Raw genomic sequence first — 177,933 nt, forward strand, 5'->3', positions numbered from 1 at the left:
GGTGATAGGTAAAGGATGAAGAATTTCTTGTATGCAGTTTTGAAGGTATATAAAAGTAAGGAGATCAACGATTGTTGGTCTTTTTTTTGTTATGGAGAGGAGAAAATTATTTGCTCGATTACAAATCTCCTATTCAAATCTCAAACTATGATAGGGATAAGTTATAGAAAGAAATTATAGAAATCAACAACTTATCCGTATTTGTGAGCATGCTTGATCATATTAAAATGTAAGAAAGATTTAGACAGAATGAAAGGAGATTACGAGAGTATTGATGAAGATATGAAAAAGATATTAGCTGAATCACTGATTTACGAGATCCTATCTGTAGTGGAAGAAATACCGGAAGGAAAGGTAGCATCCTATGGACAGATCGCCGCCCTGATCGGACGGGAAAAGAATGCAAGACTGGTTGGAAAAGTGCTAAGCGAGGCGGGGGATTACGGAGATTATCCGTGTCACAGAGTGGTAAAACATGCAGGAAGGACAGCTCCGGGCTGGCATATGCAGAGAGCTTCTGGAAGAAGTAGGTGTTATTTCCAAGAAAAATGGATACATAGACATGCGGAAATGTAAGTGGAATCTGGAAGAGTAAAAAGCTTCAGTGTAAACGCATCCGAATTCTGTAAAACTTGCAGTTTTCGGGAAAATAGGTTATAATACATAAATTGGTTCGATAACAAGAGATTTTAAAAGGATGAATTTTATGAAAAGAAGTAGAAAACAACATATTCGATGCGGAGTTGCATTAGCATGTGCATTAATGACTGCCGTACCGAGTATACCGGTACAGGCTTCAGAAGTTAACAATCTTGCAAATAAGACAAGTAATCTTAAAAATCAGTTGGATGGACTGAACCAGGATTTGGTAGCGATCAGTGATAAGATATCAGCTACACAGAAGAAGATCGATCAGTCGGATAATGAAGTGTACAGACTGGAAGCATCATTGAAGATTTCTTATAACAATGAAGAGAAGCAGTATGAGAACATGAAGACTCGTATTAAGTATATGTATGAGAATGGTTCTTCTACTATGCTTACGTTACTTCTGAAAGCTGACAGTATGGCTGATTTCCTTAATAAAGCCGATTTCATAGAGAATGTTACAGAGTATGACCGTAACATGCTCGAGAACATAGTTAAGGTGCGTAAGGGAATCGAAAAGCAGGAAAAAGATTTGAAGAAACAACAACAGGAACTGTCAGATCTCAAGAGTCAGATGGACAGCGAAGAACAGCAGTTAAAAAACAAAGCAGATGCGACATCGACGGATCTGAATGATTTTAATAAGAAGCTTAAGGCCGCACGTGCGGAGCAGGCAAGACAGGAAGAACTTAAGAAGAAGCAGGCACAGCAGACAAAGACTGCGAAGAAGTCTACTTCAAAGAAATCCAGCACGAAAAAACACAATAAAAAACCTTCGTCTAATAACAGCGGTAATACCGGAGGAAATACGACAGGCGGTTCCGGAGTTCATCATGGCAATTATATTATCCCATCTGGCGGTCTGACGCCGCAGAAGGGGCGTATAACGTACAATGGACATACAGAGACATATTATTCCCAGCGTGTTCTTCCAGGCGGTGGATTAGGCATTCCTGGACGTCATATTGCAAGTGACGGAACGATTCGTGACTCAGGCAATTATATTGTTTTAGCAAGTGATGATTATCCGAAAGGAACGGTTGTACAAACGTCTCTGGGACCTGGTAAAGTATACGATACTGGAAGTGGAAGAGGAAACATCGATCTTTATACAGACTGGTAAATGAAATAACGACGGAGAAAAGGACTGTCGTACACTAAGCTGCTCCCCGTCAAGTAGACAATTGAAAAAATATAAATTTTTCCTGCCAGTAGAAATTTATCTGCTGGCAGTTTTTATGCAGCTTGCAAGTAAATTTCGTGTTTTTTCATTGGTGTTAAAATTCCGAGATTCCTTTGTAAGCGTTTATTGTTATAGTAATCTATATAATCTTCAATCATTTTTACGAGAGTACCTCTATCAGTGAATCGCTTTCCATAGATTCATAGTTTCGAATCCATTGTTGGACAGATGCGAGACTTACATCAAACATATAGGCAATTCGCCGTTGGCTTTCTTTTCCATCCAGATATAGATTTACAGCATATTATCTTATCCTCAACAGATACTTTTCTTTTAGACATAAAATATGCTCCCTCCTAAGTGACAAGTTTTTATTATTTCACTTGTCTACCTAGAAGGGAGCATATCACTTTCCTGTTTTTTTTCCCCTGACAGTCTTTTCATTTATTTCTACATATTCCGCAACACCTTTATCATATCGTTTTCACTTCATTTTTTGAATAACAGAGTGGAAAATGTTTCAATTTTCTTTTTTGTTTCTACGGAAATTCAATATTTCTTTTTATTTTTTGCAAGAACGCATTGACGAAACGTCAAAATATGGTAAAATAATAAAAGTCTACAAAAATTATAACGGAGGGCATGACAATGATACCATATAAAGAATTATCAAAAGAAGAGTTATTAGAAATAAAATCCGATCTCGACGCACAATTTGAAGCAATCAAAGCAAAAGGATTAAATCTTGACATGTCCAGAGGAAAACCTTCCACCGAACAGTTAAATCTTTCCATGGAAATGATGGATGTTCTGACAAGTGAATCTGATCTTGTCTGTGAAGAAGGAGTTGATTGCCGTAACTACGGTGTTTTGGATGGAATTAAAGAAGCCAAACAGCTTCTTGCTGATATGATGGAAGTACCAAAAGACAATATTGTTATCTTTGGTAATTCCAGCCTGAATATTATGTATGATACCATTGCACGTTCCATGACACATGGCGTGATGGGCAGTACACCATGGTGCAAACTTGATAAAGTAAAATTCCTCTGTCCGGTTCCTGGATACGACAGACATTTTGCTATCACGGAATATTTTGGAATCGAAATGATCAATATCCCAATGACTCCAACCGGTCCTGATATGGATCTTGTTGAAAAATATGTAAATAATGATCCTGCCGTAAAGGGTATCTGGTGTGTACCAAAATACTCCAACCCGCAGGGTATCACATATTCAGATGTAACAGTACACCGTTTTGCAGCATTAAAACCGGCTGCTGAAGATTTCCGTATTTTCTGGGACAATGCATACGGAATCCATCATTTATATGAAGATAAGCAGGATTACCTGCTTGAGATTCTGATGGAGTGTAAGAAAGAGGGCAACCCGGATATGGTTTACAAGTTCTCTTCTACTTCCAAGATCAGCTTTCCAGGTTCCGGTATCGGTGCTATTGCCGCATCGGATGCAAACCTCGAAGACATCCGTAAGCAGATGCGTATCCAGACAATCGGTCATGACAAGCTTAACCAATTAAGACATGCAAGATATTTTAAAGATATCCATGGTATGGTTCAGCATATGAAACGCCATGCAGATATCCTTAGGCCAAAATTTGACATGGTTTTGTCTTCTCTTGACCGCGAATTATCCGGTCTTGGAATCGGAAGCTGGATGGCTCCACGTGGCGGTTACTTCATTTCCTTTGATTCTATGGAAGGATGTGCCAAAGCTATCGTTGCCAAGGCAAAAGAAGCAGGTCTGGTCATGACAAATGCCGGTGCAACTTTCCCTTATGGAAAAGATCCGAAAGACAGCAATATCCGTATTGCTCCGTCTTATCCGACAGTAGAAGAATTGAAAACGGCATGCGAGATCTTTACTCTTAGTGTAAAACTCGTCAGTATCGATAAACTTCTCTCTAATATACTGGGTATCTAATTTTTGATATTGTGTCGTTCTTAAACAGGAGGCTGATCAACTAATGATTAGTCTCCTGTTCAATATATGTAAAAAAGAACCATCGCACTTTAGTGTGATATGCTGTAAATCTATATCTGGATGGAAAAGAAAGCCAACGGTGAATTACCGATATGCTTGATGTAAGTCTCGCATCTGTCCAACAATGGATTCGAAACTATGAATCTATGGGAGCAAATAAAGTCGATAAAGTGATGAAAAATAGTTTAAAGGAAAACACATGTATCTTATTTCTATTTATTTTGACGAGAAAACAAATAAAATATTGCAGCGGTATATAGACAGAATTGCAGAAAAATCAGGCAATTATTTTATGATTGAGAATAAAGTACCGCCACATATGACAATTGCTTCGATTGAGGCGAGAAATGTGAATGTTTTGAAGCCGGCATTTGAAGATTTGAATGGAAAATTGTGTGCAGGGAACATGAAGGTTGTTTCGATTGGACAGCTGTTTCCGTATGTACTGTATGCAACGCCTGTGATGAATCAGAAGCTGTTTGATCTGTCTGGGGAAATATATAAAGCATTTTGTGATATTCCCGAGACAACGTTGAGTGAATATTATAAGCCTTTTTCATGGCTGCCACATATAACTCTTGGAAAAACATTGGATAAAGTGCAGATGCAGAAGGCATTTCAGACGATGCAGGAAAAATTCATACCATTTACAGCACGATTTGGAGAGATTGGTTTGGCAAAAGTAAATCCACATGAAGATGTAACTAAGTTTACATTATTATAAAAACTATTTCACAATTGAAAAATCTTGACTTCACAGCTGTAAAGGATAATCAAAGTTCAAGAGGGTCTGGAATAATTCCAGGCCCTCTTGAATGTTAATGAAACGAATTAAAAGCTCTGTTCTTTCATGAGTGAAAGTCTGTATACACGTCTGCCGGTTTCTTCATAATGCTGATCCAGAAGAGCACAGGTTGCCTGGAGGTCGTTACTTCGGATGGCTTCCAACAGGCTTTGGTGTGTCCATACTGCAGCACCTCCGTTATGAGAGGTGCGTGAATCCGGAGTGTTTGGTTCTAAGCATTTAGCATTCTGAAGCGTTTCAGCATCTCCGTTTAACTGTCCAAAGTGATTAGCATTTTGAACCGAGAGAAACATGGCACCATTCAGGGGGCTTAGAAGCTCCCACATTTTGGTCAATCGATCAAGCTGAGCAGAGCGAATGATCTGTTGGTGAAATATCTCATCTGCGTGAACGGCCTTCATGGTATTACCTTCGAGAACAGCCTTTCGAAATTCTTCAATGCTGGCTTCCATTATCAGGAGACTATAATCACTAAGTCGACAGTTACTTTTTTGAATTGCCAGTTTTTCGAGGCTGCCACGTAAAAAGAAGACTTCATACGCATCTTGTGGAGAAAGCAATGCGACTGTACATCCTTTGTTAGGACAGTAATCGACTAAACCTTCGACGGCAAGCTGTCGAAGTGCTTCGCGCACAGGACCTCGGCTGAGTCCGAATTTCTGGGCAATTTCAGCCTCTACCAGTTTTTCCTGAGGCTGAAGGGTTCCGTTAATAATCTGCTCCCGCAGAGATTCAAGAACAATTTCTGATGTAGTTGTGTTTGATGCTTTTCGTTGTTCCTGCATATTTACCTCATCTAATTTTCAGAATAATCCATTAAAACTTGCGCAACATACTGCATATCAGAAGGTGTGAAGCGTTGATCGCAAGGAACGGATACAATATGGTCATAAATGTATTGTTCTGATGAATCTGGCAGTGGATGAACCAGCGGTCCCACTGGCCAGTAGACAGTCGAGCGAATCTGGTGATCTGTCAGGTATTGCTGAAATCTCTCACGATTTTCGGCATATAGGCAGAAATGGCTTGGAACAGTAGCCTCTGGAAGTTCAGGAAAGACTACTTGCACACCATGAAGAGGTGCGGTAAGAGCGTCTAAAAGTGCAGCGTAGTTTTCACGTCTTGTCTTGCAAATGGAATCAAAGTCAGCATGGCGAAGGAGATATTCTGAATTATCATCTCCGGCAAAGCTGTCAAATATCTGACGAAGTCGCAGCTCGCCTTCCCAGAAAACATCGCCGTCTCCTGTCTCGTAGTATTCTTTTCGCTGTTTAAGATGTGTTGCTTCTACTGGCAGAAGAGGAGTTTCAAAGGTTCCGTTTCGTTTAACGGCGAATCCACCGCAATCAACCCCCATCCATTTTCGGAAGCTTCCGGCAAAATAATCACAGAGAGGATCGATACCGTCAGCTGAGAGCATGGAATGAGTTACATCTTCAAAAATTACAACTCCTTTTTCTTTGCAGGCTTTAACAAAGTCGTGATCATAGTTGCAGAAGCCATAGTAGCCGCAAAGAGATAAAACACTGATTTCATCGATAACCGAAGTATCGAAAATACTGTGCAAATCCTGGTCCAGCTCATAAAATTTCAGCTGATATCCGGCTTTCTCAAAAGGAGCAAGGACTGTCTCACAGGTATACAAAGGCACATATGCTACTTTACGCGTATCGTGCAGTGCAATATCCTGTAAACAATAATAGATACCGCATCGTCCGGACATGGTAAATGCCAGATCATCATTAGGTGAGCAGATACGTGAAAAGTATCCGTTTTCGATAGGTTTGCTTGGTTCATAGTTGAATAAACCGCCAATTTTTCGCATGTTTTGTTTCCTCCTTACTAATAAAAAAGTTATACGGGTGTCTTTTGTCCGTTATCTAAAAACTAATTACAATTATAGTGGATTGTTAACAAAAGCGAAAGTATTATTTTTTTACAAAAAAATACATGAAAAGTCACACAATAACATTATTAACAATTATTGTTTTGAAAAATTGGTACAAAAGCATAAAAAAGCATGTTATGCAGTTGTAAAAAGTTTTAAAAACACTGTTTAGAGAAAAAAATATGGTGAAAATCAACAAAAATACTGACATTTTTTTGTTGTTAACATCAATTCGAAATTGTTGACAATCCTATTTGCCTAAACTATACTTATTTTATCAAGAGCGGCTCGAAAATTATAGGCGTATCTGTTCAGATATTACGAAATGAGGATAATGATGGACACTACAGCCTGGATAAAGTTAAAGTAGCACAGTAACGAACGGATGTCGGACTGTCCGGTTTCCGGATAGTCCGATTTTCAGAAGAGAATAATTATTATATGTGAAAGGAAAAAAACTATGAGACTTACAGATTTGACTTGGCCGAAAGCCCAAGAATATTTTGAAAAAAATGATATGGTACTTATTTCTATTGGAAGTATTGAGTGTCACGGTCGTCACATGCCACTTGGAACCGATACACTGATTCCGGATCATTTGTTGGAGAAAATTGAGAAGAAGAGTGATGTTTTGATTGCTCCGACTATTCCATACGGTTCCTGTCAGAGTTTAGCTCCGTATCCGGGCACAATTGATATTGACGGCGAGGTACTCTATCAGTTTTGCCGTCAGATTTTCCTGAGTCTGTATCGTCACGGCGCAAGAAAATTCGTTTTCCTGAACGGACACGGCGGAAACATTAAGATGATTGAGCGCCTTGGCATGGAATTTGAAGATAAGGGCTGTCTGGTTGCTATGCTTAACTGGTGGCTGATGGCATGGGATATGAACCCAGCGTGGAAAGGCGGCCACGGCGGTGGTGAAGAAACAGCTGCAATTCTTGGAATCGATCCGTCTTTAGTTGATAAGAGTGAGATAGGTGGGGAGCTTAAGTTTAAGCACCTGTCTGATAATCTGAAGACAACCGGTTTCCGTTCTGTTGAGTTCAAGGGAGTTAGCGTTGATATTATACGTAATACTCCACATGTAACAGACAGCGGCTGGATCGGACCGGATCATCCGAGTACCGCCACAGAAGAGTGGGGCAAGGAGATGCTTGAGACTACAGCAAACTATATTGTTGATTTCATGGAAGAATTCAAGAAAGTAGAACTTTCATAAAGGGGTATTAAAATGGATAAAAAAACGACGCTGGAAATGATTGCAGCAATTTCAAATGCAAACGGTACATCCGGTTTCGAAGATGAAGTGGTTGCAGCGATTCGTCCTTACGCAGAAGGACTTGGAGAAATTAAAGAAGATCGCATGCGCAATCTATATATCCGCCGTAAAGAAAATAATGGTAAACGTCCGGTTGTTCAGCTTGACGCACATAGTGATGAGGTTGGTTTTATGGTGCAGGCTATCTGCCCGAACGGAACACTTCGCATTATTCAGGTCGGAGGATGGGTTAACCACAATATTCCGGCTCATAAAGTCCTGGTTCGCAACCGATTCGGAGAATATATTCCGGGTCTTACTGCCAGCAAGCCTCCGCATTTCATGACAGAGCAGGAGCGTAAAGCGCCTCTTGAGATGAAAGATATCACGGTGGATGTTGGCGCTGTTTCTAAAGAAGAGGCGGTTGAAAAGTTCGGCATTCGTATCGGTGAACCGGTAGTGCCGGATGTGACATTTACATATTCAGAAACCACAGATCTGATGGTGGGCAAGAGCTTTGACTGTCGTCTGGGATGTGCGGCAATTCTTAAGACCATGCATACCCTGGCCGGTGAGGATCTGAATGTGGATATTGTTGGTGCTTGCGCAGCACAGGAAGAAGTTGGTGTACGTGGTGCCACTGTGACAGCACAGGTAATTAAGCCGGATATCGCAATTGTTTTTGAAGGTTGCCCGGCAGATGATACCTGCGTTGAGCAGTATATGGTTCAGACGGCTATTAAGCGCGGACCGATGCTGCGTCACATTGATTCCCGTATGATCACGAATCCACGTTATCAAAGATATGCGTTGGATTTGGCAGAAAAGCTTGGTATTCCGGTTCAGGATTCAGTTCGTAGTGCTGGTTCAACCAATGGTGCAGCTATACATCTGACCGAAAAAGCAGTTCCGGTTATCGTTATCGGAGTTCCGGTTCGCTATGCACATACGCATTATGGAATTTCAGCTTATGCCGACTTTGATAATGCTGTTAAGCTGGCATGCGAAATTCTTAAAAGACTTGACGAAGAACAGATTATGAGTTTTTAAAAATCTATAATGTGTACTACATATAATATGTAAAAGAAATTCTGGATTTTATGCAGGAGCTGAGATAAGCAGAAACTGCATAAAATCCTTTTTTATTTAGTGAAAGAAATGATGTCAAAATCCGAAGTCTATGTGTTTGAAATGGATAAAATGATACAAGGATAAGTTGCTGTCGATATTATCAGAAATCATAAGACAACAAGAAAAGTAATACATAAAAATAGTGGAAAAATCGTTCATAAAACGATATAATATATGGACGGAACTGGAAGTGAGAAAGATAACTATGGAAGAAGAGATTCGCAATACAAAACAAAAAAGAATTTCTATTGCGTTGACAATTGTTTCGATATTTGTTGAAATAATTGCCTGTTTAATATGGCTGGCACCGGTTGCAGGGTTTTTCATATACCCATTTGTAAGTGGATTCGCGGTAGCATTAAACATTATCAGTCTTATTATATCAAGAAAAAATAAAGCAATAGTGATAATCAATGGATTGATCAGTATTGTATTAGTTGGATTGATTGCTTATGACTTGATTTGTTGCTTGAGATTTTTCATAGGATTTTGACAGAGTGCTAAATTATTAGAAACAATGCAACATATGCAGGACTAAAAGGGGATGGCATGACTTTGGACAAAGCATATGAGCGAGAAACAGAAATGTGGAATCAGATTTTCAAAGAATGTACTGGATTTTGGCTGTGGTACCGGAGATATTTCATTTCAATATTTGCAGTATCAGCCTACACATAAAATATTGGGAATTGATGCCTCAAAAGTCGGTATTCAATTTGCAACGGAAACGGCAAGATTGAGTGATTATAAAACAGCAGCTTTTGAGTATCCCTGGCAGGAGGGAATGAATCGCCTGTTCGTTTACCAAAGCCTGTAAAAGTATGTATTTGAGAGGAAGAAAATGATGAGAAAAGTAATTGGTGTTATGCCATTGTATGATAGAGAAAAGAAATGTTATTGGATACAGCCGGATTATCTGGAAATGTTGGAAGCAGAAAATGCGATACCTATGGTACTTCCTTTGACAAGTAACCATAATGAGTTAGATTATTTCCTTGAAATATGCGGTGGATTCTTATTAACCGGAGGACCGGATGTGGCGCCTTCTATTTATAATGAGGAGCAAAAACCATGGTGTGGAACTTTGTGTGAGGCACGAGATGAAATGGAACAGTATATTTTAAAGAAAGCAGTCGAAAAAGACCGTTCTGTTTTAGGTGTCTGCCGTGGTATACAGCTAATGAATGTCTGTTACGGGGGAACTTTGTATCAAGACCTGAAGTCGGAATATGATAGCGATCTCGACCATCGTATACAACCGTCATACAATGAAATGATACATTTTAATACAATACAAAAAGATACCCCGCTTTATGATCTTTTAGGTAAAGAGCAAATGAAAGTGAACAGCTACCATCATCAGGCAGTTAAAAAATTATCGCCTCAATTTAAGCAAATGGCAATTTCAGAAGACGGCTTGATCGAGAGCATTTATATGCCGGATCGTAAATATGTAGTTGGTGTTCAGTGGCATCCTGAATTTTTATATCAGAAAGATGAAAACAACCGAAAGATTATATGCTCTTTTGTTGATTCAATATAGATGAGAAGTAGAATTTTATAGAAAAATCTTGACTTTACAGTTGTAAAGAAGTAGAAGAACAACGTGTTTGACGGCTTACCAGGAGGCAGGCCGTCATTTTATTGATAATGAAGAGTATGGTCTTTACCATGTAGTGTGCCCGGGAAGCTGCAGCAGATACGAGTTTGCAAGAACGATCCTGAGTCTTACAGGAAAGACAGGAGAACTGAAATTGTATCCGGTTGTAAAGGAAGACGCTGCACGCCCGACTTATTCCGTTTTGGATAATATGATGCTCCGTCTCACAGGTATCGAGGAACCGCAAGATTGGAAGACAGCTTTGAAAGAATATCTGGATGAGACAGGAGGAATGGAATAATGACGAAAAATACTGCAGAAAAAACAAAGAAGAAACTTGGTTTATCAAAAATCAGTTGACAAACAGAAAAGACACAGATAGAATGAAACTAACTGGAAGCGAGGAAGCTATGGCAGAGATGCTGTAGCTTTTTTATTTAAAATAAGAAAGGTTGAGAGAATATGGAACTGAAAGCATTTGAGTATGAATTACCGGTACATTTGATTTTCGGAGCAGGAAAAGCAGAGTGCATTGGAAAAGAAGTAAAAAAATACGGAAAAAAAGTGTTGATCGTAACCGGACGTGGGAGTACAAAGCGTTCCGGATTACTGGATCGCGTAGAAAAATTGCTGGAGGCAGAAGGCCTGGAGCATTTGCTGTTTGATGAGGTGGAACCAAACCCACTTGCATCTACGGCAGAAAAAGGAGCACAGATTGCACGTAAAAATGGCTGTGAAGTAGTACTTGGCCTGGGCGGTGGAAGTATTATGGACTGTTCGAAATCCATTGCATTTGCAGCAGTAAATGAAGGAAAAATATTTGATTATATTTATGGAAAAAAGACTGGTAAAGGAGCACTGCCGTTGATTCTTGTACCGACGACCTGCGGAACCGGAAGTGAAGGAAACTGTTTTGCAGTGCTGACAGATGATGAGACGAAGGACAAAAAGTCTTTGCGGGATTATTCTGTGATTGCCAAAGCATCTGTTATTGATCCGGAACTGATGATGACAATGCCGAAGAAAGTTCTGGCATCGGTTGGCTTTGATGCACTCTGCCATTGCATGGAAGCATATTTAAGCAAAGCATGTTTGCCGGTAACGGAAATATTTGCAAAAGAAGGAATCCGGCTGATTGGTGAAAATCTGGTTAAAGCGTATGAAAATTATGAAGATAAAGATGCGTGGGGAGCGATTTCACTTGCAAGTACTTATGGCGGAATGGTGATCAATCAGGCAGGAGTTGCAGCGCCTCATGGCCTGGAACATCCGGCAAGTGGGCTTAGAAATATTACACATGGAAGAGGACTTGCGGCACTGACGCCGGTTATTTATAAGAAGAGTATTTCGGCAGCACCGGAAAGATTTGCTGAAATTGCAAGACTTCTCGGCGGGAAAGATGAAAATGAACTGGTTGATATTTTAGAGCAGTTATTGGAAACGCTGGAACTTAAAACATCTCTGGGCAACGAAGGTGTAAAAATGGAAGATGTAGACTGGATGACAGAGAATGCATTCAAGGTATCTCTTGCAAGCATTAATAATCACCCGAGAGTATTTACAAAAGAAGAAGTGCGGGAGATTTATATAGAAGCGATGTAATGCTGCCAGAGACAGTTTGTGGAAGCATGAAGTGAGTAAGAACCTGAGAGTATTATATTAAGTAAAGAATTATAAGAAGGCGGTGGTATAGAATTGGACATCTATAGCACCGCCTTGTTTCATCGCTATGATTAAATTTAATGACGATTCATCGTCTGAAAAACTAAAACAGCAGATGAACCAGGGACATAGAGTAATTTATATCTAAACTTTGTTTTTTGCATCTTTACAGACAAGGATGTGATCCAGAATATGAAAAGCAACCTCTTCCTTGCTCATGATCGGAAGCTCTATAGTGGTATCTTTCGTCAGGATTGTCACGATATTCGTATCTGTTTCAAAACCGGCGCCGGCTTCTTTTAAGTTGTTAGCGATTACCATATCTAAATGTTTCTTATCCAGTTTCTTTCTGGAATTTTCAATCATGTTCTGCGTTTCCATAGAAAAGCCACATAAAAACTGCCCCGGTTTTTTGTGATCGCCGAGGTATTTTAAAATGTCATCGGTGTGTTCCAGTTCAATAGAAAGCTGTCCGTCTGCTTTTTTTGTCTTTTCAGAAGCAACAATAGCAGGACGGTAATCAGCGACAGCAGCAGCTTTGATGATGAGATCCATGTCGGCACTTCTCTCGGTGACTGCTTCGTACATATCACATGCAGTTACGACAGGAATCGTTTCAACAAAAAGCGGAGGAGTCAGGGATGTTTTTCCGGTTACGAGAGTGACATCCGCACCACGTAGCATACAGGCTCTGGCAAGATTATAGCCCATTTTCCCGGAAGAATGATTGGTAATATAACGGACTGGATCAATTGCCTCCTGGGTAGGTCCGGCTGTGATCAGTACTTTCATGCCTGTCATATCTTTTTCGCATGCACATGTTCTGTAAATATATTGAAGCAAAGTATCCGGTTCCGGCATTTTTCCGACGCCGGTGTCACCACAGGCGAGACGTCCGCTTGCCGGTGTGATGACTTCCATTCCATAAGACTGCAGGCGTTTCAGATTATCCTGTGTGATTGGATTCTCATACATGGCGGTATTCATTGCCGGAACAATCAGTTTTGGCGCTTTGCTTGCGAGAATCGTTGTTGTCAGCATATTATCAGCAAGACCGTGTGCCAGTTTTGCAATGACGTTTGCAGTTGCAGGGGCAACCATGATGACATCTGCCATCTGTGCAAGAGATATGTGTTCTACTTTAAATTCAAAATTGCGGTCGAAAGTATCAATGATACATTTGTGCCCGGTCAGAGTTTCAAATGTGACAGGTGTAATAAAATTTGTTGCATTTTCAGTCATGATCACATGGACATCTGCGCCGTTTTTTACAAGACTGCTTGCAAGAGTTGCAGTTTTGTATGCGGCAATGCCACCTGTTACGCCAAGCAAGACATGTTTATCTTTTAAGTTCATAAAAAAACCTCTTTCTATTCTGATATTTTCTAGTATTCTAATGTTCACTATATCGTTTTTTTCAGAATCTTGCAAGTGGATGACTTCCCTGTGGTATGAAATGCTTCATAATATGAAAGACAAACTTATACTAAACGCTAAATAATTTATAACATTTAGCGAAAACGATTGTTAAAATAATTGCAAAGATGACGATTCTCTTCTTTCATTCTGGCGGTGGTATGACAATCAGTGGTGGAGAAGTGCTTTTATAGGCAGATTTTGCACAGAAGATTCTGAAGTCCTGCATAGAACAGAGAATTAAAGAGAATCTGATTCGTTTAAATAAAGAATTTAAAGAAGATATCCATATCCGAATTTCGACGATTCCGACAGTAAATTTATCTGAAAAAAATATGAAAGAAATTCCTTCCGAAAATCTATCATAAAGCAAAGATTGTAGAATTATAAAGTACGTGAAATTATACAAAAAAATCCTTGTGCTATCGTGTCTGGGATGATACAATAACGAGCGTAATTGTATTGTATCCTGCAAGGCAGGAATGATAACAAGGAGGAATTGAATAATGAAAACAAAGAAACACGACACAAAGTGGATGGTAAGTGTTGCACTTATGGCAGCAATTGTAATCGTACTGGCGAACACACCGCTTGGGATGATCCAGCTTCCGATTATTAAGGCGACAACGGTACACATCCCGGTAATTCTCGGAGCGATTTTACTTGGACCGGCAGCAGGAGCAATTCTTGGCGGCGTATTTGGTATTTGCTCTCTGATCAGCAACACGATGGCTCCAACATTGTTATCCTTTGCGTTCTCACCATTTATGAGCACAACAGGACTTACTGGTGCAGTAAAGGCAATCTGGATATCTGTAGGATGCAGAATTTTGATCGGAGTAGCTGCAGGATGGCTCTGGATTTTGTTTGAGAAGATTAAGATGAATGCAGTTATTGCACTTCCAATTGTTGGATTTGCAGGATCAATGGTGAATACAATCTGTGTGATGGGAAGTATTTATCTCTTGTTTGCAAAGCAGTATGCAGAAGCAAAAGATGTTGCGGTCAGTGCAGTATGGGGCCTTGTCATGGGAACCGTAACAGCATCCGGAATCCCGGAAGCGATTGCAGCAGCAGTGCTTGTACTCGCAATTGGAAAAGTCCTGCTCAGTGTATTCAAGAAGATGGATATCGGAATAGGACGTGCAGAAGTGGCAAAATAAATATAATACAGAATATAATTATAAGGCGGCAGATTTTTCTGTCGCCTTATTTATGCGATAGGAAATCATGCCTTCTAAAATAAAGAGATATAAAAATTAAATGAAAAAATTTAGAAAAAGTATTGACATATAGTGCTGATCTGTGGTATAAATGTCTAGTGTCAATCACACAGACAAGCACATAGGGGATTGGTCAAGTGGTATGATAGGGGTCTCCAAAACCTTTGGCGGGAGTTCGATTCTCTCATCCCCTGCTCCTTAAGAATCTGAAAGTTAAGACTTTCAGATTCTTTTTGTGTTATAAGAAAGAGCAATTTTTAGTATTCTGTATTATATGTAAATGGTTTTGATACTGATGGGAACGAACAAAGTACCAGAAGAAATCTAAGAAAAATGAAAATGATTTCCAAATTATATTGACAAGATTAAATGCTGTGATAGAATGAAAACGATTTCCAAATTGAAGGGGAGAGATCGAAATGGCAAAAGCCAGATACAAGACAAAACAGATGACAGAGTTAGTTAATTATTTGAAATCTATACAAGGACAGCATGTTACTGTACAGGAAATTTTGTGTTAATAGCTGTAGTTTCTCTGTTTCCGGCATACTGTTGGATTTTGCTTACGTTCTCCTTGGTAAGCCAGAAGGTCAGGATGAATGATTGAATAAAACGTTTCTGGAAAATAGGATGGTATAAAAAGATACCGTCTTGTTTTTGTATGCTTTTTTAGAAAATATGCAAAATAACGGAGGGTTTTATTCATAAAAAAGCAAGAACATGGAACTGACCATGTTCCTTGATAATGGTGTGGATTTACACAGCTATCAACCGACAACAGCAGATCTTGCAAAAGTATCAGATTGTGATCTGTTCATCTATGTAGGAGGAGAGTCTGATGCATGGGTAGACGGTGCACTGAAAGAAGCTTTGCAGTAGGAGGTTCCGATATGCAGACAGCTATACAAAAAGATTTTCCGAACAGGAAAGAAATAGTCAGGATGAATACCCCCAAAGATGAGACAGAGATAGAGGTAACTGGTACATTCGAAACATATAAAGAATCCGAAGATGATATGTTGTATGGTCATCTTGTAAATTCAAAATTACAGATAAAATGAGAAAAGAAAAGAAAAAAATGAAACTGATTGCAAAGAAAATAAAAGAATACATAAAGAAAAGTAAAAGAGCAAAGCTATATGGAATATTCGGAATGATATATCTGATTATGGTTATATTTGTTATGAATGATGCCTGGTTGTATCAGACGCCGATTGCAAAACTGACAAAAGTTGAGACAAGCAAGGTGGGAGAGAATAAGAGCACCCGTGGAACACATGAGATCAAATATAAGCAAAAGATTCGGGGTGTCGTGCTGAATGGGAAAAATAAAGGAGAAGTTGTTGACTTTTCCAATGAATACACAGATACAGGAATGTTGAAACAGAAATATCACAAAGGCGATAAAGTACTGTTGAGTGGATCTTACAGTAATGTGGGTTCCGGTATTCAAGGAAAGAAAAGGGATGCTGAACTTGTCATATTATTGGGGCTTTTGATATTTATATTGATGACCATTGCGGGAAAGAAAGGCATACTCACTATCGTGACGGTGGGAATCAACATCATAATATTTTCGATCGGATTTCTAAGTAGTAGTGATGAGGCAGACGTGGTAGCAATCTGTAATAAAATGGTAATTTTCTTTGCAGTTTTTACATTGGTTGGTTTAAACGGAATCCATAGAAAAACATGGGCAGCACTAGTGTCAACATTGCTCGTACTGGCGATGATCATGGGAGTATTTGACGTTGTGATTCGTCATGTTGATGAGTTAGATTATTCTACGATGGAATATTTGGGAAGCATTGATACTCCAGACAAGATTTTTCATGCGGAGATTTTGTTGTCTGGACTTGGAGCGATTATGGACGTTGCAGTGGCAATTGCAGCGGCGCTGAGTGAACTTGTTACGAAGAAGCCGGAAGTTACATTCCGGGAGTTGTTTCGGTCCGGAAGAGAGATTGGATATGACATTATGGGAACAATGATTAATGTGTTGCTTTTTGTATTTGGATGTGGTTTGATTCCGATGTGTCTGATCAGAATGAATAACAGTGTTCGGCTTATGACGATTATCAGATTGCATATACCTTGCGAATTATGTAGATTCTTTGTAGAGAGTATTGGAATTGTATTGGCAATACCTGTATCCATTCTGATCACATCTGTGATGATGAAATTAACAGTGAGGAAGGTGAAGAAGAGATGTTGATAATACTTGGTTTGCTGTTACTGTTCTTGATTGTCGTTATTGGTGGAGACAGAGGGGTTGTATCCATTATTTCATTGTGTGGAAATATGCTGTTTCTAAGTTTGGCAATCTGGCTCATGGCCGCGGGTGCACCGGTGCTTCTGGTTACAGTCGGAGCAGCTGTCATTATTTCCTGCATAACGTTATTTTATCAAAATGGCACAAATGTCAAGACAAAGAGTGCATTTATAGCAACATTACTGACAATGACAGTTCTATTTGTTTTTATCTATATAATAGTATGGAGCAGCGAAACAGGAGGGCTGAATGAGATTCAGGCGGCGGAAGAGGATGTGTTGTATTATAATATGGACCTTGATATCAATATGCGTAATGTTGCAATAGCTGTGATTATACTCAGTACATTAGGAGCTGTGCTTGATATGGCGCTTACTGTGACAACTTCTGTATATGAAATCAGCATTCATAAACCGGATATGAGTATTGTGGAAATTATAGAAAGTGGAATACAGATTGGAAGAGAAGTAATCGGAACAACAGTGAATACATTACTATTTGCTTATCTTGGAGAATCTTTATTGCTATTTTCGTATTTGAAGATGCGGAATTATACGCTGGAAACATTATTGAATTCAAAAATACTGTTTCAGAATTGTGTATCTATGATATTTGGTGCGATTGCATGCGTTATTGTGATGCCGATGGCGGCATTATTGATAGGTAAACAAAGCAGAAAAGCCTGAAAATAGATAAAAGACATTCAAATTATTTGACAAGGTATTCCTACTTTTGGTATCATGGTGGCTGATTCATGTATCAATTTAGTCATGTGAAGTCCACAAAAGAAAAAGCAGGAGTGAGAAATATGAGAAACGTGGTGGAGATTCTGGATGAATTGCAGATAAGGGCAGGGAAGGATCCGGATTTGCGAAAACAGCTTCTTGGGACGCGCCTGGAATCCGATCCGGTGAGTGCTTTTTGCAGAACTTGCCGTGGGATGGGATACGAGCTATATGAGATGGAGCTGATTGCCAGTGGTGAAGAATTTCACGCGGCAATGAAACGCAGCACGAATGGCGGTGGTGAGAATTCCCCGATGCTGACAGCAGAAGATGACTTCTATGAATTATTTTTCTCCAGCCTGGAAAGCCTTGATGGAGCTAAGACTGAAGATACAGAGAAAAACTAAAGAATAGAGGAGAAATAAAAAATGTGGTTTTGGCTTGCATTGATTGCGCTTCTTTGCTGGAGTGGCTCAGATCTTTTTTCGAAGATTGGCTGCCGTAATGGTAATGAAAGGTACAATCATTTAAAAATGGTAATTGCTGTTGGTGTAGTTATGGGTATCCATGCGGCGATTGAGATATTTGTTCAGGGAGTAGAGATTAACCTTCATGTAATCTGGACATATTTACCGGTATCTTTATTATATATCGGTTCTATGACACTGGGATATCTGGGACTGCAGTACATTGAATTGTCCATCTCTTCACCAATCTGTAATGCATCCGGCGCACTTGTAGCAGTAACAACGCTGGTAACCGGACAGTTTGATACAGAGCATAAGGCAATACTGATTGCAGTTATTCTTGTATGCGTCGGAGTAATCGGCCTGGGTGTTGTTGAGTCCAAAGAGGATGATGAGCTTCGCAAGAAGCGTCAGGAAGCAGGAAATTATCAATATGCAAAGAGTTGGCTGGCTCTGGCACTGCCGCTTGCATATTGCCTTTTGGATGCAGCAGGGACATATGCAGATAACCGTGTTCTTGAGACACTGAATGAAAGCAGTGCAAATGTAGCATATGAGCTGACATTCTTCATCGCAGCTATTGTCTGCTTCATTTATGTGATTGTGATCAAGAAAGATCATTTTACATTGAAATTAGAAGTTCCAAAGTATACAGGAGCTATTTGTGAAACAGCAGGACAGTTTGCTTACATTTTTGCAATTGCAGACAGTAAGCATCTTACAATGAGCGCGCCGATGATCTCATCTTATTGCGTTGTGTCGGTTTTGTGGAGCCGTATCTTCTTAAAGGAGAAGCTTTCATGGAAGCATTATTTGATGATCCTGTTTGTCGCAATCGGTATTGTGATCATGGGAGTATATGACGTATAAGATTATTAGATTGCAGAATTCAGGCAGAATGTATACAAAAAGAGTATATAGAAAACAGAATAAATAATCAGTTATAAAAAGCAGATTCCGTATGAAGAGCATTCATACAGAATCTGCTTTTTGCATCGCTATAATATTTATAGAAATCAGCCAGTGGCAGGTTCAGTAGGGTTTATTGTTATAATTATTCGGTTACCTTTGCAAACTGGCTGTTGTATAAGTCTTTGTAGAAACCGCCGGCGTGCATCAGTGCATCGTGTGTTCCCTGTTCGATTACTTTTCCGTCTTTCATCACAAGGATGAGATCGGCGCTTCGGATCGTTGAGAGACGGTGTGCAACGATGAAACTGGTACGTCCTTGCATGAGTCTGTCAAACGCTTCCTGAATCTGCACTTCTGTACGTGTGTCGATACTTGAAGTTGCCTCATCAAGAATCAGCATAGACGGCAGACAGAGCATGACACGCGTAATGCAAAGGAGCTGCCTTTGTCCCTGGCTTAAGCTGTCTTCGTGGAGCATCGTATCCAGCCCATCCGTCAGACGACGGATGAATCCAAGACTGTGGGATCGTTTAGCAGCTTCGAGAATTTCCTCATCTGTTGCGTCAGGCTTTCCGATACAGATATTCTCGCGGACAGTCCCGGATTTAATCCATGTATCCTGAAGAACCATACCAAAACTATGTCTCAGAGAATGGCGGGAAATCTCTTGAATGTTCTGTTCATCAATGGAAATAGAACCGCTCTGAACATCATAGAACCGCATAAGCAGGTTAATAAGTGTTGTTTTTCCGCAGCCTGTAGGACCAACGATCGCTATACGCATACCCGGTGTTACGTTTAAATTAAAATCACGGATCAACTTTTTTGACGGATCATAACTGAAGGATACGTTATCAATGGTCACTTCTCCTTTTATATCTGTCAGCTCATTTGCTGAATCCGCAGATTCCGGCTCTGCTTCCAGAAGCTCAAAAATGTGGGAAGCACATGCAAGCGCATTCTGCAGCTCTGTAATGACGGAACTGATATCGTTAAATGGTTTCATATACTGGTTTGCATAGGAGAGCATAACGGACAGCCCGCCGACGGTCAACATTCCATAAGGAACAAGGAAGGCACCTAGAAGCGCTACACCTGCGTAAATGATGTTGTTGACAAAACGTGTGGACGGATTTGTCAGACTGCTGTAAAAGACAGCTTTCTGGCTGTATTCTTTCAGAGCCTGATTGATCTCATCAAAGCGTGTAGATGCTGTGGTTTCATATCCAAAAGCATGTACGATTTTCTGGTTTCCAATCATTTCTTCAATAAGAGCTGTCTGCTTTCCACGTGTAGTACTTTGCTTGTGGAACATCTCATAAGAACGAGAAGAAATAAATTTCGCAACAAAGAAACTAAACGGTGTCAATACGATGACAAGTAAAGTAATCCAGATATTTTTGGATAACATGAAAAGTAAAGTTACAATAATTGTTACAATTCCGGAAAACAACTGAGTGAAGCCAAGAAGCAGACCATCAGATAATATGTCTGTGTCTGCAATGACACGGCTTACAATGTCTCCGGTACTGTGTCCGTCCAGATAAGAAAGTGGCAGACGCTGAATCTGCCGGATCGCTTTTGAACGGATATCCTGTACGGTACGGTAAGTTAGCTGGTTATTGATCATATTCATAAACCAGGTAATGATACTGGAAAGGATAACCAGAGTTGTTATGCGACCGAGGAAATATATCATTTTATGGAAATGTACCTGATGCTCCGCGATGATCTGGTCAATCGCATCTCCGAACAGGATTGGCACATATAACTGCATGACGACAGTGATGCAGGCAAACAGGATAGACAGAATCAGAAGGAAGCGGTATCTTCCGATAAAACGTAATACTTTCCAGAGAGTTGTTAAGCTTTTCTGGTTGGAGCTGTTTTTGTTCGGGTTCATACGTTTGCCTCCTTTCTTCCTTTATTGCGTTCTTCCGGAAATTGCGAATAATAGATTTCCTGATAAATACTGCAATGTTCTAATAAGTCATCATGAGTTCCGGTACCGACAAGAGATCCATCATCCAGTACAAGGATGAGATTTGCCTGACGGATGCTGGCTGCACGCTGGGAAACAAGGAAAGTTGTTGTTCCTTTGCAGTAATTATGCAGTGCTTTTCGAAGTGCTGCGTCTGTGGCAAAATCAAGTGCGCTGGCACTGTCGTCCAGAATTAGAAGCTCCGGATGTTTGACAAGTGCACGGGCGATCGTCAGACGCTGACGTTGTCCGCCGGAGAGGTTACGTCCGTTCTGTGCAATATCAAAATTAAGACAACCTTCTTTTGCTTCTACAACATCTCTTGCCTGTGCAACATCCAGTGCATTCCAGAGCTCCGCATCTGTTGCATCCGGATTGCCCCAGTGGAGATTATCGCGGATGGTGCCTTTGAACAGAACGGATTTCTGCGGAACAACGCCGATTCTGTCGCAGAGATCATTGCGGCTGTAATCTTTTATGTTTTTTCCATTTAAAAAAACTGAACCGGCAGTTGCATCGTAGAATCTGGCGATCAGATTTACTAGTGTGGACTTACCACTTCCGGTACTGCCGATAATGCCGACGGTTTGTCCCCTCTTTACAGAAAATGAAACGTCACTCAGGCTGGCGGCACCTGCGCCCTCATAAGTAAAGCTGACATGCTCAAAAGCAACGGCTGTGTCGGTATTGTCATTGTCCGCTTTTGTTTCTTCCGGATAAGTCATGGAAGAAGAAAGGTTGAAGACAGAAGCTACACGATCTGCGCATGCCATGGATTTATTCAGAGTGATAATGAGGGAAGCCAGTTTGATGAGCTCCACAATAATCTGAGCCATGTAGTTATAAAGGGCAACGACCTGTCCCTGCTTTAAATTTCCAAGATTTACTTCAATTCCGGCTTTGTAGATCAGAAAGACCGTTGCCATATTGATCAACAGATAAGTCAGTGGATTTAACAATGCAGAAATACGTCCGACAAATTCATTTAATTTTGTCAGAGCGAGGTTGGCACTGTCAAAGTCGCGGACAGAGCTTTCTTCCTGGGAGAAAGCCCGGATAACACGTACACCGGTTAAATTCTCGCGCGTAAGCCCGGTTACATGATCTAAGTGTCCCTGTACTTTTTTGAAAAGCGGGATGCTGACAAGCATGATTGAAAATACGACGACAAATAAAATTGGGATCGCCAGAACAAAGATCAGGGCACAGCGCACATTGATCATAAATGCCATAACCATTGCACCGATTACAATAAAAGGACTTCTAAGAAGAAGACGAAGCCCAAGATTCAGACCGTTCTGTACCTGGTTTACATCATCGGTGATCCTTGTGATCAGCGTGTCTGTACCAAGTGTATCCAGCTCTGTAAAGGAAAGCGTCTGAATATGGTCGAACAGAGCCTGTCTTACTTTTGTAGCAAAGCCTACGCTGGCTCTTGCGGCGTAAAATTGTGCCGTAAAGCTGCAGGCAAGTCCGATCGCTGCCATCAGGAGCAGGATAAGAAATTGCTGTAAAATGTAAATACGGTCATTGTTCACAATGCCCACGTCGATGATCCGTGCCACAACCAGTGGTACGATCAGATCGAAAACGACTTCCAGAAGTTTGAAAAAGGGAGCCAGAAAGCTCTCTTTTTTATAACTCGAAAGATAAATTACAAGTTTTCGCATAAAGAATCCTCCATAGTTATTTGATATTACATAAATTGTGCAAATATGGATGCACCGATAACTGTGATAAGTCCCGATACCGCAATGGAAAGACTGCTCATTGCCCCTTCAATCTCGCCCATTTCCATAGCTCTTGCAGTACCGATGGCGTGCGAAGCACTTCCAATAGCAATTCCGCGTGCAATCGGTTCTGTAATTCGGAAATGGCGACAGATAAACGGCGCAATAATATTACCGAGAATACCGGTCAGGATAATTACGGCAACCGTTAATGTCACATATCCGCCAAGCTCTTCTGATACACCAATGCCAATTGCTGTTGTAATAGACTTCGGAAGGAATGTAATGTATTCTTTGTGGGATAAGCCGAAGAATACAGCCATTGCAAGAATGGAACATAAGGATGCAAAAACTCCGGAGAAGATTCCACATATGACAGCGGCCAGATTTTTCTTCAGCAGCTCGAACTGTTCATACAATGGAATTGCCAGACAGACGGTTGCAGGCGTGAGCAGATAACTCAGGTACTGTGCGCCACTGTAATAAGCTTTGTAATCAATGTGGGTGACCGCAAGCAGGGCGATAATAGATGCCACAGAGATGAGGAGCGGGTTCAGTATAGCCAGCTTAAACTTGCCCTGTAGGGCGTGACCAAAGCCATAAGCGATCAGACTTATTGTGACGCCGAAGAAGACAGAGTTTTCAAAAAAATTCATGAGTCCTTCCTTTCCTGATTGTCTTTGCTTTTTGAAAAGCGGATAAATGCCTGTGTCGTGTGACCGGCGACAATCATAACAAAGATGGTAGATAATACCGTTATAATAAGGTAAGTTCCGATTTTGGAACCGATGGTTTTCCAGGATTCGATCAGACCTACGGCCGCAGGAATGAACATGAGTGGCATGATTTCTATGAGAAATTTGCCGGAATCCTTCACGGAATCAATATGTACAATTCCAAAATGCAGACAGAGAAGCATCAGAACAAGACCGTAGATACTTGCCGGAACCGGGAGAGGAATCAGATAATTCATAATCTCTCCGATAAAAGAGATGGCAAGAATAATGCCAAATTGTTTAATAAATTTCATTTGTTACAACTCCTGTGATTGATTTTCTGTTGTTTGACCAGAGCGATTTTCCAAAAGGTCGGCTAAGGTAATGCCAAAAAAGAAATCATGCACCATAGAATCGAATTTTTGCCACATTGGTAATGTGAGACAGCACGAAGCACGGTCACAGGATTCAGCATCCGGTGCAAGACAGGCTACGGAAGATAAATTACCTTCGGTAAGCATGAGAATCTCGCCAACGGTATAGTCTTTCGGTGCACGTGTCAGCTGATATCCGCCGCCTTTTCCACGCATACCCCGTAATAGTTTCTGTTTTACAAGTGTTTTCAGGATGATCTCCAGATATTTTTCTGAGAGTTCCTGTCTTGAGGCAATTTCCTTCAGCGGAATATAACGCTCAGGATCCTGCATGGCAAGATCTAACATAACGCGAAGGGCATACCTGCCTTTTGTAGAAATCATATTTTTTTCCTCCAATCATCAATAACCTATTATAGCGGAGGGTAATAGGGGATTCAAGACAAGAATCAAAAAAAGTTGACAATGAAAGGAAAAAGAAAGTATGATAACACCAAATGCCACACAGGAAGGAGCAGGGAGGATGACACTGGCACAATTAAAATATGTAGTTACAGTTGCAAAGGCAGGTACGATGACAGAAGCTGCAAAAGAACTGTTTATTTCACAGCCGAGTCTGACAAAATCAATCAAAGAGCTGGAAAAAGAAATGCATGTGCGGATCTTTGATCGGACCAACAAAGGAATTGTTGTATCAAAAGACGGTGAAGAATTTCTTGCATATGCAAGACAGGTGTTGGAACAGGCAGAACTTCTGGAAGAAAAATACATGAATAAAAGTGCCAGAAAACAGGAATTTTGTGTATCGACGCAACATTATTCTTTCGCAGTAAACGCTTTTGTTGACTTGATTAAAGAATATGGAAATGAAAAATATGATTTTTCTCTACGCGAAACACAGACATATGAAATCATTGAAGATGTGGCAAGTCTGAAAAGTGAAATCGGAATCTTATATAAGAACTGCTTTAATGAAGCGGTGATCGACAAGCTTCTGAAGTCGAATGATCTCCGCTTTGAGAGACTGTTTGTCGCACGACCGCATATTTTTGTAAGTTCCGGAAGTCCGCTTGCAGGCAGGAAAAGCGTGACAATGGAAGAACTGAAACCATATCCGTACCTGTCGTTTGAACAGGGAGAGCATAATGCATTTTATTTTTCGGAGGAAATATTCAGCATGGTGGAGCGTCCGAAAAATATTCGTGTAAGAGACCGGGCAACATTATTTAATCTGCTGATCGGTCTGAATGGATATACGGTGTGCAGTGGTGTGATTGATGAAGATCTGAATAGTTCAGACATTGTTGCAGTTCCGCTGGATGAAGAAGGTGAGATGGAGATTGGAATTCTGTTGCATAAGAAATTTCATCCGAGTAAACTTGGAGATGCGTATCTTAAGGCACTGCGGAAATATGCTACAAATCCGCTGTCACCATAGTTTTTTAGAGTTTAATTATAAATAATGCGTATAAGAAATAGTTGCTTGATATAGCTTAAAGTTATGACAAACAACTATTTTTGTGTATTTTACGAATAACAGGAATGCCGATATAATAGCCATTGTACACAAGATACCAAAGCAAATAAAAATAGATTACAGAGGAGGAATTACAATGGCAAAACAGAACACACCATTTCGATATGATTATGTAGGAAGCTTTTTGCGTCCGGAAGCGCTGAAAGTGGCAAGAAGCAAATATGAGGCAGGAACCATTACAAAAGAAGAACTGACAAGTGTAGAAGATCAGGAAATCCGCGCACTGGTTGAAAAACAGAAGGCAGCAGGATATAAAGTGCTCACAGACGGAGAGTTCAGAAGATCAACCTGGCATCTGGATTTCATGTGGGGATTTGACGGAGTCGGACACAGCAAAACAGAGACAGGACTTCCGTTCCACGGGGAAGCAGCTATGATCGATGACACTTACCTGACAGGAAAAGTAGCTGTAACAGGAGAGCATCCGTTTGTAGAGCATTTCCGTTTTGTGAAAGCACTGGAAGATGAAAACACAGTTGCAAAACAGACAATTCCTGCTCCGGCACAGTTTTTAGAACAGATGATCATGCCATTTGCAATGCCGAATACGAGCAAATATTATGAAGATACAGAAGAATTGGTGCAGGATATTGCAGAAGGATACCGTAAAGTGATCAAAGATCTGTATGCAGCAGGATGCAGAAATTTACAGTTAGATGACTGCTCCTGGGGCATGCTGGTAGATCCGAATGCAAAAGCATTTTTCGGAACAGATGAAGAAGGATTGGAAGCGATCAAAGAGCAGCTTGTTCGTATTAATAATCTTGCAATTGAAGGAAAACCAGAGGATATGATCATCAATACACATGTATGCCGCGGTAATTTTCATTCTACTTATGCAAGCAGCGGAGCATATGACAGCGTTGCAAAAGTATTATTTGCAAGAGAAAATGTAGACACATATTATCTGGAATTTGACGATGAGCGCTCCGGTGGATTTGAGCCGTTGGCAGCCGTATCGGGCGAGAAGAAAGTTGTACTCGGACTTGTGACAACAAAATCTGCGCAACTGGAAGACAAAGACAAGATTATTGCAAGAATTCATGAAGCTGCAAAATATATACCACTTTCCCGTCTGTGTTTAAGTCCGCAGTGTGGATTCGCTTCCTGCGAGATTGGAAACAAACTTACAGAAGAAGAACAATGGGCAAAACTTGCACTCGTTAAAGAAGTAGCAGAAGAAGTGTGGGGATAAAACTCTCTCTTGACAGATTCTTGCGCAGTGCTATAATAAAGGCAGTCAATTGAATAACTATCTTCAGGGCAGGGTGTAAGTCCCTACCGGCGGTAAAGCCCGCGAGCCGTAAGGTATGATTCGGTGAGATTCCGAAGCCGACAGTATAGTCTGGATGAAAGAAGATGAGAAGAATCTTTGATAAGCAATACGAAGAATCAGATTTGAACATTTAGCTCTGGAATGAACATCCATTTCAGAGCTTTTTATATTTTATATCTGATAAAATAATCAAAAGAAACTTTTAAATGTCTTGAATGAGGTAGAATTCAAGGCATTTTCTTTTTTGTTATGGCGACGAGGAAAATGCGCCATGCTTGAATGGTTGCATTTAACGACCGCTAATCAGCAAATAAAACTCGCAAAACGTGTTTTATTGCTGTAGAAAACAGGAGGTGAAAAAGGAATGACAGATGAGAAAGAATTTTATATGCAGCGTGCGATTACGCTTGCTGAAAAAGGAAAGGGAAGAGTGAACCCGAATCCGCTGGTAGGTGCTGTGGTTGTCAAAGACGGAAAGATTATCGGGGAAGGTTATCACGAATATTATGGCGGACTGCATGCAGAGCGCAATGCATTAAAGAACTGCAAAGAATCTTCGGAAGGAGCAACTCTTTATGTGACTTTGGAACCTTGTTGTCATTATGGAAAGACGCCGCCATGTACGGAAGCAATCTTAGAACACAGGATTCGAAAAGTTGTTGTAGGAATGACAGATCCGAATCCTTTGATGGCGGGAAAAAGTATTGCGCTTTTGAAATCAAAAGGCGTGGAAGTAGAAGTTGGGGTTCTGGAAAAAGAATGCATGGAACTGACACATATTTTTCGGAAATATATAACAACAAAAATTCCTTATGTATTAATGAAATATGCAATGACGATGGACGGAAAGATTGCAACTGCAAGCGGAAAATCCAAATGGATTACCGGTGAGACGGCAAGAATGTGCGTTCAGAAAACAAGACTGGAATATCAGGCGATCATGGTAGGAAGTGAAACAGTCAGAAAAGATGATCCGCTTTTGACCTGCCGGATTGCCAATGGAAAAGATCCGGTCCGTATCATTTGTGATACGTCGCTTCGCACTTCAACGGATTCGCAGATTGTGAAGACAGCAAGGCAGGTAAGGACAATTTTTGCAACATGTGAAACAAACCGGGAGAAAATAGAACTTTATCAAAAAGCAGGCTGTGAAGTTCTGGTGGTCAGTAAGAAGAATGGGAAAATAGATCTTAAAGAGCTTGTACAGAAAATCGGAGCACTTGGAATTGACAGCATTTTGCTGGAAGGAGGCGGCACATTAAATGCAAGTGCATTAGAAGCACAGATTGTGGACCGTGTACAGACTTATATTGCACCGAAGATTTTCGGGGGCACCGGAATCGGACCGGTAGGCGGTATGGGCGTTGATGAACCGGCAGATGCATATCAACTGGTGAACAGTCGGCTCAAACAGATCGGAGAAGATTTTTTAATAGAAAGCGATGTGAAATATAAATGTTTACAGGAATCATAGAAGAGGTTGGAAAGGTAAGCAGTATCCGGACAGAAGATGCCTCAATCCGTCTTCAGATCCAGACAAAGGAAATATTAAAAGATATTCATATAGGAGACAGCATCGCCGTCAACGGTATTTGTCTGACAGTGACGAAATATGACACGGACAGTTTTTGTGCAGATGTTATGCATGAGACAATGAACCGGACTTCCCTTAAACTTCTTAGAAGAGGAAGCAAAGTGAATCTGGAACGGGCAATGGCGGCAAACGGAAGATTTGGCGGTCACATTGTCAGCGGACATATCGATGGGACAGGCACAATCCGCAAAATGCAAAGAGACAGTATTGCAATATGGTATACGATTGAAACAACAGCTGGGATACTACACTATATAGTAGAAAAAGGATCGATCACAATCGATGGAATCAGTCTGACAGTAGCGGCAGTTGACGATAAAACCTTTCAGGTATCTGTTATTCCACATACACTGAGTCATACTGCACTGCAGGAAAAGAAAGTGGGGGATCCGGTAAACCTGGAAACAGACTGTATCGGAAAATATGTGGAAAAATTCTTGCGGGAAAGGAACAGTAATTTGCAGAAACCAGAAGGAAATACAGATAGAAAAAATGGTAAATCTTCAAAATCAAGTGGAATTACGGCAGAATTTCTGGAACGTTACGGGTATTAACAGCGGAATTTCTGGAACGTTACGGGTATTAACAGACAGGAGATCAAGAGGAAACTGTCGATGACAGGTTCAGCAGAGAATTAATAATTTAGTAAAATAGAAGGAGAAAAACTATGAAATTTCAAAAGATAGAAAATGCTTTACAAGCATTGCGGGATGGGAAAAATATTCTTGTTATGGATGACGAGACCAGAGAGAATGAAGGTGATCTGATCTGTGCGGCACAGTATGCGACAACAGAAAATGTAAACTTTATGGCAGTGCATGCGAAAGGGCTAATCTGTATGCCGATGAGCAAAGAAGTAGCAGCAAGCCTTTCACTGGCACCAATGGTTGCACACAATACAGATAATCACGAAACTGCGTTTACCGTATCTATTGACCATGTGGATACAACAACCGGAATATCAGCAGAGGAACGTGGATTTACAGCAAGAAAATGCATTGAAGACGGTGCAAAACCGGAAGATTTCAGGCGACCGGGACATATGTTCCCGCTGGTTGCAAGAGACGGCGGTGTGCTGGTACGGAACGGACATACAGAAGCAACCGTAGATCTTATGCGCTTAGCCGGGCTTAAAGAATGTGGGCTGTGTTGTGAGATCATGAAGGAAGACGGTACGATGATGCGTACAAGTGAATTAAAAGCATTTGCAGAAAAACATGGAATTCCGACAATGACTATCAAAGAGCTGCAGGAGTACAGAAAAGTAAAAGAAACACTCGTTTCCTGCGAGGCAGTAACGAAGATGCCGACAAAATACGGATTATTTACTGCGTATTGTTATGTGAATAAATTGAATCAGGAACATCACATTGCGCTTGTTATGGGCGAGATCGGAGAGGGAGAAAATGTGTTATGCCGGGTACATTCGGAGTGCCTTACCGGAGATGTATTTGGATCTCTCCGTTGCGACTGTGGACAGCAGTTTGAATGTTCCATGAAAGAAATTGCAAAAGAAGGACGTGGAGTACTTTTATATATGCGGCAGGAAGGACGCGGAATCGGTCTGGTTAATAAATTAAAGGCTTATTGTCTGCAGGATAATGGGATGGATACATTGGATGCAAATCTGGCACTGGGATTTGAGGCAGACCAGAGAGAGTACTATATCGGAGCACAGATTTTAAGAGAGCTTGGAATCCGTTCGCTTCGTCTTCTGACAAACAATCCGGATAAAGTATATCAGCTCCAGGATTACGGAATGGAGATCAGCAAGCGCGTGCCGATCCAGATGGATGCAACGAATTATGATTTGAAATATTTGAAGACAAAGCAGGAACGTATGGGACATTTATTACAATTTTAAACAGACAAAACAGAGAGATAATTTTGACAGAAGCAGATTGTTCAGGAACAATACATAAATAAAACAGAGCCGGAAATGACTCTGAAAAAGAAAAGAGGATAAGACATGAATACATTAGAAGGAAAATTAGTTGCAACAGACATGAAAGTAGGAATCGTAGCAGGACGATTTAATGAATTTATCACATCAAAGCTGGTAGGCGGAGCAATGGATGGATTGCTCAGACATGATGTGAAAGACGAAGATGTAGATATCGCATGGGTACCTGGAGCATTTGAAATCCCACTGGTTGCATCGAAAATGGCAAAAAGCGGAAAGTACGATGCAGTGATTTGTCTTGGCGCGGTTATCCGCGGAGATACAACGCATTATGATTACGTTTGCAATGAAGTGTCCAAAGGAATTGCGACAGTTTCCCTGGAAAGCGGAATACCGGTTATGTTTGGAGTGCTTACAACAGAAAACATTGAACAGGCAATTGCGCGCGCCGGAAGTAAAGGCGGAAATAAAGGATATGATTGTGCACTTGGCGCGGTTGAGATGGTTAATTTGCTCAGAACAATATAAGCGAGAAGGAAGTAGCAGAAAATTTATATTTTCCTTTACCTGTTTATGCGAAATGATATAAAATATAAAGTACAAAAACCTGCATGAAAGGTCAGAGAGGAAAAGAAATAAATGAAGCAATCATTTTTTTCAAAGGATCCGGTGTTTTACCGGTCCTTTTTCAAGTTGATGGCAGTGATCGCATTGCAGAATTTGGTAGCATACAGTGTTAACATGCTGGACAATATGATGTTGGGCAGTTACAGCCAGAATGCGCTTTCCGGTGCTGCAACAGTAAATCAGATATTTTTTATAGTAAATCAGATTGCATTGTCGATAGGAAATGCATTGATTGCAATTGGTTCCCAGTACTGGGGAAGTCATCAGACAAAACCAATAAGAAAAGTAACAAAAGTTGCGTTACTGTTCAGTTTGATAATTGCAGTTCTAATCGTATGTGTATGTATTGAGTTTCCAGAAAAACTGATTGGCATTTTTACAACATCACCAGAGATTATAAAAGAGGGCAGTACTTATCTTTTTGTGATACAGTGGACATTTATATTGTTTATGATCAGCAATCTTCTGATGGCGATGCTTCGAAGTGTGGAGATTGTGAAAATTGCATTTTATATATCTGTTATATCGCTTCTTGTAAATGGTGGAATTAATTATGTTTTGATCTTTGGAAGATTTGGTGCACCGGAAATGGGAATCAAGGGAGCGGCTATCGGAACGCTGATGGCACGAATATTAGAATTGGGGATTGTTGTTATTTATGTGTGGAAAATAGATGACAGGATTTGTTTGTTTAATGAAAAATTTTTGGAAGGAATCCGGGGAGAAGAAGGAAGAAAAGTTTGGAACTCTTTTTTTAAGGTAAGTATACCAATTTTGACATCAAGTTTATTGTGGGCGGTTTCTGTACCTATGCAGACTGCGATATTAGGTCATCTTTCAGCAGATGCTATAGCAGCAAATTCTGTATCCAGCACTTTTTTTCAATATTTGAAAGTAATTGTAATTGCGATAGCAGGTGCTTCTGCAGTTATAATAGGAAAAGATATTGGAAGTAATGACGAAGAAAGAGTGCGTTGCGATGGGCGTACTCTTTCGGTATTATATCTGGCTCTGGGATGTGTGCTTGGAATCTTGTTATTTGTATTGAAAGACCCCTTATTGTCTATGTACCGGTTAAGTGCGCAGGCAACTTTATATGCAGATCATTTTATGATGATCATGAGTGTGGTTATGGTTGGAATGGCGTATCAAATGCCGGTTGGAGTGGGGCTCATTCAGGGTGGTGGAGATACAAAATTTTCCATGTATCTTAACCTGATCTCGGTTTGGGGGATTGTCATGCCATTATCCTTTTTAACTGCATTTTACTGGAAACTTCCAGTTGAAATAGTAGTGATCGCAGTTCAGTCAGATCAGATATTTAAGTGTCTGCCGATTTTTCTGCGTTTTAAAAGTTATAAATGGATTCATAAGCTAACAGGCTAACTCCCTGATCTTTGGATCCTTCTTTCAATTATATTTATAGTGACAAAGATTGCACTAAGCCACAGGCAGTTGGTGATGTGTTTAGTGGTAACGTGGTTGTCAGTGTATTTGTTGTATCACTGCTGTTGAGTTTATTATTACCAAAAGAAGGAGGAAGTATAGGATGAAAGTATTAATGATCAATGGAAGTCCACATGTAAAAGGAAACACAAAAGTTGCTTTAGAAGAGATGGTGAAGATTTTTCATGAAGAGGGAATCGAGACAGAGATTCTCGATATCGGAAACAAAGACATCCGAGGATGTGTTGCCTGTTATACATGTATGGAAAAAGGAAAATGTGTTTTTGATGATATTGTAAATGAATCCGCAGCAAAATTTGAAGCATGTGACGGTCTTGTAATTGCGAGTCCTGTTTATTATGCATCCGCAAATGCAACATTGATCGCTTATCTGGATCGTCTGTTCTACAGTACACATTTTGATAAGACGATGAAAGTCGGAGCCAGTGTAGTTGCCGCAAGAAGAGGCGGACTTTCAGCGACTTTTGATGAACTGAATAAATATTTTACAATCTCCGGAATGCCGGTCGCATCCAGCCAGTACTGGAACAGTATTCATGGAAGAGAACCACAGGAAGCTTGTCAGGATGCGGAAGGACTGCAGACAATGCGTACACTTGCAAGAAATATGACATTCTTAATGAAGAGTATCAAACTTGGAAAAGAAGCATATGGACTGCCGGAAAAAGAAGCAAGACGGGGAACAAACTTTATACGATGATTTACAGTCATCAAATGATGTCGCACGAGAAAGGGCGTATTTACTCGCTGTCATAAAAAAGGATTCGAGAAATGAAATCTCGAATCCTTTTTTACGCGATCATTATTGATTAAATAGTTTATTCCTTGTGAGGAAGTATGCAGTCAAAACCATCGTTCCGGTAAGTACCCAGGAAATCGGATAAATCCAGATCAGCAAAGTGTAATTGTGCCAGATACGGATGGCAGTTGCGATCCAGATCAGACGCAGAACACAGGAACCAAAGACTGTAAGTGCGGCAGGTGTCATTGAGTATCCCATCCCACGAAGTGCAGCGCCGCTGATTTCATAAGTACTTGTCAGAAGTTCCAGAGAAGTAATAATCACAAGGCGGATCATTGCATAGTGGATGACATCCGGATCTGTCGTATACAGACCGATAAAAAAGTTACGTCCGAGAATAAAGACCATACTTAAAATCCCGCAGAAAATCATACTTGCAAGCATGGCTTCCCGAAAGACTTTCTTGCAACGGTCATACATTTTTCCACTGTAATTCTGACTTGTGAAAGTCACTGTTGTCTGCGCAAATGCATTTACGATAAAATAAGTAATGTATTCAAAATTTAACGCAGTAGAAGAACCGGCAATCGCCTTTGAGCCAAAACTGTTGATGGAAGACTGGATACAGACATTGGCAACAGAAAAGACCATGCCCTGTAGTCCGGCAGGAACACCGATTTTTAAAATACGGATAAGTTCCGAAGTGTTGATTTCGAGCTTTTTAAAAGAAACCCGGATCGGTTCTTCTTCATGCAGTAAAAACAAGATGACAAGCAGTGCACTTACACCATTTGCAACAACTGTAGCAATACCGGCACCGGCAACATCCATGTGGAAACCGGCAACAAGCAGGAAATTTAAAATTACATTTACCACACCGGAAACAATTAATGCCAGAAGTGGTCGTTTTGTATCTCCGATACTCCGAAGAATCGATGCGCCGAAATCATAGAGCATCATGAATGGCATACCGAGAAAATAGATCCGCAGATAAACGGTTGCCAGATGAAGGACATCCTTCGGTGCGCCCATGAGCAGCAAGATTGGATGTGAAATGATCTGACCAAGCAGAAGTAATAGTATTCCGCTTATAAGTGCCAGCGTAACGGCAGTATGTACAACGCTTGGAATCTTTTGCTGATTGCCTTCGCCGATATAGCCGGCGATGATTACATTTGATCCAAGTGAAATGCCGGAAAATAATGTAACCAGCAGGTTAATAACAGCCCCATTGCTGCCAACGGCAGCGAGCGCTTCACTTCCGGCAAAACGACCGACAACGGCGACACCGACAGAATTAAATAACTGCTGCATGATACTGCAGGCGGCGAGCGGAAGTGCAACGATCAGCATATTTTTGAAAATTTTGCCATGGAGCATATCCATCTGGCGCGATTCTTTTTTCGTAGTTTCATTCATATTATTAAATCTCCTGTTAAAATCGATTAATCTGTATTTATAATTACAGTAAAGTACTATAATTCTATCTGGCAAATACATTATAGATTTCAGAAAAAAGAAATACAACCCTGATTGCAAAATTATGCGGATATGCTTATAATCTGAAATAGAGAATTCCGGCAAGGGTAATAAAAGAAAGGAAGTAGTGTAGAAATGACAGAGAACGTAAAAACTTATGTAACAGAAAAAACAAAAGAACTGATCGCGGCAACATCCTGCTCAGCAGAAGCAAAAGAAGCAGCAAATGCATGGCTTGAAGCAGTTGGGACAGAGAAAGAAGCAGAAGTAACAAAGAATTATATTGCAGAACTGGAAGAAGATATCATGCCGATCGATGGACTGATTGCATTTGCAGGATCTGATATGGGAGCAAAAGTATTCGGAGATGCTGCAAAAGGTGTACTTGCTCATGCAGAAGAGATCAAAGCAGCAGGTGCGAAGTATTGTGACTGTCCGGCATGTGCGGCATGCGAAGCAATTCTGGCAAAGAAAGATGAGATATTAGCATAATTGCGATGATGTCAGAAATCTTGATATCATAAATAAAAAACTGACATAAGAAACAGAAAGGTTTACAAGATGATAAAAGCAGTTATATTTGACATGGATGGAGTACTGATTGACACAGAGCCACTGCATTACCGATGCTGGAAAGAGATCTTAAAAGAACACTATGATGTGGAGTTTGATTATGATATTTATTTACCATGTATCGGATCAACCAGACAGTTTTTCAGAGATCTGGTAAAGGAGTATTATGGAGTGGATTTTCCGGATCTGGATGAAATGAATCGGATTATGAAGGTGAAGAAATCACAGATTGTTAAAGCAGAAGGATTTCCGGAGATGCCAGGAGTAGAAAATGCTTTAAAACAATTAAAAGAAATGGGATACAAGCTTGCAGTTGCTTCTTCCTCACCAGAGAGTGAGATTATGGATGCAATGACAAGACTTGGTCTGATGCCGTATTTTGATAGCATTACAAGCGGAGATCATGTAGAACATCCAAAGCCGGAACCGGATACGTTCCTGCTTGCGGCAGAACGGCTGAATGTTCCGACAGATAACTGCCTTGTCATTGAGGATTCTACGAATGGCGGCAGAGCAGCACTGGCAGCGAAGATGGATTGCGTATGGCTGCATAATCCACACTCCGGACATCAGGACATCCCGAATGCAATTCTGGAGATCCCGGCGTGGACGGAAGATAGCATAGAGAAGCTGGTTAAGCTGATACAGGAAATGTAGGAAAAATAGTTATTGCGTTGATTAACAGACAATAAAGGCGGTTTAGAGGAACGCGGGTGAGAAAATGATAAGACTCAGAGATATTCTTGCCATGGATATATTTCGGGATTTTAAGATTATAGCCGGGAAAAACGGCAGTGATCGGGAAGTGAAAACGGTCAGTGTTATGGATGCGCCGGATATTTATAAGTGGATGAAAGGCGGTGAGTTTTTGATTACATCTGGTTATGTAGTCAAAGATCAGCCGGAATATTTAGCTTTTCTAATTGAAAATCTGGACAAACATGGAGCATGTGCTCTGGGAATAAAGTTAGATCGGTTTATTTATGAATATCCGCAAGATGCAATAGAAAAGGCAAATAAATTGAACTTTCCCATTATTGCTATTCCATTCGAATTTGCATTTGCAGATGTGATAAATCCAGTGCTGCAGGAGGTGATTAATCATCAATCCAGAATCCTGCAGTATTCGGAACGAGTGCATCAGGCTTGTACAAAGATGGTATTGGAAGATGAAGATATTTCTACTATTTTATCTTTTCTGGAAGAACATATTCATCAGGAAGCCGCATTTGTAGATACCTGTTTTGATAAAACTTATTATACGAAAGACACCGCCCAGGGGGGAATAGAAGAAACAGGGCGGTATCGGATTCATATTAATGAAGAAGAATACGGATACCTTGTATTTGGAAGTAAATGGAACGATTATGATGAATCCTTTCGGGATTATTATCAGATTGCGATTGAGCAGGCGGGCACTATTTTAATATTAAAATTACAGAAAAAACTTACAGCGCGCCAAATTGAAGCTGATTACAGAGAGCAGTTTGTGCAGGATATGTTAACCAGAAATATTAACTCTAAAGAAGAAATCATAAATCGTGCGATGATCTATAACTGGGATTTTTATCTTGGTGGAGTCGTATTTATTGTAGATATTGATCATTTTAAAAAACAGTATTTAAAACATCTGGATGAAAATGTAAACAGACGTATGATGGAAATGATGACAAGGGTTTTGTTAATCAGCAAACAGCGTGTCGGACAGGAATATGCACACTATGTGTATAGTAAATTAAGTGATCAGATTGTATTTATTATTACAGAAAAATACGAGGATGAAGAGACGTTTAGAGGAAACTTAAAGAAACTGGCAAAGGAAATTAAAGATGAGATTGCTCGTGTAATTCCATTTACGGCGACTATCGGAATTGGAAATTACAGAAAAGATATAAGCCAGATTCATGACAGCTGGGAAGAAGCCAGAAAAGCGATAGAAATTATCCGTAGTATGGAACGTGAAGATACGGTTGTATTTTATGATGAACTTGGGATTTTTAAGTTGCTGTCACTGGTAAGTCATAGTGCAGAAGCGAAAGAGTTTGAAAAACAATATATCGAAAAAATTTGTACATATGATCGAAAGCATCATACAGATATGATGGATACTTTTATTGCTCTGGTAACGAATGGATGGAATTTAAAAGTAACTTCAGAAAAGTTATTTATTCATTACAATTCTATGAAATACCGATATCGTAAACTGGGAATGATATTAGAACTGGATCTGCAGGATCAGGAAGAACGTTTAAATCTGGAACTCGCATTGAAGTTATATCAGATGCATGAAAAATAAAAATATACAGCTAATAAATTTTGTAAATAGGAATTTTTTAGCTGTATATTTTTTCGTATATTTTTCGCTGTTGTCCACTTGGTACAATAATTTACTGAGAAAATAGTATCAAAAAGATGAAGAAAGTCAAAATAAAGTCTGGTATACTACGTCACATAAATAACAATACAGTATTCAAAGAAGGAGGCAGACAAATGTACGAAAATAAAGTAGGATTTTTGGACGGAGCACTGGCAACTGTAAAAAAGAATCAGATGCAGGATACAATCGGGCAGATACAAAAGAGCGGACGGTTAATTTTAAAGGGCGGACATGTTGTTGATCCAAAGAATAAAGTAGACAAACAGACCGATATCCTGATTGCAGATGGGATTGTCTGTCAGGTCGCAGATGATATCGCAGCAGAGACCGGTGATCGCGTAATTGATTGCGAAGGACTTACTGTTATGCCGGGATTGGTTGACATGCATTTACATCTTGGCGATTTATTTGAAGTAAGTACAAATCCAATTTTCTGTGCAGCAGAAGATGGCGTGACATTAGGATTATCACCGGGAGCCGGAAATACATTTATGGCACCATCTCTTCTCGGTGCGGAAGTAGATCATGGAGTTCCGATTAACCTTGGCGTTTATCTTGGAGCTGCAAATGTACTTGGAACACAGATGTCAGTAGATGAGTTGATTCGTATGTTTAAAGGCGAGATAGATGCAGATACATTATCTACAAAGATGACAAGAAATGGAATTACCAATACAACGGCTGCTTTAACGGTTGGAATTAAAGATCATATGGGACATTTTATTATGTCTGATGAAAATATTGATAAGATTTATGAAATTACTTCAAAAGCAAATCTAATTTATATGTCCCATACACAGGACCCAGAACATGCGGAAAGACTGGTCTCACTTGCAAAAGGACGTCCATTACATCTGGCACATGCTACAGCGGCAGGATGTGGAACACACATGGGAGCAGCAGAAGGTATGAAACGTGTTCTTGATCTGGTAAATGGAGACAATATTTCCGCAGAGTTTGTTACAACCATGCTTCGTGCAGGACGAGGAAGTCGTGAAGGGCTTCAACTTCCAAAAGAATCGCAGAAATTAGCATATGATGCATTGGAATCAGGAAAAGTAAAGATTCTGATTTCGGATGGACAGAATCAGGGAACAATGAAAGGATTCGGGGATACACGAGATAATATTCCGGCTATTATAGAACTTTCACAAAGTGGAGTTTTAAGCCTGAGTGATGCAGTTGCGACAATGACCTGTAATCCGGCAGCGTTAATCGGAAATAGAACAGCAAATAATTGGTGGACAGATAAGATTGGTCATCTTGGTGTTGGCGCACTTGCAAATGTTACAGTTGTAGATATGGACGATAAACTTGCAACGTACACAATCGTAAATGGAGAAATTGTATCCTTTGAAAACCGTGCGGTGAGAAGAAACTGTGGAGCAGGTGGATGGATTAGCAAATTTGGTATGGTAAGAAAGACCGGAGTAGGTGAGCTTGTAATGTTTTCGTACCAGAAATAAAGGGGAGAAGACAGTTGAAAAAAGAAAATGATAACAAGTATGCACAGATAACAACTGAACAATGCAAACAAATTCTTCAGAAATTGGTGCAGATCAATACTTGTCAGCCGGAAGGAAATGAAGGGAAACTTGCGGATGTCATATTAGAAATGTTACCAGAAAACATCGTATATAGAAAAATTAATCATTCAAAAACCCGAGCGTCTCTGATCATAAAAGTAAATGGAGAAACAGAGGAAGGCGGTATCGCATTTGTTGGTCATATGGATACGGTTGCATGTGGAGATTACAGTCAATGGAGTTATCCGCCACATGATGCTATTGTAAAAGGTGATATTCTCTATGGACGCGGATCTGCTGATATGAAGGGTGGAGACGCGGCCATGATATTGGCATTAAAATGGATGCTGGAAACAAAAAAAAGACCAAAGAAATCTATTTATTTCTGCTTTACTGCGGATGAAGAAAGTAAGGGAAGCGGAATTTGCGGAATTGTAAAAGATGGTACGGTGAATAAAGTTGATGAAATAATTATATGCGAACCTTCAGATGAGAAAATAGGTACTTGTGAAAAAGGTGCATTTTGGTTGAAAATTACGGTGCAAGGAAAGCAGTCGCATGCATCCAGACCAGACCTTGGGATTAATGCTGTTGAGTATGTAGAAAAATTAGTCGCAGAATTAAAAGAACAAGTGGAAACCGGGGAGGTGCATCCTATTCTGGGAACGACAACAGCATCCGTTACAAAACTGTGTGGCGGAATTATGACGAATATTATTCCACCAACTGCAGAAGCAGAATTGGATATACGCACAGTTCCGGGAGTCAGTCATGAACATATTTTAAAATGTACAGAAGAGATTGCAGACCGATTCAGAAAAGAAATACCGGGAATTCAAATTACCATTGAAGTGATGAATGACAGACCGGCATTGGAGACATCAAAAGATAGCCCGCTGGTGAAACAGATCATGAAAACAGCACAGATGGTGGGAATTTCAACAGAAGATAAAGGACATTATTTCTATACAGATGCATCACAGATTATTCCTAAAATATCTGTACCATTTGTAATCGCAGGACCAGGAGATGATGCACTTGCACATTGTATTAATGAACATATTTCTCTGGAAAGCGTAAGAAGATATGCAAAATTGTATCAGAAATATCTGGAAAAATATTATCTATGAGGAGGTAAAAATGGGTGAGACAGTAAAGACGAAAGAAAAAATGACTGGCGCATTACCGGGATTTATCATAAGTATAGTCATTGGATTTGCATTTTATTTTGGCTTAAAAGCATTAAGCGGTAATAATGCAGTATTTGATTATAATAATATGATTTCTGGAATTTTGGATTCTGTGCCAAAACAGATTGCCTGGTTCTTTATGAATTTTACAGAAGCACAGTTTTATGCAAGTGTATTTGCCGGAATAGGAATTATACTTGGAGGAATTGTAGCATGGATATTGGCGATCAAAAATTCAAAATATGCAGGATTTGATGTCTGCTATGGAAGTAGTACCTTATTCCCGTGGGTGTTGGCATCACAGCTCATCTCCCTGGGATTGGCAATTTTTGTATTTCGTTATATTAATGGATTTGCAGATTCATCCGTAACATGGATTGCAACATTTATTACTGTAGTAGGTGCTCCGCCGGCAGTTATGTTACTTTACGGTCCAAGCGTTCCGGCATTATTGACATCTTCCATTATCGGTGGTTTGATCTGTGCCCCTACTGCAATATGGATTGGAAACGCAATTGTGACTCCGTGGAAACTTCCGGGAGTCGTAGCAAATGTGTCAACGATGGCAATTACGGGAATTATTGTATGTATGGTTTGTAAGATTCTTCCGTGGGTAAAACCTGTGCCGGTGAAACCACATCGGACGGAGGCAGCACCGGCAGATGATGTATATAGTACAAGCTGGTTTGTACGCAGGGTTTTTGCAGATTTTACAGAAGCACAGTTTTATGGAAATGAAGTGGCATCTGCATTTTTGCTGGCAGGCGCAGTGATTGGCACAATCGTATGTGGAAATCATGGAGCATATGGCTCAGGAGCTGTACCGGCTATAATTTTATCACAGTTTGTCGGAGCGGCAACGGGAGTGTTCCTGTATGCAGAAAAATTTGATAATGGTGGCTGGTATGCAACGTATGTTCCGGTTGTCAGTGTCGGACCGGCATGTGTTCTAATGTATGGTGCGAATATTCCGGTGGCGGTATTTGCAGGTGTTCTCGGTGGAATTATAGGAGGACCGATTGCACAGTTTTTCTCAGAAAAACTGCCGGAGGGTGTACATGGAACAGTAGCGAATGTAACATCTATGACAATTTCAACAATTACGGTATCTGTTGTAATCAGTGCTCTTCCATGGTTTTAATTAATGGATATTATTATTTAAAAAAAGATACTATAAAAAGAAAATAAAAAGAACCATTGCGTGATAGATAGATTTCGATGTAATATCTATAACACAATGGTTCTTTTCTCTATTCTTTTTCACTTGGTGAATAATTATTATAGCATGAAAAAAAGCAAATGAATGAAACAGACATTTTCAGCAGGTTATTCGACATAATTGGCAGATAAAAACAGAGAAAATAAGTCAGAAAGTAATAATATTGTAAAGAAATAAAAGAATCAAGAAACAGGAAGGATTTTGAAATCATGAAAGAAATGTCATGGGAAGCATTTGAAAGGCAGTTTCCTGTACAATTAAATGAACAACAAAAGCAAGCGGTAAAAAGTGTAGACGGACCGATACTTCTCTTAGCAGTACCAGGATCCGGTAAAACGACCGTACTGGTTACAAGGCTTGGATATATGATTTTCTGTAAAGGAATCGCACCGGAGAAAATCTTGACAGTGACATACACAGTCGCAGCAACAAAAGATATGTCCAGGAGGTTTGCATCTTATTTTGGAGAAGAATTGGCTGAACGGTTAGAATTTCGCACAATCAATGGAATCTGTGCAAAAATTATACAATATTACAGCCGGAGTGTCGGTAAATCTGCATTTGAACTGGTGCAGGATGAAAAAATCATCCTTCATTTTCTGATAGAAATCTATCAGGAAACAGAACACAGTTACCCGACAGAAAGTGATCTGAAAAATGTGAGGACATTGATTACATACATAAAAAACATGATGCTGACAGAAGAAGAAATCCGGCATTTAGAAGAAAAAGAAGAATTAAAACTGTTGGAAATCTATCAGGCATACTGTGTAAAAATGCGGAAAGAAGGTCTGATGGATTATGACGATCAGATGGTATACGCTTACAATATGCTTCGTAAATTTCCTGATTTACTGGCATATTTTCAGAGACTTTATCCGTATATTTGTGTGGATGAGGCGCAGGATACATCCAGAATTCAGCATGCAATTATAAAACTTCTTGCATCTGGAACAGAACAGTTATTCATGGTGGGGGATGAAGACCAGAGTATCTATGGCTTTCGTGCGGCGTATCCGAAAGCATTGCTTTCGTTTGAAAAAGATCATCCGAGAGCAAAAGTACTCCTGATGGAAGAAAATTTCCGTTCTAATGCAAAAATCGTAGAAGCGGCAGACCGGTTTATCCAGGAGAATCAATTCCGACATGAGAAACATATGCGGGCATCAAAAAAAGCAGAAAGAGAGATACGGGAAATAGCTTTGAAAAGCAGAAGAGCACAATATCAGTATCTGTTAAAAGTAGCAAAACGTTGTGAAATCCAGACAGCTGTTTTGTACCGGGATCATGAATGTGCAATTCCGCTTATTGATCTTTTGGAACGGCAGGAAATTCCATATCGGATGCGGAACGCAGAAGTGACTTTCTTCACGAATCGGGTTGTTCTTGATATTGTTCATATCATTCAATTTGCTGCAAATCCGAACGATGAAGAACTGTTCCTGCAGATTTATTATAAACTGAGACTATATTTAAGCCGGAAAGAAGCGTTGGAAATTATAGAAATCAGCCGTGAAAGAGATTTGCCGATTCTCGATGCTGCGCTTTTAAGTCCAAAACTTGACGACTATAAAAAGAGCAATGCAAAAGCAATGCGAACACATTTGAAACATCTGTTACAGGAACCGGGTGACAAGGCAGTGAATCGCATTACAAATTATATGGGGTATCAAGATTATTTACAAAGAAACGAAATAAATGACAGCAAGCTGGAAGTTGTGAAGATTATTGGAAAATTAGAGCCTACGGCAGAGGATCTGATCCAGCGTTTGGATGAATTGAAAGAAATCATTCAAACTAAGAAAACATCGGAAGACTGTCCGTTTATTCTTTCTACGATTCATGCAAGTAAAGGATTAGAATATGAAATTGTATATATGTTAGATGTAGTGGATGGGATCCTGCCGGCACAGATCCCGAGGAGCCTTCATAGTTCAAAGCCTTCCAGAGAAGAAATGGAAACATACGAGGAAGAGAGACGTTTATTTTATGTAGGAGCAACAAGAGCGAAGCAGGATTTACGGCTTATGACAACGAATCGAAAGAGCAGTTTTTGCGAGGAACTTCTTGGAAAACGGGAGAAGACAACCACTCGCTCCGGGAAAAAAGAAAGCGTTTATAGTAGCTTGTCGAACAGCGCAACCGGAAATAGAAAAAACGGAAACAGATCGAATAATAGTAGGGCAGGAAGAAATGGGGAGCCCACAGGATATAAGAAAGACGGGGTATATCTGACATATGCATCTCATGCAGCCAAAAAAGATTCTGCTACTGGAACGCAGCATAAAATAGAAAAAATTCATCCTGGCATAACTGTTGTGCATCGGAAATTCGGAACTGGAACCGTGATTACTGTAGATGAAAAGAATGTGCAGATACGGTTCAAGGATAAGATACGAAAATTAAACCTGGCAGTTGTTACAAGTGGAGGGTGGTTACAGCTATAACTTCTATATCAGGGGAATAGAGGTAGATAATTCCCTGATACGGAAGTATATTTATAGAGACAAAATCCTTATACTTAGAATCAACAAAAGTAAAAAAGACAAGCATTTCAATTATATTTTCACAAAATGCAATGTCATAAGGAGGAAAAAACGATGAAAGAGTTTAAAGAGATTGAAACAACAAAGGAAAACGGAGAAACAAAAATGAACATGAAAGAAACAGCGAAAAAAGCAGCGAAAAAAGTGAAAACAATTTGTATTAGCTTGGTTGTTGGAATTGTCATTGGAGCAGTTGGCGGAATTAATATTTACCATTCAATGACAAAGACAGAAGTTACCAATGATTATATTTCTGGAAAACTGGAAGACGTTGGTGAACTCGCAACACAGCAGGTTACCTATTCGTCCACAGAGCAGATGGAAGATGGAAGTATCCCGTTTATTAATAAGAAAAGTTTTTTGATGCATTACAGCGCAACTTTGAAAGCCGGAATCCAGATGGATGAGGTGAAAGAAAAGATTACAGACAAAGAAGTAATTGTTACGATTCCACATGCAAAAGTGTTAGGAAAACCACAGGTGGATCCGGATTCCATCAAGTTCATGGATGAAAAGAGAGCCATTTTTAACTGGCAGACAAAAGAGGATGCCAAGAAGGCAATTTCTTTGGCAGAAAAAGATATAGAGAACAATGATGATATAGATACATCCTCACTTCTGGAGAAAGCAGATGACCATGCAAAAGAACTGATCCATAAGATCCTTGACGGCTCGGTAGGCGGACGTAAGATCGTAGTACAGTTTAAATAGAGGTCTGATTTTTAATGGTGAGCCCGTCTACTTCAAAACAAGTAAGCCATGGATAAGTTACATAATTTACAGAAATATCTCCCGTGGCAATAACTCCATCAGAGCGATAATACACATTACCAAGGGGACTTCGCTCGCAGACATAACCATCTGCCAGTAAGTCCTCTTTTTTCTTATCAGTAAATCCTACTGATATCTCCAGACGCGGAGGCGCACATCAACTGGTAATCTTTTCTATCGAGAGAAGAATATCTTTGTGATTATATTTCTGCATATAAGCGATAGCTTCTGGATTGAGATGAACCATATCGTGTGCCCTCCTGTCTGAGTTTATGTTTATTAATATCCATTATAAACGTTCAGAATTATCGTGCAAGTGGATATATTCAGCAACAGAACGGTCGAATGTTTTAATGTGATGGAATAACCAGTCTACAACGTTACGTTTTACCTGTTCAATAAATTGCTCATTCGGACCTTCATTTTCATTGAGAAAATCATACAGCTCCTGAATAGATTTCTTGAACTCTTCATGTTTTGCATGATGATTTGCTAGCTCAGGATATGCAACTTTTTCCTGAAGAGTCTCTTCCTCTTTAAAATGAAAATCTGTATATGCGTCAAGATAATCGAGCATTTTAATTGCTTTTATTTTCCCGTCGCCGGATTCACAGGCAGTCACAAACTGCTGGATACGATCAATCAGTTCCTGGTGCTGTGTGTCAATGGTTTCATTTCCTGTAATTAAATTATTATCAAAAGTAATTGTCATAATAAAAACCTCCGTATTTTCGTTGAAAGACTCATATATCTGCCCTATAATAGCTATTAACAAAGATCCGGGTTCATATCCTTAATTGCCGGGCATATCAGAGAGAAGGGCAAAATATATGAAATTAGAACAGTTGCAGATATTTCATAACCTGACAGAAGATGAGATGCAGAAAAGCTTGGTCTGTTCTCAGGCTGTCGTACAGAAATATCAAAAAAATGAATATATATTCAGGCAGGGTGACCGCCCTGAAAAACTATATTTTCTATTAAATGGAGATGTGGAAGTGGGGAGTATCAATTTGAACGGGAAAATTACAAGAATCAACCAGGTGTCTGAAGGAGAAGACTTCGGCGAAATTGAATTGTTTCTCCATCAATCGGCTTATTCGGGCTATGCAAAGGCTAAGAATGCTGTAAAAGTACTGGAAGTATCGAAAAATTTCTTTGGAGGCAGATGCGGAAATAATTGTGTACATCATAGCAAAGTTGTTTTCAATATGCTTCAGGTCTTTGCAGAAAAAGCCGATAAAAATAATCATCAAATTGAAGTACTGACCAGTGGAAATCTCCGTCAGCGAGTTGCTACATATCTTCTGGAAAACTGCAATGCAGATAATCAAGTGAATTTGCAAATGAATCGTGAAGATCTTGCATCTTATCTTAATACAACCAGACCATCGTTATCGCGGATGCTTCTTAACCTTCAGGAAGAAGGAACGATCCGTCTGGCAGGTAGAAAGACAATTGAGGTTTTGGATCATGCGTCTTTGCAGTTAGAAGAATAGCGCAATTTTTTTCACTAAATCGAAATCGTTTTGCCCGGAAGAAGCATTAAGCTTCTTCTGGAACAAATACCTCTTTTCCCATTCCACAAATCGGACATACCCAGTCGTCCGGCAGGTCTTCAAAAGGAGTTCCCGGTGCAACACCATTATCTGGATCTCCAACAGCTGGATCATATTCATAGCCACATGGTTCACATACATATTTTTTCATAATTAAAATCTCCTTTTCTTTTTATTCATAAGTTAATGTGTTGTTTCTTAACTTTTGATAGTAGTATAACGAAGAATGAAGAAAATAGATGTAACAAATGTTACGAAAAGGAAAATATTGTAAAAAGTTTAAAAATATCCTTTAAATATCTTAAATATCTTTAAAAATATCCGTTTGAGGACTTTTTATTGGACAGCTATGGAAATAGAGTATAACCAGTGAGAAACAGATAGGGAAAACCAATACTTATTTTGGAAGGAGAACAAGATTATGAGAAAAGAAGGACATAGCAGCAGAGGATTTTTTGGAAATATTAATCATTACGATGCCAGCGGACGTAAAATCGGAGAGAGCCGGAGAAATTTCTGGGGCGGCATGACGAACTACGATGCCAACGGACACAAAATCGGAGAAAGCAGAAGAGGCTTCTTTGGCGGTGTAAATCATTATGATAACAGCGGGCATAAGACAGGACATAGCAGTCCGGGATTTTTCAGCGGTGTGAATCATTATGATAACAGCGGGCATAAGACAGGACATAGCAGTCCGGGATTTTTCGGTGGCTGGAATCACTATGATGATTAACCGGGATTCGGGAAGAGGGCAGAAGCTATGAATGAAGACAATTTTTACCGATGATCAGATTCATGACAGACTTGTCGGAAAGTATGATGAACTGTTTGAAAATTGTGTAATAAAAGAGAGACCAAGAGCAGATTATGAGTGGCCTGATACAAATGAAGAAAGGAGTTTGCCGATGAAAAAGAAGTGTGAAGTGAAGATAGATACGCCCTATGATAGAAGAGAAAATGACTGGCTCGCATTTGCCAGACAACAGGCAGAATTTTATCAATATGCCAAGCAGTATATTGCAAATCTGCAAATAAGAACAGAAGAGATTGACCAGGAGATTGAAGAGATTGAGGATATTTTACAGGTTACGGAGGGAGAGCAGAATGATGCCGAATGTGAGACTATACTGACAGAAGAGCCGATGGTGGGGTAAAAGAAAAATGATTTATTTAAGCAGTTTTAAATTAAGCGACAGGAAGATAAAGAATCCCAATATTTATCCATATTCTGTATTCCGAGATAAATACACAGAGCCATTTGTATTTGCACCAATTACGATTTTATATGGAAATAATGGATCTGGGAAATCTACGATATTGAATCTTATAGCGGATAAGCTAGAGATAAAAGGCAGGGAGCGGGCAACAAGCAATTCTTTTGGAATAACAGATTATGTGGAACAATTTATAGAAGAATGTGGCATTGCATATGGAGAAGATGAGGATGGAGAGCCGTACTACAAGGTTCCGGATACCAGCCGTTATATAAAAAGTGAAGACGTCCTTTATGAAATTAAAAAGATTCAGCAAAGGAAGGTCTTAGGCGAGGGAATGGTTTATGACATGGTGCGGGAAGGCTGGAAGAAGCAGGAAGCGGAGAAGTTCCTGGCTTCAAAAGATGGCTATATGCAGAAACAATATATTGAATTTGCACAGGAAAAATATTCCAATGGTGAGACATCCATGCAATACTTTGATGCATATCTCCAGCCGGACGCCTTATATTTGTTGGATGAGCCGGAAGTGTCACTGTCGCCTGCCAATCAGGTGAAGCTCGCAGAAGAGATTAATAAGTTAGCCAGATTGCTTGGATGTCAGTTTATTATAGCAACACATTCACCTTTTATGCTGGGAACACTGCAGGCGAAGATCTATAATATTGATTTGAAGGAATACGAAGTTGTAAAGTGGAGCAAGTTGGAAAATATCCGATATTTTTACGATTTCTTTAAGAAGCATGAAGGGGAATTTGAGTAAACGATAAGTTCATATCTAGGGATGGGAGATCAATAAGCAGGAGGGAAAATAATTGTTGAGCATGAACAAAAAAATAATGATCGGGCTGATTATGGAAAACAGACCTTAAAGCAACTTTCTAAAGAGGTAACGAAAGAATTTGGAAAAGGTTTTTCTGTATCGAATCTTCAAATTATGCGACGCTTTTATCAAAGTTATGAAATTCAACGGACAGTGTCTGTTAAATTGTCATGGTCGCATTATTGCGAGTTACTGACGATTTCAGATTCGGACAAAAGAAGCTTTTATGAAAAAGAAGCTATTAATTCCGGGTGGTCTACACGTGAATTAAAGCGACAGATTTCTACTTCGCTCTATGAACGATTATTACTGTCAGAGGGAAAAACGAATAAGGAAACCGTTCTTGCGCTTGCAGAAAAGGGAATTGAGATGTCCACTCCGTTAGATATTATCAAAGACCCTTACGTATTTGAATTTCTGGGCGTACCAGAAAATAAGCCCATGCTAGAAAGTGATCTTGAAAAAGCGCTTGTCGCACAGATAGAGAAATTTCTTCTGGAATTAGGACGAGGTTTTATGTTTGTGGGAACGCAACAGCGTATTACATTGAACAATACTCATTATTATGCGGATATGGTTTTTTATAATAAAATTCTTCGTGCGTATGTACTGATCGAATTAAAGACAACTAAGCTTACACCGGAAGCGGCAGGACAGCTTAATATGTATCTGAATTATTATGCTGCAGAAGTGAATGATGAACATGATAACCCACCAATTGGTATTATCCTTTGTACGGACAAAGACAGTATAGCGGCTGAATATGCACTTGGTGGTTTATCTAACAATATTTTTGCTTCGCGCTATGTTTCTTATATCCCAAATAAAGAGCAGCTAATTGCACAGGTGGAAGCTGTTTTGAATGAATGGCATAAACAGAAAAAAGAATAACAGCAGAAGAAACAAGCAGGGGCTGTCGCAATTATTATCAATCAAGTGAAATATATATAAAATTCTATATAATACTTTCAATATGCAACCATTAGTTGCTAGAAATGTTCTCTCTGGTTGGTGGAATAATCAGCTCATATTTTATAAGATATTCTTATCAAAGATAAATATACGGAGGGACATGTTATGAAATTAGGTCAAAATATCGCAATATACAGAAAGGAAGCAGGGCTTACACAGGAACAGCTTGCGGAAAAGTGTGAGGTTTCGCGACAGGCAGTAACGAAATGGGAAAAAAGAAGAAGCAAAATTAAATCATGCATATTACCGCTTTATTTATATGGCAATAATGATTTTATGGGGCGCAGATAAAGATGAAAAATTGAAAGAATCGGAGCGTGTGTTGGCTTTAAAAGCTTTGTACGAAGTTGTAGAAACGGAATTCATAAATGAACAAGGAAAAATATACGAGAAATATCTTGTGAAAAACACAACGGAAGAGGAAAGGAAAAATTACATCAGAATGCCAAATAGAATTATTACTCCAAAAGAGGAGTGGAATCCTTTTGACGATTACATAGAAGGAAAATGTGAAGTTACTGTGGGACTTCAGGAAATAGAAGAACGGCTTGAAAAGGAATTGAATGCACTGCAACCAGGAGAATAAAAGAATATATACATACCACCATTGAAGAAATCCTCGTCATTGACGGGGATTTCGCCATGTTTACACAGCTCATTCTTGCAGTGAAAAAAAGAAGAGAGTATAATTGTATGGCATATCTGAAGCAAAGTCATATTTACACTATGAAATACGCATCAAGATAAAAGATTGATAACCATACAATGAAAGGAAAGGTTTTATAATGAACATTATAGACAAATTTGGAAATATGGTGAGCAGTGCTACCTTGAAAGACTCAGAAAAAGCTCGCCGCCTTCTTCTCGCGGGATACCGCCTGCAGGAGAAACGGTTATGCCTTTTTCCGGATCGTGCACTTCCATCATCAGGTCGCTATGTGGCGAAAATAGTTATGAAAAATATTATTCAGGCACTGTCCAGACCGGAAAATTCCGCGATGGTCAGTATTTTTGTGCCGGGAGAACTGCTGACGGCAGCAGGATTAACACCGTATTCGGTTGAGGCAATGTCCTGTTTTATGGCAGGAACAAATTGTGAACAGACATTTCTTAGAAGAACGGAAGAAGAAGGATTTCCGGAGACGATGTGCTCTTATCATCGTGTGTTTTTAGGGGCTGCGCTGACAGGATTCCTGCCAAAGCCGAAATGCACGATTTATACAAATCTTGCCTGTGATGGCAATATGATGACATTCCCTTATTTGAAAGAAAAATATCATGTGCCGGGATTTTATATTGATGTCCCGTATGAGAAGAATCAGGAAGCAATCGAATATGTTGCGGAACAGCTGCGTGAGCTGACGATATTTTTGGAGGATGTAACTAAGAGAAAGATTTCCGGTGAGGCAGTGGAAAAAGCAGTTGCAAACAGTAGAAAAGCATCTGAATATTATCAGCAGCAGCTCGCACTTCGCAAAGATCATGATCCGGTGACTTCTCTGACAAATGAATTATATGCAATTTTTATGTGTCATCTTCTGGCAGGTTCAGAAGAGGCAGTGAAATATACAGAATTACTGTTAAAAGATGTGAAGAAAGCTCCAAAAGGCGGTGGTTTGCATGTCCTCTGGATGCATATTATGCCATTTTTACAGCAGCCGGTGAAAGATGTCTTCAACTATAATCCGAAGATGCACATCAGTGCCTGCGACTTTGTCGCGGATGGATTTCAGAAAATGCATGCGTCGGATCCATATGAGGCTCTGGCTGAAAAAATGGTCAATTGCATTTACAACGGAAGTGTAGATCAGAGAATCCAGGTTGCAGAAAAACTTGCGAAAGAGACGAATGCAGACGGTGGAATCTTATTTGCACACTGGGGCTGCAAAGGAACGATCGGCGCCTCTAGCTTGATAAAAAGTTCATTGGAGGAAGCAGGACTTCCAACGATGATTCTTGACGGAGACGGCTGTAACCCTGCAAATACCAGTGATGGTCAGGTGTCTACGAGATTACAGGCATTTATGGAAATGCTGGAAAAAGGCAAGGAGGATAGATAGTCATGATATATTATGTCTGTAAATATACACCGATAGAATTATTTGAAGGTTTTGGTGAAACCTGTGCCGTTCTGGAAGAAATGCCGGAGAATTTTGAAGAGTCGGATCAGATTGCACACGCAAATTTATGTGGATTCGGAAAATCTGTCATTCAGGCAGTTCTGGAAGGAAAAGCAGATGAGCTGGTTCTTGTGAATTGCTGTGATTCGATGCGCCGCGTGTATGATATTGTAAAAAATACAAAGAAATGCAAATTCATTTACATGCTGGATCTGCCTCATGACGATAATGAATGTGAAAAGGAAAAATTTGCCCGCGCAATTTGTGGATTGAAGGATGCCTATGAGAAATATTCGGGGAAAACATTTGACAAAACACGATTTATAAATAGTTTTGCAACATTTCCTGCAAAAAATAATCCTTATATCGGAGTGATGGGGGTACGCGTCAGTGGCGTTTTGGAAGAAATGATCCAGGAAAATATACAGATGAATGTGAAAAACCTTACTTGTACAGGAGGAAGAAAACTATCTGTATTGCCGGATGAAATGAAAAAACTGAATGAAAATGAATTATTTCTTGCATATGCGGATGCACTTCTTGGACAGCTTCCGTGTTTCCGTATGAACCAAAGTTCCAGAAGAAATGAGCTTTATCTCGATCCGAACCTGAAAGGAATTATTTATCATACGATCAAATTCTGTGATTATTATGGGTTTGAATATGCAAGTATAAAGAAGAATATGAAAGTTCCACTTCTTAAAATAGAAACTGATTTTACAAGCCAGAGTGCCGGACAGCTGTTGACGAGGATTCAGGCTTTTTCAGAAACAATTGAAGGATCAGAAGATATGGATGCAGCAAAAGGAATCGGCGAGGAGGCAAAAGAAAAAATGAAATCAGGAGTCTATTATGTAGCGGGAATTGACAGTGGATCAACAAGTACAGATGTTGTTATTTTAGATCAGGATGGAAAAATCAAATCTACGATGATCATTCCGACCGGCGGCGGTGCGATGATGAGCGCGGAGAAGAGTTTAGAGAAAGCAGTAGAGAAAGCCGAAATTAACAAGGATGATATCGTGCGTATTGTCACAACCGGATATGGACGTGCTTATATTGACAGCGGTGATGACAGTATCACGGAGATCACCTGTCATGCGAAGGGTGCGCATTATCTGAATCCGAATGTCCGCACGGTCATTGATATCGGTGGACAGGATATTAAAGCAATCAGTATTGATGAAAACGGAGCGGTTACGAATTTCCTTATGAATGATAAATGTGCAGCCGGAACCGGACGTTTTCTGGAAATGATGGCGAGAACGCTTGGAATGCCGCTAGAAGAGATGAGTACCAAAGGTCTGGAATGGAAAGAAAATATCGTTATTTCCAGCATGTGTACTGTATTTGCCGAATCAGAAGTGGTGTCACTTGTTGCGCAGAATAAAAATGTTGCAGATATTATCCACGGATTAAATGTGTCTGTAGCATCGAAAGTCGGTGCACTTGCAGCGCGTCTCGGCAAGAAAAATCCGGGTGAATATATGATGACCGGAGGAGTTGCGAAAAATAAAGGTATTATTCAGGCACTGGAAGAAAAGCTTGGAGCAAAACTGTATATTTGCGATGAAGCACAGCTTTGCGGAGCGCTTGGAGCAGCATTATTTGCATATAAGAAATGCAAAAACGAGGAATAAAAATGACGAAAGAAGAATGGTATGAGCAGTTATTTGACCGGTTGGAACATTCCAAATTCCGTAGCGGTTTTCATTTGAAAAAGAAAGATATTGATTATATTAATGAAAAAGGACTGGATACGATCCGGGAGCATGCAAGAGACTTTATCGCAAAGCGGGAAGCACCGGCAGTTATTCCAAATGATGGGAAACAGACACCAATGCAGGGACATCCGGTATTTATCGCTCAGCATGCGACAGCTACCTGCTGTCGGGAATGTATCCGCAAGTGGCATAAGATGCGCCCTGGACGGGAATTAAGCCCGGTACAGCAGGAGTATCTGGTGGATGTGATCATGACGTGGATTCAGAAAGAGATGGAAGCATATAAAAACGTGCATAAGAAGTAAAGCTGGCATTTCTGTAAGTATAGGCTGATAGTAAGGAGAATGCAGATGGAATATACAGTCATCCGTTCCGGAAGAAAAACGGTGGCAATTCAGTTAAATCAGGACTTAACGGTAACAGTACGGGCACCATGGCGTGCTTCCAAAAGCGAGATTGAACGAATCTTACAGAAGAAAAAACCATGGATCGAAAAGCATCTTGATCAGATGAGAAGAAGAAAAGAGCATTATGATGCATCCGGAACGGATAAATTGACCGATGAAGAGATACAAGAATTAGCGAACAAAGCATTGAAGTACATACCGGAGCGGGTGGCATATTTTTCAAAAATCATAGGAGTTACTTACGGAAGAATTACGATTCGTAACCAAAAGACAAGATGGGGAAGCTGCAGCAGCAAGGGGAATTTGAATTTTAACTGTCAGTTAATGCTTGCCCCACCGGAAATCATAGATTATGTTGTCGTTCATGAACTTTGCCACAGAAAAGAAATGAATCATTCAAAAAATTTCTGGAGAGAAGTAGAGAAGATACTTCCGGATTATAAAAAATCGGTGTTGTGGTTAAAGAATGAAGGCAGTATGATAATGGCAAGGCGGTAGAAAAGTGTGTTGTATACAGCATAGAAGTAAGAACGGAGGAAATGAAAATGAGTAAAGCAGACAGGGCAGAAGAATTATTCAGAATGGGTTACAATTGCAGTCAATCTGTTTATGCAGCTTTTGCAGAAGAGCTTGGTATAAGTATCGAAGAGGCGGCGAAAAAAGCCAGTCCATTTGGAGCAGGATTCGGAAAACTTCGGGAAGTGTGCGGCGCTGTGACGGGGATGACTATGGTACTTGGCGAGTTATATGGGTATGAGGATCCAAAAGATGCCGCCGGAAAGAAAGAGCTTTATGCACTTGTGCAGAAATTATGTGGCTCTTTTGAAGAATCGGAAGGAAGTCTGATCTGCAGAGAACTTCTCGGTCTGAAAAAAGGAGAAGATCTGGAAGAGCCTGCAGTAAGAACGGAAGAATATTATCAGAGCAGACCGTGTGTGAGAGCCTGTAGAAGAGCAGCAGAGATTCTGGAAACTTATATAGATTCATGCGTTGCATGACGCGCATCTCGCATCAAGAATGCCGAAGGCATTCTTGCAAAATTTAGAAAAATAAGATGTATGGAGATAAATTTTCAGATGTTAAATATAATCGAAATAAATGACTTTTATTGTTCGAAGCTGGATATTTATGCCAGATATACCGAGGCGCAGTTGCTGAATAAGGATCATCCGGAAGACGGAATGTTTATTGCTGAGAGCCCTAAGGTGATCGGCAGAGCGTTGGATGCGGGATATGAGCCAGTGTCTGTTCTTGTTGAAAAGAAGCAGATAAAGGATAATGAAGAAACAAAAGAATTGCTTCAAAAATATGAAAATACAGAAGTTCCGGTTTTTACTGCGGAATTTGACGTACTGTCGAAGCTGACAGGATTCAAGCTGACAAGAGGCATGTTATGTGCAATGAGACGGAAGAAGCCGGTGAGATTTCAGGATGTGTGCGCGGGAAAGCGGAGGATTGCGATACTGGAAAATATAATGAACCCTACGAATGTCGGTGCTATTTTCCGCTCGGCAGCAGCCTTAAATATGGAAGCAGTACTTCTGACACCGGGATGCAGTGATCCCTTATACAGAAGATCGTCCAGAGTCAGCATGGGAACTGTATTCCAGGTTCCATGGACGTTTATTAAGGATGATAATGAAATGCGCTGTGAACGGGAGAATCTCTGGCCGGAGCAGGCAATCATGGAGCTCAGAGATTTGGGTTATAAGACTGTGGCGCTTGCGTTGACGGATGATTCTGTCAGTATCGATGATCCGGCATTAATGCAGGAAGAAAAGCTGGCAGTAATCCTGGGTACCGAAGGTGAAGGACTTATGGATAGGACCATCGAGTTGTGCGATTATACGGCGAAAATACCGATGAGCCACGGCGTAGATTCCCTGAATGTCGCAGCAGCGAGCGCGGTTGCGTTCTGGCAGCTGGGGCGAAAGTTGAAATAAAGAGCGGAAATAGAGCGTCGAATCAAAAGTGAAGATAATTAAAATGTATCCTCTGCATATTTTTTGAAATAAGCATAACGCAATGCGTTACAATACGTAAATCTTTAGGAGGTTGACTTGGAGAGAAAAGTAAATGTTATCGAAGATTTGAACGGAAAGAAAACAGTATTTATTCACGATATTCTGTTCAAGGGAAAAAGAGCAGTTAATTGGGATGAAGTTGAAAAGTATTTGCGCCAGTATGCAGGAGAATTCTATCAGATAGAAGATTGCAATAAGATGATTTATATTGGATCGGATCTTCCTGATGAGTATACGCACTCAAATTATACTCGGATTTTGAAAGGAGCAAATGCGAAAGCAAAAGCGAATGCCGCACAGGGATTACCGGAATTGCTTAAAATAGCAACGAACGAGGTTTATGAAGATAATCGTAAGGAGAAGCATAGTAAAGACGCTAAATATGGTTGGTATTCATATGATTCAAGATTTGCTCTTCCGGTATTTGGTGATGATGGAGAAATAGAGAGATACAACGTCTTTAATGTTGCGATGTTGGTCAGACACGATGAAGATGGGAAGTATTACTTATACGATATCATGAAAATAAAAAAAGAAACGAGCAACCTTTTCCAGTCAAATGACTTTACTCAGTAACAAAACCCATTTCTTAATTATATGATACATTGAACAGTATTAAATGTCAACGAAAAAAGCATAAGAAATGTCAATGAAAAGCCAGCCCAGCTATTCATCGAAAAAACCATAGAAAAGACAGGTTCAGATACACTGATTACCCTCAGCGCGTCCGGACCTGTTTTTTGTTGCTATTGTTTCTTTCGGTTACCTTTGCCACGCTTGCTTCCGGGAGATTTCAGCATATTAGATTTACGAAGAATGCCCATCAAAGTGACAAATTCATCTTAGGTGATTTTGTTATATTTGACTCCTAATTGTTTCAGGAACATGGCAACTTGGGCTTCTTCAGCAGATCCTTCAATTTCAATGACAAATCCTCCTGCATAAGGTATAATACTAATCATAATATTTTGTTTTACTCATTACGAAATGAGAGGGAGATTTTTCAATGGATGCGAATGTGATTAATGAATTACAAAATGGCTTAAGTGCCGCTTATATAAATGGTTCTGCGGCGGCAAATCTGGCGTACAAGCCAACATTTGTGTCGAATAATCCGGAAGAGGGGAAGAAGGTTATTTCATCTGTAGAGGATGAATTGCTGCGCTGTGATCAGTTTCAGATCAGCGTTGCATTTATTACGATGGGTGGCGTGACACCGCTTCTGCAGACGTTAAAAGAGCTTGAGAAAAAGGACGTTAAGGGACAGATTCTTACGACGAATTATTTGAATTTCAGCGAGCCGAGAGCACTTGAGAAACTCAATGGATTGAAAAACATTACGTTGAAAATGTATGATGTGGATGCGGCCGGAAATGGTTTCCACACGAAAGGATATATTTTTAAGAAAGAAGAGATTTATCGAATCATCATCGGTAGTTCCAATATGACAAGTGCGGCATTGACGGTAAATAAAGAGTGGAATACAAAACTGATTTCTACGGAAAATGGAGAGGTAGCGGAAGAAATTGTGGAAGAATTTCATAATCTCTGGAACAGTGAGTATGCATTGTCTTATGATGATTTTTATGAATTTTACAGAGAACGCTACAATATCGTAAAACACCAGCGGGAGATTGCGAAAAGCGAAGAGATTCCGTCACTCGAAAAATATCGATTAAAACCGAATTCGATGCAGGAGAGATTTATTGCGAACCTTAGGAAGATTCTGGAGCAGGGAGAAGAGAGAGCGCTACTGATCTCCGCAACGGGAACCGGCAAAACATATGCCTCCGCCTTTGCAATGCGGGAACTGGGATTTAAGAGAGTATTATTTTTAGTCCACAGAGGGCAATTGGCAAGACAGACAAAGAAATCTTATGAAAAAGTTTTTGATAAATCGATTTCTATGGGACTTGTAGGGGCTGGATATCATGAATATGATGCGGATTACGTTTTTGCTACGGTGCAGACATTAAATCGCGATGAGCATTTACTTCAATATGAGAAAAATACGTTTGACTGTATTGTATTGGATGAAGCCCATCATGTTTCGGCTGATACTTATCAGAAAATAATGAAACATTTTACCCCGAAGCTTTGGCTTGGTATGACAGCAACACCAGATAAGAGGGATGATAATATTGAAGGTAGAAATGTTTATGAGATTTTTAATTTTCAAATAGTATATGAGATTCGTTTGCAACAGGCAATGGAAGAAAATTTGTTATGTCCGTTTCATTATTTTGGAATTACAGATTTGTCAATTATTGGTGATAACAAAGAAAAAAGTCGAGATTTTTCTATGCTTACCAGTGATGAAAGGGTAAAGCATATTATTAAGCAGACAGATTATTATGGATATAGCGGGGATAAAGTAAAGGGACTTATTTTTTGCAGTAGTATAAAAGAAACGGAAGAATTATCTGCAAAATTTAACCGGACTATAAATCCTTCAACTGGAAAATTATTTCGGACAATAGCATTGAATGGAAGTGCATCGGAGCAGGAAAGACAACATGCATTTGAGAGATTAGCAGTGGATGAGATAGAAGCAACGGTTGATAATCAGCCATTGGATTATATCTTTTCAGTCGAAATTTTAAATGAAGGTGTTGATATTGTTGAAGTGAATCAAGTTATTATGCTTCGCCCAACGCAATCACCAATTGTATTTATACAACAACTTGGTCGTGGTTTGCGAAAAGCAAATGGGAAAGAATATGTAGTGATTTTAGATTTCATTGGAAATTATAATACGAACTTTATGATTCCGATTGCGTTATCCGGAGACAGAACCTATAACAAAGATAATATTCGCCGATATGTTATGGAAGGTGGAAGAGTAATACCTGGTGCGTCTACGGTACATTTTGATGAGATTAGCAGAAAAAGAATTTTTGCATCCATAGACAATGCCAATTTTAGTGATATTAAACTGATAAAAGAAAATTATACGAACCTTAAGAATAAACTCGGAAGAATTCCTAAGTTGTGTGATTTTGATAACTATGGGGAAATGGATGTTATACGCATTTTTGATAATAAAAGTTTAGGATCCTATTATAAGTTTTTGGCGAAATATGAAAATGAATATCAAGTTCGATTATCGGAAAAAGAAGAGAAGGTAATTGAATTTGTATCAAAGAAATTGGCAAATGGTAAGAGAATCCAAGAACTTCAATTATTAAAACGGATGCTTGCGTATGCAAAGGAAGCACCAAGAAAAGGTCTGTTTGTCGGACTTGCCGAAGATATGAAAAAATATGGGAAAAATGTGAGTCAGGATCAAAAAGAAAATCTTGTAAATGTTATGACGAATGAATTTCCGGCAGGAACAGGAAAGAAAGCTTATTCACAGTGTATTTTTATTGAAAAAGAAGGAGCAGATTATAAACCGACAGAGTCCTTTATGAATATGGCATTACATAAAGAGTTTTACGATATTCTAGATGAATTAGTAGATTTTGGTATAAGTCGTTATAAAAGAGAATACAGAGTAAGCTATGGAGAGACAGATTTAGTTTTATATCAAAAATATACTTATGAAGATGTGTGCCGTTTATTGAACTGGGAGCAGAATGAAGTTCCATTAAACATCGGTGGTTATAAATATGATAAAAAAACAAAGACGTTTCCAGTGTTTATAAATTATGACAAATCAGATGATATTAGTGATACGACAAAATATGAAGATCATTTTGTACAGGGAGTCAGAGATCGTTTGATTGCTATTTCAAAATCTGGAAGAAGTTTGCAATCAGAAGATGTTCAAAATTTTCTTAAAGCAAAAGAGCGAGGAATTCAAGTGGAACTTTTTGTGCGAAAGAATAAAGATGATAAGATTTCTAAAGAGTTTTATTATCTTGGACATATGACAGCAAGTGGAAATACAAAAGAATTTACAATGGCAAATACGAAAAAATCAGCAGTGGAGATAGAATGGATTCTTGATGTGCCTGTAAGAGAAGATATTTACGAATATATTGTAAATGCATAATACGGAGGAAACAATGAAAACGATAAGAGTAGTTGCGGCTGTAATAAAAGCTGTAAATGAAGAAAACAAGCCTATTATTTTTGCAACACAACGTGGCTATGGGGATTTAAAAGGTGGATGGGAATTTCCGGGAGGAAAAATAGAAGATGGAGAGACACCACAGCAAGCGTTAAAGCGAGAGATAATGGAAGAATTAGACACAGAAGTAACTGTTGGAGAATGGATTGAAACAATAGAATATGATTATCCAACGTTTCATCTTTCCATGGATTGCTTTTGGGGTGAGATTGTAAAAGGAAATTTGGTGTTAAAGGAACATGAGGCTGCAAGATGGTTAAATGAAGAGCAGCTAGATGAAGTAGAATGGTTACCGGCGGATGTGACACTTATTGAGAAGATTAGAAAGACAATGAATGGGTGATAAGATATGATTTTAGCAAAACCAACTAAAAATTTCACTGGGGTTACATTGGAGGGAGACTTCCAGGATTTTTGTGAAATAACGGAGAGGTAATCGGAGAAGAGGAATATTGCAAAGAGATTTGTAAAGAAACCGGATGCTTATTTAAAAATGTACACGAATTATATGATCCGCGTCCGGAATATTCAGAAGAAATTGAATGGTAAAGGCAAGAAGTAAAGAGGATGAGTTATGAGGAAAAAGAGAATTATATTAAAAAGAAGTATTTCTGCATTAGTAATTGGTGCAGTGACGATTTCAATTCTGGCAGGAGCGACATCCGCATCAAGCAGCGTGAATGCAGATGATGCGACGGCAAGTGTAGCTGTGTTTGAAAATCTGTTGAACGATCGCTCTTTTGTAGTCGATACATTTACGCAAGATACGATGCCAGAATCTAATCCATATGGAAGACTGGATGGAGTTGCAAATACAGATTATCTGTCTACGGATTTTCTGAAACAATATGAGAATGATCCGATTTTTAAAAGTGGTGTGAGTCTTTATTACAGAATGAACCATACAGGGGAGACAATCAGTGAGATTCCATCGGTACTTCTGGATGTTTTTGCAACGGATGCAGACTGGACAAAATTCTGCGCTGGTGCAAAGAGCAAAAATTATGATTCTCTGCTAACAAGCATTTATCAGAATGATTACAAATCCGTTTCAGGTAATTCTATTGGCAGTGAAGAGGAAGGTATGCAGACATTGCGGGCATATTCTGATTTATTGGACAATTCAAAAACCAAAGATGCATCAAAATGGTTGAATGACTATTTAGGAGCCATTACAGATGTTAATGATATAGATAAATATAATTACCTGTTAAAAAATACGGAGCTATACGATGAAAATCTGACAAAGTATGTATCAAATGTGAAAAAAACATTGCTTCAGGCATCAAAAAATTCAGATGGCAAAAAAGAGATGAAAGATTTTTCGGATTTGTATGAAGCACAGTTTTATGCGGATTACGGCGCGGGCGATATACCGCATAAATGGGATGATCAGTATAAGACCATGCAGATTGATAAATATGGCAGCAAAATTAAGAAAATTGCCAAAAGCGTAAAAACAGTGATCAGCACAGGTGTATTAACCGTTAATAATATCGTGATGATGGAAAATCTCTACAGAAATCAGGAGTCCATGCACGATACGCTGGTACGTGTACGCAGTAATGCAACGAAAAATAATGATAACACATTTATCCGTGCGTCATCTTCTTATCTGAGTCTGCTGGAATCCGATGAGCTTGGTGACAATGTTATTAGAAGTGCAGCGCTGAAATCTATTTACGATTATGGCAGCGACGAGCTTGGCAAATATGTATGGGACACTGCAAAGGGTGGTGTCAGAGATGAAGCTGCGATTATGGTTGCCAGAAAAACAGGGATGGACACATTGAGCTCCAAAATGGCGGTATCTGCAGCAGTCGGCAGAGCCAATGCGATACTGGCTGTAGGAAAAGACCTTATTAATTATGGAACCGGCTTTGATGATGTCTGTGAAAAAATATATTTAATGAAATATCTGCAGGAAATAAAACAGTACGCAGTTGATGCATTTAATGATGATAAGAATAATTATAATAAATATAAAAGTCAGGCTGATATGAAAAATATGGATATCTGCGCATCGGCAGCAATAGATGATCTGCAATTTATTAAAAGAATTGTGCTGCTCCAGAATGATCTGGGATACCAAACTGCAAATGCGCAGATTGGCAGCAAATATGGAGAAATCCTTTCGTGGATTGATGGATGCAATGACGCAGCAGGATTGGAAGCAAGATACACGAATCTTCAAAATGCACTTGTCGATACGACGATCAATCCGGTTTCCACAAATCCGATTTCAGTTGACGAAGGCTGCACTTTGCAGATTATCCACTCAACAGACAGTGACTTGCAGACATATGCAGTTTATACGAACAGAAGTGGACAGAAGTGTTCCATTGCAGAATTTGAAAATGTAATGCTTGCCGGTATTCGGATCAACGGTGGTACACTGAAGATCAGTGACCAGTCGAAAGAAGAAATGAAGTTTAATGGTTTATTTGTAACGGATAAGGCAGGAAATCTTGAAATTACCGGCAACGGCGGAGAGATTTATGTCGGCAGACTGGATATCAATGGATTTTTACAGATAAATGATAAATGCTCGAAAAAGATTAATGTAGCAAGTAACCTTAATATCAGAAACTATGTAAGCATTAAGAACATGGATATCCATGTGGCTGGAAACTGCAATGTGGCTGGAAGTTTGGAATTTGCTAGCAGTGAACTGGTTGTAGATGGAAATATGGAGGCTTACAATGGGTATCTGCAGATGCAGGATACCGAGGACAAACTGCTTGTGAAAGGGAATCTGACGTTAGGTGAAACATATGGAAGCAGTAAGGGGGATTGTTTAAGAAATGGAACAGTAGAAGTAAAAGGAGATTTTACCTCGAACTATAAGGAAACAGGCTCCAACTGGTATGGCTATAATGAGACAAATATGCATAAGACGATATTTTCAGGAGAGAAGACACAGAAGATTAGTTTTAAAGAGCCAAGTCAGGTAAATGGATTCAATGATAATCTGGAACTTCAAAATAACAATATCAATTTTGCAACACCACTCTACTCGCTCACAGTAAATAATGATATGACGATTTCGAAAACAGAAGATTTACAGATCGTTACGCAATTGATAATTAATAATGGATCTTTTGTAACAACTGGAAATGTTGAGGCTAACATGTTATACATCAACAATACAAAAGAAAATCAGATACAAGGGAATCTGAATATGACTGGAACTGTTGTCTTTAAAAAGGGAAGTCTGGAAGTAGGAGGAAATGCGAAATTTGACAATGGGTATCTGCAGATGAAGGATACCGAGGATAAACTGGTTGTAAAAGGAAATATGACGTTAGGTGAAACATATGGAGGCAGTGAGAGTGATTTCTTAACAAATGGAACAGTAGAAGTGAAGGGAGATTTCACCTCGAACTATAAGGAAACAGGCTCCAACTGGTATGGCTATTATGAAACGAATACGCATAAGACAATATTTTCAGGAGAGAAGACGCAGAAGATCAGCTTTAAAGAGGCGAGTCAAGTAAATGGATTTAGTGATAAGTTGGAGCTTCAGAATAACGATATCAATTTTGCAACACCAATTTATAATGTGAAGATCAATCAGGACACACAGCTTACGAATACAGAAAAACTGATGATAACAGGTACATTAAATACAGGCGGTTATAAATTTGCAACAACCGGAAATATAGATGCAGAAAGACTGGACATGGGAGGTGCAGGAGTAGAAATTGCCGGAGATGTAGCGGTCAGAACAATGAATGTGTCAGGCAGTGATAACCTTATTGAAGGAAATCTGATGGCGAACGGAGGAGGTGCTGCCTTTAAGCAGGGAAGTCTGGAAGTAGGAGGAAATGCGGAATTTAATAATGGCTTTCTGCAGATGCAGGATACAGAAGACAAACTGCTTGTGAAAGGAAATCTGACGTTAGGTGAAACATATGGAAGCAGTAAGGGGGAGTGTTTAACAAATGGAACAGTAGAAGTAAAAGGAGATTTCACCTCGAACTATAAGGAAACAGGCTCCAACTGGTATGGCTATTATGAGACAAATATGCATAAGACGATATTTTCAGGAGAGAAGACACAGAAGATTAGCTTTAAAGAGCCAAGTCGGGTAAATAGATTTAGTGAGAATCTGGAACTTCAAAATACAGACATTAATTTTGCAACTCCGCTCTATTCATTGACGCTGAATCAGGATACCGTACTGATTCACACAGATTTGTTAAAGATTAATGAGTTCCTGAATCTGAACGGACATAAACTGGCAACTACAGGAAAAACAGAGTGCAGCAATGTAGCCGAAAATGGTGGAACATTAGAAGAAAATCCGAAATTTGGACATAATTATTATAATCAATTGAAACCGGCTGATTTAAAAGATCATGATATTAAATATGCGGATGAAGCGTGGGTATGTACAAGCTGTGGAAAAATATTTACGGATGCAGAAGGAATTGTGGAATATGATCCAGATCCATGCAAAGACGGCCATACAATCGTGATTGATCAGGGAAAAGCGGCAACCTGCACTACCGACGGACTTACAGAAGGCAAGCATTGCAGCGTCTGCAAAACCGTTCTTGTACCACAGGAAGTAATTCCTGCAAGTCATAATTGGGAAGAAGATTTCACAATTGACAAAGAACCAAGCTGCACAACGGAAGGAAGAAAATCTATCCATTGCAAGAAATGTGGCGAAACAAAGGATGAGCAGGTTATTCCGGCAACAGGTCATGATTTTACCGAATGGGAGACGATTGCAGAAACCAGTTGCACAAAAGAAGGAATTACACAGCGCCGGTGTAAAATTTGTGGCTTCACAGAGACGAAAAAACTGGATAAAAAGGCGCATGAATGGGGAACAGAATATACGGTAGATCAGCCGGCAACATTTGCAGCAGATGGAAGTAAGTCTATCCACTGTAAGAATTGTGAAACGATTTCAGAAGCAATCGCAATTCCAAGGATAAACTCTGTAAAAATTTCGGCAACGGCTTGTACTTATTCAGGTGGAGTAAAAACACCGTCTGTAACAGTAAAAGATGCGAACGGAAATGCATTGCACAACAAAACAGATTATATAGTGCAATATGCATCCGGCAGAAAAAATGTAGGAACATATAAAGTAATTGTAACTTTTAAAGATAATTACAGTGGTAAAAAGACGTTATCATTTACCATTAATCCGAAAGGCACCGCTATAAGCAGTTTAAGTAAATCGAAAAAAGCATTTACTGCAAAATGGAAGAAGCAGAGTGCACAGACATCCGGTTACCAGTTACTCTATTCTACAAATAGTAAGTTCAAATCCCGAAATAAGTATGTCACAGTCAGCAGTTATAAAACAACTTCGAAAACTATTAAAAAGCTGGCGGCAAAGAAGAAATATTATGTGAAAATCCGTACTTATAGGAGTGTTTCCGGTAAAAAATATTATTCCGGATGGTCGGCAGCAAAAACAGTAGTGACGAAATAAGAGCAGAAAGGATAAAGCATAAAGCACATTATGAACAAACTGGTGATATTTGACGCTGCTGGCAACGAAATCGGAATGATACTTCAAAAAGTAATAGAAAAATCATACGTAAAGGGATATATTTGAACATAGGAATGAAAAAGAAAAAAGAATCAAGTGAACAGTTGAATATCGTTATATTTCTGCTGCTTGTGACTGCCGCATTGGTCTGTCGCTGGCTGGGGAAGATGAGCGCCGGTCGCATCTTCTTTGGCACACTTCGTACGGTGATCTACATCGGCTTATATATCGGATGGGCGATCAGCATTCATAAGAGAGTCATTCAAAAATCAGTGAGAAACACATTGCTGTTAGTCGCAGGTCTGATGGTCTTCTGGTTTGTTGTACGCACGACAAAGTATTTTTTTACCTATGACTTGCAGATTTCACGCTACCTTTGGTATAGCTACTACGTACCGATGCTGTTTATTCCGTTGACTGCATTGCAGGCGGCATTTCTTCTTGGTCAGCCGGAAGAATACAGGCTGCCGGGGTGGCTGAAAGGATTATGCATTCCGACGGGGATTCTTAGTATATTTGTGCTGACGAATGATCTTCACCAGCTTGTTTTTGCCTTCCCGGAAGGAGCGGCATGGTCGGATAGCAGTTATACATATGGATGGGGCTATTATGCAGTGATTTTGTGGGAAATTGTCTGTGCATTGATCGGCTTCCTTTTGATGATCTATAAATGCAGACATTCCCGAAAGAAGAAATATTTACCACTGATCGGAATCGGTGCAACTGTACTTTACGCAGCCATTTATGTAAGCGGTGTGGAATGGATGCAGAAAATAGGTGGAGACATTACCGCAGTTTTATGTTTATTTTTTGTGGGCATACTGGAAAGCTGTGTACGTTGCGGATTGATCCAGACAAATACAGGGTATGAGCGGCTGTTTGAAGTCTGCACATTGGGAGCCCAGATTTCAGATCAGGACTATAATGTCTGCTACACGTCCTCCAATGCAATGCCTTTATCTAAGAAAATAATGAAGGAAGCGATGGAGAAAGAAGTCGTGATCGATAAGAAGACACTGATACAGAACCGGGATATCCTGGGCGGTCATGTCCTCTGGCAGGAAGATATCGAAGACATCATCCAGCTTCTTGAGAGACTGGAAGAAAACAGAAAGACAATCGAAGAAAGTAACTGTATTGAGCAGGAAAATTATCAGACAAAGGCAGCCATCAATATGCTGCGTGAGAAGAATCGCTTATTTGACAAGCTACAGACACAGACCGCAAAACAGATCGATCTGTTAAATGACCTGCTCCACCACTATGACGAGGAAGAAAATCAGGAGAAAAGCCGTAGGCTTTTAGCGAAGATCAGTCTTGTCGGAACGTATATAAAAAGACGCGGAAATCTGGAATTTATCGAAGAGAGATCAAAAATATCCGATGCCGCCGAACTGGAAGCCTGCATAGAAGAATCTTTTTCCAGCTTGCGATTGATGGACATCGACTGTGCCTGTTCGTTCCCAACCGGTGAGGAGATTTATGTAAGTGACGCTGTGTCGATGTATCAGTTTTTTGAAACAGTGGTGGAAAAATGCGTGGACATATGCGATTCTCTGTGGATAAAGCTTCGAAGCCAGGGAGAAAAGCTTCTCTTCTGTATGGAAATAGAAAGCAAGATGGATCTTACCATTTTTTCGAAAATGGTGCAGTCCTGTACATGTGAAGATGGGATATGGCGTTTTACATTTGCCGTGGAAAAGGCAGGTGAACCGTAATGCAGACATTTTTAATGATCGTTATTTTATTAAGTCTCGTAGGGAATATGATTCTGTTGTTTGCTTTTCAAAATATGAAGCTGGATGATCGAAAATGGTATATCAACATTGCACTTTTTGTGTTTTTATTTCTGCTTTTAAATGCGTTGGCCTATTCATTCGAGGCGGACCATGGAGGAGAAATATATTTGCAAATGCCATCTGTTCCGATCGGAGTATGGTGGTGTGTTGTCGGTGTGATCGATGCGTTACTTATCTGGGAAGGACTTCGGCTGAAAAAGATGAGAACAGAAACTATCAGGCAAAATTCCATCAAAGAGGCGATGAACGTACTGCCGATCGGAATCTGTTATTTTATGGATGATGGAATGTTGAAGCTTTGCAATGAGCAGATGTATCGCCTTTTTCAGACGCTCACTCACAGAGATCTGCAAAAGCAAGAAGAATTAAAAGAAGCGCTTCAGCAATGTGAGCGCTACGGTGTGAGTCGGATCAACAACAAAGAAATCTACCTTTTCCCTGACGGGAAGGCATGGAGCTATCGGGAAAATGAAGTGACAGATCGAAAGGGAAAGGTATATACAGAAGCTATTTTTCTGGACATTACGAAACAATATGAGGAAAAAATAAATCTGACAAAGCAGACCGAAAAGTTAAAAGAAATATCAAAAGAACTCCGCTATCTGTCGGACAATGTATTGATCCTGACACGTGAGCGGGAAGTGCTTGCGGCAAAGACAAAGCTTCACGATCAGATGGGAGCCGGTCTTACTGCGATCCGCCAGAGTCTGACGCAGGAGAACGCAGATTATAAAGATGCGGTGCGCTTGCTTCGGCAGGCCGTAAATGCAATCTGGAATGACAACCAGTATCCGCTGGAAGAAGGCGATTTTGAAAGATTTCTGCAGGATGCAAAGACACTTGGCGTGGAGGTAGTGTGCGAGGGAACATTGCCGGAGTCAGAGGAACTGGCTAATATCTGCGTCCTTGCAATGCGCGAGTGTCTGACAAATGGCGTCTGCCATGCCGGTGCGACAAAGCTTTGGATCGAGATGCAGAATGAAAATCAGCAATGTCGCATCCGTATCACGAATAACGGAGAGACACCGGATAAAGAGATTGTTCCAAAAGGCGGATTGTATAATATTTCCAGACATGTATTTGACTATGGCGGAGAAATGCAGATACAGTCATTTCCGTATTTTGCATTGACGATTGCATTTCAAAAGGAGAGAGTATGAAACAGGTATTAATCGTTGAGGATCAGAGGATGCCTCGTGAAAATATGGAGAGAGTCATTTCAGAAAGTGACAATTATACGCTTTCTGCCAGCGTAAATGGGGCAGATGTTGCACTTGCCATATGCAGAAGACAGTGTATCGATCTTATATTGATGGATGTATGTACGTCCGGAAATAAAGACGGGATCGAAGCGGCAGCAGAGATAAAGGCAGAGCTTCCAAATATAAAAATCATTATCGTAACTTCTATGGTGGAAGTCGGATATTTGCAGCGGGCAAGAGAGGCGAAAGTAGACAGCTTCTGGTATAAGGATATCAGTCCGGAAAGGCTGATCGATGTTATGGATCGAACGATGGACGGAGAGCGTGTATTTCCGGATAAAACACCGAGTGTACAGTTGGGACTTGCCGACAGTTCGGAGCTTACAGCCAAGGAAATCGAAGTGTTACGCTATGTCTGCGATGGACTCGAATACAGTGAAATCGCAGAGCAGATGAACATCTCACTGCGGACAGTGAAATTTCACATCTCGAATATTTTGTCCAAAACAGGATATGCAAATAAGACGAGACTTGCAATCGCAGTGACAAATAAGAACTTCATCATACCGAGCAGTCAGGGAAAAAATCAATAATATTCCTTGTATGTTCAGATAATATTTATCTGATAGACAAAATTCTCAGTAAAAATAACGAAAACCTGTCCATGTGGACAGGTTTTATTTTTTGTCTCTCTGTTATAATCTATTATAAGAAAACTATGTCGTTTGAGGAGGTAAAGACCAGTAACTTAGTTGGAAAAGAAGAAGGAGGGATATGTTATGAGAAACTGGAAATCGGGACGAATATGTAACTATCTAATGAAAGGATTGTTGTTGTGCGCCCTGGTTGTAGGTGGCTGGTTCACTGCGGGTATTGGAGCGAAAGCGGAATCGCTTACTCACTCAGTGGAATTTAAATCTGAAGAATCACAAATAGTACAATTTAAGAGAGCAGATGGGCTTGAGCAGCATATTGAAGTAACGAATAATACACAGAGGCCGATGAAAGTAACATTTTCGCACAATGTTCCTATACGGAATTACCATACGGAATTAAGGATAGGCGGTCATGAAGTTGCTAGCCGTATGGCTACAGCAGTAAAGGATGCAAATGTACTATATTTATATCCGTGCCAGTGGGTAGAAAAGGCCTGTGAAGTGAAATTTACAACATCTGCACCAGCTTATACGGATATTACTATCAGCGCAGAATACATTGATCAAAAAATCGGATTCAAAGAAGACGAGATTGGTCTTACAAAAGATACAGCATATGAGATCCCGTTATCCGGACATCCGTACAGTCTTTATGAAGGTCTGACAGGAACGGGAACAGATGAACGCTGGTACAAGTTTAATGTTGCAGACAGGGCAGTGATTGATCCAAGCTTCCATCTTGTTAACAAAGAAAGAGCAACTTATTTTGGACAGAATCGTACTTTCATTCGTGTCTATGACTCTAATAATAATCAAATCTATAGCGAAGGATCCTCACAATACAATGGCAAAGAGGCGTGGGAGCCTGGAGCAAAGGTGTTAACGCGTGGAACATATTATGTATGTATATCAACAAGTAATGGTGCTTATTACCCGGCAATTTTTGATTTTAATCTGAATGGACATGACTATATTTCGGCTGAGAAGATTAAATGCTCTCATAAAGAAGTGAAAAAATCACAGTTAGGAAATATAAAGATTGTTGCTGAGACGGTACCTGCAAATTCCGATGACAAGATTGTAGAAGTATATGATCATATTTCCGGAAAGTCATGGAAGCACAACAGCAATAAAGTTACGCATAGTGAAGTTCCGGTATACAATATTAAAGCTGGTAGACAGAGCTGGCTTACATTCAAGACAAAGAATGGAAAAACCTATACAACGAATCTCTACGTACCGGCAGAGAAATTTAAAAAACCGAAAGTAATAGCTTACCATAATTATGCAAAAGTAACTGTAGGATCAGCAAAGATGATGGGTACAAATGCCAGAATTCAGATTTATAAAGGTGGCAAATGGACAACAGTAAAAACGGTAAACTATATGTACTGCCCAGATGCGATGAAAATAAAGAATTTGAAGCCGTTGACAACCTATAAGTTCCGCACACAGGCTTATGCGAATGGAACAACCGGTACACCGTCTGATGTAGTGACAGTAAAGACTGGATCTGCTGTGAAACCAGCTGTGAAGTCTATTAAGATCGTACAGAAGAAAAAGATAAAAGTAAATGGCTGGACATCTCCGGGACACTGGAGTGGAGGTTACTGGTATCCGCCGATTTATCACAAACCGTACACATGGACAAAATACAAAGTAAAAGTTACTTTGAAGAAGAAAGTTCCGAAAATCGGTGGTATGTGGATTGGTGATACATGGACAAAAGGCAATAAGACAAGCTACACTGTATGGCTGCCAAAGGGAGCACAGACAGGTAAGAAGCTGAACATTTATATGAATACAGGATTAAGCAAGAACAATGGTCAGGGACCGCAGATTAAAAAAGTGATCAAAGCGAAGTAACGCTTCCTAAAAACACCTGAAAAACAACAAAATCGCAAGTGGCGTAAGCTGCTTGCGGTTTTGTTGTTTTGTGACTTTTGGCTCCATTGCTACAATGAATAATTTCCTGCGAAATTGATTATATACTGTCCTTTAGGACGGGGTGAAAAAGAAATATATATGTTATACTTTATTTACAAATAATATATTGTGCTTGAATTATCAGACAAAATGGATGATTGTCTTCTGATGAGTGGAAAATCATCCTGAAAAGTATTATGCAAAGGAGGCGTAGATGATATGAAAACAAAAAGACAAGGACAGAGTAAATTATTTGTAGTGCTTGCAACACTTCTGGCGATTGTATTTTTTTCATTTGCCGGGGAGACAAATGTAAAAGCTGCTGAGACGTACACACAAAATTATACACCGACGAGAAAGTCTCCGTTGAAAAAGATTGAATATATCAATCGTGGGGATAATACATTTGATATTAATGTAACGGTAGATTTGTCGGTATATTATCCAAATGATGTTTTGGGTATTCAAGAGTATGATTTAACTGCGTGGACGAATGGTACAAGCGGGAAAGAGTATGTTGCTTCACAATGTGGCAATATAGACGTAGGAAAATATGTGCATACTCATCAGATTAGGGGCGAACATCGGAAACATGTAAAACCAGGAGAAAAATTCTGGATTAAATATGAACTTTGCAAGGATGTTCAACTTGAGGAGTATGGTCCATATCGTGATTTTGAAGCAAGGGAATTGACAGCACCGACTATTAAAGAGCCGGAACAGGCTGAGAATTTATTTAGCAAAGTAAACAGGTACACATGGAATGTCAAGTCTTCAAATGGAAAAGAATATTCAGAAATCAATGCAGAGATGGAAGCAACAAAAGCACCTGGTCAGGGTGAATCCTTATGGGCATATAATAAGGATGACGGCATGATATATGGTAGGTCTTTTACCAACAAGATTAAAGCACTTGTATATCGTGATTTGGAGTCAAAAGAAATTGATATAACTGGTGATAAGACAGGAATGGTTCTTGTAATTGCAAAAGATGCGGCATCAGCAAAAAAAGCAGGAGATGCAATTACATTAAAGGATAGTGATAAGGTTATATTTGATCAGGCTGCATATACTAAATCAGTAGCGGCGAAGGACTACAAGGTTCAAATGAGTTCTGATCGATATGATCAGCTTATCGGTTACATTGATGCGTCAAGTTATAGTTATGCTACGGCACATATCGTAGAAGTCTATAATTACTCAACAAAAAATGGAGAAGGATCACTTTTTAAAAGATATGTGATTAAAGGAAGTAATAATTATCGGAGAAGTTTTAAACTTACAGGATTAAAACCTGGCACGGCCAAGCATTATACAGTGCATCTTATACGAACAGATTCAAGTGGAACTGAATATGAATATATAGATAACCAATATTGGACATTGAAATCAGCAAGCTTTAAAACACCATCTGTTTCAGGTGTTAAATTTGCACCTAAAAAAGCAAAACTTATAATAAATGTACCGTCTACACAGGCGGGTAAAGGTCTTTCCACTATGCATGTATACAAAGGAAATAAGAAGATTAAAACAATTAAGAGTAATGGAAAAACAAGAATTACCTTTGTATATAGTGGAAGTAAAGCAAGTACTTCTTCTTATAAAGTAAAAGCGGTTTGCGCAAAGAATACAAAGATTACAAAGACCAGTAAGGCAAAGAAACCGGTTGCTAGTAAGTATAAGAGGCAAGGATGGATCAATCCGAATATAAATGCGATTACGCCATATGCAACAGCAACGTTTGTACCGTGGGAAATGAGTTATTACAATGGCAAGGTAACAGTTACAGGATATGTTGTAAACAATCGTATTTTTAAGCTTAAAACTTATAAAGTGAAGGTTGGAGTTGGAGTCGATAATAAGATTTACGCATCAACAACAAAGACTTATAAGAATGTAAAAGACAGTACAATTAAAAAGGTTAAATTTTCATTTAAGTCAAAGAAAGCACTTGATTTCGTTAATAACTCCCCAACATGGAGTGTGAGAACACTGAAATCGGTATGGTAATGCATTTAGAAACACGATCAATAATAATCGTATGATAAGGGGCTAGAGAAGGCATTAAAGTCAATTGGATTTTATCGTTTGAGGCTTTCGGCGGAGTGTTACGATAAGCACTTCGCCATTTTTATTTTGATTAAGAACAGTCACCTTTTTACATATAATCGCACAGCATCTTTATGTGAAAAACGTGATATCAGTAAATACAGATTATATTTTAGCACCAAAGTATTCACATTATTTTATTCGTTATGCTTTTTCTTGTCGGTGGTTTTATAGATATTTCAACAATCCATGCAGAAGCAGGAAGCAGAACAGGAAGCATTCAAATTATTTACAAGGAGAGAAATAGTTCGGATAAAGAAGTGACTCTTTCCGGAGTAAAGTTCTCGATATTTCCAATTCAATACATGAAAAATGATGAGCTGGTCTGGGAAAATGGTTTTAAAGATTCAGGGATATCATTACAAGATACCAGTGCAGAAGCAAGAGAAAAACAAGCAAAACAATTGTTTTGATTGTAGGATTATATAAAAAGAGAAAAATGAAGTAGCCATTATTTAAAGAGAACTGATCCATGCGGTGGAATCAGTTTTCTTTCTTATCATGCACAAAAACATACAGAACAAGGCTTGTGGACAGATTATATTTTTTCACCAGAGCATTGTAGATTTTATTCAAAACATTACGCTCGCCCAGACTGCCGACATCCTGGTCACGGGTATCTTCCAAAAGGCAATGCGACTACAAAGAAATCAATACCGCAGAATTGCAAAAACAGAGCCGACAGTTGACCTCGGAAAAGATGAAACTCTATGATGATTGAGTGTAACCGTATGGTTGGTTCAGGTAGTGCAGCTTCCTTTTTTGTGTGTGCGTAGAGGGCTGATTGGTGTTGTCTTGGGGGCCAGCGCCTCCCCCGGGCAAAATTATCATTAACTATAAAAACTATGTTGCACGAGGGCATATTCTGCTATAATAAAAGGCAGAATGACCAAAGGAAGTAAAGGGGATTAGTATGGAGCGTTATAAAGTACTTCTGGTAGATGATGAAGTGGAAGTTATTGATATTATGGAGCAAAAGATTCATTGGAATGATCTTGGATTCAAGGTTGTGGGCAGTGCAACGAACGGCGTGAAAGCATTAGAGCTTGTGGAGAAGCTCCAGCCGGACGTTGTGCTTACGGACATTAAGATGCCTTACATGAACGGGTTGCAGCTTGCGAGAAGACTGAACGAGGATTATCCGAATATTTACATTATGATTTGTACCGGTTTCGATGAATTTGAGTATGCAAAGGAAGCGGTGCATTTAGAAATCAAAGAATATATGTTGAAGCCGATCAACTCGACAGAACTGTCTGCAAGTCTTGAGGACTTGAAAGAGACACTGGATCGAGAGCGAGAAGAAAAATTGAATGTAAAGAAATTAAATAATTACTTTCAGGAGGCACTGCCGAAGCTGCAGTCGAATTTTCTTATTTCGCTTATCGAAGGAAGAGTTGGTGAAGAGGATTATGACCGGTTTTTACAGGCGTATCAGCTTGATATGAAAGGACCGCATTTTTGCTGTGTGATCTTTCATACTTCTGCAAATCATGTGCCGGATGGAATGGATCCGTTGCTTCTTTCCATGTCCGTAGAGCGCGAGATCAAAGACCGGCTCGTAGAAGAGTGGGAATGCAAGGAATTTATTTACATGGGCAATACGCTTCTTATTTTGGAACTTGATTCAAAGGAGAAGATGGCACAGGTGACAGATGCCTGCGACAGATTCTGCCGTTGGGCTTATCGAATTATGGGAGCAGTCGTTACGGCAGGAATCGGAACGGTGTGTGACAGCCTTCGTGACATCAGCATTTCTTATGAAGGGGCGAGAGATGCCATTTCTTATCGTGTGCTGTATGGTACAAAGCGCGCCATCAACATCGGAGAGATTGTCCCAAAAGAGCAGAAGCAGACAGCGCAGCCGGAAGAGATCAGCATGCAGGAGCTTCTTCGCGCGATCCGTATCGGTGATCCGGAAGAGATTAAGGAGATGGCACACAAGGAAATTGAGAAAATTTATAAAAATACAGAGACAATCAGCCAGCATAATCTGGCAACATTAGAGATTGTCAGCAGATTTGTTCGCTTCTGTACAAATAACTCGCTTGATTTCAATGAGATTTCCGGATATTCGCAAAATATTTACGAAAAAGTATCACAGATGGATGAAAGCTTGCTTACAAACTGGACGGTCAATATGTCTATGGCAATCAGCGACTGTCTTATGAATGCCAGAAATAATACATCGAAAAGACTGATCGTAGACGCCCAGAACATTGTGAAAGACCGATATATGGAGGCCGACATTTCGCTCGATGAAGTGTGTGCACAGCTTGGTGTGTCGAACTCTTACTTTTCATCTATTTTCAAAAAAGAAGTAGGAAAGTCTTTTATTTCTTATCTGACAGATTACCGAATGGATATCGCAGAGGACCTGGTTCTTAACACAGATGAGAAGAGTTACACGATCGCAGAGAAGGTAGGGTACCTGGATGCGAACTATTTCAGTTACGTATTTAAGAAGAAATTTGGTGTTTCACCTTCCAAATACCGGGCATCTGCGAAAAAATAATGCACGTGAAGGGAATAGAATAGCGTGAAAAACAGATTGAGAAAATTTTCAAAAGAAAATATAACATTCAACATCCAGTCGATCATCATGTCGGTGCTTATGGCGATCACTGTTGTGACGATCGTTGTTATGGGATTTTTGCTCTATCACCGTTTCAAGCTCGCCATTGATCGAATGGCGGTTGCGAATACAGAATCGAACGTAGAGAGTATGGTGGACCGTGTAAATGCGGACCTTTTGGATATGCGTCAGATTTTCAATGCGGCGAACTACAATATCGTTCAGGAATTTGACATTTCCAGCCGTGAATTTACCGAGCAGTTCAGTCTTCTGTACGAAACGAATTCGGACAAGGTGCAGAGCGTGGCGCTGTATGGAAGTGATGGGAAACTTATCAGTTCTGAGCCGGTATCGGTGGAGAAGAAAATAGACGTAACAAGGCAGGACTGGTACCGGAATGCGGAGGACGCAATTGAAAATATCCATTTCTCCGTTCCGCATATCCAAAATCTTTTTGCGGATGGTTCTTACCGTTTCCATCGAGTTGTTTCGCTGAGCCGCTATGTGGATGTCAACGACGGCGATAAGCCGCGAAGTGGTGTCCTCTTAGTGGATATGAAATATTCGGTTATTGAGGATGTGTTAAAACAGATCAATGACTCTTCGGAAGGCATTTACTATTATCTTATCAGCCGCGATGGAGAAATTATTTACCATCCGAGAAGAGCAGAGATGGACCGAGGGCTTTTTAACGAAAAGAGTGTCGGAACAGCCAAATACGAAGATGGAACGTATTCCATCAATGCGGATGGCCATAGGGAAAGCATTGTTGTCGGAAGTATTGCATATACCGGATGGAAACTTGTCGGTGTTGTGCCGGAGAGTGTGCAGACTGCAAGCATCAATCGATTCCGTTACTATGTATTTACGACGATCACAATTCTTCTGATGATGCTCCTTTATGGAAATAGATTAGTTTCCCGAAAGATTTCCAAACCGATCCGCCAGCTGGAAGAGTCCGTAAAAGACCATGAGGCCGGTGGAAAACCGGACATTTACATTGGAGGTTCTACGGAGATCCGACATTTGGGATATTCCGTTCAGAAGTCTTACGAGCAGATTGAGACTTTGATGGAAGAGATCATCCGCCAGCAGAATGAGCGAAGAAAGAGCGAGCTGGATGCATTGCAGAGCCAGATCAATCCACATTTTCTTTATAATACGCTGGAGTCGATCACGTGGATGATCGAGGCATACAAAAATGAAGGTGCTGTCGTTATGATTTCAGAGCTTGCGAAACTTTTGCGTGTCAGTTTGTCCCGGGGAAAGACAATTATTTCTATCAAGGATGAATTGCAGCACAGCCGAAGTTATATGAATATACAGCTTGTGCGCTATAAAGAGCGTTTTAAGATGGAATTTCAGATTGATGAAGAGATTGAAAAATATTGCATTGTAAAATTAGTCATTCAGCCGATCTTGGAAAATGCAATTTACTATGGCGTTGGAAATATGGATGAGGACGATGACGGCAAGATCATCGTGCGCGGTGAGAAGAAAGGCGATGACATTTACATTTCCATTGAGGATAATGGAATGGGCATGCGCGAAGAAGTGTTGGAAAATATTTTGACAAATAATAATAAAGTTCCAAAGCACGGTTCCGGCGTAGGTGTTATTAATGTACATTCGAGAATCAAGCTTATGTTCGGTGAGCAGTATGGACTGGAAGTGTACAGCGAACCGGATGAGGGAACGAAAGTTGTAATCCACATTCCGGCGATTTTGCATACGCCTGAGAATGCGGAAATGCTGGAAATGCAAAAATACACGCAGGGGAGGAATTTAGATGAAAAAAAATAAAATAACCTTCCTCGTGCTGGAGACGATTTTGCTTGTGCTGGCATTGTTTTTCGTGTTGAAGATTTTCGATAAAAATGTGCCGGAGAAGCGAGTGGCAGTCATTCTCTCCGAATCGGGTGACAACCGCTGGGATTCGCTTATAAAAGGCCTGAAGCAGGCGGCGGATATCAATGGTCTTCATATGATCATCTGCAATACGGATAAGATTGACAGTACGGAGACGGAAAAAGAAATCATAAATGAACAGAAAAATAATGATATCGATGCATTTATCATTTGCCCGGCGCCGGGTGCGGACACCGAAAAAATGATCAAAAAGCAGTGCTCCGGCATCCCGTATATTCTTATTATGGATGAATTTTATAACGGAACGCAGTTGATTAATGGGCAATCTTCAGACAGGGCGTCTCAGAATAAAGCGACTTCGGAATCGGCGAAAAAATCGCTTGGTGCAGTGATCGGGCCGGATTATTATAAAATCGGTACAACATTAGGAAAGCAGATTGGCAAAAAGAAGAAGACGGTAGGAATTGTAGCCGACTGGCGAGAGTCTGCGGCAAATCGTCAGATGATCAAAGGTTTGAAAGACGTGCTTAAAGATACCGAAAATGAAGTCAGCTGGTGCTATTACCGTCAAAAAGGACAGGACATCTGTGAAAGTGTAACCCAGAAAAGTGATGTGGACGCCCTAGTCGTGCTGGATTCGAAAGCGTTGGAAGAGCTTGGCGAGAAATCGGAGCAAGGCACATACAGCAAGGCAGAAATATATGGAATTGGCAGCAGTGAAAAGGCAATCGTCTTGCTTGATGACGGAGTGCTCAACGGCCTTATCGTTCCGGATACCTATTCCGTCGGCTACAAGAGCGTAGAAGAGATTGCGCAGAAACTGAACCGCAGATTTTATCGAATCAAAGGTCATGAGACAGATATAAAGATATTTAGCAAACCAATATTTTCTTTAGATGACAATATGGAAAGGTTCATGTATTCCTATGAGTAAAAGAAATGAAAGAAACAGAAAGTATAAACGTGTGATCGCAGTTACATTAATGCTCACCCTTCTCGCATCTGGATGTGGAAAGGAAAAGCCGAAGTCCAATAATATTCTTCGAGTTGGTGTCGTAACGTACACCCAGGATGATCCATTTATCAATGCTATGACAGATAAATTGAAAGAGAATTTCAAGGAAATGGAATCCGAAGATTTTAAGATTATCGTGTCTGTGAAAAATGGAGATGATAACCAGCAGGATCAAAATGAGATCGTAGAAGAAATGATCGACGCTGGATGTGACGTGCTTTGTGTAAATCTCGTTGACAGAACAGCGCCATCCCGCATTATAAGGATGGCGAAACAAGAAAGTATACCGATCATTTTCTTTAACCGTGAGCCGGTAAAAGAAGACATTATGCAGTGGGAGAAACTATATTATGTCGGATGTGACGCAGAGCAGTCTGGCGTAATGCAAGGTGAAATTGTTGCAAACTACCTTAAAAATCATCCGGAGGTGGATGTGAACAAAGATGGCAAGATACAGTATGTTCTTTTAGAAGGTGAGGCCGGTCACCAGGATGCCATTAGCCGAACGGACTATGCAGTAAAGACACTGATCGAACACGATGTGAAATTAGAAAAATTAAGCTATCAGTTTGCAGACTGGAACCGTGGGCAGGCGGAAAATCGAATGACCCGTCTCATCCAGCAATATGGCAAAGAAATCGAACTTGTTATTTCAAATAACGACGAGATGGCATTGGGCGCTGTGGAGGCTTGCAGAAAGGCCGGATACAGAGGAAATGATTGGCCGGTGATTTTCGGAATTGACGGGCTGGAGGATGCTCTGAATGCGATCAAGAACGGCCAGATGCAAGGAACTGTCTACAACGACAATGAAGACCAGGCAAGTGAGCTTGCGAAGTTGTCTGTGGAAGTATTTCGCGGGGACAACAAGTATCGAAGCCAGCTGACGGACGGCAGATATTATGTCTCTGAATACCGTCAGGTAGATGAGGAGAATGTAGATGAGTTCTTGGAAAAATAGTCCGGAGAAATTATCCGGAGAAATTGTCCGGAGAAGTTATTAGGAAAAATTGTCAGGAAAAATAAGATAGATAGCGTGAGATAGCGTGAGAAGAGAGCGAAAGGATAGAAAAATGGACAATACATGGGTAGCACAGTTTTATGAGGAAACCGATCCGGTGAAGCGAATGGAAATGCTGGAGGCGCATGGAGAAGACGCAGCCGGTGAGGAAGCGAGTGAGGAAGCAAAAAGAAATGCATGCAGGAAAGAATTGTGGGTTGTGCGCTATGGAAAACGCAGACCAAGAAAAGATGAATTTGTCGGAGGCTTTGTGGAATTAAAAGGCATGGCAGAGGCAACGACAATCGATATCGGTGGCATGCGCAGAAAGCAGGCTGCAAAAATCCTTTCCACATTGGGGGTATCCGTAGTAAGACTACAGGATGAACTGTACAAAGAAGTACTTCTGGCGGAACTTCAGAATGCATTCAAGCGTTACTTTGAAGTGAGCCGCGGAGGCAGAGGATTTACTTCTCTCGTATTTGGAATGGGACAGCTTTCAGACGAAGGCGTTGCAAAGAAGCTTGCAGAGCAGGTCAGTATTATTGCTTTTAAGGCACCGCGGATGCTTCGTATGGAGAAAGAATTCGCACTGCTTAAGGAAGCGGCACTTCTTGCTTTTAGAGAGGAATATCCGAATAGAGAGCATTTTTTGAATAAGTAGAATATATTTCGGGCAAGAAAAACCCCGGCCGGTGCGGTCGGGGTTTTTTGATGTGTGATTGTGGGTTGTTACTGGTGTCCGCAAGACAACACCAATCAGCCCTCTACGCACACAAAAAAAAGGAAGCTGCCGCCCCGCGATTTTTCAATCGCGGGGCGGCAGCTTCCTTTATGTACATCCACTTAATGGAAGGACAATTTAATTATTTCTTCTGGACATATTTCAGACAGTCAAGTGTTACGGCTGCAAGGATGATAATACCTTCGAAGATGAACTGAAGGTTTGTATCAATACCAAGGATTGTCAGAGAGTATGTAAGAGATGTGAAGATAAGTACACCAGTTACAACTCCGGAAATCTTACCGATACCACCAGTAAATGATACACCACCAACTACGCAGGCTGCAATGGCATCCATATCCCATCCTTGTCCGTAAGCTGCACTACCTGAACCAACCATACGGTTACACTCAAGCCATGAACCAAATCCATAAAGGATACCAGCAAGGATAAATGCTCCCATTGTTACTTTGAATACGGAAATACCAGAAACTGCTGCTGCTTCCGGGTTTCCACCTACAGCGTAGAGGTTTTTACCAAATGTTGTTTTGTTCCAGATGAACCATACGATTGCAACTGCAGCTACAGCCCAAAGTACGATTGTCGGGAATCTTCCAGCCTGTGGAATGAACATTTTCGGAATCTCTGAATCAATCGCACCGAAGGAAACACCTTTTGTTGCGTATGTTACAAGACCGAAGATGATAAGCATGTTCGCCATTGTAGAAATGAACGGATGCATCTTAAATCTTGCCATGAAGAATCCAGCGATCATAGAGAATACAGTTGTCAGGATTACACAAACGCCTAATGCTAATAAAGCTTTCGGTACCGGAGCCATCTTTGAGAAGTCAAATACATGTCCGAATACTGTACCTGTGTTGATTCCGTTATGCATGATGATTGTAGATGTTACCATACCCATACCAACCATACGTCCTACGGAAAGGTCTGTACCTGTTAAGAGGATCAGTCCTGCAACACCAAGTGCTAAGAACATACGAGGTGAAGCCTGCTGTAAAATATTCAAAATGTTAGTTGCTGTAAATAACTGTGTATTCTTTACGATTGGTGTAATGATACACAGAGCGATGAAGATTAAAATGATTACAATGTAAAGACCATTCTTGTATAAGAACTGTGCTACATTGAAAGAATATTTATAGTTTTCAATCTTCTGTGCATACTGCTGAGAAAGTGTAAATTCAGACATTCTCAGAAGGTCGATCAAATGGAATTTGTGCATATATGCATCATGTTTTCTGTCTTTGATTTCCTGTACTCTTGACTCGTGAGTCATTTCCGCATCAAAGAGGTGATTCTTTAATACATATTTCTCAGCTTTAATCTCTTCAGAGTCTTTCAGAGCTGCAACTTTTTTCTTGTGCTCTTCCTGAAGTTTCATTTTAACCTTAGCGTATCTGCTCTCTTCGTCCTTCATCTCAGTTTCGCAGCTCTTAGCTACGATATTATAATAGTCGTTATTATAATGTTTAGCGAGATATCCTTCAGCGTCAGCAATCAGCTTGTTGATCGTTGCTTTGTTTTTATTTTCAACAGCAACTGCTTTTTCAAGCTCTTTCTTGCTGTTAGCAATAATCTTAGAACTCTCTTCTTTGCTTAAGTTTTTATCTTCTTTTGCGATTGCGATCTGGTTCTTTAAAGTATTCACTTTATCTGTACCTTCGATACGCAATTCGTCAATCTGTTTCTGAATCTTACCTACATATTCATCAATCGGTTGGAGAAGTTTCGCTTCTTCTTCAGCCGAGATAATAAAGCTCTTTTCTGCCATTTCTAATACTCCTCTCTGTTACAAATACTTCGCACTGAGTCTCAATAATTCTTCCTGATCTGTTTCCTTTGTATTAACAATACCTGCGAGACGTCCGTTGGACATAACTCCGATACGGTTTGTAATACCAAGGATCTCCGGCATCTCTGAGGAAACAACGATAATCGTCTTTCCCTGTTTTGCCATGTTAATGATCAGTTCGTAAATTTCATATTTTGCACCAACGTCGATACCTCTGGTCGGGTCATCCATCATGAATACCTGTGGTGAACGTTCTAGCCATTTTCCGAAGATCGCTTTCTGCTGGTTTCCTCCGGAAAGGTTTGAGATCATATCATCCGGTCCCATACATTTTGTATGCATAACCTTGATTTCCTCAGCAGTTGCACGTACCATTCTGTCATGTGATAATGCAATACCTTTTTTGTAATGATTCATGTTCGCGATCGTAGTGTTAAATGTAATATCGCCTTTCAGGAACAATCCGTTGGCCTTTCTTTCCTCTGTGATCAGAGCAAATCCGTGGTCCATTGCATCCTTAGGTGATGTAAAGTTCATAACTTTACCGTTGTATAATACATTTCCTTCTGCTCTTGTACGTATTCCGAAAATAGTTTCCAGAAGTTCTGTACGTCCGGCTCCAACCAGACCATAGAATCCAAAGATTTCTCCTTTTTTGATATCAAAGGAAATATTCTGAAGTTTTGGTGCATACTTTGTTGAAAGATTTTGTACAGAGAAAATGGTTTCTCCCGGTTCATTGTCAACAGGCGGGAATCTGTTATCCAGAGAACGACCAACCATGGCTGCAATCAATTCGTTCATATCTGTGTCCTTGCTCTCTTTTGTCATAACAAGGCTACCATCTCGCAGTACGGAGATCTCATCACAGATATTGAAAATTTCGTCCATCTTATGTGAAATATAGATCAGGGAAATTCCCTGTGCTTTCAGCTGACGCATCATTTTGAAAAGTTTTTCAACCTCTGGTGCTGTCAGGGATGATGTAGGCTCATCCAAAACGATTACCTTAGAATTATAAGAAATTGCTTTTGCAATCTCACACATCTGTCTCTGAGATACAGACATCTTCTTCATAGGCTGTGTCAGGTTTGCTGTGATTCCAAGCTTTCTGAACAACTGTGCTGTTTCTTTTTTCATTCTTCCCTCGTCGATAACTCCAAGTGAATTCTTTGGATATCGACCAAGGAACATATTGTCAATAACGCTTCTTTCAAGACACTGGTTCAACTCCTGATGTACCATCGCTACACCGTTCTCCAGTGCATCCTTCGGTCCTGAGAAGTTTACTTCTTTGCCATCTAATATTATTGTCCCCTCATCTTTCTGATAAGTTCCAAAGAGACATTTCATCATCGTCGATTTTCCGGCACCGTTTTCACCCATAAGTCCCATAATGGTTCCAGGTTTCACATTCATGTTGATACCCTTCAGTACTTTATTTCTACCGAATGATTTACTCATGCCATTAATCGATAAGATGTATTTATTCTTATCTTCTGTCATAGCTCTGCTTCCTTTTCTTATTGAAAGAGAGGTATCATCACTGACACCCCTCTATTGTTTCATTCATTTACCAGTTTACGAACTTTAATTATTTGAGAAGTTCTGTGTATGAAGATGCATTGTCTGTTTTAACCATGTTAATTGCAAATGCGTCATACTCGTCTGGGTTTCCAAGACGGTTTGTGATGTTAGACTCTGTCTGTCCATCTCCACCGATGTAGTCAACTTTCAGATTGAGAAGGTCATCGTAGTTCTCAAGAAGCGGCTGATATGTTGAGCTTAAGAAGTTATCTGAAGCATTGTAGATGTTAAGCCATACTTTCTTTTCTGGGCTCTTCTTAGCATCAAGCTGGTTAGCAACTTTTTTGTATACTACTGTTGAATCTGTAAAGTCTTTATAGTTATCAGCTGTTACAGCAATGTTTAATGCGTAGTAAGATCTCTCTTCTTCGCTATATCTGTAATCTTCGCCTTCTTTCAGACAGTTACCAGCATCATCTTTTGTTCCGATACCTGTGTTAATGTCTACTCCGTCAAGAGCGTTACGAAGAACTCTCAGTGTCAGGTACGCCTGAACGTCTGCATGCTGAGAAATTGTTCCGCCGTATCCTTCTGCGATAGCTGCTACAGCGTCACTGTTTGCATCGTATCCGAATGTAGGTACTTTGTTTTTCTTAGCCCATGCGTTGAACATTGACATTCCCATACCATCGTTGTTAGAAACAACTACGTCGATCTTATCTCCGAAAGAAGCTTTCCATGTTCCGATAGCGTTACCTGCTGTAGCGGCATCCCATGTAGCTCCTGCTGCATTCTTCATTTCCTGAGAAGCAAGCTCACGAACTGTGTATTTCTTTCCATTAACTTCAAGTGTTGCGTCTTTAACAATTTTAGATTTTCCATCTACGTTTGTTCCAGCTGGTTTAGAGTTGATTTCTTTCTTCTCTTCAATACCTGTTCCGAGTGCTTTACGAACTCCACGTGTACGAGCGATTGAATCGTTGTGTCCGATATCACCGATTGCAAGAACATATCCGATAACTCCGTCACCGTTTCTATCGATCTTGTCGATGTTAGCTTTGATGTAATCAAGAACCATCTGTCCCTGAAGTTCAGCTCCCTGGTTAGCATCGAAACCTACATAGTAAGTATTTTTGTTGAAGCTAAGAGCATCTTTGTCAAGCTCTCCTGTTGAGCTGTTAGATGGCTGACGGTTAAACCAGCAAAGTGGTTTGTCCTTGTTCGCTACCTTAGTGTCAGATGAGTCTGAAGATCCTGAAGATCCTGAAGATCCACATCCTGCCAATGATAATGCGAGTATTACTGCCATCATTGATGCAACTACTTTTCTTTTTTTCATTGTTGTTTTCCTCCCGTTTTGTGAAATTTGTTTTAAAACATGTCTTTCTTAATGACTGACCTTAGTATAATCACCAAAGGAGGAAAATAAAATAGAATATTTTTGGATTAAGTATTAATTTTCTCTGATTTTCAATAAAAAATTTATGCATGTTGTTTATTCGTTTTTTTCATTTATTATAGAAAGTTTACGTCTACAGCTCGCTGTATATCGTAGCGCAAAAGTGGAAGAACAGTATCCGAATATTTTGTTCGCAAAAGATGGAGAAATATATAATTTTCATGGAAAGAAAGTGATGCCAATCGGTGGTGCATACAGCGTTGACAAATATTATAGGATACGAAACGGATTACCATGGTTTGAATCAGAACAGCCGGATGAAGTGATAAAAGAATATGTGGAACAGCAGTTAGATAAAGCCAAGTGGAATGTGGATATCGTACTCTCGCATACAGTACCGATTGAAGCGGAACCAGTGTGGGCGTTTATTCCAGGGCTTGATCAATCAGCAGTGGACAAGACAACGGAAAAATGGCTACAGAAGATTTATGACAGGTTAGATTTTACAGAGTGGTATGCGGGACATTACCATGTAGAAAGTGAGGAGTGTGGAATACGAATTATGTATGAAGATTATGATGAAATTTGTGCTGAAGGGTAAAAGAATGGTTTGCTGATTTGAAAAATATAAGTTTATAGATGAAGGGGGATTTTTTAATGATATATCTCAGCAGTTTTAAATTAAGTGACAGAAGCATTAAAAATCCTAATATATATCCATATAATGTGTTTCATCGAAAAGACATAGATCCGTTCATATTTGCACCAATCACCGTGTTATATGGGAATAATGGTTCTGGAAAATCTATTATTTTGAATATCATAGCAAATAAACTCATGCTAACAGGGAAAGAGTATGCGATCAGTAATTCTTTTGGAATTGTGGACTATTGCGGAAAATTTTCATCAGAGTGCCAGTTTAGTTATGGAGAGGATGAATTTGGCAATGCATTTAGGAGATTTCCTGAAAACAGCAGATTTATCAAGAGTGAGGATATCCTGTATGAAATTAAAAAAATACAGCAAAGACAGATTCTTTCTGATGGTATGGAATATGATTATATAAAAAATGGACATTCACAAAAAAGAAGCCGCTTTCTTGTTGCTTTTCAGTCAACTGATATGCTCCCTTCTAAGTAGACAAGAGAAATAATAAAATCTTGTTTATTTAGAAGGGAGCATATCAATTTATGGAGCAATAGCCCCATTTAGTACTATATAAGTGTAAGCCGTCTTTTAGATCAGATTGGTACCGGTTTACAGTTGTGATGCCAAATTTGAATTACAATGTCTCTCAGGATGTCCTTCGGAATGTCCCTCAGAATGTCCCTCAGAAAAAAGAGAGAAATCCGTCGGAAATTCAAATATTGAATATGATAAAAAGGATAATAAAATATGATCACAAACAGCAACATCGGTGTAGCAGGCAGTTTGTAAAAATATCTTTTGGAAACCCTGAAAGTGTGATATTATTTAAGTAAAGATTTTAGTCAAAGGGGTAAATGATGTGGCTACATTAAAAGATATCGCTGAAAAGGTAAAGGTTTCTCAAAGCACGGTTTCAAGAGTTCTGAATGGTGATCCGAACTTAAATGTGTCAGATGAGACCAGAGAAAATATAGTTACCGTGGCATGTGAGCTTGGATATAAGACGGTAAGTCAGAGATATAGTAAGCGTCAGGGAGATACAGGAAAAAAGGCATCAGTAGAAGAGATGACGGAAAGCCAGAACCTTCCGGAGCGCAGAATCGGGATTGCGCAGATGTTCGAGATGCAGGAGCAGATGGAAGATATCTATTATATTATGCTGAAGAACCGTTTGGATGAAGCATGTTTTGAAAAGAAATGGACGACTGTCATGCTTTACCGGGATGAGAAGAAAAGATTTACCAAGAATGATGACCGTCCGATTGACGGACTGATTGCAATCGGAAGATTCAGTCCGGAGGAGATTCAGGATTTCCATCAATATACGGACAACATCGTATTTTTGGATTCTTCACCGGATGATATGAAGTATTACAGTATTGTGCCGAATTATCACCTGGCAATCCGTGAAGTACTGCAATGCTTTGAGGCAAAAGGCAAAGAGCGGATTGCATATCTTGGAAGTGTGGATACCCTTGGCGACGACAAGAAGCTGACGATGGACCCACGTTATTACTATTATAAAAATACACTGAATAATCAGAATCGGTTTGATGAGAGTCTGGTCATAGACTGCGAGATGAATTCGAGAAGCAGCTGCCAGAAAGTGCTGGAGTATCTGGACAGCCACACGCCGGAGGAGTATCCGGACGCGATTTTTGCATCGAGTGATGCGGTAGCGCCGGGACTTGTAAAGGCGTTGCATGAAAGGGAGATTCTGCTTCCGGGACAAATAGGTGTCATTACATTTAACAACACCAGCTTCTCGGAGTTTTCCAATCCGCCGCTTTCTTCGGTCGAAGTATATATGAGAGAAAGCGTGGAGTCGACAGTGATGTGTATGGAACTTCTGTGGAAGAAAAATTCACTTCCGAAGAAGATTATTGTTCCGTGCAGTTTGGTGGACAGAGGAAGCGTATAAAATGGATAGAGATGTCGCTGGTACTCCACAATGCACTTGAAGTGAGAATGTGTCAGGCTACATTTTCTATGCGGCAATTTCCACAAAAACGACAAGCCAATTTAGTAAACATTTCATGAAAATAGTTTTCTTTAAGTAAAAGTTTGCGTAAAAATATTGACTAAATATTTTTACGCTGATATATTCATTTCACAAGATACGAAAAATAAACGCAATAAAACAAAAGAAAATGCGTAAAAACGTATGGAAAAGCGAAAGCAAAACTTTACTAAATAAGGAGTAGAGGGATGGAGAAACTTATAAAATGATTCGTGACGAACTTCGTAAGAGAAAGGAACAGTAATATGTGGCGTGGAGTTGATTATTATCCGGAACAGTGGGATGAGGCTTTTTTAGAAGAAGATTTGGAAAATATCTGTGAGCTTGGATGCAATGTGATCCGTATCGCAGAGTTCGCATGGCATCTGATGGAAAAAACAGAAGGAAATTATGATTTTTCCTTTTTTGACCGTGTAATTGAAAAGGCAAAAGAAAAAGGTCTGAAGGTGATCATGGGAACTCCGACAGCGACCATTCCGGCATGGCTTGTGAAAAAGCATCCGGATATCCTGTCAGAGTTTGAAGACGGAACCGTCCGCACTTTTGGTGGACGCCATGTATATTGCTTTAACAGCGATGTGATGTATGAGTACTCAGAGAAGATCATCCGCGCACAGGCTGAGCATTATAAAAATGAAGATGCGATCGTGGCATGGCAGATTGACAATGAGCTGGGACATGAAGACAGTGACATCTGCTACTGTCCGAAATGCCGCTGCGCATTTCAGGGATTCCTTGAGCAGAAATTCGAGGGAAATATTGATAAGTTGAACGAAATTTACGGAACCACATTCTGGTCACAGGAATACAACGGATTTGATGAGATCCCACTTCCATCCAAGACCATAACCACACACAATCCGGCACTTCGTCTGGACTGGGAAAGATTCCGCAGCGAAAGCATTGTAAAATTTGCAAACTTCCAGACAGCGCTTCTTAAGGAAATCATTCCAGATGCGGTTGTGATGCATGACTTCCCGGGCGGAGGACTTGGAAAGCACGTAGATTATTCAGAAGTTGCAAAGAATCTGGATGTGGTAGCTTATAACAATTACCCGGTATGGGGTGGGCAGAAAGAGCCGCTTCCTGCAAATGAAATTGCATTTGGACTGGATTATATCCGTGGGCTCAAACGGGAAAACTTCTGGATCACAGAAGCGATCATGGGAGCACAGGGACATGATGTAACCGGATTTGCTCCACGCCCGAATCAGGCAAAGCTCTGGTCTTATCAGAGTATGGCGAGAGGTTGCGAATCGCTGATGTATTTCCGATACAGAGGTGCAACAAAAGGGGCAGAGCAGTTCTGTTATGGAATCTTGGATGCAGATAATGTTAAACGTAGAAAGTTTCACGAAGTACAGGGATTCTTTAATGAGATTAGGAATTACGAAAAAGAACTGAGCGCACCGGTTAAAAGTGAAGTTGCAATCGTATATGATTATGATTCGCTTGCAGCATTCCGTATCCAGAGACAAAGTTTCCTTCTCGACTGCGAAGCAGAGATGAAGAAGTTCCATAAAGTATTCTTTGATGCAAATGTTCCGGTGGATGTGATTTCGGCGGGAAGTACTCTTTCTGGTTACAAGATCGTGATTCTTCCACAGATGATCATTGCGAAACCGGATTTCCAGAAGCAGGTGAAAGAATTTACCGAGAACGGCGGAACGCTGGTTCTGACTTTCCGTGATTTTGTAAAAGATGAAAATAACAATCTGTTGTTTAAAAAGGTACTTCCGGTTGACTTTGATGAGTTTGCGGGAATCTATGTGACAGAGACGGAAAGTCTTCAGGAAGGACAGGAATTCCCGCTTGCAGGCGAAGAAGATTTCAGTTGTACACAGGGAGAGGGAGGAATTTTCCGTGACCTGCTCAGTGTGACAGATGCAGAAGTGCTGTTCCGCTACAATGATGTATTCTTCAAGGACTACGCAGCAGTGACAAAGAAGAAGCAGAAAGATGGATATGTATATTACCTTGGATGCGGATTGGATGAAACTATTTTAAAACAGCTTCTCAAGAAAATGGCAGACGAACAGGGAATCATATCTGAGCATTCAACTGATGGCGTTGAGATCGTATACCGAGAGAGCGAAGACAGAAAGATTAAGATCACCATGAACCACAATGCATTCGAGGTGCAAAATGCAGGTGTGACATTGGCGCCGTTTGAATGCAAGGTGGAAGAAGTTCGGAAATAAGTAGGATTTTTTGACAGAGAACAGTGGATTTGGTATTGTTTAAAAGATGGAAAATCTGACAGACGAGAAAATGAATCGGCAATATAGAAATAAAATAATGAGAAGTGGGTTGCGTCTGGTAATCCGCTTCTTTTCCCACGCATATTTGCGTAAGTAACGACAGCATACATCATGATTAAGGGATGGGGAAAAAGCCTTGATTTTAATGGGTTTCTTGGATGAAAACGTAAAATTTACACCTTATTTACACCTTTGGAAGATCGGACCGGTAGTCAAGACATGTGGAGACTGAAAGAGATATGTTCTGAAAATTTGGAATTGATGAATGCTGGCATAATTTTAAGGAACAATGGGAAGTTGCCGATTTTTTACAAAAGAAATCTTGACAGTAACATTGAATGCTGAACAATAATGTTAACAGAACCCACCACGTCTCTGATTTTTATGCGCAACCCGGTGGGACTTTTTATTTGTGGATTATTTTATGTATCAGTATCCAAAACAATCATTATCAAAAGAAATACTTATATCTGAACAAGCTCGTGACCGTATACTGTCTAAATTGATGAGTGGAGAATTGGAGGTTTTAGAATGAAGAAAGATTTAACTAATTCAAGGCTAGATAGACAAAATATTCTAAATAATGAAATGGCAATTGAAGAGATACAAAATAAATCTGGTGTAGAAGGTATTGTATCAATAGAAGGCTGTATTGATTAGTAAAACAAGGAGATTTTTATGATTAAAGTTATTATGATGTGTGGAATATGCGGTTCCGGGAAAACAACTTATGCAAAGCAGAAAGAAAAAGAAGGCTATGTTCGCTTGTCCATTGATGAGGAAATGTGGAAAACTTACGGGAGAAAGGGGATTGATTATCCAAACGAACAGTATGAGAAACTTTCAGAAATAGTGGAAATGGCACTCCAGAAGGAACTCCTGTCTCTCATTCAACAAGGAAAACATGTAGTCCTTGATTTCAGCTTTTGGAATAAGGCAAACAGAGCGTATTATAAAAGGCTTATAGAAAAAGCTGGCGGTACACCAGAACTTGTTTATATGAAGGCTAGTAAAGGAACCTTACAAAAAAGATTGTATAAAAGGAATCAGTCTTTGAATGCTAATTCTCCATTCATAATAACAAATGAGATACTAGAGCATCATTATAACGATTTTCAAGAACCATGTGGCGAAGGAGAAAAAGTAATTTTACAGGAAGAAGATTGTGTTGGGGGCAGCCATTGATAGACCCGACCACCTTTGGTGGTAGGCAATACGAGGGGGAACCGCAAGGAATGTTGCTACCCCGTACGGTTATTCCGAGAGGGGGAATTTCCGTTACCGAAGATGAAGACTACAAATGTATATCCAGTACAATTAAAGTAATGGCTTGTATCAAATCTTACTGGCGATGAAGTACCTGCGTTTATCTGATGAGGAGTGGACAGTATTTGTAAATGCTTTCGATAAGCTGATTCAAAATAATAATGGTGTGGTCAGTCTCGTAGCAATGAATCTTCCTGCGGATTGGAAAGAACATTTAAGTGTATAAATGCAGTGGAATTGCATAAAATAATAAAGCAGACCTAACCAAGCGCTTTTTGCTCAAAATGGTTAGGCTTTCGGCGGAGTGTTACGATAAGCACTTCGCCATTTTTATTTTGATAAGGAACATTCACCTTTTACTTACATATGATTGCACAATTTGAACATAAAAAGCCTCATGATCATGTGCGAAAATGAAAGTGAAACTTATTAGATGATATAATTGTTATATCGGCTAAAAAATAGCGCAATGGGAAAAAAGAATGGCGTTTTTGCCGATGACGCGATATACTAATTAGCAGATTGGTAGTTTTGGATATAGGTTATGATTTGTGATGGAGGATTGTAGATGAGATACCTTTTAGTTGCTGATATAGCAAAAAAATGGAATATGTCAGAGCGCAGTGTTAGAAATTACTGTGCTCAAGGGCGTGTGAACGGTGCATTTCTTACTGGTAAGACATGGAACATTCCAGAAAACGCAGAAAAACCGGAGCGCACCAACAAAAGAAAAGAAGAGCCGATTACTCTGTTGGATATTCTGAAAGAGCAGAAGGCAAGTAAATATTCCGGTGGGATTTATCATAAGACACAGATTGATTTGACCTATAACTCTAACCATATGGAGGGAAGTCGCCTGACACACGATCAAACTAGATATATCTTTGAAACCAATACTATTGGCGTAGAAAAAGAAGTGCTGAATGTGGATGATGTGATCGAAACGGCAAAGCACTTCCGGTGCATTGACATGATTATTGATCATGCAAAAGCAGCTTTGACGGAGAAGTTCATCAAAGAACTTCATTTGGTTTTGAAGAATGGCACCAGCGATTCTAGAAAAGATTGGTATGCTGTTGGTAATTATAAGAAACTTCCGAATGAAGTCGGTGGCAGGAATACAGCCCTTCCAGAAGAAGTTGCCGATAAAATGAAGGCCTTGCTGACAGAATATAACGCCAAGGAAGCAAAGACCTTTGAGGATATTCTGGACTTCCATGTGAAGTTTGAGCGGATTCATCCGTTCCAGGATGGTAATGGGCGTGTGGGCAGATTGATTATGTTTAAGGAGTGTCTGAAATACAATATTGTTCCGTTTATCATTGAGGATAATCTGAAAATGTTCTATTACCGTGGATTGAAGGAATGGGATAATGAAAAAAGCTATCTGACAGATACTTGCCTGACCGCACAAGATAAGTATAAAGCGTATTTGGATTATTTTAGGATTGCCTGCTGAAATTGAACAAAATAATATGATGTGTGGGTGGTGAATAAATGCTTAAAGGTAAAGATATAGATGATGTCTGGGATGCAATATGATAGAATGGTTACAAGAAAAATTTGTAGGAATATAAAGATATGGAATTAAGATTATTACGCTATTTTTTAACAGTAGCAAAAGAACAGAGCTTTACAAAAGCAGCAGAACAATTGCATATTACCCAGCCAACGCTATCCAGACAAATGGCGGCATTTGAAGAGGACCTGGGAATAACATTATTTATTCGAAACGGGAAGAAAATATCGCTCACCGATGAAGGAATTTTATTAAAAAGGCGTGCCTTGGAGATTCTTAATCTTGAGGAAAGGACGCTTGAGGAACTGAAAGGAAAAGAAGAGGTTGTAGAGGGCACGATAACCATTGGATGCGGTGAATTTGCAGCAGTGGAGACATTGGCGAAGATATGTAAAACATATAAAGAAAAATATCCGCTGGTTCAGATTGTATTGCATACTGCAACAGCAGATGCAGTGTATGAGATGATGAACAAAGGACTTGTAGATATTGCATTATTCATGGAGCCGGTGGACACCGAAGGGCTGGATTATATCCGGATCACAGATTGCGATCACTGGTGTGTCGGAATGCGGCCGGATGATCCGCTGGCAGAAAAAGAGTTTATAAAAAAAGAAGATCTTATTGGAAAGCCCTTGATCCTGCCGGAAAGAATGAACGTTCAAAGTGAACTTGCCAACTGGTTTGGGAAAGACTTTTCAAAATTACAGATTGCTTTTACGAGTAATCTCGGAACGAATGCCGGAATTATGGCGGCAAATGGACTTGGGTATCCAATTTCAATTGAGGGTGCTGCAACAAAGTATTGGCGAGAGGATATTCTTGTACAGCGAAGAATTTCTCCTGAAATCACGACCAGTACGGTGATTGCCTGGCGACGGAATATCCCATATTCTTTGGCAGTCCGTAAAATGATCGAGGAGATTAATGCTTTTCAGGCATAAAACAAAATTCAATATAAGCATTAGACATAATGAAGCGATAGAGCTTAAAATAGATGTGTAAGATGAATGTAAATCTTATACATCTATTTTTTGTGAAAAATACGTATAGAAAGGGGCTTTTTATTATGAGTAAAAAATTAGTGGCATTTTTCAGTGCAAGCGGAACAACAAAAAAAGTAGCACAGATGATCGCAGAGGAAGCAAAAGCGGATTTGTTTGAGATTGAGCCGAAGATTCCATATACAAAGGCAGATCTTGACTGGATGAATAAAAAATCCCGAAGCAGTGTGGAAATGAGTGATAAGAAATACAGACCGGAGATTATGGAAAAAGAGATCGATATGAGTTCTTATGACGAGATCCTTCTGGGATTCCCTAAAATGGAGTACAGTTTATAGTAGTGTATAGCGTGTACCAAGTTATAATTATGGGGTTGAAAATAACAGTATACACAGATAATGTGGAAAAATGTGTATGACGTTTATATAGAAAATAACATTGAAAAAGAAATTCAAGAATGGGTAAATTCATTAAATTTAAAATAGAATAATAATTACATGAGTGACAGAAGATAAGAATCTGAATTCCCTGTCACTTTTATATTATTTGATAAGAAAAAAGAACTGGTTTATATCCGATAAGAATATAGACTGGTTCTTATTTTTAATATGCTATTATATACACAGGGAGTCGGGGAATGTCGAACTATAGCAAGCCGGAAAAGAAAGCATTGATATCGGTATGAAAGAGTTTTGCAAGTGCAACTAATTCAGATGCCTTAATGTTCATGCGATTTGTTTCCAGTTTGGCATAGGTACTTTTGGTGATGGAGATACCCATAAGATTTAATTTTGCAACTACTTGGTCTTGAGTCATATTGTTTTTATATCGAATTGCTTGGATATTTTTACCAATATCCATATCTGGTCTAATCTTTTGCATAATGATGAACTCCCCTTATAAAATAAAAAGTTTCGTAATACAGAAACATATATATTGATTCTAAAGAATTTAAATTTTATAATGTTTCGTAATAAGGAATTATTTTTAACAGGAAGAGGTAAAAGTATAATGGATGTGGAGATGGAAAAGAGAAAATTTTTAAATCTATGTGGCAAAAGAGATCGAGCATTATTGTCAGGTGAAAAAAGAATGACATTGGGGGATATGGAACGATTGACATATCTGACAGAATTTTTTGAACTGGAGAACTATGGAATCGCCTTATGGAAAGAATTTGGTGATGATGTAAAAGAGCCATTTGAAGCGATGATGAAAATGTTAGATGAGCCGGAGTGCATAGAAGATCGATGGCTTGATGACGAAGCAAAAGGGGAAAAGTGGTTGTTAGAATTTCAGGAACTGGCATTAACGGAAGAATACAGGGAATGGATTCGAAATTATATCGATAAAAAATATGAAGAAAGAGGATTACCATATCCGACAGGAGCAGACTTCGATTAAGAGGTCTGCTTTTTTCTGGTCTTTTGGGAGGTGATAAGAGGTGGAAGTAAGTATTTATGAACTCTTGGCGGCAGCAAGAGAATCGGCTAAATCTGATTATATAAAAGGGGACAGCATTTTGTGTGAGAAGAGATTTCATCCAGATACCCATTACATGGTAGAAATAGAACTGCTGAAAAATGATAACAAGCTGGGAAAAAAGGGCAATTATATACGGAAGTTTTTGACAGAACCGGAGTATCTTCCCATTTTACAAAAGCAGGAAAAACATCTCATAAAAATAAAAAGACAGGCAATTGTTCAAAAAGGAAACTTGCGATATATCCCTCCCCCGGACAGGCTGGACCGCCGCCGGGAGAGGGATCTTTTATAACCGGCTGGGAAGGAACAGTAGTGTTCCTCTGGCGATAGTGGTATAAAAAAGCCAGATTTTCCGCAGGTTTTGGGACGCTGGAACATAGAAAAGTGTTCACGAATGGCACTTTTGCAACGATCCGTTGCAGCAGTGACAACATTTTTGACCTTACGTTAAACAGAAAAAATGAAAGGATGTGATTGCGATAATCATAGGAATTGATCATGGCTATTATGCCATTAAAACAAGACAAGTGTCTTTCCCAAGTGGAATTATTGGGTATGATTACGAGCCGTATACCATGCAGAATGTTCTGCAATATCAAGGAAAGTATTATGTCTGCGGTACGGGAAGACAGACGCTGGTAAAAAATAAAACGTCAAATGATAATTATTATCTGCTGACGTTGGCAGCCATTGCAGAAGAAATCAAGCATCGGAAAGCGGAACGAAAGACAGAGGTAATTCTGGCTGTTGGACTTCCGCTTTCAAGTTTTGGAAGAGAGAAACAGGGATTCAGGGAGTATCTGTTGCGGAAAGAGCAGCCAGTGCGATTTTTATATGAAAGTGAGTTATATGAGATAACAATAAAAGATGTGAAACTGTTCCCACAGGGATACTCTGCGCTTGCTCTGCATCCAGAGTATCTGAAGAATGAACCGTCTGTTCTGCTTGTTGATATTGGTGGCTGGACCGTTGACCTTATGAGGCTGGACAATGCTGTTCCGAATGCAGCAACGTGCAGAAGTCTGGAACTTGGAGTAATCCGATGTATTGATGAGACAGCAGAACAAGTGCGTAGAAATACCGGACTGTCTGTGACAGAAACTCAAATTGAGCGTGTGCTTCGGGGAGAATCTTGCAGTATGGCAGAAGAGGCCAGACGGATCATACAGGAAAACGGACGGAAATATATAGAAAGAATACTGTCTGCGGTGACAGAATCCGGGTTTGATCTCCGGGCAGTACCCACCGTATTTATGGGGGGAGGCTCTGCAATTTTAAAACGCCACGTGACCACACAGGACGCGATTTGCCGCCCCGTTTTTATAGAGGACGTCCATGCCAACGCAACAGGGTATGAACGGATTGTACAGCAGATGTGGGCGAGATGACACGCCCTGTGTATTCGTTCCGCCCGAATCTGAAAAAACCAGAACACCAAAGGGCATGGGAGAAATTTCAAAGTGTTCCAGAAGGGCAGAAAAGCCAGTATCTGGTTCAGGCAATTCTGGAAAAAGAGGATCGAAAATGGCTGGAAGAAGTCATTCAAAAGACGATAAAAGAAAGTGTTCGAGAATTAGGAATATGTGGCACTACGGAACAATCGACAACGAACCCATCATCGGAAGAAATACCAGATCAGATGATGGATTTTCTATCTCAAATGGAAAATTTGTAAAGGGGGTGAGGCCTATGATTGCACGATACATACATTGTTGGATCTGCTAGGGGTAAGGCATAAAATGCATCGTTATCTTTGGTGGGTATTGTGAATAGCTTTCCATGCGGCTTTGGAGTATGTTGTGTGTAGCGAAAGAGAAAGGAGAAAGGTTATGGCAGAAATGAAAAATATCTGCGGAAAGATCCCGATGGACTTACATGAGAAAGTAAGAGAAGAGATTGAACTCACAGAAAGCAGCACACAAAAATTTTTACAACAGGTCATTGAAGAACATTTCAACAGACTGGAAGGAAAAGGAGAAATAAGCATGGGAGCAGTAAGAACAGTAGCAGTACAGGTATCAGAGGAATTATTCCAGAGATTAAAAGTAGTCATCGGAAAGAAACACATGAAACAGAAAGACTTCTTAATTCAGATTATAGAAGAAGCACTGGAAAAGGCAGAGGCCGAATGGCAAAGCAAAGATCAGCCTGAAGAATCCGAACAGACAATTGGAGAATTGGGAACAGAAGAAACACAACCGGAAGAAAGCACTGAGCCGGAAAGGGACAGCGAACCAGAAGAGGAAAGCGAACCAGATGGAGAGAGCGAACCGAAAGAGGAAAACGAACCAGAAGGGGAGAGTGAACCGAAAGAGGAAAACGAACCAGAAGGGGACAGCGAACCGGAAGAGGAAACTGAACCAGAAAGAGAAACTGATCTGGAAGAAGAAACCAAAACAGAAGAACCAACAGAATGGTAACCAATTGATACAGAATAACGAAGGGCGGTATGAGAAATCATGCCGCCTGTTTTTATCAGCAAAAAGGAGGTTGATAGCCGCAACCATTCAATTTTTTGATCTCTTTAGCGGAATCGGGGGATTCCGTGAAGGCTTAAGACGGGCAGGAAACTTTGTCTGTGTCGGACATTGCGAGGTGGATACTTATGCGGATAAGAACTACCGATTGCTGTTTGACACAGAAGGGGAGTGGTATTGTAGTGATGCAAGAACAATTGAACCAGAACGAATGCCAGATTTTGATTTACTCTGTGCAGGATTTCCTTGCCAGGCATTCTCTATCGCCGGAAAGCGAGAAGGATTTGCTGACGCAAGAGGAACTCTCTTTTTTGAAATTGCCCGGATTCTTGAAGCTAAAAGACCATCGTATTTTATCCTTGAAAATGTTCCCGGTTTGTTATCGCATGACAAAGGCCGGACGTTTTGCACCATCCTCAGTACGCTTTCTGAACTGGGGTATCATGTCGAATGGAAAGTGCTTAACAGCAAGGATTTCGGAGTCCCCCAAGCAAGAAAGCGGGTGTATATTGTCGGATATCTTGATTTCCGATGTGCCGGAAAAGTATTACCTGAACCAGAAACAAATGGAGCAGCTCTTGTTCAAATCCGGGCAGGAAGTCAGGGAAAAAGAGTCTACAGTCCAAAAGGATTAAGCTGTACCCTGACATCACAAGCCGGAGGAATGGGTGGAAAGACAGGATTATATGATGTGGGTGTTCCAATTAAAGAAAATACAAAGCTCGGCTACAAACTTGCAAGAGAGGGTGACAGCATCGATTTAGGCTATGCGAATCTCAACAGCAGGAGAGGAAGAGTCGGACATCAGATAGCACACACCCTGACTACAGGTATCCAACAGGGAACACTTCATTTTGTAGATTTGTCTCCGCCACCACTGGTAACTGAAGAATGCAGAAGCCTTAATACCCGACAATGTGGAATCCATAAATACAAAGGAGAATGTTCCGGCGTATTAAGTGAAGAAGGGGCAAGAGCAGTCCTTACACCAGCCAAAGAAAATGTCCGTCAGAACGGCAGACGCATGAAAGAACCAGAAGAACCGATGTTTACAATTACTGCAACCGATCGTCATGGCATCTTGTATCACGGAAGAATAAGAAGATTAGTTCCAAGGGAATGTCTGCGACTGCAGGGGTATTATGATTGGCAAATAAATAAAATCATAGACAGCACTTCTGATGCACAGCTTTATAAACAGGCTGGAAACGGAGTAACTGTCAATGTTATCGAGGCAATTGGCAGATTGTTACAAAAGGCAGACTCCGAACTCAACACACAGGAAGTGTCTGAGAAAGGAATCCATTAGGCATGATCGGTATAAAAGACCAATACTTTGGCACAGAAATCGAGATGACAGGAATTACCAGACAACGTGCTGCAGAAGTTGTTGCTGAAATGTTTGGAACAGAAGCATATTATGACGGCACTACTTATGGAGTCTGGTCAGTGATAGATTTGGAAGGAAAAAAGTGGAAATTTATGTCTGATGGGAGCATTTATACACAACGAAAAGTATACGGTCGAATTGTAGACGCAGGTGGAGAATATTCAACAGAAATGGTATCTCCGAAATTATCCTATGATGAAATGGGTAAGTTACAGGAAGTAGTACGATGTCTGCGACAGCATGGCGGTTTTGTAAATGAGTCCTGTGGTCAGCATGTTCATGTAGATGCATCGAATCATACACCGCAGAGTCTGAAAAATGCACTGACAATTATGTATGCAAAGGAAGATATTCTGTTCAAAGCACTGAAAGTGCAGGAGAGAAGAGCAAATAGTTATTGTCAGAGGGTGCGACCGGAGGTATTGGAGAAAATCCGAAAAATACCAAATAAATCAATCACAATGGACCGAGTAAGAAATGTCTGGTATGGAGGCAGGGATGGAAGTCATACCCATTATGATCATACCCGTTATTATGCTCTGAATCTTCATGCTGTGTTTTCAAAAGGAACTTTGGAATGGCGCTGTTTTGAAAGCACACTTCATGCAGGAAAGGTAAGAGCAAATATTACTCTGGCATTAGCCATTTCCGCACAGGCGATCAATCAGAGATCGACACAGATGAAAAAGACACTGATATCAGAAAATCCAGCATTTACATTTCGTACATTTTTATTGAGACTTGGGTTAATTGGAGACGAATATAAAAATGTCCGAAAACATTTGCTGGCAAATCTGGATGGTGATCTTGCGTGGAGATATGATAAAAGCACGTATGAGTGTTTGAAGAAAAATCAAAGGACAGAAGGAGTCAGATAGAGGTGAGAAAAAATGGAAGATAGATATTACTTCGCTTATGGCAGCAACATGAATCTGGAGCAGATGAAGTACAGGTGTCCGGCTGCGGAAGTTGTGGAAAATGTCCGGCTTGAAGATTATCGGCTGGCATTTCGAGGAAAGGCTCCGGGTAACGGAGTAGCAACGGTACTGCCGGAAAAGGGAAGCTGTGTCGAAGGAGTTTTATGGAAAATCACAGAAGCGTGTGAGAAGAGTCTGGATTTCTATGAAGGATTCCCAAGTTTTTATGGGAAAGAATCGATTCAGGTAAAAAATCAGGATGGAGTGGAGAAAGAGGTGTTTGTATATATGATGAACGCTCCGCACAAAGATGTTCCGGCAAGACCATCGAAGTTTTATCTGGATGGAATTCTGGAAGGATATAAGGATAACCAGATTCCAACAGATTCTGTCATGAAAGCGGTGAAGCGTACCAGACAGGAAGTGAAAAAAGAAAAAAATCGATATACAAGATAAAACGTACCGCAGAGGAAACATCTTCTGCGGTATTTAATTAAAAAAATCTATTTATAATTAGGAAGGAAAAGCACATGAAGGTTAGAAAATTAAAGACCAGAATAGCTGCTTTTGGACTGGCTGTCCTGATGGGCATCAGTACCTTGAGCAGTGTAAATGCGTTTGCGGTCGAACAGACAGGCTCGGAACAGCAGACGGAAGTACAGGCGGTAACAAGCCAGAAAGATACATCGGTTACAGCAGATGATATCACAAAAGCGGTTTCGGATGAAACATTTGCGGTGGAAACCTGTATGGAAGGAATCCATTATGATGCAGAAAAAGAAGATGTTACGCTTGTAAGTATCAAAGATGAGAATGGTGGAGAGTATCATTCTGACAAAGCAGGAACATATATTGCCACTTATATGGTCGTTCCAAAAGATAAGAGTGACAGCTATACCATCACCCGGAAAGTGACTCTGACGGATACAGAAGGTCAGGCACATTCTGAAGAAAATGGTGGAGAGAAACAGAAGTCAGATACAGAATCTGAAGATGATTCGGATTCGCCTGTGCAGAACTACACAGATGTAGAAATTGAAACATCCGAAGAAGATGCATCTGCACAGGCAGTCAAAGAACTGAAAGAGGACATCGAAGAGGGAAATGTGATGGTATTGTCTGCGGCTGAAAGAGCTACAAGCAGCGGTTCCACAGTTACATTGACAAAGGGGAGAACTATTTATTATCCAAGTTATATTGGAAATTATCTTACTTGCCTGTTTACAGTCAATGGGAAAATTGCATACTGCCTTCAGTCCCAGAAAGCATCCCCACCGAGTGGAAGTTATGTAGCACAGGTACTGGACAGCAATAAAAATCTACAGAAAGTCCTTTATTATGGTTATGGCGGGGCAGGAGATCTGACAGGAAGTTATCTGTCTGGAAAAACGGAAGATGAAAAGTATGTGTATACACACATTGCAGCCAGCTACGCTTATGCAGGAGAAGCCGGATTTACAGGGTGTAATTATAATGACCTTGTAAATGCAGGGGTTATCGCATATATCAATTATCTGTTTGGACAGGAAGAACCGCCAAAAGGTGAACTGAGCCTTTCAAGCACAAAGCTGAATGCAGTACGGGATGGAAACATCCAGAAAACACCAAATATCACACTGTCTGGAGATCACAGAAACTATGTGACATTGAGTGTACCGGAAAATGTGACAGCACATAATCTTTCCAAAGGAACAAGTGTTACAAATGGAAAAATCCAGATTTATGGTGGAGATACATTCTATCTGTCTGCGGATTTATTACTGACAGGCAGTTATGCTTCCGGCAACTTATATGGTTCTGTCGGAAAGACATGGAGAACACTGGTGCTGACAACCGGAAATTCCAAGCAGGATATCGGTGTATTTGAAAGTGAAACAGCAGCTCCGGTAAGTTTTAGTGTACAGTGGCTGAATATGACACGCATTGAACTTATGAAGAAAGATGTCAATACACAGAATCTACTGTCAGGAGCAGTTTATGGTATTTATACTGATAAGAAGTGTGAAAACCTGCTGATGACAATGTCAGCAACCGGAAGAGATGGAAAAGCAGTCAGCGATTATTTTGATTCTGCACTGAAAACTGTGTATGTAAAAGAGATCACTGCTCCGACAGGATATAAACTGAATACAGAAGTATATAAAGTAGATGTTGCAGCCGGAAAGACATTGAATGTAACAGCAACAGATGAGAGAGTCACCGGAAAAGTAAAAATCGCAAAGATCGATAAAGAAACACTTGCATTTAAAGCGCAGGGGGACAGTGCTCTTCGTGGTGCGGTGTATGGTCTTTATGCCAAAGAGGACATCGTGCATCCGGATGGCACAACAGGAGTTCTGTATAAACAGGACAGCCTGATTGCACAGGGAGTCATCGGAGATGACGGAACACTGGAATTTTCAGAATTATACCTTGGAGAAATGTATCTAAAAGAAATCACTCCACCGGAAGGATATACACTGGATACTACCAAATATGAGGTATCAGTAACTTATGAAGGTCAGGATGTTGCCGAAGTGACAAGAGACCTTACGGTAAAAGAGCAGGTAAAGAAACAGGCATTCCAGTTAATCAAAATCAGTGAAGATGGAGAGCAGACAGAAACGGACCTGGTTGCAGGAGCAAGATTTAAGGTATATCTGATCAGCGACCTGACACAGGTGAAAAATGGGAAACTGAAACCGTCCAATGGAGAAAGCTATACAGCAAGTGATTTCAAGAATTATGACTTCAGCAAAGAGCAGGTTGCAGTTACTTATGAGAATGGAACCGCCGTACCAGTACCGGAACTGATCACTGATACCAAAGGATATGCAGTCAGCCCGGAACTGCCGTATGGAAGTTATGTTGTAGTGGAAAGCACTACCCCGGAGAATCTGAAAACCATTGATCCATTTGTTGTAAATGTGGAAAATGACAGCAGAGAACCAATGCAGTGGAGAGTATTTGATGACCGTCCGTTTGAATTTTTGTTGAAAATCGTAAAGAAGGATGCACAGACTGGAAATACGGTTTTAAAGGCCGGAGCCTCTTATAAGATTTACGATGTGACAAATAAGAAATATGTGGAACAGGTTGTTCAGTATCCGAAGAAAGAAAAGATCAGTGTATTCAAAACAAATGAGGAAGGATATCTGATCACACCGCAGGAACTGAAGTGCGCTACCTATCGAATCGAAGAAGTAAAAGCACCGGAAGGATTTGTAAGACAGGGAAGCGAAGAGTCCCTGTATGATGGAACAACGATTATTTCACCATTAGAGCAGACTACAAAAGGAACATATAAAGAAAATCCACAGAATGGTATTGTAATTACAGTATCCTCAAACACTGCACATCAGATTGATCCGGATACAGGAGCTGCGATTGTAGAAGTAGAACAGAAAAATGACGAACAGGTAGGAAGCCTGCTCCTGACGAAAAAGGGAGAACAGCTTACCGAAGTAACCGGAGATTCTGTTCTGGCAAAAGTAAAAGCACTGGTTTCTAAAGTAAGAAATACCGTATCTGGTAAAGAAGAAACAGGTATTTATAAAGGCTTTAAATATGAAGAAACCGGAGTAGAAGGTGCTGAATTCGAAGTATATGCCAAAGATACCATCTATTCACCGGACGGAGCAAAGGACGAAGAAGGAAATCCAGTTGTTCGTTATGAGAAAGATGATCTGGTAGCCAAACTGACTACAGATGAAAATGGAACAGCAGTTATCAACAATCTGCCACTGGGAACGTATTATCTGAAAGAAGTTGTAGCAGGAGAGAATTTTGTCCTAAATACAGAACAGAAAGAATTTACCCTGACAGCAGAGGATGATACACAGGCAGTTGTTTATGAAGGCGTTACCTATAAAAATGAAAGACAGAAAGTTTTCGTATCAGTAGAAAAGAAAGATTCTGTCACAGGCGAAAAGCTGGAAGGTGTTATTTTTGGACTGTATGCTGCAGAAGATATTCTTTCTAATCAGGGAGAGGTTCTCGTAGAGAAAGATACCTTGCTGGAAAAGAAAGCAACGGATGCAAAGGGAACACTTACTTTCGACAGTGATCTTCCACATGGAAAATACTATGTCAAAGAGGAAGTCAGAAAAGCTGGATATCTTCCAAATGAGGAAGTATGGAATGTAGATGCAACTTACGAAAATCAGAATCTTGCAAAGATTGAACTGAACAAAGAAGTTGAGAATCAGCCGACAGAAACACGCATTACAAAAACAGATGCAACTACCGGAAATGAGCTGGAAGGAGCCAAACTGCAGGTCATTGATAAAGACGGAAATGTTGTGGAAGAATGGGTAAGCAGTAAGGAAGAACATGTCATTTACGGACTGCCGGAAGGAAGTTATACCTTACATGAGGAACTGGCTCCTTATGAAGATGGCTATGTGTCTGCCAGCGATGTGATGTTTGAAGTCAAAGAAGATGGCAGTGTGACAAAGGTTGAGATGAAAGATGAATATTCCAAAGTGGAAATTTCAAAAACAGACCTTACAACCGGAAAAGAACTGGAAGGGGCAAAGCTTCAGATTATCCGCAAAGACGGAACTGTTCTGGAAGAGTGGATTACAGATGGAAAACCACATTCCGTTGAAAAACTCCCAGTCAATGAAGAACTTACTCTGCGTGAGATCACAGCACCGGATGGTTACGAGATTGCGGAAGATGTCACATTTACATTGAAAGATACAATGGAAGTCCAGAAAGTAGAAATGAAAGATGCCAGAACACCGGAGAAAACAACAGAAAAAACAAATGCACCAAAAACAGGTGATAACCAGAAAATATGGGCGTTTGTTCTGCTTGCACTGGCATCTGCTGGAACAGCTACAGGAGTGACTGTATACCGCAGAAAGAAGTCAAAAATGACAGACAACAAAAAAGAAACAGAAGAAAAATAAAATAAAAATTACAGGATAAACCAATCTGACAGGGCAGGAGATGTGCATAAAGCAGCTTCTGCCCTGTCTGTATATAAGGAGAAGAATGATGAGACGTTTTTATACAGCAGAATCAGTAACAGAAGGACACCCAGACAAAGTATGCGATCAGATAGCAGATGCAATCTTAGATGAATGTCTGCGTTACGATCCATCTTCGAGAGTGGCGTGTGAAGTCCTTGCTACAAGAGGAAATGTGTTTGTAGCAGGAGAAATCACCAGCGGATATGAACCACCAGTGTTTGATGTGATCCGAAAAGTTTTAGAAGAGTGTGGGTATTGTACAGATGGGATAGAAATGGATACGTTTGTACACCAGCAGAGTCCAGATATTGCGAAAGCAGTGAGTGTGTCGAAAGAATTTCGGGATAATATTGGTGCAAAGATAAGAGACAGAAGCAGGGGAGCTGGAGATCAGGGTGTTATGGTCGGATATGCGTGCGATGAGACTCCGCAGCTTATGCCAATGCCGACTGTTCTGGCACACCGGATCACACGTGAACTTTCGGCTTGCAGAAGAAGCGGATATATCAAAGATATCTTTTCTGATGGAAAAGCACAGGTAACCGTAGAATATGAAGATGGAAAACCAGTGAGACTGGAAAGTGTTGTTGTTTCCTGCCAGCATGGTGCAGAAAAGAGCCTGAAGAAGTTAGATGCCGAGATTAGAGAGAAAGTGCTTCGCTCAGCACTCAGATTACTGCCGCCGGATGAGGATACGAAGATTCTGATTAATCCGTCAGGAAAATTTGTGTGTGGAGGGTTTGATGCAGATACCGGACTGACGGGGAGAAAGCTGATGGTGGATACTTATGGCAGTATGATTCCGCATGGCGGCGGTGCATTTTCGGGAAAGGACTGTTCGAAAGTAGACCGTTCGGCGGCTTATATGGCAAGGTATATCGCCAAAAATATAGTAGCTGCTGAGTTTGCAAGCAAGTGTCAGGTGTCTCTGGCTTATGCAATCGGAGTAGCAGAACCGGTTATGATTGAGGTAGATACCTTTGGTACAGGAAAAGTGTGTGCAGATGATTGTCTGGCGGCAGCAATCCCACTGGTGTTTGGAGTGACACCCGTTCAGATCATGGAATCCCTTCGATTGAATCGTCCGATTTTCCGGCAGACGGCAGTTTTTGGTCATTTTGGAAGAAAGGAGTTTCCTTGGGAGCGGACAGATAAGGTACTGGCTCTTCAGGATACGATTCTGTAATGCCTTGGGTAACAGAAGAAGAGATTCAGGCAGCAAAAAATATGACTGCGTATGAGTATTTGCGAACACATCAGGCACAGAGACTGCAAAAGACAAGAACCAGAAATGAATGGCAGTTGACGGACCATGACAGTTTTAAAATCAATGAATTGTCGAGTAAATGGCATTGGAAATCCAGAGATATCGGGGGAGTGTCTGCACTGCGGTTCCTGATTGAAGTGGATGGAATGAAATTTACAGATGCTGTAAAACTGCTGTGCGAAGAGAGTCCGTCTTTTATTCCGACACAGTCTGCCGAAAAGGAAAAACCACTATTTAAACTGCCGGAGAGATATTGTAATTGCAGACGAATCAGGGCTTATTTAAACCACAGAGGAATCAGCGATGAAGTGATCACATATTGTATTTCACATGAAATCCTTTATGAAAGTGTCCCGTACCATAACGCAGTTTTTGTTGGGAAAGATGAATCCAGAAAAGCAAGATATGCATTCCTGCGAGGAATCTATGAAAAAAACGGGAAGGGATTCAAGATGGAGCAGACCGGGAGTGAAAAAAAGTACAGCTTTTGCATTCCACCTGAAAGAGAAACAAAGCGAGTTGCCGTATATGAAGCGTGTATTGATGCATTGGCACACATGACACTGGAAGAAGGAAAGAGGGATAAATATCGTCTTTCCCTTGGGGGAATCGCTGCTCCGAAAGAAAACGCACTGATACAGAGTGAACGTTTTAAAAAGCCGCCGGACGCACTGGAAGAGTTTCTGAAGAACCATCCGGAAATCAAAGAAATTGAAATATGCACCGATAATGACTTTGCCGGGAGATGGGCGAAAGAACAGATGAAAAAACATTACGAGGGAACGTATCAGATTATCTGCAATCTGCCGGAAAAAGAAGGGGAAGATTATGCAGACCTTGCGAAAGAAAAAAAGCAGGCAAATAAATGCAGGGACAGACCATTGGAAAGAAGGTGATAGAGAATGGAAGAAAAAGGAACGATGCACGTACATCTGTTGACGGAGCTGACTGGAAATCTTTATTCAGAAGAATCCGAATGGGAAGAAGATTGGTCGGAGAGTGATGAATATGGAATGCCGTTAGATGGAACAGAACTTGCCGATTATGAAGAAGTCATCCGAGAAGAACTGGAACGTTATGGGGAAGATGATCTCATGCAGTATTTTGATGGAAGTGAGTCCATTCAGGGAAAGATACAAAGTGCAGTTGTTACGATAGAAAACAAAGACGGAATCCTGTACGGCTGTACCAAACTGGAATTAAATGAATTTTTAAGTCAGGAAGAGCTACAGGAATTCACCGAATACATTACAGGACAGTACAGTGACGGTTGGGGTGAAGGATTTGAGCAGAGGGATATAAAGGTGGATGGTGGAACGCTGAATGTGCATTTTTGGCATCCAGATATGGAACAGCCGAAAATGTATGAAAAGAAAACAGAGCAGATTCCGACAAAGCCTGAGAAACAACGTCCCAAGTTACAGTTCCTTGGACATGATGGGAATATTTTTTCCATTATGGGCGATGCCTCAACTCTTTTGAAAAAGAATAAACAGACAGCAGAAGCAAAAGAAATGTGTAAAAGGGTATTGGAAAGTGGGGACTATTACAAAGCACTTTTGATTATCAGCGAATATGTGGAAACTGAGTTGAGTCCACCACCAAAAGAAAATAGGAAGGCAAAGAAGAAACAGCAGCCGGAACGGTGAAAGGAGAGAACGTGAGTAAGTATAAGATTACAGAGATTGAACATCCGAAATATCCATGGCTCCATCGAATACAGGCGGTGTCAGATGTGAATGAGAAAGTACCAAAAGGAACACTGGGCGGTTTTATAGAGAATGAAAACAATCTGTCACAGGAAGGGACTTGCTGGATTTATGATGATGCAATCTGTTGTGAAAACGGTGAGGTAAAGGAAGAGGCTGCACTTTATGATGGCAGTCTGGTCAGAGGTTATGCTGTTGTTACCGGAGATACTACTTTTTATGACAGAGCAGTTGCGAAGAGAGACTGTTATATCTGTGGCGGTGAGATAAAGGAAAATGCGGTAATCAGTGGAAAAGCATTTATTGATACGGTAGGAGTAAATGCACCTGTTATCGGTGGAGAAAGCCATGTGTATGGAGAAGTAAGAGGAAATATCTATATCAAAGGGGATATTTTCCCTTGGGATATATTTAATAACCACACAAAAGATATGTTCTTATATGAAAATGGAAAGTGGAGTGCTTTTTCTGTTCCTGAGAAACTGAAACCGCCACAGTCCTACCAGAAAAGACAAACAAAGAAGAAAAATCAGCCGGAACGCTGAGAAAAGAAAGGATGATGCCTATGACAAATGGCCTGAGTTTGGAAGAACTTATGAAAGAGGGAACATACCCAGAGGAATATGCTGAAGGGGAAAACTGGAAAATATTACATGGAGATACATTAAAACTGGTCAAAGCATTCCAGCCGGGAATCTTTGATGCAGTCATTACCGATCCACCGTATGCGTCCGGTGGAACAAAGCAGAATGAAAGAAATCGTACTACAAACCAGAAATACAGCAGTATGAGTGCTGCAAATGCACTTCCGGATTTTGATGGGGACAATAAAGATCAGAGATCATGGACACACTGGATGGCTGAGTGGCTTTACGATGTGCGGAAAGCCTGCAAGAAAGGAGCTCCGATCTGTCTGTTCATTGACTGGCGTCAGTATCCATCAATTACCGATGCATTGCAGTGGGCAGGATGGATTTGGCGAGGAACAGCGGTGTGGGATAAGGGAAACTCCCGTCCACAGAAAGGCCGTTTCCGCCAGCAGGCTGAATACATTGTGTGGGGCAGTAATGGACCGATGCCAATCAACCGTCCGGTATCTTGTCTGCCGGGAGTCTTCCGATATGGAAATCCGCAGAACCGGATTCATGTGACAGAGAAGCCGTTGCAGCTTATGAAAGATGTCATCCAGATTTGCGAACCGGGAGGTCTGATCCTGGACCCGTTTGCCGGAGCAGGAACGACTGTCCTTGCAGCGGTTATGACAGGCTATCGTGCAGTAGGAATTGAGGTAACAGATGCCTACTACAAACTGGGAAGTGACAGAGTGAGAATTGCATTAGAAGCAGAGCAGAAAGAGGATGAAAAGTAGCCGGGATGTCCAATTGGACATCTTGTTTTTTATAGAGAAAATACTTGGCATCCAACTGGATGCAGGAAGGAGATGGAGCGTATGGAACAGGCGCTGGCTTATGTGTGCTGTTCAGCAGAAGAAAGTCGGGTAAAAGTGCAGAAATATTGCAGAAAAATCTATGAACTTGGGTATGTACCAATCTGTCCGAGATTTGTATTCTCACCATTTTTGGAAGAATCCGATGCAGAAGATATGCAGGGATATGGAAGAATGTCCCATATCCTTTTGCGGAGATGCCGGATGGTAGTCGTATGTGGGAAAGAAGTGACAGGAACAATGAATACCGAAATCAGTATGGCAGACAGACTCCATATCATTTGTACGACACTTGATGGACTGGTACAGATAAAAGAATCAAAATAAATCGGAATCGAGTTAATCCGGTACTACAGAAACTGGTGGTACTCGTTTTGCAAGCATAGCGTTTGGATATCCAAACGCACTTTGGGGAGAACCCCAATCCCCCGAATACAAAATGAAAACGGAAAGGAAGGATAAGCTATGTTAAGAGACGGAGTCATGATTATGATCGCATTGATGTGTGGAGGTTGTTTCGGAGTCGTGGTGACCTGCTGTATGGTAACTGCGAAACGGTCGGATCAGGAGCTTGGCGATATGATGAAAGAGAAAAGAGAAGGGACGGTGATGCAATGCGAAAACGAAACCATGTGATCCCGGTGCGGTTAAATGCAAGGGAACTCAGGGAATTGGAGGAACAGGTGGAAAAAAGCGGACTGAGTCGGGAAGAGTTTATGCGTTCGCTGATCTTAGGAGCACAGGTACACGCAAAACCTTGTGAACATCACCCGGAACTGCTTAGGAAGATAGCGGGTCTGTGCAATAATGCGAACCAGCTTGCCCATGTTGCGAATGCTTCGGGAATGGCAAGTGAGCAGAGTGTGCAGGAAATGCTCCGGCTTACCAAAGAGATATGGCATCTGGTAAAGGAAGAGTGGTAATGACAGATGGCTTATACAAGTGTTATCCCCGTCCACCGCCTGGACCGTTCCATCGAATATGTGAAAGACAAAGAAAAAACCACACAGAAAGCAGACTCTCTGGAGGCTGCCATTGATTATGCCATGAACCGGACAAAGACGGAACAGGCGGTCTTCGAAGATACCATCGGATGTACCAATGAAAATGCGTATGCAGATATGGTGGCAACAAAAAAGAGATTCCATAAGATGGGCGGTGTGGAAGGATACCATCTGGTACAGAGTTTTGCAGAAGGTGAGGTGACACCGGAACTGGCACATCTCATCGGACAGGAACTGGCAGACCGGCTCTTAAAGGGACAGTATGAAGTCGTTATCACAACGCATCTGAATACCAGACATTATCATAACCACATTGTCTGGAACTCTGTGAGCATGGCAGACGGGCGTAAGTACCACAGTAATGCAAAGAGTTATTATACGGAGATCCGGAAGATCTCCGATGAGCTGTGCAGAAAATATGGCCTGTCTATCATTGAATCCGACCAGAAAAAATCAATCCCTTATGTACAGTGGAAAGCGGAACAGGAAGGGAAACCGACATGGAGAAGTGCGATCCGTCTGGATATCAGGGAGTCTGTACAGGAAAGCTACTCCTGGTCACAATTCTTAAAAGAAATGGAAAAGCGTGGATACACATGGAAACTGAACCGGAAATATGTCGCTTTAAAGGCTCCGGGGATGGAACGGTACATCCGGCTACGGTCTCTTGGAAAAAACTATTCCGAAGAGGAGATCCGTGGACAGATCTTACAGCCAAAAGTAAAACGCATCTATCAAAAGACGGTGCAGATTCCTCCAAAGAGGAAACTGACCGGGATACAGGCATTATATTATTCCTATCTATATCAGATGGGAGTACTGCCAAAAAGACCGAGAAGAAGTCCGTATGCCATCAGAGAGGATATCCGGAAACTGGATCAGAGGATTGAACAGATTGAGTTTTTAATGAAGCATGACATTACGACCAGAGAACAGCTTGCCACATACCGTGAGCCGTTACAAAAGCAGATTTCAGAACTGATGAAGGAACGCAGAAAGCTCTATCGGAATGACAGTGAAGACAGTGGAAAAGTACGGCTGTCCGAAATCAATGAGGAATTAAAAAATCTCCGAAAAGAAGTCCGTATGACCGTCCGGATTGAAAAGCATTCATTGGAAATCGAAGAAAGACTTCGAAAGGCAGAAGAACAAAACCAGAATGAGAAACGTGTGGAACACAAAGAAAAAGAGAGTCAGGAGGTGAGATAAGTATGAATTACGGAGCAGAACCGGCAGATCAGGTGGTGCGGTACAGTCTGGAAGGAATGGAATACTCTTTGAAGATTACCGGAAATGTGGCAAAGCATGTGGCAATCTTTATTGCGGCCGCCCTGAAAGATCAGAAAAAGACAAGAGGGAAAACAAGGCTTACCAGAATGTTAAAGGAACAGCGCCCGATGAAATTTTTTACCGTTCCGGGTGACCGCTTAAAAGAATTTGCAAAAGAGGCCAAGGCGAGAGGTATCTTATATGTAGTCATCAAAGATAAGGTGAATCCGGATCAGACAGAGGTCATGGTATTTGCAGATGATGCAGCAAAGATGAACCGGGTATTAGACCGGATGAATCTGGATTTTGTAAAAGCAGAATCAGGCTCTATGGTTACAGAAGCAGTGGAAAAAGAGAATGCACCGGAAAAGGCAGAGAACCAGATGGAAAAAGAAACCGGGGAGAATGTACGGACAGAGACCGTTGTCCTGCCGGAAGGCAAGATAGAATTTGAACTGGATGATGCGGAAGAAATGTTCCAGATCGGGGATGAGGCTTTCCCAGAAGGAAATTTTACACATGCGCAGGAGGGGAAAGCAAAGAATCCGTCCGAACCTTTCTCGCGCAACAAAAATATTTCTTCCGGTCGGGAAACTAGCTGGGAAGAAAAGAATGAAAAACCATCTGTGCGGAAAGAACTCGGAGATATCCGTAAGGAACAGGAAGAGAAACGTAAGAGGCCGGACAGACGGAAAAATGCCAGAGAGAGCAGGAAGAAACGTAAGAATATGAAAACGAAAGGCAGGTAATGTATATGGATTTAACAGATATGATTTCAGGTGGAACGGAAGAACAGCAGATTCCTGAACAGAAATTGACCAAGGAAGAATATGCAGCCAAGAAGCAGCAGGAAAGAGAAGAGGTATGGGCTGAAGTAGATTCACAGGCACAGGGAGTTTTTCAGGATGGAGAAAAACTGAAAGGCTTTCTGGATTTTATGGCAGAGTGTAATACACAGAGAACTCCGAATCTGCTTTTGATTTACGGACAGCATCCAGATTTTAAGGTAGTAAGGTCTTATGAACGCTGGAGAGAAGAACACCGTTCAGTAAAAGCAGGGGAGCATGGCATTACTTATATGATTTCCACTGAATACGAAAAAGACGGTGAAATGCGGAGAGGGTATACGATCGGAAAAGGATTTGACATCAGTCAGATGTCAGGAAAGCCATTGGAAGAACGCCCTCAGCGAAGTCTGACAGAACTGATAGGAACTGTCTTAAAAGACCAGTCGGTACGTGTGCAGATTGAGGATGATCTGCCAGACAAAGTGCAGGCCCAGTACAATCCGAGATACCGTACCATTTATATCCGCAACGGAATGAGTGAAGTAACGACATTCCATGCACTGAACAGAGAACTGGCGTGTGCAGCACTGGACCAGCATACCGGAACCTACAGCCGACAGAAAGTCAGTGCACAGGCTTATTGTGCAGCCTATGTGATTGCGAAACGTTATGGTGTGGATGTTACCGGATTCAATCTGGAGTATATTGCACAGAGGAATGAATGCGGAAAGAAAGATCCGCAGGAACTGAGAGACTTTTTAAATGATGTCCGTCAGGCTTCCTACAGTATACGAAACCATATCGAACGCAATTTTGGTGCAAAGGAACAGGAGTATATAACCGATGAGTTCGCAATCGGAGACCCTGTAAAAATACCGGAAACCAAGGATGAAAAACCATCTGAAAAAGCATCCGGAAAAGAGAAAAAAGCAAAGAGCCAGCCGGAACGATAAAAGTGAAAAAGTTGGACGGTTGGAGTAGCTATTACGGAGGTCTTGTGATATGGTTGGTGTAACAAAAAAAGGAGGTCAGCCAGATGACAAAATACTATTTGAAGATGGATAACATTATGAAAAATATGTTCGTGGTGGCACTGAATGATGAGCTGCAGGCACAGAGTGAGCAGGATGAATGTTTGGAAGAAACGAAAGCTCTTCTGAAAAAAGTAAGTGAATACGACCTCGCCCAGAAACGGCTGCAGATTACAGCCGGAGAACAAAGGCAGATCCGTAAGGCACTGAACAGGCTTAGAAGTAAATATCTTGCAGCCGGAAGATATAGTGATGGAATAGATAAAATCATTATTCAGGTTGCAAAACCGAATACCACCAGACACATGTTCTGGTAGAGAAAGGAGTGGTTGATTGGTCATTTATTCAAGAGAAAAAGTGGCAAGACTTAGAGAACAGTATCCGGCAGGAACAAGAATCTGTCTGAATTCGATGGACGGAGAAGCGGGTATGCCGCAGGGACTGGAAGGAACTGTGCAGTATGTGGATGATGCAGGCCAGCTTGGTGTTAAGTGGGACAACGGCAGAAGTCTCTCACTGATACCGGGAGTGGATTCCTTTCATAAGAAAGAAGGACAGGGACATCCAGAAGAAAAGCCACGCAAGAAAAGAGAATCTGACTTGCAGAGATAAGTACAAAAAAGCAGGACTGGGTTCTGTATCTTGTCTTTCTGCCATTTGTCTGGTGGGCGGCAGCGATTACCGCTTGTGCCATTACACCGGATAAGAATTTTATTCAAATCTTAGAAACGCTGAGCGAAAAACTCGAACAGCCGTTTTTTATCACGTATACACCGTATACGTTCAAATGTATTCTGATATTCACAGCAGCCTATTTCTTAGGCATTGGTATTTATGAATCCCAAAAAAGAAATTATAGAAGAGGCGTGGAACATGGTTCCGCAAAATGGGGCAATGTGTCCGAAATCTGCAGACGTTACTGCGAAAAGCAGTACACGAATAATCTGCTTCTGACACAGCATTTCCGCATGGGACTGGATGGATATAAGCATAAACGAAATTTAAATGTGCTGGTAGTCGGAGGTTCCGGGGCAGGAAAGAGCCGGACCTATGCGATTCCGAACATCATGCAGTGCAACTGCTCGATGGTGATCACAGATCCGAAAGCGGAACTTCTGCGCAAAACAGGAGGTGTTCTGGAACGGAATGGATATGAAGTCCGGGTTTTTGATTTGATCAATCCGGAGACTTCCTGGTGTTATAACCCGTTTGCGTATGTCCGGGATGATAAGGATGTACTGAAGCTGATCAATAACCTGATCCGCAACACAACACCGAAGGGAGCGCAGAGCTCAGACCCGTTTTGGGAGAGTGCGACTTGTTCGTAGGCGGTAAAAAGTCTACGCACAATCGTAAAAATATGATTGTGAACTGATAATTTGATAAGTGGAATGATGGGGTAACGCCCTGAAACGCTTACACTTGGTGGGCATGCAGTTTCTGTAAAGGAGATTGTATGAAGCCCCACGACAAAGACTGAGAGTAACCGTAGCAGCTTGCCAATAAAGTTGCCGAAAGCAGTCCAGAGGTGGATTGTGTTACCTATAGGTCGAGTGTCTATAAAATATCTATGGTTAGAATGTCTGCTCTGGCGTGCAGACTGACGAATCTGCGAAGGTACGGTTCTAAAAGAAGACCATATAGAAATGTATGGGTGCGTTAAAGCGCAGTCAGTGTGGTTTAGTAGAAATTTTCCCTACGAACGACCATGATATGTTACAGGCATATCCAAGCTGACAGGACTATAGCAGAAACCTAAGGATATATATGCACAGATAGAATTGTCGGAACAAGGAAAGGTACCAGGTCTCTTTTCAGAGATTTTCTGACGAAGAATATAAGCAGATTTACTGGTGCTGAAAGGTGGAGATCGAACCGTTGAGAACTCCTGTAATGGGAGAAGGAGGAATGGTCTCCAGCCGATTGTGAAAAATCAGATATTATTCAGTCCAACATAAGGATTCGAGTAAGACCAAAAGGGTCACTTTCAAGGAGGTGATGCCTTATGCCAAAGAAAAGCAAAAGCCTATGTGTAGATGACCTTCGGCATGCAGAATATTATGATATGCAGACTACTTTTGATACATTATATCAAAAGAGCATGGACGGTGAAAAATTCGAGCATCTCATGGAGCTGATACTAAGCCGGGACAATATACTGCTTGCATATAGAAATATAAAAGCCAACAAGGGAAGCTATACAGCAGGAACAGACAATCAGAATATCACAGTAATCGGGAGAATGACACCCGATATGGTAGTAAAGAAAGTGAGGTTTATTGTCACAGAAAGTCAGCATGGCTACAGACCCAAACCTGTAAGGCGAAAAGATATCCCAAAGCCAAATGGAAAAACACGTCCATTAGGGATTCCCTGTATATGGGACAGGCTGGTACAGCAATGTGTGAAACAGATTTTAGAACCAATATGTGAAGCAAAGTTTTATAACAACAGCTATGGGTTCAGACCTAATCGGTCTGTAGAACATGCAATATCAAAAACCTATACGATGTTACAGCGAATGAATTTACATTATGTTATTGAATTTGACATAAAAGGGTTCTTTGATAATGTGAATCACAGCAAGCTGATAAAGCAGATGTGGGCAATGGGAATACAAGATAAGCAGCTGCTATTTGTAATCCGGCGAATTCTGAGCGCACCTATACGAATGCAGGACGGTTCCACGATTATCCCTGACAAGGGAACACCGCAGGGAGGAATTATTTCCCCTTTGCTGGCAAATATCGTACTGAATGAACTTGACTGGTGGGTAGCGAGCCAGTGGGAAGAAAATCCTCTGGCATTGCAGAAAGCGAAGTATCGGACTATCCGCACATCCCCAGTTCTGGACAAAGGCAGTGGATACAATATGATGCGCAAAACAAGATTAAAAGAAATGCACATCATTCGATATGCGGATGATTTTAGAATTTTCTGTAAAACCAAGGAAGATGCCGTAAAAACAAAAGAAGCTGTTACAAGGTGGATTGAAGAACGACTGAGGCTTGAAGTATCCCCAGAGAAAACAAGGATTGTAAATACCCGTAAAAGGTGGTCGGAGTTTTTGGGATTCAAGATAAGAGTTATTCAGAAAAACCACAGATATATCGTGAAGTCAGCAATTTGTGACAAAAAGGCTAAGATTGAAAAAGAGAAGTTAGTGGAACAGGCAAAACATATCGCCAAGCCAAGGGAGAAAATGACTTGTTTAAATGAGATAAGATTATACAACTCCATGGTGTTAGGCATACAGAATTATTATCAGATTGCAACCTGTATCAGTATTGATTGCAGGGGATTCCACAGACAGGTGATGACGGTACTGACCAATCGGATGAACACTGAAAAAGGAAGTATGCTGAAACGGGAAGGTGGGACAATGACAAAAAGCGAACAGGAAAGGTTTGGAAAATCGAAAATGGTTCGTTATGTTGCTGGAATTGACCAAATGATATACCCAATCGCATATGTGAAATATAAAGTGGCTATGCCGAAAAGAATCAAAGTATGCAGTTATACAGCGGAAGGCAGAGAGCCAATCCATACAGAATTAAGCCTAAATAAGGCAGTTCTGTATGGATTGAAAACAAAGAAACCTCAAGAAGATAGCATAGAAGTTCTGGACAGCAGTCTGTCACTCTTTTCTGCACAGCAAGGGAAATGTGCTATCAGCGGGGAAGAATTTACAACTGCCCAAAGCATTGCTTGTTGGTATAAAAAGCCAAAAGAGCAAGGTGGTTTGGAACGCTACAAAAATATGACTCTGATTCATGACAGATATTTACCGTTATTACAGAAAACATCTCTGGAACAATTAAAAGCCTTAGCCAAAACATTGAAAGTAACTACGAAAATGATGTCTAAGATAAACAGTCTGCGAAAGCTGTCTGGACTTCCTACAATAGGATAATGTGAAAATTTGGAAACTGATTAAATATCTGAGAAAAGCAATCGGTGGGGCGCCGGATGCGGTGAAAGTCGCATGTCCGGTGCTAGTCGGGGGAAAAGCTGGAGATTACATCAAAGGCTTACCTATCGACACAGTCCGAGACTGCACTTTTACAGGCACTTATGCTGTATTTGCTGCATGAAGCTCCACCAGAAGAACAGAACTTCCCGATGATCATGGAAATGCTTGGCAGTGCACAGGTCAAAGAAGATGATGAGGATTACCAGTCACCATTGGACATTTTGTTTGAAAGACTGGAAATGCGGGACCCAGAGAGTATTGCGGTCAAGCAGTATGCCATTTATAAGCAGGCGGCCGGCAAGACTGCGAAATCTATTTTGATTTCTGTTGGTGTCCGTCTGGCAGCGTTCAATCTGAAACAGATCGCCAATCTGACCTGTACAGACGAACTGGACTTATACAGTATCGGGGAGAAAAAAGTGGCACTGTTTTGCTGTATTCCAGATGCGGACACCAGTATGAATTATCTGGTCGGCATGATTTACAGCAATCTGTTTCAGACACTGTATTATGTGGCAGACCGGAAGTACGGAGGAAGGCTTCCGATTCCGGTACACTGCATTATGGATGAATGGCCAAACGTAGCATTGCCGGATGACTTTGACAAGATTCTGGCAACCATGCGTTCCAGAGGGATTTCCTGCAGTATCATCATCCAGAACATTGCACAGATGAAAGCCTTGTTTAAAGACTCGTATGAGAGTCTTATCGGTAACTGCGATGAATTTTTATATTTGGGTGGAAATGAAAAAGAAGGACATAAGTATGTCTCGGAATTATTGGGAAAAGAGACATTGGATACCAATACCTACGGACAGACAAAAGGGCGTAGCGGTAGCTATTCGGTGAATTATCAGCAGACTGGAAGGGAACTTTTAACACCGGATGAAATACGGCTTTTAGATAACCGCAAAGCGATTTTGTTTATTCGTGGGGAGCGTCCAATCATGGACGATAAATATGATTTAAAAAAGCATGTGAATTTCAGATACACAGAGGACGGTGGTGCATCGCCTTATGATTATGCGAAAACACCACTGGCTCACGACGACCTAAAGATTGACATTAACAGATTAGACGACTACGAACTGCTGTCTACCGAGGACATCCTTGGTGAATAGCAGTTTTTTGATGGATTGGAGTGATGTGTATTGAAGAAACTTCTCACAGGAGAAAAAAATAGAACAAAAAAGAATACAACTGAAAAAATGACAACCCCGATGCCGATGGGGAGAAAACAGAAAAAGTGGATGAGCCTTTACATGGCGCTGGTACTGACCGTAACGGTTGGAGCAACGACCGCATTCGCAGCCGGAGATCCGTTGTCCGTTATCAATAACTTGTCTACATTTATTTTTTCTCTGATTCGTGCGATCGGTTTGATTTTGCTTGGATTTGGTGTTGTGCAGGTTGGTCTGTCTTTAAAAAGCCATGATCCAAGCCAGAGGGCAAATGGATTTCTGACACTGGCCGGAGGAGTAATTATTACGTTTGCCAAAGAAATCCTCGATTTGATTATGGCGTAAGCCTCTTTGAAAAAATATATCAGGAAACAGCAGGAGTGCCGGAAGGTACTCCTGTATTCAAAAATATGTTCAGGGAGGTGAGAATATTTGAGTGACAACTGGATTGTACAGAATCTAAACTCAGCACTATCCACATGGAGTGAAAAGATGGCAGAACTGTGGACTCTGCTGACTGAAAATCCGGCAACTTTTAAGGGTGGCGGCATCTGGCGGATTATGACAAATATCAATGATGCACTGACAGCCATTGCCTATGGATTACTGGTGTTATTTTTTGCAGCCGGAATCATAAAAACGTGTGGCAGTTTTACAGATCTGAAAAAGCCGGAACATGTGCTAAAAGCATTTATCCGGTTTGCTCTTGCTCAGGGAGCAATCACATACGGAATGGAACTTATGCGGGCACTGTTTTCCATCGTGCAGGGAATCGTGACAACCGTAATGAGCGGCTCCAGTATGGCAGGAAGCGTGACGGAACTTCCAACGGAGATTGTAGATAAGATTGAGAGCGTGGGAATGCTGGAATCCATTCCGTTGTGGATTGTCACACTGCTTGGCAGTCTGCTGATCACTGTATTGTCATTTGTGATGATTCTGACAGTGTATGGCAGAATGTTCAAAATTTATATGTATACGGCAATCGCCCCGATTCCGATTTCCTCATTTGCAGGAGAACCCACGCAGTCCATTGGAAAGAACTTTATCCGTTCTTATATAGGCGTATGTCTGGAAGGGGCAATTATTGCACTGGCATGTATTATCTTTTCTGCTTATGCAGCAAGCCCTCCGGCTGTCGGAGATACGGAGTTGAGTGCAGTTACAATCGTGTGGAACTATGTAGGAGAACTGGTATTTAATTTACTGGTGTTGGTTGGAGCAATTAAGGCATCTGACCGTATTGTCAGAGAAATGATGGGACTTGGAGGTTAAAAATATGGATACAAAGAAAACATTAAGATATAACTGGGAATTCGGACGTGAGACAGTAGCGATACGAGTGAGCTCTTATCGGAACAATGGAAATTTATATGTAGGACTCTGCCATAAGGAAGGGAGAGAATGGGAAGATTTTGGAGATGTAACCATTAATCTGCCCTATCAGTTCTTAGAGCCAAATGAGGCTTTTATAACAGGAGATTTTACCAAGGATATGCTTCATTTTATCAAGGAACATAAACTTGGAAAAGTGTTGAATGAAACAGGAAGATCAGGATATGCAACCTATCAGAAGGTAGCGTTTGATCTAGCAAGACTTGCGGAATTTGATCCGGAAGGCGTTGCAGAACATTGTAGATTTGCCGGGATAGAAGTACCGAAAGAAAAACCACAGAAAACGAAGAAACAAAACAGGGGAGAGGAACGATAATTTATGGAAGTAAAGATGAACAAAGAAATCAGGGACTATCAGGAATCCATGTTTATGGGACTGGACCTGAGACAATGTGTGTGTTCTGTTCTTGCGATTCTTACAGCAGTCGGAATTTACTTTGGAATGCGTGATATTACCGGACAGGAAATAACCGGATGGCTGTGTGTGCTTGGTGCTGCTCCATTTGCTGCCTGTGGCTTTTTCAAATATCATGGTATGACAGCCGAACAGTTTTTATGGGCAGTGATCAAATCCGAATTGCTGTATCCGAAGAAACTGGTGTTTCAGTCGGAAGATATCTACTACTCCTGCATGCAGGAGACCATCTCGCTGGGAGAAAAGAATCAAAAGGATGGAGCGGAAATCATAAAAGAGCGGGAGCAAAAAGCAGAAGCAAAACAGAGAAAGAAACGTAAGGGAAGGAGTGATGCCTTTGATTAAAACCTTAAGTCAGGCACTTCGGATGGATAAGGAACGCTTCAAAGTTCCGAAATCCGTCCAACAGGCAATTCCCATCCAGCGAATCTGGCCGGATGGAATTTTTCAACAGGGAACGAAATTCTCAAAAACATATCGTTTTACAGATATCAACTATTATATTGCGAGTAAGGACAATAAGACAGAAATGTTTCTGGATTATTCCGAACTCTTAAATTCATTGGATTCCGGCATTTCTGCCAAAATTACCATCAATAACCGGAGAATCAATAAAGAAGAATTTGAAAAATCAATCCTGCTTCCAATGAAGGAAGATGGACTGGACCACTATCGGGAAGAATACAACGAAATGCTCCTGTCTAAGATTACAGGAACAAACAACAGCATCTATCAGGAACGGTATCTGACCGTCAGTGTACATAAAAGATCGATTGATGATGCAAGAACCTATTTTGCACGTATCGGAACAGACATCGTAACACATCTGGCAAAGTTATCGTCCACAGCAGAAGGACTGGACGCAGAGAGCCGGCTCCAGATTTTTAGGGATTTCTTCAAGGGAGATGTCCCACAGGCATTCCCATTTGATCTGAAACAATTTGCCAAGAAGGGAACAAGTTTCAAGGACTGGATGTGTCCGGATTCTATGGAATTTGAACGGGACCATTTTAAAATCGGTGACAGGTACGGAAGAGTCCTGTATATGCAGGATTATGCAAGTTATGTCAAAGATGACATGATTTCAGAACTGTGTGACTTCAGCCGGAATCTGATGTTGTCGATTGACATCCTGCCAGTCCCTACGGATGAAGCAGTAAGGGAAATCCAGAACCGACTGCTTGGTGTGGAAACCAACGTGACCAACTGGCAGAGAAGGCAGAACGCAAACAATAACTTTTCAGCTATCGTCCCATACGATATGGAGTTGCAGAGGAAAGAAACGAAAGAAATGCTGGATGATCTGACAACCAGAGACCAGCGGATGATGTTTGGAATTCTGACGATGGTACATCTGGCAGACAGTAAAAAGCAACTGGATTCCGATACAGAACTGCTCCTGTCGGTGGCAAGAAAGCATCTGTGCCAGATGTCAACATTAAAGTGGCAGCAAGTGGACGGACTCAATACAGTGCTTCCTTACGGACTGCGAAAGCTCAATGCGCTGCGTACACTGACAACGGAATCAACGGCTGTTTTAATCCCGTTCCATACCCAGGAAATCCTGCAGCCGGGAGGTATCTATTATGGGCAGAATGCAGTCAGCAAGAACCTTCTGGTAGCCGACCGGAAGAAACTGATGAATGGAAACAGTTTCCGGTTGGGCGTCAGTGGATCAGGAAAGAGCTTTTCGGCAAAAGAAGAGATTGTGCATCTGGCATTGAGTACCGATGACGATATCCTGATTCTTGATCCGGAGTCCGAATTCACAAAATTAGTAGAGGCTCTTGGTGGACAGGTTGTAAAAGTATCTGCGACATCAGACAATCACCTGAATGCAATGGATATGGACGCAGCCTACGGCAATGAAAAGAATCCACTGATTGAAAAATCGGAGTTTATCCTGTCTGTGTTCGAGCAGTTGGTTGGAGCAGGAAATCTGTCGGCAAAAGAAAAGTCGATTCTGGATCGCTGTGCTGCAGATGTGTACCGGGATTATATCCGAAGTGGTTATACCGGAGAAGTTCCGACATTGAAAGATATGTACCGACAGCTGATGTTACAGCCGGAAGAAGAGGCAAGAGGACTGGCATTATCATCCGAACTTTTTATCAATGGAAGCCTGAACACCTTTGCACAGCCGACCAATGTGAATAAGAAGAACAGGATCATGGATTATGATATCCGGGAACTGGGGGAACAGCTGATGCCACTGGGAATGCTGGTTACCTTAGACAGTATTTTCAACAGGGTAATTCAGAACTGGAAAGAAGGAAAAACTACATGGATATTTGCCGATGAGTTTTATTTGTTATTTCGCTATGAATACAGTGCAAATTTCTTCTACCGACTGTACAAGAGAATCAGAAAATACAATGGATTCGTGACAGGTTTAACCCAAAATGTTGAGGAACTTCTGAAATCGGACACTGCAAGACTGATGTTGGCAAACAGTGAGTTTTTGATTCTTTTGAATCAGGCAAGTACAGACAGGGAAGAACTGGCAACTCTTTTGAATATTTCCGAAAACCAACTGTCCTATATTACAAATGTATCGGTTGGCAGTGGTCTAATCCGTTGCTCTGGGAATATCGTACCATTTGAGAATACGTTCCCAAAGAATACAGACCTTTATAAACTAATGACAACAAAACCGGGAGAATCATAATGAAGAAAAAAGAAGAAGTAACGATAACTTTTTATGCTGCAGAGTGCGGTGAGTTCCATGATTTAGGAGAATATACAAAATGCAGAACGCTGGAAGAGGCATATAAAAAGTACCAGAAATATTGTAGAACATCTGCCAATATGTGTCCGGCTATTGAGTTTTCTATTCATGATCCAGAATCAATTTATTCAGACATGGAATATCCATTACCGTTGTCATCAAAAGACAGGGGAGACTTGGAACTTGTGCCATATTACAACGAACATCCACTGGTAAATGAGGCAATCAGACAGGTGGAGCAGTTGCAGAAACAGCAGGAAAAAAAGAAACATCGGGATGTTGCCCGATGAGATAAGAGATACGGAAAGAGGGTGACCGGATGAAAGATATCAAGGAACGGGTAAGGGATAAGAATCCGAAGATTCGAAATCCGGCTGCCCGACTTCCGAAAGAACTGGTTCGCTCAGCGGTTCTGGAAGCAAAAGAAAAGCCAAGGGAACTACATGAAAAAAGCAGTGGGCAGTCAGAATCCCCAACACAGTATGGAACTGAAAAAATAGAATCCGTACAGTACAGAGCGGCGAGTGTGGCAGGAAAAAGTATAGGGAAAACCACATATCAAGGTGGAAAAAAACTTGCTGGAGTGACCTACAGGAAGATAAAGGAAAGAAAAAGCAGACAGGAAGAAGCGAAAGCTGCCGAAGAAGCAATGGAGCAGGGGGCAGAAAGCGGAAAGAAATTAATCAAGTTGAAACCGGAGCAGGCAGCACTTGCCAAGGAGAATGGTAAACGGCAGGTGAAAGCAGCACCGAGAGTGGTAAAAGTATCCGGTCTGTCTCAAGAAAAAATAAAGACACAGGCATCCATGCAGAAACAGCAGATGGAAAAAAGTCTTCAGGCGATGCAGAAAGCAAGAGCAGCCCAGATGGCAAGAAAGTCAGCACAGGCATCGGCAGAAAGTGGAAAAGCAGTCCTTCAGGTAACTGGAAAGGGTTCAAAGTTATCCGTACAGGGAATTACAGCAGCGATTCAAAAAGGGGTAGTAGCTCTTGAAAAAATGGGAAAATGGATTGCTGCCGGAGGTAGTGCATTTCTTCTGGTATTTATTCTGATTGTGGGAATCATTGCAGGAGCAGCTTTCAGCAGTAATTCGGAAAGCTCCGAATCCCTAAGTGAAGAAGTGCTTGCGTATACTTCTGTGATACAGCAGTATGCATCCCAATACGGCATTCCGGAATATGTGTCTGCGATACAGGCCATCATGATGCAGGAATCTGGAGGCAGGGGAACAGACCCGATGCAGTGTTCGGAAAGTCCATATAATACAAGATTCCCACACACTCCTGGTTCTATTACTGATCCGGATTATTCGATAGAGGTTGGAGTACAGACCTTTGCAGACTGTATCAGACAGGCAGGATGCAGCAGTCCACAGGATCTGGACAAGCTGAAACTTGCATGGCAGGGATATAACTATGGAAATGGCTACATAGGATGGGCATTGCAAAGAGGCGGTTATACAGAAGCCAATGCATTGCAGTTTTCACAGGAACAGGCAGCTTCGCATGGATGGAGCAGTTACGGAGATCCCCAATACGTTCCCCATGTGATGCGGTATTATTCCGGTGGCAGCCTGTTTGCTGGTTTGTTTGGTAATCAGCAGATTGTGTCGGTTGCAATGGGGCAGCTTGGAAACAGTGGCGGTCAGAAGTTCTGGAGCTGGTACGGATTTGACAGTCGGGTAGAATGGTGTGCCTGTTTTGTAAGCTGGTGTGCGGATCAGAGCGGTCTGATTGCAAGTGGGAATGTTCCTAAATTCTCATTGTGCAGTGATGGAGTGTCCTGGTTTCAGGGAAAGAATAAGTGGCAGAGTGGCGGAACAACTCCGACAGCTGGAATGATCATCTTTTTTGACTGGGATCATGATGGAACATCGGATCATGTAGGAATAGTAGAAAAGTGTGAAGGTGGAAGAGTTTACACGATTGAGGGAAATTCCAGTGATCAGGTACGGCAGAGAAATTATGCAGTAGATTACAGTTCTATAATGGGATATGGGGTGATAAATTGATGGTTTCTTTCATAATTTGTTAAGGATTTTATAAGGGAGTTAATGAATCCTTTAGAAAATAGTCACAAAATAGGCACAGTTGATTGATAAATTGTTATTGTAACTTTTAGTGATAGACATATAAAGAGTTAGAAATCTTTATAATTGACTTGAATTAGGAGGTAGTGAATATGAGTGATCAGAATGTAAAAGCAGCACAAAAATATTTAAATGCGATGTTTGGTGGACATAAGGATTGGGTAAAACTGGATGAAGATGGAAAGACCGGAACAGCCGTGATGCAGGGAATCATTCGTGCATTTCAGATTCAGAATGGAATCTCAACGATTACAGGAACGGTTGGACCACTTACTATTAATACCATGAAGAAGTTAGCCATTATTACAAAAATGGATCCGAATGATACTCCGCAGGTTAATGTATGCTTGATTCAGTGTGCTCTGTTTTGCAAAGGATATGCTGCTGGAGGAATTACTGGAATTTATTATACATCAGGAGTAAATGCAGTTAAAAAGATGCAGGAAAATGCAGGACTGGAAGTTACGGGCAAAATTGATTGGAAAGTTTGGTCTGGATTGTTATCCCTAAACTGGTTTACAAAGGTTTCTGGTGGGGATTCCAATATTGTTCTTATTCAACAGCAATTAAATAGTGACTGGTCAGATGTTATTGGTGTTGGACCTTGTGATGGAATTGCCTCAAGACAGACAATTTTGTCTTTAGTTGGTGCATTGCAGGCGGCTGAAGGAGTTACAACTGAATTAATTACAGATTTGAATTCAGTTAATTTTGGCGATGCAACAACAAATGCGTTTCCGGGTACATTACAGAACGGACAGAACTCGACGAAATATGTTCCATTTAATAAGATTGCTCAATACGGACTATATTTTAACGGATATAATCCGGGAAGATTCGATGGCGTGTTTGATTCGACTACAGAGTCAAAGGTGTCAGAATTTCAGGAGTTTTATGGTCTGACAGGAATTGGACTTGTAACAAAAGGAAAAGTAAATGTTTCTACTATGAAATCATTGCTTACGAGTAAAGGCGATACAAACAGGGCAGCAAAAGCGTGTGACTGTGCAACAGTATTAAATAAACAACAGGCATTAGATATAAAAAATGCAGGGTATACTCATGTAGGACGTTATCTGACAGGTTCTGTTGGAAAAGAACATACACCGAAATATTTGACATCAACAGAAGTGAAAAACATTGAAAATGCAGGATTATCGGTATTCCCGATATATCAGGATGGAGGATATGAATTAAACTATTTTAAGGATCCGTCCCAGGGAAGTGTTGATGCACAGACAGCAATTTTAGCAGCCGAGAGAATCGGTATACCAAGTGGAACGACTATATACTTTGCAGTGGATTTTGATTGTTATTCATATCAGATTGATACATTTATTATACCTTATTTTGAACAGATTCACATGATCTTTTTCAGTTCGACAAATGATAAAAATTATAAAGTCGGCATTTATGCACCAAGATATGTATGTACTAAAGTTTATGAAGCAGGATTGGCAAGTAAATCATTTGTGGCAGATATGTCAACTGGATTTAGCTGTAATTTGGGATATTCGATGCCGAAGAACTGGGCATTTGATCAATTTTGTGAGTTGAACTCATTTTCTTCATCACCTTCGTTCCCACTGGATAAAGATGCATATTCAGGGAGAGATACTGGATTTAAAAAGTTCGATGCCGTATCGACAAAAACAGATGAGGAAATAGCGCAAGAAAATCTTCGGGCAAAGGTAAAAATAGCACGAAATCAATATGTCTATAATGTAATGGAGCCGCTTGGTTATCTGAATAAAATTATGGATGTGGGTGTGGAGTATGATAAGGAAATTTCACTGGGAACAATGATGAGTCCTCAAGGAGCAATTGATATTTCTACTAAAATATCCACATCGCTTGAAAGTTCAACTGGTAAAATTTATAATATAAAAGTGGATATAGGAAATGATGGAGAATTGACACAAACTTGCAAAAATCAAATTATGGAGATTTCATCAAATTTATCAGATACAGGTATAGAGGGAGCAGATAACTTTGGAAATACGATAGAAAAAATTGCTTTATCGGTTAAATCTGGTAATATTGCTTTTGAAATAAATAATGTTTTTGCCAATAGTGTAGAGTTTTCCATTGTATTTAGTACATCAGATTTGCTGCCAGAAGAGGAAAAAGAGTGGACAATATCGGTTGCTTTGATTTTTACAATGACATTAAATTCTAATAGTGGTCTTGAATTTAATGTTGTAGAATTCACAAAAGAGCATAGTAATATACTGGCAGGAGCCGTAATATTAGTTCTTGCGGGTGCATTAGTTGTAAATGCAATTCCGTCAATTATTGCTTTATTTTCAGCTGGAGCAGGTACTGTTTTTGGTTTGTTGATTCAAGCGCTGTAAATTGTAAAAGAATAAAAGAGACAATGGCCAGAGGTTCGATTTTATAAAGAGGACCTCTGGCAAAAGGGGGATTAAGAAGAATGCATATTAAATCAATTGTGTCAGATGAGGATAGGGAAGAATTAGAAAGAATGCTTTCGCTTGGGTTTATAATTCCTAATCAATTATTTAAAACAAGACAGAAAAGTAGAATGATTATCTATATTTTTACACCTGTAGAATTTTTACTGTCGATTAATTGTTATCTGTCGGAAAGTTATTTGATGTTTGGAATAGGGATTGGAACTTGTGTGGCTTGTGTGGCTTGGATTATTTGGTATCAAATGATTGGTAAAAATTTTGAAAAAAATGTTCATGAATTTGTCTGGGGTAGATCAGGATATGAAACGGTGGATATCGATGAAAACGCAATTAAAATAGATGAAGATCAAATTTATGAATTTAAAAATATTGATAGAATGTTCTTATATAAAAACTTCTTTTTTTTCATAACAAATGAAAAGAAAATATTTATATTTAAAACGACAGATATGGAGTCGGATGAACTTATAAAAATTATTAAAACAACAGGGATTTTATTTGAAAAAAAAGAAAAACCATTTAATATTTATAAGTATTGTAAAAAAGGAAAAAGTTTTTAAAAATAAGCAGAGGATGGTGGATTTATCATCCTTTTAGAGAAGAGCATGTATTTTAAAGGGAATCTGGTTTTGCAGGTTCCCTTTTTGCCATCAAAAACGTTGATGTTTTATCAAATGACGCTAAAAATAAAAAGAATAATGCAGGGGGTGACATTATTAGTTATCGCTGTAATATTTGGATAAAATATAAATAAAACATAAAAAATATAAATAAATTATAAAATGGCGACAGTTTTTTCTTGTTCAAGTGTTTATTATATAGAGGACAAAATAAGACAGCAAAGGAAGTGGTGCTGTTGCATCGGAAAAATGACACAAAATTAGTGATGTCCATTCGGGAAAAGAATTGAAGGGGATTCTTTTCCCCATTTGTCGTGTTACGAAAGACTGAGGGTAAGAAAATATGCTAGAACTTGCAATCTGTGATGATGACATCATCCTATGTAATTGGTTAGAACAGAAGCTGCTCCATTATGGGAAAGCGAATGACTGTCAGATATCTATAGAAATATACTATTCTGCGGAGCAGCTTCTTAACAGGCTGGAAGAAGAATCCTACGATATGTTATTCCTTGATATTTGTCTGGAACATGAGAATGGAATTGATATCGGAACGGAGATACGAAAGAAAAATTATGGAAAAGAACTGCGGATTACCTATATTTCAACATATCAGGAATATGCTATGAAATTATTCCGTATTCATCCATTTGATTTTCTTGTAAAGCCAATCCGAGAGGAAGAACTTTTCCGGGTGATAGGTGAATTACGGGAACTGTTAAAAGAACGGAAGAAAATATTTGAATATACGGATACAAAAGGAATCCACAAGATTTCTTATGACAAGATCCTGTATTTTTATAGTCTGGGAAAAAGAGTACATATCGTGACATCGGAAAAAGAATATGAATATCGAGGAAAATTAAAGGATGTAGCGGATGTAACAGAAGAATATTTCTTACTGATTCACAAGTCCTATCTCATCAATATGGAACACGTGGAGCATTACGAATATGACAACGTGGTTATGAAAGACAAGACACGTCTCAGTATCAGTAAAGCAAATCGCAAGAAGGTTAGAGAAAGACTATTACAAACGGAGAAGAAAAGATTATGAATATACATTTGATCACTTATCTGACAAGTAAATTATTCTGGATTTATATTGTGTTCCGTTACAATACCATCCTGTATCCTCAAAATGAGGATACACAAAAGCTATTTGCATATTTTTGTGCATATCTGCTTTCCTGCTGGGGAAGTATGCAGTGGGGAACGATGTACGGAGATCTGATCTTTGAGCTGATCGCTCTGTTAATTATAACAGTGGCATATCAGGCAGACTGGCAACATCATGTCTGGAATACACTTATGGTATATATTATGGGAATTTTATGTGATGGGATTCCAATCGTGTTCTTTCAACGGTATGCGGTAGCAAGAAATCCGGTACATCATCACATGGGACCGGGAACTATCGTAATGGGAAATTTTATATTCTTTTTACTGGAAGTCATTATTGAAAGAAAAGTGGATATAAAGAGAAGTTATTATATAAAGAACAGTCATTGGCTGGCTATGCTTTCTGTCCTGGTGATCAGTATTATAGTCTGCATCAGGATATTGCTGCCAGACAGAAGAGGTGTGCGGTCTACGATTGTATTATTCTTACTGTTTATCAATGTATTTATTTTCTATCTGCACGATGAGGTTCAGAAAAGTTATATTGAAACAGCAAAACAGGAAGAGATGAAGATTCAGATGAGCCAGTATGCAAAAGAACTGGAGATGATGATGAAATCACAGGACAGGCTGAATAAGATACATCATGATTATAAACACCATCTTACAACGATAGGTGCAATGGCAAAAACGGGAGGAAATGAAGAGATTCTATCGTATCTGAAACAAATGGAGAATATAGCCGGAACAGCCTTATGTCATTATTTATATACAGAAAACCGTAATATGAATAATCTGCTGAATTATATTTTGGAAGATGTGAAATCAGTAATTGAAAAGCCAGAGATTTCTGTGGAAATACCGAATCATATAGGGAAAGAATTATTTGACCTAAGTATAGTTGTGGGAAATCTTATGGATAATGCCATTCGTGGGGCGGCAGCTTCAGATGAACGGAGATTATCGTTTCAGATGTATTATGGAAAAGGAATCATGAATATCCAGATTGAGAATAGCATAAAAGATACACCAAAAGTGAGGAATGGAATTTATCTGACAACGAAAAGCAGGAAAGAAGGACATGGAATAGGATTACAGAATGTGAAACTTGTAGTAGAAAAGTATCATGGTCAGATGGAGATCTGCCATACGGAGAAATCCTTTCAAGTGAAAATATTATTATATATGAAATTAGATGAAAAATAGTAAGGCGATGGTGTCTTACTATTTTTTTCGACCGATTTCGTCTATTTTTGCCACCTCAAGGGTCATTTTTACCATTTGTGAAAATTTTGTGATTTTTTAGATTATAGTAGTGCCAAAGTCAGAAAAAAAGGAGGGTAGCGGTTATTTTTTTAAGGAATTATAGAAAAAGATTACAAGAGGGAGAAAGAGACTATGAAGAGATTTCGAAAGTCGGCTATAGCCTTAGTACTTGCACTCCTGATGGCACTACAGGGAACAGAACCTATCTTTGTACAGGCAAAAGAGGCCATTGAGGATGTACAGAAGAATGCAGATTTCTCCAGACCAGAGGCTTTGACTGAAGAGGAAGCCGGGATAACAGATTCCACATCTGGAGAACAAGATAAGAGTCAGCAGTCTGATGCGGACGTACAAAATGAAACGACGCCATCAGAAGATACAGAGATTCAGGAAGAACAGACAACTCCAGCGGAAGAAAATCCGCAGGAAAAAGAAGTGGAGTTGAAAGAACCACAGGATTACTATCCGATTCCGGAAGAACCGGAAGGTGAACTAATTGATTATGACGCCGTTTCCAAAACTTATAAGACCGGAGATAAGCAGTATACAACCGTTTACGGTGGTTATGTCGGAACTTATAAGAACGAAAATGGTGATACAGAGCTGGTAGATAATACTCTTGTAAAGCCGGAAGAAGCAGACACTCCTGCATCCGAAGAAGCACAGGAGGTCAGCAGCGTATCGGCAGATGAAGAAAAGGAAGAGAAAACTGAGGTTTATCAGAACAAGGCTAATGATTATGCCATTCTTCTTCCAGAACAGATGTCAGAAGAGAATGGTGTAACGATTGAAAATGGAAAGACCAGAATCGGGATCATTCCGGTAGATGGAGATTATACACATTCCGTTATTAAGGACAATGCGATCCTTTATAATGAAGTTTATGAAGGAGCGGATGTTCAGTATACGGTACTGGATTCCAGCATTAAGGAAGATATCGTACTTCAGCAGCCAACAGACAGAGAATCGTATGAATATGAACTTCAGATTCCGGGATATCAGGCTGAAGTAAAAGATAATCAGGTATACATTTATCCAGAAGGAAAAACAATCAAAGATGCAAAGTATCTTCTGGAAGCACCGTCTATGGAAGATGCTGCCGGAGAGATCAGTTTCCTGATTACGATGGAACTCAGGGAAGAAGATGGGAAAACAATCCTGACCGTAAAACCAGATATGGACTGGCTTTCTGCAGAAGATCGTCAGTATCCGGTCAGAATCGATCCGACACCAGTGGAAATCCAGAAGAGTTCCTTTAACATGATTGGTGTGGAAGAGGGAAGTCCAACCAGCCAGATTGGAGATAACAATTATCCGTATGTTGGATTTGATGATGGTATTAAGTCTGGAAACCTTGCAGGATTTGGAACAGCACACCAGAACTGCCGGACTTATATTAAAGTAAATTCAAATTTTAGTCAGATTCCGAAAGATTCCAAAATTGACAGTGCAACATTTGCAGTCAGTCAGAAAACTGCATACAGTGGTGGTGCATCCCAGTTTGGACTTTATCGTGTAGATCAGTCGTGGAACACCTCCATCACATGGAAAACAAAACCAGTAAATCTTACATTCCAGGATGTACAGAATGCAAGTACCAGCAGGAACAGCTATATCAATTATGACGTCAAAGATCTGGTCAATGACTGGGTGCAGGGAACTCATGCGAATAACGGATTTGCACTGGTAGCCATTGCCGAGGCAAATAACCTTGGAGCTTCTATGCAGTGTGAGGTACTGAATAACAGGGCATCCGTTTATGGACCGAAACTCAGCATTCAGTGGTCACCGGCTGAAGATCCATATCTGCGTGATATGTCACTGGATGAAACAACGATCCTGCTTCGTCCGATGACAGAAAAGAATACAAATGGAAAGCTGAAGTTTGATGCCGTATTTGCAGACGGAATTGCAAAGAGCAAATCTACAGTAGAATATTATCTGCTTCCAGATGAGGAAAATGAAGAACATCACGAAACAGATGCAAAACCATTGTATTCCTATCCAGACAGCACGGAATATAATAAGCAGTTCCCGGAGGCGAATAAGTATTACAGCAAAGATTCCAACTGGCAGAGTGCGCTGTATTCAGGGCTGACGAAGGACAAGCTTTATAAGATCAAAGCAAAAGCATCGAAAGAGATTGATGGAAAGCTGGAAACAGGAAAAGAAGTGACCAGTGACAGCTTTGTGATCTATGAAGTCAAACAGTTTGATACATTCCCGAAGATTGCAAAATATTATGGTGTTCCGCTTAAGAACATTATGAAAGACAATCAGGTGATGGATGCACTGGTTGTTGCGAATAATACGATCTTTATCCGTAACCCACAGACCAATGTCCCATATAGCCCGGCACCGCTTACCGATCAGGACAAGATGCGGATTGACGGAGCATTGATGGGAAGAGGACTGCACTGTGAATTTGGATTTGAACCAGTCAACTTAAATACTGGTAACTTCTACATGGATCAGTCCGATGCGACGATGAATGAGCTGAATGGGGAATTCTCCATTACAAGGAGCTATAATTCCAAAGGAACAGACCAGCATTCCATGTTCGGACGTGGATGGAGCTTTAACTATGACCAGTCACTTTCTCAGATGGAGGACGGAAGCCTTCTGTATATGAGAGGGGACGGAAGTTATCTGATCTTTGATAAGAATGAAGATGGCAGCTACACTGCTCCGGATGGTTATGTATATGATTTAAAAGCAGTCAGCTATAAAGATACAGACCATGACTACATCGGATGGGAACTGACAGATGCGGATCAGAGTATCTGGTCATTTGATAAATACGGAATCTTACGTTATGTAACGGATGTGAATGGATTTAAGACAGTATTAGATTATGACGATGATTATAATCTGAGCAAGATTACCACACCATCCGGAAAAACATTCGGGGTAAAACAGGATAAATTCGGGCATATCAAGGAACTGTCTCTTCCAGATGGTGGAAAAGTTTCTTACAAATATGATGAGCAGGGAAATCTGATATCTGTAACAGATCCGAATGGAACAACAAAAGAGTACAAATATGATGATGACAGCCGTATGACAAGCTGGAAAGATGAGAATGGCAATACGGTTGTAAAGAATACTTACGATAAAGAAGGAAGAGTTGTAGAGCAGACTGATGCAGAAAAAGGAACGGCAACTTTCAAGTACGGAAAGAGTTCTACTACAACAACGGATAACGAAGGAAATAAGACCGTTTATCATTATGATGATCAGTACCGCACAACATCCATTGAATATCCGGATGGAACAACCTGTGAAAAGACTTATAATGCAGAAAATCAGCTTGCATCCGAAACGACAGCAGCCGGAACAAAAACTTACACTTATGATGTATTTGGTAATGTAGCAACGGAGACAAGAGAGGATGGAAAGACAGCCTCCTATACTTATAATGAGCAGAATAAGCTGACCAGTGCAACTGGATATAACGGAGCAACGGTTACTTACAGTTATGACGGTAATGGAAATATGGTCACATCTACAAAACCGGATGGAACAGCCATTACCTATACTTACGATGACAAACATCGTATGGTATCCCAGACAGACGGCAGAGGTGTCACAACAACGTATTCGTATGACGGACCGAACATGACCGGATATGTGGATGGAAATGGAGCAGCATGGGGATTCACGTATGACGCGATGAACCGTGCAGTTACCATGACAGATCCACTTGGAAATGTAACCTCGAACAGTTACGATGCGAATGGCAATCTGACTTCTAAGACAGCAGCCGATGGCGGTGTGACCGCTTATACACTGGATGGTGTGGGTAATATTACAGCAAGTACTGACGCACTGGGGAATACCACCACTTATACTTACGATAAGATGTACAACATGACCAGTGGTACAGATCCGAAAGGAAATCAGATCAGCTACGTTTATGATAAGAATTATCAGCAGGTCAAAGCAACCGATGCAAAAGGAAATACAATTACTTATAAGTATGACAGCATGGGACGTGTCATAGAAGAGAGTAATAAAGATTTTGGAACAAAGCTCTATGAATATGACAAAGCAGGAAATCTGAAAAAATATACCGATGGAAATGGAAATGCAACCGTATCCAAGTTTGATTCTCTTGGACAGGTGCTTCAGTCCAAAGATGCAGTTGGTAATATAACCAAATATGAATATGACGCATTAGGAAATGAAACCAAGATTACTTATGGAGATGGAAGCAGCCATTCCAAGGAATATGATAACTGCGGAAGACTCGCTAAAGAGACAGATGAATTAGGTGCAGTTACCACTTATACTTATGATGCGGCAGACAATCTGGTATCAAAATCAGATGACAGTGGAAGAACCTGGACTTATACCTACGATAATACAGGAAACCGCTTAAGTGAAACCAACCCAGAAGGTGGAACTACCACATATACTTATGATAAAGCAGGAAATCTGGTATCTTCTACCGATGAAGAGGGAAGAACAGATACTTATGCTTACGACAAGGCAGGAAATCTGACTACATCCAAAGATGCCCTTGGATATACCGTATCCATGAAGTATGACTTAAATGGAAATCTGGTATCCTCTACCGATGAAAATGGAAATACCAGTACCATGACTTACGATGGTAATGGAAACATGACATCGGTAAGCGATGCAAAGGGCAACATTACAGCAATGAAATATGATTCCACCGACAATCTGGAACAGACGGTGGACGCCCTGAAAGGAAAGACCACTTACGAATACGATTCACAGGGCAACAGCACAAAGATGACAGATGCCCTCGGCAATGCGTACAGCTATGTGTATGATAAAGAGGGAAATAACACATCCATAATACTGCCGACAGGGGACAAGGTGCTGATGGAGTACGATGCCATCGGACAGCTTGTAAAATGTACGGATGCACAGGGACTCGTAATTACTTATCAATATGACGGAGCAGGCAACCTGATCCATTCCTCCGACAATGGTGGAAACAGTATGGATTATACTTATGATGGTGCCGGAAATGTACTGACACAGACCGATGAACTTGGCAGGACAGCAACATACAAGTACGATCAGTACGGCAGACTCCTGAAACTTACTGAAGCAGACGGAAGTACCACTTCTTATGAATATGATGTTATGGACCGCATTACAGCGGTAACGGATGCGGAAGGTCATAAAACAACCTTTACCTACGATAAAGTCGGCAACCAGTTATCCATGACAGAAGAAGAGGAAGCCACATATAAATACGCTTACGATAAGAAAGACCGGGTTATTTCTCAGACAAATCCACTGGGAGCATCCAGCACCTTTAAGTATGACGGAAATGATAATGTGACGGAATCTGTCGATGAAAACGGTACGGTTACCAAGTATACTTACGATAAAAATGACAACCTCGTATCCCAGACAGACGGAAATGGAAATACGACAACCTACCAGTATGATGAACTGGACCGCAAGATCGGGGAGACTTCTCCGTTAAAAGAAACAAATGAATACCGTTATGATGCCATTGGAAATCTTACCAAATCAAAAGATCCGATGGGACTCATTACCGAGTACAAATATGACAGCCTGAGTAACATGACGGAACAGATTTCTCCAAAGGGAGCAGTTACCAAATATGATTACGACAAGCATGGCAATGTCATTTCTGTAACGGATGCAAAGGGAAATGAGACACAGTACAGTGTTGACCTGAATGACAATGTCACAAAGATGACACAGGCGAATGGTGGAGAGTATACCTATAGTTATGATAAAGCCGGACGTCTGAAGAGTATGACCAGTCCACTGGGTTATACTAAAAATTTCTCTTATGATAAAGTGGACAACGTGGTAAAAGAAAGCGACAGCTTAAAGAGTACCACTACTTATACTTACGATAAGCTCCATAAGATGAAGTCTTCTACCAATGCACTGGATGGAACAACCAGCTTTTCTTATGATAAGTATGGCAATCTGGTGAAGGAGACAGATCCGCTTGGACGGAGCAATACCTACAGTTATGACCTGGCAGGTCAGATGACTTCTGCAGCTGATCCGCTTGGTAAGATAACTGCTTACACTTACGACCCGGCAGGAAATATTACTGAGATCACCAAACCGGGTGGAAGAAAGACCAGCTATGGATATGATAAGAATTATAATGTTACATCTGTAACAGATCCGATGGGCTATGTTGCAAAGACAGTCTACGATAAAGACAACCGTGTAACAGAAGAGACCGATGCACTGGGGCAGAAGGAATCCTATACCTATGATAAGGACAGCAGGGTAACTTCTATTACAGACAAGCGTGGATTCACAACGGGATTTGATTACGATGCACATGGGAATATTCAGGTTGTTACAGATAAGACCGGATTAAAGAGCCATCTGGAATATGACAAGAATGACAACCTGACCAAAGTAACTGATGCCCTTGGCGGTGTAACAACTTATGGTTACGACAACATGGATAACCTGGTGACCTTCACCAATGCAGCAAATAAGACAACGAATTATACTTATGACTTAGAAGGCAACCTGACATCCATCAAAGATCCGGCAGGAAGAACGGAGAAATTCGACTATGATGAAAAAGGCAGACTGACCGGACATACACAGGCAAGCGGCAAGAAAACCACGTATGATTACGACAAACTGAATGACCTGTTGGAGAAATCTTATCAGGACGCAAAAGGCGAGACATCCGAAAAGGACGTGACCTACGCATATAACAGTGCCGGGGAACGGGTATCCATGAAGGATCAGACAGGCAAGAGCAGCTACGAATACGATGCACTTGGAAGAATCACCAAAGTGACAAGCGGTTCGAAAAAGGATGTCAGCTACGTTTATGATGACGCAGATAATCTGCAGGCAATCGTATACCCGGATGGGACAAAGATCAGCTATGAATACGACTTAAATGATAATCTGGTAAAACTGACAGACCGTAATAGAAAAGTAACCACTTACAAGCATGATGCACTGAACCGTGTGACAGAAGTTATTAGAAGCAATGGAACAAAGACGGAAGTATCTTACGATGCAGAAGATCATATCACAAAGATTGTCAACACCTGTGGTTCGTGTGGCAAAGTAATCAGTACTTATGAGTACAAGTACAATGATCAGGGATATGTAGTTGGAGAAACAGCTACGGAACTGGAAGCCGGAACAAGAAAGACACCAAGCTGGGAAGACTGGTACAACTGGGGCGATACACAGAATGAGACAGACAAAGCAGACTGTGAGCATCAGGAAAAAGAGACCCAGACGACACGTACCTATGAATACGATGACAACTGGGAACTGACACGCTGTACAGAAAAAGCAGAGGGCGGTAAAAAGACAGTCCATAATTATACGTATGACAAGATCGGAAACCGGACCTCTTACGAGAAGATCGAAGATGGTGTCAGCAAAGCAAAATATAATTACAAGTATAACGATTCCAACCAGCTCATCAAACGCACCAATGCAAAGATCTGGGGCGATCCGGGAACAACCTACAGCTATGATAAAGATGGCAATCTGATCCAGGAATGTGATAAGACAAACAGTGCAGATCCGGTTACTTATGAATACACAGCAGAGAATCGTCTGGCAGTCGTAAAACAGGGTGGAACAGTCCTGATGGCAGCCATGTACGATGGAGATAACAACCGGGTATTCGAACTGGATAACACCTATAAATGGGAAGACTGTTATGGCGATGAAGTCCTGATTCCGGAGAACCAGCGTACCGAAGATGGGAACAGCCCGAAAGAGCAGCTTGCCTCTCTGGTAAAAGGCGGTTCCAATGCAAAAGGATACACACTGACAGAGTACATCAACGATATCAATCGTGAGAATACAGAAGTCCTCGCAGAGTATGGGGCAGACGAGAAAGTACGTCAGGCTTATACTTATGGAGAAAATGGAATCGGAGAACGGGTAAGCGTTGATAAATCGGAAGAAAGCAGTTATTATTTATATGACGGAAGAAACAGCGTGACCGGAATCCTGACAGAAAATGCTAACCTGACGAACAGTTATCAGTATGATCCATACGGTAACCTTACATCAGGAACAGCAGACGGTGTCAATTACTACGGTTACAATGGGGAGTCCACAAATGTAAAAACAGGACTTCAGTATCTGCGGGCAAGATACTATAACGCAGAGAACGGAACCTTTACAACTGAAGATAGTGACCTTGGAACGACAGAAAATCCATTGACCAGAAACCGCTACGATTATACGACCAATAATCCGCTGAATTACAGTGATCCGACAGGACATTCATTGTGGAGCAGGATTAAGAGTACAGCTAAAAAAGCAGCGAAAGCAGTCAAGAGTGTCGGCAAGAAAATCGTTAATACTGCGAAAAAGGTAGTCAAAACAGTAGTAAATACAGCTAAGAAAGCAGCAAAAACTATTGTTAACACAGTGAAGGGGGTAGCAAAAACTGCCAAAAATGCAGCTAAACATGCAAAACAGACATATCAATCTGTGAAAAATCGTGTAACCAGTAGCAGTACATATCAAAAGATCACATCCAGAGGAAGTCAGTTTATTCGTTCTGTAAGCAATGGGGTACAGAAAATTGGAAAAACTTATACATCTTTCAAATCCTATGTTTCAGAAAGAACGGCAGAAATCCGCTCAGAAGTGGTACGACATATGTGTACGACAACAAATCGTATTACAGATAAGCTTGGAAAAGTAGACTGGAATGCGGTGAAAAAAGTAGCCATTGGTATAACTGCGGTTACAGTTTCTGGTCTTGTAGTTGCTGCAACAGGCGGTTTGGCTGCAGGAGCAGTTCTGGCAGCATTGCCAGCAATGGGTGGCTTAGGAACGGCGATGGTTTCAGGAGCAGTTATTGGAGCTATTGGTGGAGCTTCATATAGTGCAGTGAATTCAGGTTTGTCTGGAAATAGTCTGAAACAAGTAGCAAAAGATACGTTAGTCGGTGGTATTGCAGGAGCAGTGACAGGTGGCGTTATGGGTGGCCTTAGTTATGGGGCTGGGAAACTTTTGAATGTAGTAAGGAGTGCAGGAAGTACCCATAATGATGGGATTGATAAATCGTTTAAAAAATTAGTTGCAGAAGTAACCGAAACAAAATTGCCAGAAGGCACTTGGGAAAAACCACCATTAGAGCGAGGAGATATTATTGACAAAGCTATGGGAAATAACTTGGGACACAATTTCCCGACCATAGATAAAGTAGAAAATGGTGTTGTGACTAGTGTTAAAAGCCGAGACTTAGGTGCAAAGACTTATCAAAATGGTAATAAATTGGAAAAGGTAATTGTCAAGGACATTAATAAAGTTTCAGGATTTATAGGAGAAACATTTAATGGTAAATTTGTTAATGCGGAAGAAATAGTGGGTAGACAATTACAAGTAGTTGTTCCAAATGTAACATTAAGCGAAGCTCAGATAAATGCAGTTAATAATGCTACAAAACATGGTATTGATAAAGGTGTTAAACTCATTATTACAGTAGGAAAATAATAGCAAAGTAAATAGCTTAAGGGGAATATTTTATTCCCCTTAAGTAATAGAGAGGAGAAAACGGATATGATTTCTGTATATTATAATCAAAAATATGGTTTCTTAATTGTGCCTAATGCCATTGAAAGGTTTATGGGATGTTATATTTCTATCGAACCTACAATTGAAATTATGGCTGAAGAAACAATAGATAAGATAGGCTGTGCAATTAGAAAAGGAATAAAAATTGCAGAAAGTTCCCCAAAAGTAGACGAATCTCAATTAAACAATTTTTGGAAACAAACAAAATATAAAAGTTTTCCAACATTTTCCAAGAATTATCAAAGAATTGATTTGAAACAAAATGGAGATGAATTAGAAATTAGAAGATGGGAACGGAATAATAGAGGGGGATATTCGCGAAAAACGGAAGAAAAAGATTATATTAATTTTATAGAAATGTCGGATTATGAATTGGGCTTGTTTATAAAAAAAATGTTTGAACCATGTGAAATTAGAATTGATGAAACAGAAAGATTTGAAACATTAGAGGGGAAAATAATTAGTTATTCGATTCCAAATGAGCATTATAAAAATATTGGTGATGGTCATACAGATTCTTATATGACATATAGAAATGAAGATTATGATAAGTTGTATATTTCTTTTTTGATAGGTGATGGAACTGATTGTACAGATGAAGTAAGCATAAAAAATCATTACAAAAAAATATACAAGCAAATGTCGAATATTAAATTTGAAAGTAAATGTAATAAAAAATATGTACATTTTTTAACAGAAAATGGAGAAGTATTGCTGAGTTTTATTGATAATGGTTATGTGGAGTTTTTTATGTGCATTCCATATAATATTGAAAGAAAAGTTCAAAAGGAGTCAATAGAACAGTATTTAAAAATGTTATTTTCGATAAAAATTGAAGATAAATAAAGCGTGAAGGAGAGAATATGCAAAAGAAGAATTGTGTTTTGTGCATAAGTATAGGAATTATAGTATGTATATTGTTATCAGCTTGCTCCAGACAACCAGACTTTGATGCCAAATCCTACGTCCAAAGTTCTCTTGATGCACACTATCATGGAGAATATAAGGACTATGCGAATCTGTTAGAAATCTCGGAAAAAGATGCCAAGAAAGAAATCGAAGAGGATTTTAATGAGAGTATCCAACAGCAATTTGATGATTCCGATAACATTACGGATAAAGGAATTGCTGATTATGCGGAAAAACTGACAGAAGTAAAGAAACTGGCAAAATACAAAGTACAAGATGTGAAAGAAGAGGATGGAGTCTATACAGTAAGTGTACAAGTTGAACCATCCAATGTATTTCAGACATTGCAACAAAGCTCTACAGAGGTAAGCAATGAAAAAATAAAGCAGGGATTGGATGGAAATGATCCGGAAGTCTTTGCAGCTGTATTAACAGAAAGTGTCCAGAAGAGTCTTGAAAAGAACAGATATGGAAAAGCTGTTACTGTAAACGTATCCGTGGAAAAAGATAACTCAGGAAAATATGGTCTTTTGGATACAGAGATGAATAAGTTGGAAGCAGCGATGTTCCCAACAGAATAAGAATGAATGGAAAGCTATCAGAGGAAAAAAACTGGTAGCTTTCTTTTAAACTCCAAGACAAGAAAACTTGTTAAAAAAGCTATTGTAATAGTAGAAAAATTATAATAAATAATGGATGACAAGAGTCTTTTATTCATTATGAGAAAAAGAAGGAATCTCCTATGAACCAACAAGAAATATTCACGTAAGATGGAAAAAAGTGCTGTAATCGAAGAGGTTGCAGCATTTTTTTCTTCGACATTTTTCGAACATTATAACGTACCTATCCGGTCACCGCCATGCTCCGATTTGATTTCTATATCAAAAATCAGATCGGAGGAAAGATAAATGGCTTATAACAAGACAAGTGAAGAACGAAAGTGGAATTATTGGAAAGAACAGGAAGAAAAGAAATTGCGTGAACTGGGAATGGAAGAAGAGAAGATCCAAAAGCTGCGCCAGATGGACAGGGAAGACTTTCTGGAAGAGCGCAGATACCGGGAACATCTGGATGAAACGATGCAGGATATGGATTCCATAAAAGAAAAGGACAGCGAGCTGTTTGCAAGGGATGTAAAGGAGCTTCTGGATCACATAGGTGATAAGCGAATCTATGAACTATTGAAAGAAACGGAGCATCAGACACTGGAAATCCTCTTACTCAGTACATGGGGATATTCTGGAAGAGAAGTTGCTAAGATTATGGGAATGGCAGAACAGACGATTTATACCAAAAGAAACCGTTTGAGAAAAAAATTAAAAAATTTATCAAAAATTGAATAATTATGGCGTTTTTCGTCGGCTATTTAATAGGCAGGTAAATTTTGCCAGTGTACTTTGACAACCTCATACCAGCATTACAGGTACGTTCCCGTAAGTAGAAGCGTGGCAGGAAGACGCGAGGACAGATGAAAAGGGCATGGAAGAAATTAGACCAGAAAGTGAGAGGCAGAGTTCTTTTGTGGCGTTTTCGTTTCGAGCGAATCATCTTTAACTGAAACAGGACCGTGGCGGTCTTTTGCGAGGATCACTTACGAGGGGATAATGATACATAGGAACTGCCAGTGAGCAGAGGATGGACTTTGGGTTGTAATCAGCAAGACTTTTAGAAAATCCGTGAGCGGTGCAATGCCAAGCATCCGCCTGTAATGTTCCCGTAAGGCAATGGGGGAGTCGAGGACAAATACAACGCCAAAAATCAAAAGTATAAGAAATCAAGGAAGAATGTGTCGTTGATATCAGATACATACGGCTGTAGGGAGAAATCCTTTACAGCCGTATTGATGTGATATCAGCACGCATATCAGGTAACAAATTATGTATTACACAAGAGAATATCTCAATAGAGCGCATCGAGAAATTGATACTATTTTCCGAGTGCTGTTCCCGGAACATGGAATGGCAGTAAGGGAAGAACAGATTATGTTATGCCACAAAATGCTGGATAACCTGCTGGGAAGAAACATAGCACTGTGTGACGCGGGTGTCGGTATCGGCAAGACGTATGCCTATCTGGTGGCCTGTGTTCTGATGAGAAAATATTCCCTCCTTGCAGAAGGATGTTCCCCTTATGAGCAGCGTCCGGTCGTGATATCCACTTCCAGCATTGCACTCCAGAAAGCAATTCTTACAGAATATATCCCTTTTCTCTCCCGGATTCTTCAGGAGAACGGGACGATTCAGGCCCCTATTAAAGCTGTGATACGAAAAGGGAAAGAGCATTTTGTCTGCGATGAGAGGTTGGAGCACCGAATCGTTGCAATCGAAGAAAAAAACAAAAATGCGTTGCAGAAAGAAGCTCTGCTGTCGTTGAAAGAACATTATGATATGGACGAAGTGTCCAACTTAAGTGGGTTTGACAGAAGGATGGTGAGTGTACCGAAGTTCTGTTCGGGAGACTGCCCGAAAAGAGGCTCATGCAGGTATCAGCAGTATCTGGAGCGTTCCAGAGATCATGAAATGTTCATTCAGATCTGTAATCACAATTATCTGCTGGCTGATGGTTATCACAGGCTGCAGGATTACCGCCCGTTATTAAAAGACTACCGAGCATTGATTGTCGATGAAGCACATAAGCTGCCGGATGCGGCAAAGCAGATGTTTGGGAAGAGCCTCTGTTATGACGATATCCGAGAAATCTGCTTTTATCTTGGGAATGAGTACCAAGGCCCGGAGATAAGAAAACTGTCCGGGACGATCCGGATGGTGCTGGACATCATAGGAGAAAACCACAGAACCAGATATGGGATAAAAGAAGAATTCCACATGACAGAAGAGTGTGCAATGTATTTATATGAGGGGATACAGACCATGAATAAGATCATAGAAAAATTAGAAAAGAAGATTCCAAAGTGGATCAGAAACAAGCTGGAAGAAACCAAAAGTGTGCTGGAATGCTTTTTCCATCAGGATAAGAAGTATGTGCTGCATCTGAAGCAGGACCATGACCACCGGATTATATTGTGTGCATCCAGCAGACGGATTCCACAGTATCTGGACCAGATGTTATGGAGCAGAGGAATGGGAGCGATTCTGACAAGCGGAACTTTAAAAACCGGACAGGGATTTTCCCACATTCGGAAAATGACAGGATTACAGAGAGTGCGGAGAGTCCGGGAATATGTGGCAGACTCCCCGTTTGAATATCAGAAGAACTGTCTGTTATATCTGCCAAAGAATTTGAAGACATGCAGAAGAGAAAGTCAGGAAGAGGCAGAGATGATAGCAGGCCATATCCATTCACTGATCTGTTCGACTTACGGGCATACGCTAGTGCTGTTTACATCTTATCATTTGATGGGAAACGTTTACCAGATGTTAAGGGATGAAATTCCGTTCCCGATGATAGAGGTGTGGAGACATTCACCGGAAGAGATCACAAGATTTAAACAGATGGACAATGCTGTCCTTTTTGCAGCCGGCTCCTGTTGGGAAGGAGTAGACTTCCCTGGAGATATGGTATCTTCGCTGATTATAGTAAAACTGCCCTTTGCTGTTCCTGATCCCATCAGTGAAGCACAGAAGAAGGAATATGCCAGCCTGAAAGATTATATTCAGGCAGTGATTGTTCCAGACATGCAGAAAAAACTAAGACAGGGATTCGGACGTGCTCTCCGCACCGAGACAGATACTTGTGTCGTGTCCATTTTAGACGAGCGTGCAGGAGAAGGTGGCAGGTATCATGAGGAAGTAATGTGTGCGCTTCCGAGCTGCAAGATGGCAAAAGATATCAAGGATGTCCAGCACTTTATTCGAAACCGGAAAGGCGTGGAATACTACCTGTAACCGTTCGTGGTTCTGCTACAGAAAAAGCAGATTTTGCACGAAAAGTTTGGTGGTATTTCAAGGGCGTTTTCGGTGGGATTGTTGGTATTGATGAATAGCTATTTCGGCATGAAGTGGGTATACTGTGTATAGCGTTAGAGGAAAGGAGGCAGCTTATGATATACAAGGTGGAAACGATAAAAGATGGAACAGAAAAATATTTTTTCATCAGAAATCTGGAAACAATGAGTATTGAAGAACTGCCAAGTAAATATCTAATGCATAAGATTAAATGTAAACGTTCACCAAATACAGTGAAACGCACAGCATTTTCAATCTGCTATTATATGAAATATATGGCAGAGAAAGAAATGGAACTCACAGAAGTCTATCAGTTAGATTATGAAAAACAGACAGAACACTTTGTGGAATTTTTATACTGGCTTAAAGCCGGAAACCATACAGAGCAAACGGCTGGAGAAAAGAAGTGTCCGAATGAAGGAACCTGCAACGCATACTTAAAAGATGTGTTCAGGTTCTATTTATTTATAGAGGCAGAATATGAACAGTACGGAAGTCTCAAAACCTTATCGTATAACCAGATTATAGCGGTTAATCAGGTGGGAGTAAAAAAGGTACTGCGGAATCATTCTTTTAAAGCCTATCTGAAGGAAGAGGAACATCGTGGGAGAACAGCAAAAGAAAATCAGATTATTACAATTTTACAGGCCTGTACGAACCGAAGAGATCAGCTTCTGTTACTTATGTTAGCAGAAACCGGATACAGAATTGGGGAACTACTGGGAGTAAAATATGTCAAAGATATTGATTATAGGAATCACATGATAAGGGTATGCTTCCGGGAAGATAATGAAAATGAAGCGAGAGCCAAAAATGCGGAATACAGAAGTGCCAAGATAAGTAATGATACGTTTGAATTTCTCATGGATTATCTGGCAAAATATCGGAAAATCCTGCAACATCAGGATTACCTGTTTGTGAATATCATGGGTGAGAACATTGGAAAGCCATTAAGAGTGGACAGTGTATATGATATGTTGGACCGAATGGAAAAGAAAACCGGAGTTAAAATCACACCCCACATGTTACGTCACTATTTTGCAAATATGCGAAAGCAGGCAGGATGGGAACTGGAAATGATCAGTCAGGCATTGGGGCATAAACATTTGGATACGACTATAAAGTATCTGGACTGGCTGGATGATGAACTGATAGAAGCAAGTAATGAGTTTTATGCACAACACACTGCTATTTATGGGGCGGAACGTCTGCTGGAGTAGGGAGGTGTGAGAAATACCTATATATTTATTGCAACAGGCAGAACACATAACAGAATCTGAAGTAGATATTGAGAAGAAAAAGCAGGAACTATATTCAGAAATTGATGCACTTGGAATAAAAAGCGATTCAAGAATTAACAAATTGAAAAAGTTCTTGGCAGATAGAAAAATCTGGCATCTGGAAGAAATGGATTATCCTTTGCGAAATTCGTATGAACAATATTTAAGAGGACAGATACGATCACAAATTGTATCTTTCTATTTGAAAATATATGATACGGTAAAACAACAACATATCTATCAACAAATGCAGACGCTAAATGGAAAGCGGATATATGAATGGAAATATCAAAATAAAATTTATTTTCTGAAGTATTATCCGGAAAAGGAAATAGCTGAGACCTTTGAAACTTCTTATAAAACAAACCTATTGGTGTGGGATTTTACACAAAATTGTTCAGAAGTTTTAAAGAAACAAATTTTTTATACGTTGAGTCGTATCATTGCCAATACTTCAATGTCTAAGGCTTATAGAAATGTCAGGTTAAAATCCTTAAAACTTCTTTATGATTCTTGTGTTCAGTTAAATATTACGGATATTGGATTGCTGGAAATGGAACAAGTGGAAACTATTTTAAAGAATTTTCCCGAAACGAGTCAACGAAGTATTTTAGGTGAATGCAGAAGAGATGCGTTTATGCAGCAGGAACAGATCCAATGGGAAGCAAATGTATGGTATCTGGAACGATTACATCTTGGAAAACATCGGATAGACGAAAGTAAATCCTTAATTAGCATTTCTTTTATGGAAGTCAAGGAAATACAGAATCGAGAAATTTTACAGGCATACATGAAATATGAACTGGGAATTACTGGACAGGCAGTCAGCACGATTGTACGAAGATTTGTATGTATTAGAAATTTTATTGAACTGCTGGAACAAGAAAAGATACTGGCGATTCATGCAACTGTCGCAGAAGTAAAAAAGTATGCAGACGGCTTGCGAGAACGGGGAATACAGGCAAAGGGATTTAATGAAAGAATTTTCGGTATCGGTCATTTTTATAAATTCATGGAAGTTAAACAGTATATTACAAGAATGCCATTCCGAATTGAATATTTCCAACAAAAAGAAGTAATAGTACATCATGATCGTAGCGTTGAGGAAACAGTATATATGGAAATTTTGAAAAAATTATATCTTTTTCCAGAGCGATTACGATGTATGTTCCTACATCTGTGGTGTCTAGGATTACGGGCGAGTGAAGTGTGTACATTGAAAGGAAATGCTTATTATCAGCAGGGCGAGGATTATTGGATTCAGGTGTATCAGGTCAAAATGAAGAATTATAAAAGGATTCCAATCCCACAGGCACTTTATCAGATTATGAAAGTATACTTGAAAAAACATGAAATTCAGCCTGAAGAATTCATTTTTAAAAACAGCAGAGGTGGTGCTTGTCTATATGGTACATTCCGAACTCAGATGATAGAAGCGTGCCGGGAAAATAAGATTGCAAATGGAGAATATTTATTTCAATCACACGATTATCGACATACAGTAGCAACTATGTTTTATGACAGTCATGTATCACTGCAAAGTATCAGGGATTATCTTGGACATACTTATGAAGAGATGACAAGACAGTATATTGATTATATGCCGCAAAGGATTGCAAAAGCAAATGATGAGTTCTTTGAAATGCAAGGAAGTAGTTTAGCATCATGGCTAAAGAAAGAGGAAAAAGATGGAAAATGATATTATATACTTCAGCGATTTCCCCAATTTACAAGAAACAGGGACACGTAAGGATAATGGAAAATTTGATTTAACGTTGCTTCCAACGCAAGAATTAAAGGAAGAGTTTCGAGGTTATATTATGTATCGCTGCAAAAACGGAACGTTTAGAGCATTGATTCAGGATCGAACAGCTTATAATCATATTGCAAAGTTTTTGAACAGCAGAATAAATCGGAGAATCAAAAGCCTTGGAGATAGAAATCCAGAAAAATGGATATCACTTTTAAAAGGCTGGATGTTAGAACAGGGAATAACTATTGTAAAAGAAAAGAAGAGTGTGTATGGTACAGTAAGCTATGGCGAAGCAGTGACGATATTATATTTCAGAAACGTACTGAAATTTTTAGGGCCAGAAGATTTACGGGATGAGATAGAAAAAGATGTTTGGGAACTAAAAAATCTGGATATTAAAATCAGATCCAATCCAATTTATAATGTAAAAACACTGGATTTCAGAAAAATATATCAGCCAGATATCAGGGAAGAATGTAAGAAAGCTGTTTATATGAATCTGCAGTATGAAGCAATAGGAACTGTACAGGGAGAATTGACAATAATGAGGATATTCTCAGAATATCTCCAAAAAGAGTATTCCAAAATAAAAAGCTGCAGTGAAATAGACAGAGAAGTGTTGGAAGAATTTTTGATACATCTGTCAACAAAAGATACTTCCCATAGTGCGAATAGTTCTTATGTAATTTCATTAAGACGACAGTTAGAGACAATCGGAAAAATTTACAGCTATGAAAGATTGGAGCATTTATTTATTAATACGGATATTCCACCGGAAGTAAATGCAGAATTTAGAGTGTATTCTGATGATGAAATGAAACGACTGAATGCGGAAATTACACAGATGGATGTACAGATTGCAAGATGTCTTCTGATACATCAGATGCTTGGAACTAGGATATCAGATACCCTTACACTGAGACCAGATTGTCTGACGAGAGAAAATGGCCAAGATATGATTGAAATATATCAAGTTAAAACTAAAAGATATAAAAAACCGATCAGTAAAGAACTTGCAAAACTGTTACAGAGTTCTATTGAATATACACAGGAAAAGTTCGGTGATACAGAATACATATTTGTTAATGAAAAAGAACCTGACCGCCCGATGCAGTATATGGCTATAAAAACAAAAGTCATGTCCATGATACAGGAAAAGCAGTTGAAAGATGATCATGGCGAATTATTCGGGTTTGGAACGCACATGTTCCGGCACTACTATGGCGTCAAACTTACAGAAATGCATCTGGATGACTGGACGATAGCGAGACTATTGGGGCATAAAAGACTGAATAATGTACAGCATTACCGGAAAATGAGCAATCAAAGAATGGCAGACGAAACCAGAGAAGTAAGACAGAGGATGAGTGACATCATATATATGAGTCTGGCAAGATGGGGTGAAGAATATGAGCAAATACGACAAGATGATTGAGGAAAATCAGAGAAAAAGTAAAGAGAAAATTGAACTGGCATTGCAAGCAATACAAGATATGCTGGCAAATAAAGAACGTATCAGCGTTCCAAAGCTGATGAAGAAAACTGGATTGTCGAGAGGATTCTTTTATAAAAATCCAACCGTCCGGGATACATTGAACCAAGCAGTAGAGCAACAGGCCGGAATGATAGATCCAAGAAGAGAAATTCTGAACATGGCGATGGAAAAACAGATTGAACTGTTGAACCAGAAGGTGGCAGCTCTGAGCAGAGAAAATAAGGAACTGAAGAGAAAGAACGAAAAGTTACAGAAGGCATTACGGAAACAGGATTTGAATTTTATTAAGAACTTATAACATTGAAAATAATAAGATGGAAGAGATGTGTGCAGACACATCTTTTCATCGTTGAGGATAAAATATATAGAATGAGAATGGGATTGTTTTATGGTATACTAAAAGTGAAATGCTAACTTTGATATGAGGTATAAAACAATATGACAGAAATACAAATTAAAAATTTAATTAAAGAATATGAAAAAGAATATATTGAGTTTATGGAAATTGAGAAATTACCACAGTATAAGATAGATTTTTTTGAAATTAATGTTGAGGAAAGCGATGCAGCAGGATTCGCTTCAGCCGCCCAAGCTTACTATAATACGAAAACAGATGAACATATATTAAGGATATGCAAAAGTTCGGAAATACCAAGGTATATTGTGTTTCATGAATTTACGCATATTTTAGATACGGAAATGTATGCAAAGCAAGATTCTTGGAAATATATGGCTTTGTCTGGTTATACAGAATATCATGCAGCACAAGTTGAATTGATGATAATGTTAGGAGCAGATAGTATACAAACTCAAGATTTTTCATTTACAGTTGATGTTGAAATAGGTAATAGTACAGTTAGGAATTACCTAAACTCAAGACATCAATTAGTAGTGAATATGATGAATAGAACAGATTTTCCAAGAGATATTGAAGCATTAAAAACAACGGTAGGTGTGCTATATAATTATTTTGGAGTGCGTTCTATATGTAAAATGTATGCGAAAGATTATACTGAAGAAGTGGATAACACAATTATTATTCAGAAACTTTCAAAAGTATTATTTGAAGAGATAAATAGCTTTATGGTTGGATGGTTTAATGAAGCACAAGTAGAGCTGAGCTTTGTGTCATATATGAAAATAATGTGGCCTATGCTTCAAAGCTATTTTGGAAAAGAATGAAAGATAGTAACAGTAAACACAGTTTTGTATACAGTTAAACCCAGTAAAATCAACGCATGAGGGGAACTGGCTACATTTTAATTCCCAATCTGGTGGTATGTGGCTCCGACAATCATCAATACATTTTTAGAAGCTTACGATTTCAGTGGTAAAAAGATTGTGCTTTTTGCAACATCCGGAGGAAGTGGATTTGGGAACACTGTGAAAGAATTGCAGTCATCTGCATCAGACGCAGTTATTACAGAAGGCAGACTGTTAAATTGTGGAACGAAACAGGAAATCACTGAATGGGTAAACTCTTTATAAATAACAGCGTTATGAAGGTATACAGAATATGGGAAAAATAGTACAGACAGCAGGAAGAAATACACTTGGTGAATTCGCACCGGAATTTGCACGTTTTAACGATGATGTACTTTTCGGCGAAAACTGGAATAACCAGGACATCGACGTAAAAACAAGAAGCATTATTACAGTGGTTGCTCTGATGGCTTCCGGAATTACGGATTCTTCTTTAAGATATCATCTTCAAAATGCAAAAAATCATGGTGTGACGCAAAAAGAGATTGCGGCAGTGATCACACATGCCGCGTTCTATGCAGGTTGGCCAAAAGCATGGGCTGTTTTCAATCTTGCAAAGGAAGTGTGGAAAACAGGCGAAGGAGATTTGCCATACGAAGAGGAAGGGATGCGTGCGCATGCAAAAGAGATGGTATTTCCAATCGGTGCACCAAATGATGGTTTTGCACAGTATTTTTCAGGTAGAAGTTTTCTTGCACCGATTTCTACTTCTCAGGTTGGAATTTTCAATGTGACATTCGAACCTGGATGCAGAAATAACTGGCATATCCATCATGCAAAAAGTGGAGGTGGACAGATTTTGATATGCGTTGCCGGAAGAGGATATTATCAAGAAGAAGGTAAAGAAGCTGTAGAAATGAAGCCAGGCGACTGCATCAATATTCCGGCAGAAGTGAAACACTGGCATGGTGCAGCACCGGATGAATGGTTTTCACATCTGGCAATAGAAGTTCCGGGCGAAAATAGTTCCAATGAATGGCTTGAACCGGTAAGTGATGAAGAATATAGAAAACTAAAATAGGAAGGTTGAAAAAAGCCGAGGCATTCTTGGATTATAAGACAATTTGCATGTGGAGGTTATATTTATGTTGAAAACAGAAGAATTAAAACTAGTATCTGAATGGGATAAAACTTTTCCAAAAAGTGAAAAAGTAGATCATGAGAAAGTGACATTAGTGAATCGTTATGGAATCACACTTGCTGCAGATTTGTATAAGCCGAAAAATGCATTTGGGAAATATCCAGCGATTGCTGTAAGTGGACCATTTGGTGCAGTCAAAGAACAGTGTTCCGGATTATATGCACAGACAATGGCTGAAAGAGGATACCTTACTATTGCATTTGATCCTTCTTTTACGGGAGAAAGTGGAGGCAATCCAAGATACATGGCTTCACCGGATATTAATACAGAAGATTTCATGGCTGCTGTCGATTTCCTTTCTGTTCAGGAAGATGTGGATCCGGATAAAATAGGAATCATTGGAATCTGTGGCTGGGGTGGAATGGCTCTTAACGCAGCTGCGCTGGATACAAGAATAAAAGCAACTGTTGCATCTACCATGTATGATATGACAAGGGTAAATGCGAATGGATACTTTGATTCTGAGGACAGTGAAGAAGCACGTTATGCGAAGAAACAGTCGCTGAATACACTCAGAACAGAAGAATACCGTAAAGGCGAATATTCCAGAGGCGGGGGTTGTGTTCCACTTCCGGTTCCAGAGGATGCCCCTTTCTTTGTAAAAGATTACAGTGAGTATTATAAAGGCAGATGTTATCATAAAAGAAGCCTGAATTCCAATGATGGCTGGAACAGTATTGGATGTATGTCATTTATGAATCAGCCAATATTAAAGTACAGTAATGAAATCAGAAGTGCAGTCCTCATTGTTCACGGAGAAAAAGCACACAGCTATTATTTTGGAAAAGATGCTTATGAAAATATGATTAAGGACAGCAAGTACACATTCAATAAAGAGCTGCTAACAATTCCAGGGGCTGTTCATACAGATCTTTACGATAATCTGGATGTAATCCCATTTGATAAAATCCAGAAATTTTTTGAAGAAAACGGAGTTGGTTAATTATGGCAAAAAAAGTATTGATCATATCGACAAGTCTTCGAGGAGGAAGCAATTCTGATATACTTGCAAATGAGTGTGCAAAGGGAGCAAAAGAAGCGGGGCATGATGTGGAACTTCTTTCTTTGAAAGGAAAAGATATAAAATATTGTATCGGTTGTCTATCCTGCCAGAGGACTGGGATGTGTGTACAGAAGGATGATATTGCAGATATTATGGCAAAGGTAAAGAATGCGGAAGTTATTGTCTATGCAACCCCAATTTATTATTATGAGATGTGCGGTCAGATGAAAACACTTCTTGATAGATTGAATCCTTTATATTCGGCAGATTATTTATTCAGAGATATTTATATGATTGCAACTGCGGCAGAGAATGAGGAAAGTGCATTTGAGAAAGCCTATAATGGGCTGCAAGGCTGGGTAGATTGTTTTGAAAAGGCTTCCTTAAAAGGCATGGTCGGTGGCGGTGGAATTGATGCAGCAAATACAGCTGAGGATCATGTGGATATAATGAAGAAGGCATATGAACTTGGAAAAAATTTATAAGTTGATAAAATACTTCTAATTATTAAAATTAATAGTAACTCAATATTATCAATAGTAAAGCTATAAGATTTCAAAAAATGGAGTCTTATAGCTATTTTTTTGCATTTACCCACTGTATTTTACCCGCTGAGCGTTTCGTTATATGAGGGCGTAAAAAAGAAAGTCTGATGCAATGGCAACTACGACAAGTGCAGATGCAAGAAGTTCTGCGCCAGAATCGCTATGGGAAATTATGATGCTATTATCATTGGACATTCCCAGTTTGAGCGTATTCCAATCTCTGGTGAACGTCAGGAAGCCATGTTACGGAAGCAGATTGATGATCTGGAAATGTTCAATAAATGTCAGTATCTGGATGAGATTACCGGAGGAAAAGGCATTACCTTTCCATGATATGGGAGCTTATGAAAAAAGTACAGATGTCAATCAAATAGCTGCAGTCTATAAAAAATATAGGGAGAATCCAGAAACTGCGTATCTGGGATGTTCGGGAAGCAATGTATCCAGAGAAGATGACCACAGAACAGCTGGCAGAGGCAATGGATGAGATTGCAGAAAATACGGTACAGGAAGTAATGTTGGATTTACAAAGCGGTAATATTCATTATTATATTTTTTACAGTATATTATGCTGAGAAGGGCGATAAGATTCTGCATTATTTTCAAGGTAAGATAGACATTGGTAGCGGAAATGGCGGCATTATCAGTCAATTAAAGATGCAGAATGAAATGAAGTTGACGGATGAAAGCTGGATCAGCTATCAGCAAGGAAAAGGCAATGCCAGGAAAAGATAAGCCGGAGAGAGGAGCTGATTTGGGTGTAAGGACAGTGTAGAATAAGTATAACGAGTCGGAGGTCATGAAGATTATTGTGACCTCCGGCTTTTTGTAAATTGTTAAAAGAATTATATTGTTATATGATTTCGTAAGTGATATACTTAAACATAAGGAAAACCGTGTGAAATTACAGTTTGCTTTTTGCACGGTTTCTTTTATATATGGCAGTTAGTTGAAACTAACAAAAGAACGATGTGAAAGTTCTTTTGACTATACAGCAAGGAATACATAATGCTAATTCTCTGCACTTGGTTTTAGTTTGATGATGATCTTGGATGTGGCACTGGGGTAAGAGGAGAGGAATGATTCTTATGAGAATATTGATTTATGGTGCTGGTGTGATTGGATCCTTGTATGCGGCTTTATTTGCAGAAGCCGGTTATGATACAAATATTTATGCTAGAGGTAAAAGACTTGAGGCTTTAAGAAATAATGGATTGCAATATAAGAAAAATCAGGAAGTAATAAAGGCAGAGGTTAGGATTCTTGGAGAACTACCAAACGATGATATTTATGATTTTGTCTTGCTTACTGTCCGGGAAAACCAGCTGTATGAAGCACTTACTGAATTGAAAAATAATAAAAGTAATACGATTGTTACAATGATAAATTCACTGGACAGTTACAATAAATGGGAAGACATTGTCGGAAAAGGAAGAATATTACCGGCTTTTCCAGGAGCAGGCGGAAGTATAAATGATGATGGTATCCTTGATGCAGCACTCACTCCAAGGTTGATTCAGCCGACAACATTTGCAGAAATATCAGGAAATAAATCCGAAAGAACTAAGCAGTTTTCAGAGATATTAAGGCATGCTCATATACCATACAAGAAAGTAACGGATATGCATCTATGGCAGCTTTGTCATCTTGCTATGGTGGTACCGATTGCGGATGCGTATTATGAATCAGACGATCCGGAGAAAGTAGAAAAAGAATGGAAAATCATGAGGAAAACAGCAGAAAGGCTGGAAAAAAATTTTAATTTTTTGCGAAAACAAAAGGGTAAACTATCACCATGGAAAATGAATATCTTTTGCTTTTTGCCATTGTCATTTCTGACGATTATGCTGGCAGTTACATTTGGAAGTAGTTTTGGAGATAAATTTATGTATCAACATGCTATGAAGGCACCAGATGAAATGAGGGAATTACATAAGCAGTTTTATGCTTATATGAAAAGAATGAAGAAATGCGGATGCAAGACGAAAAAGGTACTGTGATTGGAGAAAAAGCATGAAAAATGAAGAATATAAAAAATTGTCAATTAAAGAATTTACAAAAGCAGCAGGAAGATATGAAAGTAGCCATGCTGGTATTTACGAAATGTGCAAGAAAGATTATCCGGATATTCTGGAAGAATTAGAGAGGGAGCCTTTTAGAGATTTATTAGATGCAGGCTGTGGGCCTGCTCCGATGATTTCTTTATTAGCAGAAAAATATCCAGACCGACATTATACAGGACTGGATTTGACTCCGGCCATGATTGAACAGGCAAAAAAGAAAAATATTTCAAATGCAACATTTGTTGTAGGAGACTGTGAGAACTTTCCTTTTGAAAATGATTCATTTGATGCAATTATTTGTTCTATGAGTTTCCATCATTATCCGAATCCACAGGCATTTTTTGACAGTGTGAAGAGATGTCTTCGCCCAAATGGAAGGTTGGTTCTTAGAGATGTGACCAGTGACAACAAAGTATTGGTATGGCTAATGAATACATTGGAAATGCCGTTGGCAAATATATGCGGACATGGAGATGTCCAAGTGCCAACAAGAGATGTGGTCATAAAATGTTGCAAAAAAGCAGGATTAAAAGTAGAAAAATTTGAAATTCGTAAAGGTATGCGAATGCATTGTGTTGTGAGAAAACCTATGGGAAAGGCAATAGGAAATGAAAGATAAGTATCTTAGGGAAACACGAATGGTTGATTTTTCTAATCCGGCAATTCAAAAACTTATTCAAAATATGAAATGGAAGGAAATGGGTGAATTTGAAAGGATTAAGGCAATCTACAACTATGTAAGAGATGATGTTTTATTTGGATATAATATTGATGACGGAATTTCAGCTTCAAAAGTACTTGCAGATGGTTATGGACAATGTAATACAAAAGGAACTTTATTTATGGCACTTTTACGTGCCTGCAATATTCCATGCAGAGTACATGGTTTTACGATTGATAAAAGATTGCAGAAAGGGGCCATGACCGGGTTTGTTTACCGTAATGCTCCAAAAAGTATTTTCCATAGCTGGGTAGAAATTAATTTCGAAAATCAGTGGTACGAACTGGAAGCTTTCATTTTGGATAAAACCTACATAAAGAAGTTACAGGAACAAAATTCGGAATGTACAGGTGCATTTTGCGGTTATGGAGTAGCAGTCAAGGATTTCAGAAATCTCATTATTGAGTTTGATAGGAACAATACTTATATTCAGAGCGAGGGAATCAATCAGGATTTTGGTGTTTATGATTGTCCAGATGAACTGTTGAAGGAACATCATCAAGAAATTTCAGCCTTTAAAGCATTTGCTTATAGACATATTGGAAGACACCTCATGAATCGTAATGTCAGGAAGATTAGAGAACGATAGTTTTAAGCTTTTAGATACCGTTGTCAGTATGAATGGTTTTCATGCATTTCTTGATAAGCAAAAGCATTTCATGAAATATGGCGTGTTTTGAAACCAGGCGGTGATTTCATTGCTTGTTTTTATATCAGGGGAAAATCGAAACGGACAGATTGGCTGGTAAAAAATATTCTTGCAAAGAAAGGGTGGTTTTCTCCACCGTTTCAGACGGAGAAAGAGCTGAGAGATATCCTTCAAAAACTATATAAAGAAACGGATATCCATGTTGACGGTTCTATGGTATATTTCCGTTGTGTGAAGTAATGCAATGATGCTGGATTTATAATAAAGTTTCAGATAATAAGTCTGGAACTTTATTTTTGTCTAAATGGATTATTGCCGTCCGTTCAGGTCTGGATAATGCTCGATTCTCATGTTAAGATAATAGAAAAGGTTAGATAAAACTAACACAAAGAAATACCACTATGTGAAAGAAGAAGAAATTTGAATGTAAATGAAATTGCAAGTCTTGGAAGTAATGTGAAGCCTGTGATTCAGAATGAGAATTGCGCTGTTCTTATCAAATGGCGGTGGATGACGATGTGCTCCATAAAAATCCATTTGGATTTGAACCTGCGGGAGTGGTGGTGAATGACAGTGTTACCAGGGAAGCGTTAACGCGGGATCAAATGCGAAAATTTCTTAAATTTGTTCATGATGATAATGTATACTGCAAGTATTATGAAGTTGTGTATATACTTTTTCATACAGGTATGCGCATTTCGGAATTTTGTGGTCTTACAATTAAGGATATTGATCTAGGGAACAGGATTGTGAATATAGATTATCAGCTTCAACGGTTATCTGATATGACCTTAGTGATTGAGCTAACAAAGACTTCCGCCGGAACAAGAAAACTTCCGGTAACAGAGGATGTTGCAAAATGCTTTCAAGCCATCATCGAAGACCGGGAGAAACCCAAGGTAGAAAAAGTGGTGGATGGATATACCGGGTTCCTGTTTTTGGATGACAAAGGACTGCCGTTAGTGGCAATGCATTGGGAACATCGCTTTAACCACATGGTGAGGCGGTACAACGATATCTATCGGGTGTAGATGCCGAATATCACACCACATGTATGCCGACACACCTATTGCTCGAATATGGCAAAATCGGGAATGAATCCAAAGACATTACAGTACCTCATGGGGCATTCGGATATATCGGTCACAATGAATGTGTACACGCATATCGGATTCGATGATGCGGAGGAAGAACTGAAACGAATGGAAGAGTTTAGGAAAGCGCAGGCGGAGGTTGAACAGAAGAAAGAGAAAACAATGTCGCAGAAGATGTTCAAGGCAATTTAATATGGAAGATGGGTAACGCTCTGGCTTAGGGTGGAGCGTTATTTTTGTGGAAAAATGATAGATATGACTGTATAATATAGGTAATAAAACAACGGAGGAGTTATTTGCTTTGAAAATTAGTAAATTATTTGATATAAAAAAGACACAATATGAGTTGGATTTTGTAGATATAGACCCGGAAGCAGATATGCCTTTGTTTTTGGATCCATATTATATTTCAAAATGTGAATTCCCTTTTGCAGAGAATGCATATGAGTCAATTCGCTCTTATTTTGAGTATTTGTTAGCACTACTGAAGGGGAAAAGAATTGAGCAAGCTAAAGAATTATTTTCGCATTTAGGAGAAAGTAATGACATATGTATGGGAATGTCTCATGGTAAACCACGAGGACATGGAATGGGACCAGAAGATACAAATGCTATATTTAAGGAATTACTAAGAAGCCGTGCAATAAGTTCAGGAATTATGGAGGATATTGAAGATTTTAGAATCTTTGTTCCAAATGTGGATAGAGATAAAGTATCAGATATGACGGCTAATATTATTAAATTACAGTTGATTGAATATACACAGCAACAATGTGAATTGCATAATATACCTTTAACATATGATGTTCCATCTGGGATGTATTGGGATTCAAAAAGAAAAAATTGGGAAAATAGGTATGTTGATAGGCTTATAATAAATGAAAAACCTATTTTGCTTGTTCCTAAAAGAATTGTATCTTTTACGGATAAATACACGACACAAGAATATAAACAACATTTTGTGTTGAATTATCTTCAAAATGAACACTTGAGTATGGGAAGTTCGTTGGTTAGAAAATATAAGAATGGGACAAAGTATGTCACAAAGAAAAGCATAGTTGAATTTGAACCTCAGATAGATAAAGAATATTTGGCTAAATTTACAGAGTCACACCCAGAGGTGTTTCAAGATTTTAAAGTAAAAACAGTGAAAAAAATATCAAAAGTACAAGGGGCTGTTCTGGAAGAAGTGAATGCAAGCGAAATTTGTAATCATTTGATTGCAAAATTGGAGTCTATACCATCAGGAACTAAGAATGCGTCAAAGTATCACAATCTTATAATAGGTATTTTGGAATTACTATTTTATCCTAATTTGTCATCACCTAGAAAAGAAAAGGATATACATGAAGGACGAAAACGTATAGATATTGTATTTGACAATTCATCAGAAACAGGATTTTTCTTTAATTTACCAAATAAAAACATACTGTTGCCGTGCCCATATGTATATGTTGAATGTAAGAATTATACAGGTGAAGTGGCTAATCCGGAAATAGATCAGTTGAGCGGACGATTTAGTAATAGAAGAGGAAGGGTTGGTATTTTGACTTGCAGAGAATTGGAAGACAATTTTATTAAACGCTGTGCTGATACTTATGAAGATGAACGCGGATTGGTCATTCCCTTAGAGGATAAGGACTTGAAGCAAGCTTTGATGAATTATCCACAAAATGGAGTAGAAGCAATAGAAGAAATTATTTCAAAGAAATTTGAACAAATCGTTTTTACCAAATAAACCTTTAGTAGTACCCCTTTCCATTTTACTACTAACAGGTAGTAATAACTTGCTCAATCTTGCTCTGATTTGCCACAATTTGTAATTCCAGAGCAAACTACACGAATCCCAGAAACCCTTGAAAAACAGGGCATTTCGGGGCAAAACAAGGAGAAATAAAACTATGATAAAAATCCTTTTCATCTGCCACGGCAATGTTTAATGGATGCCGTGAAAGCCTTGATTTTATTGGATTTCTTGGGAATTAACCAATAATTTACACCTTATTTATACCTTTGGAAGACCGGATCGGAATAATATAATAAAATTTGCTAATCTGTGTTGATTTTTTTTATGATTGAGTATAATAAAATCAAGAACAGAAATGTTCTCGATGTAAGAGCATCATTAAAAGTTGGGCTACAGATGGAGCAGGGTAAACTTCCATCTCATTAGATGTCTTAACTGGGCATCGAGCCTGGCAGCTTGGATAAAGCTGTAGTCCACGTGGGGGACTTAATGATTTTCACGTCGTTATGGGTATCTTAACTGGGTACCGAGGCTGACAACCAGCAGAAAACTCTTTTACAAAAGTAATTCTCAGAAGAGTGTGGTTTAATGCCACACTCTTTTTGGCATGTGAGGTATAAGTGGCAACAAAGGTAGATAAGAAAAACGCAATACGACAAGGTATTACAGAGGTGGAAATCGTATATTTCCAAAATTTGGCAGGTAAAACATTTCTGTATGTTTGTGGAGATGAATATTTTGAAGTTTCTTTTCCAATAGATCACTTTCTACATTTAACAGGAGTGGAGACAAGACTTTCGGCCAAGGATTTTTATAAGAATGCAAAAAAATCTATTCTTACAAATAATCAGTTCTATTTTGACGCAAGACATGTATATGCAAATGCCAAAAGGAAACTTCCGTGTTTAAAACGCTTGCCGGAATTAACGAATGAAATGGTATGTGTTCTAAAAAATATGGAAACCATGACAATTACATATAAACTCAGCGTTACAAATTTGGAATTTACAGGAAGTGTGACAAGAAAGCCAAAACGGTATACTGGGAAAAAAGATTAAGAAAAGAATAAAGAGCTGGTTTTAATTGTAAAATTTATGGGGAACTAACATCAGTTTATTGACATGAATTTAAAAATAAGTATAATAATAGTTGAGTAATTGTTCAACTATTATTATTTGGAGGTGAATATATGCCAAAAACGTCTTATATTTGTAATTGCGATGTAATTCATGAGGATATTGTGAATGATGTGAAATCCAAGATGCAGCCGAAAGATGATTATATCCAGTTGGCTTCTTTGTTTAAGCTATTTGGAGATGGAACTAGAGTACAAATCTTACACGCTCTAGAACAGAGTGAGATGTGTGTATGTGATCTTGCAGTGCTACTGGGGGTAACAAAATCTGCAATTTCGCATCAGTTAAAGGCATTACGCCTTGCGAATCTGGTAAAATTCCGTAAAGAAGCACAGATAGTTTACTACTCGCTGGCAGATGATCATGTGAAAGAGATTATTGACAAGGGATTTGAGCATCTTTGGCAGAAATAATATTTTTTAACATTATAGTTGAGTAATTGAACAATTAAACAAATTATAAGGAGATTATCATGAAACGCATATTTCTATTAAAAGGGTTGGACTGTCCAAATTGTTCCGCAAAAATTGAAAAAGAAGTCGGAGAGTTGGATGGAGTGCAATCCTCAGTGGTAAATCTGATGAAGCAGACGCTTACAATCAATGTTGCTCAGACAGCCGCAGATACGATAGCCAGTCAGATTGAAACGATTGTTCATAGCCATGAGCCAGATGTGGAAGTTCAGGAAGAAACCGTTATGAATGTTACAAAGAGTTATTCATTAAAAGGGTTGGACTGTCCGAATTGTTCCGCAAAAATTGAAAAAGAAGTCGGAGAGTTGGATGGAGTGCAATCCTCAGTGGTAAATCTGATGAAGCAGACGCTTACAATCAATGTTGCTCAGACAGCCGCAGATACGATAGCCAGTCAGATTGAAACGATTGTTCATAGCCATGAGCCAGATGTGGAAGTTTCTGAAATTGTACAGGAATCTTATATACCGGAAAAAAAGCAGGAGGCCAATGAATCCTATAACAATGAGGATAAGAAGTTGACAGTTCGTTTAGCGACTGGTGCAGCAATCTATGCCATTGGTATGGCATTGACTGTTTTTGCGAAAGTGCCACTGCCTATCGAGTTAGCTTTTCTCATTGTTTCTTATGTTATTCTTGGTGGAGATGTTGTATGGCAGGCTGTGAGGAACATTTCAAAGGGGCGTGTATTTGATGAACATTTTTTGATGAGTGTTTCTACGATTGGGGCTTTTGTCATTGGTGAATATCCAGAAGCAGTTGCTGTTATGCTATTCTATCAGGTAGGTGAATTTTTTCAGTCATTGGCTGTTAAGCGTTCCAGAAAATCTATATCAGACTTAATGGATATACGTCCAGATTCTGCTACAGTAAGAAGAAATGGGGAATTGATTACCATATCTCCAGAAAATGTCTCCATTGGTGAGATTATTATTGTAAAGCCTGGTGAAAAAATTCCATTAGACGGTGTGGTATTGGATGGAGATTCTATGCTGGATACAAGGGCCTTAACAGGAGAATCAGTTCCGAGAAGTGTTCATAAAGGAGACGAAGCACTTTCCGGTTGTATGAATCAGACGGGTGTCTTAATGATTAAGACAACAAAAGCATTTGGTGAATCTACGGCTTCAAAGATTATTGATCTTGTGGAAAATGCGTCAAGCCGAAAAGCACCAACAGAAAATTTTATTACTACATTTGCACGTTATTATACACCTGTGGTTGTAATCTTAGCAGCTTTTCTGGCGATTCTGCCACCGATCATTCTTGGCGGAGGCTGGACAGAGTGGATTCGCAGAGGATTTGTTTTCCTTGTGGTATCTTGTCCATGTGCATTGGTTATTTCAATCCCGCTGACTTTCTTCGGCGGCATTGGTGCAGCATCTAAACGAGGTGTTCTTGTAAAAGGAAGCAATTATTTAGAGGCACTTAATAATGTCAGCGTTATTGTGTTCGATAAAACCGGAACACTTACAAAAGGTGTTTTCAATGTGACGGATATTTTGCCTGCAAATGGATTTTCAAAAGAACAGGTTCTGGAGTATGCGGCAGAGGCAGAGAGTTTTTCTAACCATCCTATTGCAAAATCCATTCTTGCTGCTTATGAAAAAGAAATTGATCAGTCAGTGATTTCTGATTATAAGGAAATTTCAGGATATGGAATCAGTGTAATGGCAGGGGAAAAGAAAGTTTTTGCTGGCAATACGAAACTTATGGATACAGAATGTATAGAGTACACAACCTGTGAAAAAGCAGGTACAAAAGTTTATTTGGCTGTAGATGGTCAATATGCAGGATGTATTTTGATAACAGATGAAGTGAAGCCGGACAGTAAAAAAGCAATTTCTGACCTGAAACATATCGGCGTGGAAAAAACAGTCATGCTTACCGGTGATGATGAAAAAATTGGGAAGTCTGTTGCAGAAGAATTGCAGTTGGATAAATATTATGCACAGCTGCTTCCTGACCAAAAAGTGGAAAAGGTTGAGCTTTTAGATAGTAAAAAGAGACCGGGAAGCAAATTGGCTTTTGTTGGTGATGGTATCAATGACGCTCCTGTCCTTGCCCGTGCAGATGTTGGTATTGCAATGGGTGGGCTTGGTTCGGATGCGGCCATTGAAGCAGCAGATGTAGTTCTGATGACAGATGAACCGTCTAAGCTGGTGGACGCGATTGAAGTAGCAAAAGCGACAAAACAGATTGTCATGCAGAATATAGTGATTGCTCTTGGGATTAAGAGTGTGTTCCTGATTCTTGGCGCTCTTGGTATTGCGGGAATGTGGGAAGCTGTATTTGGTGATGTAGGCGTTACCATAATTGCTGTTTTGAACGCAATGAGAATTTTGAAAAAATAGGAAATGAGGTGGAAATGTGAAACGAAAACTGATTCTGTTAGTTGTTACGATTGTTTTTCTTGTAGGTTTTGGTGTCATTTTACATTCACCGCCTTCTATGATTGATACAGTCACAGGAGCAACACCGAAGTCAAAAAAGGCGGCTCAAGCCTCCGCACAGTTGGAAGGCTCTTATGTTCTCGGTATTAATATGATGTCAGATGGTCTCGACAACGAGAACACCCGGAATAAATTAAAAGAATTGGCACTGGACGATTCGGAAACAAATGAAACAGATCTCATGAAAACGGACATTAGTTTTCGGTTATATGTATCTGAGACGGATTATCCGCTTGTCAGTTATGCTAAGAAACTCTGTGACAGGTTGAAACAGGTCGGTTTTTCCGTAGATCTGAAAGAGTACAGTAACACAATGATGCTATCAAGAGTGGTAAGTGGAAAGTATGATGTATTCCTGGCATCGGATGATTTTATTGACGTTACAACGCTAACACAGATGGACTATATGATCATGGACAGCGAAGAAATGAGGTGAGCGGGAATTTATGAGAAAATGGAATACGATTTTGTCTGTTTTAATGCTTCTCATTTTTATGATTCATGGAATCATGGGCAGCTTTATGCTGAACGGAGTTGGAAGTAGTGCAGGGAAACTTCTTGCATGGATTGGTGTTGGTATTCTTGTTATGCATACGGTGATTGGTGTCATCCTGACAGTTCAGAGTTTACAGACAGCGAAGCAATCAGGAAAAATGTATCTGAAACAAAACGTCATATTTTGGGCGAGACGAGCCAGTGGGATGGCAATACTGATTCTGCTGTTATTCCATATTGGCTTGTTTGGAAAGGTGCAGAATGGGACATATATTTTGTTCCCTTTTACAACGGTAAAGATGGTAACTCAGCTTTTGTTCGTAGCGGCAATCTTTGTTCATATTTTTATCAATATACGCCCATTGCTCGTATCACTTGGAATCATTAGTTATAAAGAACGAAGGAGCGATATTTATTTGATCCTTTCGGTGCTTCTTCTTTTTATAGCGGGAGCGGTTATTTTATATTATATTGGGTGGCAATATCTATGAGTAAGACAATTATTATTATAGGTGCTGGACTGGCAGGACTTTCAGCGGCTTTGCAGGCAGCGGAAAATGGATGCAATGTAAAACTGGTTTCCTTCCTTCCGTCAGAGCGGGCACAGTCTGTTATGGCGGAGGGCGGTATCAACGCAGCTTTGAATACAAAAGATGAAAACGACAGTCCCGAAGAACATTTTACAGATACAATAAAGGCAGCATGTGGTCTGGCAGATCCAAATGCAGTTTGGGGAATGACACAGGCAGCACCGGAGCTGGTGCACTGGCTGCTAAAACTTGGAGTTAAATTTAACATGAGTGGCTATGATGATGTGGATCTGCGGAATTTTGGCGGGCAGAAAAAGAAAAGGACTGCTTTTGCGCAGAGTGATACCGGGAAGCAGATCATGACAGCTATGATAGACGCTGTTCGCAGGAAAGAAGCATCTGGTATGGTAGAACGGTTCAGCCATCATTCTTTCCTAACACTTCGTCTGTGTGACAATATTTGTTGTGGCTGCGTAATCAGGGATGAATACAGTCAGGAGACTGTGGAATTACCGGGGGATGCGGTTATTGTTGCTACCGGTGGTATGCACGGATTGTTTGGAAATACAACGGGTTCGCTGAGCAATACAGGAGAAGTCACCGCAGAATTGTTCCGGCTTGGTGTTCCTCTGGCAAATGGCGAGATGATCCAGTATCATCCGACAACTGTGAAATGTGGTGGAAAACGCATGCTCATCAGCGAGGCGGCCAGAGGGGAAGGTGGCAGGTTGTTTGCCATGAAAGATGGAAAACAATGGTATTTCATGGAGGAAAAATACCCGGAGCTTGGAAATCTGATGCCACGAGATATTACCGCCAGAGAGATATGGAAGGTCAGCCATGAATCAGAGGTATTTCTTGACATGACGGAAATATCGGACGAGATTATTTCAAATAAGCTATCTGGTCTGGCAGACGATTGTATGACCTATCTGCATAAAGATATACGAAAGGAACCGGTGTCTGTTTTACCGGGAATTCACTATTTTATGGGAGGCATTCTGGTGGATGAGCAGCACAGAACGCCGATTCAGAATCTTTACGCTGCCGGAGAATGCTGTGCCCAATATCATGGTGCCAACCGTCTTGGTGGAAATTCTCTGTTAGGAGCGTTATACGGAGGACGTGTTGCGGCAAAATCAGCATGCGAACAGGCAGATGTAGTAGATCTATCTTGTGCGACACAGATAGGTTTTCCACCAGCGTCCCAAATTTCAGAAATAAAGCAATTAAACAAAGTGATGCAGGAGACTATGGGCGTTGTCAGAAATGAGAATACGTTGTTAAATGGGATTCAAACGGTACAAGCGTTGACAGGAAATCTTCCATTGCTTGGCATGGCAGTTCTAAAGAGTGCTCTTGCAAGAAAAGAAAGCCGTGGTGCACACTGGCGGGAGGATTATCCGAAGAGCAATGACGATGATTACCTTAAAACAACGGTAGCCAGATTTGATGGAAAGCAGATACAGATTTCCTTTGTACCTGTTCCAGAAAGGCGGTGATTCACTTGGTATATAAAATAAGAATCAGGCGGCAGGAGAGTCAGAAATCAGACAGTTATTGGCAGGAATTTGAGTTTGACGGAAGCAAAAACAGCTCTGTTGCCAATGTTCTAAAGGAATTGAACAGTAGAACCCCTTTGAAAGATAATTCAGGTAATATAGTTACTCCCATCAGCTGGGAATGTAGCTGTATGGTGCGAAAATGTGGGGCTTGCGCCATGCTGATTAACGAACGTCCGAGGCTGGCATGCTCTACATTTCTACATACGTTAAAAGGTTCTACAATCACCTTGGAACCTTTAAGCAAATTTCCGCTTGTAAGAGATTTGATCGTTGACCGGTCAATTCTGTTTGAAAATTTGAAAAAACTGAACCTTTGGCTTGAAAGTGAAGCTTATATGAATCCGTGGACACATGAACCGAGATACCAGTCGGCACGCTGTCTGACGTGTGGCTGCTGCCTTGAAGTGTGTCCTAACTTCTCTGCAAATGGGACTTTCGCAGGCGCTGTTGCTGCAGTCAACGCATTTCGGATTCTGAATGAAGAACAGGAAAGCACTCATTTGAATGAGATTTCTGCTGAATATAAGAAGAAATATTTTGAGGGATGCGGGAAGTCGTTATCTTGTCATGATATTTGTCCGATTGGTCTGCCTGTGGAAGAACTGCTTGTAAGGTCGAATGCAGCGGCTGTTTGGGGCAAATAAAATGGATGATAAAAGCTATAATGAATGTATGAAGAGAATCAAAAACTTGATTCTCTTTTTTAAAATACATACATTGACAAATATCTATGTATATATTATATTGAACATAGACAATGATCAATGTGAGGTGTCAATATGAATGCAATGGATGTGGCTTTGATATGCAAGGCTTTGGGCGATGCGAACCGGCTGGAAATTGTACAGATGCTGTCGGATGGAGAAAAGTGCGGGTGTAAACTTTTGGAAAGATTTGAAATTACCCAGCCAACTTTATCCCATCATATGAAGATACTGGTAGGATGCGGCCTTGTGAATGATCGTAAGGAAGGAAAATGGCATCACTATTCTTTGAATTGTGAGACATTGATGAATTACAAACACTTTATAGAATCCCTTACTTGCCTTGGATGCGGTGACGGGGATTGTTGTAAATAATTTAAGGAGAAGTTCAAGTATGAATAAGAAAAAAGTTGCTTTTATATGCGTTCATAATTCATGCAGAAGCCAGATTGCAGAAGCTTTGGGAAAACATCTGGCTTCGGATGTATTTGAAAGTTATTCGGCAGGGACAGAAACGAAACTACAGATTAATCAGGATGCAGTCCGGATTATGAAAGAATTGTATGGAATTGATATGGAAGCAGAAGGACAATATAGTAAGCTGATTGATGAGATACCAGTACCGGATATTGCAATTTCAATGGGTTGTAATGTGGGATGTCCGTTTATCGAAAGACCGTTTGATGATAATTGGGGACTTGAAGATCCAACCGGAAAGAGTGACGAAGAGTTTAAGAAGGTTATTGATGAGATAAGGATGCAAATTTTTATATTGAAACAACGATTGGATGAATTTGAAGAAAACTAAAGAAGTTGAGAAATTGCAGTTTGTCGAACGGATGAGATACAAAAAAACATATAAGAATAATCAACAAGGCAGGTGGTTTTATAACAAGACTGTCTGCCTTCTTTTATGCCAGCAGAGGCTATTTCAAAGGGGCATCCAAAAGACATACAATATATAGGCTCAAATGGCGAAAGTGCCCATTTGGGCCTATTATTGCATGAATTCATATGTTACATCCAGAGCAAGATCCACCCGTGTATTACAGTATTGTCATTTTGACAATTTTGTATTACTTACGAGTAGTAGACTTGATGGAGATTACGTCCCCATACCCACGTGAAAATATAATTGCTGGCAATTACATTTTAGCAGACACGCAAGCGTTTCTGAGTAAGTGTCACAGACAACAAAATAAGGAAATTTTGATAAGGCATTCACCTGGAATAGGTGAGTGTTTTTTGTTTTCAAATATTCAATTAACCGAAAAAATTAAAAAAATTTCATCAGGGGGCTGTAAAAATGCCTCTCAGCGTTTCGTATTAATGAAAGGGTATTTGGGCGGGAAAAATAAAAAACTTTCCTCAAGAGCCTGTATTTATGCCCTTCATCTTTTGAATATATGTAAGGACATTTTTGAGCCGGCATAAAAATGATTTTTACAATAATTAGAAACAGAAATGAGGCGAGAAAAGAATGAAATATGAATACATGAAGGAGTCAGAGCAGATGCTTCAGTACTTCCAGTTTCCGAAGTTTTTGCTCAAACTGCGCATTTCCCAAACTGCAAAATTTCTTTATATGATATTGTATGACCGGGCACGGATATCGAGAAAGAATAGCTGGATAGACAAGTATGGAAATGTTTATCTGATATTTCCAATAGAAGAATTGTCTGTTCAAATCGATAAATGCAAATCTTCTGTAAAAACAGCGTTGAAGGAATTAGATGATGCGGCACCTAGTAAAGTAACTGAGAAATATAAAAGTAATAAATATCATGAAGTAAATTATTGCTATGGGGAAGGAGAGAGTTTGTGATGAGAGAAGAAGATACCGTATGTGTAGGCAGTGATGGTTTGCAATATTGCAAAGTCTGTGGGGAAGCGAAAGAAGCATTTTTTCCTAAGGGTGACTTTATGGGGATGAAGAAACATTCCAGGCGATGTGCTTGTGACAGAAAAGCGTATGAAGAAGAACAAAAATATTTTAAAGACAAAGAGCACCGGGAATTAGTCAGCAGAAATACGAGCATCTGTTTTGACAAGAGCAGAATGGAGGAGTGGACATTTGAGAATGTAGATATGTCAGATGCGGTAATGCATAAGGCAAAAAAATATGTTGATAACTGGGAGAAAATGAAAAGAAACCATATAGGTTGTTTGTTCTGGGGACCGGTTGGGACTGGGAAAAGTTATGTTGCCGGGTGTATTGCCAATGAACTTCTTAAGCGGGAAGTAACGGTAAAGATGACAAACTTCAATACCATTATTGATGATATATTTCCGCTGGCAGACAAAACGGAATATATCAATGCTTTGGCTTCTTATCAGCTTTTGATTATTGATGATCTTGGAGTGGAACGAAATTCGGAGTATGTGTTAGGAATTATTTTTAGCGTCATAGACCGCAGGATCCGTTCAGGACGGCCTTTGATCATCACAACTAATCTTCCACTGAAAGAAATAAAAAGCGAGACCATGTTGGATAAAAGGCGTATCTATGACCGTATTTTGGAAATGTGTACACCAATGTATGTTGGAGGCACAAGCAAACGAGAAGCGATTGCAAGTATGAAAATGGAGAAAGCGAAAACCTTGTTGAATACCAATAGAGGGGAGGAGAAATGCGAATGAATCATACAGAAAAAACAATACCTGTTTGGAAGAAATATTCTTTAAATGTTTCCGAAGCGGCTGAATATTACGGAATTGGAGAAAAGAGATTGAGACAGATCGCAGGTGAAAATGAAGGAGCAGATTTTATTTTGGAAGTAGGTTCTCATATTCGATTCAAAAGGAAATTGTTTGAAGATTATCTGAATACAGCCAGTACAGTTTAAGTGACAGAATAGAAGAAATAGTAATGAAAATAATGTTCATTTTATCTTAGCGAAGGGAAGGTCTTGTGGTATAATGAATAAACCGAGACGGTCTTCCAAGTTAAATGAACATTTGATGAAGGAGACTAAAATATTATGAGTGAAAAACGGAGAGATCATAGAGGACGTATATCTCCACAATGGAGAAATTTTTAAATTGAAAATAGCAAGGTGTAAAATAGAAAAATATACACCTTATTTTACACCTTTTGCGGACGATATTATGCGAAAATAAACCAGGTTATGCCAGAAAAGAAAAATTCACAAAGGCTTACAAAGCCCGAAAAACTAAGAAATGCGAGGTTATGCAACTATGATAAAAGTACTTTTTATCTGCCACGGCAGGAGTTTTTCTTTTGCCCAAATCTCCTTATTTTATGCAGATTTCCTTACAATAGGAGAGTGTATTACAACGATTTTACAACTTTTGAAAAATGTTCCGATATGACGAAAAAGGAGATAGTAGAGAATGAAATATTTATACCATTATACAAGTTTAGAAACATTAGCTTTGATTTTGAGAAATAAAACAATTTGCTTTAATAACTTGTTGTACGTTGATGACCTTGATGAAGCAGAAACAGAAGATATGGGGAAGTTTGGAAAATTTGTCTATGTGAGTTGCTGGACTGAAGATTCAGAGGAATCTATACCTTTGTGGAATTTATATACACCGAATATGCATGGCGTTAGAATACGAATGCCTGAATTTCCGTTTAAAAAATATAGATTTAAAAAAGGAGAATATTTTTTATCTGAAGATGTAGATACATATATAAATTTGAAGAAAATATACGAAGAAAACAAGGCTAGTATTGTTTCTACAGAACCACATTTAGAAAAGATTGAATATACAGATTCTCAAGATAAGTTATTTCCCAAAATTAGAACAGAATCTTGTGAAGATGCAGTTAAAAAGTTTTTGGAAGCCAAAACAATGTCTGATATTACCCAGGGTAATATATCTATTTCCTATTCATTAAAAGATATAGGACGATTTAAAAGAACAAATTGGGCTTTTCAGAAAGAGTGGAGATATATAATTTCACTTTCTCCTATGGGATTAAAAGAGGCTTATCCGGCTAGTTTTGAAAAACATCAAGAACAAATTAGAAGAATTGAGGACACATTATCAAAGCCACCATATAATCAATTGTTTTTAGAAATAGATGATAAAGTGCTAGAAGAAATAGAAATTGTATTTGGACCTAAAATGAGTGAAGCGGAAAAAATATTAGCTATTGCGTTGATTAAAGAATATTGTCCACAAGCCGTATATACAGAAAGTGTTCTGAAAATAAGATAAAATGTATTATAGATTGAGTTTTTTACTAACCTAAAATTCATACTGCTGGAGGAGTAAAAAATAATGAATTGGGAAGCAATTAGTGCCATAGGGCAAATTTTAGGAATATTAATTACATTTATGGTAGGGTGTATTGCAATGTTACCATATATGAGAAAATTCAATATTTATTTTTCTTTTATGTATAACGTGGATAAAAAACCTACATTTGTTGTAACGAACAATAGTCAAAAAGGACAGTTTATAAATCGTATAATTTTGTATAGTGGAAAATGGAGTAGAAAATCATTTTGTGTTATAGAAATGTTAGACATTCAAGATGATTTGCTAGCAGATAATATTGAATTTTTTGTTGCTCCGAATTCTTATTGTAAAATTAGTGCTAATGCCACTAGAATGGTAAAATATATTACTCATTGTGATGTATATTTTTCAAAGCGTAAGAAAGTCTATATTACATTAGATTTTGGAGATAAACTTTCTAAAAGATATTGTACGCAGATAAGAACTTATGAGTTTTTACAAATGCTAATTAGTGAAACAGAAGCATATCAAGACTTGAATATTGATACGCTGTTTTAGGAATAAAGTGAACAAGCATGTAATCGGTTAGTTGTAAAATAGGGAGAGTTTTACAACTTTTAAAAGATATTTCGATATGAAGATATAATACGAGGAAAAAACAGTATGAAGGCAGGAAAAGAATTGGAAAATTATGTACAATTTGTATATCAAAAATTGTTGGATTTTATGGATGAAGGTGCAATGGTATCATCTAATGTATCAGTAATAGGAAAATCGGGAGTTAAGCATGAGTTTGATGTATACTATGAATTTCAGCATTTGAATATGAGACATCGTATTGCTATAGAATGCAAAGATTGGAATACTCCTGTAAGTAAAGGTGAGGTGGGAGAGTTTTTGTCAAAATTAAATGATTTGAATAATATTTCGGGGATGATGGTGGCTAAATCAGGTTATCAAGAAGGCGCAAAACAATTTGCAGAATCCAATGGCATTCATTTAATGGAAACAAAAGACTTACCTTCTTTAGGAGAAATAGTTGCTGGTGTAATTAAAGAGGCATTTCTTCCAGATGAAGCCACTCAAGGGGCTCCTTTCTGGACATTAATGGAAATACAATCAGGTGAAATAACAGGAACCTATTTTTCTTTGCCAGAAGGAAAGCCGATAGTACCATTCTTCTATTCTAAAGTAATTGCAGAAAAAATGAGGGAAAAATTACTAGATGCAGAAAATTGGGTGGTTAGAGGGGTATCTCAGTATCAATTAAAAGGATTTGTAGCTCAAATGGAAGTTTTGGGTGTTGAAGCAGCGGTGTTTTATGTGCCATATTGGAAAGAAGGAGAAACAGATGTGCCAATGGTTATCATACCGAAAGAAAAATTAAAAGAAGAGTATATATATTAATACCTATTTTACAACTTTTGATAGCCAAAATATGAGGGTTTATAAGAAGATACAGAAACTATAAGAAAAATGAAAATTGTAAAGAACTTTCAAATACAAGGAAATGTGACGATTTAAGGAGATATAAGAACATGATAAAAATACTATTTGTTTGCCACGGCAATATCTGCCGTTCAACCATGGCAGAATACGTTATGAAATATTTAGTAGAGCAGGCAGAGCTTTCTGCCGACTTCTACATTGATTCTGCGGCGACCAGCCGGGAGGAGATTGGTAATGGTGTACACTGTGGTACAAGAAAGAAATTAAAAGAAGTTGGCATCCCTTGCGGGGATCACCGTGCACGCCAGATGACAAGAAGAGATTACGATGAATTTGATTATCTGATAGGAATGGAAAGCTGGAATATCCGCAACATGTTACGAATTGTCGGAGATGATCCGGAACAGAAAATTTATAAATTACTGGATTTTACAGACCGGAAGGGTGAGGATATTGCCGATCCATGGTACACAGGAAATTTTGATGCGACTTATCGTGATGTGAGAGAAGGATGCGAAGCTCTTCTTGCAAGGCTTGTGAATCGATAAGGATGCTTGAAAAAGCAGTGCTTTCGATTGGTGTGATTGACCAGGAAGGTGTATGCTTGAAAACAATAATCGCAGCAGACCTTTGTGTGACGTCCTTAAGGAATGCACTGGATCTGCTGCGATAATATTACATATTATTCACAATATTTAGCAAGATCTTTCTTGAATCCGGCGAGCTGTTCAGAAAGAGCGGCAGTGTTTTCATCAGAAAGAGTTTCAAGAATAGCCTGCATGTCAGATTTAATTTTTTCTGGATTATATGGAACTTCCAGAGCGAAGTCGCTATATGCGCGGATTTTCTGGAAATACATGTTTGTTTCTTTTTCTTCTTGCTGGTTCCGGCACATCTGATACATAGATACGCTATCGGTAGCATCTAATTCCGTACATTCTTTACAAATCCATTTTCCAAGAAAATAGTATTTTCCATCGATTTCATATATAAATCCCGGTTGCTGTAAAAATTCTTCTAATAACATAATAGAACCTCCTTTTTAATTGATTATACCGTAACAAATGTAGATGGAAAATGCAACATTCTTGCGAAAAATCAATAATGTATCGCATTTATAGATATGAGCCGATAATACATTTTTATACACTTACGCGAATAAATATGCTATAATAAAAATTCGCAGAGATTTTTTGAGGGAGGATATAAGATGAGACCGAAAAATGCATGTATGTTGTTGCTGACAGCATTTATATGGGGAACTGCATTTGTTGCACAAAGTGTGGGAATGGACTATTTGGAACCATTTACGTTTAACGGTGTAAGATGCCTGATCGGAGCAATTGCATTGCTACCGTGTATCTGGTTCTTTAATCGTGGAAAAGAAAAAGAGAATAAGATAAATGATGAAAATGCAAAAAGAGATTTAATTAAGGGCGGAATTGCCTGCGGTATTTTACTGTTTGCAGCAAGCAGTCTGCAACAAATCGGGCTGGTATATACAGCAGCTGGTAAGGCCGGATTTATCACAGCCTTTTATATTGTACTTGTTCCGGTATTTGGCATTTTCCTTCATAAAAATATAGGATGGAAAGTATGGACAGCCGTTGCAATAGCACTGGCAGGACTTTATTTCTTGTGTATTACAGAGGCATTTACCATTGGAGTTGGAGATATTTACGTGCTTTTATGTGCATTGATCTTCTCGGTTCACATATTAGTTGTAGATCATTATGCACCAAAAGTAGATGGAGTAAAATTATCATGTATACAGTTCTTGGTCGCTGGTATTGTATCTATTCCATTTATGTTGATATTAGAAAGTCCAAAGATGGGAAATATGATGACAAGCTGGTTCCCGTTGATTTATGCCGGGGTATTTTCCTGCGGAATTGCATATACTTTGCAGATCCTTGGACAGAAGAATGTTAATCCGGCGATTGCATCGCTGATTTTAAGTTTGGAATCCTGCTTTTCTGTATTATCTGGCTGGGTAATTTTGGGAGAGCGGTTATCGGCAAGAGAGACAATAGGATGTATTATGATGTTTGCGGCAATCATTCTGGCGCAGATTCCAGACAAAAAGAGCAGTGCAGATACAAACTAAAAATACAGTAACTGGTGCTTTGTAAGAGTATAGAAACTATTTAACATAGAAAGGAAAGAAAACATGAGATTTGTAATTCAGAGAGTATTAGAAAGTGAAGTAAAGGTAGACGGTGAGAGTCTGGGCAAGATTGGAAAAGGGTTCATGGTACTGATCGGTGTCAGCGATTCCGATACAAAAGAAGTAGCAGATAAGATGGTGAAAAAAATGCTTGGACTGCGCATTTTTGAGGATGAACAGGGCAAAACGAATCTTTCTCTGGAAAGCGTAGACGGAGAGCTCCTTCTGATTTCTCAGTTTACGTTATATGCAAACTGTAAGAGAGGAAACCGTCCAAGCTTCATCGAAGCGGGTGCACCGGATATGGCATCGGATATGTATGAGTACATTGTTGAGAAATGCAAAGAACAGGTACCGGTTGTAGAGCGCGGACAGTTTGGAGCAGATATGAAAGTAAGTCTGGTAAATGACGGACCGTTTACGATAGTTTTGGATTCAGATACACTTTAAGATTCAGGCAAATATAAAAAATAAAGATATCATTAATGGAAAATGAGCGTCTGCAAATGTATAATACTGCAGGCGCTCATTTTGACTGCCATAGTATATGGAAAAAGCTGCCAGTGGCGGGCTCTGCGGGTAACTATGAGAGTAAAAGTTTATTGTATTCTGGGCTTTTGCTGCCGAATCTAAGAGTCTGATTTGCCAAGATGTTTTCTCTGGTGTTCCAGACGTTCTTCCAGCTTTTTGCGATGCTTTTCCAGTTTTTCAAAAATTTCCGGATGCTCACGTAATATTTTGTCTTTCAGTATACGTCTTCGCTTTTCAATCAGCTGGTAAATGAGATGTTTATTGTCAGCAAGACTCTTTGGCATTTCATCTACATGCAGTTCAATACGGCGTAAGATTTCGTCTTCGTCAAAAGCTCCAAGTGAATGCCAGCTTTCCAGGTGATCTTCCAGACCATTTTCAATAATTTCTTCAATATCTTTCAAACCGTGAATATGATTTAAAATATGATGAACCTCATGCTCGATTTCCTCAACAACCTGATCACCGTAAGCCCAGGAAAATTCTTCCAGTGTATTTTCTTCTTCGGCAGGAAGAAAGCTAAGACGACGTGTAACGAATTCACGCTCTTCTTCTGGAACATCCAGTGTATATGGCGGCAGGATTTCTGCATCATGAAGTGCCGCAAGAATTGTCCTTCGTACATGACCTTCACGGATCAGATGTTCTATTCCGAGCTGGCGCATCTGCAGATTCAGTTGTTCTGTATGCTCTGTAATATAGAATTTTATATTTTTCTTTGAAAAACTTGCCGTCAGTTCTTCCAGATGATCGGCAGCAGTGATATCCATGCTGTTAACTGCGCGTGCATCGATAATAATGACTTTCGTGTCTTCTTTAATTGCATTTTCCAGATCTGACTGAAGTACATTAATATTTGCAAAAAAGAGATTTTCGTTGAAACGATACAGAAGAACTCCTTTTATTGGATAGGCATATATATTTCTGCTCAGATCATGATAGCCTTCTTTGCCAGGTATAATACCAAGGAAAAAACGGTTTGGATTCGCGGCTTTTGTGATGACAGCGAAGAAGGAAAGCAGTACACCGATCAATACGCCATAAATAGTACCCAGGCATAATACACTGATGCAGGCAGCCATAAATATATGAAATTCCTGTTTGCTCTGGTGAAAGAGCCGAATACATAAATGAATTTCAACGACATCCATTAATGCAGAAATAACAATAGCGGTCAGAATAGGAACAGGAAGAAATCCAATAAATCCTGTAAAAAACAAAAGTAAAAATGTCATTGTTATACCGGCTGTAATAGAAACAACCTGTGAATGTCCACTATATTGTTCGTTCATTGATGTACGGGAAATACTTCCATTTACAGGGCAGGAGCCAACAATAGCGGAAGCAATATTACCGGCAGCACATGCCAGAATTTCCTGACGATCTTCCAGCGGATAGCCATTCCGGAAAGCAAAATTATTTTCAGCAAGTAAAGTTTCAGCCATTACGACAAGTGAGATCATGAGTCCACGCCCGGCAGCCTGTGTAAGGTCAATCTGACTGAAATCCGGAAAAGTAAGAGCCGGAAGTCCACGGTTTACGGAGGCGAGTAACTGCACACCATATGTATCAATATGCAGGAAAATAGTACATAAAACTGCGAGAAACATAACCAAAATAGCAATCGGAAATTTCGGAATGAATTTTTTGCAAAGTCTTATGACAAGCAAAGTAATAATTCCTAATAATAAGGAAAGCCAGTGAATGTTTCTTGCAGCGGAATAAATATATTCAGCCAGCTCGATGATTTCACCGGATCCCGCGGAACTTCCCATAAGCTTTGGTATTTGCATTAAAATAATCGTCAAAGCGATACCGCTGATAAATCCACCCATGACAGGCGTAGAGATGAAGCTGACCATTCGGTCTGCCCGGATAAAATAAAAAAAGAGCAGCCACAACCCTGTAAATAGTGCCAGTGCCGAAACATAGTTTAGAGCTTCTCTGGAACCCGGAGTGATGCCGAGTGTAAGGAGAGCGCTTCCGGCGAGGGCAGCAGGCGCAGCATCCACACCGAAAATAAACTGGCGTGAAGTGGAAAAAATTGCAAATAATAAAATAGGTAAAACAGAACCGTATAAACCATATACCGCGGGCAGCCCTGAAATCTGTGCATAACCCATAGAAATAGGAATAGATACAGCAGCAATGATAATTCCGGAGAAAATATCCTGTTTTAAATAATTTTTGTCATAATTTCTTAATGTAGATAAAATATGTATTTTCATAATGAAGACCTCCAATAGAAATAATAGTGAAAATATATGTAGGTTTCAATCTTTGCTTTTTGTTTTCATTGAAATTATAACAGTATAAAAAGAAAAGAACAATCAAAAGAAAATCAAAAGAAAATTAGAAAAAGTTGTTGACAGGAAAATTTATACTGTGATATATTAGATAGGCTGTCGTAAGAGAGCAGAATAACTCAGAAATGAGTTGCAAAAAAGATTAAAATAATTATTGACAAAGAGTTGAAATTATGATAATCTATTATAGCTGTCGTGTGAGACACACCTGAGAAGCG

Annotated in this window: 162 protein-coding genes, 1 tRNA gene, 5 pseudogenes and 1 riboswitch; of the genes and pseudogenes, 149 read left to right on the plus strand and 19 right to left on the minus strand. The window is 39.8% G+C overall.

Annotated features, from left to right (window positions below; genetic code table 11):
• Positions 1 to 249: 249 nt before the first annotated feature.
• Positions 250 to 576 (plus strand): MGMT family protein, encoded by a 327-nt coding sequence (locus tag DW125_RS09625; RefSeq protein ID WP_330411870.1) that lies wholly within the window; start codon positions 250 to 252, stop codon positions 574 to 576.
• 130 nt (positions 577 to 706) lie between these two features.
• A complete protein-coding gene (locus DW125_RS09630) occupies positions 707 to 1,771 on the plus strand; it encodes a coiled-coil domain-containing protein (protein ID WP_117538080.1) in 1,065 nt (354 codons plus the stop codon).
• A gap of 113 nt (positions 1,772 to 1,884) precedes the next feature.
• Here the strand turns inward: DW125_RS09630 and DW125_RS14505 are convergent, their stop codons facing one another.
• On the minus strand, positions 1,885 to 2,031 hold the full coding sequence (locus tag DW125_RS14505) for an IS3 family transposase (protein WP_226976841.1): 147 nt from the start codon (positions 2,029 to 2,031) through the stop codon (positions 1,885 to 1,887).
• A pseudogene (locus tag DW125_RS14595) lies at positions 1,992 to 2,120 on the minus strand (hypothetical protein); the annotation flags it as partial. The gene DW125_RS14505 and the pseudogene DW125_RS14595, both read right to left, overlap by 40 nt.
• Before the next feature lie 359 nt (positions 2,121 to 2,479).
• Here DW125_RS14595 and DW125_RS09640 point away from each other — a divergent pair.
• Both DW125_RS09640 and DW125_RS09645 read left to right on the plus strand, forming a co-directional pair.
• Positions 2,480 to 3,775: an aminotransferase class I/II gene (locus DW125_RS09640; RefSeq protein ID WP_021860044.1), complete on the plus strand. Its 1,296-nt coding sequence runs from the start codon at positions 2,480 to 2,482 to the stop codon at positions 3,773 to 3,775.
• A 352-nt stretch (positions 3,776 to 4,127) separates the two neighbouring features.
• On the plus strand, positions 4,128 to 4,559 hold the full coding sequence (locus tag DW125_RS09645) for a 2'-5' RNA ligase family protein (RefSeq protein WP_242992958.1): 432 nt from the start codon (positions 4,128 to 4,130) through the stop codon (positions 4,557 to 4,559).
• Between the two features lie 107 nt (positions 4,560 to 4,666).
• On the opposite strand, the gene DW125_RS09650 is transcribed toward DW125_RS09645, so the two are convergent.
• A complete protein-coding gene (locus tag DW125_RS09650; protein WP_117538001.1) occupies positions 4,667 to 5,425 on the minus strand; it encodes a GntR family transcriptional regulator in 759 nt (252 codons plus the stop codon).
• Between the two features lie 11 nt (positions 5,426 to 5,436).
• Positions 5,437 to 6,465 carry a DegT/DnrJ/EryC1/StrS aminotransferase gene (locus tag DW125_RS09655; RefSeq protein ID WP_117538002.1) on the minus strand — a complete coding sequence of 343 codons (1,029 nt, stop codon included), beginning with the start codon at positions 6,463 to 6,465 and terminating at the stop codon, positions 5,437 to 5,439.
• Positions 6,466 to 6,988: 523 nt separating this feature from the next.
• Between DW125_RS09655 and DW125_RS09660 the strand changes: the two genes are divergently transcribed.
• The 7 genes from DW125_RS09660 (at position 6,989) to DW125_RS09695 (ending at position 12,122) form a co-directional block, all read left to right on the plus strand.
• The gene (locus DW125_RS09660; RefSeq protein ID WP_117538003.1) at positions 6,989 to 7,750 is read left to right on the plus strand and encodes a creatininase family protein; all 762 of its coding nucleotides are present in this window, start codon (positions 6,989 to 6,991) and stop codon (positions 7,748 to 7,750) included.
• Positions 7,751 to 7,762: 12 nt separating this feature from the next.
• Entirely contained in the window at positions 7,763 to 8,839 is a 1,077-nt protein-coding gene (locus tag DW125_RS09665; RefSeq protein ID WP_117538004.1) for a M42 family metallopeptidase, read from the plus strand.
• A gap of 286 nt (positions 8,840 to 9,125) precedes the next feature.
• Positions 9,126 to 9,413 carry a hypothetical protein gene (locus DW125_RS09675; RefSeq protein WP_117538005.1) on the plus strand — a complete coding sequence of 96 codons (288 nt, stop codon included), beginning with the start codon at positions 9,126 to 9,128 and terminating at the stop codon, positions 9,411 to 9,413.
• A gap of 75 nt (positions 9,414 to 9,488) precedes the next feature.
• Positions 9,489 to 9,737 (plus strand): class I SAM-dependent methyltransferase, encoded by a 249-nt coding sequence (locus tag DW125_RS09680; protein WP_117538006.1) that lies wholly within the window; start codon positions 9,489 to 9,491, stop codon positions 9,735 to 9,737.
• A gap of 24 nt (positions 9,738 to 9,761) precedes the next feature.
• Positions 9,762 to 10,463: a gamma-glutamyl-gamma-aminobutyrate hydrolase family protein gene (locus DW125_RS09685; protein ID WP_242992960.1), complete on the plus strand. Its 702-nt coding sequence runs from the start codon at positions 9,762 to 9,764 to the stop codon at positions 10,461 to 10,463.
• Positions 10,464 to 10,530: 67 nt separating this feature from the next.
• Positions 10,531 to 10,821, plus strand: a complete 291-nt coding sequence (locus tag DW125_RS09690; RefSeq protein ID WP_117538008.1) for a sugar nucleotide-binding protein — start codon at positions 10,531 to 10,533, stop codon at positions 10,819 to 10,821.
• Between the two features lie 161 nt (positions 10,822 to 10,982).
• A complete protein-coding gene (locus DW125_RS09695) occupies positions 10,983 to 12,122 on the plus strand; it encodes an iron-containing alcohol dehydrogenase (protein WP_117538009.1) in 1,140 nt (379 codons plus the stop codon).
• A gap of 204 nt (positions 12,123 to 12,326) precedes the next feature.
• Here DW125_RS09695 and coaBC read toward each other — a convergent pair whose 3' ends face one another.
• Positions 12,327 to 13,538 (minus strand): bifunctional phosphopantothenoylcysteine decarboxylase/phosphopantothenate--cysteine ligase CoaBC, encoded by a 1,212-nt coding sequence (gene coaBC / locus DW125_RS09700; protein WP_117538010.1) that lies wholly within the window; start codon positions 13,536 to 13,538, stop codon positions 12,327 to 12,329.
• Positions 13,539 to 14,104: 566 nt separating this feature from the next.
• On the opposite strand from coaBC, the gene DW125_RS09705 reads away from it, so the two are divergent.
• The 8 genes and pseudogenes from DW125_RS09705 to DW125_RS09740 all read left to right on the plus strand — a co-directional run bounded on the left by DW125_RS09705 (position 14,105) and on the right by DW125_RS09740 (position 19,155).
• Positions 14,105 to 14,761 carry an ECF transporter S component gene (locus DW125_RS09705; protein WP_021860032.1) on the plus strand — a complete coding sequence of 219 codons (657 nt, stop codon included), beginning with the start codon at positions 14,105 to 14,107 and terminating at the stop codon, positions 14,759 to 14,761.
• 183 nt (positions 14,762 to 14,944) lie between these two features.
• Positions 14,945 to 15,015 (plus strand) — tRNA-Trp (locus DW125_RS09710).
• Between the two features lie 523 nt (positions 15,016 to 15,538).
• Positions 15,539 to 15,691, plus strand: a pseudogene (locus DW125_RS09720) (metal ABC transporter solute-binding protein, Zn/Mn family); the annotation flags it as partial.
• Between the two features lie 20 nt (positions 15,692 to 15,711).
• Positions 15,712 to 15,882, plus strand: coding sequence for a hypothetical protein (locus tag DW125_RS14030; protein WP_158549911.1), 171 nt, complete (start codon positions 15,712 to 15,714; stop codon positions 15,880 to 15,882).
• 17 nt (positions 15,883 to 15,899) lie between these two features.
• Positions 15,900 to 17,036, plus strand: a complete 1,137-nt coding sequence (locus DW125_RS09725; protein ID WP_117538081.1) for a YibE/F family protein — start codon at positions 15,900 to 15,902, stop codon at positions 17,034 to 17,036.
• Complete coding sequence (locus tag DW125_RS09730) at positions 17,030 to 17,779, plus strand: YibE/F family protein (protein WP_021860028.1); 750 nt, start codon at positions 17,030 to 17,032, stop codon at positions 17,777 to 17,779. Before DW125_RS09725 ends, DW125_RS09730 begins: the two co-directional genes overlap by 7 nt.
• Positions 17,780 to 17,901: 122 nt before the next feature.
• Positions 17,902 to 18,225, plus strand: coding sequence for a hypothetical protein (locus tag DW125_RS09735; protein ID WP_021860027.1), 324 nt, complete (start codon positions 17,902 to 17,904; stop codon positions 18,223 to 18,225).
• Positions 18,226 to 18,246: 21 nt separating this feature from the next.
• Positions 18,247 to 19,155 carry an EamA family transporter gene (locus DW125_RS09740; RefSeq protein ID WP_117538011.1) on the plus strand — a complete coding sequence of 303 codons (909 nt, stop codon included), beginning with the start codon at positions 18,247 to 18,249 and terminating at the stop codon, positions 19,153 to 19,155.
• A gap of 184 nt (positions 19,156 to 19,339) precedes the next feature.
• On the opposite strand, the gene DW125_RS09745 is transcribed toward DW125_RS09740, so the two are convergent.
• Genes DW125_RS09745 through DW125_RS09765 form a run of 5 tightly spaced genes read right to left on the minus strand, consistent with a single transcriptional unit; the run spans position 19,340 to position 24,382 of the window.
• The gene (locus tag DW125_RS09745; protein WP_117538012.1) at positions 19,340 to 21,100 is read right to left on the minus strand and encodes an ABC transporter ATP-binding protein; all 1,761 of its coding nucleotides are present in this window, start codon (positions 21,098 to 21,100) and stop codon (positions 19,340 to 19,342) included.
• Entirely contained in the window at positions 21,097 to 22,848 is a 1,752-nt protein-coding gene (locus DW125_RS09750; protein ID WP_117538013.1) for an ABC transporter ATP-binding protein, read from the minus strand. Before DW125_RS09750 ends, DW125_RS09745 begins: the two co-directional genes overlap by 4 nt.
• Positions 22,849 to 22,874: 26 nt before the next feature.
• Positions 22,875 to 23,564: an LrgB family protein gene (locus DW125_RS09755; protein ID WP_021860023.1), complete on the minus strand. Its 690-nt coding sequence runs from the start codon at positions 23,562 to 23,564 to the stop codon at positions 22,875 to 22,877.
• Complete coding sequence (locus DW125_RS09760; protein ID WP_021860022.1) at positions 23,561 to 23,938, minus strand: CidA/LrgA family protein; 378 nt, start codon at positions 23,936 to 23,938, stop codon at positions 23,561 to 23,563. Before DW125_RS09760 ends, DW125_RS09755 begins: the two co-directional genes overlap by 4 nt.
• Positions 23,939 to 23,941: 3 nt before the next feature.
• Positions 23,942 to 24,382 (minus strand): RrF2 family transcriptional regulator, encoded by a 441-nt coding sequence (locus DW125_RS09765; protein ID WP_021860021.1) that lies wholly within the window; start codon positions 24,380 to 24,382, stop codon positions 23,942 to 23,944.
• Between the two features lie 139 nt (positions 24,383 to 24,521).
• Here DW125_RS09765 and DW125_RS09770 point away from each other — a divergent pair, with 139 nt between their 5' ends.
• From DW125_RS09770 to DW125_RS09805, 8 genes are all read left to right on the plus strand, one after another.
• Positions 24,522 to 25,436: a LysR family transcriptional regulator gene (locus DW125_RS09770; protein ID WP_117538082.1), complete on the plus strand. Its 915-nt coding sequence runs from the start codon at positions 24,522 to 24,524 to the stop codon at positions 25,434 to 25,436.
• 175 nt (positions 25,437 to 25,611) lie between these two features.
• Positions 25,612 to 26,730 (plus strand): 5-methyltetrahydropteroyltriglutamate--homocysteine S-methyltransferase, encoded by a 1,119-nt coding sequence (locus DW125_RS09775; protein ID WP_117538014.1) that lies wholly within the window; start codon positions 25,612 to 25,614, stop codon positions 26,728 to 26,730.
• 55 nt (positions 26,731 to 26,785) lie between these two features.
• A riboswitch (FMN riboswitch) is annotated at positions 26,786 to 26,900 on the plus strand.
• A gap of 275 nt (positions 26,901 to 27,175) precedes the next feature.
• Positions 27,176 to 28,285, plus strand: a complete 1,110-nt coding sequence (gene ribD, locus DW125_RS09780; protein ID WP_117538015.1) for a bifunctional diaminohydroxyphosphoribosylaminopyrimidine deaminase/5-amino-6-(5-phosphoribosylamino)uracil reductase RibD — start codon at positions 27,176 to 27,178, stop codon at positions 28,283 to 28,285.
• Positions 28,267 to 28,959 carry a riboflavin synthase gene (ribE, locus tag DW125_RS09785; protein ID WP_117538016.1) on the plus strand — a complete coding sequence of 231 codons (693 nt, stop codon included), beginning with the start codon at positions 28,267 to 28,269 and terminating at the stop codon, positions 28,957 to 28,959. Before ribD ends, ribE begins: the two co-directional genes overlap by 19 nt.
• 113 nt (positions 28,960 to 29,072) lie before the next feature.
• Positions 29,073 to 30,269 (plus strand): bifunctional 3,4-dihydroxy-2-butanone-4-phosphate synthase/GTP cyclohydrolase II, encoded by a 1,197-nt coding sequence (locus DW125_RS09790; RefSeq protein WP_021860296.1) that lies wholly within the window; start codon positions 29,073 to 29,075, stop codon positions 30,267 to 30,269.
• Positions 30,270 to 30,374: 105 nt separating this feature from the next.
• A complete protein-coding gene (ribH, locus tag DW125_RS09795) occupies positions 30,375 to 30,836 on the plus strand; it encodes a 6,7-dimethyl-8-ribityllumazine synthase (protein WP_021860297.1) in 462 nt (153 codons plus the stop codon).
• Positions 30,837 to 30,947: 111 nt separating this feature from the next.
• Positions 30,948 to 32,321 (plus strand): MATE family efflux transporter, encoded by a 1,374-nt coding sequence (locus DW125_RS09800; protein WP_117538017.1) that lies wholly within the window; start codon positions 30,948 to 30,950, stop codon positions 32,319 to 32,321.
• Positions 32,322 to 32,484: 163 nt separating this feature from the next.
• Positions 32,485 to 33,102 (plus strand): flavodoxin family protein, encoded by a 618-nt coding sequence (locus tag DW125_RS09805; protein WP_117538018.1) that lies wholly within the window; start codon positions 32,485 to 32,487, stop codon positions 33,100 to 33,102.
• A gap of 102 nt (positions 33,103 to 33,204) precedes the next feature.
• Here the strand turns inward: DW125_RS09805 and DW125_RS09810 are convergent, their stop codons facing one another.
• Entirely contained in the window at positions 33,205 to 34,563 is a 1,359-nt protein-coding gene (locus tag DW125_RS09810) for an MATE family efflux transporter (protein ID WP_242992961.1), read from the minus strand.
• A 195-nt stretch (positions 34,564 to 34,758) separates the two neighbouring features.
• Between DW125_RS09810 and DW125_RS09815 the strand changes: the two genes are divergently transcribed.
• The 8 genes from DW125_RS09815 (at position 34,759) to DW125_RS09850 (ending at position 44,765) form a co-directional block, all read left to right on the plus strand.
• On the plus strand, positions 34,759 to 35,115 hold the full coding sequence (locus DW125_RS09815) for a molecular chaperone Hsp90 (protein ID WP_105310374.1): 357 nt from the start codon (positions 34,759 to 34,761) through the stop codon (positions 35,113 to 35,115).
• 69 nt (positions 35,116 to 35,184) lie between these two features.
• Positions 35,185 to 35,853 (plus strand): HAD family hydrolase, encoded by a 669-nt coding sequence (locus DW125_RS09820; RefSeq protein WP_117538019.1) that lies wholly within the window; start codon positions 35,185 to 35,187, stop codon positions 35,851 to 35,853.
• 64 nt (positions 35,854 to 35,917) lie between these two features.
• Positions 35,918 to 37,492: a PucR family transcriptional regulator gene (locus DW125_RS09825; RefSeq protein ID WP_117538020.1), complete on the plus strand. Its 1,575-nt coding sequence runs from the start codon at positions 35,918 to 35,920 to the stop codon at positions 37,490 to 37,492.
• Between the two features lie 194 nt (positions 37,493 to 37,686).
• Positions 37,687 to 39,039: an amidohydrolase family protein gene (locus tag DW125_RS09830; RefSeq protein WP_117538021.1), complete on the plus strand. Its 1,353-nt coding sequence runs from the start codon at positions 37,687 to 37,689 to the stop codon at positions 39,037 to 39,039.
• Between the two features lie 14 nt (positions 39,040 to 39,053).
• A complete protein-coding gene (locus tag DW125_RS09835) occupies positions 39,054 to 40,229 on the plus strand; it encodes a M20 family metallopeptidase (protein ID WP_158549912.1) in 1,176 nt (391 codons plus the stop codon).
• Between the two features lie 10 nt (positions 40,230 to 40,239).
• On the plus strand, positions 40,240 to 41,430 hold the full coding sequence (locus tag DW125_RS14270; RefSeq protein ID WP_117538023.1) for a hypothetical protein: 1,191 nt from the start codon (positions 40,240 to 40,242) through the stop codon (positions 41,428 to 41,430).
• Between the two features lie 287 nt (positions 41,431 to 41,717).
• Entirely contained in the window at positions 41,718 to 43,955 is a 2,238-nt protein-coding gene (locus DW125_RS09845; protein ID WP_242992963.1) for an ATP-dependent helicase, read from the plus strand.
• 153 nt (positions 43,956 to 44,108) lie between these two features.
• Positions 44,109 to 44,765: a DUF4230 domain-containing protein gene (locus DW125_RS09850; protein WP_158549913.1), complete on the plus strand. Its 657-nt coding sequence runs from the start codon at positions 44,109 to 44,111 to the stop codon at positions 44,763 to 44,765.
• Between the two features lie 349 nt (positions 44,766 to 45,114).
• Here the strand turns inward: DW125_RS09850 and DW125_RS09860 are convergent, their stop codons facing one another.
• Positions 45,115 to 45,537 (minus strand): bacteriohemerythrin, encoded by a 423-nt coding sequence (locus tag DW125_RS09860; protein ID WP_117538026.1) that lies wholly within the window; start codon positions 45,535 to 45,537, stop codon positions 45,115 to 45,117.
• 118 nt (positions 45,538 to 45,655) lie between these two features.
• Between DW125_RS09860 and DW125_RS09865 the strand changes: the two genes are divergently transcribed.
• The gene (locus DW125_RS09865) at positions 45,656 to 46,324 is read left to right on the plus strand and encodes a Crp/Fnr family transcriptional regulator (protein WP_117538027.1); all 669 of its coding nucleotides are present in this window, start codon (positions 45,656 to 45,658) and stop codon (positions 46,322 to 46,324) included.
• A gap of 46 nt (positions 46,325 to 46,370) precedes the next feature.
• On the opposite strand, the gene rd is transcribed toward DW125_RS09865, so the two are convergent.
• Positions 46,371 to 46,535, minus strand: coding sequence for a rubredoxin (gene rd, locus DW125_RS09870; RefSeq protein ID WP_021860312.1), 165 nt, complete (start codon positions 46,533 to 46,535; stop codon positions 46,371 to 46,373).
• Positions 46,536 to 46,805: 270 nt separating this feature from the next.
• On the opposite strand from rd, the gene DW125_RS09875 reads away from it, so the two are divergent.
• The 26 genes from DW125_RS09875 to DW125_RS10010 all read left to right on the plus strand — a co-directional run bounded on the left by DW125_RS09875 (position 46,806) and on the right by DW125_RS10010 (position 80,076).
• Positions 46,806 to 47,120 carry a hypothetical protein gene (locus tag DW125_RS09875; RefSeq protein WP_242992964.1) on the plus strand — a complete coding sequence of 105 codons (315 nt, stop codon included), beginning with the start codon at positions 46,806 to 46,808 and terminating at the stop codon, positions 47,118 to 47,120.
• Positions 47,121 to 47,151: 31 nt separating this feature from the next.
• Entirely contained in the window at positions 47,152 to 47,541 is a 390-nt protein-coding gene (locus tag DW125_RS09880) for a hypothetical protein (RefSeq protein WP_117538028.1), read from the plus strand.
• Between the two features lie 7 nt (positions 47,542 to 47,548).
• On the plus strand, positions 47,549 to 48,364 hold the full coding sequence (locus DW125_RS09885; protein ID WP_117538029.1) for an AAA family ATPase: 816 nt from the start codon (positions 47,549 to 47,551) through the stop codon (positions 48,362 to 48,364).
• Positions 48,365 to 48,415: 51 nt separating this feature from the next.
• A complete protein-coding gene (locus DW125_RS09890; protein WP_330411882.1) occupies positions 48,416 to 49,315 on the plus strand; it encodes a PDDEXK nuclease domain-containing protein in 900 nt (299 codons plus the stop codon).
• A 186-nt stretch (positions 49,316 to 49,501) separates the two neighbouring features.
• On the plus strand, positions 49,502 to 49,687 hold the full coding sequence (locus tag DW125_RS09895) for a helix-turn-helix transcriptional regulator (RefSeq protein WP_021860318.1): 186 nt from the start codon (positions 49,502 to 49,504) through the stop codon (positions 49,685 to 49,687).
• The gene (locus DW125_RS09900) at positions 49,656 to 49,982 is read left to right on the plus strand and encodes a hypothetical protein (protein WP_021860319.1); all 327 of its coding nucleotides are present in this window, start codon (positions 49,656 to 49,658) and stop codon (positions 49,980 to 49,982) included. The genes DW125_RS09895 and DW125_RS09900 overlap by 32 nt, the downstream gene beginning before the upstream one ends.
• A gap of 199 nt (positions 49,983 to 50,181) precedes the next feature.
• Complete coding sequence (locus DW125_RS09905; RefSeq protein WP_021860320.1) at positions 50,182 to 51,456, plus strand: 2-hydroxyacyl-CoA dehydratase subunit D; 1,275 nt, start codon at positions 50,182 to 50,184, stop codon at positions 51,454 to 51,456.
• 2 nt (positions 51,457 to 51,458) lie between these two features.
• Positions 51,459 to 53,156, plus strand: coding sequence for an acyl-CoA dehydratase activase (locus DW125_RS09910; protein ID WP_117538031.1), 1,698 nt, complete (start codon positions 51,459 to 51,461; stop codon positions 53,154 to 53,156).
• A gap of 2 nt (positions 53,157 to 53,158) precedes the next feature.
• A complete protein-coding gene (locus DW125_RS09915; RefSeq protein WP_021860322.1) occupies positions 53,159 to 53,545 on the plus strand; it encodes a DUF4186 domain-containing protein in 387 nt (128 codons plus the stop codon).
• A 45-nt stretch (positions 53,546 to 53,590) separates the two neighbouring features.
• Positions 53,591 to 54,145 (plus strand): M48 family metallopeptidase, encoded by a 555-nt coding sequence (locus DW125_RS09920; RefSeq protein ID WP_117538032.1) that lies wholly within the window; start codon positions 53,591 to 53,593, stop codon positions 54,143 to 54,145.
• A gap of 47 nt (positions 54,146 to 54,192) precedes the next feature.
• On the plus strand, positions 54,193 to 54,645 hold the full coding sequence (locus tag DW125_RS09925) for a C-GCAxxG-C-C family protein (RefSeq protein ID WP_021860324.1): 453 nt from the start codon (positions 54,193 to 54,195) through the stop codon (positions 54,643 to 54,645).
• Between the two features lie 78 nt (positions 54,646 to 54,723).
• Positions 54,724 to 55,590, plus strand: coding sequence for a TrmH family RNA methyltransferase (locus DW125_RS09930; RefSeq protein ID WP_117538086.1), 867 nt, complete (start codon positions 54,724 to 54,726; stop codon positions 55,588 to 55,590).
• A gap of 117 nt (positions 55,591 to 55,707) precedes the next feature.
• Entirely contained in the window at positions 55,708 to 56,247 is a 540-nt protein-coding gene (locus tag DW125_RS09935; RefSeq protein WP_117538033.1) for a hypothetical protein, read from the plus strand.
• Positions 56,248 to 56,677: 430 nt separating this feature from the next.
• Positions 56,678 to 59,668 (plus strand): DUF3427 domain-containing protein, encoded by a 2,991-nt coding sequence (locus DW125_RS09940; RefSeq protein WP_117538034.1) that lies wholly within the window; start codon positions 56,678 to 56,680, stop codon positions 59,666 to 59,668.
• Between the two features lie 13 nt (positions 59,669 to 59,681).
• A complete protein-coding gene (locus DW125_RS09945; protein ID WP_117538035.1) occupies positions 59,682 to 60,089 on the plus strand; it encodes a (deoxy)nucleoside triphosphate pyrophosphohydrolase in 408 nt (135 codons plus the stop codon).
• Between the two features lie 231 nt (positions 60,090 to 60,320).
• On the plus strand, positions 60,321 to 65,201 hold the full coding sequence (locus DW125_RS09950; protein WP_117538036.1) for a hypothetical protein: 4,881 nt from the start codon (positions 60,321 to 60,323) through the stop codon (positions 65,199 to 65,201).
• Positions 65,202 to 65,323: 122 nt separating this feature from the next.
• Positions 65,324 to 66,979: a histidine kinase N-terminal 7TM domain-containing protein gene (locus tag DW125_RS09955; protein ID WP_242992966.1), complete on the plus strand. Its 1,656-nt coding sequence runs from the start codon at positions 65,324 to 65,326 to the stop codon at positions 66,977 to 66,979.
• On the plus strand, positions 66,979 to 68,220 hold the full coding sequence (locus DW125_RS09960; RefSeq protein ID WP_117538038.1) for a sensor histidine kinase: 1,242 nt from the start codon (positions 66,979 to 66,981) through the stop codon (positions 68,218 to 68,220). The genes DW125_RS09955 and DW125_RS09960 overlap by 1 nt, the downstream gene beginning before the upstream one ends.
• Positions 68,217 to 68,855: a response regulator transcription factor gene (locus tag DW125_RS09965; protein ID WP_117538039.1), complete on the plus strand. Its 639-nt coding sequence runs from the start codon at positions 68,217 to 68,219 to the stop codon at positions 68,853 to 68,855. Before DW125_RS09960 ends, DW125_RS09965 begins: the two co-directional genes overlap by 4 nt.
• A gap of 186 nt (positions 68,856 to 69,041) precedes the next feature.
• A complete protein-coding gene (locus tag DW125_RS09970) occupies positions 69,042 to 70,784 on the plus strand; it encodes a fibronectin type III domain-containing protein (protein ID WP_117538040.1) in 1,743 nt (580 codons plus the stop codon).
• A 279-nt stretch (positions 70,785 to 71,063) separates the two neighbouring features.
• Positions 71,064 to 72,854: a hypothetical protein gene (locus DW125_RS09975; protein WP_117538041.1), complete on the plus strand. Its 1,791-nt coding sequence runs from the start codon at positions 71,064 to 71,066 to the stop codon at positions 72,852 to 72,854.
• A 1,012-nt stretch (positions 72,855 to 73,866) separates the two neighbouring features.
• On the plus strand, positions 73,867 to 75,468 hold the full coding sequence (locus DW125_RS09990) for a response regulator (RefSeq protein ID WP_117538043.1): 1,602 nt from the start codon (positions 73,867 to 73,869) through the stop codon (positions 75,466 to 75,468).
• A gap of 87 nt (positions 75,469 to 75,555) precedes the next feature.
• Positions 75,556 to 77,331 carry a cache domain-containing sensor histidine kinase gene (locus DW125_RS09995; RefSeq protein WP_117538087.1) on the plus strand — a complete coding sequence of 592 codons (1,776 nt, stop codon included), beginning with the start codon at positions 75,556 to 75,558 and terminating at the stop codon, positions 77,329 to 77,331.
• Positions 77,318 to 78,331 (plus strand): sugar ABC transporter substrate-binding protein, encoded by a 1,014-nt coding sequence (locus DW125_RS10000; protein ID WP_117538044.1) that lies wholly within the window; start codon positions 77,318 to 77,320, stop codon positions 78,329 to 78,331. Before DW125_RS09995 ends, DW125_RS10000 begins: the two co-directional genes overlap by 14 nt.
• Complete coding sequence (locus tag DW125_RS10005) at positions 78,324 to 79,373, plus strand: galactose ABC transporter substrate-binding protein (protein ID WP_021860341.1); 1,050 nt, start codon at positions 78,324 to 78,326, stop codon at positions 79,371 to 79,373. Before DW125_RS10000 ends, DW125_RS10005 begins: the two co-directional genes overlap by 8 nt.
• A 112-nt stretch (positions 79,374 to 79,485) precedes the next feature.
• A complete protein-coding gene (locus tag DW125_RS10010; protein WP_117538045.1) occupies positions 79,486 to 80,076 on the plus strand; it encodes a DUF6553 family protein in 591 nt (196 codons plus the stop codon).
• A 202-nt stretch (positions 80,077 to 80,278) separates the two neighbouring features.
• On the opposite strand, the gene DW125_RS10015 is transcribed toward DW125_RS10010, so the two are convergent.
• The 3 genes from DW125_RS10015 to DW125_RS10025 form a co-directional block, all read right to left on the minus strand.
• Positions 80,279 to 81,931 (minus strand): galactose/methyl galactoside ABC transporter permease MglC, encoded by a 1,653-nt coding sequence (locus DW125_RS10015; protein WP_117538046.1) that lies wholly within the window; start codon positions 81,929 to 81,931, stop codon positions 80,279 to 80,281.
• Between the two features lie 18 nt (positions 81,932 to 81,949).
• Positions 81,950 to 83,458 (minus strand): sugar ABC transporter ATP-binding protein, encoded by a 1,509-nt coding sequence (locus DW125_RS10020; RefSeq protein WP_117538047.1) that lies wholly within the window; start codon positions 83,456 to 83,458, stop codon positions 81,950 to 81,952.
• 88 nt (positions 83,459 to 83,546) lie between these two features.
• Complete coding sequence (locus DW125_RS10025) at positions 83,547 to 84,818, minus strand: substrate-binding domain-containing protein (RefSeq protein ID WP_117538048.1); 1,272 nt, start codon at positions 84,816 to 84,818, stop codon at positions 83,547 to 83,549.
• A 223-nt stretch (positions 84,819 to 85,041) separates the two neighbouring features.
• Here DW125_RS10025 and DW125_RS10030 point away from each other — a divergent pair, with 223 nt between their 5' ends.
• The 9 genes and pseudogenes from DW125_RS10030 to DW125_RS10070 all read left to right on the plus strand — a co-directional run.
• Positions 85,042 to 85,479: a hypothetical protein gene (locus DW125_RS10030; protein WP_118520331.1), complete on the plus strand. Its 438-nt coding sequence runs from the start codon at positions 85,042 to 85,044 to the stop codon at positions 85,477 to 85,479.
• Positions 85,480 to 85,535: 56 nt separating this feature from the next.
• Complete coding sequence (locus tag DW125_RS10035; RefSeq protein WP_117538050.1) at positions 85,536 to 86,018, plus strand: ATP-binding protein; 483 nt, start codon at positions 85,536 to 85,538, stop codon at positions 86,016 to 86,018.
• A gap of 367 nt (positions 86,019 to 86,385) precedes the next feature.
• Positions 86,386 to 87,447, plus strand: coding sequence for a LacI family DNA-binding transcriptional regulator (locus tag DW125_RS10040; protein ID WP_117538051.1), 1,062 nt, complete (start codon positions 86,386 to 86,388; stop codon positions 87,445 to 87,447).
• 344 nt (positions 87,448 to 87,791) lie between these two features.
• Positions 87,792 to 89,747, plus strand: a complete 1,956-nt coding sequence (locus DW125_RS10045) for a beta-galactosidase (RefSeq protein WP_117538052.1) — start codon at positions 87,792 to 87,794, stop codon at positions 89,745 to 89,747.
• 591 nt (positions 89,748 to 90,338) lie between these two features.
• Positions 90,339 to 90,467: a hypothetical protein gene (locus DW125_RS14360; RefSeq protein ID WP_264291361.1), complete on the plus strand. Its 129-nt coding sequence runs from the start codon at positions 90,339 to 90,341 to the stop codon at positions 90,465 to 90,467.
• Between the two features lie 18 nt (positions 90,468 to 90,485).
• Complete coding sequence (locus DW125_RS10050; protein WP_117538053.1) at positions 90,486 to 90,992, plus strand: AAA family ATPase; 507 nt, start codon at positions 90,486 to 90,488, stop codon at positions 90,990 to 90,992.
• A gap of 649 nt (positions 90,993 to 91,641) precedes the next feature.
• Entirely contained in the window at positions 91,642 to 92,532 is an 891-nt protein-coding gene (locus DW125_RS10060) for a Fic family protein (RefSeq protein ID WP_117538054.1), read from the plus strand.
• Positions 92,533 to 92,654: 122 nt separating this feature from the next.
• On the plus strand, positions 92,655 to 93,536 hold the full coding sequence (locus DW125_RS10065; RefSeq protein ID WP_117538055.1) for a LysR family transcriptional regulator: 882 nt from the start codon (positions 92,655 to 92,657) through the stop codon (positions 93,534 to 93,536).
• Between the two features lie 125 nt (positions 93,537 to 93,661).
• A pseudogene (locus tag DW125_RS10070) lies at positions 93,662 to 93,913 on the plus strand (flavodoxin); the annotation flags it as partial.
• A 328-nt stretch (positions 93,914 to 94,241) separates the two neighbouring features.
• Here the strand turns inward: DW125_RS10070 and DW125_RS10075 are convergent.
• Positions 94,242 to 94,478, minus strand: a complete 237-nt coding sequence (locus DW125_RS10075; protein ID WP_005341369.1) for a helix-turn-helix domain-containing protein — start codon at positions 94,476 to 94,478, stop codon at positions 94,242 to 94,244.
• 210 nt (positions 94,479 to 94,688) lie between these two features.
• Here DW125_RS10075 and DW125_RS10080 point away from each other — a divergent pair, with 210 nt between their 5' ends.
• The 76 genes and pseudogenes from DW125_RS10080 (at position 94,689) to DW125_RS10445 (ending at position 173,259) form a co-directional block, all read left to right on the plus strand.
• Positions 94,689 to 95,000, plus strand: a complete 312-nt coding sequence (locus tag DW125_RS10080; RefSeq protein WP_215727210.1) for a hypothetical protein — start codon at positions 94,689 to 94,691, stop codon at positions 94,998 to 95,000.
• Positions 95,001 to 95,040: 40 nt separating this feature from the next.
• Positions 95,041 to 95,373 (plus strand): DUF5720 family protein, encoded by a 333-nt coding sequence (locus tag DW125_RS10085; protein WP_005341391.1) that lies wholly within the window; start codon positions 95,041 to 95,043, stop codon positions 95,371 to 95,373.
• Between the two features lie 187 nt (positions 95,374 to 95,560).
• Positions 95,561 to 96,469 (plus strand): ParM/StbA family protein, encoded by a 909-nt coding sequence (locus DW125_RS10090; protein ID WP_158526417.1) that lies wholly within the window; start codon positions 95,561 to 95,563, stop codon positions 96,467 to 96,469.
• A complete protein-coding gene (locus DW125_RS10095; RefSeq protein ID WP_110102373.1) occupies positions 96,466 to 96,756 on the plus strand; it encodes a plasmid segregation centromere-binding protein ParR in 291 nt (96 codons plus the stop codon). Before DW125_RS10090 ends, DW125_RS10095 begins: the two co-directional genes overlap by 4 nt.
• Positions 96,757 to 96,910: 154 nt before the next feature.
• Complete coding sequence (locus tag DW125_RS10100) at positions 96,911 to 97,501, plus strand: hypothetical protein (protein ID WP_015513324.1); 591 nt, start codon at positions 96,911 to 96,913, stop codon at positions 97,499 to 97,501.
• Between the two features lie 70 nt (positions 97,502 to 97,571).
• Positions 97,572 to 98,867, plus strand: a complete 1,296-nt coding sequence (dcm, locus tag DW125_RS10105) for a DNA (cytosine-5-)-methyltransferase (protein ID WP_110102375.1) — start codon at positions 97,572 to 97,574, stop codon at positions 98,865 to 98,867.
• Positions 98,868 to 98,869: 2 nt separating this feature from the next.
• Positions 98,870 to 99,826: an amidoligase family protein gene (locus DW125_RS10110; RefSeq protein WP_006426990.1), complete on the plus strand. Its 957-nt coding sequence runs from the start codon at positions 98,870 to 98,872 to the stop codon at positions 99,824 to 99,826.
• Between the two features lie 12 nt (positions 99,827 to 99,838).
• Entirely contained in the window at positions 99,839 to 100,321 is a 483-nt protein-coding gene (locus DW125_RS10115; RefSeq protein WP_015513326.1) for a gamma-glutamylcyclotransferase family protein, read from the plus strand.
• A 74-nt stretch (positions 100,322 to 100,395) separates the two neighbouring features.
• A complete protein-coding gene (locus DW125_RS10120) occupies positions 100,396 to 104,760 on the plus strand; it encodes a SpaA isopeptide-forming pilin-related protein (protein WP_110102377.1) in 4,365 nt (1,454 codons plus the stop codon).
• Positions 104,761 to 104,848: 88 nt separating this feature from the next.
• The gene (metK, locus tag DW125_RS10125; protein ID WP_164979694.1) at positions 104,849 to 106,009 is read left to right on the plus strand and encodes a methionine adenosyltransferase; all 1,161 of its coding nucleotides are present in this window, start codon (positions 104,849 to 104,851) and stop codon (positions 106,007 to 106,009) included.
• Positions 106,009 to 106,986, plus strand: coding sequence for a DUF3991 and TOPRIM domain-containing protein (locus tag DW125_RS10130; protein WP_110102380.1), 978 nt, complete (start codon positions 106,009 to 106,011; stop codon positions 106,984 to 106,986). The genes metK and DW125_RS10130 overlap by 1 nt, the downstream gene beginning before the upstream one ends.
• A gap of 6 nt (positions 106,987 to 106,992) precedes the next feature.
• The gene (locus DW125_RS10135; protein WP_110102382.1) at positions 106,993 to 107,739 is read left to right on the plus strand and encodes a hypothetical protein; all 747 of its coding nucleotides are present in this window, start codon (positions 106,993 to 106,995) and stop codon (positions 107,737 to 107,739) included.
• Positions 107,740 to 107,750: 11 nt separating this feature from the next.
• The gene (locus DW125_RS10140; protein ID WP_110102472.1) at positions 107,751 to 108,344 is read left to right on the plus strand and encodes a hypothetical protein; all 594 of its coding nucleotides are present in this window, start codon (positions 107,751 to 107,753) and stop codon (positions 108,342 to 108,344) included.
• 20 nt (positions 108,345 to 108,364) lie between these two features.
• Complete coding sequence (locus tag DW125_RS10145) at positions 108,365 to 109,168, plus strand: DNA-methyltransferase (RefSeq protein WP_227280485.1); 804 nt, start codon at positions 108,365 to 108,367, stop codon at positions 109,166 to 109,168.
• Between the two features lie 81 nt (positions 109,169 to 109,249).
• A complete protein-coding gene (locus DW125_RS10150; protein WP_015513330.1) occupies positions 109,250 to 109,573 on the plus strand; it encodes a DUF7768 domain-containing protein in 324 nt (107 codons plus the stop codon).
• Positions 109,574 to 109,711: 138 nt separating this feature from the next.
• The gene (locus DW125_RS14110; RefSeq protein WP_004614514.1) at positions 109,712 to 109,882 is read left to right on the plus strand and encodes a hypothetical protein; all 171 of its coding nucleotides are present in this window, start codon (positions 109,712 to 109,714) and stop codon (positions 109,880 to 109,882) included.
• The gene (locus DW125_RS10155; protein ID WP_006426981.1) at positions 109,861 to 110,169 is read left to right on the plus strand and encodes a plasmid mobilization protein; all 309 of its coding nucleotides are present in this window, start codon (positions 109,861 to 109,863) and stop codon (positions 110,167 to 110,169) included. Before DW125_RS14110 ends, DW125_RS10155 begins: the two co-directional genes overlap by 22 nt.
• A 6-nt stretch (positions 110,170 to 110,175) precedes the next feature.
• On the plus strand, positions 110,176 to 111,459 hold the full coding sequence (locus tag DW125_RS10160) for a relaxase/mobilization nuclease domain-containing protein (protein WP_024852687.1): 1,284 nt from the start codon (positions 110,176 to 110,178) through the stop codon (positions 111,457 to 111,459).
• 2 nt (positions 111,460 to 111,461) lie between these two features.
• Positions 111,462 to 112,268: a PcfB family protein gene (locus DW125_RS10165; RefSeq protein ID WP_004614511.1), complete on the plus strand. Its 807-nt coding sequence runs from the start codon at positions 111,462 to 111,464 to the stop codon at positions 112,266 to 112,268.
• A 5-nt stretch (positions 112,269 to 112,273) separates the two neighbouring features.
• On the plus strand, positions 112,274 to 113,260 hold the full coding sequence (locus DW125_RS10170) for an ArdC family protein (protein ID WP_055172977.1): 987 nt from the start codon (positions 112,274 to 112,276) through the stop codon (positions 113,258 to 113,260).
• Between the two features lie 83 nt (positions 113,261 to 113,343).
• Positions 113,344 to 113,655: a hypothetical protein gene (locus DW125_RS10175; RefSeq protein WP_004614509.1), complete on the plus strand. Its 312-nt coding sequence runs from the start codon at positions 113,344 to 113,346 to the stop codon at positions 113,653 to 113,655.
• A gap of 16 nt (positions 113,656 to 113,671) precedes the next feature.
• Entirely contained in the window at positions 113,672 to 113,950 is a 279-nt protein-coding gene (locus DW125_RS10180) for a DUF4314 domain-containing protein (protein ID WP_024852684.1), read from the plus strand.
• 254 nt (positions 113,951 to 114,204) lie between these two features.
• The gene (locus tag DW125_RS10185; RefSeq protein ID WP_330411878.1) at positions 114,205 to 114,666 is read left to right on the plus strand and encodes a type IV secretory system conjugative DNA transfer family protein; all 462 of its coding nucleotides are present in this window, start codon (positions 114,205 to 114,207) and stop codon (positions 114,664 to 114,666) included.
• Between the two features lie 677 nt (positions 114,667 to 115,343).
• Positions 115,344 to 117,251, plus strand: coding sequence for a group II intron reverse transcriptase/maturase (ltrA, locus tag DW125_RS10190; RefSeq protein WP_117538056.1), 1,908 nt, complete (start codon positions 115,344 to 115,346; stop codon positions 117,249 to 117,251).
• A 1-nt stretch (position 117,252) separates the two neighbouring features.
• Complete coding sequence (locus tag DW125_RS10195) at positions 117,253 to 117,432, plus strand: hypothetical protein (protein WP_117538057.1); 180 nt, start codon at positions 117,253 to 117,255, stop codon at positions 117,430 to 117,432.
• Entirely contained in the window at positions 117,413 to 118,432 is a 1,020-nt protein-coding gene (locus DW125_RS10200; RefSeq protein WP_117538058.1) for a VirD4-like conjugal transfer protein, CD1115 family, read from the plus strand. Before DW125_RS10195 ends, DW125_RS10200 begins: the two co-directional genes overlap by 20 nt.
• A gap of 87 nt (positions 118,433 to 118,519) precedes the next feature.
• Positions 118,520 to 118,837: a hypothetical protein gene (locus DW125_RS10205; RefSeq protein WP_006426976.1), complete on the plus strand. Its 318-nt coding sequence runs from the start codon at positions 118,520 to 118,522 to the stop codon at positions 118,835 to 118,837.
• Between the two features lie 87 nt (positions 118,838 to 118,924).
• Positions 118,925 to 119,767, plus strand: a complete 843-nt coding sequence (locus DW125_RS10210) for a hypothetical protein (protein ID WP_173016937.1) — start codon at positions 118,925 to 118,927, stop codon at positions 119,765 to 119,767.
• A 4-nt stretch (positions 119,768 to 119,771) separates the two neighbouring features.
• The gene (locus DW125_RS10215) at positions 119,772 to 120,203 is read left to right on the plus strand and encodes a DUF4313 domain-containing protein (RefSeq protein WP_006426973.1); all 432 of its coding nucleotides are present in this window, start codon (positions 119,772 to 119,774) and stop codon (positions 120,201 to 120,203) included.
• A 3-nt stretch (positions 120,204 to 120,206) separates the two neighbouring features.
• Positions 120,207 to 120,647 carry a PrgI family protein gene (locus DW125_RS10220; protein ID WP_015513337.1) on the plus strand — a complete coding sequence of 147 codons (441 nt, stop codon included), beginning with the start codon at positions 120,207 to 120,209 and terminating at the stop codon, positions 120,645 to 120,647.
• A complete protein-coding gene (locus DW125_RS10225) occupies positions 120,640 to 122,970 on the plus strand; it encodes a VirB4-like conjugal transfer ATPase, CD1110 family (RefSeq protein WP_330411879.1) in 2,331 nt (776 codons plus the stop codon). Before DW125_RS10220 ends, DW125_RS10225 begins: the two co-directional genes overlap by 8 nt.
• Positions 122,970 to 123,320, plus strand: coding sequence for a hypothetical protein (locus DW125_RS10230; RefSeq protein WP_006426970.1), 351 nt, complete (start codon positions 122,970 to 122,972; stop codon positions 123,318 to 123,320). Before DW125_RS10225 ends, DW125_RS10230 begins: the two co-directional genes overlap by 1 nt.
• A gap of 29 nt (positions 123,321 to 123,349) precedes the next feature.
• On the plus strand, positions 123,350 to 125,041 hold the full coding sequence (locus DW125_RS10235; RefSeq protein WP_006426969.1) for a lysozyme family protein: 1,692 nt from the start codon (positions 123,350 to 123,352) through the stop codon (positions 125,039 to 125,041).
• Between the two features lie 170 nt (positions 125,042 to 125,211).
• Entirely contained in the window at positions 125,212 to 127,473 is a 2,262-nt protein-coding gene (locus tag DW125_RS10240; protein ID WP_007884642.1) for a glycoside hydrolase domain-containing protein, read from the plus strand.
• A gap of 80 nt (positions 127,474 to 127,553) precedes the next feature.
• On the plus strand, positions 127,554 to 128,114 hold the full coding sequence (locus tag DW125_RS10245) for a hypothetical protein (protein WP_006426967.1): 561 nt from the start codon (positions 127,554 to 127,556) through the stop codon (positions 128,112 to 128,114).
• Between the two features lie 403 nt (positions 128,115 to 128,517).
• Complete coding sequence (locus DW125_RS10250; protein ID WP_015513340.1) at positions 128,518 to 129,231, plus strand: LytR/AlgR family response regulator transcription factor; 714 nt, start codon at positions 128,518 to 128,520, stop codon at positions 129,229 to 129,231.
• Positions 129,228 to 130,502 (plus strand): sensor histidine kinase, encoded by a 1,275-nt coding sequence (locus DW125_RS10255; protein WP_117538060.1) that lies wholly within the window; start codon positions 129,228 to 129,230, stop codon positions 130,500 to 130,502. The genes DW125_RS10250 and DW125_RS10255 overlap by 4 nt, the downstream gene beginning before the upstream one ends.
• Positions 130,503 to 130,694: 192 nt before the next feature.
• The gene (locus tag DW125_RS10260; protein WP_242992968.1) at positions 130,695 to 140,042 is read left to right on the plus strand and encodes a DNRLRE domain-containing protein; all 9,348 of its coding nucleotides are present in this window, start codon (positions 130,695 to 130,697) and stop codon (positions 140,040 to 140,042) included.
• A 66-nt stretch (positions 140,043 to 140,108) separates the two neighbouring features.
• Positions 140,109 to 140,969, plus strand: a complete 861-nt coding sequence (locus tag DW125_RS14115; RefSeq protein WP_007884653.1) for a contact-dependent growth inhibition system immunity protein — start codon at positions 140,109 to 140,111, stop codon at positions 140,967 to 140,969.
• Between the two features lie 17 nt (positions 140,970 to 140,986).
• Complete coding sequence (locus DW125_RS10270; protein WP_007884654.1) at positions 140,987 to 141,613, plus strand: hypothetical protein; 627 nt, start codon at positions 140,987 to 140,989, stop codon at positions 141,611 to 141,613.
• A 327-nt stretch (positions 141,614 to 141,940) separates the two neighbouring features.
• Positions 141,941 to 142,375, plus strand: a complete 435-nt coding sequence (locus DW125_RS10275) for a helix-turn-helix transcriptional regulator (protein WP_007886453.1) — start codon at positions 141,941 to 141,943, stop codon at positions 142,373 to 142,375.
• Positions 142,376 to 142,909: 534 nt separating this feature from the next.
• Positions 142,910 to 144,877: an ATP-dependent DNA helicase gene (locus DW125_RS10280; protein ID WP_007886452.1), complete on the plus strand. Its 1,968-nt coding sequence runs from the start codon at positions 142,910 to 142,912 to the stop codon at positions 144,875 to 144,877.
• Between the two features lie 155 nt (positions 144,878 to 145,032).
• A complete protein-coding gene (locus DW125_RS10285; RefSeq protein ID WP_006426957.1) occupies positions 145,033 to 146,157 on the plus strand; it encodes a tyrosine-type recombinase/integrase in 1,125 nt (374 codons plus the stop codon).
• A gap of 28 nt (positions 146,158 to 146,185) precedes the next feature.
• Positions 146,186 to 147,916 (plus strand): tyrosine-type recombinase/integrase, encoded by a 1,731-nt coding sequence (locus tag DW125_RS10290; RefSeq protein ID WP_007886448.1) that lies wholly within the window; start codon positions 146,186 to 146,188, stop codon positions 147,914 to 147,916.
• 121 nt (positions 147,917 to 148,037) lie between these two features.
• Positions 148,038 to 149,405 (plus strand): tyrosine-type recombinase/integrase, encoded by a 1,368-nt coding sequence (locus DW125_RS10295; RefSeq protein ID WP_226853055.1) that lies wholly within the window; start codon positions 148,038 to 148,040, stop codon positions 149,403 to 149,405.
• Complete coding sequence (locus DW125_RS10300) at positions 149,380 to 149,763, plus strand: DUF6262 family protein (RefSeq protein WP_015513361.1); 384 nt, start codon at positions 149,380 to 149,382, stop codon at positions 149,761 to 149,763. The genes DW125_RS10295 and DW125_RS10300 overlap by 26 nt, the downstream gene beginning before the upstream one ends.
• Before the next feature lie 140 nt (positions 149,764 to 149,903).
• Positions 149,904 to 150,647 (plus strand): hypothetical protein, encoded by a 744-nt coding sequence (locus tag DW125_RS10305; RefSeq protein ID WP_006426953.1) that lies wholly within the window; start codon positions 149,904 to 149,906, stop codon positions 150,645 to 150,647.
• An 81-nt stretch (positions 150,648 to 150,728) separates the two neighbouring features.
• Positions 150,729 to 150,953: pseudogene (locus tag DW125_RS10310) on the plus strand (flavodoxin); the annotation flags it as partial.
• 28 nt (positions 150,954 to 150,981) lie between these two features.
• Entirely contained in the window at positions 150,982 to 151,749 is a 768-nt protein-coding gene (locus DW125_RS10315; RefSeq protein WP_117538061.1) for a carboxymuconolactone decarboxylase family protein, read from the plus strand.
• A 64-nt stretch (positions 151,750 to 151,813) separates the two neighbouring features.
• Positions 151,814 to 152,812: an alpha/beta hydrolase gene (locus tag DW125_RS10320; RefSeq protein ID WP_117538062.1), complete on the plus strand. Its 999-nt coding sequence runs from the start codon at positions 151,814 to 151,816 to the stop codon at positions 152,810 to 152,812.
• Positions 152,813 to 152,814: 2 nt separating this feature from the next.
• Complete coding sequence (locus DW125_RS10325; protein WP_117538063.1) at positions 152,815 to 153,357, plus strand: flavodoxin family protein; 543 nt, start codon at positions 152,815 to 152,817, stop codon at positions 153,355 to 153,357.
• 222 nt (positions 153,358 to 153,579) lie between these two features.
• Complete coding sequence (locus tag DW125_RS14035) at positions 153,580 to 153,750, plus strand: hypothetical protein (RefSeq protein WP_158549914.1); 171 nt, start codon at positions 153,580 to 153,582, stop codon at positions 153,748 to 153,750.
• Between the two features lie 104 nt (positions 153,751 to 153,854).
• Positions 153,855 to 153,992 carry a hypothetical protein gene (locus tag DW125_RS14275; protein WP_242992970.1) on the plus strand — a complete coding sequence of 46 codons (138 nt, stop codon included), beginning with the start codon at positions 153,855 to 153,857 and terminating at the stop codon, positions 153,990 to 153,992.
• A gap of 16 nt (positions 153,993 to 154,008) precedes the next feature.
• Entirely contained in the window at positions 154,009 to 154,152 is a 144-nt protein-coding gene (locus DW125_RS14510; RefSeq protein ID WP_242992973.1) for a hypothetical protein, read from the plus strand.
• A gap of 353 nt (positions 154,153 to 154,505) precedes the next feature.
• Complete coding sequence (locus tag DW125_RS10335; RefSeq protein WP_117538089.1) at positions 154,506 to 155,417, plus strand: ketopantoate reductase family protein; 912 nt, start codon at positions 154,506 to 154,508, stop codon at positions 155,415 to 155,417.
• 13 nt (positions 155,418 to 155,430) lie between these two features.
• Positions 155,431 to 156,099 (plus strand): class I SAM-dependent methyltransferase, encoded by a 669-nt coding sequence (locus tag DW125_RS10340; RefSeq protein WP_117538064.1) that lies wholly within the window; start codon positions 155,431 to 155,433, stop codon positions 156,097 to 156,099.
• On the plus strand, positions 156,089 to 156,790 hold the full coding sequence (locus DW125_RS10345; protein ID WP_015527132.1) for a transglutaminase-like domain-containing protein: 702 nt from the start codon (positions 156,089 to 156,091) through the stop codon (positions 156,788 to 156,790). Before DW125_RS10340 ends, DW125_RS10345 begins: the two co-directional genes overlap by 11 nt.
• A 542-nt stretch (positions 156,791 to 157,332) precedes the next feature.
• Positions 157,333 to 158,136 (plus strand): annotated as a pseudogene (locus tag DW125_RS14285) (site-specific integrase); the annotation flags it as partial.
• Positions 158,137 to 158,245: 109 nt separating this feature from the next.
• Positions 158,246 to 159,682, plus strand: a complete 1,437-nt coding sequence (locus DW125_RS10360; RefSeq protein ID WP_117538065.1) for a hypothetical protein — start codon at positions 158,246 to 158,248, stop codon at positions 159,680 to 159,682.
• Between the two features lie 629 nt (positions 159,683 to 160,311).
• Positions 160,312 to 160,749 (plus strand): PBECR4 domain-containing protein, encoded by a 438-nt coding sequence (locus tag DW125_RS10365; protein WP_117538066.1) that lies wholly within the window; start codon positions 160,312 to 160,314, stop codon positions 160,747 to 160,749.
• A 131-nt stretch (positions 160,750 to 160,880) separates the two neighbouring features.
• Complete coding sequence (locus DW125_RS10370; protein ID WP_005330964.1) at positions 160,881 to 161,240, plus strand: ArsR/SmtB family transcription factor; 360 nt, start codon at positions 160,881 to 160,883, stop codon at positions 161,238 to 161,240.
• A gap of 59 nt (positions 161,241 to 161,299) precedes the next feature.
• A complete protein-coding gene (locus tag DW125_RS10375) occupies positions 161,300 to 163,654 on the plus strand; it encodes a heavy metal translocating P-type ATPase (protein WP_117538067.1) in 2,355 nt (784 codons plus the stop codon).
• 16 nt (positions 163,655 to 163,670) lie between these two features.
• On the plus strand, positions 163,671 to 164,189 hold the full coding sequence (locus DW125_RS10380; RefSeq protein WP_117538068.1) for a DUF6921 family protein: 519 nt from the start codon (positions 163,671 to 163,673) through the stop codon (positions 164,187 to 164,189).
• Between the two features lie 10 nt (positions 164,190 to 164,199).
• Entirely contained in the window at positions 164,200 to 164,739 is a 540-nt protein-coding gene (locus tag DW125_RS10385) for a pilus assembly protein PilX (RefSeq protein ID WP_117538069.1), read from the plus strand.
• Entirely contained in the window at positions 164,736 to 166,280 is a 1,545-nt protein-coding gene (locus tag DW125_RS10390) for an FAD-binding protein (protein WP_117538070.1), read from the plus strand. The genes DW125_RS10385 and DW125_RS10390 overlap by 4 nt, the downstream gene beginning before the upstream one ends.
• Positions 166,277 to 166,987 carry a succinate dehydrogenase/fumarate reductase iron-sulfur subunit gene (locus DW125_RS10395; protein ID WP_330411881.1) on the plus strand — a complete coding sequence of 237 codons (711 nt, stop codon included), beginning with the start codon at positions 166,277 to 166,279 and terminating at the stop codon, positions 166,985 to 166,987. The genes DW125_RS10390 and DW125_RS10395 overlap by 4 nt, the downstream gene beginning before the upstream one ends.
• A gap of 135 nt (positions 166,988 to 167,122) precedes the next feature.
• Positions 167,123 to 167,422: an ArsR/SmtB family transcription factor gene (locus DW125_RS10400; RefSeq protein WP_005330972.1), complete on the plus strand. Its 300-nt coding sequence runs from the start codon at positions 167,123 to 167,125 to the stop codon at positions 167,420 to 167,422.
• 19 nt (positions 167,423 to 167,441) lie between these two features.
• A complete protein-coding gene (locus DW125_RS10405; RefSeq protein ID WP_005330974.1) occupies positions 167,442 to 167,855 on the plus strand; it encodes an arsenate reductase ArsC in 414 nt (137 codons plus the stop codon).
• A gap of 287 nt (positions 167,856 to 168,142) precedes the next feature.
• Positions 168,143 to 168,481, plus strand: coding sequence for a hypothetical protein (locus DW125_RS14290; protein ID WP_242992972.1), 339 nt, complete (start codon positions 168,143 to 168,145; stop codon positions 168,479 to 168,481).
• A gap of 46 nt (positions 168,482 to 168,527) precedes the next feature.
• A complete protein-coding gene (locus DW125_RS10415) occupies positions 168,528 to 168,872 on the plus strand; it encodes a replication initiator protein A (RefSeq protein WP_117538072.1) in 345 nt (114 codons plus the stop codon).
• The gene (locus DW125_RS10420) at positions 168,872 to 169,687 is read left to right on the plus strand and encodes an ATP-binding protein (RefSeq protein ID WP_117538073.1); all 816 of its coding nucleotides are present in this window, start codon (positions 168,872 to 168,874) and stop codon (positions 169,685 to 169,687) included. The genes DW125_RS10415 and DW125_RS10420 overlap by 1 nt, the downstream gene beginning before the upstream one ends.
• On the plus strand, positions 169,684 to 169,893 hold the full coding sequence (locus DW125_RS10425; RefSeq protein ID WP_117538074.1) for a MerR family transcriptional regulator: 210 nt from the start codon (positions 169,684 to 169,686) through the stop codon (positions 169,891 to 169,893). The genes DW125_RS10420 and DW125_RS10425 overlap by 4 nt, the downstream gene beginning before the upstream one ends.
• Positions 169,894 to 170,401: 508 nt before the next feature.
• Complete coding sequence (locus DW125_RS10430) at positions 170,402 to 171,238, plus strand: DUF2971 domain-containing protein (protein WP_021859841.1); 837 nt, start codon at positions 170,402 to 170,404, stop codon at positions 171,236 to 171,238.
• A gap of 63 nt (positions 171,239 to 171,301) precedes the next feature.
• On the plus strand, positions 171,302 to 171,820 hold the full coding sequence (locus tag DW125_RS10435; protein WP_021859842.1) for a hypothetical protein: 519 nt from the start codon (positions 171,302 to 171,304) through the stop codon (positions 171,818 to 171,820).
• Between the two features lie 105 nt (positions 171,821 to 171,925).
• The gene (locus DW125_RS10440) at positions 171,926 to 172,669 is read left to right on the plus strand and encodes a restriction endonuclease (protein ID WP_021859843.1); all 744 of its coding nucleotides are present in this window, start codon (positions 171,926 to 171,928) and stop codon (positions 172,667 to 172,669) included.
• A 131-nt stretch (positions 172,670 to 172,800) separates the two neighbouring features.
• Positions 172,801 to 173,259 carry a low molecular weight protein-tyrosine-phosphatase gene (locus DW125_RS10445; protein WP_117538075.1) on the plus strand — a complete coding sequence of 153 codons (459 nt, stop codon included), beginning with the start codon at positions 172,801 to 172,803 and terminating at the stop codon, positions 173,257 to 173,259.
• A gap of 134 nt (positions 173,260 to 173,393) precedes the next feature.
• On the opposite strand, the gene DW125_RS10450 is transcribed toward DW125_RS10445, so the two are convergent.
• A complete protein-coding gene (locus DW125_RS10450) occupies positions 173,394 to 173,738 on the minus strand; it encodes a hypothetical protein (RefSeq protein WP_117538076.1) in 345 nt (114 codons plus the stop codon).
• Between the two features lie 183 nt (positions 173,739 to 173,921).
• On the opposite strand from DW125_RS10450, the gene DW125_RS10455 reads away from it, so the two are divergent.
• Both DW125_RS10455 and dtd read left to right on the plus strand, forming a co-directional pair.
• Positions 173,922 to 174,818 (plus strand): DMT family transporter, encoded by an 897-nt coding sequence (locus tag DW125_RS10455; protein ID WP_117538077.1) that lies wholly within the window; start codon positions 173,922 to 173,924, stop codon positions 174,816 to 174,818.
• 63 nt (positions 174,819 to 174,881) lie between these two features.
• A complete protein-coding gene (gene dtd, locus DW125_RS10460; protein ID WP_117538078.1) occupies positions 174,882 to 175,328 on the plus strand; it encodes a D-aminoacyl-tRNA deacylase in 447 nt (148 codons plus the stop codon).
• 179 nt (positions 175,329 to 175,507) lie between these two features.
• Here dtd and DW125_RS10465 read toward each other — a convergent pair whose 3' ends face one another.
• Complete coding sequence (locus DW125_RS10465) at positions 175,508 to 177,637, minus strand: SulP family inorganic anion transporter (protein WP_117538079.1); 2,130 nt, start codon at positions 177,635 to 177,637, stop codon at positions 175,508 to 175,510.
• Between the last annotated feature and the right edge of the window lie 296 nt (positions 177,638 to 177,933).

Source organism: Dorea sp. AM10-31, from assembly GCF_003435815.1.
Lineage (GTDB): Bacteria > Bacillota > Clostridia > Lachnospirales > Lachnospiraceae > Dorea_D > Dorea_D hominis.

What these genes read in the sequence shown, in the direction of transcription:
- DW125_RS09625 (WP_330411870.1), top strand. Translation starts at nt 250, where the DNA reads ATGAAAGGAGATTACGAGAGTATTGATGAAGATATGAAAAAGATATTA.
- DW125_RS09630 (WP_117538080.1), top strand. Translation starts at nt 707, where the DNA reads ATGAAAAGAAGTAGAAAACAACATATTCGATGCGGAGTTGCATTAGCA.
- DW125_RS09640 (WP_021860044.1), top strand. Translation starts at nt 2,480, where the DNA reads ATGATACCATATAAAGAATTATCAAAAGAAGAGTTATTAGAAATAAAA.
- DW125_RS09645 (WP_242992958.1), top strand. Translation starts at nt 4,128, where the DNA reads ATGATTGAGAATAAAGTACCGCCACATATGACAATTGCTTCGATTGAG.
- DW125_RS09650 (WP_117538001.1), bottom strand. Translation starts at nt 5,425, where the DNA reads ATGCAGGAACAACGAAAAGCATCAAACACAACTACATCAGAAATTGTT.
- DW125_RS09655 (WP_117538002.1), bottom strand. Translation starts at nt 6,465, where the DNA reads ATGCGAAAAATTGGCGGTTTATTCAACTATGAACCAAGCAAACCTATC.
- DW125_RS09660 (WP_117538003.1), top strand. Translation starts at nt 6,989, where the DNA reads ATGAGACTTACAGATTTGACTTGGCCGAAAGCCCAAGAATATTTTGAA.
- DW125_RS09665 (WP_117538004.1), top strand. Translation starts at nt 7,763, where the DNA reads ATGGATAAAAAAACGACGCTGGAAATGATTGCAGCAATTTCAAATGCA.
- DW125_RS09675 (WP_117538005.1), top strand. Translation starts at nt 9,126, where the DNA reads ATGGAAGAAGAGATTCGCAATACAAAACAAAAAAGAATTTCTATTGCG.
- DW125_RS09680 (WP_117538006.1), top strand. Translation starts at nt 9,489, where the DNA reads ATGAGCGAGAAACAGAAATGTGGAATCAGATTTTCAAAGAATGTACTG.
- DW125_RS09685 (WP_242992960.1), top strand. Translation starts at nt 9,762, where the DNA reads ATGATGAGAAAAGTAATTGGTGTTATGCCATTGTATGATAGAGAAAAG.
- DW125_RS09695 (WP_117538009.1), top strand. Translation starts at nt 10,983, where the DNA reads ATGGAACTGAAAGCATTTGAGTATGAATTACCGGTACATTTGATTTTC.
- coaBC (WP_117538010.1), bottom strand. Translation starts at nt 13,538, where the DNA reads ATGAACTTAAAAGATAAACATGTCTTGCTTGGCGTAACAGGTGGCATT.
- DW125_RS09705 (WP_021860032.1), top strand. Translation starts at nt 14,105, where the DNA reads ATGAAAACAAAGAAACACGACACAAAGTGGATGGTAAGTGTTGCACTT.
- DW125_RS14030 (WP_158549911.1), top strand. Translation starts at nt 15,712, where the DNA reads ATGCAGACAGCTATACAAAAAGATTTTCCGAACAGGAAAGAAATAGTC.
- DW125_RS09725 (WP_117538081.1), top strand. Translation starts at nt 15,900, where the DNA reads ATGAAACTGATTGCAAAGAAAATAAAAGAATACATAAAGAAAAGTAAA.
- DW125_RS09730 (WP_021860028.1), top strand. Translation starts at nt 17,030, where the DNA reads ATGTTGATAATACTTGGTTTGCTGTTACTGTTCTTGATTGTCGTTATT.
- DW125_RS09735 (WP_021860027.1), top strand. Translation starts at nt 17,902, where the DNA reads ATGAGAAACGTGGTGGAGATTCTGGATGAATTGCAGATAAGGGCAGGG.
- DW125_RS09740 (WP_117538011.1), top strand. Translation starts at nt 18,247, where the DNA reads ATGTGGTTTTGGCTTGCATTGATTGCGCTTCTTTGCTGGAGTGGCTCA.
- DW125_RS09745 (WP_117538012.1), bottom strand. Translation starts at nt 21,100, where the DNA reads ATGAACCCGAACAAAAACAGCTCCAACCAGAAAAGCTTAACAACTCTC.
- DW125_RS09750 (WP_117538013.1), bottom strand. Translation starts at nt 22,848, where the DNA reads ATGCGAAAACTTGTAATTTATCTTTCGAGTTATAAAAAAGAGAGCTTT.
- DW125_RS09755 (WP_021860023.1), bottom strand. Translation starts at nt 23,564, where the DNA reads ATGAATTTTTTTGAAAACTCTGTCTTCTTCGGCGTCACAATAAGTCTG.
- DW125_RS09760 (WP_021860022.1), bottom strand. Translation starts at nt 23,938, where the DNA reads ATGAAATTTATTAAACAATTTGGCATTATTCTTGCCATCTCTTTTATC.
- DW125_RS09765 (WP_021860021.1), bottom strand. Translation starts at nt 24,382, where the DNA reads ATGATTTCTACAAAAGGCAGGTATGCCCTTCGCGTTATGTTAGATCTT.
- DW125_RS09770 (WP_117538082.1), top strand. Translation starts at nt 24,522, where the DNA reads ATGACACTGGCACAATTAAAATATGTAGTTACAGTTGCAAAGGCAGGT.
- DW125_RS09775 (WP_117538014.1), top strand. Translation starts at nt 25,612, where the DNA reads ATGGCAAAACAGAACACACCATTTCGATATGATTATGTAGGAAGCTTT.
- ribD (WP_117538015.1), top strand. Translation starts at nt 27,176, where the DNA reads ATGACAGATGAGAAAGAATTTTATATGCAGCGTGCGATTACGCTTGCT.
- ribE (WP_117538016.1), top strand. Translation starts at nt 28,267, where the DNA reads ATGTTTACAGGAATCATAGAAGAGGTTGGAAAGGTAAGCAGTATCCGG.
- DW125_RS09790 (WP_021860296.1), top strand. Translation starts at nt 29,073, where the DNA reads ATGAAATTTCAAAAGATAGAAAATGCTTTACAAGCATTGCGGGATGGG.
- ribH (WP_021860297.1), top strand. Translation starts at nt 30,375, where the DNA reads ATGAATACATTAGAAGGAAAATTAGTTGCAACAGACATGAAAGTAGGA.
- DW125_RS09800 (WP_117538017.1), top strand. Translation starts at nt 30,948, where the DNA reads ATGAAGCAATCATTTTTTTCAAAGGATCCGGTGTTTTACCGGTCCTTT.
- DW125_RS09805 (WP_117538018.1), top strand. Translation starts at nt 32,485, where the DNA reads ATGAAAGTATTAATGATCAATGGAAGTCCACATGTAAAAGGAAACACA.
- DW125_RS09810 (WP_242992961.1), bottom strand. Translation starts at nt 34,563, where the DNA reads ATGAATGAAACTACGAAAAAAGAATCGCGCCAGATGGATATGCTCCAT.
- DW125_RS09815 (WP_105310374.1), top strand. Translation starts at nt 34,759, where the DNA reads ATGACAGAGAACGTAAAAACTTATGTAACAGAAAAAACAAAAGAACTG.
- DW125_RS09820 (WP_117538019.1), top strand. Translation starts at nt 35,185, where the DNA reads ATGATAAAAGCAGTTATATTTGACATGGATGGAGTACTGATTGACACA.
- DW125_RS09825 (WP_117538020.1), top strand. Translation starts at nt 35,918, where the DNA reads ATGATAAGACTCAGAGATATTCTTGCCATGGATATATTTCGGGATTTT.
- DW125_RS09830 (WP_117538021.1), top strand. Translation starts at nt 37,687, where the DNA reads ATGTACGAAAATAAAGTAGGATTTTTGGACGGAGCACTGGCAACTGTA.
- DW125_RS14270 (WP_117538023.1), top strand. Translation starts at nt 40,240, where the DNA reads ATGGGTGAGACAGTAAAGACGAAAGAAAAAATGACTGGCGCATTACCG.
- DW125_RS09845 (WP_242992963.1), top strand. Translation starts at nt 41,718, where the DNA reads ATGAAAGAAATGTCATGGGAAGCATTTGAAAGGCAGTTTCCTGTACAA.
- DW125_RS09850 (WP_158549913.1), top strand. Translation starts at nt 44,109, where the DNA reads ATGAAAGAGTTTAAAGAGATTGAAACAACAAAGGAAAACGGAGAAACA.
- DW125_RS09860 (WP_117538026.1), bottom strand. Translation starts at nt 45,537, where the DNA reads ATGACAATTACTTTTGATAATAATTTAATTACAGGAAATGAAACCATT.
- DW125_RS09865 (WP_117538027.1), top strand. Translation starts at nt 45,656, where the DNA reads ATGAAATTAGAACAGTTGCAGATATTTCATAACCTGACAGAAGATGAG.
- rd (WP_021860312.1), bottom strand. Translation starts at nt 46,535, where the DNA reads ATGAAAAAATATGTATGTGAACCATGTGGCTATGAATATGATCCAGCT.
- DW125_RS09875 (WP_242992964.1), top strand. Translation starts at nt 46,806, where the DNA reads ATGAGAAAAGAAGGACATAGCAGCAGAGGATTTTTTGGAAATATTAAT.
- DW125_RS09880 (WP_117538028.1), top strand. Translation starts at nt 47,152, where the DNA reads ATGAAGACAATTTTTACCGATGATCAGATTCATGACAGACTTGTCGGA.
- DW125_RS09885 (WP_117538029.1), top strand. Translation starts at nt 47,549, where the DNA reads ATGATTTATTTAAGCAGTTTTAAATTAAGCGACAGGAAGATAAAGAAT.
- DW125_RS09895 (WP_021860318.1), top strand. Translation starts at nt 49,502, where the DNA reads ATGAAATTAGGTCAAAATATCGCAATATACAGAAAGGAAGCAGGGCTT.
- DW125_RS09900 (WP_021860319.1), top strand. Translation starts at nt 49,656, where the DNA reads ATGGCAATAATGATTTTATGGGGCGCAGATAAAGATGAAAAATTGAAA.
- DW125_RS09905 (WP_021860320.1), top strand. Translation starts at nt 50,182, where the DNA reads ATGAACATTATAGACAAATTTGGAAATATGGTGAGCAGTGCTACCTTG.
- DW125_RS09910 (WP_117538031.1), top strand. Translation starts at nt 51,459, where the DNA reads ATGATATATTATGTCTGTAAATATACACCGATAGAATTATTTGAAGGT.
- DW125_RS09915 (WP_021860322.1), top strand. Translation starts at nt 53,159, where the DNA reads ATGACGAAAGAAGAATGGTATGAGCAGTTATTTGACCGGTTGGAACAT.
- DW125_RS09920 (WP_117538032.1), top strand. Translation starts at nt 53,591, where the DNA reads ATGGAATATACAGTCATCCGTTCCGGAAGAAAAACGGTGGCAATTCAG.
- DW125_RS09925 (WP_021860324.1), top strand. Translation starts at nt 54,193, where the DNA reads ATGAGTAAAGCAGACAGGGCAGAAGAATTATTCAGAATGGGTTACAAT.
- DW125_RS09930 (WP_117538086.1), top strand. Translation starts at nt 54,724, where the DNA reads ATGTTAAATATAATCGAAATAAATGACTTTTATTGTTCGAAGCTGGAT.
- DW125_RS09940 (WP_117538034.1), top strand. Translation starts at nt 56,678, where the DNA reads ATGGATGCGAATGTGATTAATGAATTACAAAATGGCTTAAGTGCCGCT.
- DW125_RS09945 (WP_117538035.1), top strand. Translation starts at nt 59,682, where the DNA reads ATGAAAACGATAAGAGTAGTTGCGGCTGTAATAAAAGCTGTAAATGAA.
- DW125_RS09950 (WP_117538036.1), top strand. Translation starts at nt 60,321, where the DNA reads ATGAGGAAAAAGAGAATTATATTAAAAAGAAGTATTTCTGCATTAGTA.
- DW125_RS09960 (WP_117538038.1), top strand. Translation starts at nt 66,979, where the DNA reads ATGCAGACATTTTTAATGATCGTTATTTTATTAAGTCTCGTAGGGAAT.
- DW125_RS09965 (WP_117538039.1), top strand. Translation starts at nt 68,217, where the DNA reads ATGAAACAGGTATTAATCGTTGAGGATCAGAGGATGCCTCGTGAAAAT.
- DW125_RS09970 (WP_117538040.1), top strand. Translation starts at nt 69,042, where the DNA reads ATGAGAAACTGGAAATCGGGACGAATATGTAACTATCTAATGAAAGGA.
- DW125_RS09975 (WP_117538041.1), top strand. Translation starts at nt 71,064, where the DNA reads ATGAAAACAAAAAGACAAGGACAGAGTAAATTATTTGTAGTGCTTGCA.
- DW125_RS09990 (WP_117538043.1), top strand. Translation starts at nt 73,867, where the DNA reads ATGGAGCGTTATAAAGTACTTCTGGTAGATGATGAAGTGGAAGTTATT.
- DW125_RS09995 (WP_117538087.1), top strand. Translation starts at nt 75,556, where the DNA reads ATGTCGGTGCTTATGGCGATCACTGTTGTGACGATCGTTGTTATGGGA.
- DW125_RS10000 (WP_117538044.1), top strand. Translation starts at nt 77,318, where the DNA reads ATGAAAAAAAATAAAATAACCTTCCTCGTGCTGGAGACGATTTTGCTT.
- DW125_RS10005 (WP_021860341.1), top strand. Translation starts at nt 78,324, where the DNA reads ATGAGTAAAAGAAATGAAAGAAACAGAAAGTATAAACGTGTGATCGCA.
- DW125_RS10010 (WP_117538045.1), top strand. Translation starts at nt 79,486, where the DNA reads ATGGACAATACATGGGTAGCACAGTTTTATGAGGAAACCGATCCGGTG.
- DW125_RS10015 (WP_117538046.1), bottom strand. Translation starts at nt 81,931, where the DNA reads ATGGCAGAAAAGAGCTTTATTATCTCGGCTGAAGAAGAAGCGAAACTT.
- DW125_RS10020 (WP_117538047.1), bottom strand. Translation starts at nt 83,458, where the DNA reads ATGACAGAAGATAAGAATAAATACATCTTATCGATTAATGGCATGAGT.
- DW125_RS10025 (WP_117538048.1), bottom strand. Translation starts at nt 84,818, where the DNA reads ATGAAAAAAAGAAAAGTAGTTGCATCAATGATGGCAGTAATACTCGCA.
- DW125_RS10035 (WP_117538050.1), top strand. Translation starts at nt 85,536, where the DNA reads ATGATATATCTCAGCAGTTTTAAATTAAGTGACAGAAGCATTAAAAAT.
- DW125_RS10045 (WP_117538052.1), top strand. Translation starts at nt 87,792, where the DNA reads ATGTGGCGTGGAGTTGATTATTATCCGGAACAGTGGGATGAGGCTTTT.
- DW125_RS14360 (WP_264291361.1), top strand. Translation starts at nt 90,339, where the DNA reads ATGAAGAAAGATTTAACTAATTCAAGGCTAGATAGACAAAATATTCTA.
- DW125_RS10050 (WP_117538053.1), top strand. Translation starts at nt 90,486, where the DNA reads ATGATTAAAGTTATTATGATGTGTGGAATATGCGGTTCCGGGAAAACA.
- DW125_RS10060 (WP_117538054.1), top strand. Translation starts at nt 91,642, where the DNA reads ATGAGATACCTTTTAGTTGCTGATATAGCAAAAAAATGGAATATGTCA.
- DW125_RS10065 (WP_117538055.1), top strand. Translation starts at nt 92,655, where the DNA reads ATGGAATTAAGATTATTACGCTATTTTTTAACAGTAGCAAAAGAACAG.
- DW125_RS10075 (WP_005341369.1), bottom strand. Translation starts at nt 94,478, where the DNA reads ATGCAAAAGATTAGACCAGATATGGATATTGGTAAAAATATCCAAGCA.
- DW125_RS10080 (WP_215727210.1), top strand. Translation starts at nt 94,689, where the DNA reads ATGACATTGGGGGATATGGAACGATTGACATATCTGACAGAATTTTTT.
- DW125_RS10095 (WP_110102373.1), top strand. Translation starts at nt 96,466, where the DNA reads ATGACACGCCCTGTGTATTCGTTCCGCCCGAATCTGAAAAAACCAGAA.
- DW125_RS10100 (WP_015513324.1), top strand. Translation starts at nt 96,911, where the DNA reads ATGGCAGAAATGAAAAATATCTGCGGAAAGATCCCGATGGACTTACAT.
- DW125_RS10110 (WP_006426990.1), top strand. Translation starts at nt 98,870, where the DNA reads ATGATCGGTATAAAAGACCAATACTTTGGCACAGAAATCGAGATGACA.
- DW125_RS10115 (WP_015513326.1), top strand. Translation starts at nt 99,839, where the DNA reads ATGGAAGATAGATATTACTTCGCTTATGGCAGCAACATGAATCTGGAG.
- DW125_RS10120 (WP_110102377.1), top strand. Translation starts at nt 100,396, where the DNA reads ATGAAGGTTAGAAAATTAAAGACCAGAATAGCTGCTTTTGGACTGGCT.
- metK (WP_164979694.1), top strand. Translation starts at nt 104,849, where the DNA reads ATGAGACGTTTTTATACAGCAGAATCAGTAACAGAAGGACACCCAGAC.
- DW125_RS10130 (WP_110102380.1), top strand. Translation starts at nt 106,009, where the DNA reads ATGCCTTGGGTAACAGAAGAAGAGATTCAGGCAGCAAAAAATATGACT.
- DW125_RS10135 (WP_110102382.1), top strand. Translation starts at nt 106,993, where the DNA reads ATGGAAGAAAAAGGAACGATGCACGTACATCTGTTGACGGAGCTGACT.
- DW125_RS10145 (WP_227280485.1), top strand. Translation starts at nt 108,365, where the DNA reads ATGACAAATGGCCTGAGTTTGGAAGAACTTATGAAAGAGGGAACATAC.
- DW125_RS10150 (WP_015513330.1), top strand. Translation starts at nt 109,250, where the DNA reads ATGGAACAGGCGCTGGCTTATGTGTGCTGTTCAGCAGAAGAAAGTCGG.
- DW125_RS14110 (WP_004614514.1), top strand. Translation starts at nt 109,712, where the DNA reads ATGTTAAGAGACGGAGTCATGATTATGATCGCATTGATGTGTGGAGGT.
- DW125_RS10155 (WP_006426981.1), top strand. Translation starts at nt 109,861, where the DNA reads ATGCGAAAACGAAACCATGTGATCCCGGTGCGGTTAAATGCAAGGGAA.
- DW125_RS10160 (WP_024852687.1), top strand. Translation starts at nt 110,176, where the DNA reads ATGGCTTATACAAGTGTTATCCCCGTCCACCGCCTGGACCGTTCCATC.
- DW125_RS10165 (WP_004614511.1), top strand. Translation starts at nt 111,462, where the DNA reads ATGAATTACGGAGCAGAACCGGCAGATCAGGTGGTGCGGTACAGTCTG.
- DW125_RS10170 (WP_055172977.1), top strand. Translation starts at nt 112,274, where the DNA reads ATGGATTTAACAGATATGATTTCAGGTGGAACGGAAGAACAGCAGATT.
- DW125_RS10175 (WP_004614509.1), top strand. Translation starts at nt 113,344, where the DNA reads ATGACAAAATACTATTTGAAGATGGATAACATTATGAAAAATATGTTC.
- ltrA (WP_117538056.1), top strand. Translation starts at nt 115,344, where the DNA reads ATGCCAAAGAAAAGCAAAAGCCTATGTGTAGATGACCTTCGGCATGCA.
- DW125_RS10200 (WP_117538058.1), top strand. Translation starts at nt 117,413, where the DNA reads ATGCTGTATTTGCTGCATGAAGCTCCACCAGAAGAACAGAACTTCCCG.
- DW125_RS10205 (WP_006426976.1), top strand. Translation starts at nt 118,520, where the DNA reads ATGACAACCCCGATGCCGATGGGGAGAAAACAGAAAAAGTGGATGAGC.
- DW125_RS10215 (WP_006426973.1), top strand. Translation starts at nt 119,772, where the DNA reads ATGGATACAAAGAAAACATTAAGATATAACTGGGAATTCGGACGTGAG.
- DW125_RS10220 (WP_015513337.1), top strand. Translation starts at nt 120,207, where the DNA reads ATGGAAGTAAAGATGAACAAAGAAATCAGGGACTATCAGGAATCCATG.
- DW125_RS10230 (WP_006426970.1), top strand. Translation starts at nt 122,970, where the DNA reads ATGAAGAAAAAAGAAGAAGTAACGATAACTTTTTATGCTGCAGAGTGC.
- DW125_RS10235 (WP_006426969.1), top strand. Translation starts at nt 123,350, where the DNA reads ATGAAAGATATCAAGGAACGGGTAAGGGATAAGAATCCGAAGATTCGA.
- DW125_RS10240 (WP_007884642.1), top strand. Translation starts at nt 125,212, where the DNA reads ATGAGTGATCAGAATGTAAAAGCAGCACAAAAATATTTAAATGCGATG.
- DW125_RS10245 (WP_006426967.1), top strand. Translation starts at nt 127,554, where the DNA reads ATGCATATTAAATCAATTGTGTCAGATGAGGATAGGGAAGAATTAGAA.
- DW125_RS10250 (WP_015513340.1), top strand. Translation starts at nt 128,518, where the DNA reads ATGCTAGAACTTGCAATCTGTGATGATGACATCATCCTATGTAATTGG.
- DW125_RS10255 (WP_117538060.1), top strand. Translation starts at nt 129,228, where the DNA reads ATGAATATACATTTGATCACTTATCTGACAAGTAAATTATTCTGGATT.
- DW125_RS10260 (WP_242992968.1), top strand. Translation starts at nt 130,695, where the DNA reads ATGAAGAGATTTCGAAAGTCGGCTATAGCCTTAGTACTTGCACTCCTG.
- DW125_RS14115 (WP_007884653.1), top strand. Translation starts at nt 140,109, where the DNA reads ATGATTTCTGTATATTATAATCAAAAATATGGTTTCTTAATTGTGCCT.
- DW125_RS10270 (WP_007884654.1), top strand. Translation starts at nt 140,987, where the DNA reads ATGCAAAAGAAGAATTGTGTTTTGTGCATAAGTATAGGAATTATAGTA.
- DW125_RS10275 (WP_007886453.1), top strand. Translation starts at nt 141,941, where the DNA reads ATGGCTTATAACAAGACAAGTGAAGAACGAAAGTGGAATTATTGGAAA.
- DW125_RS10280 (WP_007886452.1), top strand. Translation starts at nt 142,910, where the DNA reads ATGTATTACACAAGAGAATATCTCAATAGAGCGCATCGAGAAATTGAT.
- DW125_RS10285 (WP_006426957.1), top strand. Translation starts at nt 145,033, where the DNA reads ATGATATACAAGGTGGAAACGATAAAAGATGGAACAGAAAAATATTTT.
- DW125_RS10295 (WP_226853055.1), top strand. Translation starts at nt 148,038, where the DNA reads ATGTATCGCTGCAAAAACGGAACGTTTAGAGCATTGATTCAGGATCGA.
- DW125_RS10300 (WP_015513361.1), top strand. Translation starts at nt 149,380, where the DNA reads ATGAGCAAATACGACAAGATGATTGAGGAAAATCAGAGAAAAAGTAAA.
- DW125_RS10305 (WP_006426953.1), top strand. Translation starts at nt 149,904, where the DNA reads ATGACAGAAATACAAATTAAAAATTTAATTAAAGAATATGAAAAAGAA.
- DW125_RS10315 (WP_117538061.1), top strand. Translation starts at nt 150,982, where the DNA reads ATGGGAAAAATAGTACAGACAGCAGGAAGAAATACACTTGGTGAATTC.
- DW125_RS10320 (WP_117538062.1), top strand. Translation starts at nt 151,814, where the DNA reads ATGTTGAAAACAGAAGAATTAAAACTAGTATCTGAATGGGATAAAACT.
- DW125_RS10325 (WP_117538063.1), top strand. Translation starts at nt 152,815, where the DNA reads ATGGCAAAAAAAGTATTGATCATATCGACAAGTCTTCGAGGAGGAAGC.
- DW125_RS14035 (WP_158549914.1), top strand. Translation starts at nt 153,580, where the DNA reads ATGGGAAATTATGATGCTATTATCATTGGACATTCCCAGTTTGAGCGT.
- DW125_RS14275 (WP_242992970.1), top strand. Translation starts at nt 153,855, where the DNA reads ATGTATCCAGAGAAGATGACCACAGAACAGCTGGCAGAGGCAATGGAT.
- DW125_RS10335 (WP_117538089.1), top strand. Translation starts at nt 154,506, where the DNA reads ATGAGAATATTGATTTATGGTGCTGGTGTGATTGGATCCTTGTATGCG.
- DW125_RS10340 (WP_117538064.1), top strand. Translation starts at nt 155,431, where the DNA reads ATGAAAAATGAAGAATATAAAAAATTGTCAATTAAAGAATTTACAAAA.
- DW125_RS10345 (WP_015527132.1), top strand. Translation starts at nt 156,089, where the DNA reads ATGAAAGATAAGTATCTTAGGGAAACACGAATGGTTGATTTTTCTAAT.
- DW125_RS10370 (WP_005330964.1), top strand. Translation starts at nt 160,881, where the DNA reads ATGCCAAAAACGTCTTATATTTGTAATTGCGATGTAATTCATGAGGAT.
- DW125_RS10375 (WP_117538067.1), top strand. Translation starts at nt 161,300, where the DNA reads ATGAAACGCATATTTCTATTAAAAGGGTTGGACTGTCCAAATTGTTCC.
- DW125_RS10385 (WP_117538069.1), top strand. Translation starts at nt 164,200, where the DNA reads ATGAGAAAATGGAATACGATTTTGTCTGTTTTAATGCTTCTCATTTTT.
- DW125_RS10390 (WP_117538070.1), top strand. Translation starts at nt 164,736, where the DNA reads ATGAGTAAGACAATTATTATTATAGGTGCTGGACTGGCAGGACTTTCA.
- DW125_RS10400 (WP_005330972.1), top strand. Translation starts at nt 167,123, where the DNA reads ATGAATGCAATGGATGTGGCTTTGATATGCAAGGCTTTGGGCGATGCG.
- DW125_RS10405 (WP_005330974.1), top strand. Translation starts at nt 167,442, where the DNA reads ATGAATAAGAAAAAAGTTGCTTTTATATGCGTTCATAATTCATGCAGA.
- DW125_RS10415 (WP_117538072.1), top strand. Translation starts at nt 168,528, where the DNA reads ATGAAATATGAATACATGAAGGAGTCAGAGCAGATGCTTCAGTACTTC.
- DW125_RS10420 (WP_117538073.1), top strand. Translation starts at nt 168,872, where the DNA reads ATGAGAGAAGAAGATACCGTATGTGTAGGCAGTGATGGTTTGCAATAT.
- DW125_RS10425 (WP_117538074.1), top strand. Translation starts at nt 169,684, where the DNA reads ATGAATCATACAGAAAAAACAATACCTGTTTGGAAGAAATATTCTTTA.
- DW125_RS10430 (WP_021859841.1), top strand. Translation starts at nt 170,402, where the DNA reads ATGAAATATTTATACCATTATACAAGTTTAGAAACATTAGCTTTGATT.
- DW125_RS10435 (WP_021859842.1), top strand. Translation starts at nt 171,302, where the DNA reads ATGAATTGGGAAGCAATTAGTGCCATAGGGCAAATTTTAGGAATATTA.
- DW125_RS10440 (WP_021859843.1), top strand. Translation starts at nt 171,926, where the DNA reads ATGAAGGCAGGAAAAGAATTGGAAAATTATGTACAATTTGTATATCAA.
- DW125_RS10445 (WP_117538075.1), top strand. Translation starts at nt 172,801, where the DNA reads ATGATAAAAATACTATTTGTTTGCCACGGCAATATCTGCCGTTCAACC.
- DW125_RS10450 (WP_117538076.1), bottom strand. Translation starts at nt 173,738, where the DNA reads ATGTTATTAGAAGAATTTTTACAGCAACCGGGATTTATATATGAAATC.
- DW125_RS10455 (WP_117538077.1), top strand. Translation starts at nt 173,922, where the DNA reads ATGAGACCGAAAAATGCATGTATGTTGTTGCTGACAGCATTTATATGG.
- dtd (WP_117538078.1), top strand. Translation starts at nt 174,882, where the DNA reads ATGAGATTTGTAATTCAGAGAGTATTAGAAAGTGAAGTAAAGGTAGAC.
- DW125_RS10465 (WP_117538079.1), bottom strand. Translation starts at nt 177,637, where the DNA reads ATGAAAATACATATTTTATCTACATTAAGAAATTATGACAAAAATTAT.